Below are 223837 nucleotides of genomic sequence, written 5' to 3' on the forward strand. Positions count from 1 at the left end.
CTGATCTTCAAGGAACTGGTGAAGGCCGAGGACGAGCGGGACGCCATCGCCGCGCATCTGGAAGACTGATCGCAAGTGTCACATCGCCCTTGAAATGGCGGGCGGTGTCGGGCATACGCCCCCCTCTGGCGAACGCACGGACCTCTCGGGTTTGCGCGGTAGTCTAGGAGTTTAGCTCAGCTGGTAGAGCACCGGTCTCCAAAACCGGGGGTCGTGGGTTCGAGTCCCCCAACTCCTGCCAATCCCCCCTGTCGCTTCCGGATGGGACTTCCCATCTGGGGCGACAGGAACAATTGTGTGAAGAGCAACTGATGGCCAAGGCCAAAACTCCCGGCAAGCGGCCTCAAGGCAGCGCGAAGCCCCAGATGGGCGCCAAGCCTCAGGCGGCCGGCGCCGCCGCCATCACGGTCGATTCGCCCGAGCCCAAGAAGCCCCGCACCAGCCCCGGCCAGTTCCTGAGCCAGGTGCGCGCCGAAGGCCGCAAGATCGTCTGGCCCAGCCGCAAGGAGACCTGGATCACCTCGGTGATGGTCTTCATCATGGTCATTATCGCCTCGATCTTCTTCTGGATCGTGGACACTGGCCTGGGCTACGCCTTCCGCTACATCATCGCTCTCGGATCCTGAGAAAGACGTGCCCATGACCGATGCAGCGCCCGCAAAGCCCGCCAATCCGCGCCACAAGTGGTACATCGTCAACGCCTACTCGAACTTCGAGAAGAAGGTCGCCGAGCAGCTGCGTGATCAGGCCAAGCAACAGGGCCTGGAAGACGCCTTCTCCGAAATTCTGGTGCCGACCGAGGACGTCGTCGAGATCCGTCGCGGCCGCAAGGTGAACTCGGAACGCAAGTTCTTCCCCGGCTATGTGCTGGTGAAGATGGAAATGACCGACCAGGCCTATCACCTGGTCAAGAACACGCCGAAGGTCACGGGCTTCCTGGGCGCCGCGGGCGGCACCAAGCCGCTGCCGGTCTCCGAGCGTGAAGTTCAGAACATCATCGGCGCCGTGGAAGAGGGCGTCGAGCGTCCCAAGCCCACCATCCGCTTCGACATCGGCGAGAAGGTCAAGGTCATCGACGGCCCGTTCGCCAGCTTCGACGGTTCGGTCGAGAGCGTGGACGAAGAACACGCCCGCCTGCGCGTCGCCGTGTCCATCTTCGGCCGCGCCACGCCGGTCGAACTGGAATACGCCCAGGTGGAGAAGGTCGCGGGCTGAGGCTCACGCCCCTGTCGAGATTTAAGCCGCGTCCGAAAGGGCGCGGCTTTTTCGTTTCTGCGGCGAGGGCGGGGCGGTGCGTTGCCTTTCCAGCCCCCCTCTGTTACACGCGCGCCTTCGCTCGGCGGGCCTTCGGTTCGTGGAGCGTCAAATCCGTGGGAGGCAGCCATGCCGCACCACGGCTCACCGGTCCCGGATCACGTCTGGGGTCATTCATAGGAGAGACCAATGGCCAAGAAGATTCTCGGCTATATCAAGCTGCAAGTGCCGGCCGGTTCGGCCACGCCTTCGCCCCCGATCGGCCCGGCTCTGGGTCAGCGCGGCGTGAACATCATGGGCTTCTGCAAGGAGTTCAACGCGCGCACCGAGAAGGAAGCCAAGGGCACCCCGCTTCCGACCGTGATCACCGTCTATCAGGACAAGTCGTTCACCTTCATCACCAAGACGCCGCCGGCGACCTGGTACCTGAAGCAGGCCACGGGCCTGAAGTCGGGTTCGAAGCTGGTCGGCCGTGAAGTCGCCGGCAAGATCACGCAGGCGCAACTGCGCGAGATCGCCGAAAAGAAGATGAAGGATCTGAACGCCAACGACCTCGACGCGGCGGCCAAGATCATCGAAGGCTCCGCCCGCGCGATGGGCCTCGAAGTGGTGGAGGGCTAAACCATGGCCAAGCAAACCAAGGCCTTCAAGGCCCGCACCGGCGTGACCCAGGACCTGCTGCCGTTCTCCGACGCCATCAAGCTGGCCAAGGAAAACGCCAAGGCCAAGTTCGACGAGTCGCTGGAAATCTCGGTCAACCTGGGCGTCGATCCGCGTCACGCCGACCAACAGGTCCGTGGCGTCGTCAACCTGCCGTCGGGCACCGGCCGTGACGTTCGCGTCGCCGTCTTCGCCAAGGACGCCAAGGCCGCCGAAGCCACCGCAGCCGGCGCCGAACACGTCGGCGCCGAAGATCTGTACGAAAAGATCGCCGGCGGCTTCATGGAGTTCGACCGCGTGATCGCGTCGCCGGACATGATGGCCCTGGTCGGCCGTCTGGGTAAGGTGCTGGGCCCGCGCGGCCTGATGCCGAACCCCAAGGTCGGCACCGTGACCCCGAACGTGGCCCAGGCCGTCAAGGACGCCAAGGGCGGCGCCGTGGAGTTCCGCGTCGAGAAGGCGGGCATCGTCCACGCCGGCATCGGCAAGGTCTCGTTCACCCAGGATGCTCTGGAAGCCAACGTGAAGGCCATCGTGGACGCCCTGGTGCGTTCCAAGCCGTCGGGCGCCAAGGGCACCTATGTGAAGCGCATCAGCCTGTCCTCGACGATGGGCCCGGGCTTCAAGGTCGACCCGGCCTCGCTGGGCGCCTAAGTCGAAAGACAGGCCACACTGAAGAACGGCGGGGAGCGATCCCCGCCGTTTTTTCTTGCCCGGATCAGTAGGCGGCGGTGAAGCGGGCGCGGCTGTGCTTGGGGTTTTCCAGTTCGTCGACCATAGCGATGGCGTAGTCGGAGAAGCCGATCTTGCTGTCGCCGTTGGCGTCCACGACCAGTTGGTCGGTCCCGGTGCGATAGCGGCCCAGTCGCGGCGTTTCCTCGATCAGGGCGGCGGGGGAGAAGAAGGTCCAGTCGATGTCCGTTTCCTGACGCAGGTCGTCCAGGAAGGTCAGGCCGCCCTTGGCGATGGGCTTCCATTCGGCCGGAAACTGCGGCGTGTCGAACAAGAGGACGCCGGGCGCGACCTCCAGGCTGGCGGCGCCGCCGGTGACGAGCAGGCGCGGGACGCCGGCGGTCTTCAGCGCGCCCAGGATCGTCGCGGCGGGAATATCGAAGTGCAGGGCGCTGATGACCGCGTCCGAGCCCTCGATCAGGTCGGCGAGCGCGGCGGTGTCAGAGGCGTCGCCGGCGACAGGCGTGACGCCGGTGGCGCTCGGGATCGCCTCAGGCTTGCGGGCGATGGCGGTGACCGTGTGACCGCGCGCGGCCAGTTCCTTGGTGATTTCCGAACCGGCGCGACCGCTGGCGCCGAGAACTGCGACTTTCATGGAAGGCTCCTTTGGGTATCCAATGGATACCAGGTGCGATATGAAACACGCCCATGCAAGACGGCACCTTTCAGACACCTGGTCACCTTCCAGAAACCTGGCTGCGCGGCGATGTGTTCGCAGCGAACTGTCCGACGCGCCAACTGCTGGACCGCATCGCCGACAAGTGGAGCACCCTGATCCTGATCGTGCTGGGAGAGGGGCCGATCCGCTTCAACGCCCTGAAGCAGCGGGTTGATGGGGTGTCGCAGAAGATGCTGAGCCAGACGCTGAAATCGCTGGAGCGCGACGGGCTGGTGTCACGCTCCGTCGTGCCGACCGTGCCGGTGTCGGTGACCTATGCGGTCACGCCGCTGGGCCGAACCCTGATGGCGGCGATGCAATCGATGATCGACTGGGCCGAGACCCGGATGCCGGAAGTCGCGGCCGCACAAATGGCCTACGATCAGCGATCCTGCGACGCCCACTGACTTTTTTATCGCGTGCGGCGAACGGCCACGCTCGACCCGCGTTCCTGTCGCGACCTTGAAGGGGGCGATATGTTCGGACTGGGAAAACTGATGGGCGACAAGCCTGGTGTGGGCGGCCACGACCCGTGGAAGGGGCGCCTCGCGTTCGGCGCCATCGTGCTGGTGGCGGCCTATTTCGCGGTCCAGCTGATCGTGACCTTGCAGACGCTATGGCTGCTGATCTTCGGGGCCATCGTGGTGTCGGTGATCCTGCGCGCCCTGGCCGATCCTATCGTGCGCTGGCTGAAGGCGCCGGATCCGCTGGCCGTCTTTCTGTCGCTGCTGATCGTGATCGCGGTGCTGGCAGGCGTGCTGACCCTGTTCGGAACCCAGATCACCGAACAGGTCGTGGCCCTGTCGGCCGTGGTGCCGCAAGGGTGGGAGCAGGTTCAGTCCTGGATCCAGGCCCAACCCTATGCCGCGCAGTTGCTGGAACAGTTGCAGGGGCTGGGCGGCCGCGCCGGTCAGGCGTTGCAGGTGGCGCAGAAGTTCGCCCTGGGTCTCGCATCGGGCGTCACGACCCTGGTTCTGGTCGTGGTCGCGGGCGTCTTCCTGGCGATCGAACCCGCCAAGTCGCGCGAGGGGCTGCTGTCCATGCTGCCCATGGATCGGCGGCCGCGAATGCGCGAAGTGCTGAACAGCTGCGGCAAGGCGCTGAAGGGCTGGCTGAAGGCGCAGCTGTTCTCGATGGTCCTGGTCGGAACGCTGACCGGCGTCGGTTTGGCCATCATCGGCGTGCCGTCGGCGCTGGGGCTGGGTCTGCTGACGGGACTGGCGCAGTTCGTGCCGATCGTGGGACCCATCGTCTCCACCGTGCCGGCCGTGCTGGTGGGGGCGACGCAAGGGTGGCAGACGGCCCTGATGACGCTGGCGCTGTATGTCGTTGTGTCCCAACTGGAAAGCAACTTCATCACGCCTATGGTGCAGAAGAACGTGGCCAATCTGCCCGTCGTTCTTGGCATCTTCGCCGTGGTGGGCATCGGCACCCTGTTCGGGCCGCTTGGCGTACTGTTCGCCACGCCGCTGGCGCTGGTGCTGCACACCCTGATCACCATGCTGTATCGTCAGGACGTGCTGGGCGATCCCAAGGCCAAGGCGCCCGGCGAGAAATAAATGGGACCGTCCGTGGTCTGACAACTTGACGCAGCCGTCGCGATCCCGTTTCGAGGGCGGCCGCGACCGGCAGACCTGGAACCAGACGTGAAGATTGGGCGAGCGCCAGCACGAATCGTCAGGACCGCTCACGCGATGGGCGAGGGCTGAGGCGTGGCCCAGGCCCGGTCGAAACGCACCACCCGCTCCGAGACCCGGCAGGTCGCGGCCCTGCCATGGCGGCTGGAGGACGGCGAGCGTCGCATCCTGATGATCACCTCGCGCGAAACGCGACGCTGGGTGATCCCCAAGGGCGGGCGGATGGTCGGCAAGACCGATCCCGAGGCCGCCGCCCAGGAGGCGATGGAGGAGGCGGGGGTCAAGGGGGATGTCGACACCCAGTCCATCGGCGTCTTCCGCTACGCCAAGGGTTTGAAAGACGGCGGCGTGCGCCAGTGCGTGGTGTCGGTCTATCCGCTCGAAGTGCTGATCCAGATGGGCGCCTGGCCCGAAGCGCATCAGCGCGAGCGCCGCTGGATGAGCCTGAGCGAGGCGGCGGATCTGGTTCATGAGCCCGACCTGGCCGCGCTGATCCGCGACTTCGACGCCACGCCGCTGGAAGATTAAGCAACCGTCGGTCGAATTCGACTGGCCTGCGGGCCTGAGCCTTCCGATAAGAGGGCGGGGGAGGCCATCATGATCATCACACGCAAACTGGCGCTGGCCGCGTCGCTGGGTCTGGCGCTGGGTCTGAGCGCGACAGGCGCGCACGCGCAGGCGGAGGCTCAATCCGATACAATTGTCGTCACGCGCGTCGAGCCGGCGCCGCAGGATGCCGGCCTGGCGCGCCGCAGCGCCCTGGCGCGCGAACTAATCGACCTGTCCGTCGGCCCGAACTTCATGAAGGAGTTCGAGCGCTTCATGGTCACGCAGATGGGCGAACTGGATAAGAAGGGCGGCGAAGAAGCGATTTGGGTGCGCACCAACATGCCGTCCATGGCGAGCAGAATGATCGAGCGGTTCATGGATGACTTGGCCCCGATCTACGGCTCCGTCTTCACCGAAGAAGAACTCGTCGCTCAGATCGCATTTTATCGCACGGCTGTCGGGCGCTCTGTCGCAGCCAAGACGATATCCTTGAGCATGGCCTCACAGGAGGTCGAGACCGCAGCGATGACGAACCTTCTGGAGGAGTTCGAGAGCAAATATTGCGCCCGGTTCGACTGTGGCGAGTCTGAGCAGACCGGCGCCAAGCCCAGCCGGCGTTAAGCCGGGTTGATTTCCAGCGGCGGCGCCTGTAAGAGCGCCGCTTCCCGTCGGAGGTTCATCTTCTGACGGTCCTGTCCGAGAACTTCGGGGCGTGGGGGTCACCCAGGCCATAACTGTCAGAGAGCCCTCTGACGCCGTGGGGAGATGGGGACGCGACCTTGCGCTGTCAGCCCGCATTCCGGGATGGACGACGTCGGACGCATCCTTCGGACAATAAGACCGGCCAGACGTTTCGCAGCGATGCGACGCGCTTTGGCCAATCCGTCGTCGGGAATAAGCCCGGCGGCGAATACCAAGACTGGAGACCGCAATGGATCGCGCTCAAAAAGCCGAGTCTATCGAATCGCTCAAGGGCGTTTTCGCCGACGCCGGCAGCGTGGTCGTGACCCACAACCTGGGTCTGACCGTTGCGGAAATGGAAGATCTGCGTGGCCGTCTTCGTAAAGAAGGCGGCGCGTTCAAGGTGGTCAAGAACCGCCTGGCGCTGAAGGCGCTCGAAGCCGAGGAAGGCAGCGAATACCACAACCTGTTCAAGGGTCCCGTGGGCATCGCCTATTCCGAGAACCCCGGTACGGCCGCCAAGGTCGCCACCGAGTTCGCCAAGGGCAACGATCGTTTCAAGATCGTCGGCGGCTTCATGGGCTCGACCATCGTCGACCAAAAGGGCGTGGACGCACTGTCCAAGCTCCCGACGCTCGACGAGGTTCGCGGTCAGCTCATCGGCCTGCTCAACGCGCCTGCGACCCGTATCGCCGGCGTGCTGCAAGCACCCGCCGGTCAGCTGGCTCGCGTTTTCAACGCCTACGCCACCAAGGAAGCCGCGTAAGCGGCCCAGCCTTTCATCTCTGCATCACTCTCTAAAACCAATCCTCCGAAGGAAAACTGACAATGGCTGACCTCGCCAAGATCGTCGAAGACCTGTCCGCTCTGACCGTCCTCGAAGCTGCTGAACTCTCCAAGCTGCTGGAAGAAAAGTGGGGCGTCAGCGCCGCTGCTCCGGTCGCCATGGCTGCTCCGGCCGCCGGCGGCGGCGCTCCGGCTGAAGCTGCCGAAGAGCAAACCGAATTCACCGTCGTCCTGGTCGACGGCGGCGACAAGAAGATCAACGTGATCAAGGAAGTCCGCGGCGTCCGTTCGGACCTGGGTCTGAAGGAAGCCAAGGACCTGGTCGAAGGCGCTCCGCAGAACGTCGTCGAGAACGTCTCCAAGCAACAAGCCGACGAAATCGCAAAGAAGCTGACGGAAGCCGGCGCCAAGGTCCAGATCAAGTAAGATCTGACTTTCGGCATTTGCTGAAGATCGGAAAGGCCCGGCGGGAAACCGCCGGGTCTTTTTCTTTTGGGGCCTACCGCAAGCTTTTGCTGGGCCTATCGCGCTTCGCGCTACTTGAGGCCGGGCGCTACTTGAGGCCGGGCGCTGGTGTGGTGCGTGGAGCGCTCAGCGCTGCGGGCGGGTGCGGGCGGCGAAGAAGGCCCATAGGGCGTCGTTGTCGGCGACCCAGCTGTGGCCGCCGCCTGAGGTGATGCGGCCCACCACGTCGGCGCCGTCGCGGCAGGCGGCGTGGCCCTCTTCATAGACCTTGTCGGCGATCCAGCGGGTGTCGCGCACCTGGGTGCAGCCGTTCAACTGGGCCCAGCGCTGTTCGGCGGCATGCATGGTGTAGCTCCAATAGCCTGCACCGCCGCCCTGGATCGGATTGGTGGTGTCGGCGTCGCCGGCGAAGGCGATGACCGGCATGGGCCGCGAAGGGCGGCAGGTGGCGGGATCCGGCTCCTGCGGGCGGTCCTTTCTGGGATTGCCGGCGCGCAAGCCGACGACCGGGGCGATGGCGGCGAAACGGTCAGCGGCGACGCAACCCAGCCAGGACGCCATGCGCCCGCCGCCCGACAGGCCCGTCGCATAGACGCGGCCGTCATCGACGCATCCCTGGTCGGCCAGATAATCGATGGCGCCCGTCAGATATGCGACGTCGTCCGCATCGCCGGGACCGGGGACCGCGCCGGTGACGGTCGGCACACCGGGGATGTTCCAGACGAAACCTTGATCGATCGGAATGCCGGCGTCGGGCGCGGCGACGATGAAGCCGTGCCGATCCGCCGCCTCCGCCAAGCCGGAAGACGCCAGCATCTTCTCTCCCGTGCCGCCGCTGCCGTGCAGCAGGAAGACCAGAGGCGCCGGCTTTGCAGGGTCGAAACCAGCAGGCAGGTGGATCCGCATGGTGCGTCCGGTGCGGCCGACGGCGACGGCCTGGGTCGCGCCCGCCTGTCCGATGTTGCAGGGGCCGGCCGCCTGCGCCGACGGGCTGAAGATCATCAGGCCCATCAGGGCGGCGAACAGACCGAACCAAGGCTTCATGCGACGTCGTCTCCGCTGATCGAGGCCGGCAGGGTGGGATGTTTTCGGCATCGAGGCCAGTCTTGAGCGGCGCCGTGCGGCTTCCCATCTGTGGACACCCCAAGACGGAGCCATCCCCTATGAAAATTCTGTTGGTGCTGACGTCGCACGATCAACTCGGCGACACGGGCAAGAAGACCGGCTTCTGGCTGGAAGAACTGGCGGCGCCCTATTACGCGCTGAAGGATGCGGGCGCGGAGATCGTGCTGGCCTCGCCCAAGGGCGGTCAGCCGCCGCTGGACCCCAAGAGCGACGACCCCGACGCCCAGACCGACGATACGCGCCGGTTCAAGGCCGACCCCGAAGCCCAGGCCGCGTTGGCCTCGACCGTCGTCCTGTCGTCGGTGAAGGCCGAGGACTTCGACGCCGTCTTCTATCCCGGCGGACACGGACCGCTGTGGGACCTGGCGAACGACGCCGACTCCATCGCCCTGATCGAGGCCTTCGCCAAGGCGGACAAGCCGACCGGCTTCGTCTGTCATGCGCCCGGCGTGCTGAAGTCGGTGAACGGGCCGGACGGCAAGCCGCTGGTCAACGGTCGCAAGGTGACCGGCTTCACCAACTCCGAAGAGGAGGCCGTGGGCCTGACCGATGTGGTGCCGTTCCTGGTCGAGAACGTGCTGACCGCCAACGGCGGCGACTACTCCAAGGGGCCGGACTGGGGCTCCTATGTGTTGACCGACGGCAAGCTGGTGACCGGGCAGAACCCTGGCTCTTCGCACGCGGCGGCCGAGGCGCTGCTGAAGCTGTTGAAGTAAGGGTCGTGTCTCCTCCCCGCGAGGCGGGGAGGAGACGCTTTCAGCGCCGGCGGGGCGCGAGGATGTCGGACAGGCGATCCGGCGCGCCCTCGATCCGTTCAAGCCGCGGGTAGCGCAGGCCGTCGTGATAGGCGAAGGCCACCGTTCGGAAGCGATCGCCGGATTTCAGCAACAGTTCGATCGGGGCGTCGGTCCCTTTCGCCGCCGTGACGGCGTCGCGCAACACCTCGGCCGAGCCGGCCTTGCCGTTGACGGCGACCAGGCTCCAGCCGGCGCCGAGGCCTTGCTCGAAGGCGGGGCCGCCCCAACGGATGTTGGTCAGCTTGTCGCCAGACAGGGTGAAGCCCAGCGAATACTGGAAGTCGTTGGCCCAGCCGCTCTGGACCGACTTCTCCGCCACCGACGGCGTGTCGGTGTAGGTCAGTCGCCAGCCGCCACGCTCGATCCCGGCCAGCGGCGCCCTGGCGTCGGGGCCGACGGCGTCGAGGCGGGTGCGCAGGAAGGCGGCCCAAGCGTGCGGATAGACGGCGTTCAGGGCCGCGACGACATCTTCGAAGGTGTAGCCCTGAGGCGCCCATTCGCCGTCGTCGTGACCGAAGAAGCCCTTGGCGAAATCATCCAGCGACTTACGGCCGTTGGTGCCCTCGCGGATCAGGGTGTCGGCGTCCAGCCAGACCAGCAGGCTTTCGCGGTAGTAGTCGCCGGTGCCGCGCATCCATGAGGTGAACTGGCCCGGCACGCGATAGCCCAGCAGATTGTGATTGTTGGTGTCCTGCAAGGCGCGCCACTGGCGGCCCGGCTGGTTGTCATAGAAGGCGGCGACGCTGGCCAGGGTGGCCAGGGCCACGTCCTTGGAATGCAGGCCGGAACGGGCGGCCAGTACGTCGCCCCAATATTCGGTTTGGCCCTCATACACCCACAGCAGGGTGTTCTGAGTCGGGACGTTGTGGTTGGCGGTCAGCTCGTCCGCCGGACGCATGAACTTGCCGTTCCAGGAGTGGGTGTATTCGTGCGGCAGCAGGCCCCGGTCGCCGGCGCTCTTGGTCCAGTTGGTGAAGAAGTCGGGCGCGCCGGTGTTCTCGGACGAGCGATGATGCTCCAGCCCGATGCCGCCCATCTGATCCGTCAGGGCGAACAGGAATTCGTAGTTGTCGAAGTGGCGGGCGCCGAACAGGCGGTCGGCCTGCTGGACCATGTTCTCGAACAGTTTCAGCTGGTCGTCGGTGGCGGCCAGACCCTTGGCCTCGTCGGCCAGGATGTTCAGGTGGACCCTTGATTCAGACGGGGCGCCGCTGGGGTCGATGTCCACGCGGCGATAATGGGCGCCGGCGAAGATGGGGCTGTCGATCAGGGTGTAGAGGTCGGTCGGGGCGAAGGTCGCCACGTCGCCGTCCTGAGACGCCGTGGTCAGGGCCGTGCCGTATTTCCAGCCGGCGGGCAGGACCACCGAGGGGGCGACCCGGATCTGGCGGCTGAAATAGCCGGCCGGATAGAGGATGGCCTTCTCCCACTGCAGATTGACCATGGCCGGGGTCATCAGCACGCGCCAGTTGGAGGCGTCGGGTTGGGTCAGCTGCTGGAACTGCACCTCGATGCTGGTCACGCCCGCCGGAATGTCGAGGTGGAAGGCGTAAGGGTCCAGCGTGTCGCGCAGCCACTCGATGCGTCGGCCGTCGGCGGTGACGGTCAGGCCGGCCAACAGCTGGATCGGGCCGGTGGCGGCGTGGTTGCCGGGCAGGAACTTCGGATAGAGCAGCGTCAGCGGGCCAGGACCGGCGACCGGTATGGTCTGGCTGACGCGGATGATGCGGCGGTCCAGGTCGGTGATGTCGGCGCGGTATTGGATCACGCCCGGATATGGCTTGTCCTGCGGCGCCGGGATGGCCGGCTGGGCGCGGGGCAGGGCCAGCGGCGCCTGGGTCGCCTCGGTGACGACCGGAGTGGACTGGAAGGTCTGAGCTATCGCGGGAGCGGATGCGGCCGTCATCAGGACGGAGAGGCAGAAGGCGGTCAGGCGGGTGCGCGGCATTCGGTCATCCACATCGGCAGGGGAGCCGCACCGTCGGGGGCGAGGGGCGATGCGTCAAGGGACAGATGGCCGCGACCCTGACCCCTCTCCCGTTGGGAGAGGGCTTGAGCGCACGACGGCGAAGCCGGCGTTCTGGCGCGAAAGGGTGAGGGTCGGGTGCGCGAGTCGGCCCGCCATCCGACCCTCATCCGACCCCTTCGGGGCCACCTTCTCCCAACGGGAGAAGGGCAGTAACTCAGCGCCGACGCGGCGTCAGGATGTCGCCTAGGCGGTCGGGCGTGCCGGGGATGCGTTCCAGGCGGGGGTAGCGCAGACCGTCGTGGTAGTCGAAGACGACGGTGCGGTATTGCTCGTCATCCTTGACGATCAAGGTGACGGGCGTCGACGGATCCTTGGCTGCGGTGACGGCGTCGGTCAGGCGTTCGGCGCTGGCGGCCTGCCCGTTGACGGCGACGATCTCCATCCCGGCGGCCAGGCCCGACTTGAAGGCCAGGCCGTTCCACTGGACGCTGCGAATCCTGTTGCCCTCGCCGGTCTGGAAGCCCAGCGAATAGGTGAAGTCGTTGCGTTTCAGCTCGGCATACAGGGTCTTCATATAATCGGTGGGCTTGTCCGAATAGGCCAGCCGCCAGCCGCCGCGCGCCAGACCGTCCAGCGGGGCGCGGGCCTCGGGGCCGTCGGCGTCCAGTCGGGTACGCAGGAAGGTCGCCCAGTCATTGGCGACGACGCCGTTCAGGGCCGCGACCACATCCTCGAACGTATAGGGAGCGGGCGTATAGCTGCCGTCCTGGACGCCGTAGAAGGCGCGGGCGAAGTCGTCGAGCGACTTCCTGCCGCCGGTCTTTTCGCGGATCGTCGTGTCGACGTCGAGCCAGATCAACTGGCCCTCGGAATAGTAGTCCTCGTCGCGTTGCCACGACAGCCAGCCCTTGGGCTGGCGCTGGCTGATGATGGGGTCGTTGGTCGTGTCCTGCATCGCGCGCCATTCGCGGCCGACGCGCGTGTCGAAGGTCGCGGCGGTCATGGCCAGGGCGTCCATCGCCTGTTGCTTGCTGAGCAGGCCCGAGCGGGCGGCGATCACTTGGCCATAGTACTGCGTCTGGCCTTCATAGACCCACAGCAGGCTGTTCTGCAGGGGGCTGTTGAAGTTGGGCACATACTGGTCGGCGGGGCGGCGCCATTTGCCGTCCCAGGAGTGGTTCATTTCGTGGCTGAGCAGGTCACGGTCGGACAGATGGGTATCCCAGCCGGTGAAGAAGGCGGGATCGACCGAGTTTTCCGAACTGCGGTGATGCTCCAGCCCGATGCCGCCCAGCTTGTCCGTCATGGCGATCAGGAAGTCGTAGTGGTCGAAATGGCGCGCGCCATACAGGCGGTCCATCTGGGCGACCAGATTGCGCAGGATCTGGATCTGCTCGTCCGTCGCGTTCAGGCTGTCGGCCTTGTCGGCGACGATGTTGGCGCGAACGGGCGAGCGGCCGCCGGGATCGAGGTCGATCTGGCGATAGTGGACGCCGGCGAAGACCGGGCTGTCGATCAACACCTCCAGATTGACGGGCTTGAACGTCTGGACGTCGCCGGCCTTGCTGTCGGGCTCCAGCGCCGTGCCGAACTGCCAGCCAGCGGGGAATTTGACCGTGGGCTGGACCGTGATGTTCCGCGACCAGTGGCCGGCGGGATAGAGCAGCATCTTCTCCCACTGGATGTTCAGCATCTCGGGCGTCATCGTGATGCGGCCCTGATTGCCGGTCGTCGGCGACAGGTGCTGCAGGGTGATGTCCAGCGTCGTCGCACCGGCCGGGACGACCACGTGGTAGGCGAAGGGATGCAGGGTGTCGCGGACCCACTGCACGCGCTGGCCGTTCGCGGTGATCTCGATGCCGGCCAGCTGCGCGATGGGGCCGACGGGGCCGTGGTTGCCCGGCAGCCATTCGGGGAAGAACAGGGTCATCGGTCCCGCCTGGGCGACCGGGATCGTTTCCTTCACCGCAAAGATGTGCTGGGCCAGATTGGTGGCGTCGACGTCCAGGGTGATGACGCCGGGATAGGCGACGTCCCGCGCGTCCGGAATCGCAGGCAGGGGCGCGGGCAGGGCGGGCGGTGTGGTCGAGGCCTGCTGCGCCAGGGCGGCCGGGGCGGTCGAGACGAGCAGAAGAGCGAGGCCGAGAGGGGCGGCGCGCAGGCAAGAACGGATCATCGAATACTCTTCAGGCGACTGGGGGAGCCGCGACAGTCCGACGCAGGGGGCGGGGCGTCAAGCGTCAGCGCTGATCCGAAATTGCACTGCACCCCGAAAACGCGTGCAAAATGCAAGGAGGTGCAATTTCGATCAGTCTTCTTCCATCGGACGCAGGGGCGGCGTGGTGGGCAGGTTGTGCTGTCGTTTCGGGTCGTTGGCCATGCCCCGGTAGTAGCGCACAGCATGGTCGTCGATCTTGGCGATGGCCTCCAGATCCTTGTGCAGCCGGGACCAGCCCCGCGCCTCGATCAGCTTGCCGTCGATCATCGCCCGTGAAGCATTGGCCCAGGCCAGACGCGCCATGTCGGCGGCGTTGCAGGGCAGGCGCTGGTCGATGGCGTCCAACTCATAGGCGTCGAGCGGTTCGAAAACCGCGCCGTGCGGCTGGTCCGATCGGCGCCAGCCCTCCGTGCGAGCGCGCCAACGGAAGGTCGACAGACTGAGACCGTGGCGCGCGCAGACCTCCTGGGCGAACCCCCCGGCGAGATAGTCTTTGCGGGCGGCGGCCCAGGTTGCGGCGGACCGTCGGGTCCAGTCGGGCGAGTTTGGATTGGGATCGGAGATGTCATCGGTCATGCCGCCCATGATGCGGGCGGCGTCGGGTATGGCCGGAACAATGACGCTTCGAGCGCATAAGCCGTTGAATAGGCAGCGGTCAGGATGTCGAAATAGGATGGAGCGCGGGCGCCAGCCATCCTGTTTCGGTCTTCAGCTTGGCTTGACGTCCAGCAGTTCGACAGAGAAGCGCAGGGTGGAATTGGGGGGCAGTTCGTCGCCGCCGACCCAGCGCGAGCCGTAGCCCAGCGAGGCGGGGATGACGAACTCGTAGATCTCTCCGACGCGCATCAGGGCCACGCCCTCGGTCCAGCCCTTGATGACGCGGTTCAGCGGAAACTCGGCCGGTTCGTTGCGGGCGTAGGAACTGTCGAACTCGCGCCCGTCGATGAAGGTCCCGCGATAGTGGACCTTGACCGTGTCGGTCGCCTTGGGCTGAGCGCCCTCGGGGTGGGCCTTGCCGACGCGGCGATATTGCAGGCCGCTTTCGGTGGTGGTCCAGCCGCGTCGGGCGCCGTTCCAGGCGAGGTAGGCGGTGTTGCCGGCGTCCCAGGCCTGCTGCGGCGTCAAGGCGCCCTGGCCGTTGACCTGATCCGCGGCGCGCGCAGCGGCCGAAGCCGTCTCGGCATAGGTCACCGGCTCGCGGTGGGTGGCGCAGGCGGAGAGGGCGAGAGCGGCGAGAAGGGGCAGGGCGATCCGTGTCATAAGGCGACGCTAGATCAGCCCATCGTCGCTCGCAACGAGATTGCTCGGCTCTGTCGAAAAGGTTCCCGGGGCCTTTATTTCGTCGCGAATGCGCGTATATGTGCGCGCTCCGCAACACTCCACATGAGTCTGCGCGCAAGCGCCGAGGCCCGGTCCGTCGCCCTCCGACCGAGCGAAGGCGCGGCTCCTTCCCAGGGAGCCGGTCCATTTCAGGCATCCTGGCCCGGCAGCGGGCCGAGGGTGGATGCCGAAACCCTGGCTGCGGACGCGGAAACGCGCGCCGTGGCTGCTGCATTTCACGCACGTCTTCCCCGGGACGTGCGCCATGGGAAACACTGAATGACTGACGTCGCCCACGATCTCGCCATCAACGGTCAGATCGCTTCCGCCACCTCGTTCACCGGCAAGAAGCGCATCCGCAAATCCTTCGGGCGTATCCCCGAAGCGATCGCGATGCCGAACCTGATCGAGGTTCAGCGCGCCTCCTACGAACAGTTCCTGCAGCGCGAGGTCCGTCCGGGCCAGCGCAAGGAGCAGGGCATCGAGGCGGTCTTCAAGTCGGTGTTCCCGATCAAGGACTTCAACGAGCGCGCCATCCTGGAATACGTCTCGTACGAGTTCGAAGAGCCGAAGTACGACGTCGAGGAGTGCATTCAGCGCGACATGACCTATGCCGCGCCGCTGAAGGTCAAGCTGCGCCTGATCGTGTTCGAAACCGACGAGGAAACGGGAGCCCGTTCGGTCAAGGACATCAAGGAGCAGGACGTCTACATGGGCGACATCCCGCTCATGACGGACAAGGGCACCTTCATCGTCAACGGCACCGAGCGCGTGATCGTCTCGCAGATGCACCGTTCGCCGGGCGTCTTCTTCGACCACGACAAGGGCAAGACGCACAGCTCGGGCAAGCTGCTGTTCGCCGCCCGCGTGATCCCGTACCGCGGCTCGTGGCTCGACTTCGAGTTCGACGCCAAGGACGTGGTCTATGTCCGCATCGACCGCCGCCGCAAGCTGCCCGCCACGACCTTCCTGATGGGTCTGGGCATGGACGGCGAGGAAATCCTGAAGACCTTCTACGAGACCGTGCCTTACGAGAAGCGCGGCGAAGGCTGGGTCACGCCCTACAAGGCCGAGCGCTGGCGCGGGGTTAAGCCGGAGTTCGACCTGATCGACGCCGACACCGGCGAAGTGGTCGCCCAGGCCGGTCAGAAGATCAGCGCCCGCGCCGCCAAGAAGCTGGGCGAGACGACGACGTCGCTGTCGCTGGCCGCCGACGCCCTGGTCACCAAATATCTGGCCAATGACGCCGTCAACTTCGAGACCGGCGAAATCTTCGCTGAGGCCGGCGACGAACTGGACGCCCCGACCATCGAAGTGCTGGAGCAAAACGGCTTCACCACCATCGAAGTGCTGGACATCGACCACGTCACGGTTGGCGCCTACATGCGCAACACCCTGCGCGTGGACAAGAACGACAACCGCGAGGACGCCCTGTTCGACGTCTATCGCGTGATGCGTCCGGGCGAGCCGCCCACCCCGGAAGCCGCCGAGGCCATGTTCAACTCGCTGTTCTTCGACAGCGAACGCTACGACCTGTCGGCCGTCGGCCGGGTCAAGATGAACATGCGTCTGGAAAGCCCCGAGGTCTCCGACGAGATCCGCGTCCTGCGCAAGGAAGACGTGCTGAAGGTGCTGCAGATCCTGGTCGGCCTGAAGGACGGCCGCGGCGAGATCGACGACATCGACAACCTGGGCAACCGCCGGGTCCGTTCGGTCGGCGAGCTGCTGGAAAACCAGTACCGCGTCGGTCTGCTGCGCATGGAGCGCGCCATCAAGGAGCGCATGTCCTCAGTCGATATCGACACGGTCATGCCGCACGACCTGATCAACGCCAAGCCGGCCGCCGCCGCGGTTCGCGAGTTCTTCGGTTCGTCGCAGCTGTCGCAGTTCATGGACCAGACGAACCCGCTGTCGGAAATCACCCACAAGCGTCGTCTGTCGGCGCTTGGCCCTGGCGGTCTGACGCGTGAGCGCGCGGGCTTCGAAGTCCGCGACGTGCACCCGACCCACTACGGCCGCATCTGCCCGATCGAAACGCCGGAAGGCCCGAACATCGGTCTGATCAACTCGCTGGCCACCCACGCGCGGGTCAACAAGTACGGCTTCATCGAGAGCCCGTACCGCCGCGTGAAGGACGGTCAGGCCCAGGGCGAGGTGGTCTACATCTCGGCCATGGAAGAGTCGAAGTACACGATCGCTCAGGCCAACATCGAACTGAAGAACGGCCAGATCGTCGAGGACCTGGTCCCCGGCCGGATCAACGGTGAATCCCAGCTCCTGAACAAGGACGCCGTGGACATGATGGACGTGTCGCCGAAACAGGTCGTTTCGGTCGCCGCCGCCCTGATCCCGTTTCTGGAAAACGACGACGCCAACCGCGCGCTGATGGGCGCCAACATGCAACGTCAGGCCGTGCCTCTGGTGCAGTCGGACGCGCCGCTGGTCGGCACCGGCATGGAAGCGGTCGTGGCCGTGGACTCCGGCGCCGTCGTGGTCGCCCGTCGTGACGGCGTCGTCGAACAGATCGACGGCACCCGGATCGTTGTGCGCGCCACCGGCGACGTGGACGCCGCCCGCTCGGGCGTCGACATCTACCGCCTGTCGAAGTTCCAGCGTTCGAACCAGTCGACCTGCATCAACCAGCGCCCGATCGTGCGCGTGGGCGATCAGGTGAAGGGCGGCGACGTGATCGCCGACGGTCCGTCGACGGACCTGGGCGAACTGGCTCTGGGCCGCAACGCCCTGGTCGCCTTCATGCCCTGGAACGGCTACAACTTCGAAGACTCCATCCTGATCTCCGAGCGCATCGTGCGCGACGACGTCTTCACCTCGATCCACCTGGAAGAGTTCGAAGTCGCCGCCCGCGATACGAAGCTTGGCCCTGAGGAAATCACGCGCGACATCCCCAACGTCGGCGAGGAAGCCCTGCGCAACCTCGACGAAGCGGGCATCGTGGCCATCGGCGCCGAAGTTCAGCCGGGCGACATTCTGGTCGGCAAGGTCACGCCGAAGGGTGAAAGCCCGATGACGCCGGAAGAGAAGCTGCTTCGCGCCATCTTCGGCGAGAAGGCTTCGGACGTGCGCGACACCTCCCTGCGCCTGCCGCCCGGCGTCGCCGGCACGATCGTCGACGTGCGCGTCTTCAACCGTCACGGCGTCGACAAGGACGAGCGCGCCATGGCGATCGAACGCGCCGAGATCGAACGTCTGGGCAAGGACCGCGACGACGAGCTCAAGATCCTGGAGCGCAACGTCTATGGCCGCCTGAAGCCGCTGATCGTCGGCAAGAACGCCGTGTCGGGTCCCAAGGGCATCGGCCGCGGCGAACTGACCGAAGAAAAGCTGGCCGAGGTCAGCCGTGGTCTGTGGTGGCAGATCGCCCTGGACGACGAAAAGGCCATGGGCGAGCTGGAAGCGATGAAGCGCCAGTTCGAGGACGCTCGCAAGCAGCTGGACCGTCGTTTCGAAGACAAGGTCGAGAAGCTGCAACGCGGCGACGAACTGCCCCCCGGCGTGATGAAGATGGTCAAGGTCTTCGTGGCCGTGAAGCGCAAGCTGCAGCCCGGCGACAAGATGGCCGGCCGTCACGGCAACAAGGGCGTCATTTCCAAGATCCTGCCGATCGAGGACATGCCGCACCTGGAAGACGGCACGCACGTCGACGTCGTTCTGAACCCGCTGGGCGTGCCGTCGCGCATGAACATTGGACAGATCTTCGAAACCCACCTGGGTTGGGCCGCCGCCGGTCTGGGCAAGCAGATCTCCGGTCTGCTGGAAGCCTGGCAAGGGGGTGGTCAGAAGCAGGCTCTGGTCGAGCGTTTGACCGAAATCTACGGCCCGGAAACCCCGCTGCCGGAAGATGAGGAAGAACTGGTCGAACTGGCGAAGAACCTGTCCAAGGGCGTGCCCTTCGCGACCCCGGTCTTCGACGGCGCCCACATCAGCGACATCGAGCGTCTGCTGGAAGAGGCGGGGCTGAATAAGTCGGCCCAGTCGATCCTGTACGACGGTCAGACCGGCGAGCAGTTCAAGCGTCCGGTCACGGTCGGCTACATCTACATGCTGAAGCTGCACCACCTGGTCGACGACAAGATCCACGCCCGCTCCATCGGCCCGTACTCGCTGGTCACCCAGCAGCCGCTGGGCGGCAAGGCGCAGTTCGGCGGTCAGCGCTTCGGGGAAATGGAGGTCTGGGCTTTGGAAGCTTACGGCGCCGCCTACACCCTGCAGGAGATGCTGACGGTGAAGTCCGACGATGTGGCCGGCCGGACGAAGGTCTACGAGGCCATCGTCCGTGGCGACGACAGCTTCGAGGCCGGCATTCCCGAGAGCTTCAACGTGCTCATCAAGGAAATGCGTTCGCTGGGTCTGAACGTGGAGCTGGGGAACAGCTGATCCGGATCACGAGCCCTCTCTCGCCACGGCGGGGGAGGGCGATCCCTCCGCTTTTCTCCGTTCTGAATAATTTTCGCGGGTCAGCCCCGCAGAAGGAATCAAGATGAACCAGGAAGTCCTGAACATCTTCAACCCGGTCCCGGTCACCCCGACCTTCGACCAGATCAAGATCGCTCTGGCCTCGCCCGAGAAGATCCGTTCGTGGTCGTTCGGCGAGATCAAGAAGCCGGAAACCATCAACTACCGCACGTTCAAGCCCGAGCGTGACGGCCTGTTCTGCGCACGTATCTTTGGCCCGACCAAGGACTACGAATGCCTGTGCGGCAAGTACAAGCGCATGAAGTACAAGGGCATCATCTGCGAGAAGTGCGGCGTCGAAGTCACCCTGGCCCGCGTTCGCCGCGAGCGCATGGGTCACATCGACCTGGCTGCGCCGGTCGCTCACATCTGGTTCCTGAAGTCGCTGCCCAGCCGCATCTCGCTGATGCTGGACATGGCGCTGAAGGACGTCGAGCGCGTCCTGTACTTCGAAAACTACATCGTCACCGAGCCGGGCCTGACCCCGCTGAAGCAGAACCAACTGCTGACGGAAGACGAGTTCTATCGCTACCAGGAAGAGTTCGGCGATGACGGCTTCACCGCCGAAATCGGCGCCGAGGCCGTCCGCAACCTGCTGATGGGCATCGACCTGAACGCGGAAGCCGAAAAGCACCGCGCCGAGCTGGCCGACAATCCCTCGGAAATGAAGGCCAAGAAGGCGTCCAAGCGCCTGAAGCTGATCGAGGCCTTCCTGGAATCGGGCAACAAGCCCGAGTGGATGATCCTGACGATCGTGCCGGTCATCCCGCCGGAACTGCGTCCGCTGGTGCCGCTGGACGGCGGTCGTTTCGCGACCTCCGACCTGAACGACCTGTATCGCCGCGTCATCAACCGCAACAACCGCCTGAAGCGCCTGATGGAACTGCGCGCGCCGGACATCATCATCCGTAACGAAAAGCGGATGCTGCAGGAGTCCGTCGACGCCCTGTTCGACAACGGCCGTCGCGGTCGCGTGATCACGGGCGCCAACAAGCGTCCGCTGAAGTCGCTGGCCGACATGCTGAAGGGCAAGCAGGGTCGCTTCCGTCAGAACCTGCTGGGCAAGCGCGTCGACTATTCGGGTCGTTCGGTCATCACCGTGGGTCCGGAACTGAAGCTGCACGAGTGCGGCCTGCCCAAGAAGATGGCGCTGGAGCTGTTCAAGCCGTTCATCTATGCGCGCCTGGACGCCAAGGGCCTGTCGGGCACCGTCAAGCAATCCAAGCGCATGGTCGAGCGCGAGCAGCCCGCCGTCTGGGACATCCTGGACGAGGTCATCCGCGAGCACCCGGTTCTGCTGAACCGCGCGCCGACGCTCCACCGTCTGGGCATTCAGGCGTTTGAGCCCAAGCTGATCGAGGGCAAGGCCATCCGCCTGCACCCGCTGGTCTGCACCGCCTTCAACGCCGACTTCGACGGCGACCAGATGGCCGTTCACGTCCCGCTGAGCCTCGAGGCCCAGCTGGAAGCGCGCGTCCTGATGATGTCGACCAACAACATCCTGTCGCCTGCCAACGGCAAGCCGATCATCGTGCCCTCGCAGGACATCGTCCTGGGCCTGTACTATCTGTCGCTGGTCAAGGACGGCGAGCCGGGCGAAGGCAAGCTGTTCGCCAACATCGGCGAGATCGATGCGGCGCTGGACGCCAAGGTCGTCACCCTGCACACGCGCATTAAGGCGCGCTGGACGGAACAGGACGCCGAAGGCAAGGAGGTGACCAAGGTCATCGACACCACGCCGGGCCGCATGAAGCTGGCCGCCCTGTTGCCGCGTAACCCGAACGTCGGCTATCGCCTGCTTGAGAAGAACCTGACCAAGAAGGAAATCGGCAATCTGATCGACGTGGTCTATCGCCACTGCGGTCAGAAGGCGACCGTCATCTTCGCCGACCAGATGATGGGCCTGGGCTTCCGCGAAGCCGCCAAGGCCGGCATCTCGTTCGGCAAGGACGACATCGTGATCCCGGCCAAGAAGGTCGAACTGGTCGCCGAGACCCGCACCCAGGTCGAGGAGTACGAGCAACAGTACGCCGACGGCCTGATCACGCGCGGCGAGAAGTACAACAAGGTGGTCGACGCCTGGTCCAAGGCCACGGACCGGATCGCCGACGCCATGATGGGCGAGATCGCGCAACCGCGCGTGCTGATCGAGGGTGAAAACCCCGACATCAACTCGGTCTTCATGATGGCCAACTCCGGCGCCCGGGGCTCGCAGGCCCAGATGAAGCAACTGGGCGGCATGCGCGGCCTGATGGCCAAGCCGTCCGGCGAGATCATCGAGACGCCGATCACCTCGAACTTCAAGGAAGGCCTGACCGTCCTTGAATACTTCAACTCCACCCACGGCGCCCGTAAGGGTCTGGCCGACACCGCACTGAAGACCGCCAACTCGGGTTACCTGACCCGCCGTCTGGTGGACGTGGCGCAGGACTCCATCGTCACCGAGCAGGATTGCGGCTCGACGCGTGGCATCACCCTGCGTGCGGTGATGGAAGGCGGCGACGTGCTGGTCTCGCTGGGTCAACGCATCCTGGGTCGTTATGCGGCCGAGGATATCAAGGAGCCGGGCACCGACACCGTTCTGTTCCCCGCCGACACCTATCTGGTGGAAGAAGTCGCCGAGGCCGTCGAGGCTGCGGGCGTCCAGTCGGTCAAGGTCCGTTCGGCCCTGACCTGCGAGGCGGACGCCGGCATCTGCGCCCACTGCTACGGTCGTGACCTGGCGCGCGGCACCAACGTCAACATCGGCGAAGCGGTCGGCGTCATCGCCGCCCAGTCGATCGGCGAGCCGGGCACCCAGCTGACGATGCGGACCTTCCACATCGGCGGTACGGCCCAGGTGGCGGAAACCTCCTTCATGGAGGCGACCAACGCCGGTACGGCCAAGGTCACCGGCCCGACCGTCGTCGCGGCCCACGGCGACCTGGTGGCCATGAGCCGCAACGTCATCGTGACCGTGGTCGTGGACGGCAAGGACCGCGAGACGCACAAGGCTCCTTACGGCGCCCGCATCCGCGTCAAGGACGGCGACGAGGTCAAGAAGAACCAACGCCTGGCGGAGTGGGACCCCTACACCACCCCGATCCTGACGGAAGTCGGCGGCGTCGTGCGCTTCGAAGACCTGGTCGAAGGCCTGTCGGTCAAGGAAGAAACCGACGAAGCGACGGGCATCGCCCAGCGCGTCGTCAGCGACTGGCGCGCCAGCCCGCGCGGCTCGGACCTGCGTCCGGCCATGGGCGTCACTCTGGGCGACGCCTACGCCAAGCTGTCGTCCGGTTCGGACGCCCGCTATCTGCTGCCGGTGGGCGCGGTTCTGTCCGTGTCGAACGGCGATGAGGTCAAGCCGGGCGAGATCATCGCTCGCGTTCCGACCGAAGGCGCCAAGACCCGCGACATCACCGGCGGTCTGCCGCGCGTCGCCGAACTGTTCGAAGCTCGCCGTCCGAAGGACTGCGCGGTCATCGCCGAGATGGATGGTCGCGTCGAATTCGGCCGCGACTACAAGAACAAGCGTCGCATCAAGATCACGCCCGAGCCCAACGCCGACGGCGTGCAGGGCGAACCGGTCGAGTTCCTGATCCCGAAGGGCAAGCACATCTCCGTCCACGACGGCGATCTGATCCAGAAGGGCGACTACATCATCGACGGCAACCCGGATCCGCACGATCTGCTGCGCATCCAGGGCGTCGAGGCGCTGGCCGAGTATCTGGTGAACGAAGTGCAGGAGGTCTATCGACTGCAGGGCGTGCCGATCAACGACAAGCACATCGAAGTCATCGTGCGTCAGATGCTGCAGAAGGTGGAAGTGCTGGATTCGGGTGAAACCACCCTGATCCGCGGCGACACCGTCGAAGTCGCCGAAGCCGTTCTGGAAAACGCCAAGGTCGAGAAGCGCGGCGGCCGTCTGGCCACCACCCAGCCCGTCCTGCTGGGCATCACCAAGGCGTCGCTGCAAACCCGCAGCTTCATCTCGGCGGCGTCCTTCCAGGAGACCACCCGCGTCCTCACCGACGCCTCGGTCCACGGCAAGAAGGACATGCTGGAAGGCCTGAAGGAAAACGTCATCGTCGGCCGCCTGATCCCGGCCGGCACCGGCGCCTACCTGCGCAGCCTGCAGAAGATCGCCAACGCGCGTGATGCGGAGCTGACCTCGGCCCTGGAAGAGGCGATCGAGCCGCTGCCGGCCGATCTGCAACTGGAGCTGGAGAGCAGCGAGAGCTGATCTTCCGCTTCCCGAGCGAAGACAAGAAGAGGGCGGCGCCGGCGACGGCGTCGCCCTTTTTCTATGACTTGACGCGTGCCCGGATTGCGGTGAACTAAACCAGGGTTGTTTGGAGGGCCGCCATGACGAAAGCCGACAAGGTGTTGTGGGGCCTAACGGCTGTGATGCTGTCGCTCTTCGTCGTCGTCGAAGCCAAGACGATGATGCTCAACCTCGGCGCAGCCATGCACGACGCCTACTGCCAGGATCACTGACCTCAGTCTTTCCACCGCTCCATCGGGGCCGAAGCGCCCGGCGTGATCGGTGCGCCGCCGGCCCGGTGGCCGTCGCGTCGGGTCTGGACGTTGCGGGTCGAGTCCGGCGTCAGCGACGGGTTCAACTGAGCGCCGGCGCAGCCCGTGCCGAAGTTCGAGCCGACGCAGTCCGCCGGGCCCACCACGCCGACCCCGCCGGACAGAGGACGACGCCGCGCCTCCCATTCGGCCAGACGCCGCGCCCCCTCGCGCGCAAAGGCGGCGTCACGCTCGGGGTTGCCCGTGCCGGTGATCGGGGCGGCGTTCATGCCGCGTCGCATGGCGTCCTCGCGGCAATGGGCGCGCTCGGCGGCGTTGAGCTGTTGCGGCGTGGTGCAGCCGATCAGGCCCTGACGCAGAACGCGGGACATGGCCCCGGCGCGGTCGTTCGGATTGACCGTCCAGGCGTCCGGCGGGGCGGGCGCGCCCTGGGGCGTGGGGGCGGCGATTCGCGGACGGATCGGGGCGGGGCGACTGTCCGGAGCGGACGCATCCCTGTCTGTGGGAGCAGGGGCGATGCCGCCAGCGTCGCGCGATGCGGACATGGCGACGGGCTCGGGCGTCTGAATCGCAGGGCGAGGCCGCTCGTTCGGCAGCAGAGGGCGTGGGCTGATGTCGATGTAGAGCGGGCGTGAATCGGGCGAGCTCGGCGGCGCGTCAATCCCCAGTGCGGTCAGGGACAGGGTGGCGATCAGCCCGGTGTTGATGACGACCGAGGCTGTGGCCAAGGCGACCTTGCGCCAGTCCGGACGCGCTCGTCGCGACCATGGGCCAGGGGAGGGCGCGGAGGCGGCGGTCATTCGCGACGCTTTCTGAGATTGGGCAGGAAGCCGTCCTGTCTAGAAAAGAGTTCGATCCGGATATTCACGTCGGGGCAACCTGCCACAGGGTTGGGATCTTCGCACGATCTCCGGACGCGTGGCGGATCGGCGCGCTGCGCTTCCCAGGCCGCCAGACGACGCGCTCCCTGTCGCGCGAAGGCGGCGTCGCGCTCGGCATTCCCCGTTCCCCGGATGACAGGGGCGGCTTCGCCGCCGTTCCAGCGCTCCTCGCAGCGGCGGCGGTCGTCGGGCGCGAGGCGGTGCGGGGCGTTGCACGAAAGGGAAGACAATCTCGGCCCCGCAAGAGCGCCGCCGACCCGCCAGCGGGCGTCGATCCCGTCGTCCGCGGTCGCTTGGCTCATGGACGAGGGCGAGGGCGGGGACAGGGGCGCCGACGTCGCCGGATCGCCTCTGTTCGGCGCATCTTCTTGTGACGCCTGCGCGCGTCGGGTCGCGGCCATCGCGCCGTCAGAGGACGTGACAGACGGAGCTCTTGGCGCGCGGACCAGGGAGGGCCAGGCGTCCTCAAGATAGACGATCATCGGCGCAGGTCGCAGCGAACGCGCGCGCAGCCCCGGATCCGTCATGGATAGAAGCACGACGGCGCCTGCATTCAGCCCGACGGCGGCGGCCGCAAAGCCCGCCTTGCGCCAGCCAAGACGGCGGGGCGCCTTTGTCGGCGTCATCGCCCCAAGTCCGAGGTCAGCGGCAGCCATCGTCAGTTCATGCCGAACAGGGACCGCAGCCCGGGGTAGGCGCCGTCGCCTTCGCGGTAATCGCGCCAGCGTTTCTTGACGGCGGCTTCTTTTGCAAAGCCCGCCGTCCTTTCCTCATCGCCGGAGCGTACCATCGGCGGCGATGATCCATCGGCCGCGATCGCCAGCGCACGGCAAGCCTGACGGTCCCGCGTGGACCGTGCGGTTTCGGGGCGGCAATCCGGTTCGCCATTGCGCGCCGTGTTCCCCGTCGGCCAGGCGGCGTCGGGTGAGTGGCTCGGTCGAACTGTCCAACGCGGGTCATAGGCGGGCGCGGCCGGGCGATCCGATGTCGGCGTCACGGTCGGCGCCGGTACCGCAGTATCAGAATCGCGCGGACGGACTGGCGTCCGGCGTTGGTCCTGCGCTGGCGGCGCGGCCGCCGGCGCTTTGCGGGCCTTTGCACCTATGATCACGGGCTCGATCTCGATGTAGAGAGGCGAGTGTCCCGGAACCCGCCGCGGCGCCGGGCGGCGGTCCTCCACCGCAAGCAGCGTCAGCAGGCCTGCGTTCACCGCAAGCGAGAGCGCAATCGCCCCTGTTCTGGCCAGCCCCGCCATGACCCATCCCCGGTTGGTCTTGTCGTCAAGCTGAGCGCGAAGCGTGGCGGGTTTCAGGCGAAAGGTCGCTCTATTGAAGACCGCTAGGCTTCATCGAAGCGGCTGCATTCTGGAGCGTTAACGTCTCCGCCTTGACCTTCGCGCCCATCGCGCGTAGAAGCCGCCCACTTTCGAGGCGTGACCGGTTCGCCGGTCGCTGAGATCGTGACAATCGAACGGACGGGCTGTGCCCGCCGGAACGCCCAAAGCGCGCGTTCCGGTTTTTCTGTTTGTCCCTGTCGCATCTCGGTCTCGATGACACCCGGGCGAGGGGATGGTCCCCCGTTCACAAGAAGGCGAGAGGCGCTTCGGTCGAAAGACACACGCCTCCATCAGAAGTCGAGACGAGTTTCGAATGCCTACGATCAACCAGCTGATCCGCAAGCCGCGCAAGCCCAAGCCCACCCGCAACAAGGTGCCGGCTCTGGAGGGTTCGCCCCAGCGTCGCGGCGTCTGCACCCGCGTTTACACGACGACTCCGAAGAAGCCGAACTCGGCTCTGCGTAAGGTCGCCAAGGTCCGTCTGGCCAAGAACGGCTACGAAGCCGTGTGCTACATCCCCGGCGAAGGCCACAACCTGCAAGAACACTCGGTTGTTCTGATCCGCGGCGGCCGCGTGAAGGACTTGCCCGGCGTTCGCTACCACATCCTGCGCGGCGTTCTGGATACCCAAGGCGTCAAGGACCGTAAGCAGCGTCGTTCGCACTACGGCGCCAAGCGTCCGAAGTAAGCCATTCTTCTCCGGGCCGTCGCGCCCGGAGGCCTTTTCGAGATCATCCCGGCGCAGGTCGGGCACTGCAAGGAATACCCCATGTCGCGTCGTCACCGCGCCCAGAAACGTGAAGTTCTGCCGGATCCCAAGTTCGGGGATCTGGTCGTCACCAAGTTCATGAACTACGTCATGTACGAAGGTAAGAAGGCCGTCGCCGAGAACATCGTGTACGGCGCCTTCGATATCCTGGCCGAGAAGAAGAAGGACCAGGAGCCGGTCGCGACCTTCCACGCCGCTCTGGAAAACGTCTCTCCGTCGGTCGAAGTGCGCTCGCGTCGCGTCGGCGGCGCCACCTATCAGGTGCCCGTCGAAGTCCGTCCGGACCGTCGCCGCGCCCTGGCCATCCGCTGGCTGGTGAACGCTGCGCGCAAGCGTGGCGAAAACACCATGACCGAAAAGCTGGCCGCCGAACTGCTTGACGCTTCGAACAACCGCGGCACCGCGGTCAAGAAGCGCGAAGACACCCACAAGATGGCCGAAGCCAACCGCGCCTTCAGCCACTATCGCTGGTAACGCCTTCAAAGCGTCATCTGCGCTGACTATCTAAGGGTTTCCGGTGCGGGCGGTTTGAGCTAAATCGCCCGCACTCGCTTATCCGAACACCGACATCCTTCCGTGGGCGCCCTTAAGCGTCCTGAAAACTTTCAAGGCACGTTTCCATGGCACGTACGCACGCGCTCCAGGACTACCGCAACTTCGGCATCATGGCCCACATCGACGCGGGCAAGACGACGACGACCGAGCGGATCCTGTATTACACCGGCAAATCCCACAAGATCGGCGAAGTCCACGACGGCGCCGCCACCATGGACTGGATGGACCAGGAGCAGGAGCGCGGCATCACCATCACGTCCGCCGCGACGACCGCCTTCTGGCAGAACAAGCGTCTGAACATCATCGACACCCCAGGCCACGTGGACTTCACCATCGAAGTCGAGCGTTCCTTGCGCGTCCTCGACGGCGCCGTGACGGTGCTGGACGGCAACGCCGGCGTCGAGCCGCAGACCGAAACCGTCTGGCGTCAGGCTGACAAGTACAAGGTTCCGCGCATCGTCTTCGTCAACAAGATGGACAAGATCGGCGCCGACTTCGACGCCTCGGTCGAGTCGATCCGCGACCGCCTGGGCGCCAAGGCCGTGCCGATCCAGTTCCCGATCGGCGCCGAATCCTCGCTGTCGGGTCTGGTCGACCTGGTCCGCATGACCGGCGTGGTCTGGGACAACGACGGCCTGGGCGCCTCCTACAAGGACGTGCCGATCCCCGACGACCTGATGGAAAAGGCGGTCGCCGCGCGTCAGTACCTGATCGACAACGCCGTCGAGCTGGACGACGAGGCGATGGAAGCCTACCTCGAAGGCAACGAGCCCGACGAAGCCACCATCAAGAAGTGCATCCGTAAGGCCGTTCTGACCGGCGCCTTCTATCCGATCCTGTGCGGCTCGGCCTTCAAGAACAAGGGCGTGCAGACGCTGCTGGACGCCGTCGTCGACTATCTGCCGTCGCCGCTGGACATCCCGCCGACCCCGGGCATCGACTTCAAGACCGAAGAGCCCGTCGTGCGTAAGGCCTCGGACGAAGAGCCCCTGTCGGTCCTGGCCTTCAAGATCATGGACGACCCCTTCGTCGGCTCGCTGACCTTCTGCCGCCTGTACTCGGGCAAGATGGAAACGGGTATGAGCCTGCTGAACTCCAGCCGCGACAAGAAAGAGCGCGTCGGCCGGATGCTGCAGATGCACTCCAACAACCGTGAAGACGTCAAGGAAGCCTACGCCGGCGACATCGTCGCCCTGGCCGGCCTGAAGGAAACACGCACGGGCGACACCCTGTGCGATCCGATCAAGTCGCCCGTCATCCTGGAGAAGATGGAATTCCCGGCGCCGGTCATCGAGATCTCGGTCGAGCCCAAGACCAAGGGCGACCAGGAGAAGCTGGGCGTCGCCCTGGCCAAGCTGGCCTCGGAGGATCCCTCCTTCACCGTCTCGACCGACCACGAGTCGGGCCAGACGATCCTGAAGGGCATGGGCGAGCTGCACCTGGACATCAAGATCGACATCCTGAAGCGCACCTACAAGGTCGAGGCCAACATCGGCGCGCCGCAGGTCGCCTATCGTGAATCGCTGGGCCGCAAGGTCGACATCGACTACACGCACAAGAAGCAGACCGGCGGTACGGGCCAGTTCGCCCGCGTCATGATCACCTTCGAACCCGGCGAGCCGGGCTCGGGCTTCGTGTTCGAGAACTCGATCGTCGGCGGCGCGGTGCCGAAGGAATACATCCCCGGCGTCGAAAAGGGCCTGAACTCGGCCAAGGACAACGGTCTGCTGGCCGGCTTCCCGCTGATCGACTTCAAGGCGACCTTGACGGACGGCAAGTTCCACGACGTCGACTCCAGCGTGCTGGCGTTCGAAATCGCGGCCCGCGCCGCCTTCCGCGAGCTGAAGGAAAAGGGTTCGCCCAAGCTGCTCGAGCCGATCATGGCGGTGGAAGTCGTGACCCCCGAGGAATACCTCGGCTCGGTCATCGGCGACCTGAACGGCCGTCGCGGCATGATTCAGGGTCAGGACATGCGCGGCAACGCCACCGTCGTGAACGCCTTCGTGCCGCTGGCCAACATGTTCGGCTATGTGAACACGCTGCGCGGCATGTCGCAGGGCCGCGCCCAGTTCACCATGCAATACGACCACTACGAGCCGGTGCCGCAACACGTCGCCGACGAAGTGATCAAGAAGTACGCCTAAGCTTTCCCTTTTCGGAAAGCCCGCCTATATGCGCCCGGACCGTAAGGACCGGGCGTCCTTAACCCCCAAACTGCAGGAACCCCGGTTCGGGGACCTTAGGAGCTAGAAAATGGCCAAGGAAAAGTTCGAACGGACGAAGCCGCACTGCAACATCGGCACGATTGGTCACGTTGACCACGGCAAGACGACGTTGACGGCTGCGATCACGATGACGCTGGCGAAGGCCGGCGGCGCGAAGGCGATGAACTACGCCGACATCGACGCTGCGCCGGAAGAGAAGGCGCGCGGCATCACGATCAACACCGCGCACGTGGAATATGAGACGGCCAACCGTCACTACGCCCACGTCGACTGCCCCGGCCACGCCGACTATGTGAAGAACATGATCACCGGCGCCGCGCAGATGGACGGCGCGATCCTGGTGGTGTCGGCCGCTGACGGCCCGATGCCGCAGACCCGCGAGCACATCCTGCTGGCCCGTCAGGTCGGCGTGCCGGCCCTGGTGGTCTTCATGAACAAGGTCGACCTGGTCGACGACGAAGAGCTGCTCGAGCTGGTCGAGATGGAAGTGCGCGAGCTGCTCTCGTCGTACCAGTTCCCCGGCGACGACATTCCGATCACGAAGGGTTCGGCCAAGGCCGCGACCGACGGCGTGAACCCGGAAATCGGCGAACAGCGCGTTCTGGCCCTGATGGAAACCGTCGACGCCTACATCCCGCAGCCGGAGCGTCCGGTCGACCTGCCGTTCCTGATGCCGGTCGAAGACGTGTTCTCGATCTCGGGCCGCGGCACCGTGGTCACGGGCCGCGTCGAGAAGGGCATCATCAAGGTCGGCGAAGAAGTCGAGATCGTCGGCATCCGTCCGGTCCAGAAGACGACCTGCACGGGCGTGGAAATGTTCCGCAAGCTGCTGGACCAAGGTCAAGCGGGCGACAACGTCGGCGTTCTGCTGCGCGGCACCAAGCGTGAAGACGTCGAGCGCGGCCAGGTGCTGTGCAAGCCGGGCTCCATCACCCCGCACACCAAGTTCCTGGCCGAAGCCTACATCCTGACCAAGGAAGAAGGCGGTCGTCACACCCCGTTCTTCACGAACTATCGCCCGCAGTTCTACTTCCGCACGACGGACGTGACCGGCATCGTTCAGCTGAAGGAAGGCGTCGAGATGATCATGCCGGGCGACAACGCCGAGCTGAACGTCGAGCTGATCACCCCGATCGCGATGGACCAAGGCCTGCGCTTCGCCATCCGTGAAGGCGGCCGCACCGTCGGCGCCGGCGTCGTGGCTAAGATCATCGCCTAAGCCAAACGGCCTCAAGCCGCGCGCCTCCGCGAGGAGCGCATAGGCCGAAAACCAAAGTCGCGTAACAGAACGGCCCCCGGAGTAATCCGGGGGCCGTTTTGCTGTTTGGGCGACTGCCGGGCCCGCAACGGGCCGGACGCTCAGGCGTTAGGACCGTCTGTCCAACAGCCAAGGTTCAAGATGCGTCTGATCTCGTTGCTTGCGTGCCTTGTCGCCTTGTCGGCCTGCGCCACCCATCCCGGCAAGGTCGATCAGGTCCGGTTCGCCAAGGATGCCGAGCCGATATTGGCGACGACCGAAGCTGGGACGGTGCGCGGGCTCGAGGGGGCGGGGACGCGCGCGTATCTAGGCGTGCCGTTCGCGGCGCCGCCGGTCGGCGATCTGCGCTGGCGTGCGCCGCAGCCGGTTCAGGCCTGGCAGGGCGTTCGGGATGCGACGCGGATTGGTTCGGACTGCACCCAGGCGATCGGGCGACGTTCGATCCTGGGCGGCGGCGGCGGGATCGTCGTCGGGTCCGAGGACTGTCTGTATCTGAACATCTATGCGCCGGGCGGTGATGCGGCCGAGGCGCGGCCGGTGATGGTCTATATCCCCGGCGGCGCCTTCACCGTGGGGGCGGGCGCCAACTACGATCCGTCGAAACTGGCGCGCGAGCAGGGGCGGGTGGTCGTGACGATGAACTATCGGCTCGGCGCGCTGGGCTGGCTGGCGCATCCGGGGTTTCAGGCGACCGGCGAAGGCTTCGGCGGCAATTTCGGCCTGATGGATCAGCAGGCGGCGCTGAAATGGGTGCATCGGAACATTGCAGCCTTCGGCGGCGATCCAGGCGACGTCACCCTGTTCGCCGAGAGCGCGGGCGCGTGGACGGCCTGTTACCTGATGGCGTCGCCGCAATCGGAGGGGCTGTATCAACGGGTCATCATGCAGAGCGGCGGGTGCCTTGAGCCGTCGTCCCTGGTCAGGGCGCAGGATGCGGCCCAGTCGGGGCCGATGTTCGCCGAAAGGCTGGGCTGCACGGGCGAGGATCAGATCGCGTGCCTGAAGGCGCTGCCGGCCTGGCGGCTGTCGCGGGCGGCGTCATTGAGGGCGGGCATCAACGGGCCAGGGTCGTGGGGACCGGTGCACACGGACGCCACTGTGCCGGAAAACCCGGCGGTCGCGATCCGCGAGGGGCGGTTCACGCGCGTCCCTGTACTTGTCGGGACGAACCTCGATGAGGGGCGGCTGTTCGCCAACGAGGTGCAGGACATGGATCGCTATCAGAAGGAGACGATCTGGATGTACGGCGATCAGGGCGAGCGGGTGCTGGCGCGCTATCCGGTGGGTGAGGACGGGCCTGCCTACGCCATCGCTGCCAACTTCACGGACCAGAGGTTCGCCTGTCCGTCACAAGCCTTGCGGCGACTTCTGGCCCAGCATGTGCCGGTGTGGGGGTATGAGTTTGCCGATCGCGAGGTGCCATTCGTGCTGCCTGACTGGATCGTCGGTCTGGACCTGGGCGCCTATCACGCCAGCGAGCTGGCCTATGTGTTCGGAACGCGCTGGGTGTTCGCCGATCCCAAGCGGTTCACGCCGGAGCAGAAGGCGCTGTCGGAGCGGATGCAAAGGCTGTGGGCGACGTTCGGCCGCTCGGCCTTCGCCGCCGAATGGCCCCGCGTCGAGGGTGCGGGGCCGGTGCGGGTGTTCAAGCCGGAGGGCGATGTCATGGACGACGGCTTCTTCGAACGCCATCACTGTGACTTCTGGGACGGGACGCCGTTCGGCGCCGTCCACTAGATAAAGCGGACGGTGACGCCCGGCTTGACCTTGTCGGCCAGCATCCAGGCGTCCCAGTTGGTCAGGCGCACGCAGCCGTGCGAGGCCGTCTTGCCGACCAGATGCGGGTCGGGCGTGCCGTGTATGCCGTAGCTGGGCTTATTCAGGTCGATCCAGACGACGCCCACCGGATTATTCGGACCGGGTTTGACGACGACCTTCTTCTTGCCGTCGCCATAGCTGAGTTTCGACGGGTCGTAGGTGTAGTCCGGGTTCCGCGCCACGCCGTTGACCTTGACCGTGCCGGTTGGCGTCGGGTTGTCGCCGCTGCCGATGGTGGCCGGGAAGTAGGCGATCAGCTTGCCGTCGGCGTCGAACGCCTTGACCGAGCCTTCGCTCTTATCGACGTCGATGTGGTCCACGTCGGCGGGCAGGGGGGCGGTGTTGACGGCGGGGACAAGCAGGCCCTGGCCCACGCGATTGAAGTCGGCGCCGGGGTTCATGGCGCGCAGCAAGGCCTCGGTGACGTGGAAGCGCTCGGCCAAGGCCTCGACGATATTGGCGTAACCCATGTGGGCCGCCTGACCCTGAGCTTCCAACTCCGTGGGAACGACGCCGAGGTAGGGTCCGGCGATGTCCTGCTGAGTGATGGTGTAGGTGGTGGTCACGGCGCCCGGTCCGGCGGCGGCGCGCAGTCGGCCCATCACGTCGGCGTTCAGCTGGCCGTTCACCGTCATGCCGTTCGCTTCCTGAAACGCCGAGATCGCCTGACGCATGTTCGACCCCGCCAGGCCGTCGATCGCGCCGGGCGAGAAGCGGGCGCGTTCCAGCAGAACTTGGGCGCGGATCAGGGCGGGTTGCGGCTGCTGCTGGGCGGCATTCGGGGTAGCCGGCTGGCCCGCTTGCGCGCTAGGCGACGCCGCGTAGGCGGTGTTCTCGATGGCGTCACGAGAGAGCGGGCCGGTTTGGCCCACTTGCCCGGCCTCGGCCGTCTGCGCCGCTGGGGCGGCTGTGTTCTCTTCCTTCGGCGAACAGGCGCCCAGAGCGAGAACAGCGAGTGCGGCGAGGTAGGCGGGACGGTTCATAAGAGACTTTCGAGACGGTGAGTGCAGGTGGTCGGCGTTCAGTTCGGTTCGCCGGTCGCGGGGTCGGTTTCGGTTTCGCCGGAGTTGGACGAGTCCTTCGAACCCTTGGGCTCAGTCGCCGGACGCGGAGGCTGGCCTTCGCCGTCCGGTCGCAGGTTTTCGTTCTCGACGGCTTGGCTGTCAGGGCGCTGATCGGTCATGGTCTTCTCCTTGGGTCACTCAAACGCGCCAGGGCGACCGCGGCTCCGTCAACGCGCGTTCACCATGCCGGTGAACCCTGATGAAACACGCATGGGGCAGGATGCGGTCTGGAATGGACCTTGCTTCGCAGGGCCCTAAGAGGATGCGTATGGCCGGAATGCTGCAGGTCGAGATCATGGACGCGGCGGCGATGGATGCCGCCGCCGTCGCCCTGTGGCGTGCGTGGACGGCTGGCAATCCTGATCTGGCCAGCCCCTATTTCCGATGGGACTATGCCGAGATCGCCTCGCGGGTCTGCCCCGGCGCGGCGATCGCCGTGTTCAGACGGGACGGTGAGATCGTCGGCTTTTTCCCGCATCAGCGACGTGGCGGAGCAGTTCAGCCGCTGGGCGCGCCCATGAACGACTATCATGGCGTCATCGCCCCCGCGGACGAGACGATCACGTTGGAAGAGGTGGCGCGGCTGTTGAAAGCCAAGCGGCTGAACGTGCCCGGCTGGATCGGCGCGGGCGAAACGGGCCAGGCGCGTGAGACCGTGCAGGTGGCCATGCCCGAAGCGGGCTATGACGACTGGTACGCCGAGCGTCGAAAGACCTTCGGCAAATATTTCAAGGACAAGGAGCGGGCGCGCCGCAGCCTGGAGGCCGAACTGGGGCCGATCCGGGTGGAGCGGGGTCGCAGAGATCCGGCGCTGCTGGATCATCTGATCGCGCTGAAGGCGGGGCAGTATCGGCGCTCGGGCCTGCACGACATCTTCGCCTGCGGTTGGACGCGGGATCTGCTCCACGCGCTGATGAGCGAGATGCGAGAAGACTTCGGCGCCTCGATGGCGGCGATGCATGCGGGCGACAAGCTGGTCGCGATCGAGTTCTCGCTGCACGCCGGGCGGCATTACCATTTCTGGTTCCCGGCCTATGAGCCGACGCTGGCGCGGTGCTCGCCGGGCATCTTGCTGAGCATGGACACGATGCGGCTGGCGGCGGCCGAGGGTTTCCGGGTGTTCGACTTCGGCTTCGAGGGCGAGACCTACAAGAAGTATTTCGTCAACGCGCGCCAGACGGTGCGCGAAGCCGTGGTGATGCAGCCCGGCGTGACCCAGGCGCTGGGCGACATCACAGTGGCGGCGTTGAACAAGGCGGGCGGGCGCGGCGAGGCGGTGCGGGCGTCGCTGCGTCGGCGCTGGGCCACCATCGAAGCCTGCGAGGCGACGCCGGTCGGGCGGCTGAGGGGCGCGGCGGTCGCCGCAAGGTCGGCCGTCCAGAAGGCGGCTGCGAAAAAGAAGACGCCGGCGCGCGTCGCCCACGTTTGAGAATATCGGCATGACCCAACGTCGCACACGCTATCCCGGCCCGATCGCCGAGGCCAAGACCCATGCCCACACCCTGATCGAGCAAGGGTTCGCCGAGGACGCGGCGCTGGCCGCCGTGCTGGATCGCTATCCGGCCGAGCTGTTCGACATCAATCTGTATGACTATGACGACGAGGGTCAGGTGTTCTTGCGCACCGGCGCGCGCGGGCGGCTGTCGGGCGAGAAACTGCTGGAGGCGATCAAACAGGGCCGGCTGTGGGTCAATCTGCGTGGGGTCGAGACGGGCTGGCCCGAGCTGTGGGCGGCGGCGATGAAGGACTTCGCCGCGATCCAAGCGACCTATCCGGGAATGCGGGCGGTGCGGAACGCGGGGCAACTGATCCTGTCGTCGCCCAAGGCGCGGGTGCCCTATCATTTCGACGCGGCGGGCGTGGTGCTGTTCCACCTGCGTGGGCGCAAGCGGCTGTTCGTCTATCCCGGCGACGAGGGCCATCTGCCCGAGCGGAATATGGAACAGGTGGTCGCGCGTCAGACGACCGAAGAACTGCCTTACACGCTGGCGTTCTAACAGGATGCGCAGGTCATGGATCTGGAGCCAGGTCGCGCCCTGACCTGGCCGCTGTACGCGCCGCATCGGGTGGAGAATCTGGACCGCTTCTGCGTCAGCCTGTCGATGGATTTCCAGACCTGGCCGTCGCGGTTCCGCAACGGCGCGCTGTTCACCAATGCGGTGATCCGCAGCCGGGGCGGGCGGCCGCGCTTCACCGACGGCATGACGACGCCGGAGCTGGCGGCGCGCTGGGCCGCGTCGCTGGCGCTGAAGAAGGCGGGCGCGATGAAGAGCAAGATCGCCAACTTCGAGCGCGACTTCGAGCCGGAGATCGGCGCGGAGGATGGCGCGGGCGCGCTGAACGCGACGTCATAAGCTCGGGTGTTAATTCGAGTTCATGACCTCGAGTTAAAATGACTTGGGCGCGGGCGGCGCGCACCTTCGCCTCACATTCGGGAAGGGAACACCGCTCATGAAAACCGCACTGATCGCCGCCGCCGCCGTCGCCACCCTGACCGGGTTCGTCGCCGCGCCCGCTTCGGCCGCCGAGGTCGAGATCCGCAACGCCGTCGCCCGCGTGGTGGTCATCGTCGAGGATCGTCAGGATATTGGCGTCGAGGTCACCCAAGGCCAGACGCGCTTGCCGGCCATCCAGGTTCGCCGCGACGGCAACGACGTCAAGATCGACGGCGGCCTGCGCCGTAACGGCATGTGGGGCGGCAACAGCGCCATTCGTGGCTGCAACTCCGGTCGCAGCGATGCGAGCCAGCCGGGGCAGGGCGCGACGGTCGAGGTGCGCGACCTGGGCCGCATCCGTCTGGAGGACGCGCCTTTGATCGTCGTGCGCACGCCGCGCGCGGTGGATGTCAGCGCCAGCGGCGCGGTCTTCGGCTCGGTCGGACGCGGCGCGCGGTCGGTCGAGTTGGACAATGGCGGCTGCGGCAACTGGAACGTGGCCAATGTGGATGGCGATCTGGAACTGGGACTTGGGGGCTCGGGCGCGATCCGCGCGGGAACGTCGCGATCGCTGAACGCTAGCGTCGGCGGATCGGGCTCCATCTCAGCCGGGGCGACCGGAGCCCTGAAGGCGGCTGTCGGCGGATCGGGCAATGTCGAGGTAGCCAGCGCCGGCGGACGCAGCGAACTGTCCATCGGCGGCTCGGGCGGTGTGAACGTACGGCAGGGCCGAATGGACAAGCTGTCGGTCGCCATCGGCGGCTCGGGCGATGTGCGCTACGGCGGCGCCACGCGCGACCTGGACGTGGCGATCGCCGGATCGGGCAGCGTCCGCGTCGCCTCAGCCACGGGATCGGTCTCTCGCTCCGTCGTCGGATCGGGAACCCTGCAGATCGGGCGTTAATACCCGAGCGACGAGAAGGCCCTCGGTCGTGGAACCCCGGGGGTCTTTTCCGGCCAAACAAAAAGCCCCGGCGGATCGCTCCGCCGGGGCTCTTCGCATGGATCAGGTCCGAGACGCTTAGAAGACGCTCAGGACGCTGGAGATGGCCGAGACGCCCAGGTTGGCGCCGGCGCGGTCACGCGCTTGCAGACCGCCGCCGAACGAGTAGCGCAGGCCGACCGACCAGGTGTCGACGTCCAGCGAATCGATGTCGGCGCGGGTGTAGGCTGCGCCCAGCGAGAACGGGGTGTTCTCGAACTCGTATTCGGCGCCCACGCCGTAGGTCCAGGCGTCGGTGTCGCCGCCCGAGAAGTCGACATTGTTGTAGGCGACGCCGGCGTTCAGGCGCAGGTTCGGCATGACGTAGAAGGCGGCGTCGGCGCCGACGGTCCAGATGTCGGCGTCCACGTTGTCAGCAGTCGTGTAGGCGACTTGGCCGGTCAGGGTGGCGTTCGACAGATACTTCTGCGCTTCAGCGCCCACGGTCCAGATCGGCTCGTTGCCGCTGCCGATGCCGTTGGCGGCGACGAAGGCGCCGGCGCGGACGTCGGAGGACCACATCTTGGTCAGGTGAGCGGCGGCGGCGCCGGTGACGTCTTCTTCGCCGAAGGCCTTGGTGTAGTCGATCGCGCCGTTCAGGGTCACGGTCCAGTCCTGGGCCGGCAGGGCGACCGAGCCGTCAACGGTCCAGACGTCGGCGTCGACGTCGTCGCCGGCGACTTCGATGGACGGGTTGGAATAGGTCATGCCGACCGAACCGATGGCGTCTTGGGCGAAGGCCGGGGCGGCGAACAGGGCGGCGGCGGCCGTGGCGAGGAGGATCGTCTTCATTTTTCTTTTGTCCTTAGCAGTCTGCACCCGGATGGGGGTCCGGGGAGGGGCGCTGCTATCAGGCTAAGACGAAGCGGAGCAATAAACCGACGTTCGATTGGCCTAGTATGGCAAGGTTGTTGCCCAGCAGCCACGCGTTGCGGCCAGAATGTGTCACGACTTGGCGATCTGTGGGGCAAGTCGTTAATCGCGCGCTGCAGTGGCCCTCCTGCACTATAAAGAGGGCGTCCAACGCCGCCGATGTCGTCGCCGAAGGTGTCGTCGCGCCCTGGAGAGCCCTCGACGGAGACCGCGTCGAAATCCTGTGCCAGCCCGGGTTTGCGCGCTTGACGAAATCAGAATCGATAGGCATAAGCCACCACTCTTGTTGGACCGGCTGTGCAGTTCGCTGCAAACGCGGTTCGCAAGAACGACCTAAGTCACTGTTCTTTGCAGCTTCTTGGGATATCAACGGCCTTCGCGGGCAACTGCGTGGGCCGATCGTTTTTGCGGATTTGCGTTCCCTGAGGGCTTTTTGCCCGAAGGCCTTCGGTCTTTGAAATGGTTCACAGGGACGCGGTCCTCCGACCGCATTGGAAGTAAGCACCGATATGGATCAAAGCATCCGCATCAGGCTCAAGGCCTTTGATCACCGCGTCCTCGATTTTTCGACGCGCGAGATCGTTAACACCGCCAAGCGCACCGGCGCGACCGTTCGCGGTCCGATTCCGCTGCCGACCCTGATCGAGAAGTTCACCGTGAACCGCTCTCCGCACGTCGATAAGAAGTCGCGTGAGCAGTTTGAAATCCGCACGCACAAACGCGTGCTCGACATCGTCGACCCCACCCCGCAGACCGTGGACGCGCTCATGAAGCTCGACCTGTCCGCCGGCGTGGACGTCGAGATCAAGATTTAAAGTAGAAAGAGGCGGGATCCGATGCGCACGGGCGTGATCGCCAAGAAGCTGGGCATGACCCGCGTGTTCGCCGATGACGGCGCGCACGTACCGGTCACTGTGCTGCAGCTCGACGGCTGCCAAGTCGTCGGCCAACGTACCCAGGAGCGTGACGGCTACGTCGCTCTCCAGCTGGGCGCTGGCACGAAGAAGGCTAAGAACACCAACAAGGCTCAACGCGAGACCTTCGCCAAGGCGGAAGTCGAACCGAAAGCCTATGTGACCGAGTTCCGCGTCGATGCGGACGGTCTGCTGGACGTGGGCGCCGAATTGTCGGCCGAGCACTTCCTGGTGGGCCAGAAGGTCGACATCCAGGGCGAGACCATCGGTAAGGGTTTCGCCGGCGCCATGAAGCGCTGGAACTTCGGCGGCCTTCGCGCCACCCACGGCGTTTCGGTCTCGCACCGTTCGCACGGTTCGACGGGTAACCGTCAGGACCCGGGTCGCACGTTCCCCGGCAAGAAGATGGCCGGCCACTACGGCGCCGAAACCGTCACCACTCAGAACCTGACTGTCGTCCGCGTGGACGCCGAGCGTGGCCTGATCCTGATCAAGGGCGCTGTCCCCGGTCACGACGGCAGCTACGTCAAGGTTCGCGACGCCATCAAGAAGGCTCGCCCGGCCGACGCTCCGTTCCCCGGCGCGCTGAAGTCGAGCAAGTCTGCTGCTCAACCCGCCTCGACCCCGGCTGAAGAAGCTCCCGTCGAGGCGACCGAAGGCGGTGAAGCGTAATGAAACTCTCTGTCATCCAACTCGACGGCAAGGCTGCTGGCGACGTGGAACTGTCGGACGCCGTCTTCGGCATCTCCGACATCCGCGGCGACATCCTGGCCCGCACCGTCAACTGGCAACTGGCCAAGCGCCGCGCCGGTACGCACAAGGTTCAAACCCGCAACGAGAACTCTCGTACGGGTAAGAAGATGTACAAGCAAAAGGGCACCGGCGGCGCTCGTCACGGTTCGCGCCGTGCACCGCAGTTCGTCGGCGGTTCGCGCGCCTTCGGTCCGATCGTTCGCGATCACGGCTTCTCGCTGCCGAAGAAGATCCGCGCGCTGGCTCTGCGTCACGCCCTGTCCTCCAAGGCCAAGTCGGGCGACCTGATCGTGGTCGACACCGTCTCGGTCAAGGAAGCCAAGACCGCTTCGCTGCGTGAAACGCTCGGCAAGCTGGGCTGGACCAAGGCGCTCATCATCGCGGGTCCCGAAGTCGACACGAACTTCGGCCTGGCCGCACGCAACATCCCGCACATCGACGTGCTGCCGAACGCCGGCCTGAACGTCTATGACATTCTGCGGGCTGACAAGCTGGTGCTGACGAAGGCCGCCATCGAGGCCATCGAAGCCCGCTTCAGCGATAAGGAAGCCGCGTAATGGCCGCTCAACCTACCGCCAAGCACTACGACACCATCCTGGCCCCGGTGATCACCGAAAAGGCCACGATCCTGTCCGAGCAGAACAAGGTCGTCTTCCGCGTCGCTGACACGGCGTCCAAGGACGAGATCGCCGCTGCGGTCGAAAGCCTGTTCAAAGTCAACGTCGTCAAGGTCAACACCCTGGTTCAAAAGGGCAAGACCAAGCGCTTCCGGGGCATCCTGGGTCGTCGCGTCGACATCAAAAAAGCGATCGTGACGCTGGCCGACGGCCAGTCGATCGACGTCACCACGGGGCTCTGATCTGATGGCCTTGAAAACCTACAATCCGACTTCGCCGGGCCGTCGCGCCCTCGTGCTGGTCGACCGTTCGGAACTCCACAAGGGCCGTCCGGAAAAGTCGCTGACCGAAGGCCTGACCAAGTCGGGCGGACGCGGGCAGGGCGGTCGCATCGCGGTCCGCTTCCGTGGCGGCGGCGCCAAGACCCTGTACCGCAAGATCGACTTCAAGCGTCGCAAGTGGGACATGGTCGGCACGGTCGAGCGTCTGGAATACGACCCCAACCGCACGGCCTTCATCGCCCTGGTCACCTATGCCGACGGCGAGAAGACCTACATCATCGCGCCGCAACGCCTTAAGGCGGGCGACACGATCGTCGCGGGCGAAAAGACCGACGTGAAGCCGGGCAACGCCATGCCGCTTCGTTCGATGCCGGTGGGTACGATCATCCACAACATCGAGATGAAGCCGGGCAAGGGCGCTCAGCTGGCCCGTTCGGCCGGCGCCTACGCCCAGCTGGTCGGCCGCGATCAGGGCTACGCCCAGATCCGTCTCGGCTCGGGCGAACTGCGCATGGTCCTGGACGGCTGCATCGCCACGGTGGGCGCGGTTTCGAACCCCGACCACATGAACCAGAACCTGGGCAAGGCCGGTCGCAAGCGTCACATGGGTTGGCGTCCGCACGTTCGCGGCGTCGCCATGAACCCGATCGACCACCCGCATGGTGGTGGTGAAGGCCGGACCTCTGGTGGTCGCACCCCCGTCACGCCGTGGGGTAAGGACACCAAGGGCACTCGTACCCGCAAGAACAAGGCTACGGACAAGTACATCATCCGTACCCGCCACGTTAAGAAGGCTCGCTAAGAATGGCCCGCTCCTCCTGGAAAGGCCCGTTTGTCGACGGGTATCTGCTCAAGAAGGCCGACGCCGTTCAATCGTCGGGCCGCAAGGACGTGATCAAGACCTGGTCGCGCCGCTCCACCATCCTGCCGCAGTTCGTCGGTCTGACGTTCGGCGTCCATAACGGTCAGAAGCACGTGCCCGTGTCGGTCTCGGAAGAGATGGTCGGCATGAAGCTCGGCGAGTTCGCCCCGACCCGGAACTTCCCGGGTCACGCGGCGGACAAGAAGGCCAAAAGGAAGTAACCGATGGCCCAGACAAAAAACGAGCGTCGGGTCGCCCCGACCGAGGCCCGCGCCAAGCTGGTCAACGTGCGCATCAGCCCGCAAAAGCTGAACCTGGTCGCCGCTTCGATCCGCGGCATGCCGGTCCAGAAGGCGCTGAACGAGCTGGAATTCAGCCGTAAGCGCATCGCCGGCGACGTCCGCAAGGTCCTGTATTCGGCGATCTCGAACGCCGAGAACAACCACAACCTCGACATCGACAATCTGGTCGTCGCCGAGGCCTTCGTGGGCAAGAACCTGGTGATGAAGCGTTTCGCGAGCCGTGCTCGCGGTCGTTCGTCGCGCATCCTGAAACCGTTCAGCGAGATCACCATCGTGGTCCGTGAAGCCGGCGAGGCCGCCTGATGGGACAGAAAATCAATCCGGTCGGTCTGCGCCTCGGCGTGAACCGCACGTGGGACAGCCGCTGGTTCGCCGCCGGCGCCGACTATTCCCGCCTGCTGCACCAGGACCTGAAGCTGCGCGAGTGGCTGCGGGAACGCCTGGCCGCTGCCGGCGTGTCGCGCATCATCATCGAGCGCCCGCACAAGAAGTGCCGCATCACCATCTACGCCGCCCGTCCGGGTGTCGTGATCGGCAAGAAGGGCGCTGACATCGAGAAGCTCCGCAAGGACATCTCGGCGCGCACCGAGGGTGAAGTTCACCTGAACATCATCGAAGTCCGCAAGCCGGAAACCGATGCGCAGCTGATCGCCGAGAACATCGCGCAGCAGCTGGAGCGCCGCGTGGCTTTCCGTCGCGCCATGAAGCGTTCGATGCAGTCGGCCATGCGTCTGGGCGCCAAGGGCATTCGTATGAATGTCTCGGGTCGTCTGGGCGGCGCGGAAATCGCTCGTATGGAATGGTACCGCGAAGGTCGCGTGCCGCTTCACACGCTGCGCGCCGACATCGACTATGGCTTCTACGAAGCCAAGACGACCTACGGCATAATCGGCGTGAAGGTCTGGGTCTTTAAGGGGGAAGTGCTGGAGCACGATCCCATGGCGCAGGACAAGCGTTGGGCCCAGGAAGCGTCGGGTCCGTCCTCGAACGAAGGCCGCGAACGCGGCGGCCCCCGTGGCGACCGCGGTCCGCGTCGCGACCGGGGACGTGAGAACTAAGTCATGTTGCAACCGAAGAAGACCAAATACCGCAAGGCCTTCAAGGGCCGGATCCATGGCTCGGCCAAGGGCGGTTTCTCGCTGAACTTCGGGTCGTATGGCCTGAAGACGCTGGAGCCGGAACGTATCACCGCGCGTCAGATCGAAGCGGCTCGCCGCGCGATCACTCGCCAGATGAAGCGTCAGGGCCGCGTCTGGATCCGCGTCTTCCCCGACCTGCCCGTCACGGGCAAGCCGGCCGAAGTCCGGATGGGTAAGGGTAAGGGCGCCGTGGACCACTGGGCTGCGCGTTGCCACCCGGGCCGCATCCTGTTTGAAATCGACGGCGTGCCGGACGATGTCGCCCGCGAAGCACTCCGTCTCGGCGCCGCCAAGCTGCCGGTCCGCACCAAGGTCGTGACCCGTATCGACGCCGGCGTCGCGCATGTGGAGGCTGCCGCCTAATGACCAAGATCGCCGATCTGCGGTCGCAAACGACCGACCAACTGTCCGACGAGCTGCTGAAGCTCAAGAAGGAACAGTTCAACCTGCGCTTCCAGGCGGCCACCGGCCAAATGGAAAAGACTCACCGCGTCGGTGAAGTCCGCAAAGACATCGCTCGCATCTCGACGCTTCTGCGCGAGAAGCGTGCGACCTCGTAAGGAAACGAATATGCCCAAGCGAATTCTTGAAGGCGTGGTCGTGTCCGACAAGGGCGAGAAGACTGTCGTTGTGAAGGTGGAGCGCACCCTGCTTCACCCGCTTCTGAAGAAGACCGTCCGGTCGTCCAAGAAGTACCACGCGCACGACGAAGCCAACGCGCTCAAGGTCGGCGACATCGCTCGCATCGTCGAGTGCGCCCCCAAGTCCAAACTGAAGCGCTGGGAAGTCCTTTCCAACGCCTCCGCCTCGTAATCAGAAGGATCTGATCTTATGATCCAGATGCAAACTAACCTGGAAGTGGCCGATAATTCGGGCGCCCGCCGGGTCATGTGCATCAAGGTGTTGGGCGGCTCCAAGCGCCGCTACGCCTCGATCGGCGACACAATCGTCGCCTCCGTGAAGGAAGCCATTCCGCGCGGCCGTGTGAAGAAGGGCGACGTCGTTCGCGCCATCGTCGTGCGCACCGCCAAGGATATCCAACGCAAGGACGGCTCGGTCATCCGCTTTGACAAGTCGGCCGCCGTCATCGTCAACAAGCAGAACGAGCCTGTCGGCACGCGGATCTTCGGCCCGGTTCCCCGCGAACTGCGCGCCAAGAACCACATGAAGATCATCTCGCTGGCTCCGGAGGTCCTGTAACATGGCCGCCAAGATCAAGAAGGGCGACCGCGTCGTCGTCCTCACCGGCAAGGACAAGGGCCGCACGGGCAACGTGCTGAAGGTCCTGCCCACCGAAAACCGCGTCCTCGTCGAAGGCGTCAACATGGTTCAGCGCCACACGCGCCCGAGCCAGGCTGACCCGCAGGGCGGCATCAAGAACAAGGAAGCTTCGCTTCACCTGTCGAACGTCGCGATCGCCGACGCCAACGGCAAGGCGACCCGCGTCGGCTTCAAGATCGATGGGGACAAGAAGGTCCGCATCGCCAAGACGACGGGAGACGTCATCTGATGGCTACCGAGAAGTACACCCCGCGCCTCAAGGACGAGTATCACGTTCGCATCCGCCAGGTGATGAAGGAAAAGTTCGGCTACACGAACGAAATGCAGGTGCCCAAGCTGGACAAGATCGTCCTGAACATGGGCATCGGCGAAGCCGTCGCGGACTCCAAGAAGGCGAACACCGCCCTCAAGGATCTGACCGCCATCGCCGGTCAGAAGGCCGTCGCCACCAAGGCCCGTAACTCCATCGCCGGCTTCAAGCTGCGCGAAGGCATGGTCATCGGCGGCAAGGTCACCCTGCGCGGCGACCAGATGTACGAGTTCCTGGACCGGTTCATCACGATCGCGCTGCCGCGCGTGAAGGATTTCCGTGGTCTGAAGGGCACGTCCTTCGATGGTCGCGGCAACTACGCCACGGGTCTGAAGGAGCACATCGTGTTCCCGGAGATCAACTACGACCAGATCGATCAGATGTGGGGCATGGACATTGTCGTCTGCACCACGGCCAAGACCGATGAGGAAGCCAAGGCTCTCCTCACCGAGTTCAAGTTCCCGTTCGTGAAGAACTGAGCGGGAAGGGAAGAGCACAATGGCTAAGAAAAGCGCCGTAAACCGCAACGAAGCCGTCAAGGCCCTGGTTGCGAAGTATGCCGCGAAGCGGGCCGCCCTGAAGGCGACCGCCAACGACGAAAACCTGCCGCTGGAGGAGCGCTTCGAGGCGCGCCTGCAACTGGCCGCCCTGCCGCGCAACTCCGCGCCGAGCCGCATTCGCAACCGCTGCGAAGTGACGGGTCGTCCGCGGGCGTTCTACCGCAAGCTCAAGATGAGCCGTATTGCGCTGCGTGAACTGGGCAACCTGGGCCAGATTCCCGGCCTGACGAAGTCCAGCTGGTAAGGGGAGCGAACAGACATGATGATCAACGATCCCCTGAGCGACATGATCGCTCGCATCAAGAACGCGGCGACCCGCAAGCGTTCCAAGGTGCTGACCCCGGCCTCCCGTCTGCGCCAGCGCGTCCTCGACGTGCTGCAGGACGAAGGCTACATCCGCGGCTACAACCTGGTTCAGAACCCGGGTGAGTTTCCGCAGTTCGAGATCGAGCTGAAGTACTTCGACGGTCAGCCCGTCATCGCTGAGATCGCGCGCGTGTCCAAGCCGGGCCGCCGCGTCTATTCGGCGATCGGCGATCTGAAGCCCGTCAAGAACGGCCTCGGCATCTCGATCCTCTCGACTTCGAAGGGCGTCATGTCCGACGCTTCCGCCCGCGACGCTAACGTCGGCGGCGAAGTCCTCTGCAGGGTCTACTGATATGTCCCGTATTGGCAAGAAAACCATCGCCGTGCCGAAGGGCGTGACTGTCACGCTCGACGGCCAGAACATCACCGTCAAGGGACCCAAGGGCGAACGCGCCTGGACCGTCGCCGACGAGATCGAAGTCAAGCAGGAAGGCGACGAGGTGTCGCTGACCCCGCGTTCGGACACGCCTCGCGCTCGCGCGATGTGGGGTCTGTCGCGCACCCTGGTCGACAACATGGTCACGGGCGTCACCTCGGGCTTCGAGAAGTCGCTGGAGCTGGTCGGCGTGGGTTACCGCGCCGCGATGAAGGGCGACGCCCTGTCGCTGCAACTCGGCTTCTCGCACGAAGTCGACATCGCTCCGCCGTCGGGCGTCAGCTTCGCCGTGCCGAAGCAGACCGAGATCAAGATCTCGGGCGCTGACAAGCAAGCCGTCGGTCAGATCGCCGCGGTCATCCGCAAGCTGCGTCCGCCGGAGCCCTATAAGGGCAAGGGCGTCCGTTATGCGGGCGAGACCGTCCGTCGCAAGGAAGGCAAGAAGAAGTAAGTCATGGCTCTTTCTCTTCGACAACAAGCCAAGCGTCGCTCGGAGCGCACGCGTCGCCGCCTGAAGGCTGTCGCCAACGGTCGTCTGCGCCTGTCGGTCTACCGTTCGGACAAGAACATCTCGGCCCAGATCATCGACGACGCCCAGGGCGTGACCGTCGTGGCTGCCTCGTCGCTGGAAGGCGGCAAGGGCAAGCGCGGTTCGGACACGGCTGCGGCCGCCGCGATCGGCAAGCTGATCGCCGAACGCGCCATCGAGAAGGGCGTCAAGGACGTCGTCTTCGACCGTGGCGAGTACATCTATCATGGACGGGTGAAGGCGCTGGCGGAAGCCGCGCGTGAAGCCGGCCTGAACTTCTAAGGGACGCGACAGATGGCGCAACAACCCCAACGCGGCGGCGGCGGCAACGATCGCAACCGTCGTGACAACCGCAACGGTCCCGCTGTCGATGGTCCGGATTCCGACATCGTCGAGAAGCTGGTTCACATCAACCGCGTCGCCGCCACCGTCAAAGGCGGCCGTCGCTTCAGCTTCGCAGCCCTGATGGTCGTCGGCGACGGCAAGGGTCGCGTCGGCTTCGGTCACGGCAAGGCGCGCGAAGTGCCGGAAGCCATCCGCAAGGCGACCGAAGAAGCCAAGAAGACGATGATCCGCGTTCCGCTGCGCGAGAACCGCACCCTGCACCACGACGGCAACGGCCGTTGGGGCGCCGGCAAGATCATGATGCGGGCCGCCCCTCCCGGGACCGGCGTCATCGCGGGCGGTCCGATGCGCGCCGTGCTCGAAACCCTCGGCGTCCAGGACGTCGTGGGCAAGTCGACCGGTTCGTCGAACCCCTACAACATGATCCGCGCGACGTTCGAAGCGCTGAAGGTCCAGTCCTCGCCCCGCCAGGTCGCGTCCAAGCGCGGCAAGAAGGTCGCGGATCTGATGGGCCGCCGCAACGACGGCGCCTCGGCGCCCGAAGCCGTGGAGTCCTAAGTCATGGCTGAGAAGAAAACCCTCACCGTCAAGCAGACCGGTTCGCCGATCCGCCGCAAGAGCGACCAGCGCGCCACTCTGGTGGGCCTGGGTCTGAACCGCCTGGGTCGTGAATCGACCCTGGAAGACACGCCTTCGGTTCGCGGGATGATCGCCAAGGTCGCCCACCTGACCGAGATCGTCGAGAAGTAAGCCGTTTCGCCCTCTCCCGAACCCGGGGGAGGGCGTTTCTGCACTTGCGAATACCCGAGGGGTCGCTTATCAGCGGCCCTTCATTTTTTCCAAGCCGAGTCCGGACAATGTCCGGGCGCTAGCACCCGAAAGGATCAGGCACATGAAACTGAACGAAATCCGCGACAACGAAGGCGCCCACAAGAAGCGCATGCGCGTCGGCCGTGGCCCCGGATCGGGCAAGGGCAAGACCGCCGGCCGTGGCGTCAAGGGTCAGAAGTCGCGTTCGGGCGTCGCCATCGGCGGGTTCGAAGGCGGCCAAATGCCGCTGTACATGCGCATGCCCAAGCGCGGCTTCAACAACGCCAATGCTCTGAAGCTGGCTGAAGTGAACCTGTGGCGCCTGCAAGACGCCGTCGACGCCGGCAAGCTGGACGCCAAGTCGGAACTGAAGGGCGACGCCCTGGTCGCCGCCGGCGTGATCCGTCGCGTCAAGGACGGCGTGCGTCTGCTGGGCACCGGCGAGCTGAAGCAAGCGCTGAACCTGGTCGTCTGGTCGGCCACCGCCGGCGCCAAGAAGGCCATCGAAGCGGCTGGCGGCTCGGTCGTCGAGCAACGCATCGAAGCCGAAGCCAAGGCCGCCGCGCGCGTCGAGAAGCGCAACGCCGCCAAGGGCAAGGCTCCGGCCGCCAAGGCGCCGCGCGGCGACGAGAACAAGATCTCGGCCCGCACCAAGCGCACCGCCGCCAAAGCCTAAGTCACGCGTCGTCGCGGCGATTAGGTCGTGACCTGATTACATCTGCGACGACGAAAGAACGGAAGCGGCCCTCGCATGAGGGCCGCTTTCCGCCTATCTGACGACTCAATCAGTCGTGGGGACGCATAATGGCTTCGGCCGCAGAACAACTCGCCGCCAATATGAACATGGGCTCGTTCGCGAAAGCGACCGAGCTGCATAAACGCCTGCTGTTCACGCTGGGCGCGCTTCTGGTCTATCGCATCGGCACCTATGTGCCGATCCCGGGCATCAACTCGCAGGCCTTCCTGCAGTTCTTCCAAAACCCGGACGGTCAGCGCGGCATCCTGGACATGTTCAACATGTTCTCGGGCGGCGCGGTCGAGCGTATGGCCATCTTCGCCCTGAACGTGATGCCCTACATCTCGGCCTCGATCATCGTGCAGCTGATGGGCACGGTGTATCCGCCCTGGGAGAAGCTGAAGAAGGAAGGCGGCGAAAGCGGCCGCAAGCAGCTGAACCAGTACACCCGTTATCTGACGGTGTTCCTGGCGCTGGCCCAGTCCTTCGGCATCGCGGCGGGTCTGAACAGCACGGCCGGTCTGGTCGACAACCCCGGCATCTTCTTCATCATCTCGACGGTCGTGACCCTGACCGGCGGCACCATGTTCCTGATGTGGCTGGGAGAGCAGGTGACGGCGCGCGGCGTCGGCAACGGCATCTCGCTGATCATCTTCGCCGGTATCGTGGCGGTCCTGCCGTCCACCATCGCCCGCCTGCTGGGCCTGGCCCAACAAGGTCAGATGTCGGCCTTCGCCCTGCTGTTCATCGCCATTCTAGCCGTGGCCACCGTGGTCTTCATCGTCTTCATGGAACGCGCCCAGCGCCGTCTTCTGATTCAGTATCCGAAGCGCCAGGAAGGCAACCGCATGGCGGGCGGCGAGCGTTCGTTCCTGCCGCTGAAGGTCAACACCGCCGGCGTGATCCCGCCGATCTTCGCCTCGTCGCTGCTGATGCTGCCGACGACCGTTGCGACCATGACGGCCAACGCCGATCTGCCCAGCTGGATGAGCTGGCTTCCGCTGGTGACGGCGCAGCTGACGCACGGCCAGCCGCTGTTCATGGCGCTGTACGCGGCCCTGATCGTCTTCTTCTGCTTCTTCTACACCTCGATCACCTTCAATCCCGAAGACACGGCCGAGAACCTGCGCAAATACGGCGGCTTCCTTCCGGGGATCCGTCCGGGCAAGCGCACGGCGGAGTATCTGGACTATGTCCTGACCCGCCTGACCGTGATCGGCGCCGCCTACATCACCGCGGTCTGCCTGCTGCCCGAGTTCATCGTCAGCCAGTTCGGCAACAGCCTGTACTTTGGCGGAACGTCTATCTTGATCGTCGTCTCGGTCACCATGGACACTGTGGCCCAGATCCAGTCCCAACTGCTGGCGCACCAGTACGAAGGCCTAATCAAGAAGGCCAAGCTGCGTGGTCGTGGCGGTCGCGGCGCTCCCACGCCCGTTCGCCGCTAAGTCTTAGGTTGTCAGACGCCCAGGGGAGGGCTGAAGCATGAACTTGATCCTGTTCGGACCGCCGGCGGCGGGCAAGGGCACCCAGGCCAAGCGGCTGGTGGAAGAGAAGGGCATGGTCCAGCTCTCCACCGGCGACATGCTGCGCGCGGCGATCGCTTCGGGCTCGGAGCTGGGGCTCAAGGTCAAGGACGTGCTGGCGCGCGGCGATCTGGTCACCGACGAGATCGTCATCGCTCTGATCGAGGATCGCCTGACGGAGGCCGAGGCCGCCGGCGGCGCCATCTTCGACGGCTTCCCCCGCACCGTGGCCCAGGCCGAGGCGCTGGACGAGATGCTGGCCAAGCGCGGTGTTCAGATCGACGCCGTCGTCCGCCTGAAGGTTGACGACGCCGCCCTGACCGAACGGATCGCCAAGCGCTTCGCCGAACAGGGCCGTCCGGACGACAATCCGGAATCCTTCAAGGTCCGGCTCGAGGCCTACAACCGCAACACCGCGCCTCTGCTTCCCTACTATGAAGCCCAGGGCAAGTTGACCGAGGCCGACGGCATGGGCTCGATCGAATCCGTCGCCAAGGCGATCGACGAGGCCCTGGCCTGATTTGCGTTTTCGGGCGTTGATCGCCTGATGACTGAACTAGACGACCCCAAATCTGAGAAGACCCGCCAGCGTCGCTGGCGTATGGCGGGCATATTCGTCGCCGTTGCGGCCGCAGAAATCGGCCTGTTTCTGTTGCTCGGACAGGTGAGGGGGCCGACGCCGGTGCCCGTGGTGGAGCCGCCGCCGTTCGAGGTCGTGCTTTACGATCCGCCGCCGCCGATTTCGAACGAACCCCCTGCGCCTGAGACGGGCGGCGGCGCTCCCGCCGCGCCATCCGTCATTCACACCCCGCCGCCTCCGCCGAAGGAACGCCCCCGCGAAGTTCCCGCACCGCCTGTCAAGGCGCCGGAATCCGCGCCCGTCGTCGGGCTCGCGCCGGCGCCGTCGCCGCAACCCGGCTTTGGCCAGGGCGGGCAGGGAACCGGCAGCGGATCCGGCGTCGGGTCTGGATCTGGCCCCGGCAGCGGCTCGACCGGACCACGTCTGGTCACCGGTCCCACCATTGGCCAGATTCGCGCCAACCATCCGCCGGGCGCCCGCAGCCGTTACGGCCGGGTGGAACTGTCCTGCGTCATTCGCCTGGACAGTAGACTGGACGGTTGCCGCGTCGTTCAAGAGACGCCCCCCGGCCTGGGCTTCGGCGCGGCCGGCTTGCAGGTGTCCGGCTATTTCCGCTTCCAGCCGCCGACCGAAGACGGTCGACCGGTCGAGGGCCAACGGGTCACCGTCGGCGTCGATTTCGGCCGTCCGCCGAACAGAGGTTGACGGCCGCAACTCTGGATTTCATGTTGGTGACCTGGAGGGAAGGTCATGTTCGTCACACCGTCTGTCTTCCAAGCTCGACGCAGCCGGTGGATGGCGATCGTCCTGGTGACGGCAGTGCACATTGCCGCTTTGTGGTTGTTGGCGCTGACGAGGACTGAAGTCAGCATCCCGGTCGCGCCTCCCATCTTTGACGTTGTCCTGTCGCCGCGTGTCGATCTCGGCAGCCAGCCAGAAGTTGCCAAGACGGGCGGCGCTGCGGCGGCGCCGTCTCGCACGCACAAGCCGCCAATCCCGCGCAAAGTTGAGCAAGACCTGGAACAGCCTCGTATCCAAGCCGACGAGCAGCCGCATGTGATCGGTTTGGCCGATATTGAAAGCGAGCAGCCGGGGCTGGGTCAGGGCGGAAGCGGTAATGGCAGAGGCGCAGGTGAAGGTGACGGTGACGGCGGCGGAGGCCGCACCGCTCCAATCTTGATCCAAGGCCCCGCCAACGCTGCGATATCGGAGGCTGTATCGCGAGCATCGCTTTACGACTCGACCGGGGCTCATGTGGTGCTGCGCTGCCAGCTAAGGCTGACGGAGAGATTAGAGCGGTGCCGCGTCGTGGGGGAGCACCCCCGTCCATCCGGCTATCGACGTGAGGCGTTAGCGCGGGCGCGCGAGTTCCGGATCAAGCCTCCTACGAGCAGCGGGCGCGCCTTGGATCGACAAGCAATGACGATCGCCTTGGCTTTCCCCGCGCCGCCAGAGGACGCCGATAAGCCCTCTGGTTGACGCCCGGTGAATCATCTGTATAAGGGCGCCTTCCCGCGAAGGGCGCCACGCTCCTGGTTTGTTAACCGGAGCGTTTGTTGCGTCTGACTAACGCGTATCTGGAGAATTTCGTGGCCCGTATTGCTGGCGTCAACATCCCGACCAACAAGCGCGTAGAGATCGCGCTTCAGTATATCCATGGCATCGGCCCGGCCGCCGCCAAGGACATCACCGAGAAGGTGGGCATCGAGCCCGCCCGCCGGGTGAACCAGCTGACGGACGCCGAAGTCCTGTCGATCCGCGAAACGATCGACAAAGATCACACCGTCGAGGGCGACCTGCGCCGCGAGACGTCGATGAACATCAAGCGTCTGATGGATCTGGCCTGCTACCGCGGCCTGCGTCACCGTAAGGGCCTGCCGGTCCGCGGTCAGCGCACCCATACGAACGCCCGCACCCGCAAGGGTCCCGCCAAGCCGATCGCCGGCAAGAAGAAGTAAGACAGACACATGGCCAAGGAACCGGGTCGCGTAAAGAAGCGCGAGCGCAAGAACATCACCTCGGGCGTCGCCCACGTGAATGCTTCGTTCAACAACACCATGATCACGATCACCGATGCCCAGGGCAACGCGATCTCGTGGTCTTCGGCGGGTCACATGGGCTTCAAGGGTTCGCGTAAGTCGACCCCTTACGCCGCCCAGATGGCTGCGGAAGACGCTGGCAAGAAGGCCCAGGAACACGGCGTGAAGACGCTGGAAGTGAACGTCTCGGGTCCGGGCTCCGGCCGTGAATCGGCCCTGCGCGCGCTGCAGTCGGTCGGTCTGACGATCACGACCATCCGCGACGTCACCCCGATGCCGCACAACGGTTGCCGTCCGCCCAAGCGTCGTCGCGTCTAAGCGACACCGCCCAAAGCACCCCCATCTCCGTCCGCTCCATCATGGCCTCGTCGACAAGGCCGGAGCAGGCGAAACCCGTTCGAGGGACAAAATGATCGAAAGAAACTGGCAAGAGCTGATCCGTCCCGAGAAGCCTCAGATCGAGACCGGTTCCGATGCCCAGCGCAAGGCGCGCCTGGTCGCCGAACCCCTCGAGCGTGGCTTCGGCGTGACGCTCGGCAACGCGCTTCGTCGCGTTCTGCTGTCTTCGCTGCAAGGCGCGGCCGTCACGGCCATCCAGATCGACGGCGTCGTCCATGAGTTCTCGTCGCTGGAAGGCGTGCGCGAAGACGTGGTCGACATCGTCCTGAACATCAAGCAACTGGCGCTGCGCATGCACGCCGAGGGCCCCAAGCGCATGACGCTGCGCGCCACGGGCCCTGGACCGGTGACGGCCGGCCAGATCGACGTGCCGGCGGACATCGAGGTTCTGAACCCCGACCACGTCATCTGCACGCTGGACGACGGCGCATCGGTGCGCATGGAACTGACCGTCCAGAACGGCAAGGGCTATGTCGCCGCCGAGCTGAACCGTCCGGAAGACGCGCCGATCGGCCTGATCGCCGTCGACGCCCTGTATTCGCCGGTCAAGAAGGTGGCTTACCGCGTCGAGCCGACCCGTCAGGGTCAGTCGCTGGACTACGACAAGCTGCTGCTGGAAGTCGAAACCAACGGTGCGGTCACGCCGGTTGACGCCGTGGCCTACGCCGCGCGCATCCTGCAGGACCAGCTCCAGATCTTCATCACGTTCGAAGAGCCCAAGAAGGCTGTCGAGCAGTCGGACGGCAAGCCCGACTTGCCCTTCAACCCGGCGCTGCTGAAGAAGGTGGACGAGCTGGAACTGTCGGTTCGTTCGGCCAACTGCCTGAAGAACGACAACATCGTCTACATCGGCGACCTGATCCAGAAGACCGAGGGCGAAATGCTTCGCACCCCGAACTTCGGCCGCAAGTCGTTGAACGAGATCAAGGAAGTTCTCACGACGATGGGCCTCAGCCTCGGCATGGACGTGCCGAACTGGCCGCCCGAAAACATCGAAGATCTGGCCAAGAAGTTCGACGACCAGATCTAAGTTCAACCCTCCGCCCGTCTCCTTCGGGAGAGTGTCGGGGCGGTTAGAAGATTACGGTTCCAGGTCCCTGTCGGGATACCGGTTCCGGAGTAGGAGAGACCCAGATGCGCCACGGCGCCGCCCATCGTAAACTCGGTCGCACGACCAGCCACCGCACCGCCATGTTCGCCAACATGGCCGCATCGCTGATCAAGCACGAGCAGATCACCACGACCCTGCCCAAGGCGAAGGAACTGCGTCCCTTCGTCGAGAAGCTGGTCACCCTCGCCAAGAAGGGCGACCTGCACGCGCGTCGTCAGGCCATCAGCCAGGTTCGCGACGTGCCGCAAGTCGGCAAGCTGTTCGAAACGCTGGGCCCGCGCTACAGCGCGCGTAACGGCGGCTATATCCGCATCATGAAGGCCGGCTTCCGCCACGGCGACAACGCCCCGATGGCCGTCATCGAGTTCGTCGACCGCGACGTCGAAGCCAAGGGCAAGGACTCCGGTCCGGTCCTGGCCTTCGAAGGCAACGACGAAGACTAAGATTTGGTCGTTTGACCAAACGCCGGAAGGGCGGTCGGAGCGATCCGACCGCCCTTTTGCTTTGCGTTCAAACCAGTCATGACGGTTGAATGACCGTTGCCATCGTCGATTTCCTTCCCGATCACGCCGCCGCCTGGGCGCGGTTGAACACCGCCTGGCTAGTCGAGGGCGGCTTCGCCATCGAAGCGAAGGATCGGCTGGCGATCGATGATCCGCAGGGCGTGTTCCTGGAAAAGGGCGGGCGCATCTTCATGGCGCAGAGGGATGGGGAGTCTGTGGGCTGCTGCGCCATGGTCCCGACCGATGACGGGGTGGAGGTCTGCAAGATGACCGTCACGCCCGCCGCGCGCGGCCTGGGGCTGGCGCGACGACTGCTCGAGACCTGTGAAGCGGCGGCGCGGGAAGCGGGTGCCGCCCGGCTGTATCTCGAAACCAACAGCGCCCTGAAGCCCGCGATCGCCCTGTATGAAAGCGCCGGCTTCGTTCACCTGCCGCCACGTCCCACGCCCTATGTGCGCGCGGACGTCTTTATGGAGAAGCGGCTTTAGCCGTCCCAGAACGCGGCGATCGCCATGCTCCATATAAGCAGAATGCACAGGCCGTAGGCGATCTGATCCTGAGGCGAGCGGCGGGGCGGCTTGGGCGGTGGATTTGGAAGCGGCATCGCCAAGCTTGAAGCCGATAGGCGAAGACAGCGAAATCGATTAAGCGGGTGGAACTCTGTGAGGGGAGGTCACATGTCGGGTCGCGCCCCGCCGCCGCTGAATGCGCTGCGAACCTTCGAAGCGTTCGCGCGGCACGGCAGCATGACCCGTGCAGCGGCCGAGTTGTGTGTCACCCACGGCGCGGTCAGTCGTCAGATCGCAGCCCTACAAGCTTCGCTGGGCGTGATCCTGGTGACCGGACCGCGCCATGCGCTGATCTTGACTGAGGCAGGCGTGCAGTTGGCCGCGCGGCTGACGCCCGCCTTTGGCGCGATCATCGATGCGGTCGAGGCCGCGCGGCCGGGCGCGGTGCGGGAGATCGAGATCTCCTGTCTCGGCACCTTTGCCCTGAAATGGCTGATCCCACGTCTGCCGTCCTTCCTGGAGGCCCATCCTGAGGTGCGCGTGAAGCTGTCGGAATCCTATGTGCCGGTCGACTATCGGCGCGACCGTTTCGACGGCGCCATCCGCATCGTGGAGCCGGATCAGCTTCATGCGCGAACCGAAGCGACGCCCTTTCTGAGCCAACATCAGGGGCCTGTCGGATCGCCATCCATGATGGCCCAGTTGCCGACGATAGACGCCTTAGCTGGCGCGCCGCGGCTGCATTCGGCGACCTTCCGTCGGGCGTGGTCGGTCTGGGCCGAACTGGCCGGCGTGACCCTGCCGGCAGCGACGATGGAGCGGGAGTTCGCGCACAATCACTCGCTGGTAGAGGCGGCGATCGCTGGATTGGGCGTCGCCATCGCGCCTTGGGCCTTTGTGGCGCCCGATGTCATGGCCGGTCGCTTGGCCGCGCCGTTCGGTTTCGTCGAGCGGCCGTCCCGGTTCGTCTTTCTGCGGCCGGAAGGTCGCAAGGACGCGGCGGTGGACGCCTTCCGCGACTGGCTGGTTGCGGAAGGCGCGCGCAGTCCGTCGCCGCCTATTCCTTGGACAAATCCTGGCGGTTGAACCAGGCGACGGCGGCGGCGAAGATGACTCCGATCCACAGGGCCAGGCTGAGGACGCCTTTCAGCACGGCGTGGTCGGGCAGTTGCCCCGCCGAGGGGCCGCCCGCGATGGCGGCCTTCAGCAGGTCGGTGGCCATGCCGGGCGACAGCAGAGGCAGAAGCCAGCCGTCCGGCGTCACGCCCATCGGCAGCAGCAGTTGGGGCAGGAAGAACTGGGCCACGCCGATCACCAGCGGCGCGAACAGGGCCGCCAGCAACGAGCGCGTCACCACGGCCGCCAGGAGGCCGAGCATGGTGAACTGCAGGATGCGCGCCCAGCCGGTCAGGGTCAGAAGGCCGAAGTCCGCCGCCGCTGCGCCGGTCATCGAGAAGGCGAGGGGGCGGCCGAACACCGCCGCCTGGATCACGCTGGCGATCACGTCGGAGATCAGCGCGGCGAAGGTCGCCAGCACGATCACCAGACCCACGACCGCGACCTTGCCGGTCAGCAGGTTCGGCCGGGTGTTGCGCGCGCTGATCAGCCGCCAGGTCGCCCAGCGATAGTCGCCGGCGTAGATGGTCGCCGCGCCGATCAGGACGAACATCAGGATGGCCGGATTGGCGAAATCGCCCGCGCTCTTGACCAAGGTCATCCCCAGATCGAGCGGGCCGCCCTTCATCATGTCCGGCGGCAGTTTGCCCGCCAGTTTCGCCTCATTGGCCTTGGCTACGACAAAGCCCAGGGTGGCCAGGATCACACCCATGATCGGGATGAACAGCACGCTCCAGAACAGGGCGGTGCGGTTCTTGGACAGGCGGTAGGTTTCGGAACGGATCGCGTCAGCCAGCACGGTTTTGCTCCTGCACGCCGGTCCAGCCGGTTTCGCTCATGAAGACGTCTTCCAGGTCCGCGCCGATCCAGCGGGCCTCTTCGATATCGACGCCGCCCTCGACCAAGGCCTTGATGGCGGCGGCGGCCTCGGCGCGAGGTATGGCGGCAACGATCGCGTCGCCCTCAAGCGTCGCGCGGTCGCCCAGCACGGACATGGCCTTGGCCAGAGGCGTGACGGACAGGCGCAGACGCTCTCCCGAGGCGGTCAGGTCGGAGACCCGGCCCTCGGTGATCACCTTGCCCTTGTTGAAGATGGCGACGCGGTCGCAGACGCGCTGGACCTCCTGAAGCTGGTGGCTGGCCAGGATGACGGTGACGCCGTCATGGTCGGCCAGGCTGCGGATCAGGGCGCGCATCTCCTGGATGCCGGGCGGATCCATGCCGCTGGTCGGTTCATCCAGAATGACGAGGTCCGGCTTGGTCATCAGGGCGGCGGCGACGCCCAGACGTTGCAGCATGCCGACCGAAAAGCCCTTCACGCGCCGGTTCGCCGCCTCGGTCAGGCCGACGCGTTGCAGCCAGTTATCGATCTCGGCCGAGGACACGCCGCCATGGGCGCGAGCCAGCCATTCCAGCACCTGGCGGGCGGTCATGAACGGCGGAAAGCGCGGCGTCTCGATCATCGAGCCCATGCGACGCATGGAGGCCGGATCACCGATCCGACCGCCCATCACCACAGCCTCGCCCACGGTCGGCTGAATCAGACCCAGCAGGGTGCGAAACAGCGTCGATTTGCCCGCCCCATTGGGACCCAGAATGCCGTAGACGCCGCCGCGCGGGATCGACAAGGTCAGGCCGTCCAAGGCCTTTACCGTCCCGTAGGTCTTGGTCAGGCCGCGAATGTCGATGACGGTTTCCATACGCCAAGCTTGGCGAGTGAACGCCGGTCGCACAAGCCGTCGCGTGGCTGTCGTCCATTAAGTTTAGGCAATGGTTCAATGCCGCCTTGGAGTAAGTTCATGTCTCGTTTCGTCGCCGCCAGCCTGGCCGTGGCCGCCGCCTTCGCCGTCGCGTCCTGCGCCGGGGCCCCGCAATCCGCCCGTACATCGCCGGTTGTCGAGCAGACCGCGCAGACGACCCGTCCCGATCTGGTCATCCTGGTGTCGATCGACGGCTTCTCGCCGGATTATCTGGGCAAGGGGCAGACGCCTGTGCTGGACGGACTGGTCGCCGGCGGCGCGGTCGGATCGATGCGGCCGTCGTTCCCCAGCGTGACCTTCCCCAACCACTATACGCTGGTGACGGGGTTGCACCCGGACCACCACGGCGTGGTCGGCAACCGGTTCACCGACGCGCAACTGGGCGCCTTCACCATGGCCAGCAAGGAAAGCGGTTTCTGGGATCAGGGCGAGCCGATCTGGGTCACGGCCGAAAAGGCGGGCGTGCGCACCGGCACCATGTTCTGGCCGGGATCGGAGGTCGAAATCCACGGCGTGCGGCCCAGTCAGTGGGCGCCGTTCGACCAAGCAATGCCGGGCGACACGCGCGTGGATCGTCTGCTGTCGTGGCTGGACTTGCCGTTGGATCAGCGACCGAAGCTGGAGACGCTGTATTTCGACATCGTCGACACCGCCGGTCATCGCAACGGCCCCGATGCGCCCGAGACGCGCGCCGCCGCCGCGTCGGTCGACGCCTCGATGGGACGGTTGATTGAGGGGCTGAAGGCGAGGGGGCTTTATGATCGCACGATGCTGGTCGTGGTGTCGGATCACGGCATGGCTGCGACCTCGCCGGACCGGGTCGTGTGGATCGACGACATCATCGATCCGGCGGCGCTGAAGATCGGCTATGGCGGAGCGGTTCTGACCGCCGATCCGGCGCCGGGTCGCGAGGCCGAGGTGCAGCAGAAGCTGGTCGGCCGCCATCCGCATATGGAATGCTGGAACAAGGCCGATGTGCCGGCGCAGCTGGCCTATGGCTCCAACCCGCGCGTGGCGCAGATCGTCTGTCTGGTCGAAACCGGCTGGCTGACGGCGACGCGCGATCGGCCGGTGACGCGGGCGGGGGGCGCCCACGGGTATGACAATCAGGCGCCGGAGATGGCGGCGATCTTCATCGCCCATGGGCCGGGCGTGGTCGCCGGGCGTCGGCTGACCGATCTGGACAGCGTCGATGTGCAGCCCTTCCTGGCGCGGATGCTCGGGATCGCGGCGCCGGCTGGTGACGGGCGGGCGCAAGACACCTTGCCCGTCACCATGCCCTGATGGGGTGATTGGCGAGCCGACGATTTGAGCGCACACTGGTCGCCAAAGGGAGAGGGGCGAAGATGCGCAAAAGTCTGTGGGTCGCGACGGTTTCGGTCGCCTGTCTGATTGCGCCCGTGGCGGTCGCCGACGCCACGGCGACGGCGGCGACCCTGGCCCTGATCACCAATCCGCAGGTCTGCGGCCGGGTCGGCGCCGTCGGCGATGTCCAGCCGACACGCGACATGGTCATGGCCCCAGGCTTCGGCGACGAGGGTTTCGCGGTCGATACGAAGAACCCCGAGGCCCAGGCCTGGTTTGACCACGGCGTACGACTGCGCTGGGCGTTCGAGCATTCGGAATCGGTGCGGGCGTTCCGAAAGGCGAGGCAGTTGGACCCGTCGTGCGGCATGTGCGCCTGGGGCGAGGCCTGGGCGATCGGGCCGAACCTGAACGGCGGCGGCGGCGATCCCGAATCGATCGCCACAGGCCTGCGCGTCGCCCGTGACGCGCGGCGTCTGGCCCGAGACGCTACGCCGATGCAGCGCCAGATGATCGACGCCCTGATCCAGCGCTATTCCGGCAAGGAGAAGACCCGCGCCCTGCGTTACGCCCGCGCCATGGACCGGATCGCAAAGCGTCACGCCGACGACGTATCGGTCGCCTCGATCACCGCCGACGCCTGGATGCTCCAGCCCGAGGGCGAATGGTGGGACAAGGACGGCAAGGCGACCGATCCGGCCGTCACTCGCGCCATGGCGATCCTGGAGCACGCCCTGAAGGTGAAGCCGAGCGATCCGGGCGCTATTCACCTGTACATCCATCTGACCGAATGGTCGGACGATCCACATCGGGCGCTGGCCTATGGCGAGCGGCTGGCCCTGCTGGCGCCGGGGGCCAGCCATCTGGTGCATATGCCGTCGCACACCTTCTATCGGGTCGGGCGGTACAAGGACGCGATGATGTCCAACGTCAACGCCGTGGCGCTGGACAAGAATTACGATCGGCTGGTCGCACCCCCGGGCGGCATTCGCGGCATGAGGCTGCACGCCCACAACATCCATTTCGGCATGGGCGGCGCCCTTATGGCGGGCGGGGCCGAGCGGGGGCTGGAGCTGGCCGACTGGTATATGGCGACCTATCCGCAGCTGGCGGGACCGCCCGAGGCGGGCGAGGACGGCTATGTCGTCTATCGTCAGGTGATGGCGGCGAACGCCTATGCGCTTTACGGCCGGTTCGGATCGGGCGCCCAGGTCGCGGCGCTGGCCGAACCAGACGTGGGCCGTCCGCTGATGCGGGTCGGCTGGCGCTATGCGCGGGGTGAGGCGGCGGCGCGGCGCGGCGATGCGGCTGCGGTTCGGGTCGAGGCCCAGGCCATCGCCGCCCTGCTGGCGGACAAGGCGTTCAAAGGCCTGATGGCGGATCGTCAGAGCGGTTTCGCCGAACTGTTCCAGAAGGTGCTGGAAGGCCGCGCGGCCATGATTGATCAGGACTATCCCGCCGCCATCGCCGCCTATGGGCGGGCGGCGGCGATCCAGGCCATGGCGCCCGAGGGCGGCGATCCGCCGATGATCTGGTATCCGACGCGCCGAAGCCTGGCCGCCGCCATGCTGGCGTCCGGCGATGCGGCGGGGGCCAAGGCGAAGATCGGCGAACTGCTGAAGGATTGGCCGAACGATCCCTACAGCTATTACGTCCTCTACCGCGCCGAACAGGCGGTGGGCGACGAAGCGGCGGCCAATGACGCCCTGCGCCATGCCGGCGTCGAATGGATCGGCGGTCAGATGAGTTTGGCCGAGGCCTGACGCCTCGGCCGCGGGTTGGTCAGCGCTTCGCTGCTTCGATCAGTTTGCCGATTTCGGCCGGGTCGATGCCGGGGCTGGCCTTGCCGTTGACGAAGAAGGTCGGCGTGCCGCGCAGGCGCAGGGCGGCGGCCGTGGTGTGGATTTCGGCGATGTGGCGGGTGGTGTCGGGCGCGGCGATCGCGGCCTTGGCGCGGGCCATGTCCACGCCATGCGCCGCGAGGATGGCGTCGATCGCTTCGATCGACAGCGCCCGCTCGGTCATCAGCGCGTCATAGACTTCCAGATACTTGCCCTGCTGGTGCGCGGCCAGGGCGGCGCGGGCGGCGTATTGCGAGGTGATATCGTCGCCGCGGTCCAGGATGGGCCAGTCCTTGAAGACGAAGCGGACTTCCGGGTGGGCGGCCATCAGGGCGCGATAGTCGTGGGCCACGGCCTTGCAGCCGGGGCAGCGGAAGTCAAAGAATTCGATCACCGTGACCTTGGCGTTCGCTGGACCGAAGGCTGGATCGCGGGCGTCGGGCGCCAGGAGGCCGGCGTTGGCGGCGGCGGCCTGGTTCGTCTCCTCGACGGCGGCCTCGGCGTCCTTGGTCTGAAGCGCCATCTGCGCCTCCTGCAAGACCTCGGGGTGCTCCAGCAGATACGCGCGCACGCTCGATCCGCCGGTCAGATAGGGCGCGGCGGAAAAGCCCAGCGCGATGACTGACAGGCCCAGGGCCAGATAGCCGGCGCGGCCGCCACTGAGCCATCCCGGCTTGGCGGTCTTGAGTTCGGGCGCAGGCGTGGGGGCGTCGTCGGTCATTCAGGCTCGCAGTCGGCGGTAAGGGATCAGTTTAGGGTGGCGGGCCGGCGCGCGGCGTCGCGGCGGTCCAGGTCGTTGAGATCGTCGGGCGTGGCGCCCGAGGCCAGGACGATATCGACGGCGCGGCGCCATTCGATCGAGCCGGGGTCCAGCATGGAGCGGGCGCGCAGGGCGAACTGGGTGGCCTGTTTCTCGTCCCCGCCGGCGAAATAGTATTCCGCCGAGGCCAGTCGCGCCTCGCCCTCCTTGCCCTGCGAGGCATAGGCCTGGGCCAGCAGTCGCCAGGCCATGGTGTTGTCCTTCTCGGCGACGACGGCGTGCTTCAACTGGTCGATGGCCTCGTCCAGATTGGCCTTGTCGTTGGTCTCGATCAGGGCGTGGGCCAGGTTGACGCGCAGCAGAGGGGCGTCGGGCTTCAGGCGGACCGCCTCGCGGTGGGCGGTGACGGCCTCGGCCGGGCGGCCTTCCTCGAACAGGATTTGGCCCTTCAGTTCCTGGAAATAGGGGTTGTTCACGTCGCCCGCGATCAGCGCATCCACCGCCGTCAGCGCCTTGTCCGTCTGGCCGTCGCGATACCAGGCGATGGCCCGCGCATAGCGGCCGGGCAGGGAGTTGTCGGACGACGGATAGTCGCGCAGGGTGGCGTTCGGCGGATCCATGAAGGCGTGAATCTTGGCCAGGATCAGCGCGTGCTGCGCCATACGTTCGGGGCTGTCGCGATGGTCGTAGTGCGGCTGTTCCTGCACATAGCGGCGCAGGCTTTCGATCCGGTTCGACGACAGGGGGTGGCTGCGGAAATAGGGATAGCGGCGGGCGTCGGAGAAGACCTCCTGCGAGCGGAAGTTCTCGAAGAAGGACACCAGCCCAGCACCGGATTCGCCGGCCGCCTCCAGCGCCCGCGCGCCCGAGATGTCGGCCTCGCCCTCCTGGCTCTGCATGTAATGCAGCGCGCCCAGAGCGCCGAAATACTGGCTGGAGCCCAGCAGGGCCACGCCTGCGTCCGGCGCGCCGGCGGCGATCGCCAGGGCGCCCAGCGCCATGGTCATGAACATCGGCTGTTTGCCGGCGTTCTCGGCCCCGTCGCGCAGGGTGTGGCGGTTCTTGATGTGGCCCGCCTCGTGCGCCATCACGCCCAGCAGTTCGCCGGGCGTCTTGGTGCGCAGGATCAGGCCGGTGTTGACGCCCATAATCCGCCCGCGTGTCGCAAAGGCGTTCAGGTCGTTGTCGTTGACCAGCAGGACTTCGATGTCGTTCGGGTTCAGCCCCATGGCCACGAAGACCGGGTCGGCCCATTCGCGCACGATGCCCTCGACCTCGGTGTCGCGGATCAGGCTTTGCGCGGAGGCCTGGCCGGCGACGGAAACAGCCATCAAGGCCGTCGCCGCCGCCAGAACGCGGGATGCAGATCGGGGAAGCCATCTCATGGCTCTACTCCAACAACGACCGGCCCCCGCCTGTATCCAGACAGTCTAATCGTGACCGATCAGCGGCGCCACCACCCGCGCTTGGGCTTTTCGGGCGGTGCGACGATCTGGTTCGGGTCTTCGGCGATGATGGCCTGAACGTCGATCTCCGGCGTGGGAGCCACGAACGGCTCGGCCAGCACGGCCTCGGTCACCGGAACCGCGGTCGGGGCGGCGACCGGGGCGACTTCGGCCGGTTCGGCGGCCAGCGCCTCGTGCGGGGTCACGTCCAGTTCGACCGGCGCGCCTTCGACCGTCGCCTCGTTCAGCTCGATGGCGGTGTCGGGATGCGGTTCGGTCGCGATCTCGACATTGGCGCTGGCCGACTTGCGGCGCACGCGACGACGCTGAGGCTCGGGCGCGATGGCCGGGGCGGCCATCTCGACGGCCTCGGTCGGCTCGACCATGACGGCCATCGGCGTCTCTGGCGAGCCGTCAGGCGGCATGCCTTCGTTGGTGGCGCGGTTCTCGACCTTGATCTCGTGGCTGACGGAACCGTCGCCACGACCGCGACCGCGACGGCGACGACGGCGCGAACGCCCGCCTTCCTCGCCGGAGCCTTCGCCGGCGCCGCTATGGGCGACGACATCCAGGCCTTCGCCCTCGGACTGAGCGAAGGCGTGGCGTTCAGCCCGCTCATGGCGCTCGCCGCGTTCCGGGCGACCTTCCGAGCGGCCGGGGTTCAGCGGGTCGAACCAGACATAGGGGTCGTCCAGCGACGGCGTGCGGCCGCGAACCCAGGTGTAGACGTCGCGCTCGCCATCCTCGCGCACGCGGCGACCGCCACGGCGACCACGGCGACGGCGGCGGCCGTTTTCGTCTTCCTCATCGTCCGAGGCGTCGTCGGCGCTGACCGTATCGACGGCCTCGACGTCGGAGGTTTCCTCGTCGCGACGACCGCCGCGACGGCGACGGTTGCGTCCACGACCGCGATCGCGACCGCCATCGTGACGCTCCGAGCGTTCGCGCGGTTCGTCATCGTCGCTGTCTTCGCGATCCAGGGATTCGACCGTGTCGTCATCGTCGTCGGCGATGATCTCCTCGTCGTCGTCCTCATCCTCGTCTTCGTACAGCGAGGCGTCGAAGTCGTCGTCGAGGTTGGGCATCTCGATCTCGGGCGCGACGAAGTCCTCGTTGGTCTCGGTGCGCTCGATATTGTGTTCGCCCTGACCCAGGCTGTCGTCGATCTGGACGATGACGTTCAGGCCGCGACGTTCCAGGAGCGACTGCAGATAGGCGCGCTTGTGGTTCAGGATATACAGGCCGACGGCGGTGCAGACCTTCAGCACCACGACGCCCGCGCCGTTCTTGCCGGCCTCGATGTCGACCGCGCGCAGGGTCATCAGGGCGGCGGATTCGGCCGAGCGAATACGGCCCGTGCCCTGGCAGTGCGGGCAGGCCTCGGTGGCGCCTTCGATCACGCCCAAGCGGCGACGCTGGCGACTGATTTCCATCAGTCCGAAGGGCGAGATGCGGCCCATCTGGATTCGGGCGCGGTCGGAGGACAGGGCCTCCTTCAGCACGCGCTCGACGGCGCGGTTGTTCTTGCCTTCATCCATGTCGATGAAGTCGATGACGACGAGGCCGGCGAGGTCACGCAGGCGCAGCTGGCGGGCGGCTTCCTCGGCCGCTTCCATATTGGTCTTGAACGCCGTCTGCTCGACGTTGCGTTCCTTGGTGGCGCGGCCCGAGTTGACGTCGATGGCCACCAGGGCCTCGGTCTGGTTGATCACCAGATAGCCGCCGGACTTCAGCGGCACGACCGGCTGATGGATCTGCGTCAGCAGTTCTTCAATGCCGTTGGCCGCGAACAGGGGGCGCGAGCCGCGATACAGGTGAACTTTCCTGGCCTGGGCCGGCATCAGTACGCGCATGAAGTCGCGCGCTTCCTTGAAGCCCTCGACGCCCTCGACCTGGATGCCGTCGAAGTCCTTATCGAACATGTCGCGCACGGCGCGGCGGACCAGGTTCTCTTCCTCGTAGATCACCGAGGGGGCGTGAGAGGCGAGGGTGGTTTCGCGGATCGTTTCCCACAGGCGCAGCAGATATTGATAGTCGCGCTTGATCTCGGCCTTGGTGCGCTTGGCGCCCGCCGTGCGGATGATCAGGCCCATGCCCTTGGGCACTTCCAGGGCCGAGACGGCGCTCTTCAGGCGACGACGGTCCGAGGTGTTGGTGATCTTGCGCGAAATGCCGCCGCCCTTGCCGGTGTTGGGCATCAGGACGCAGTAGCGGCCGGCCAGCGACAGCCAGGTGGTCAGGGCTGCGCCCTTGGCGCCGCGCTCGTCCTTGACGACCTGGACCAGCAGGATCTGGCGGCGCTTGATGACGTCCTGGATCTTGTAGCGACGCATCAGGCGGCGCTTCAGCCGCTCTTCGTCGGCCAGGGCCGATTCGGGATCGACATCGTCGCCGGTCGATTCGCGGTCGAGATCGTCCTCGTCCTCGTCGTCGTGCGCCTCGGCCATGATGGCTTCGCGGTCGGCGACGGGGATCTGGTAGTAGTCGGGATGGATTTCGTTGAAGGCGAGGAAGCCGTGACGATTGCCGCCGTATTCAATGAAGGCGGCCTGCAGGCTGGGCTCTACGCGGGTGACCTTGGCGAGGTAGATATTGCCGCGAAGCTGGCGCTTCGCACGGGATTCGAAATCGAATTCCTCAATCTTGCGCCCGTCCACGATGGCGACCCGGGTCTCCTCGGGATGCGCCGCATCGATCAGCATTGTCTTTGACATGGAAAGTCTCTCTCTGGCGCGCGCAGGCCGACCGTCCCGGATCTCCGGACAGGGTCATGGCGGCTCGCCGAATGAAGGTGAGGGCCGGCGCGCGCGATATCCCCTCGCCGAAAACGGCGAAGAAGGCTTGATCAAGCCGTTGGGGAACGCAGGCGGAAAGGCCCATTAAGTCGTCGGTCCTGAACCGGGCGCGCCAATCCCTTGGGAAGGCCGCGTCCCTGGTCCGCTCTTCGAACCATCGGCCAGGCCGGGGCGGTTCTAGGATTGGTGAAAGTCAACGCCGCGAGGAGGGCGCGCCAAGATTCGCAGAGGCGAAATCGGCGCGATCGGTTCGCGAGCGGTCACAGCATAGTCATGCAACGGGAGAATTAAAAGGCGCTCGCCTTAACCCCCTGAATACGAGCCTCTGTCATGATGAGGTTCAAGTAGGCTTAAACCGGGTTCGCCGACGCAGATGAGCGGTCGCGTTTTGACAGGTCTGATGCGCTGGGGCGCGAAGGAGTGGGCGATGACCGCCCTGGCCTTCGTGGTCATCTGCATGGTCGGTCTGTCCGCAACGCGCGGTTTCGCCTGGGGCGCGCAAGGCGATGTGCTGGCGGTGCGCTTCGGCGCCGATGGCGATCGGACCCGCGTTGTCATCGATCTGGACAAGACGGCGCAGGGGCGCGTCATCGACGCGGGCGGAGAGGGCCGTGTGGTGCTGGCCCTCAGCGGCGTCGCGCCCGGACGCGGCCTGAACGGCGGCGGCTCGGGTCTGGTGCGCTCCTTTGAGGTCACGTCGTCCGGCAGTTCGTCGCGGGTTCAGCTGGAACTGGCGCGCGGCAGCGAGATCGAACGGCGCTTCCTGCTGCCGCCCGGCGACGGCGTCAGCCATTATCGTTATGTCGTCGATCTGAAGGCTACCGGGGCCGCCGCGCGCGCCACGACCACGCCGGCGCCGCACGCCAGCGCGCCGCCGCGCCGCGCCGAACGCCCCCTGATCGTCATCGACGCCGGCCATGGCGGCAATGATCCCGGCGCCAGCGGCGCAAGCGCCCAGGAAAAGCAGGTCACTTTGGCCGCCGCCCTGGCGTTGAAGGCCGAGCTTGAGAAGAACGGCCGCTATCGCGTCAGGCTGACCCGGAGCGACGACCGCTATGTCGACCTCTATCGCCGCGTCTCCATTGCGCGTCAGGCCGACGCCGATCTGTTCATTTCCTTGCACGCTGACGCGGGCGCCGATCCGGCGCTGCGCGGGGCCAGCGTCTATACCCTGTCGGAGCAGGGCGCCGGACGGGCCGTGCGTGAGTTCACGCGGGGCGACAACTGGCACCGCGAACTGCATCTGCCGGGGCGCGACCCGTCGGTGGATCGCATCCTGCTCGACATGACCCAGCGCGCGACCCAGAACCGCTCCGCCCAGTTCGCGCGCGTCTTGCTGACGCACCTGGAAGGCTCGGACCATCCTCTCTTGCGCCGCAGCCATCGCGATGCGGGTCTGGCAGTGCTCCTGGCGCCCGACGTGCCGGCCGTGCTGCTGGAAATGGGCTTCATCACCAATCCCGAGGACGAGCGGCTGCTGACCGACGAGCGTGCGCGCCGTCGCCTGATGAAATCGGTGGCGGACGGGATCGATCGCTATTTCCGCGAGCCGTCGAGCCCGATGATGGCTGCCGCGAACAGCCAAGCCGCCGGTCAGCCCTGACCCGGCGCAACCAAGCCGGCCGTAGCCGGTTTCAGCACCATGAAAAAACCGATTGTCACAGGCGGATCAGGCCTGATCGGAACGGGCGTTTGTGACGCCTTGCTGGCCAACGGATGGGAAGTCGCCTCCTTCGATCTGAAGCCGGGTGAGGGGGAGGCTCGTCATATCGACTGCGATCTGGGTGATGAGGACTCGGTCAAACAGGCGTTCGAGACCTTGGGCTGGTCGTCGCTGGACCTGCTGGTCAACAACGGAGGCATCGCCGATCCGGTGAACGGCCCGCTGGCTGAACTGTCGCTTGCGGACTGGCGCAAGACGATCGACAGCCATTTGACCGGCGCTTTTCTGATGAGCCGCGCCGCCATTCCGATGCTGAACGAGGGCGGCGCCATCGTGAACATGATCTCGACGCGCGCCTTCATGTCAGAACCGCACACCGAGGCCTATGCGGCGTCGAAAGGCGCGCTGTTCGCCCTGACCCACGCCCTGGCGATCAGCGAAGGCCCTCGGATCCGGGTCAACGCCATCGCGCCAGGCTGGATTTCGGACGGCGAGGATCTGCGTCCTGTCGATCACGAACAGCATCCGGTCGGCCGCGTCGGCCGCGCCGAGGATATCGCCGGGGCCGTGCTCTACCTCGCCGAGGCGGGCTTTGTCACGGGCCAGGTGCTGACCGTGGACGGCGGCATGACGCGCAAGATGATCTACGCCGACTAGACCGTCAGGCCAGGCCGGCCTTCTTCAGCGTCTTCCAGGCCTTGATCACGCGTTGCAACTTCGCCTCGGCGCTGCGGTCGCCGCTGTTGGTGTCGGGGTGAAACCGCTTCAGCAGCTCGTGATACTGAGCCTTGACCTTCGCCTTGTCCGCGCCGGGATCCAGATCGAGGTCGGCGAGGGCGGCGCGTTCCAGCTTGCCGATGCGGCGGTCCTCGGTCGCAGACTGCGGCGCTTGATCGCCCTTGCGCCCGAACAAGCCGAAGCTGTCGCGCCATGAGCCGGCGCCGGTGGTGTTGGACGTGCCCATCTTGGCGGCGAAGGCGGCGGCTTCGCGCGTGAACTTGCCGGCCTGCATCTCCCAGGTCGGGCGGCCGCCGGTCATGGCCTCGTTTTCCTGGGCGGCGCGAATCTCACCCTCGGTCATGCCGGCGTAGAAGTTCCAGCCCTTGTTGTATTCGCCGGCGTGCGGCTGGCAGAACTCATAGAAGTCGTTCAGCCGTTCGCGGGACTTGGGCGCCTTGGCCGCGGCGGCTCGGCGACAGTCGGGCCACTGGCACGGCTTTTCGCCCGGCTTCAGGTGCAGGACGTCGGCTTTCGCCGCCTCTTCCTCGGGCTTGGGCGGCTTCACCCGAATGTCGGTGAAGCGCGGCTTGTATTGAAAGGAGGCGGACATCACCCGAAGTGTAAGCCCGATTGGGACAGCATCAAGGAATCGATCATGTCTGAAGGCCCGGTGGCGACGATTATTCGTGCAAAACTGACGGCAGGGCTGTCGCCCCTGCGTCTGGAGGTCGAGGACGACAGCTGGCGCCACGCCGGACATCATCATGAAGGCGGAATGGACGCCAAGCCTGGCGGCGAAAGCCACTTTAACTTGGTAATCGTGTCCGCCGCTTTCCAGGGGCAGTCGCGGCTGGCGCGACAGCGCGCGGTCAACGCCCTGCTGAAGGACGAGATGGCCGGACCGGTCCACGCTCTTTCGATCAAGGCGCTGACGCCGGAGGAGGCTGGCTGAGCGAAAGAACTGCGTTCACATCGTCTTAGAACCTTCGTCTTAGCGTCGTCCGACCAAACAGAACGTGGGGATCTGGGCTTATGGTGGAATCAGACGGCGTCGCGAAGGCGCTCGAAGGCGAGCAACGCGCCGGAGACGCGGCCCAGGCGCTGACCGCCATCCTGCAGACGCAGTATCTCCGCTACATGATCATCGCCTCGTGGGGCGTGGGTCTTCTCGGCACCGTCGGCTTGTGGCCGGCGCTGTTGTGGTTCGGCGGCACCCTGGCGGCCGGGTCGCTGCGGGGAATCGTCGAACATCGCCTGAGCCATCGCGTCGGCACCAACTGGGGCGTGATCTTCCCGATCGTGGCGACGGTGACGACCGGCGCTTGGGCCATCGCGCCTCTGATGGCCTGGTTCTCCCCCACCGAGTTCGGACGGCCCCTGGCCCTCGCCCTACTGATTTCCGGCTATGTGCTGGTCTTCGCCCAGCTTCGCAGCTCGCCGCGTCAGGCCCTGATCATCTCTTCGCCCTACGGCGCGGCCGCGACGATCATTCTGTTCAGCCTGTGGGGCACCAACGCCTTCTGGTCGATGCTGGCGGTCCTGCCGTTCACGGCGGCAGGTCTGTTCGTGCTGGTGACCATGACCCTGCTGCGCGAAGACCGCATTCGGGCCTTCCAGTCGCATCAGGCGCATCTGATCGAGGAGCTGGAAGCGGCCCGCGACAAGGCCAACGCCGCCAATGATGCCAAGTCGAACTTCCTGGGCGTGATCTCGCACGAACTGCGCACGCCCATGAACGGCGTATTGGGCGCGGCCCAACTGCTCAGCGCAACGCGACTGGAGACGACGCAGCGCGAGTATCTGTCGATCATCCGCAACTCCGGCGACAATCTGTTGTCGCTGCTGAACGACATCCTCGACATGACCAAGATCGAGGCCGGCAAGATGAACTTCGAGGTCGTCGATATCGTCATCGACGGCCTGAACAAGCGCATCACCGGCCCCTTCGAGGCCCAGGCCGAAGCCAAGGGCCTGACGTTCGTTACGACCGTGGAGGGCGAGATTCCGACGGTGGTGCGCGGCGATCCGCTGCGCGTCTGTCAGGTGGTGCAGAACCTGCTGTCCAATGCGGTCAAGTTCACCGAAGCTGGCGAGATCCACTACCTCGTGCGCGGACACCGCGTATCGGATCAGCGCGTGCGGTTCGAATTTGTCGTCCAGGACAGCGGTGCGGGCATTGCGGCGGCCGATCTGGAGCGGCTGTTCATGCCCTTCACCCAGGTCGATACCTCGTCCACGCGGCGCTTTGGCGGAACGGGTCTGGGCCTGACGATCGCACGGCGCATGGCCAACATCATGGGCGGCGACATCACCGTGACGTCCAAGCTCGCCGAGGGCTCGTGCTTCACCCTGGAAATCGAGGCCGAGGTCGTGGAATGGGCCAAGCCCGTCGCGGCGGCTGAGGTTCATGCCGAGATCGAAGGCGGCGAATCGTTGCGCGTCCTGGTGGTCGAGGATCATCCGGTGAACCGCATGATTCTGGAGGCCTGGATGAGCTCGGCCAGCCACGTCACTTCGACGGCCGAGAACGGGCAGGTCGCGGTCGATATCGCCAAGGATCAGCCGTTCGACCTGATCATCATGGACGTGAACATGCCGGTCATGGACGGACTGACCGCAACGCGCATCATCCGCGAAGGCGGCCAGAATGCGAATACGCCAATCGTGGTCCTGTCGGCATCGGCGCGTCATGAGGATCATGAGGCTGGTCTTCAGGCCGGCGCCGACGCCTATCTGAACAAGCCGATCGATTTCGGCGCTTTGGCCGCCCTGATGGGTCACGTCAGCGGCGGTCGCGACGCGGTTGCGCAGATGGCCGCACCGCCATCAGAGGCCTCCGTCGCCGCCTGATTGCGGCGATCCTGTGTTCCCGACATGAACCTGGGCCGAGGACGCCGGTTCAGGCGCGCCTCAGTCGCCGTGCTCCATAACTGCACCCAAGCCGATGGTCTTCGGCGCAGATGGAGACACGATCATGAAAAAGATCCTGACCACCGCAATCGCTTCGGTCATGGCCGCCGGCGCGCTGGGCGCAGCAGGCGCAGCCTCGGCTCAGCCCGTACCGCCCCACGGTCCGCATGGTCCCGCCGCACGTCACGGTCCGGGTCCTGACCACTACGATCGTCGGGACTATCGCCAGGATCGCCGCGATTACCGCCGCGAGCTGCGCGAGGATCGTCGGGACTATCGCCAGCAGCAACGCGCCTATGAACGCTGGCAGCGTGCGGAACGTCGTTACAACGCCCCGCGCTACGTCCCGCCGCGCGGCTATGCGGTTCGGACCTGGAGCTATGGCCAGCGGATGCCGTCCTACTACCGCACCAACGCCTATGTGGTGCACGACTATAACCGCTATGGCCTGCGCGCGCCGCCCCGTGGCTACCAATATGTCCGCAGCGGCAATGACGTGGTGCTCGCCGCCGTCGCCGGCGGCCTGATCACCGCCGTGATCGCCGGCCTGTTCAACTGATCCGTCAAGGATTTGAGATGCGCTCCGGAGGGAAACCTCCGGGGCGTTTTTCGTTCTGAAGAGGACGGCGACGCTTCCGGCGCCCAAGATGGATGACGATGCGCGCCTTCGCCGAGCTTCTGGACCGCCTGTCCCTGACGGCTTCGCGCAATGCGAAGCTGGTGCTGGTGCGCGACTATCTGAGAGCGACGCCCGATCCGGACCGGGGATGGGCGCTGGCGGCCCTGACCGGCGACCTGACGTTCGACGCGGCCAAGCCGGCCATGATCCGAAAGGCGGTCGAAGGCCGGGTCGACAGTGTGCTGTTCGGCTGGTCCTACGACTATGTGGGCGATCTGGCGGAGACCGCGGCCCTGATCTGGCCCGTGACGCCGGACCACCGGCCAAACCGTGAGCCCGAGCTGGCCGAGGTCGTCGAGGCGCTAAGGACCGCCACGCGGACGGAGGTGCGCGGCCTTCTGGAAGGCTGGCTGGATGCGCTGGAGCCGAAAGGGCGCTGGGCGCTGCTGAAGCTGATGACCGGGGCCTTGCGCGTCGGCCTGTCGGCGCGGCTGGCCAAGACGGCGGCGGCCATGATGCGCCCGGACGCGGTGATGGCGCCGCCCTCGCCGGACGGGGACGAGGCGCAGATGACGCTGGAGGCGTTGGACGCCTCTGCCATCGAGGAAGTTTGGCACGCGGTCGAGCCGCCCTACGCCGACCTGTTCGCCTGGCTGGAGGGCAGGGCGGAGCGGCCCAGCCCGGATGCGCCCGGCCGGTTCCGACCCGTCATGCTGGCCGTCGCCATCGATGAAGCCGTGGATCTGCCCAAACTGTCGCCGGCCGATTATGCGGCCGAATGGAAGTGGGACGGCATTCGGGTTCAGGCGGTGCTGGAGGGCGAGGTCCGCAAACTCTATTCCCGAACCGGCGACGAGATTTCGGCCGCCTTTCCCGATGTGATGGAGGCCTTGGCGTTCGAAGGCGCGATCGATGGTGAGCTGATCGTCTGGCGCGACGGGGCGGTGGCGCCGTTCGGGGATCTGCAGCAGCGGCTGAACCGCAAGTCGGTGGACGCCAAGGCGATGCAGGCCTTTCCAGCGGCGGTCGTCGCCTATGACCTGCTTGCTCAGGATGGCGAGGATCTGCGCGGCCTGCCGCTGCGCGAGCGGCGGGCGCGCCTGGAGGCCTTGGTCAATGGTCATACCGGCGAGCGACTGTACCTGTCGCCGGTGGTCGATTACGCCGATTGGGATGAACTGGCGCGGCTGCGGGCCGATCCGCCGGTCGGGGCGGCGGCCGAGGGACTGATGCTGAAACGCTGGGACAGCCCCTATCTGGCGGGGCGACCCAAGGGGCCGTGGTTCAAGTGGAAGCGCGACCCGCACGTCATCGACGCCGTCCTGATGTACGCCCAGCGCGGCCACGGCAAACGCTCCAGCTTCTATTCCGACTACACCTTCGGCGTCTGGACGCCGGAAGGGGCGTTGACGCCGGTGGGCAAGGCTTATTTCGGCTTCACCGACGAGGAGTTGAAACAGCTCGACAAGTTCGTGCGCGACCACACCATCGACCGGTTCGGGCCGGTGCGGTCGGTGCGGGCCGAGCGGGATTTCGGCCTGGTGCTTGAGATCGCGTTCGAGGGACTGAATCGCTCGACGCGGCACAAGTCGGGCGTGGCCATGCGCTTTCCGCGCGTCAGCCGCATTCGCTGGGACAAGCCGGCGCGAGAGGCCAACACTATCGACGATGTGATGGACCTGCTGGACGCCATCGAAAGCGGCGGCGGACGGATCGCAAAGGCCTGAAATCGGGCTTTCAGGGGTTCCAATCGTCGCGTCAGGCGTTAGACCCGGCCTCATGTCTCTGCCTCTTTCCAACGATGTCGCCGAAGCGGTCGCCGCAGGGCGCAAGGCCGTTTCGATCGACGCCGCCGTGATCGCCAAGCTGACCGACATGGCGGGTGATTTCGCGATCAATCTGACGATCGCCATCCTGATCTTCGTCCTGACGGTCTTTGCGGCGAAATGGGCGGCGCGGGCGGCGCGCAATACCCTGTCGCGGGTCAAGGGCTTCCGCCACGATCCGACGGTCCTGAGCTTTGCGGTCCAGGTGGTGCGGGTGGTGGTCTTCATCGTCGGCATGATCGCCGTGCTTCAACGCCTGGGCGTTCAGACCACTTCGATCATCGCCGTGCTGGGTGCGGCGTCCTTGGCGGTGGGCCTGGCTTTGCAGGGCACGTTGTCGAACGTGGCTTCGGGAATCATGCTGCTGGTGCTGCGGCCCTACCGCGTCGGCGACGTGGTTGATGTCGGCGGGATGAGCGGCACGGTGCAGCGACTGGACCTGTTCACGACCCAGCTGTCCAACGCCAACAACCACAAGATCGTCATTCCGAACTCGAAGGTCCTGAGCGACCCGCTGACCAATCTGACCGGCCAGCAGACCCGCCGGATCGAGATCAACTTCACCGTCGGCTATGGCGACGATCTGAACCAGGCGCGTTGCGTGCTGGCGGATATGGCCGCCGCACACGACAAGGTGCTGCAAGATCCCCATCCGTGGACCGGCGTGACGGGCCTGTTGGACAGCTCGGTGCAGGTGACGCTGCACGCCTGGGTCAAGGTCGGCGACTGGTGGCAGACCCAGGCCGATCTGATGCAGGGCGGCAAGGAGGCGCTGGACGCCGCCGGGATCGAGATTCCGTTCCCGCATCAGGTCGCCGTTCCCTATGGCGATCACGAGCCGTCGTCGGTCGTTCCGGGCGCGACGACCCCCGATACAGCTTTCAAGGCCAGTTGATGCGTTACGATTTCGGCTCCGACAACACCGCCGGCATGGCGTTGAGCGCCATCGAAGGCCTGGTGCGGGCCAACAAGGGATTCGCCCGCGCCTATGGCGCAGACGAGGTCACAGCCCGCGCTGCCGACCAGATTCGCCAGCGTCTGGATGCGGACGCCGAGGTGCGGTTTGTTTTCAGCGGGACGGCGGCCAACGCCATCGCCCTGTCGATGCTGGCCCAACCCTATGAGGCGGTGCTGGCGCACCATGCGGCGCATATCTGCACCGACGAGACTGGGGCGCCGGGCTTCTTCGGTCACGGCGTCGGCCTGATCGGGCTGCCGGGCTTCTCGGGCAAGATCGATCCATTGGCCCTGCAGGCGCAGTTGGGCGAACCCGAAGTCGGGCATCGTCAGCCGCCCGCCGCCCTGTCGCTGACCCAGGCCACGGAATATGGCTCGGTCTATACCGAGGAAGAGCTGCGCCACCTGATCGAACCGGCCAAGGCGCTGGGCTACGGCGTTCACATGGACGGGGCGCGCCTGACCAATGCGGTCGCCGCCGGTTTCGACCTGAAGGACATTCCTCGCCTGGGCGTGGACGTGCTGGTGTTCGGCGGGGCCAAGGCGGGCGCCAACTGCGCCGAGGCGATCGTGCTGTTCGACAAGAGCCTGGCGCGGCGACTGGACAACCGGCTGAAGCAGGCGGGCCAGACGTCGTCCAAGACGCGTCTGCTGTCGGGTCCGATGCTGGGCTTGCTGGAAAGCGGCGATTGGGAATCGGGCGGCGCCCACGCCAATCTGATGGCGCAGCGCTTGGCGGCCGGCATTGCGGGGCGGTCGCCCTTCGTCCTGGCCCATCCGGTGGAGGCGAACGCCGTCTTCGTGCGGATGCCGAAAGAGGCGCACGCCCGCCTGAACGAAATGGGCTGGGCCTGCTACGCCTTCGATGACGGTTCGGTGCGCTTCGTCTGTTCGTGGGCGACGCAGGAAGCGGCCGTGGACGAGTTGATCGAGGCGGTCGCCGGTCTGGGCTGAGCGACGAATCCCCGCTTGCGCGCCAGCGTGGCCTTTCCCCTGTCGCATTGGCTTTCCATATGCGGATCATGGCGATGCGAGGCGAACGCTCCGGCGGCAGGCGTGATCCGATGGTCAAGGCGCAGCAGGCAGGGAGCCCACAGGACAAGACGGACGGACCCCCGACGCTGGCGGCGCTGGCGGACCTTGCGCGGCTGGTGGCTAGATCCGGCGCGCCGCACCTGAAACTGCGGCTAATCTCGGCCATTCTGCTGACGCTGGCGGGCAAGGGGCTGGGCGTCTTGGCGCCGCTGGTGCTGGGCGCGGCGGTCAACCGTCTGGCGGCGGGGCAGGGTGCGGCGACCGCCGTCGGCCTGGGCTTTGCAGCCTTCGCCATCGGTTGGGCCCTCGTGCGGTTTCTATCGGCGGCCTCGCCCCTGGTGTCGGACGTGGTGTTCGCGCCGGTGCGCGCCGCCGCCCAGCGCGCAACGGCGGCCGAGGCCTTTGCTCATGCGCTGAGCCTGTCGCTGGATTTTCACCAGACCAAACGCTCCGGCGCCCTGTCGCGAACGATGGATCGGGGATCGCGCGCGGTCGATTTCCTGCTGCGCATCCTCGCCTTCAACCTGGTTCCGACGGGGGTGGAGCTGGTGCTGGCAGCCGGGGTGCTGGGGGCAAAATACGACTGGCGTTTCGCCGCCGTCGCGGTGGTCGTGGTCGTCATCTACACCGCCGCCACCTTCGCCATGTCCAACTGGCGGCTGGAGCATCGCCGGATCATGAATGCGGCCGATTCCGAAGCCGCCGGCGTCTCGGTCGACGCTCTACTGAATTATGAGACGGTCAAGTCGTTCGGGGCCGAAACGCGCGCGGCCCAGACCTATGATCGCGCGCTGGGCGATTATGCCGAGGCGTCGCTGAAGGCCAACAGTTCGCTGAACATGCTGAACGGGATGCAGGCCCTGGTGATGAACCTGGGCTTGGGCGTCATGGCGGTGATGGCCGGGTTCGAGGCGGCGGCCGGAAGAATGGGACCGGGCGACGTGACGGCGGCGGTGCTGATCATGATCTCGCTGTATGCGCCGCTGAACATCCTGGGCTTCGCCTATCGGGAGATCCGTCAGTCCTTCATCGACATGGAGGAGATGCTGAAGGTGACGCGACAGACGCCGCAGGTCGCCGATGCGCCGAACGCCGTCGCGCTCCCGCGGCCGGTCGATGCGCGCGGGGCGTCGGTGGCGTTCGAGGCCGTCGGCTTCCGCCACGACGCGCGGGCCAATGGGCTGGAGGACGTCAGCTTCTACGCCGCGCCGGGCACGACGACGGCGCTGGTCGGGCCCTCTGGCGCGGGCAAGTCCACCATCGTCAAACTGGCGCTGCGCCTGCTCGATCCGCAGGAAGGGCGCGTGCTGATCGACGGCCATGATGCGCGCGAGGTGACCCAAGCCTCGCTGCGGTCGGCGGTGGCGCTGGTGCCGCAGGATGTGGCGCTGTTCAACGACACCCTGGCCGCCAACATCGCCTTCGCCCGGCCAGAGGCGGATGAGGCGCAGGTGTGGGCGGCCTCGGAGGCGGCGGAACTGGCCGACTTCATTCGCGGCTTGCCGGACGGCATGCAGACCAAGGTCGGCGAACGGGGGCTGAAGCTGTCTGGCGGCGAACGTCAGCGAGTGGGCATCGCCCGCGCCCTGCTGGCCGATCCGTGCATCCTGATCCTGGACGAGGCGACCAGCGCCCTGGACAGCCGCACCGAGGCCGCGATCCAGAAGACGCTGCGCAAGGCCAGGAACGGCCGCACGACCCTGGTGGTCGCACACCGGCTGTCGACCGTGGCGGACGCGGACCAGATTCTGGTGCTGAAGGCCGGGCGGATCGTCGAACGCGGCGGTCACCACGAACTGGTGGCCCGACAAGGCGGGGAATACGCGGCGCTGTGGCGCAAACAGACGCGCGGCGGCAAGACGCCTCAGATGGCCGACTGATCGGCGGTCGGGAGCTTCTTTCTCAGAACCTCGTGCAGGTTCGTCAGGATGGCGGTCCGCGCGGCCTGCTCTTGCGGCGGCAGCGCCAGCAACAGCTTCATCGCCTGGGCATGGACCGTGGCGATGCGCCAGTCGAAACCGCCCTGACGCGGCGCGGCGTCCAGCAGGTCGCACAGGCCCTTGGCCGCCGTGCACAGGTCGTCCATCTCGAACGGGCTGGCGGCGTCGATGATCTGGCTGGAGGCGGAATAGGCCAGGTCCAGCCGCATGGGCTCGATCAGGTTCGGATCGGGCTTGGCCAGCAGGGCCGCGATATTGTCGCCGATGATGGCGCGGGCCTGATCCTGAAGTCCGTCCAGATTGGCGCGGGCCTGGGCCAGGGCGACCCCGACGCTGACGCCGCCGGGGCGATCCAGCATCTCCGCCAGACGCGACTTGCGCTGAGTGTGGGTGATGACGGTCATAGGGTCAGACTCTCCATCCCCTTCGCCTTGCGAATCATGTCGGCGCGGCGTTCCACGCCTTCATAGCCGGTGTGTCGGAACCGGCGATCCGGCCCCAGATAGTCGCCGACCTCCAGGAAGGGCCGGCTGTCGCGCGCCACCCACAGGATGCGCTCCAGCAGAAGCGCCGGGCTGAAGGGCTTGGTGACGACGAAGTTGGCGCCGCAGTCTCGCGCCTCGGCGACGCGCCCGCGACGAATGTGGCTGGCGGTCATGATGACGGGGGTGAAGGCGTTGGGATTGGGGCCGGAGCGGCGCAGCCAGCGCACCAGTTCGAACCCGTCGATGTCGGGCATGTCGGTATCGACGACCAGCAGATCGACGGGCTTGTCGGTCAGCAGCTTCTTGGCTTCCATGCCCGTGCCGCACGCATAGGTCGGGCGGATGCCGAAGCCGGTCAGGGCGTTGGACGTCAGGGTCAGGGAGAATGGCGAATCGTCGACGATCATCGTGATCGCCCCGGCCAGGTTGAAGACGGCGCTTTCACGCAGGGACTCACCGCCGCTCATGGCGCAAAGGCCCCCGTCTGTCGCGCCGCTGAACTCATGGCCGGTCGCAAACCCCGATGCCCCTGAACGAAGCGCCGAGCTTGGCAGACGAGGGTGGATGCTGCGTTAACGCTGGTCGCCAGAGCGACCGGGCGTCAGAGGGCGCCGATGGCGTAGAAGCGATCCGCTCGACGCTTCTTGATCTGCTGCGGCGTCAGGCCGTCGAAGCCCTTCAACTCTTCGGCCAGAACCTCGCCGACATTGGCCATGGCCGTGTCGCGATCGGTGTGCGCGCCGCCGACAGGCTCGTCGATCAGGCGGTCGACGATCTTCAGCTGCATCAGGTCCGGGCCGGTTATCTTCATCGCCATGGCCGCGTCCTTGGCTCGCGCGCCGTCGCGCCACAGGATGCCGGCGGCGCCCTCGGGCGAGATGACCGAATAGATCGAGTGTTCCAGCATCAGCACGCGGCTGGCTGCGGCGATGGCGATGGCGCCGCCCGAGCCGCCTTCGCCCGTGATGGTGGCGATGGAGGGCACGCCCAGGGTCAGGCAGCGCTCGGTCGAGCGGGCGATGGCCTCGGCCTGGCCGCGCTCCTCGGCGCCCAGGCCCGGATAGGCGCCGGCGGTATCGATGAAGCTGAGGACCGGCAGGCCGAACTGTTCGGCCATGTCCATCAGGCGCACCGCCTTGCGATAGCCCTCGGGCCGGGCCATGCCAAAGTTGTGGGTGATGCGGGTCGCGGTGTCGTGGCCCTTTTCGTGGCCCATGATGACGACGGGCCGGCCGCGGAACCGGGCCAGACCGCCCAGGATGGCCTGGTCGTCGCCGAACTGACGGTCGCCGTGCAGCTCGTTCCAGTCGGTGAACAGGCTCTGGACATAATCGATGAAGTGCGGGCGCTGCGGATGACGCGCGACCTGGGTCTTCATCCAGGGGTCGAGGCCGGCGTAGGTCTTCTTGCGCAGTTGGTCGGCCTTTTTGCGCAGGCCCTCGATCTCATGGTCGATGTCGCCCGAGGTGTCGGCCAGCAGCGACAGCTCCTCGATCTTGGCTTCCAGATCGGCGATCGGCTTTTCGAAGTCGAGATAGTGCGTGGCCATCAAGGCGTCCGGGAACTGCAAACGGGCGAAAGCGCCCTTGGGGAAGGCGCGCGAACCTAGAGAGGTCAACGCCGCCGGGCAAGCGGGGGTTCAGAAGGCCTTGGGTAAACCAGCCTGTTTAAGGACTGAGTTGGCGGTGTGGCGGCTCTTCGAGCGCGGCACGATGACGGCATGCGGTCGGTCGGGATGCCGCCATTTCTCATGGCTGCCCTTGGCGTTCACGACACGATGCCAGCCGGCGGCGAAGAGAAGGGCGGTCAGTTCGGGGTAGAAGTCTTTCGGCATGGCGGCTTCCGATCAGGGCAGATCGCGCATCATCGCCGCCGACATTTCCGGCTCAACGCACGGTCACGCAGCGATCACGTCAAATCCACCAGCCGCTTCGAACCGCACTGGGACAGCGCCATGAATGCCGAGATTTTCCGCCAGAAGCTCAGGCGCGAAATGGCGAGCGAGGTTCTCGAACTCACCGAGTGTCGCCGTTTCCAGCACCAGCCCGACGATATTCGACTCGCTGCACCAGACTCCTGCCTCGGGATCCCAGATCGCCTTGACGTAGAACTCTTCAGCCATAGCCGGAATATGCGCCGTCAGTCGTCGCGCGCCAAGGGGTGGTTTTGGTGGACGACCTGAGCCAGGCGATCGGTGGCGACATGGGTGTAGATCTGGGTCGTGGCGATATCGACGTGGCCCAGCAGGGTCTGGACGACGCGCAGGTCCGCGCCGCCTTCCAGCAGGTGGGTGGCGAAGGCGTGGCGCAGGACGTGGGGGCTGACGCGGGCCGGGTCGATGCCGGCCGTGATCGCCGCCTCGTCCAGCAGTTGGGCGAAACGGCGCGGGGTCAGATGGCCGGTGCGGCCGGAGGAGGGGAAGAGCCAGGGACTGTCGGGCGGCTCCGGCTTGCGTCTGGCGTCGCGCGCGACGAGCCAGGCCTTGATCGCTTGGCGGGCGGCGGCGTTGAGGGGGGCTAGCCGTTCCTTGCCGCCCTTGCCGCGCACGATCAGATAGGCGGGGTCGCGCCGAACGGCCTCGACTTTCAGCCCCAGCAGTTCGGACACCCGCAGGCCGGAGGCGTAGGCCATCTCGACCAGGGCGACCAGGCGCAGGCCCGCCGCCGCATCGCGGGCGGCCGAGGCGGCCAGCAGGGCGTCGATCTCGGCGCGGCTCAACACCTTCGGCAGGGACCGGCCCTGTTTGGGGGCGTCGAGACGGCGCGCGGGGTCGTCGGTGCGCCACCCCTCGGCCAGGGCGAAGCGGTAGAACTGGCGCGCGGAGGAGCGGCGGCGGGCGGCGGTGGCGGCGGACAGACCCCGCCGCGACAGGTCCGCGAACCAGGCCTCGACCGCCTCGGCGTCGGCCTTCATCAGTCCGCCGGCGTCCGACAGCGCCATCTCCGCGTCCGCCAGATCGCGGCCATAGGCCGAAAGGGTATGGGGCGAGGCGTCGCGTTCGACCGCCATCATCTCCAGAAAGGCCTCGATCTGGGGCGTCATGCGGCGATCCGCAGCCTGAACGACTGGCGCAAGGTTCGGCTTGGTGTAGAGGTTTTCTGGATCATGCCTGCCCGCGCCGCCGCCTTCGCCTTCCTCTCGACCGACCGTTCCGCCGGAGCCGCCGGATGAGGCGGCGCGCGAATCCGGGTCCGACCCGCACCATAGCCCTGGTCGGCCTGATGGGCGTGGGCAAATCGTCGGTGGGTCGTCGGCTGGCCAATCGGCTGCGATTGCCGTTCGCGGACGGGGATGTGGAGATCGAGGCGGCGGCCGGGATGACGGTCTCGGAAATCTTCGCCGCCCTGGGCGAGGCCGAGTTCCGCGCGGGCGAGGCGCGGGTGATCCGCCGGCTGCTGGAGGGGCCGCCGATCGTGCTGGCGACCGGCGGCGGGGCGATGATGAACCCGGAGACGCGGGCGCTGCTGAAGGCCAAGGCCGACACCGTCTGGCTGAGGGCCGATCTGGCGGTCATCGCGGAACGGGTGGCGCGCCGCGACACGCGGCCCCTGCTGCGGGGTAAGGATCCGCTGGAGGTTCTGACGACCTTGGCTCAGGCGCGCTATCCCATCTACGGCGAGGCCGATGTGGCCGTGGACGTCGGGCAGGGCTCGCACGGCCAGGCGGTCGACGCCATTCACAAGAACCTGCGCCGACACTGGCGCCAGAGACGACGCACGGAGATCCCGCAATGACGATCATTCCGGTCAGCGGCGGAGCCTTTGCCGCCTATGACGTGGTGGTGGGGCGCGGGCTGCTGGCGCAGGCCGGCGCACACATCGCACCGCTGGCCAAGGGGCGGACGGTCATCGTGACCGACGAGACAGTGGCGGGCATCCACGCCGAGACCCTGACCGCGTCGCTGACGGCGGCGGGCGTGACCAGCGAGATCGTGGCCGTGCCGGCGGGCGAGGGCTCCAAGTCGTTCGCCGAGCTGGAACGCGTGCTGGACCGGCTGCTGGAGATCGGTCTGGATCGCAAGGACGTGGTCATCGCTCTGGGCGGCGGGGTCGTGGGCGATCTGGCCGGCTTGGCGGCGGCCCTGTTCATGCGCGGCATCGATTTCGTGCAGATTCCGACGACCCTGCTGGCCCAGGTCGATTCGTCCGTCGGCGGCAAGACGGCCATCGATACGCCGCGCGGCAAGAACCTGGTCGGCGCCTTCCATCAGCCGCGTTTGGTGCTGGCGGACATAGACGTGCTGGCGACGTTGCCGGAACGCCAGGTGAGGTCCGGCTGGGCCGAGGTGCTGAAGCATGGGCTGATCTGCGACGCGGCCTTTTTCGACTGGCTGGCGGGCGAGGGGGCTGCGGGCGCGAATGGCGATCCGGCGGCGTTGGAACGGGCGGTAATCCGCTCGGTCGAGATCAAGAGCGCGGTGGTCGGAGAGGACGAGAAGGAGGCGGGGCGGCGCGCCCTGCTGAACCTGGGTCACACCTTCGGCCATGCGATCGAGACCGAGGTCGGCTTCGACGAAGGGGCGCTGGCGCACGGCGAGGCAGTCGCCTTGGGCTGCTGCATGGCTTTCCGCTATTCGGCGCGTGAAGGGCTGTGTTCGGCGGACGATGTCGAACGGGTCGAGGCGGTGGTCGCGGCGGCGGGCTTGCCCACCCGGCTGGATCAGGCGGGATCGTTCGCGGCCGACCGTCTGCTGGCCCTGATGGCGGGCGACAAGAAGGCCGAGGGCGGGGCGCTGACCCTGATCCTGGCGCGCGGCATCGGCCACGCCTTCGTCGCCAAGGGCGTGGATGCGGCCAAGGTGCGGGGCTTCCTGATCGAGGAAGGCGCGACCGCGTGATGCAGATCGCCTCGGTTGCTCTGGAGGATCGCTTCGTGCGGCTGGAGCCGTTCGAGGAAGGACTGGAAGCCGAGGTCAAGACCGCGCTGGATTGCGATCCCGAGGCCTGGGGCGTCATGGTCGCGCCAGCCTATGGCGATCATTTCGATGCCTGGTGGAAGGCTGCGCTGGCAGCGATGCAGGCGCAGACGCGAATCGCCTATGCGGTGCGGCGACGCTCGGACGGGGCGGTGGTCGGGACGACCAGCCTGTACGAGATCAACCCCGCCTATCGCCGCTGCGAGATCGGCTCGACCTTCTATCGGCCCGAGGCGCGGGGCGGGGCGATCAACCCGGCCTGCAAGCGGCTGTTGCTGGGGCATGCCTTCGACGCGGGCGCGGTGCGGGTCGAGATCATCACCGACGCCGTCAATGCCAGGAGCCAGGCGGCCATCCTGAAGCTGGGCGCCAAGGCCGAGGGCGTGCTGAGGAAGCACAAGATCACCTGGACCGGCCGGGCGCGCGACACCGCCATGTTCGCCGTCATCGACGATGACTGGCCCGAGGTGCGCCAAACGCTGGACCGGCGGTTAGCGGCCTTCGATCAGTCCACGGCCCGGCATTCCGTCGGCTGGCGACCTTCGACGGACCAGGTGGCGAGGACGCCCTTGCCGCGCAGTTCGACGTTGGAGGCGCGGTACCAGATGCCGTCGGCGGCGCGCTCCTGATACAGATCGATGGCCTCGCCGGACGAGTTGCGGATGGTGGCCATCTGGCGCGGGTTGTCGAAATCGACCGACAGACGCTCGCCGTTGTCGCAAAGATAAACGGTGTGGACGACTCGGTTCAGGGTGCGGTCCTGGATTTCGGCGCCGGTGCGCTGGCGGGCGGTCTGGGCTTCGATGGCGCGTTCCTTGACCTCGTCGCCGGTGCGCGGCGCCTTGTCGGGGTCGGCGCCGCAGGCGGTGAGGAGGGCCAGGGCGGCCAGGCCGCTGAACACGATCGACTGCGGCAGATCCGGCTTGAACAAGGTCTTTTCCCTCCACGGCCCCGCCCAACGGCGCAGCTTTTCGCGGCGTTCTAACGTGCGCCGCCTGTCGCCGTTCCCCGTCTTTGACGGAAGAAGGATTTGAGCAGCGACGACGCCTCGTCCGCCAGAACACCTGAGTTCGTCGTCGGGCGCCAGTGGCAGGTGGGTTGTTCGAACAGGCGCGGGCCGTGGATGACGGCGCCGCCCTTGGGATCGTCGGCGGCCCAGACGACGCGGCCGACGCGGGCGTGGCTGATGGCGCCGGCGCACATGGCGCAGGGCTCCAGCGTCACATAAAGGGTCAGGCCGGTCAGGCGATAGTTGTCCAGCGCCGTCGCCGCGCGCCGCATGGCGACGATCTCGGCATGGGCCGTGGGGTCGTGAGCCGCAATCGGACCGTTGGCGCCGGTCGAAATTACCTCACCTGAAGCCGGATCGACAAGAATTGCGCCCACGGGCACCTCTCCTGCGTCCGCCGCCGCTTGCGCTTGGTCCAGCGCCATGCGCATGAACCGCTCATCATGGTCCGCCATACAGACGACAACGACAAGAAGCCCCGCGCCCGTCAAGATGAACGGTCGCCCCGGCCCTTTAAATCCTCCGGTCCCCGCAAGAGCGGCGACGGGACGAGATCATTCGGCGACAAGCCGCGCGGCCCTCGCGAAGACGGGCCCAAGCGTTTCGGCGACAAGGCCGACCCCCCCCGCAGCGACAAGCCGCGCAGCGACCGCGCCCGCGCCGATAAGGGCGCCAAGGACGGCAAGTCCAAGACGCCTGAGACGCCTCTGCGCGCCGAGCGAATCGCCAAGACCATGGCGCGCGCCGGCATCGCCTCGCGCCGCGAGGTCGAGCGGCTGATCGGCCTGGGCAAGGTGGCGGTCAACGGCCGCATCCTGGATACGCCCGCGACGCTGGTGACGCGCGACGACGTGATCACCGTGGACGGCAAGCCCATCGGCGGGGCGCAGGCGACGCGCGTCTGGCGCTATCACAAGCCGGCGGGCCTGTTGACCAGTCACAGCGATCCGACCGGACGGCCGACGGTGTTCGACGCCCTGCCGGCCGGCCTGCCGCGCGTGATCTCGGTCGGACGGCTCGACCTGGCGACCGAAGGCCTGCTGCTGCTGACCAACGACGGTGAGCTGAGCCGGGCGTTGGAACTGCCCTCGACCTCGCTGGTGCGTCAGTACCGGGCGCGGGCGCGGGGCAAGATCACCCAGGAGCAGCTGGACGCGCTGAAGGACGGCGTGGTCGTGGACGGCGTCTCCTACGGTCCCATCGAGGCCAAGCTGGACAAGGCCAAGGAGTCGAAGTCCGAGGACGGCAAGGCGCCGGCGAACCTGTGGATCTCGGTGTCGATCACTGAGGGCAAGAATCGCGAAGTCAGAAAGGTGCTGGAGTCCGTCGGCCTGACGGTCAACCGGCTGATCCGCCTGGCTTACGGCCCGTTCCGCCTCGACGTGCTGCCGGTCGGGTCGGTGGAGGAGGTGGGGCCGCGCGTGATCCGCGAGCTGCTGGCCGACTACATCCGGCCCGAGAACCTGCCGACCGGCAATACGGTCGAAACGCCCGCGCCTATCCCCGGCCGTCGGGTGTCGACGCCCATCGTCAAGGGCCGGTCGGGTTCGGCCATGTCGGACCCGTCGAGGAAGCCCAGCCGCGTCCGCGCCGCCGAAACGGCCCAGGCGAATGCGGTCGAGCGCCGCGAACGTCCTCCCAAGAAGGAAGGCTGGGCCAAGGCCGCGCCCAGGTTCGAGCATTCCAAGACCTTCAAGCCGCGTGAACGCACCGCGCCCGCCGGTGATCGTCCGGGGCGCGAGGCCAACTCCGTGAGGGATGGAGATCGGCCAAAGCGCGCCTTCAAGCCGCGCGACGACCAGTTCATCGACGATCGGCGCGGCAAGCCCGGCGCCAAGCCGACGGGACGCGCCGGTTCCGACCCCCGCGCAGGCGGCGGAAAGCCGAGCGGCGGGCGCGACTTCAAGCCTCGCACGGGCGGCGGCAAGCCGGCCGGTCCATCAGGAACCAGCGGACGCGGGCCAGGCGGCAAGCCCCGTTCGCCGCGCTGAGGCCAGAGCGAGCGAGGGGACATGACCGACCAGACGGCGGACGTTGTTTCGCACAAGGATCACAGCCTGGAACGGCTGCTGCTGTTCTCGGACGGGGTGTTCGCCATCGCCATCACCCTGCTGGCCATCGAACTGCATGTGCCGGAAGGCTGGAACGGACAGTGGGCCAGCCTGTGGGCCGAGCGGTGGCCGATGTTCACCGCCTTTGCGCTGAGCTTCGCCATCATCGGCGTCTTCTGGAACACGCACCGGCGAGTGTTCACGCGCATGGTTGGATTCAGCAACGGGGTGATGATCTTCAACATGCTGGCCCTGGCCGGGGTGGTGCTGATGCCGTTCGCCACGACCCTGCTCTACGAACAGCCGCGTAACGGCGAGGGGGTGTGGATCTATCTGAGCCTGGTGGCGCTGGTCGGTGTGATGCACGCCGGCGCCTATGGCTGGGCTGCCTTCGTCACCGATGCGATCCGGCCGCGACCGCATTGGGCGGTGCGCGCCACGGTGGTCGTGACCCATGCCCTGATGCCGGGGCTGGCCTGCGCGCTGAGCTTCTTCCTGATGGCCAGGGGCGTGGGGCTGCTGGCGGCCGTGACGGCGCTGGCGCTGGGCTTGTTGATCGCCGGCCGGGTGTGGGTCGGACGCCGTTTTGGCGGAGCGGCCTGATGCGGATCGTCGCCGGAAGCCTGAAGGGCCGGGCCATCGTCGCGCCGGAGGGGCAGGGCACGCGCCCGACCTCGGACCGCGCGCGCCAGGCGGTGTTCAACGTGCTGGAACACGCCGCCTGGGGCGAGAGCCTGCAAGGCCTGCGGGTCATCGACCTGTACGCCGGTTCGGGCGCCCTGGGGTTCGAGGCGGTCAGCCGGGGCGCGGGCTTCTGCCTGTTCGTCGAGACGGACGACGGGGCGCGCGGCGCGATCCGCGAGAACGCCGACGCCTATGGGCTAATGGGGCGCACGCGTGTGCATCGCCGAAGCGCGACGGACCTGGGCGTGCGGCCCGGCCCGATCGCCGAGGCGTTCGACCTGGCCTTTCTGGACCCGCCCTATGGCAAGGGGCTGGGGGAACAGACGCTGGCCCGGCTGATCGAGGGCAGCTGGCTCAAGCCCGGCGCCCTGGTGGTGTTCGAGCGCGGGTCGGACGAGCCGGAGATCGACACCCCCGGCTATGAGCGGCTGGACGCGCGCGACTATGGCGCGGCCAGGGTGCTGTTCCTGAAGGTGGCGGACCCCGCCGCCTGAGCGGAAAATGTACACTGTGAGTTTTTACAGTGCACTTTCGTGCAGATTTTTGCGAGCGGGTCGCAACCGCCTCAGTCCTCGGGCGGCGGTCCCAGCAGGGCCTCGTCCTCTTCCTCGATCTCGCGCCGCATGTTTTCCATCGAGGCGGCCACCTCCTCGCGGCTCATGCCCCTGAAGAAGTCCCGGTCGAAGGCGCGGGCCTCGCGGGTCAATTCGTCGGCCAGGGCGCGCCAGCGGCGGGCGTCCGACGCGCGTCCGCCCTCGACCGCCTCGGCGAAGCGCAGGCGCGCGGTGCGGGCCAGGTCGTCCATGTCCAGGTCGGAATAGAGGTCCAGGTCCAGCTCGCCGGGCGGCGGTTCGACCTGATCGCTGCGCCGCCAGCCGTATTTGCGGGCGCGACGGCGAAAGGCGGAAAGGCCCAGGTCGTGGCGGCGACACACAGCCTCGGCGCTGAGACCCGACAGATAGTCGGTGCGGGCCTGGGCCCAGATGGCGGCTTCACGGATGCGATAGGGCTCGGTCATGATCCCAGCCATAGACCGGCGCTACGTCAGATGCGGACGTGGATCAGAGTTTGGCGACCAGGCCGCGCGCGGCGGCCGTCACCTCGGCCCAGGTGATCTCGAAGCCGTCGTCGTCGCCGAAGTAGGGGTCGGCGACGGCCTGACCCTCGCGGCCGGGGACGTGGTCCAGCAGCAGGCTGAGCTCGGCGGTCGCATCGTCGGGCCGCAGACGACGCAGGTTTTTCAGGTTCTCGTGGTCGAGGGCGATGACGTGGGTGAAGCGGCGAAAGTCCGCCTGCGTCACCTGCCGCGCCCTCAACCCCGAAATCTCGACCCCATGCCGCCGCGCCGTCGCCTGCGCCCTCGGGTCCGGCGGCTCGCCCGCATGCCAGTCCCCGGTCCCGGCGGAATCGACGATCAGGTCGAGGCGCAGCCGCTCCGCCTCGGCGCGCAGGGCGGCCTCGGCGAGGGGCGAGCGACAGATGTTGCCGAGGCAGACGAAGAGGATGGAGGGCATGGCTCAGAACTCCGCTACGCCGTCAGGTGATGCAATCGCCTAAGCGCCACCATTGGAATTTCCGCAGCGACTGGTAGTGTGGTCGCAACCGGAGGGAAAATGTCTTCAAAACTTAAGATAAAGATGGGTCACATCGAATTCGAGTACGAAGGCGATGCGCAGTTCGATTTCGAGGGCATCAAGGACCTTTTCAGCCATCTGGAAAGCCTAGTGGGAGTGACCCCAGCCGCTGCATTCGACGCACCGTCCGCCTCAACCTTGCATTCGCCTGACATTCCCACGGGCGGCGATTTGACGCTAAATTTTTCTCCAAATACTATTGCCGCCAAGTTAGGCGCCGCTTCAGGACCAGATTTACTTGTGTCTGCCGCAGCATATCTTCAGTTCGTAAACTCGCAAGAAAGCTTCAAGAGGCAAGAGTTGCACGAAGCCATGAAGGCTGCGAAAAGCTATTATAAAGCAAACATGGGCGGAAATCTAAGCAAAATGATTGCAAGTCTAGTTTCTGCGGGACGAATTAATGAGCTATCTAACAGCGAATTTTCGTTGTCGGCGTCTGAACAATCATCGCTGAAGGGCCGTCTTGTTGCTGAGTGATGATCAGCTGAAGGTATGGCTTCAGAAGGATGGCTTACAGCGGATTGACAAGATTTTGCTTGTGCTTTCCGTGTTTGAGAAGCCGACGGGGGTTACGGAGATCAAGGCCAAGGCGCGTTCTTTAGGATGTAATATCGACAAGTGGAACGTGTCAGACATCTTGGCGAGGGGGAAGGGGATGTCGCTTCAGATGTTGGGTGGTCATGAAATTGCTGAGAAAGGCAAAGCTCGGTTGCAGTCGATAGGTCTAGATTCGGCGAGTCCCGCTGCTACCCAAGTGGCGCTAGATCTCCGAAAACACCTAGTGAATGTCAAAGATACCGATACTCGCTCCTTCGTTGAAGAAGCAATTAAATGCTACGAGGCAAGGCTGTTTCGTTCTGCCATTGTAATGGCTTGGCTTGCTGCCGTGGATGTTCTGAAAAAAGAAGTTGTCGCAAACCACCTAGCTGCATTTAATGCTGAGGCTCGGAAAGTTAACCTAAAATGGAAAGATGCGAAAAACGCCGACGAAATAGGCGCGATGAATGAAGGAGATTTCCTAAACCGCATCATGGGCATCTCCATGATCGGGAAAAACCGGAAGCAACGATTGGAACAAGCGTTGACCCTTCGAAATGGATGTGGCCATCCGAATAGTCTAAAGGTTGGGCAGAACGAGGCTGCAGCACACGTCGAAGCTTTGTTGCAAAATGTCTTTGAGGTTTTCAACCCCGGTTCTTAATCGGTTATAATAGAGGCGGCAAATTCACCGCCGCCCAAACAGCTTCTCCAGGTCGTGCAGCTTCAGCTCCACATAGGTGGGGCGGCCGTGGTTGCATTGGCCGGAGTGGGGGGTGGCTTCCATTTGGCGAAGAAGGGCGTTCATCTCCGGCGCCGAGAGGACGCGGCCGGAGCGGACGCTGCCGTGGCAGGCCATGGTGCCGCAGATGGCGGCGAGACGTTCCTTGAGCGACAGGGCCTGGCCGTGTTCGGACAGGTCGTCAGCGATGTCGCGGATCAGGCCCTGAACGTCCGTGTCCCCCAGCATGGCCGGGGTCTCTCGCACCAGGACGGCGCCGGCGCCGAAGGCCTCGACGATCAGGCCCATCTCGGCCAGTTCCTCGGCGCGCCCGGCGACGCGCTCGGCCTCGGCGGGGTCCAGATCGACCACCTCGGGCGTCAGCAGGGCCTGGCGTGTCACGGCCCCCTCGGCCATCTGGGCCTTCATCCGCTCATAGACCAGCCGCTCGTGCGCCGCGTGCTGATCGACGATGACCAAACCATCACGGGTCTGGGCGACGATGTAGTTGGCGTGGAGTTGCCCCCGCGCGGCGCCCAGGGGGTAGTCGAGGGGGTCTTGAGGCGGAGTGGCGAGTGGCGAGTGGCCAGTGGCGAGATCGCGGTTTTGGGCGGGCTGCGACGGCCATGAGGGACCGTCCCATGACGGCTCGACGCGGGCGCTGCGCTCGTTGAGGCCGGGCAGGACCTGGGCGGTCTGTGAAGCGGGCGCGTTCCAACCGGCCCATCCGGACCAGCCCTCGGCACTCGTCCCTCGCCACTCGCCACTGTGCGTCACGCCGGTGTGGGGCTGGAAGCCGGAAAGGGCGTCGGCGGCGACGGTGGTGCTGGCGCGGTGGCCGGCGGCGTGGAGCGCGTGGCGCAGGGCGCCGACGATCAGGCCGCGCACCAGGGCCGGATCGCGAAACCGGACCTCGGCCTTGGCGGGGTGGACGTTGACGTCGACATAGAGCGGATCGATGTCGAGGAAGAGGACGGCGGCCGGATGCCGGTCGCGCGCCAGGAAGTCGGCATAGGCGCCGCGCAGGGCCCCTTGCAGCAGCCGGTCCTTCACCGGGCGGCCGTTGACGAACAGATACTGATGCGCCGCATTGCCGCGCGAATAGGTCGGCAGGCCGGCATAACCCGACAGGCGCACGCCGTCCCGCTCTTGATCGATCAAGAGCGCGTTGGCCTCGAAGTCGCGACCCAAGAGGGCGGACAACCGCTTCAGACGGCCTTCGTCGCCCGGATGTTCGGCGGGCAGGCGCAGCGTGACCTTGCCGTCCAGCGACAGGGTGAAGGCGACGGCCTCGTGCGCCATGGCCTGGCGCTTGATCTCTTCGGAGATGGCCATGGCCTCGGACCGCTCGGACTTCATGAACTTGAGCCGGGCGGGGGTGGCGTAGAAGAGGTCGCGCACCTCGACCCGCGCGCCATGCGGGCCGGGGAAGGGGGCGGGGGCCAGGGGCCGGGTCTCGCCGCCCTCGACCGTGATGGCCCAGGCGTCGGTCTCGTCACGCGACCGGGTGGTGATCGACAGGCGGGCGACCGAGCCGATGGAGGGCAGGGCCTCGCCCCGGAAGCCCAGGGTGTGGATGCGCAGCAGGTCCACGTCGCCGGCGTCGTCCGGCTCCAGCTTTGACGTGGCGTGGCGTTCGATGGCCAGCGGCAGTTCGTCCTTCGGAATGCCCTTGCCGTCGTCGGCGATCAGGATGCGCGACAGGCCGCCGCCGTCGGCCTGGATCTCGATATTGCGGCCGCCGGCGTCCAGGGCGTTCTCGACCAGTTCCTTGATGGCGCTGGCCGGCCGCTCGACCACCTCGCCGGCGGCGATGCGGTTGACGGTTTCGGGGGAAAGACGGCGGATGGGCATGAGCAGGCGAAGATAGGGCGCGGGGGGGATTCGCGCCATGCGTCAGGCGTCCTTCTCCCCTCGGGGGAGAAGGTGGGGCCAGAGGCCTCGGATGAGGGGGGGCTTTCGGCCTCTGGATGGTGAGGGGGAGACGGCATCTGGCAGCCCCCTCATCCGTCTCGCTCCGCGAGCCACCTTCTCCCCCGAGGGGAAGGGATTACTCGGCGGTCTTGGCCTTCTTCGCCGGAGCCTTCTTGGCGGCTGGTTTCTTGGCGGCGGCCTTTTTCGGAGCCGCGGCCTTCTTGGCGGGCGCCTTCTTCTTGGGCGCGGCGCCGGCCTTGGCGGCGAGCAGGGGCAGGGCGTCTTCCAGGGTCAGGTCTTCCGGCGCCGTGCCCTTCGGCAGGGTGGCGTTGATCTTGCCGGACTTGACGTAGGGGCCGAAACGGCCGGCCATGACGTGGATCGGCTCGCCCGTTTCCGGGTGGGCGCCCAGGTCCTTGAGCGGCGCCGTCGCCGCGCCGCGACCGGGACGACCGGCGCGCTTTTCCGCCAACAGGGCCACGGCGCGGTTCAGGCCGACCTCGAACACCTCGTCGATGTCCGAGACATTGGCGTAGGTCCCGGCGTGCAGGACGAAGGGACCGTAACGGCCCAGGCCCGCCGTGATCATCTTGCCGTCCTCGGGGTGGACCCCTACCTCGCGCGGCAGGGCCAGAAGACGCAGGGCCTGTTCCAGCGTCAGGGACGCCGGCGACCAGCCCTTGGGCAGGGACGAGCGTTTGGGCTTGTCGCCCTCGGGCGGCGTGATTTCGACGTAGGGGCCGAAGCGGCCGATCTTCAGCTGGACCGGTTGGCCCGTTTCCGGGTCGATGCCCAGTTCGCGGTCGCCGCTTTCGGCCGAGCCGTCCTCAGCCGACGGGCTGGCGACGGGACGGGTGTATTTGCACTCGGGATAGCGATCGCAGCCGATGAAGGCGCCGAAGCGACTGGTCTTCAGGCTGAGTTGGCCCTGGTGGCACAGGGGGCATTCGCGCGGGTCGGTGCCGTCGCCCTTGTCCGGGAAGATGTGGGCGCCGAGGCTTTCGTTTAGGGCGTCGAGAATGGCCGTGGTGCGCAGTTCGCCGGCGGCTTGGGTCGCGGCGTGGAAGTCCTGCCAGAAGTTGCGCAGCAGCACCTTCCAGTCCAGCTGACCGGCCGAGACCTCGTCGAGCTGGGTCTCCAGCGCGGCGGTGAAGTCGTATTCGACCCACTTCCTGAAGAATTGCTCCAGGAAGGCCGTGACCAGCCGTCCCTTGTCCTCGGGATAGAAGCGGTTCTTGTCGACGCGGACATATTCGCGGTCGCGCAGGGTCGACAGGGTCGAGGCGTAGGTCGACGGGCGGCCGATGCCCAGCTCTTCCAGCTTCTTGACCAGGGTGGCTTCCGAATAGCGCGGAGGCGGTTCGGTGAAATGCTGGTCGGTGCGGATGGCGTCGACCTTGGCCTTGGCGCCTTCTTTCAGCGCGGGCAGGCGTGTGGCATCATCGCCCTCGTCTTCGCTCTCCGCGCCCTTCTGCTTTTCGTCGCGGCCTTCCTCATAGACGGCGAGGAAGCCGTCGAAGGTCACGACCTGGCCGGTGGCGCGCAGACCCGTCTGGCCGTCGGCGGTCTCGATGTCGACGGTGGTGCGGTCCATCCGGGCCGCCTCCATCTGCGAGGCGACCATCCGTTTCCAGATCAGTTCATACAGGCGCTGAAGATCGGATTCGAGGCGCAGGCTGTCGGGATGGCGCGCGATGTTGGTCGGCCGGATCGCTTCGTGCGCTTCCTGAGCATTCTTGGCCTTCGTCTTGTAATAGCGCGGTTCTTGCGGGACGAAGGCCGGACCGAACGCCTGATTGATGACCTCGCGCGCCTGGGCGATGCCCTCGGGCGTGGTCTGGACGCCGTCGGTCCGCATATAGGTGATCAGGCCGCCGGTCTCGTCGACGCCTTCATACAGTTTCTGCGCCGCCTGCATGGTGCGCTGGGCCGAGAAGCCGAGCTTGCGCGCCGCCTCCTGCTGCAGGGTAGAGGTGGTGAAGGGCGGGGCCGGATTGCGTCGGACGGGCTTCTTCTCCACCGCATTGATGGTGAAGTCGCCGGCCGCGATGGCCGCGCGGGCGGCGGAAGCCGTCGCCTCGTCCTTGATGTCCAGACGCTGGATGCGCTTGCCGGCGTGCTTGACCAGGCGGGCGGTGAAGGGCGGGCTGTCGGCGTTCAGGTCGGCCTCGATGGACCAGTATTCCTGAGCCTGGAACTTCTCGATCTCCATCTCGCGATCGACGACGATGCGCAGCGCCACGGATTGGACGCGGCCGGCCGAGCGGGCGCCCGGCAGCTTGCGCCACAGGACTGGCGAGAGGGTGAAGCCGACGAGGTAGTCCAGCGCGCGGCGGGCCAGATAGGCCTCGACCAGTTCCATGTCGATTTGACGTGGATTGGCCATGGCGTCGAGCACGGCGGACTTGGTGATGGCGTTGAAGGTGACGCGCTGGACCTCTGTGTCCTTCAGCGCCTTTTTCTTGTTCAGCACCTCCAGCACGTGCCAGCTTATGGCTTCCCCTTCGCGGTCGGGGTCGGTCGCCAGGATGACGCGGTCGGCGCGCTTGGCGGCCTCGGCGATTTCGGACAGGCGTTTGGCGCCCTTGGCGTCGGCCTCCCAATGCATGGAGAAGTCGTCGTCGGGCAGGACCGAGCCATCCTTGGACGGCAGATCGCGGACGTGGCCGTACGAGGCCAGGACCTCATAGTCCGAGCCCAGATACTTATTGATGGTCTTGGCCTTTGCGGGGCTCTCGACGATGACGAGGTTCATAACGGTCCGGTCTCGGGAAGGGGCGCGAACGTGGTTGGAGCGGAGCCGTGAGTCAATCGCACCTGTTGTCTTACATCTCTAGATAGTGCCTTTGATGCTAACTAGTTGTGCTACTCTCTCGCTGAGATTGATCCGTCTTTCAGAGGAGGTGCGACATTGGGTAAGACGCAACCTAACCAAGCCGTTCACGGCGAGGCCGACACGAAGCCTTTTGCTGTAAGAAAATACATCGGCGCCATGGCGCTGGAAATGGCGCGGCTGGCGCGGGACGAGGGCGACGTGCGGCTGGCCGGCTTGCTGGAACAGGCGGCGGCCGTGGCGGGTCATCCGCAGGCCTAAAGAGAAGCCAGGCCGCCGGGCAGCAGGTCGGCGCGGCCGGTCAGGCTGAGCTCCAGCAGGGCGGCGGCGACCTGGGACACCGGAGCGTTGAGGGCGCGGGCGATCTCGTCGCGCGGCGTGGGGGTCGGCGACAGCAGAGTGGCGACGCGGTCGAGGAAGGCGTCGTCGATGTCGCCGTCGAATCGCATCGGATCGGCAGGCGGCTCGCGCAGGATGCGCAGGGTGTTGAAGGCGCGGTCGATGTCCTCGATCCCCTCGCACAGGATGGCGCCCTGACGCAGCAGTTCGTTCGGACCGCGCGCGCGGGGATCCAGCGGCGATCCGGGCACGGCGAAGACATCGCGACCCTGTTCGGCGGCGAGACGGGCGGTGATCAGGGAGCCGGACCGGACCTCCGCCTCGACCACCACGACCCCGCGCGACAGGCCCGAGATGATGCGGTTGCGGCGCGGGAAGTCGCGTGCCTGGGCGCGAGCGCCGACCGGGCTTTCGGAGACGACGCAGCCTTGTTCCGTCAGGCGGGCGTAGAGGTCGGCGTGTTCAGACGGATAGATGTCGTTCACCCCGCCCCCCAGGACCGCGACGGTCCCGGTCGCCAAGGCGCCTTCGTGGGCGGCGGCGTCGATGCCGCGCGCCATGCCCGAGACGACGACATGACCGGCCTGACCGAGTTGCTGCGCCAGACCGCGTGCGATCCGCTGGCCGCCCGCCGAGGCGATGCGGGCGCCGACGATGGCGACCGAGGGCTGATTCAGCAGATCGACGCGACCGCGCGTCCACAGGATCGGGGGCGGCGGGTCGACTGCGGCCAGCATTTCGGGATAATCGGGATCGCCCAGCACCAGCAGGCGCGCGCCGATGGCGTCGCCGGCGGCGATCTCGCGTTCGACCGTCTCGACGGGGGGCGGAATGGAGGCGGCGCCGAACTTGCGCACCAGAGCGGGCAGGGCGTCCAGCGCACCGAGGGCCGAGCCGTAGCGGCCGATCAGTTGGGTGAAGGCGACGGGGCCGATGCGGTCGGTGCGGGCGAGCCGCAGCCGGGCGAAGCGTTCGGCCGGGTCCAGGCTCACGCCTTCTTGGCCCCGATGCGCGGTTCCTCGCCCTTCAACAGTCGGGCGATGTTCTGGTGATGTCGAACCCAGATCAGGACGGCGGCGAAGACGGTCAGGGCGAGGATGGGCAGGCTGACCGGCAGGCCGACGACGGCGAGCGGCAGAAGCGCCAGCAGCGGCGCGGTCGCCGATGAGATGAGCGCCGCCAGCGACGAATAGCGGAACAGGAAGGCGCAGAGCAGCCAGACCGCCCCCGCCATCAGGCCCAGCGGCCAGGCGGCGGCCAGCAACAGGCCGTAGAAGGTGGCGACGCCCTTGCCGCCCTTGAAGCCCAGCCAAACAGGAAAGAGGTGGCCCAGGAAGGCCGCGCCGCCGGCGATGGCGCCGGCCAGTTCGCTGCCGAACAGATGACGGGCGATCAGCAGGGTGACCGCGCCCTTGCCGGCGTCCAGCAGCAGGGTGGCCAGGGCCAGATCCTTGCGGCCGGTGCGCAGGACGTTTGTCGCGCCGATGTTGCCCGAGCCGATGTTGCGCACGTCGCCGGCGCCGGCTGCACGCGTGATCACCACGCCGAACGGAATCGAGCCGAGCAGATAGCCGCCCAGCGCCACCAGCGCCAAGGTCCCGATCGCGGGGCCCACCAGATCCTGCACTTTGATTCGCTCCCCGCGTGTCGTTGCGGCAAAATGCGTCGCGGGGCGGTCGGGAGCAAGGGCGATCCGACCTCTTGACCCGATGATCGGCGCAGCGTTTGGTCCGCGCGTCTTTCCGGAGCCGATCCATGACCCGTATTTCCGCCGCCGCCGCGACCCTGCTGCTGCTTTCGACGACAGGTTGCGTGGGTGCGCCGCCGATGGCGTCTGCGCCGTCGTCGGGGCCGGCGATGGCGGCCTATTTCGACTGCGTGCGGGACGGCGGCGTGGCGATCTCGGCGCACCGGGCGGTTTCGGCTCTGGACCAGCCCGAGAACTCCATCGCCGCCATCGAGGCGACGGGCCGGGCGATCCCCAATGCGATCCTGGAGCTGGACGCGGTCCTGACCAAGGACCGGCAGCTGGTTCTGATGCACGACGACACCATGGACCGGACGACCACGGGACGCGGGCGGGTCGCGGACCTGACGCTGGCCCAGGTGAAACAGGCGCGGCTGAAGGCGTCGAACGGCGCCCTGACGCGCGCTGCGCCGCCGACGCTGGGCGAGGCGCTGGACGCCGCCGGACGCGTGGGCGCGATCGCCAGCATCGACCTGAAACCCGCGGACGGCGAAACCACGGTCGATCTGGCGCGAGCGGTGATCGATCAAGTGCGCCGGTCGCGGGCCGGCAACCGGGTGATCTTGATCACCTACAATGACGCCGACGCGCGGGCGGTGGCGGCCATGGCGCCGGAGATGATGATCTCGGCCGGGCTGAGCGGTGTGGATAAGCTGAGCGGGCTGAACCCGGCGCAGATCCTGGCCTGGACCGGCACGCGCGAGGAGCGTCCGGCGCTGTGGCGCGCCCTGCGCGAGGCCGGCGTCGAGGTTCAGTTCGGCACCTTGGGCGCCGAGGGCGTGCGCCGCGACGATCGCTACGCCGCCGACGGGGACGTTTCGGAATATCGCGATCTGGTGCGCCAGGGCGTCACGGTGATCGCCACCGACACGCCGCTGGCCGTCAAGTCGGTGCTGGGCGCCGAGGTGGCCAAGGCCGCGACGTGCGCGCGGCCGCGCTGATCTGAGCCTTAGAAGACCTTTCGACCGCCCACCCAGGTTCCGATCAGCTTGCCCTGAAGCCGGCGGCCATCGAAGGGCGAGTTCTTGGACTTGGAGTGAAGGGCGTCGGCGTCGATGATGACGGGGGCGCCGGCGTCGAACAGGATGACGTCAGCAGGGGCGCCCTCGGCCAGGACGCCCGCGTCGAGGCCGAGCAGGGCGGCGGGGCCCTGGGTCAGCGGACGCAGGACGTCGAGCAGGTCCAAACCGTCTTCGTGATGCAGGGTCAGGGCGGCGGGCAGCAGGGTCTCCAGGCCGATCGCGCCCGGCGCTGCCTCGGCGAAGGGGCGGCGCTTGTCCTCGGCCGGAGCCGGGGCGTGGGCGGAGGTGATGACGTCGATCAGGCCCTCCCGCACAGCCTCGATCAGGGCCTGGCGGTCGGCTTCGGAGCGCAGCGGCGGGTCCAGCCGGTAGAAGGTGCGATAGTCGCCGATGTCCACCTCATTGAAGCACAGGTGGTTGATCGAGACGCTGACGGCGACCTCCAGCCCCTTGGCGCGGGCGCGGGCCAGGGTGTCCAAGGCGCCCTCGGTGGAAATCTGATCCACCAGGAACCGCGCGCCGGTCTGTTCGACCAGGGCCAGGTCGCGCTCCAGCCCGATCCGCTCGGCGATGGCGGGGCTGCCAGACAGACCGAGGCGCGTGGCCAGTTCGCCGGAGGCGGCGACCGCGCCTTCCGTCAGCCAGGGGTCGGCCGGGCGGCAGGCGATCAGGGCGTTGAAGGCGGCCGCGTAGCTCATCACCCGTTGCAGGGTGCGGCTGTTGACGATGACCTTGTCGCCGTCGGTGAAATACAGGGCGCCCGCCTCGTCCATCAGGCCGATCTCGGCCATGCGCTGACCGTCCAGGGCCTTGGTCGCGGCGCCGGCGGCGCGGACGTTGACCAGGTTCAGCGCTGCGCCGCGTCGCTGGATAAAGTCGATCATGGCGGGGTCGTCGACGGCGGGATCGGTGTCGGGCTGGACCACGATGGTCGTCACGCCCCCGGCGGCGGCGGCCAGGCTGGCGGACTTCAACGTTTCCTTGGGCTCGGCGCCGGGTTCGCCGGTCTTGACCCGGATGTCGATCAGGCCGGGCGCGAGGCACAGACCGTCGGCGTCGATGATTTGATCCGCCGCCACGTCCGGCGTCGGGCCGTGGATCACGCGGCTGATACGACCGTCCTGGATCAGCAAGCCGCCGGGGCCGTCATAGTCGGAAGCGGGGTTCAGCAGGCGGGCGTTGAGAATGGCGACGGTGGTCATCGGGCGTCTCCCCAACGGGCGGAGAGGGAGGCCAGCACCGCCATGCGGGCGGCGACGCCCATCTCGACCTGATCCTGGATCAGGGAGACGTCCAGGTCGTCGGCCACGTCGGAATCGATCTCGACGCCGCGGTTCATGGGCCCGGGGTGCATGACCCGGGCGCCGGGATTGGCCCAGGCCAGCTTCTCGCGACCCAGGCCCCAGAAGCGGAAATATTCGCGGGTCGAGGGGACCAGGGCGCCGGCCATCCGCTCCAGCTGAAGCCGCAGCATCATGACGACGTCGCAGCCCTTCAGACCTTCGCGCATGTCATGGAAGACCTCGCAGCCCCAGCGGTCCGCGTCGCCGGGCACCAGGGTCGGCGGGCCGATCAGGCGGACGCGCGCCCCCATCATCTGCAACAAGGCGACATTGGAGCGGGCCACGCGGCTGTGGGTGATGTCGCCGCAGATGGCGACGGTCAGGCTGGTCACATCGCCGAAGGCGCGGCGCATGGACAGCAAATCCAGCAGGGCCTGGGTCGGATGTTCGTGGCGGCCGTCGCCGGCGTTGACTACGGCGCAACCGACCTTCTGGCTCAGCAGTTCGGCCGCGCCCGAGGCCGAGTGGCGGATGACCAGGATGTCGGGCTTCATGGCGTTCAGGGTGACCGCCGTGTCGATCAGGGTCTCGCCCTTTTTCACCGAGGAGGCGGCGACCGGCATGGTCACGACGTCGGCGCCCAACCGCTTGGCGGCGATCTCGAAGGAGGAGCTGGTGCGGGTCGAGTTCTCGAAGAACAGGTTCACGACCGTGCGGCCGTGCAGCAGATCCAGGGCCTTGGACGACTGGCGATTGAAATCGACGAAGGCGTCGCCGAGATCCAGCAACTGCGGCGTCACATACGGATCGAGGTCCGATGCGGCCAGGAAGTGCGGTTTGGGGAACGGAACCAGCCGGTCGCGGATGGTCTGATCGGTGACTTGTGCGGACTGGGTCATCGAGACGCGGCTATAGGCGGGAGTCGCTCCCATTGCCAGCGTGCGGCGCCAGTCAGGTGAAGTGAAACAGGGCCAGCAGGATGGGGATGACCACGGCGCTGCCTACGGTGGTCAGGGCGATGACGCCGGCGATCAGGGGCGCGTCGCCGCCCATCTGACGCGCCAGGATGTAGGAGGCGGCCGAGCCGGGCGCGGCGCCGCAGATCAGGGCGATGCCCTGCGCGAGGCTGTCGCCGCCCAAAGCCCAGGCGATGAACCACATCAGCGGCGGCATGACCCCGAGTTTGACCAGGCTGACAGCGGCGATGGTGGTGCGGCGGCGTTTGACTTCGGCGAAGGACAGACCCGCCCCGGCGACGATCAGGCCCAAGGGCAGGGCGGCGGCGCCCAGCAGGTCCATCGCATCCGACAGGCCAGGGATCAACGGCACGCGCAACAGATTAAGCGCCAGGCCGATCAGGCAGGCCAGGAGGATCGGATTGGCCAGCATCGACTTGATCAGGCCGATCACCGACGGCTCGCGGCGCAGCGACCCCCATTTCGCCAGCACGGCGACGCAGGCGATGTTGGTGACGGGAATGATGAAGGCGATGGCGACGGCGGCCACCGCCGTGCCTTCCGAGCCATAGACCGACTGGATCACCGGCACGAAGACGAAGCTGTTCCAGCGGATCACGCCCTGAAAGACGCTGGTGTAGGCCGGACCGTCCAGGGTGATCAGGGGCTTGGACGCCAGGGTCGCGGCCGCCACGATCAGCGTCGCGCCCACCGCCGCCGCGCCCGCCACGGTCGCGCCGCCGCCGGCGAGGTCGGCGTGCCAGATCGCGGGGATCAGGAAGCTGGGATAGAAGATGTTGATCGACAGCTTCTCGATCGGCCGCCAAGCCTCGTCTGGCAGGAAGCCGGACTTTCTGAGGCCGTAGCCCAGGGCGATCATCAGAAAGACCGGCAGGACGCCGGCGATCAGGGCCGTCAAACCCAGGTCGCCTGGTCCCGAACCCGGTCCAGAGCACCCTGCAGGATCCAGGCGGCGGCGGTGCGGTCCACGACCTGGGCGCGGCGTTTGCGGTTCAGATCCAGATCCTCGATCAGGAAACGCTCGACCGCGCTGGTGGACAGCCGCTCGTCCCAAAAGGCGATGTTGACGGGCCGCAGCCGCTCCAGATTGCGGGCGAAGGCGCGGCACGACTGGGCGCGCGGACCTTCCGTGCCGTCCATGTTGGCGGGCAGGCCGATGACCAGGGCCGAAACCTTGCGATGCGCCATCAGTTTGAACAGGTGTTCGGCTTCCTGCGTGAACTTGGACTTTCGGATCAGCTCCAGCGGCGAGGCGATCAGGCGGGTGGAATCCGACACGGCGACCCCGATGGTCTTCTCGCCCAGATCCAGCCCCATCCACGGCGTGTCGGGCGGGCAGGCAGCGGGCAGGTCGAGGAGGTCGAGGACGGGCACGGCCTGCGGTTAGGACTGGCGCGGGCCGAAGTCAAAGGCGATGGTGACGATGATGGACAGGAAGGACGATGACATGCGCATAGCGACAGCAGCGATGACGGCTCTCGGGCTTGTGCTGAGCGGTTGCGGACAGTCCGACGCGCCGGCGAAAACCCCGGCCGCACAGGATACCCAGATCGCGGCAGCCGCGCCGACGCCGGCCGTGATCACACGCGCAGTCACGCCCCCGACCACCAAGCCGGTCGGGCCTGCCGAACGGCGCGCGGCCGCTGCACGCGAAGAGATCGGCACGGCGGCCGATGTGTCGCAGTTGCAGGCCCTGCCGGATCTGAACGCCAAGGTCTTCAGCCTGTCGGGCGGCGATCCGGCGGTGAATGGTCTGGTGACCTATTTCGCCCTGTTCGGCGGTTCGGCCGAGGGCTGGCGCGCCTATCCTCTGGGCGATTACGCCGAATGGAAGGTCGTCGAGGCGAAGACCGGGCGCGTGGTCCTGGCGGTGCGTCAGGACACGGCGGGGCCGAACGGCGACATCCTGAAGGTGGAGCGCACCGTGCAGATCGACTTCCCTCCGAGCGGCGAGACGCCGCCGGACGCGGTGTCCGTCAGCACGTCGCAGTGAGATCACGCCTGACGACGGGCGGCTGATCCTTGTGAATCCCAAAGCGTGCGGCTAATCCGACCGCTTCGTTTTCATTTTGTGTGTTGGAGGGCCGCATGGCCATCGACGCTGCGACGGTGCGCAAGGTTGCGCATCTCGCCCGCATCAAGACCCCCGAGGACCGGCTGGAGCCGCTGGCGCAGGAGCTGAACGGCATCCTGGCCTGGATCGAGCAGTTGGATCAGGTGGATGTCGAAGGCGTGGAGCCGATGACCTCGAACGTCGCCCAGCCGCTGCGCCTGCGCGACGACGTCGTCACCGACGGCGCCAAGGTCGATGCGGTCCTGTCGAATGCGCCCAAGTCGGCGGACGGCTTCTTCGTCGTGCCCAAGGTGGTCGAATAGTCATGAGCGACCTGACCAAACTGACCCTGAAGGGCGCCGTCGACGGGCTGAAGGCCAAGGACTTCACATCGGCGGAAATCACCCAGGCCTTCCTGACTACGATCGAAGCCGCCAATCCGACCCTGAACGCCTATGTCGAGGTGACGGCGGACAAGGCTATGGACATGGCGCGCGCGTCGGACGCCCGCATCGCCTCCGGCGAAGCCGGAGCGCTGGAAGGCGCGCCGCTGGGGATCAAGGACCTGTTCTGCACCGAGGGCGTTCAGACGACGGCCGGCTCCAACATGTTGCGCGGCTTCACACCCCCCTATGAATCGACCGTCACCGCCAATCTGTGGCGGGACGGGGCGGTCATGCTGGGCAAGCTGAACATGGACGAGTTCGCCATGGGCTCGTCCAACGAGACCTCGGCCTTTGGTCCGGTGAAGAACCCGTGGAAATCGACCGGCTCGAACGCCGAGCTGACGCCGGGCGGTTCGTCGGGCGGTTCGGCCTCGGCCGTCGCGGCCGATCTGTGCCTGGCCGCCACCGCATCGGACACCGGCGGTTCGATCCGCCAGCCGGCCGCCTTCACCGGCACGGTCGGGATCAAGCCCACCTATGGCCGCGCCAGCCGCTTCGGCATGGTGGCCTTTGCCTCGTCGCTCGACCAGGCCGGTCCGATCACCAAGACGGTCGAGGACGCGGCCCTGCTGCTGCAATCCATGTGCTCGTTCGACGCCAAGGATTCGACCAGCCTGGACATCCCGACGCCGGATTGGACCCAGTCGGTCGGCCAATCGGTCAAGGGCCTGCGCATCGGCGTGCCGCGCGAATATGTCGTGGACGGGATGCCGGCCGAGATCCAGGCCCTGTGGGATCAGGGCGTGGCCTGGCTGAAGGACGCCGGCTGCGAGATCGTCGAGATCAGCCTGCCGCACACCAAATACGCCCTGCCGACCTACTATATCGTGGCCCCTGCCGAAGCGTCTTCGAACCTGGCCCGCTACGACGGCATGCGGTTCGGGCATCGGGCGGAGGACTTCAAGTCGCTGGACGATCTGTATGCGACCTCGCGCGCCGAAGGCTTCGGCAAGGAGGTCCAGCGTCGCCTGACCATCGGCGCCTATGTGCTGTCGGCCGGCTTCTATGACGCCTACTACGTCAAGGCGCTGAAGGTGCGGCGTCGCATCGCCGAGGACTTCGACAACGTCTGGGGCCAGGTGGACGCCATCCTGACGCCGTCGACGCCGTCGGCCGCCTTCGCGCTGGGCGACAAGCAGATCGACCCGCTGACCATGTATCTGAACGACGTCTTCACGGTGACGACCAATCTGGCCGGCCTGCCGGGCATTTCGGTGCCGGCGGGCGTGGACGCCGGCGGCCTGCCGCTGGGGCTTCAGGTCATCGGCAAGGCGCTGGACGAGGCGACGGTCTTCCAGGTCGGCGCGGCGCTGGAACGGGCGGCGGGCTTCACGGCCAAGCCGGGCAAGTGGTGGTGAGCATGAGCGACAATACCAAGACCATCAAAGGCCGCACCGGCGATTGGGAAATCGTCATGGGCCTGGAAATCCACGCCCAAGTGGCGTCGAAGGCCAAGCTGTTCTCCGGCGCCGCCGTCGGCTTCGGCGCGGGGCCGAACGAGCAGGTGTCGCTGGTCGATGCGGGCTTTCCCGGCATGCTGCCGACGCTGAACAAACACTGCGTCGAGCAGGCGGTGAAGACGGGCCTGGGCCTGCGCGCGCAGATCAACCGCCGCAGCCAGTTCGACCGCAAGAACTACTTCTATCCCGACCTGCCGACCGGCTATCAGATCAGTCAGCTCTATTACCCCATCGTGGGGGAAGGCGTGGTCGAGGTGGAGGCCGAGGACGGCAGCTTCTTCAACGTCGGCATCGAGCGGCTGCACCTGGAGCAGGATGCGGGCAAGCTGATCCACGACCTGTCGCCGACCGAAAGCTACGTCGATCTGAACCGGGCCGGCACGGCGCTGATGGAGATCGTGTCGCGGCCCGACCTGCGCACGCCGGATGAGGCGGTGGCCTATGTGAAAAAGATTCGGACCATCCTGATCTATCTGGGCACCTGCGACGGCGACATGGAGAAGGGCAACCTGCGGGCCGACGTGAACGTGTCGGTCTGCCGGGCCGGCAACTACGACAAGTTCAAGGAGACGGGCGACTTCAGCTATCTGGGGACGCGCTGCGAGATCAAGAACGTCAACAGCTTCCGCTTCATTTCTCAGGCGATCCAGTATGAGGCGCGCCGCCAGATTGAAATTCTGGAGGACGGCGGTTCGATCACCCAGGAGACGCGCCTGTACGACCCGACGGCCGGCGAAACGCGCTCGATGCGGTCCAAGGAGGAGGCGCAAGACTATCGCTACTTCCCCGATCCCGATCTGCTGCCGCTGGATCTGGAAGAGGCGTGGATCGCCGAGATCAAGGCGTCGCTGCCCGAGCTGCCGGACGACAAGCGCAAGCGTCTGATGGCGGACTATGGCCTGTCGCAATACGACGCCATCGTGCTGATCTCTGAACAGGCCAAGGCCGACTATTTCGAAGCCGCCGCCAAGGGTCGGGACGCCAAGCTGGTGTCGAACTGGGTCACCAACGAGGTTTCGGCGCGCCTGGCGGCCGAGGGCAAGGACTTCAGCGAGAATCCGCTGCCGGCGGCGCACGTCGCGCAGCTGGTCGAGTTGATCGAGACGAACGTCATCTCTTCCAAAATCGCCAAGGAGGTCTTCGATCACGTCTGGAACGGCGAAGGCTCGCCGGCCGAGGTGGTCGAGAAACACGGGCTGAAACAGGTCACGGACACCGGCGCCATCGAAAAGGCCGTGGACGAGATCATCGCCGCCAATCCGGACAAGGCGGCGGCGGTGGCTGAAAAGCCCCAGGCCATCGGCTGGTTCGTCGGTCAGGTCATGAAGGCCACGGGCGGCAAGGCCAACCCGGCGGCGGTCAACGACATCCTGAAGACCAAGCTGGGGCTCTGATGCTTGGGGGCTGCGGCCCACAAACCCCGGCTTGTCGCTAACGCTCGCGACGCGGTCGCTCGCTGGTTGAGCGACAAACTGCACGATAAAGGCCCGGAGATTGCTCTCCGGGCCTTTGTTCTCACCAGCGCCAGGCGTCGCGGATGACGTCGATAATATAGCCGTCGTATTCGTCGATCAGATACAGGGTGTTGTCGACGGAGACCCAGCGCGTGCCCTCGGGCGGATAGCCCAGGCCGTAGGTGCGCCAGTCGTTTATTTGGTAGCGCCAGAAGACGTCCGGCAGATACTGGCCGACCGACCACGACCGACCCCAGTAGGACCGCGGCACGCTGTAATAGCCCCAGCCGGGCGCGAAGTAGAAGCCGACGCGCACGCCGTTGTAACCCCTGAAGCGCCGATCGTTGCGCCACCAGTCCGAGCGGTGGCCGCGATAGAAGTCGCGCCGCCATTGATCGCCGTTGAAACGCTGGCGGAACTCGCGGTGCTGACGGTCGCGGTCACGACCGTTGTTCCAGCCCGAGCCCGGACGGTCGGGACGGTTCCAGCTGTTTCCGGGACGGTCGGGGCGTTGACCGCCTGCATTTGGGCGGTCGGGCCGATCGGGTCGGTTCCAGCCGCCTTCGGGTCGGTCTGGACGTTGGCCGCCGGTGTTCGGGCGATCGGGTCGGTTCCAGCCGCCTTCGGGCCGGTCTGGGCGTTGGCCGCCGGTGTTCGGACGATCGGGACGGTTCCAGCCGCCTTCTGGCCGGTCGGGACGCTGGCCGGCGGCGTTGGGGCGATCGGGCCGGTTCCAGCCGCCTTCGGGCCGGTCCGGACGTTGGCCGCCAATGTTCGGACGATCGGGCCGGTTCCAACCGCCTTCGGGACGATCCGGACGCTGGCCGCCCGCATTCGGACGTTCGCCACCCGACGGGCGCTCGGGACGGGGCGTATCGTTTGCGGGGCGGCTGGGACGTTCGGGGCGAGGCTCAGGCGGTCCGTCCTCACGACCCATCTGCGGACGCTCGGGCCGGTTCATGCCGCGGGCGCGACCTTCGCGCTGCGGGCGTTCCTGCTGAGCCTGGTCCTGTTCCTGGGCGAGGGCCTGCATCGGGACTGCAAGCGGGCCGGCGACGGCGGCGATGGCGGTGAAAGCCATCAGGAGGCGTTTCATGGTCTTTGGTTCCTGCACGCCGGGTCTCCGGCGGCTTGAGACGATCATCGATCCGTGGCGATGAACCCAGGCTGAACACTGTTCGCAATCAAGGGGCTGTCCGAAAAAGCAGAACCCCGCAGGCAAGACCTGCGGGGTTCGATCGTCCGGTTATGACGAGGCTTAATAGACGCCCGACAGGACGCTGGCGATCAGGCCGCTGGCCACGGCGATCAACAGGATGTCGTTGCCGGCGTGGACGTAGCGATAACCGCGCGGCGCTTCGCGAAGACCGTAAACATAGGGGTCTCGGACATAGTAGTTGCGATACTGGTAGGGCAGATAACCGCCGGTGCGCCAGCGATAGTTGCTGTAGCGCGGCTCGACCCGATAGTAGCCATAGCTGGGGGCGTACCAGTAGCCTGCCCGCGGACCGTTGTAGCCACGGAAGTCCGAGCGGCCGCGCCACCAGTTGCTGTTGTTGCGGTCCCAGCGGTCATTGCGCCAATCGCGACGGTCGTCCCGGCGTTCGTCGCGATAGTCACGACGGTCGTCGCGGCGGTCCCGGCGATAGTCCTGGCGGCTGTCATAGCGACCGTCGCGCCAGTCGCGGCGATCTTCACGGCGTTCCTGGCGGAAGTCGCGGCGGTCGTCACGACGATCCTGACGATACTCGCGGCGGTCGCGGTCCTGGGCCTGGACGAGCATCGGCACGGCCGTGGTCGACAGGGCGAGGGCGACGACGGCGGCCTTGGTGAGGCGGTTCATCCTCGTGCTCCATTCTGGGCCGCCGACGGATGTGCCGATCCGACCCGTTAATGATGAGCAAGGTCGGATTTCGCGCCTGAATGCCCGCTGAACGATCCCGTCAGGTTTGCGGAGCGCGTAGGCCGCGCCGGAGAGGCGTAAACGAGAGATTTATCAGAGATTTCCCAGGTCTGAATCCCGTTAGAAGTATTCATTTCTGCTTTACTGAAAAGTCCGCGCAAGGCCTTTCGCCGTTAACTTTAACTTCAAACCACCGGTATTTGATGGCGTCTCAGAGGCGGGCCCAGAAGGGCGCCCGTTGAGGAGATACGGTGATGAACGCGCAAGAAATGGCGCACGACCTGCAGGCCCACGACGACGGTCTGCCCCTGCCGACCCCGGACATGTCCGGCGACGACCTGTTCAAACTGGGCATGATGTATTCGGCTGGATCGGGCGGTTGTCCGATGGACCGGGTGTCGGCCCACATGATCTTCAACCTGGCGGCCATGAAGGGTTCGATCGAGGCGCGCGTCTATCGCCGCGAGATGAGCCTGGAGATGGAACGCGAGGAGATCGCGGAAGCCCAGAAGGCCGCGCGGCGCTACATCGATCAGGGCGTGGTTCAGCTGGTCGCCTAAACGACTGGCTCAGAACTGGGCGTAGCCGTTGCCGTTCGATCCGTTGATCGAATAGCTGAAGCCGATAGGCAGTGCGGCGCGCACCTGGGTGAAGAAGGCCGCCAGTTCGCCCAGCGTCGAACGCGGCACGAAGACGATGTCGCCACGCCGCAAGGGCACGACCTCGCCGCGACGCGGACGCAGGTCCACCACACGCATCATGCGCGAACCGCCAGGCCCTCGACGGATCAGGGCCACGCTGTCCTGACGCGACGTTGGGGCGAACCCGCCGGCCTGGATCACCGCCTGATAGGCGTCCAGATCGCCGAGCATTTCGAAGACGCCCGGCGTGCGGACTTCGCCGTCGACCCAGACGCGGATCGGCCCGGCCTGGCGCAGGGTGACCTCGACAACAGGGCGCACCAGCTGGGACGCATAGGCCGCCGAGACGACCTGCTGAAGCTGGGGCAGGGTGCGATCCGCCGCCATGACCGATCCGATCAGGGGCAGGGCGATACGACCATCGGGACCGACCTTAAGCGTGCGTGTCAGTTCCGAAGCCGTCGGCGTCGCCACCTCGATCTCGTCGCCGGGATGTAGCAGATATTCCGGCTCCTGGTCCGTCCAGGGGGCGAAGGGCAGGCCGGCGAGCGCGTCGTAGGGCGACCGGTCGACGCGCCGGGGATCGCCAGCGCCGCCGGCGCCGCCGCAGGCCGCCAGCGACGCGGCGATGGAGGCTGAACCCAGGGTCAGCAGAAACAGGCGGCGATCGGTCAGCATGGGAATCGGTCGGCCTCGACGAGGGATTTGAGCCAACCTCGCCGGTTATGGGTAACCATCAGTTAACGCCGGTGGGCGAAGGGTGAGGACCACACGCCTTTCAAGGGATTCGGCCCGCCCGATGCGCTCCACCGCACACGTCACCACAAGGCCGCGCTACGGCGTTCTGGACGTGATCGGCCTGTTGTTCCGCGAACTGCTGCTGATGATCGTCGTCTTCGTGGTGATCCTGGGGCTGGGGTTCGCCGCCGCCATGACGCTGAAGAAGAGCTATACGGCCACCGGCTCGGTGTTTGCAGGCGTGGGGCAGGAATACGTCTATCAGCCGCGCGTCGGCACGGCCGAACGGGGCCAGGCGCCGCAGGGTGACGAGGTCGCCAACTCCGAAGCCGCCATCCTGGGTTCAAGCGCCGTTCGCCAGAAGGTGGTCGACGTCCTGGGCCCGGCCGCCATCCTGGGCGAGCCGCCCAAGGGCAGTCCGCAGGCCGCGCGGTCCGCTGCGCTGAAGGCCGTCGGCGGCGGCCTGGGCGTCGCCACGGCGCCAGGCAGCGCGGTCATCCACCTGACCTACAAGGCCGACGATCCCGAACGCGCGGCCCGGGTCCTGAACACGATCATTGAGCAATATCTGATCTATCGCCGCGAAGTCTTTCAGGACAAGACGCCGGCCATCGCCAGCCAACGCATGGCCTTCGAGGATGAACTCGGTAATGCGGACCGCGCCTACGAGGCCTTCCTGGCGTCCAATGACATCGGCGACTTCACCGCGGCCAAGGCGACGCTGGCGGCGACCTATCAGACGGTCTTTACCGACCGAATGTCGACGCAGAGCCAGCTGAACCAGACCGCCCAGCGGCTGAACACCCTGATCGCGCAGCAGGCGGGAACCCCGGCGGAGGTGGCGCTGCAGCAGGATCTGAACATTTCGGCCCAAGACCAGGTGCTGCAACTGCGCACCGAGCGCGAGCAGCTGCTGTCGCGCTATCAGCCCGACGCCCAGCCGGTGAAAGACATCGAGGCGCGGATCAACCAACTTCAAGCCTATGTCGCGACCGGCACGGCCGTCGGAGCCAAGGAGGTCCGCACCGGACCGAACCCCGTCTGGACCGAGCTGGAAACCACGCGGATCAACACCCGGGCCGAGCGCGACTCGCTGGCGGCGCGTCTGTCGGTGCTGGATCGGCAGCTGGCCGACATCCGTTCGCGGCAGGCGCGGTTGACGGCGCTGGAATCCGAGAACACGACCCTGGCCGGCAATCGCGAAGTGCTGAGCGCCTCTATCCGGGAGTTCCAGCAGCGCGAGACGCAGAGCCGCGCCGATAACGCCCTGGTCGCCGCCGGCGCCGACAACGTCACCGTCATCGAACGCGCCCAGCCGCCAGCGACCGGCAAGAGCCTGAAGATCCCGCTGCTGGCGGCGGTCTTCCTGTTCGCCGGCTTCACGGCCCTGTGCGTCGGCCTGTTGCGGGTGTTCACGCGTCGCGGCTTTACGACGCCGGCCTCGGTCAGCCGCACCATGGACATGCCGGTTCTCGCCGTCGCGCCGGCCAAGGCGGCCTAGCGAAACTCGTGCTAGGCTGAGGGCTTAGGGAGCGCCTTGGCGATTCGATGGTCGATCTGACTTCAGAAATGGCGGGCCTTTGGGCGACGCTGGGACCGGCGCCGGCGCACCGCGCGCGCGTGATCCAGTTCGCCTCCGCCGTCACCGGAGAGGGCGTCTCGACCGTGGCGCGGGAGTTCGCGCGGCTGGCGGCGGTGCGGGCGCGCAAGCCCGTCTGGCTGATCGACGGTGATCTGGCGCAGCAGGGGCAGTTGGAGACGGTGTCGGCCGAGCCGGATCGTTTCGGCCAGGTCGGCAAGGCCGCGCAAGGCTCGCCAGACGGCTCAAGCTTCTACGCCGTAACGCCGCGCGTGACCGGGCGCGACGGCAAGCCGGTGCCGGATTCGCGGCTGCTGACGGCGCGGTCCTGCCTGGGCGGCCGGTTGTGGGTCACGCACTTCCACATGGAGGCGCTGCGGTCCGGGCACCGGGTCGAGGCGGTCGGAGAGCCCCGATATTGGGAGGCGCTGCGGCCCCACGCCGACACCATCGTGGTCGACGCGCCCGCCGCCGACCGCAACGACATGGCGATCATCCTGGCGCCCTTCGTGGACATGACGGTGCTGGTCATTGCGGCTGAAAGCACCGCCGCCCATGCGCCGGTCATCCTGCGCGACGAGATCGAGGCTGTGGGGGGCAAGATCGCCGGCGTGGTCATGAACCGCTCGACCTACAAGGCGCCAGGTTTTTTGCAGCGGCTGATGGGCTGAAGCCGCTTCCGAAGCGAGCATTTCTGGCGTCCGATTTCGCACATTCGGCAAGAAAATGAAGCGGTTGCGCTGAAATCGGGCGCGGATGCGGCGCCTTTGCCTGCGTCGCGCATTGTGTGGCCATGACAAAGTCCGTCGCATTCGTCGGAGCGGGGCCGACGACGCTTTACGCCCTTCATGCCCTTCTGTCCCAAGGCGTCGTCTCGGCGCGGGTCACGGTGTTCGAGGCGCGCGAGACGGCTGGCTGCGGCAGCCCCTACAGCCCGGACTGGAACGACCCGGCGATGCTGTCCAACATCGCCAGCATAGAGATCCCGCCGTTGCAGGAGACGCTGGCCGACTGGCTGTCGGCACGAACGCCCGCCGAACTGGCAGAGCTGGACGTGGATGGGGCGTCGCTCGATGAGCGCACGTTCGTTCCACGTGTTGCCCTGGGGCGGTATTTCGAAAGTCAGTTCGCCACCCTGGTTCAGCAGGCCCGCGCCAAGGGCGTCGATATCAATGTGCGGACGGGATGCCGGGTCATCGATGCGGCGAACCGCAGGGATGGGATCGAACTGACCTTCACATCGCCGCCGTCGCGGAAGATCGCCAGGGCTGTGTTCGACCATGTGGTTCTGGCGACGGGTCACCAGTGGCCGTCGCGGCCGGACGCCCAGCCCGGATATTTCCTCAGCCCATGGCCCGCGTCGGTCCTTGCTGATGTTCCGGCGAGGCGGATCGGCATTCGGGGGTCGTCATTGACGGCCATCGATGCGGCCGTCGCCTTGGCCACGTCGCACGGGGACTTCGTTCGGCGCGACGATCGGCTGATCTATCAGCCCGCGCCAGATACCGAAGATTTTCACATCGCCATGATGTCGCGAAAGGGTTTGCTGCCCGAAGCAGACTTCTATTTTCCGCTGCCGCATGGCCCGCTGGCCTATTGCACGCCCGAGGCCGTCGCTGCGGCTGTGGCGCGCGGTCCTGACGGGCTGCTGGACGCCGTATTCGACCTGTTTCGAACCGAGCTGATCCATCTGGATCCGGACTACGCCGCCGAGACGGGACTACATGATGCGACGCTGGAAACCTTCGCCGAGGCCTATTTCGCTCGGCGCGCATCGGTCGATCCGTTCGTCTGGGCCGCCGCAAACCTGAAGGAGGCGCAGGCGAACCATGCCGCACAGGTGACGGTGGCCTGGCGCGACGGCATCCTGCGCATGCATGAGATCGTCGCCGTCATCGTGCCGCATCTGGACAGCGCCGAGTTCGAGCGGTTCAGCCGCGCCTTCAAGCCGATCTTCGTCGATATCTACGCCGGCGTACCGCACGAATCGATCGAGCGGATGCTGGCGCTGCACGCCGCCGGGCGGCTGGACGTCATAGCCTTGGGCGACGACCACGACGTCGACACGCGCTGTCCCGAAGGCGGCGCGCGCGTGGCCATCGGCGACACGACCCTACATTATCCGATCTTCATCGAGGCGACAGGGCAGGCGGCCTTGAGCGGCATCCAGTTTCCCTTCCTGTCCCTTCTCGAGCAGGGGATCGTTCGAGATCAGGTCGCCAACGATGCGCCCGACGTGGTCCGGGGGATTGCGGTCGACGACCTGTTCCGGCCGGTCGATGCGCCCCTGCCGACGGATCGGCTGTTCTGTCTCAGCCTGCCGTTCATCATGGGGCGGCATCCCTTTGCGCAAGGGATCACCAGTTCGCACAAAATGGGTGGGATCGTCGGTCGGCGACTGGCGTTGATCCTCAATACCGCAAAGCCTGCGGTCGATCACGCCGATACGGCGGCCTGACGCGAGGACGAATGAAGCTGTTTGCGATCTACATCGGCGGGGAACACCCCGGCGCGAATATCGAGGTCCACGATATGCGCTTCCTCGTCGCCCCCACGATCGAAGCGACGAAAGACGCCTTGCTGGCGCAGTGGTGGGGGCGCGAAGGGACGCTGCACATCGATTGCTGGTCGGAGATTTCGCAGGCGGACGGCTATCAGGTCAGCCTGTCGCCGAAGCCTTATGAGGGCAAGGAGAAGCTCTACTACGTCAACCTGGGCGGCTACGACGGGGTGGGGTTCGCCGAGCAGCACCGCAATGTCTTTGTCGTCGCCGACAGCCTGCCGGCAGCCAAGGCGCGCGCCATCAAACTGGCCCACGATTGGACGGACGCGCATCGGGATGAGATGTACGAGGCCGAACAGGCGTTTGCGCTGGACGATGTTGCAGGCGCTGAACGTCTGTACATCCACCTCAAGCCCAGCCTGATGAGCGGCGATCCGGACTTCACCTGCCGCTATATGCCGATCCGCTGATCAGGCCGTGGGGCGCTTCAGCATCGCCGCGCCGTAGAGTTTCGGCTCGAAGCCTTTGGTCCAGAAGACCTTGCCGAGACCACGCGCGCAGCGGTCGTAGGTGTGGGGGCGGTCGGGACGGCGCAGAAGGGCGGACAGCAGGGACAAGCTGCCCCACACGCCGGTCTGGGCCAGTCCGACCACCATCCATTTGACGACGCCGGGCCAGTCGCGGCGGGCGGCGGCCATCTGGGTCGGGCTCTGGCCATAGGCGAAGGCGCGGGTCAGGGCGTAGGTCAGAGTGGCGCGGTGGGGCGGTGCGAACTCGTCCACCCATGCCTCGGCGGCCCAGCCGAACCGACCGCCGCGCGCCGACAGGGCGGTGAACAGCCGGTCGTCCTCGCCGCCCGTCTCGTTCATGGCGACGTCAAACGGGGCCTCGCCGGGCAGGGCGGTCGCCCGCACCATAAGACTGTTGCCGCAGCCGTGGATCTCGTCGGTCAGGCCGGTTTCGCGCGGGCCGTCGCGACCAAAGAACCGCTCGAGATAGTCGGTGGTCCAGCCGGTGTTTTCCGGCACCCGCCCGCGAATGGGGCCAAAGACGACATCGGCGCCGGTCTGGGTTTGGGCGCTCAGCAGGGCGGCGAGCCAGCTGGGAGAGGCGGCTTCGTCGTCGTCCAGAAAGGCGATCAGGGTCGCGTCGGTAGCGGACAGGCCCACGTTGCGCGCCGTCGCCACACCGGGGACGGGGACGTGGGCATAGGTGAGGGGGACGGCCGCCTCGGCGCTTAGGCGCTCAATCAGGGGCGCGGCCGATCCGTCTGGGTCGTTGTCGGCGACGACGATGGCGGCGACGCGGTGCAGAGATCCGGTCTGGGCGAAGACGGAGCGCAGAGCGCGCTCCAGGCTGTCGGGGCGGCGCAGGGTCGGGATGATGACGGCGACATCGCGCATGGTCATACGGCGTCCGCATAGACGGCGGCGCGGTAGAGCCTGAGCGCGAAGGCGCGGGCCTTGACCGGCAGGGCCGTCGTCAAGGCGGCCTGTTTCATCAGGCGGCGCGCCAGCGGCAGGGCGGGCAGGCGTTTCAGGGCGCGCGCGGCCTTGTAGCTGGGATAGGTCTGGACGATGGCGGGATGCAGAGCGACGACGCGGGCGAAGTTGTCGGCGCCCTGATCGAACTTGCGCGCCAGATCCTCGACCGTGTCCAGGCCCATATGGGTGGCGGGATTGTCGATGTGGACGACGGGAAAGCGGCGCGAGACGCGCATGGCCCACTCCACGTCCTCCCAGCCCCAACCGCTGAAACCGGGATCGAAGGATTCGGCGGCGAACACGTCGCGGCGCACCAGCAGATTGGAGGTGTAGACGTATTTTTCGGGCGTCAGGGCGCGCTGGGACGCCGGCAGGCATTCCGAGGCGCCGGACAGGGCGCGGTGGACGGTGAACCGGGCATCGGTCGGCGCATGGTCCAGCGAGAAACCGCCGAACGCGACGGCGGGCGCGCTGTCGGTGACCAGTCGCAGCCAGTCTTGCAGGAAGGCCGGCGTGTCGGGCCGCATGTCGCTGTCGAGGAACAGATAGGCCTCGCCGCGCGCGGCGGTGGTCAGCCGGTTGCGGCCCTTCGCGCGACCCTCGTTGGCGGCCAGGGTGATCAGCCGGACGGGCAGTCGCAGGGCGTCGATGGTCGCCTGAAGCCGAGTCGTCAGATCAGCGTCGGCGGTGCCGTCGTCCAGCAGGATCAGCTCGACCGCGCCGGACAGGGCCGTGGCCTCGCTGTCCAGCTGACGCAGCAGTTCTTGCGGATCGTCGCGCAGGAAGGGGATCAGGACCGAGATCGTCGGCGTCGCCTGAGACCAGGCGGCGTTGTCGTGAATATGGGCGCTCATGCCGGCACGCTCCGGCGCGCGCGGATCAGGCGCAGCAGCACATCACGCACCCCGGCGGCGTTCAGCGTCAGGGCCACGATGGCATAGACGAAGCCGCCCACGCTCGCGTCCATCATCAGCTCCAAGAAGCCGCCAAGCGGCGGCAGCAACCCGACGACTCCGGCCATGACGGCGGAGGCGATCCCGCAACGGATCAGCGCGTCCCACGGCATCGGCAGGGCGATGGCGCGGCGGCTGAGCAGGATGCAGGCGATCAGGCCGATGGCGAAGCTGGCGGCGGTCGAAACGGCCGCGCCGGTTACGCCCATGCGGGGGATCAGCACCAAGTTCAGCATGACGTTGCAAAGCGCAGGAATCGCCATCGTCACCAGCAGCAGGCCGGTCTTCTTGCCCAAGGTGAAGCCGAAGCCGAAGTAATAGGCGATCATGCCTGACAGGAAGGACGAGGCCGCGATCCACGGCGTCACCAGCGCAGCGGCGGCGCGCAGATCCTGGCCGATCATCAACTCCGCCAGCGGTCGCGCGACCAGCGACAGGCCCACGGCGGCAGGCAGGCCGATCAGGATCAGGGTCGAACCCTGTTCGATGGCGGTCTGACGCAGCGCCTCGCGTCCACCGCGCTCCAGCGCCATGACCATGGCCGGCGCCCCGGCCGCCCCCAGCCAGATGAAGATGACGTCCAGCGTCCGGTTCGCCAGGCTGTAGCTGGCGTGATAGGCGCCGACCGCCGCCGCATCCATGAAGGCTGCCAGCAGAAACCGGTCCGTCGAGGCCAGCACCAAGGCCAAGGTCAGCGACGCCGCAATGGGATAGCCATAGAGGGCATAGGCCTTCAGCCGCGTGCGATCCACGGTTCCGCCCGTCGACTGACGCAACTCGCCCGGCAGGATGAAGGGCAGGGCGAACAGGGGTGCGATGGCCAGGCCCAGCAAGGGCGAGGCGGCGCCGGCGCCGGCCAGGGCGAACCCGGCCCCGACCAGGAACCCCAATACGGCGACCCCGATGTCCACGGCGGCGGATTTCGACACCTCGCCCGCCGCGCGATACCGCTCCTGCGCCAGCTTGGCGAGGTTACGCACCGGCGCGCCGGCCAGGCCGAAGGCGACAGCGATCTTGAACGCCGGCGTCAGCGGCGCCAGCCAGACGATCAGGGCGGCGATCGGGGTGAAGACGGCGATGATGGTGAAGGACGTGCGGTACAGACTGGCGAAATGGGTCGCCATTCCCTCGGGCGTGCGCTCGGCCGCCCAGAAGCGCGCCATTGACGCCTCCAGCCAGGTGAAGGTGACGGTGTGGGCCAGGGTCGTCACCGAAAAGGCCAGGGCGTAATGGCCGAAATCGTCGGCGCTGAGCAGGCGCGTGAAGACGAAGATGGTCAGGAAACCGACGACCCCCTGGACGATCTGGGCCGGCAGATAGCCCCAGACGCCGCGCCAGAACATGCGCTTCTCGCTCAACGCACGGCCGCCCGGTCGCCCAGCAGGACGGGGATGGTGACGGCGATGACCCACAGGTCCAGCCAGAAGGACTGGCGCTCGATATACTCGATGTCCAGCTGGACGCGCTCGCGCACCTGGGCCTCGGTGTCCACCGGTCCGCGCGAGCCCTTGATGGCGGCCCAGCCGGTCATGCCGGGCTTGATGCGGTGGCGATGGGCGTATTCGGCCACCAGCAGGGCGGATTCGGTCTCGCCGGTCTTCATGCCGATGGCGTGCGGGCGGGGGCCGACCAGTGACATCTCGCCCGACAGGACGTTGAAGATTTGAGGTAGTTCATCCAGGCTGGTGGCGCGGATGAAGCGACCGACACGGGTCACGCGGTCGTCGTCGGCGCAGACCTGGCGGCTGGCGGTCGCATCGGCGGCGGCGTGACGCATGGAGCGGAACTTCCACACGACAATGGTCTCGTGATTGAAACCGTGACGGCGCTGGCGGAAGAAGACGGGGCCCGGGCTGTCCAGCTTCACCGCCAGGGCGACCAAGGCCATGATGGGTGCAGCAACCACCAAGGCGACGGCGCCGATCACCAGATCCTGGATCCGCTTGTTGAAAGCTCGCCGGTCGGGATCGACGGGACCGTCCAGGGACGCCAGAGGCGCATTGGCCAGCCTGTTCAGCACCCCGTCGCGTCCCAACTCCGAATCGACCATGACCGTCAGCGGATTGGGCAGGGCGTTCAAGGTCTGCGTCAGGTCGCGCACGCGCTGGCCCGCTTCCGGATCGATAGCCAAGACGATGCGGTCGATATAGGGCGTCAGCCGGTGGGTCAGCAGGGCTTTGGCGGTCCCAAGCACCGGCACGCCGGCGACGCTGTCGGGCGATCGGGCCAGCCGGTCGTCGAACACGCCCAGCACATTCATGTCACGCCGCTCCAGCGCCTGTTCGATCAGACGTCGCGCGTGTCGGGTCGCGCCGACGATCACGATGTTGGGCGACAACACGCCCAACCGACGCCACCGTGCGATGACGACCAGCCACAGGCCGTGCAACAGCGCCAGGGCGGCCGTCGTCGTCAGCGCCCAGGGCGCAATGACGTCCAGCGCCGGGCGGTCCAGCGCCCAACCCAGCACGAGCGCAATACCGGCCGAGACGACGCCCACGCCTACAACGCCCGTCATGTGCAGAGGCCAGGGCGTGTCGCGTCCGAATCGATAAAGCTGAAGTGCGCGCACCAGCACGAGCACCAAAACGGCGCCGACGACCACGGGCACGGCGTCGCCGACCGTGATCGAGGCCAAGCCCGTCGGCTGGATCGCCAGAACCGCGTTTAACGCCAATCCGCAGACCATCAGCACGTCGATCAGCCGAAAATAGTGCGCCGACAGCCGCACGGACGATCGCTCGCGCGCATTCAGCCAGATCTCCGGGCGGAACGGCCCGCGCGACGGCCGGCTCTTCAGCGGCGTGTCGGCGGAGAGATTGGCGGGACGGTCGAGCAACAGGCGATCCAGCAGCGATCCGGGGGCGAATGATGGCCGCGATACTGCCGCTTTGGCCTCTATGTCGCGTTAACGTGGACGCTTTCTCTCGAACCGGATTGCGCGACGCATCAGCCTCCGCTATCGACGCCCTCGCAGGAGACGTGGCCGAGTGGCTGAAGGCAACGGTTTGCTAAATCGTCGTACCCCGTAAGGGGTACCGAGGGTTCGAATCCCTCCGTCTCCGCCATTCCTCTCAGAAATATGGACCGACAGCAGCCACACGACGCGCAACGGGTCAGTTGGCTTTGGACGCCTAGCTGAATAGACGCCACCAGGGCTTCCAGGGGGTCAGGTGGTGTTCGTGGTGGCGGCCGAAGTGGAAGCAGGTTAGCAACGAGAGGACCGGGCCGAAGGGGCTGGTGCGGGCGTTGTGATGGTCGGGGAAGGCTTCGTCGGTGTGCCTGTGGGGCAGCCAGGTGCCGAAGGTGAACAACTGAAGCGCCGAGAGCAGGGCGGGCGCGGCCCAGAAGACCAGAAGGTTGGGCATGCCGGCGCCCAGGACCAGCACGGCGACGGCCACAAGCACCGTCAGAACGGCCAGTTCTCGCCAGCCGAAATAGGTGCGGAAGAAGTTGTAGAACCAGGGCAGGAAGGCGCGGGGGGCGTCGGCGTGAAAGTCAGGATCGTCCGCCGTGCCGGGCGCCGCGTGATGGGCGTGGTGGGCCGTCTTTAAGGGCGCGAACCGAAAACCGGCGTAGAGGGCCAGCGCCAGGCTGCCGATCGCCGTGTTCAGCCGTGGGCGGCCCGGGGCCAGCGAGCCGTGCATGGCGTCGTGGGCGACGATGAACAGGCCGACGGACAGCCAAGTCTGGACGGCGACGATCAGTGGAACGGTCACGACGCTCCAGATCGTCCAGCGATGAAAATAGACGCCGTAGATGTGCAGGCTCAGCCAGGCCGCCGCGATCAGACCAGCCAGCGTCAGGCCGATCAGGGCTTGGTTTGGGACGACCCGTGACATTGGCGTGACGGCGGACATGGCGCGACACTTAGCGCATCGCGGCCCGGTAAGCATCCTGTTCGCTTGCCGCATGCGTCCGCGCGTGCCACCTGTCTGGAATGCAGGTCGACGCCTTTGACACTTCCGCGCCGGACCTTCTGCTGGTCGGCGGCGGCCTGGCCAATGGCCTGCTGGCGCTACGGCTGTCACAGGTCCGTCCTGATCTGGATATGCGAATCGTCGAGGCGGCGCAGACCCTGGGCGGGGTCCACACCTGGTCCTTCTTCGACAGCGACCTGACGCAGGATCAGCGTGACTGGATCGCGCCCTTGGTGGTGCATCGCTGGCCGGGATACAGCGTCCGTTTTCCCCAGTTCGAACGCGCGCTGTCGACGCCCTATTGCAGTGTCACGGCCGAACGGTTCGCGGCGGTGGTCGAGGCGGCCATGCCCGGAAAAATCATGCTGGCCGCGCCAGTAACTTCGGTGTCGCCGACCGAAGCGGTGCTGGCTGATGGACGGCGCCTGAGCGCCAAGGCGGTGATCGATGGGCGCGGGCCGACCGCTACGCCGGATCTGGCGCTGGGTTTCCAGAAGTTCGTCGGGCTGGAGGTGCGGCTGGCGGCGCCGCACGGTCTGACCACGCCCATCGTCATGGACGCCTGTGTCGATCAGGCCGGGGGCTACCGGTTTCTCTACACCCTGCCGTTCGATGATCGCACGCTGCTGATCGAGGATACGCGCTATACCGATGGCGATGCACTGGATCGCGCGGCGTTCCGGCAAGGCGTGCTGGATTACGTCCGCGCGCAGGGCTGGGAGATCGAGACGATATTGCGCGAGGAGGACGGCGTCCTGCCCGTGGCGCTCGACGGGGACATCGGCGCGCATTTGTCGCGGATGGGGCGGACGGCGCTCAGCGGCTTGCGCGCCGGGCTGTTTCACCCGACCACCGGCTATTCCCTGCCGGACGCCGTGCGCCTGGCCGACCGGCTGGCGCAGGATTTCGAGCCGGCGACGGTCGCCGAAGACATCCGCCGCCATGCGCATGACGTATGGGCCGGACGAAGCTTCTATCGGTTGCTGAACCGGATGCTATTCCGTGCGGCGCGGCCCGATGAGCGATACAAGGTGCTGGAGCGGTTCTATCGTCTGCCCCAGCCTTTGATCGAACGCTTCTATGCCGCGGGATCCACCCTTGCCGACAAGGCGCGGATCCTGAGCGGAAAACCCCCGGTGCCGATCGGCGCCGCACTGACCTGTCTGGTCGAAAGAGGACGTGCGTGATGCGGGCTGCAGTAATCGGATCGGGCTTCGGAGGCTTGTCACTGGCCATACGGCTGCAGTCGGCGGGCATTCAGACCACGGTGTTCGAGGCCCGCGATCTGGAGGGCGGCCGGGCCTATGTGTTCAAGGACAAGGGCTACACCTTCGACGCCGGTCCCACCGTCATCACCGACCCGTCGGCGCTGGAGGAACTGTTCGAGGCCAGCGGGCGCAAGCTGTCGGACTATGTTGAACTGCTGCCGGTCGCGCCCTTCTATCGGCTGTGCTGGGAAGACGGCGACGTCTTCGACTACGTCAACGATCAGGACGAGCTGGACCGCCAGATCGTGGCGCGCAATCCGGCCGACAAGGACGGTTATCGCAAGTTCCTGGCCTATTCGCAGGACCTTCTGAAGGAAGGCTATCTGAAGCTGGGGGCCGTGCCGTTCCTGGACTTCGCCAGCATGGTCAAGGCGGCGCCGGAGCTGATGCGGCTGCAGGCCTGGCGGTCGGTCTATGGCAAGGTCGCCAGCTATATTCAGGACGAGCACCTGCGTCAGGCGTTCAGCTTCCACTCCCTGCTAGTCGGCGGCAATCCGTTCGCGACCTCTTCGATCTATGCGCTGATTCATGCGCTGGAGCGGCGGTGGGGCGTGTGGTTCCCGCGTGGCGGCACCGGGGCGCTGATCCAGGCCATGGTGCGGCTGCTCAAGGATTTGGGCGGTGAGGTGAGGCTGAACAGTCCGGTCGAGCGCATCACCATGGGGAACGGTCGCGCGACCGGCGTGGTCGTAAATGGCGAGACGCTGGCCTTCGACATGGTCGCGTCCAACGCCGACGTGGTTCACACCTATCAGCGCCTGCTGGGTCAGGAACCGCGCGGTCAGAAGGAAGGCGCCAAGCTGGCGTCGCGGCGTCACTCCATGTCGCTGTTCGTCATCTATTTCGGCCTCAAGCGCGTCCATCCGGAGGTGCGCCACCACACGGTGCTGTTCGGGCCGCGGTATCGCGAGCTGATCGCCGAAATCTTCAAGGGGCCGGATCTGCCCGACGATTTCTCGCTGTATCTGCATGCGCCGACGCGGACAGATCCGTCATTGGCCCCGGAAGGCTGCGACGCCTTCTATGTGCTGGCGCCCGTGCCGCACCTGGCCTCGGCCGACATCGACTGGGAGGTCGAGGGGCCGCGCTACCGCGACCGAATCCTGGCCTATCTGGAAGAACGCTACATCCCTGGCCTGACGGCGGACCTGGATACTTGCCGCATCTTCACGCCGGTCGATTTCCGCGACCAACTGAACGCCCACCAGGGTTCGGCCTTCTCGCTGGAGCCGATCCTGACCCAGAGCGCCTGGTTCCGGGTGCATAACCGCGACGACCAGATTCCCAATCTGTATTTTGTGGGCGCCGGCACCCATCCCGGCGCGGGCGTGCCGGGCGTGGTCGGATCGGCCAAGGCCACCGCCGCCCTGATGATCGAGGATGCGAGGCAGCCGGCATGACCGACGCCGTCCTGGATCACAGCCGCCAGTCGATGGAGCAGGGGTCCAAGAGCTTCGCCGCCGCCGCGCGCCTGTTCCCTGCGGCGATCCGGGACGACGCCTGGATGCTGTATTCCTGGTGCCGGCACTGTGACGACGAGATCGACGGCCAGGTGCTGGGCCACGGCGCGGTCGGCATCGATCCGGTGCTGGCCGGAGAGAAGCTGGACGAACTGCGCCTTCGCACCGCCGCCGCCCTGGCCGGCGAGCCGCAGACGGACCCGGTCTTTACCGCCTTCCAGCGCGTCGCCATGCGTCACGGCATTCCAGCCGACGAGGCGATGGACCTGTTGCAGGGGTTCGAGATGGACGTGGTCGGCCGGCGTTACGACACGCTGGAGGACACGCTGGACTATGCCTATCATGTCGCGGGCGTCGTCGGGGTGATGATGGCGCGGATCATGGGCGTGGACGATGCGCCGACCCTGCGACGCGCCCAGGACCTGGGTCTGGCGTTCCAGCTGACGAACATTGCTCGCGACGTGGTCGAGGATGCGAAGGGCGGCCGCGTCTATCTGCCCGGCGCCTGGCTGGATGAGGCGGGCGTGCCGCGCGATCAGGTCGATCAGCCCCAGCACCGCGCCGCCGTGGCCAAGACGGCGCAGCGTCTGGTGGCGGCGGCCGAGCCCTTCTACGCCTCGGCGCGGTGGGGGTTGCGCGATCTGAACCCGCGCTCGGCCTGGGCCATCGCGACGGCGCGCGGCGTCTATCGGTCGATCGGCCGCCATGTGTCTCGCGCCGGCGTGACCGCCTGGGACGGACGGACGTCGGTCGACAAGGCGGGCAAGCTGATGCTGCTGGGGCGGGGTGGTCTGATCGCCCTGTGGTGCAAGACGCTGGACGCCTGGCGCGAGCCGCCGCCGCGCCCGGCGTTGTGGACGCACGTCTGACGATCAGCGAGCCGCGCGCCGCCGCTCCAACATCAGGGCGACCGCAAGGCCGCCCGCGCCCAGGCCGGCCATGACCGCCCAGGCGGCGATGACGGTCGAGGTGAACTCGCCGCGCCAGATCACGGCCTGATAGGCCTCGATGGCCCAGGCGTGGGGCGTGATCCAGCCGAGGTCGCGGAAGGCCTCGGGCATCAAAAAGCGCGGCGCCATCGATCCGCCCAGCGCGGCCAGCAACAGGACCACGAAGGTCGTCAGCGGCTGGGCCTGCTCACGCGATCGACACGTTGCTGTCAGAGCCAGGGCCAGGCCGGCGGCGCAGAAACCGACCGCCAAGGCGGTGATCGCAGTCGCCGCCATCTGCCAGGGCTCGATATCCGGCAGCTTGACCCAGGCGGCGACGAAGACCGCCGCCGACTGCATCACGCCCACCGCCGTCAGCCAGGCGGCCCGCCCGCCAAGGATGGGCGCCAAGCCGCCGCGGGCCAGGGCCAGACGTGATTGGAGGCCGGATCGCCGCTCGTCCAGCCCGCCCATGGCCCCGTGCATGGCGGCGAAAAAGACGAACATGACACTGACCGCGCCGGCATAATAGGTCGCCTGCACATCACCCTGGGGACCGATCTGCAGGGTCTGAACGCGCGGTGCGGGCCGTGCGACCTGACCCGACAGGGCGGCGGCCATCGGCTCCAGCCGCGCCTGAAGCGCCGACGCCGCCACGTCCCGGCCGGCGGCGGAAACGATCACCAGTTTTGGCGGTCCCTGCGTCGATGGCTGGATCAGTATGCCCGCGTCGGCGCGACCGTCGATGACGGCGCGGTCGAAGGCCTCGCGATCTTCGACGATGCGAAGACGCGCGCCCACGTCCTTCGACACCGCCTCGCGGATCGCCGCCGTCGCGGGCGTGCGCGACGCGTCATGCAGGACGACGGTGGTGTCGATATCGCCCCGTGCGCCCGCGCCGAAGATCGCCGCGAACAACAGATAGACCAGGGGCGGCAACAGCAGGGTCAGGATCACGCCTGCGCGGTCGCGCCAAAACCCTCTCGCCCAGGCGCCCGCCACCGCCATCATGACGGAGCCTGCGACAGCTGTGCGACCAGATCGTCCAGGCCGGGGCGACGCACGGCGACCTCGCCATCCTCGCCATCGACCACGGCGGCAAGCATCTGGGCGATGGCCAACGCGTCCTCGCAGTGCCGACGCCACTCCAGCCCGTCCTCGGACGCGGTCAGCCCCGCCTGGGCGAACCATTGGGCGGCGGGGTCCGACGCCGGTCGGGTCAGGCGAATGCTGAGCAGCCGGGCGGATCCGAAGGCGCGATGGAGCAGGGCGTTCGGCGCGCCTTCCGCCAGCAGTCGTCCCTGCGCCAGGATGCCGATTCGGTCGGCCGTATCGGCGACGAAGATGGCGTCATGGCTGATCAGAAGGCAGCCGGCGCCGGCCTTTGCGGTTTCGCGCAGGGCGACGGACAGGACGCCGCGGGTCGCCGCATCCACCCCTTCCGTCGGTTCGTCGGCAATCAGCAGCTGCGGGCGCCCGACCAGGGCGGCGCTGAGGTTGGCGCGCCGTTTCCAGCCGCCGGACAGGGTGCGCACCGGCTGGTCCGCGCGCGGGCCGCAGCCGGTCAGGTCGAGCGCGCGGTTCACCGCCGCGCCGCGATCACGCTTGGGCACCCCGCAGAGCCGCGCCGTCACATCGACGTTCTCGCGCGGCGACAGGGCCGGGAACAGGGCGCTGTCCTGCGGCGCCAGCCCGATGCGCCCGCGTGGTCCGCCGCCTTCGCCCAGGACGACACGCCCGCGCCGGGCGGGCAGCAGACCCGAGGCGACACGCGCCACCGTGGACTTGCCCGCACCATTCGCCCCCAGCAGCGCATAGACCTCGCCCGCAGCGATAGTCAGGCTGAAGTCGCTCAGCACGGATCGGCCGTCATAGCCCGCATCGATCCCGCTCAGCGACAAGGCCGGAGCGCCGTCAGACCCCAAGTTCGGCCTGCTGGAAAAGGTCCAGGACGTACAGGGCCAGGGGGCTGTCATGGCCGACCGCCTCGACCGCCTTGGCCAAGGATTGCCGCACCGCCGCGCGGGTCCGGCATTCACCCCACAGATCGACGAAGGTGATGGTGTCGTCGTCCTGGCCCACGTCCTTGCCGACCGCATCGACGGTCGAACAGACATCCAGCAGATCGTCGCAGAGCTGGAAGGCGAAGCCGATCGCCTCGCCGAAAATCGACAGCCGCGCCAGATCCTGTGCATCGCCCCCGCCGAGCAGGCCGCCGCCGCACACGGTGGCGACGAACAGGGCGCCGGTTTTCAGATCGTTGATCTGGCGCAAGGCGGTTTCGTCGCGATCCCTCGCGTCGTCGCGCAGGTCGCGCATCTGACCCTCGGACAGACCATCGAAGCCGATCGCCTGCGTCAAAAGGTCCAGGACGGCCAGCCGTGTTTCCGCCGGCGCCGGGGTCTGCAGCACCAGACGCGTCGCCTGATTCAACAGGGCCACGGCCGCCAGAACCGCCGTGTCCTCGCCATGGCGACGATGAAGGCTCGGCTGGCCCCGACGCAGCGAGGCGTCGTCCATGCACGGCAGATCGTCCAGAACCAGCGACGCGGCATGGACCATTTCCAGGGCGCAGGCATAGTCGAGGGCGTCTTCCGGCTCTCCGCCGACATGCGCCGCCGCCAGCATGGCCAGCACCGGCCGGACGCGTTTTCCCTGTCCCAGCAAGGCTTCGCGGGCCGCCGTGGACAGCAGGCCGCCGTGCGCCGGGGCGACCTCGGTCAGGCGCGCCTGAACCTGCAGACGCAGATCGTCGGGGTCGCAGGATGCGCCCGCCAGAGGCGGTTGGCGCCGGATGCCGACGATGGCCATACAGATCTCCCATTGTCGCCGACGTCGCGTTGCGACCACGCGCCGAACCCTTATGATGCCATACGGCATCACGACCGCGTCGGATGCAACCCGCCAGGAGCCGTTTGCGATGTCCACCGACGCCGATGCCTTGATCCGGCGCAAGGACGAACACATTGACCACGTGCGCGCCGGGCGCGGCGTCAGCCAGGCGACATCGGGTCTGGACGCCGTCCGTTTCGTGCACGACGCCCTGCCGGATATCGATCACGACGCCATCGATCTGACCACGCGCTTTCTGGGGGGACGGGTCGCCTTGCCGTTCCTGATTAGTTCGATGACCGGCGGGCCCTCGCGGGCCGAGGCGATCAATGCGCGTCTGGCCGAGGCCGCCCAGGCTTTGGGCGTGGTGCTGGCGGTCGGCTCGCAGCGTGTGGCGCTGGAGACGGACGGTGGTCTGGGTCTGGGGCTGGATCTGCGACGCCGGGCTCCGGATGCGATGATCCTGGCCAATCTGGGCGCCGTGCAGTTCGCCCTGGGCTATGGCGTCGACGAGGCGCGGCGGGCCATGGAGATGATCGGCGCCGACGCCCTGATCCTGCATCTAAACCCATTGCAGGAGGGCGTTCAGCCCGAGGGCGATCGCGATTGGCGCGGCGTCGCGCGAGGCATCGAGCAGGTTGCGGCGGCCTTCCCGGGCCGTCTGATCGTCAAGGAGACGGGCGCCGGCCTGTCGGGCGCGGTGGCGCGTCGCCTGGTGGACATGGGGGTCGCGGCGCTGGACGTGGCCGGGGCGGGCGGCACCAACTGGGGTTTGATTGAGGGCGCACGAGCGACGGGCGGTCGGGCGGAAGCGCTGGCCGCGCCCTTTGCCGGTTGGGGCGTACCGACGGCCCGCAGCCTGGCAGACTGCGCCCATGCCGCGCCAGAACTGGATCTGATCGGGTCGGGCGGCATCCGCGACGGGCTGGATGCGGCGCGTGCGATCCGGCTGGGCGCCTGTCTGGTCGGCCAGGCGGCGGGCGTGCTCGAAGCGGCGCTGACCTCGACCGAGGCCGTTGTGGATCACCTGGATCTGATGGCGGCTCAGTTGCGACTGGCCTGTTTCTGCACCGGGTCGGCGGACCTTGCCGCCCTGGCTCAGGCGCCGTTGCTGGAAGCGCCGCGTTTCTGAGACAGTTCGGCCTTCAACGCGCGCGCCGAACGCACCCACAGAAAGCCGAACGACACGCAGCCCTCGCGCGTCCGCACCGCGTGATGCAGCCGGTGAGCCTGAATGCGCCGCGTCCAAAATCCGGAGCGCCCCGCAATCCCCGTCGGAAACCGGCGGTGCACCAGCCCGTCGTGGAAGAAGAAATAGATCAGTCCATAGGCTGTGACACCCAGGCCGATCGGCAGCAACCAAGGCCACAGATGCAGACCCAAGGCGATGAGGATGATGGCCGGGGCGGCGAACACCACTGCGAACAAGTCGTTCTTTTCCAGCACGTCGTCGTGCGGCTCATGATGGCTGCGGTGCCAGGTCCACAGCAGGCCGTGCATGACATAACGGTGCATCGCCCAGGCGAAGATCTCCATCCCCAGGAAGGTGGCGAGGAACAGGAGGATCATCGTCGGCCAGGACATGACCCTATCATAGGCGCTTTGGGGACCGCGCGTCACGACTTGACCCGGCGCGACGTTTCGCCGTCTGTGCGCCCATGTTGAAGGACCTGTTCGTCACCACCCTCGCGCTCAGCCTGATTATCGGCGTGCGCTATCTGCTGGTCGGTGTCGTGACCCATGGCTTGCTGTGGGGCGGGGCGGGACGGGGGCGTCAGCTGAACCACAGGCCGCCGGCGGCGAAACGCATCCGCGCCGAAGTCATCGCGTCCCTGATCGCCTGCCCGATCTACGCCCTGCCGGCCGCATTCGTCATCGAACTCTGGAAGCGCGGCGGGACGGCGATCTACGACGATATCCATGCCTGGCCGCTGTGGTGGTTGCCCGTCAGCTTCATCGTCTACATGCTGGCCCACGACGCCTTCTACTATTGGGTCCACCGCGGGCTGCATCACCCACGCATCTTCCCCTGGGCCCACGCCGAACATCATCGGTCGCGCGACCCCAGCGCCTTCGCCTCCTTCGCCTTCGATCCGGCCGAAGCGATCGCCACGGCCTGGTTCCTGCCGGCCCTGACGTTTTTCATCCCCATTCATTGGGGCGTGGCGCTGGCGCTGCTGACCCTGATGACCGCCACCGCCGTGCTGAACCACGCCGGCCGAGAAGTCTGGCCCGCGTCCTGGCTGAAACGCGCCCCCCTGCGCTGGATGATCACCGCCACCCACCACGACGCGCACCACAAGCGCTTCAATGGCAACTACGGTCTGTATTTCCAGATGTGGGACCGATGGGCAGGCAGCGAGATTTCTTCCGCTCGGCGAAAAAACGAGGAGACTCGACCGCTTTAGACTAGAATGGTCGGGCTTTCTCAGCGGAAATCGGCGGGCTTTAGGCCATGCCGCTGCAGCTTGTCGTACAGCGTCTTTCTTGGAACCTGCATTTCGGCGAGCACTGCGGATATGTCCCCACGATGAGACTGTAGCGCGTCGCGCAGCAGTTCGCCTTCGAACCTGTTGACGCGGTCGGGAAGACTTAGGCCGTGATCGGGCGCGCGGGTGTTGTCATCGAGTGACAAGGCGACGCGTTCCGCAAAATGCGCCAGTTCGCGGATATTGCCGGGCCAGTCGGCCTCGACCAGCAGGCGTCTTACGCTGTCGCTTATAGAGGGAATATCGACGCCGTGGCGGTCCGCCGCGCGACGCAGGAAGTGGGCGAATAGCAGGGGAATATCTTCTCGCCGTTCGCGCAGAGGCGGTACGCGGAGTCTCACCACGTTCAAACGGTAATAGAGGTCTTCGCGAAAGGCGCCCCCACGTGCGGCCTCGGCCAGATCGATCTTTGACGAGGCCAGTACACGCAAATCTAAGGCGCGGGGTTCGTTGGCCCCGATGGGATGGACCTCGCGTTCTTCCAGGACACGCAAAATCTTGACCTGGACCGCCAGAGGCATGCTCTCGACCTCGTCCAGAAACAATGAGCCGTTGTGCGCGCGTTCGACGTGCCCGACCCGGCGGCGCAAGGCTCCGGCGAAGGCGCCGAGTTCGTGTCCGAACAATTCGCTCTCGATCAGCCCGTCAGGCAGGGCGCCGCAGTTGACGGCGACGAACGGCGCCAATCGTCGCCGGCCGCCGTTGTGCAGGGCGCGCGCAACGGCCTCCTTTCCTGTTCCGGTTTCGCCTTCGATCAGCACGTCCATTCGGGCATCGGCGATCTGAGCGATGGTGGCGCGGAGGGCAATGATGGCGCGAGACGATCCCGCCAGGGGCAGCTCCTGTCCGCTGTCCGAGGCCATCGCCAGCAAGCGACGGTTTTCCAGGACCAGACCGCGTTTTTCCAGAGCGCGGTTCAAACTGTCTTGAAGGCGCTCAAACGGAAAGGGCTTGGCGACGAAGTCGTAGGCGCCGTCCTTCATCGCTGCGACGGCGTCGGTGATGTCGCCATGGCCAGTGATCATGATGATCGGCAGGGTGGCGTCCAACGCTTGCAGGCGGCTGAGCAACTGGCGGCCATCAAGGCCAGGCATCCGCAGGTCGGTGATCACGACGCCCGGAAAATCGGCATCGATCGCTCTCAGCGCGGGTTCCGCCCCTGGAAAAGCGCGAATGTCATAACCTTCCAGGGTCAGGCGCTCGACCAAGGCATGGCGGAAATCGGCGTCGTCCTCGATCAGGGCGACGGCAGTGGGGCGGGCAAATTCCATCACGCGATCCTCAGGGTGGCGACAAAGGTCGCTCCGATGTCCTCGTCGACCAAGTCGAGCTCGCCACCGAACCCGGCGATCAGATCTCGACAGATGACCAGACCCAGGCCGAGCCCATTTGCGCGTGTGGTGACAAAGGGGGTGAACAGTTGGGCGCGCACAGCGGGCGGCACGCCTGGACCATTGTCGGAAATACTCAATCGAACACGGTCTTTTTCGCGCAAGACCTTCAGCGTTAGGCGTGGCCGATCGCAGCCTTCCAGCGCTTCTGAAGCGTTCTTGACCAAGTTGACGATCACCTGTTCCAGACGAAAGCGGTCGGCGCGTACTGTGACGTCTGCGTCGCCCTCACGGATCAACTCGACGCCGCCCTCGTCCAATCGGCCGCGCGTCAGCAGCAGGGCGCCGTGGATGGCGTCCTCCAGACGGACGATGCCGATTTTGGGATCTGACTTTCTGGAAAAGACCCTGAGGCCTTCGGTGATGGCCCCGATGCGCTGGGTCAGGTCGCTGATCCGCGCCAATGCCCCACGCGCCTTAGCGGCCTCGTCGCGATCAAGCAGAACGCCGGCGGTCTCTGCCTGGGTCTGGATGGCGGCGACGGGTTGATTGATCTCGTGCGCCACGCTGGCGACGATCTGCCCCAGCGCGGCGAGTTTGCTGGCTTGAACCAGCTCGTCACGCAGCAGTTCGCGTGCGGTCTCGGCTCGGCGGCGTTCCTCGATCTGGCGATTGAGGGCGGCGTTAGCGTTACGAAGCTCGTGGGTGCGTTCGTCGATCAGCCTTTCCAGTTCCAGCCGCGCCTCTTCCTCGGCACGGGCGCGGACAAGGGCCTGATGGCGACGACGCAGAAGCACGACGATGACTCCTGCCAGCAGGGTGACGATCAGGGCCGCAAGCGCCCGCGCGGTTGCGACGGCCATCCCAATGGATCCACGATCCGGCGACAGCAGGTGCAGAGTCCAGCCGGGCGTTTCCGTTGGGATCGCCGCATGCATCCAGCGCTGCTCGCGGCCATCGACTGGAGCTTGGATCAGACGCGGTCGATCATTGGGAGGCGTTACGAAGGGGAGGGGGCGCAACGCCTCGGGTTGGAGCGTCTGATCGGTCAATGTCAGCCGCCGTCGAAGTTCGTCCTGCGCTTCTGTGGTGCGGAAACGCCATGCCGGCACGCTGGTTATCAGCACGACGCCGCCGGGGTCGACAACATAGGCCGGCTCACCAGACGCGCGCCATTCGGCCTCGAGAGCGGCGAACTCGACCTTGACCACGACGACGCCCACGGCGGAGCCGCTCGACCCGTCAACACGCCGCGCCAGATAGAGTCCGGGCCGGCCGGACACAGTGCCCAAGGCGAAGAACTCCGCCTGGCCTTGGCGCATGGCGTTGATGAAATAAGGCCGAAACCCGTAGTCGGCGCCGACGAAACTGGTCGGCAGGCGCCAGTTGCTGGCAGCGCGGGTTCGTCCGCTGGCGTCGATGATATAGATGGCGGCGGCGCGTGTCTGACGCGCCAAGGTTTCCAGTTTAAGGCTGACTGTATCGCCTTTGGCAGTCTGCGGGGCGCTCAGCAGGTCGGCGATGTCGGGATCGCTCGCCAACGCCAGGGGCAGGGAGCGGTGCTTTTCCAGTTCGCTGCGTAGCACGGCCGCGTGCAGGGCGGCGGCGGCCTCTGTCTGCCGAGCCAGTTCGATCTTGGCATCACGCCGAGCGACCTCGCCTGCGCCGAAAGCCGCCAAGGCTGCGATCATGAACCAGCACACTGTCGTTACCAGCCAAAGGGAGCGCCAAGGTTTTCGAGCCGAGTCTGTGACCTGTGCATCCTGCATGTTCGCAGTGTGCGGATAATCGCACGATAGGGCCAGCCTTGTGGGTGAAAAACCGCACAAATATCTTAACCGATCCTCACGCTTTTCCAGAAAGTGCCTGATTTTCATAGAGAACGAGGCGTTGGATCAATCGCTTTCGCGATGATGGTTCTCGTTGGAAGCTCTATCCAACGGAGCGTGGCGAAGATCGCGCCCATCGAGGAGACTGCGGGATCACCCCCCGCACATCAGGAGCCCTTCGTGATCTCAGTCCCGTCAGAGGCCGCGCCGGTCGTTCGCCGGCCGTTCTATCGCCACCTGTATTTCCAGGTGCTGATCGCCATCGCGCTCGGCGCCTTGATCGGTCACTTCTGGCCGACGTTCGGCGAGAGCCTGAAGCCGCTGGGCGACGGATTCATCAAACTGGTGAAGATGGTCATCGCGCCGGTGATCTTCCTGACCATCGTGACCGGCATCGCCGGCATGCGCGATCTTGGTAGCGTCGGTCGCGTCGCCGCCAAGGCTTTCGCCTACTTCCTAGTCTTCTCGACTCTGGCTCTGATCGTGGGCCTGATCATCGCCAATCTGGTGCGTCCGGGCCATGGCTTGAACATCGACCCGGCGACGTTGAACGCCGGCGCTGTCGAGCAGTATGCGGCGGCCGCGCACGAGAGCACGATCGTCGGCTTCCTGATGGGCGTCATTCCCGACACGCTGGTCAGCGCCTTCTCGACCGGCAACATCCTGCAGGTTCTGTTCGTGTCGATCCTGTTTGGCCTCGCCCTTGCGTTGGTGGGCGAACGGGCCCAGCCGGTGGTCGATCTGTTCGAGACCCTCAGTCTTGCTGTGTTTAAGTTGGTCGCTATCGTGATGAAGGCTGCGCCCATCGGCGCCTTCGGGGCCTTCGCCTTTACGATCGGCGCCTATGGCATCGCATCGATCGCCAATCTGGCCGCCTTGATCGTGACCTTCTACGTCACTGCGATCATCTTCGTCGTCGGCGTGCTGGGTCTGGTGGGCGTCGCCAACGGCTTCAACATTCTCAAGCTGATCCGTTATCTCAAGGAAGAGCTTCTGCTGGTGCTGGGCACTTCCAGTTCAGAGGCGGCCCTGCCCAGCCTGATCTCCAAGATGGAACGCGCGGGCGCCGCCAAGTCGGTCGTCGGCCTGGTCGTGCCGACCGGCTATTCGTTCAATCTGGACGGCACCAACATCTATATGACGATGGCGGCTCTGTTCATTGCTCAGGCGCTGAACATCGAACTCACCATTTGGCAGCAGATCACGCTTCTGCTGGTCGCCATGCTCAGCTCAAAAGGCGCCGCGGGTATCACGGGCGCGGGCTTCATCACCCTGGCGGCGACCCTGTCGGTCGTGCCGGATGTGCCAGTCGCCGGCATGGCGCTGATCCTGGGCATCGATCGCTTCATGAGCGAATGCCGGGCCCTGACCAACTTCATCGGCAACGCCGTGGCCACCATCGTCGTGGCCCGCTGGGAGAATGCGCTGGATCGCGACGCCCTGACGGCCGCGCTGGACGGACATCCCTTGCCGGTGGCGGCGCTGCCTGACCCTGCGGCGGGGCCTGGAGACGATCTGGTTCTCGCCAAGGACTGACGGCGAGAACGATTTTTGAAGGACGGGACCGACGACATAACGACGGCCCGGGAGGAGGAAACATGAAGATGCAATCCAAGTTCGCACTGATGGCGGGCGCGGCCTCGGCTGTCCTGCTGGTCTCGGCGGGAGCGGCTCTGGCTCAGGACGCCGCGCCTCAATCCACGCCAGCGCAGGAGGGCGAGGCGGCGCAGGTCGAGGACATCGTCGTCGTCGGCTCTCAGATCCGCGGGGCCTCCACCACGGCGGCTCTACCGGTGACCGTCGTCACGCAGGAAGAAATCATCGCGACCGGCGCCGTCAGCGGCGATGATCTGCTGCGGTCCATTCCCCAGATGGGCGATGTGCTGTTCTCCAGCGCCAACAATCCTCAAACCTCGAACGCAGCGCGAGGCGACGTCAACTCGGTCAATCTGCGCTCGCTCGGGGTGGGCAACACACTGGTGCTCTTGAACGGACGTCGGATCGTTCAGCACCCTACCAGCCAAGGGACGTCAGACACCGGCACGGTGCCTGTGCTCAGCTACAACTCCAACGCCATTCCGGTCTCTGGGTTGGAGCGTTTGGAGGTTCTGCTGGACGGCGCCGCCGCCATCTATGGCGCGGACGCTGTCGCGGGCGTCGTAAACACGGTGCTTCAGCAGGATTTCGATGGCTTGGAGATGAAGGCACAATACGGCGGCGCGGAGGGCACGCATCGTCGAGAGTTCACCTTCGGAATGTTCGCAGGCAAGGATTTCGAGCGGGGCAATTTGTCGGGCTTCCTCGACTACACCAACCGCACCGCCCAGCAGGCCAGCGACGAGCCCTACACCGCCTCGGACGACCGCCGCAGCCTGTTCGCCAACGTGCCGGGCTATGAGAATTCGACCGACACCGACGGGCGCTCTTCCTATACAGCTTGGGCCAACTTCCAGACGCCGTTCCAAGTCCGTCGGGGCACAACGGCCCTGACGACCGGCGCCGGCGCCTTCCACAATCAGCCTTCCAGCTTCGGCTGCACCGCGCCGGTTGGGGGTGATGTTTGCCTGGCCAGCGGCAACATCAGCTACAGCGGCGCCGGCCGCGAGTTGCGCTACGACGGGGCACGGGGCACCACCCAATCGCCGGACATCGAACGGTTGAACCTATTCGTGTCGGGTCACTACGATCTCGACAACGGCGTCACGGCCTTTGGCGAACTCGGCTATTACACGGCATCGACCCAAAACATTCAGCCGCCCACCATCCTGCTGAACCCGCTCTGGATTCCAGCCAGCAACTACTGGAATCCGTTCGGTCCCGTCACCTTTGCCGACGGCACGCGCAATCCCAATCGTCTCGCTGGCCTGACAAACGTCCCCACAGCCGGGACGGCCGTTAAGCTGGTTCGATATCGCTTCAACGATCTGGGCGCCCAGGTGGTGGATGTCGACAACTGGCAGTCCCGCTTCCTGGGCGGCCTGCGGGGCGAATGGCGCGGCTTCGATTGGGAAAGCGCGCTGCTGTATTCGGAAGCCGAGGCCACCGACAGCTCGAATGCCGTCAATCTGACCGCGCTTCAGGCCAATCTCGCCTTGTCGACGCCCGACGCCTACAATCCGTTCAGCGGCGGCTGTGTGAACGACACCAGCTTCGGCGATTGCACGCCCAGTTCTCAGGCCGCGATCGACGCCATCACGACCGACCTGACGCGGGTCTCCAAGACAACGCTGGCGCTGTGGGACTTCAAGCTCAGTCGTGCGGATGTCTTCGCGTTACCGGCCGGACCTGTCGGTATGGCCTTGGGCGTCGAGGCGCGTCGGGAAACTCAGCGTGACGACCGCGACGCCGATCTGGACGGCACCAACGTCTTCCGCGACAGCGTGTCGGGCGAGATCAGCCAGTCCAACATTGCGGCGGTCAGCTCAAACCCCGATACCTACGGCAAGCGCGAGGTCTACTCGGCCTATGTCGAGTTCGCTGTGCCTGTCGTTTCGCCCGAGATGAACATTCCGCTGGTTCGCAGTCTCGATTTCCAATTGGCCGGTCGATACGAGCACTATTCCGACTTTGGCGATGTGGCCAAGCCCAAGATCGCCATGGCCTGGGACCTGGTCGAAGGCGTGCGCGTCCGGGGCTCGTATTCCGAGGGTTTCCGCGCCCCGAACCTGGAACAGACCAACGCGGCGCAGTACGGGCGTCTGTCGACCAATAATGATTACATTCGCTGCGAGGCCGATCTGCGCCTGGGTCGGATCACCAACTTCAACCAATGTTCGCAACCCGCCAGCGCCTCGCTGCTGGTGTCGGGCAATCCCGAGCTTCAGCCTGAGGAAAGCACCAACCAGTCCATCGGCTTGGTTTTGCAGCCCTGGTTCATCCCCGAGCAGTTCGGCCGTTTCACCTTCACGCTCGACCGATGGAAGATCGAGCAGGAGAAGATCGTCGGTTTGCTGGGCGCGCAGTCGAACGTCGTGCTGGATTACCTGAACATCCTGAACGGCACGCGGAACGACAACGTCAACCGTGCGGCGGTGACGGCCGACGACATCGCCTTCTTCCAGGGGAGCGGGATCACTCCCGTCGGACAGATCGTCTCGGTCGAAGACCAGTTCATAAACCTGCTGCCGCAGACGGTGGAGGGGCTCGACATCGGTCTTCAGTGGCGGCTGCGAGGCACACCCTGGGGCAACTTCCGCGCCAGCGTGAATGCGGCGCACCTGACGAAGTTCGACCGTTCTCCCGGCCCCTTGGTCGAGTCGCTGTTCGCAGCGCGTGAAGCCGGCCAGATCAATGCGAACACGCCGCTGCCGATCTCTCAGACCCTGTTGGCTCGCAACGGCCGGCCGGAATGGCGGGTGACGGGCTCGTTCACCTGGTCGCAAGGGCCATGGCAGGTGGGCGCATTCACCCAATACAACAGCGCCGTCACCGAAACCGGCTTCCTCAGCGCCCAAGGCGATCCCTGGCAGGTCGATAGCCAGATCACCGGCAATCTGTATGGTCAGTATGAGTTCGGCGACAACGTCGGCTTTGCGTCCGGCACAACGGTTCGCCTGGGGGCTCGCAACATCACTGACGAGCAGCCGCCGTTGACTTCGTCGGGCTATCTGGGCGCGCTCTACAATCCCTACGGCCGCTACTGGTACGCCAACATCTCCAAGACGTTCTAAGAAAGGAGAGGCGCGATGGCCGACCGTATCGTTCGATCTCTGGGCGCGCTGGTCGCAGCTTGGGCCGGCATCGCGCCGATGGCGCAGGCGCAGGAAACGGACACTGCCGTCGCGGCGGCTGTCGATCCTGCACCCGCGCCAGCCGATTGCCCTGACTTCGTGCCGCAGCAAACGCGGTGCTGGTCGGGCAGGGCGGTCAAAGGGGGCTATTATTGGATCGCCGTTCCCCAGGACTGGAATGGCGCCCTGATCGTTCACGCACATGGCGGACCCCGCACCAGCGCACCAGAACCCAACGATCCGCTGGAGGACATGGAGCGGTTCTCCATGACGGTGAAGGAAGGCTTCGCCTGGGCGGGCTCGACCTATCGCCGTGGCGGCTATGGCGTACGAATGGCCGCGGAAGATACGGACGATCTGCGCCAGATTTTCTGGAACGCCTTCGGCAAGCCCCGTCGAACTCTGGTGCATGGCCAGTCCTGGGGCGGAAATGTCGCGGCCAAGACGGCTGAACTCTACGCCCGCGATGCCGAGGGACAGGTCATGTGGGACGGCGTCGTCCTGACCAACGGCGTGATCGGCGGCGGGACCCGCACCTACCGCTTTCGCGCTGATCTGAGAGCGGTGTATCAGTTCTACTGCAATAACCATCCGCTTCAGAACGAGCCCCAATATCCGTTGTGGCAGGGGCTGCCGCTAGACAGCGATCTGAACCGGGCGCAACTGGCGGAGCGGGTCAAGACCTGCACGGGCGTGGGCCTGCCGCTTGCTGAGAGGTCGGCTGAGCAGAAGCGCAATCTGGCGAATATCCTGGCCGTGACGGGCGTGAACGAGGAACAGTTGATTCCGCATCTGGCCTGGGCGACCTTCCTGTTCCGCGACATGGTTTTGCGCCGTCTTGACGGGCTGAACCCTTTTGACAACAGCCATACGGTCTATCAGGGTTCGCACGACGACGAGGCGTTGAACGCTGACGTTCAGCGGTTCGCGGCTGATCCGATGGGTGTGGCGCGCTTGGCCTACGACGCGGATCTCAGCGGTCTGATCGTGGCGCCGACGCTGACGATCCACGCCAAGAACGATGCGACAGCCTTCGTCTCCAACGACGCGCTTTACAGGGAGACGGTCGCCGCGGCGGGACGATCGGACCTATTGGTCCAGACGTTCACAGACGAGTCCGAACACAGCCGCCTATCGCCGCCAGAGTACGTCGGTCTTTTCCAGGCGATGATGCGCTGGCTGGACGAGGGCGTGAAGCCCACGCCCGCTGACGTTGCCACGCTATGTCAGGTGGCGGCTCCACGCTACGAGGACGGCTGTCATTTCGACACCACCTTCAAGCCGTCGACGGACAGCCGCGCCAACTAAAGCTGCCGCTGCACTTCACAACGATCTGCCCCAAACGCAACACGGCCCGCAGGCGACTGCGGGCCGTGTCTGTTTCTTGCGTGACCTGAAAGATCAGGCAGCCTTGGCGCGGTCCTTGTCGGAGGAGCTGCGGGCCAGTTCGCGGTTCAGCCACAGGGCCAGCAGCGTGCAGATGGCGCCCGACAGCAGATAGGCGCCGGCCGCGATCAGGCCGAACTGGCTGGAGATCCACAGGGCCGCGAGGGGCGCAAAGCCGGCGCCGAACAGCCAGGCCAGGTCCGAGGTCAGGGCGGATGAGGTATAGCGGTTCGTCAGGCTGAAGCTGGACGCCACGGGGCCAGAGGCCTGGCCGAACGACAGGCCCAGCAGGATGAAGCCGGAGATCATGAAGGTCAGCTCGCCGACCGGGCCGCCGTTCAGCAGTTGCGGCGCAAAGCCGGAGAAGGCGGCGATGCCGGCGGCCGTGATCGCCAGCAAGGTGCGGCGGCCGTAGCGGTCGGCCAGAATGCCCGATGCGAGGATGGCCAGCAGACCAAAGACCGCGCCCACCATCTCGATCAGCAGGAAGCGGACGGGCGTTTCCTTGGTGAACAGGAACACCCACGATAGCGGGAAGACGGTGACCATGTGGAACATGGCGAAGCTGGCCAGCGGGGCGAAGGCGCCGATGGCGATCTTGGGGCCTTCGTCGCGCAGGGCCTGGCTGATCGGCGTGGGCTGAAGCTCGCGCGTCTCGAACAGCTTCTGGAAGGCCGGCGTCACCGCGATGCGCAGGCGCGCGAACAGGGCCACGACGTTGATCGCAAAGGCCACGAAGAACGGATAGCGCCAGCCCCAATCCAGGAAGTCAGGCGCCGAGAGCGTGTTCAGGAAGAAGGCGAACAGGGCCGAAGCCACCAGCAGGCCGATGGGCGCGCCGAGTTGCGGGATCATGGCGTACCAACCGCGCTTCTTCTCCGGCGCGTTCAGCGCGAGCAGGGAGGCCAGGCCGTCCCAGGTGCCGCCCAGGGCCACGCCTTGCCCGATACGGGTCAGGGCCAGCAGCACCGGCGCCCACATGCCGATGCTTTCGTATCCGGGGATGAAGGCGACCGACACGGTGGAGGTGCCCAGCAGCAGCAGGGCGGTCGTCAGCTTGGCGCCGCGTCCGAACTTGCGGTCGATGGCGATGAACAGGACGGTGCCCAGCGGCCGGGCCAGGAAAGCCAGGGCGAAGACGGCGAAGGAGAGCAGGGTGCCGCCCACCGCGCCCGCATAGGGGAAGATCAACTGCGGGAAAACGACCACCGAAGCGATGGCGTAAACAAAGAAGTCGAAAAACTCGGAAGTTCGGCCGATAATGACGCCGATGGCGATCTCGCCGGCGTCAACCTTGCCATGGCCCGTATGAAGGGCGGCGGCGTCGCGTTCCAGCGACTCTGACGAAGGGGTCGTCGAGGCGGACATGGGCTTGGTCGCTCCGTGTGAGACTGAATTATCGGCCGTACGGCAGGTCGCCGCATTATGACCGGGCGCCCTTTGCGATGAAAGCGGCCTCGTGAGGATAGGACATATTGCCCAATGTCGTTCCTGATTGAGCTTGAGTATCCCGCCGCCTACGAACGCCAACCGTCGCGGCGCCTCCCCCTCGCCCGACGCTTTTCGATTGGATCCGCCTTGCGCCGTCTGCGCCTTCTTTTGCTCGCGCCCATCGTGGCCCTGCTGTCGGCCTGCAACCTGGTCGTCCTTAACCCTGCCGGCGACGTCGCGTCCCAGCAGGGCGATCTGCTGATGATCTCGACCCTGCTGATGCTGATCATCATCGTGCCGGTGATGGGTCTGATCGTCTTCTTCGCCTGGAAGTATCGGGCGTCGAACAAGGAGTCCGAGGCCGACTATCGTCCCGATTGGGATCACTCCACCTCGCTGGAGCTGGTCATCTGGGCCGCGCCGCTGATGATCATCATCTGCCTGGGCGCCCTGACCTGGGCCGGCACCCACCTGCTGGACCCCTATCGTCCGATCGACCGGATCAAGCCGGGTCAGTCCGTCGAGGAAAGCGTCGAGCCCTTGCAGGTCAACGTCGTCGCGCTCGACTGGAAGTGGATGTTCATCTACCCGCAATACGGCGTCGCCACGGTCAATGAGCTGGCCGCGCCGATCGACCGTCCGATCCGTTTCCACATCACCTCGTCCTCGGTGATGAACAGCTTCTACATTCCCGCACTAGCCGGCCAGATCTACGCCATGCCGGGCATGGAGACGAAGCTGCACGCCGTCATCAACCGTCCGGGCGAATACGAAGGCTTCTCGGCCAACTATTCCGGCGACGGCTTCTCGCACATGCGCTTCGCCTTCCACGGTCTGGATCAGTCCGGGTTCGACCAATGGATCGCCGGCGTGCGCCAGGGCGGCCAGACGCTGGACCGCGACCGTTATCTGGAGCTCGAAAAGCCCAGCGAGAAGGCGCCGGTCATGCGCTTCTCCAACGTCGACGGCATGCTGTGGGACGCGATCCTCAACATGTGCGTCGAGCCGGGCAAGATGTGCATGGGCGAGATGATGGCCATCGACAAACAGGGTGGCCTCTCCATGGCGTCGGTGCGCAACACCATGCCGCTGGTCTATGACAAATACGCAGGCCGCGGAAAATCGCCCGCCTACTTCGGCTCCAACGACAGCTACGTCATGACGATCTGCACCCCGTTGCAGGCCGAGGCCGCCGCCGCCGACCGCATGCGCCGCGCCGAACTGGATACGGTCGCCGGGCCGACCAGCCTGGAGCGCCTGACCGGGCAGGGGTTGTCGCCGGGCCAGACGCCGATGGCCTCGCTGACGACGCTGGCCCGCAATCCTTTCGCCACGGGGCCGGTTCCGACCGACGTCCGTTCCGCCCCCAACGTCTGAGCGAACACAGTCGATGAACGCTGATCAACTCATTCCGCTAATCTTCGGGCGCCTCACGCTTGAGGCTCTGCCTCTGCACGAGCCGATCCTGGTCGTGACCATGTCGGTCGTGCTGCTGGGCGGTCTCGCCCTGTTCGGCGCCCTGACCTATTTCAAGCTGTGGGGCTATCTCTGGAAGGAGTGGTTCACCACGGTGGACCACAAGAAGATCGGGATCATGTACATGATCCTGGGTCTGATCATGTTCGTGCGCGGCTTTGCCGACGCCATCATGATGCGCCTGCAACAGGCGATGGCCTTCGGCGGATCCGAGGGTTACCTGAACGCCCACCACTATGATCAGATCTTCACCGCCCACGGCGTGATCATGATCTTCTTCGTGGCCATGCCGCTGGTGACGGGCATCATGAACTATGTCGTGCCGCTGCAGATCGGCGCGCGCGACGTCTCCTTCCCCTTCCTGAACAACTTCAGCTTCTGGATGACCACGGCCGGCGCCGTCATCGTCATGGCCTCGCTGTTCGTGGGCGAGTTTGCGCGCACCGGCTGGCTGGCCTATCCGCCGCTGTCGGGCATCGGCTACAGCCCCGGCGTCGGGGTCGATTACTACATATGGGCGTTGCAGATCGCGGGGGTGGGCACGACGCTGTCCGGCATCAACCTGATCGCGACGATCGTGAAGATGCGCGCGCCCGGCATGGGCATGATGAAGATGCCGGTCTTCACCTGGACCTCGCTGTGCACCAACGTGCTGATCGTGGCGTCCTTCCCGGTCCTGACCGCCGTCCTGGCCCTGCTGACGCTGGACCGTTACGTCGGCACCAACTTCTTCACGAACGACTTCGGCGGCAACCCGATGATGTACGTGAACCTGATCTGGATCTGGGGTCACCCCGAGGTCTACATCCTGATCCTGCCGCTGTTCGGCGTCTTCTCGGAGATCGCCTCGACCTTCTCGGGCAAGAAGCTGTTCGGCTATACCTCCATGGTCTACGCCACGGTCGTCATCACGATCCTGTCCTACCTGGTCTGGCTGCACCACTTCTTCACCATGGGCTCGGGCGCGTCGGTGAACAGCTTCTTCGGCATCACGACGATGATCATCTCGATCCCGACGGGCGCGAAGATCTTCAACTGGCTGTTCACGATGTACCGCGGGCGCATCCGGTTCGAGCTGCCGATGATGTGGCTGGTCGCCTTCATGCTGACCTTCGTGATCGGCGGGATGACGGGCGTGCTGCTGGCGGTTCCCCCGGCCGACTTCGTGCTGCACAACTCGCTGTTCCTGGTGGCCCACTTCCACAACGTCATCATCGGCGGCGTGCTGTTCGGCCTGTTTGCGGCGATCAACTTCTGGTGGCCCAAGGCCTTCGGCTTCAAGCTGGACAAGAAGTGGGGCCTGATCAGCTTCTGGTGCTGGGTGCCCGGCTTCTGGCTGGCCTTCCTGCCGCTGTACGTGCTGGGCCTGATGGGCGTGACGCGCCGGATGCGGGTGTTCGACGATCCCTCGCTGCAGATCTGGTTCGTCATCGCCGCCATCGGCGCGGGCGTCATCGCCCTGGGCATCGCGGCCATGTTCATCCAGTTCGCCGTGTCGATCATCAACCGCGACAAGCTGCGCGACACGACGGGCGACCCGTGGGGCGGCCGCACGCTGGAGTGGGCGACCTCGTCGCCGCCGCCGGCCTACAACTTCGCCGCCACGCCCTACGTCCATGACGCCGACGCCTGGTGGGACATGAAGAAGCAGGGCTATCAGCGTCCGCTGAACGGCTACAAGGCCATCCACATGCCATCGAACACCGGGGCGGGGGTCATCATCTCGGGCCTGTGCCTGGTGATGGGTCTGGCCTTGATCTGGTACATCTGGTGGCTGGCCGCCATCAGCTTCATCGGGGTCTTGGCCGTCTCGATCGGCCATACCTTCAACTACAAGCGCGACTACTACATCCCCGAGGATGAGGTCCGCGCGACAGAAGAGGCGCGCACCCGCGCCCTGGCCGGAACGGAGGCCTGATCATGAGCGCGACTGCGACCGAGATCGACCGGACCGTCTTCCACCTGGAAGAGGAGCCGCACCACGAGGAAGGCTCCAGCACCATGCTGGGCTTCTGGCTCTATCTGATGAGCGACTGCCTCATCTTTGCGATGCTGTTCGCCGTGTTCGGCGTGCTGGGCGGCAACTACGCCGCCGGGCCGGGGCCGCAGCAGTTGTTCGACCTGAAGCTGGTGGCGATCAACACCGCAATGCTGCTGTTCTCGTCGATCACCTATGGCTTCGCCATGCTGGCGATGGATCGGAACAACCAGCGTCAGACGCTGGTCTGGCTGGCCATCACCGGCCTGTTCGGCCTGGCCTTCCTGGGCATCGAACTCTACGAGTTCGCGCACCTGATCCATGAGGGCGCGACGCCGCAACGCAGCGCCTTCCTGTCGGCCTTCTTCACCCTGGTGGGCACCCACGGCCTGCACGTCACCTTCGGCATCATCTGGCTGGTGACGCTGATGGTTCAGGTCAGCATGAAGGGCCTGATCCCCGCCAACAAACGCCGCCTGATGTGCCTGTCGATGTTCTGGCACTTCCTGGACGTCATCTGGATCGGCGTCTTCACCTTCGTCTATCTGCTGGGCATGCTGCGATGAGCGCCGACAAGAACGACCACAGCCCTGAGTCTCACGAGACCGACCATCTGGGTCACGAGGGGCACAATCACGGCTCCTTCAAGAGCTATATGATCGGCTTCGTGCTGTCGGTGATCCTGACGGCCATCCCGTTCGCCCTGGTCATGACCGGCGTCCTGCCGACCCAGGCGACGGCCCTGATCGTCATGGGCTTCGCCGTGGTGCAGATCGTGGTGCACATGATCTACTTCCTGCACATGAACTCCAAGTCCGAGGGCGGCTGGATCATGCTGGCGCTGATCTTCACCATCATCGTGGTGGTCATCGCCCTGTCGGGTTCGCTGTGGGTCATGTACCACCTGAACACCAACATGATGCCCATGACGCACGACATGGCGCAGATGGGCGGCTGAGGTCGAGATCACGGACCCATCCTCAGTCCCGGGCGGCGGCAAGGCCAGACGTTCGCGATCCTTCCGCATGGCGGTCCTGGTCGCGGGCCTGGCCTTGTTCGTCGGCTTTCTGGCGCTGGGCGGGTGGCAGGTTCAGCGCCTGGCCTGGAAGACCCATCTGATCGCCCAGGTCGATGCTCGCGTTCATGCGGCCGCCGTCCCAGCGCCTGGCCCGACACAATGGGCCGGCGTGACGCGCGACAAGGATCAGTACCGCCGCGTCACGGTTCGCGGTCGATTCCTGCACGACAAGGAAACCCTGGTTCAGGCGGTGACCGACGCCGGCGGCGGCTTCTGGGTCATGACGCCCCTGGTTGACAACCGGGGCTACACCGTCCTGATCAATCGCGGCTTTGTGCCCGCTGGCCGACGCGATCCGGCCGTCCGCGCCGATGGTCAGGTCGAGGGGCAGCAGACGGTGACCGGACTGCTCCGGATCACCGAGCCCAAGGGCGGCTTCCTGCGCGCCAATGATCCCGCCGGGGATCGCTGGCGGTCCCGCGACGTCGCGGCGATCGCTGCGCGGCGCGGCCTGACGACTGTCGCACCCTATTTCATTGATGCGGACGTCAGTCCGAACCCAGGCGGATGGCCGCGCGGAGGGCTGACGGTGATCCGGTTCGCCAACAGCCATCTGGTCTATGCCCTGACCTGGTTCGGCATGGCGCTGCTGACCGTGGTCGGTCTTTGGCTGTTCCTGCGCGACGGCAGGCGCAACAGGTCGTGACGACAACAACTTTGCAAAGACTGCTGGGCCTGGGGCTCAGAGGCGGGGTCGCGACCCACGGCGGCGCCAACCGCCGCAACATGCTTTTGCTGATCCAGTTGCGCTGGCTGGCGGTCGCCGGGCAGGTGGCGACGATCCTGCTGGTCCAATATGTGATGCGGATCCCGCTGCCGGTGCTGTGGTTGCTGGCGGCGCCGGCGGGTCTGGTGCTGGTCAATCTGGTCAGCGCGCCTTTGACCGTGCGCCGGCAGGAGGTCGAGGATCAGGCGCTGATGATCGCCCTCCTGGCGGATGTGGCGGCCCTGACCTGGCTGCTGTTCCTGACCGGGGGCGCGGCCAATCCGTTTGTGGCGCTGTATCTGCTGCAAGTCGTCTTGGGGGCGGTGCTGCTGGCGCCGGTCTATGCCTGGGCGCTGATTGCTATCACCAGCCTCTGTTTCGCCGGGCTGGGCCTGCATTCCCGCCCGCTGAACCTGCCGCCGGCGCGCGAGGATTCGCTGCTCAGCCTTTATCTTCAGGGCAGTCTGATCTGTTTCGTGCTGATGGCCGTGCTGCTGGTGTTGTTCGTCACCCGGATCAGCCAAAACCTGCGCGAGCGCGACGCCTCCATGGCCGCCCTGCGCCAGCAGACGGCAGAGCATGATCATATCGTCCGCATGGGCCTGCTGGCGTCGGGCGCGGCGCATGAGCTGGGAACGCCGCTGGCCTCGCTGTCGGTGATCCTCAGTGACTGGAAGCGGATGCCGGCCCTGACCCAGGACGCCGACCTGGCCCAGGACATGACGGTGATGCGGGCCGAGGTCGAACGCTGCAAGGCGATCGTCACCGGCATCCTGATGTCGGCCGGCGAGGCGAGGGGACAGGCGCCCGAGCGCACCACTCTGCGCACTTTCGTCGCCGATGTGGTGGCCAGCTGGAGCGGTGACGGGGTGGCGGTGCAGATCCGCGACGAACTGGCCCAGAACCCGTCCATCATCGCCGACCCGGCCCTGCGTCAGGTGCTGGGCGTGCTGTTCGACAATGCGGTCGAGGCCGGAGCGAGCCGCATCACCGTGACCACGACACGCACGGACGAGGATTTCGGCATCGCAGTCCGCGACGACGGACCGGGCTTCCCGCCGGCGATCCTTCAGGCCTGGGGCAAGCCCTACAACTCCACCAAGCCCAGGCCCGGCGCCGGTCTTGGCCTCTTTCTGCTCATGAATGTGATCCGGTCGCTGGGCGGACGGGTAGAAGCCTCCAATCCCCCGGCGGGCGGAGCAGAAGTGCGTCTGACCCTGCCGCTTTCGGCCTTGGCTCCGACGGACGAGACCCTCCATGACCGATGACGCCAGATTGCTGCTGATCGTGGAGGACGACGAGTCGTTTTCAACCACCCTGCGACGCTCGTTCGAACGGCGCGGCTATACGGTCGTCAGCGCCGCCAGTCCTGACCAGATGGCCGAGGTGCTTAAGACGCATCGCCCCGGCTATGCGGTCGTCGATCTGAAGCTGGGCGGGCATTCCGGCCTGACCTGCGTCGAGGCTCTTCACGCCTTCGACCCCGAAATGAACATCGTCGTCCTGACCGGCTTCGCCAGCATCGCCACAGCGGTGGAGGCGATCAAGCTGGGCGCCCGGCATTATCTGGCCAAGCCCGCCAGCACCGATGACATCGAAGCCGCGTTCGGTCGGGCCGACGGCGACGCCGAGACGCCGCTGGGCACGCGCCCGACCTCGATCAAGACGCTGGAATGGGAGCGGATCCACGAGACGCTGGTGGAGACCGATTTCAACATCTCGGAGGCGGCGCGGCGGCTGGGCATGCACCGCCGCACCCTGGCGCGAAAGCTGGAAAAGCGCCGCGTCACCTAGTCCAGTTCGGCCGCGATCCGGTCGGCCAGCGCCCGCAAGGTCGCCGTATCCGCCATCGGCGCATGGCCGTGACCCTTCATCTCGCGATCGGCCCAGCGCGGCACGATGTGGAAATGCAGGTGGAAGACCGTCTGTCCGCCCGCCTCGCCATTGAACTGCAGGATCGACAGGCCTTCGGGCTTCAGCGCTTTCTCGACCGCCTTGGCCGTGCGTTGCAGGGCGGCGGTCACGCGGGCCAGAACTTCCGGCTCGATCTCCAGCAGATTGCGCGCCTGGGACTGTTTGGCGATGATCAGGACGTGGCCTTCCGACTGGGGAAAGACGTCCATGAAGGCCAGGACGTGATCGTCCTCCCACACCCTCACCGACGGAATGTCGCCGCGCAGGATCTTGGCGAAGATGTTGTTGGTGTCATAGGCGCCGTGCAGGCTCATGGGGGTCTCCGTGCGGTTCGGACCCTCGATAGCAGCGCCGTCTGCGAAGGGGGAGCCTTCGTCCACCTCGTGCATTATGGTCACGCTTGAACGTCACGAGGGCTGTCATGATCCGTTTCATCATCCAGGCGCTGGTCACGATGGCGGGCCTCTGGCTGTCCGCCAGGATCGTGCCGGGCGTCGATTTCACCAGCACCGGGTCGCTGATCGCGGCGGCCATCATTCTGGGCCTGGTCAACGCCTTTGTGCGGCCGATCCTGGTCGTGTTGACCTTCCCGATCACCGTCGTGACCTTGGGTCTGTTCCTGCTGGTCGTGAACGCCGCCATGATTGGGCTGACGTCCGTCTTCCTGGACGGCTTCCGGGTCGACGGCCTGTGGGCCGGTATCGGCGCCGCCATCGTGACCGGCGTCGTCAGCTGGATCGCCGGCGCCTTCATCGGCGGCGGCGAAGAGGCTCGCGGCTAAGGCTTACCCCACCTTCACCCGCGTCGCCGCCTCGGGCAGATCCTCGCCAAAGGCGCGCTGGTAGAACTCGGCGATGGTGGGGCGTTCCAGTTCGTCGCACTTGTTCAGGAAGGTCAGGCGGAAGCTGAGGCCCAGGTCGTCGTTGAAGATCTGGGCGTTCTGGGCCCAGGTGATGACCGTGCGGGGCGACATGACGGTCGAGATGTCGCCGTTCATGAAGGCGTTGCGCGTCATGTCGGCGACACGGACCATGGCGGCGATCCGGCGGCGGCCCTCGGCGTCCTTCCACTCGGGCACCTTGGCGGCGACGATCTCGGCTTCCACGTCGTGATCCAGATAGTTCAGCGTGGTGACGATGTTCCAGCGGTCCAGCTGGGCCTGATTGATCTGCTGTGCGCCATGATACAGGCCCGTGGTGTCGCCCAGGCCGATGGTGTTGGTCGTGGCGAACAGGCGGAAATAGCGGTTCGGGCGGATGACGCGGTTCTGGTCCAGCAGGGTCAGGCGACCCTGGGCCTCGAGCACGCGCTGGATCACGAACATCACGTCGGGCCGGCCGGCGTCATATTCGTCGAAGACCAGGGCGATGGGGCGTTGCAGCGACCAGGGCAGGATGCCCTCGCGGAACTCGGTGACTTGCTTGCTGTCCTTCAGGACGATCGCGTCCTTGCCGATCAGGTCGATCCGACTGACGTGGCTGTCCAGGTTCACGCGAACCAGCGGCCAGTTCAGGCGGGCGGCGACCTGTTCGATGTGGGTCGACTTGCCGGTGCCGTGATAGCCCTGGACCATCACGCGGCGGTCGAAGGCGAAGCCGGCGCAGATGGCGATCGTCGTCTGGGGATCGAAGCGATAGGCCTCGTCGATCTCGGGCACATGGCTGTCGCGCTCGTCAAAGGCGGGCACGGTCATGTCGCTGTCCACGCCGAAGGCTTCGCGTAAGGTCACGCGGCGATGCGGTTCGAGCGTCAGCAAGGGATCGGGGGAGGCGTCGAGCGGGGAGGTCATGGACCTCATCTAGAGGCGCCGCGCGCGCGGCTCAACACGCGCGCGGCCCTTGGCGTCGGTTATTTCGCGCTCAGCCGAACATCGACGTTGTTGCGGGTGGCGTTGGAGTAGGGGCAGACCTGGTGCGCCTTCTCGATCAGGTCGTCGATAACGGCTTGGTCCAGGCCGTGGTCGGTCACGGTCAGGTCGACGTCTAGGTTGAAGCCTTCACCCTTGGTGTTCTTGCCGAAGCCGACGCCGGCGGTGACCTTGGTGTCGGGGCTGACGGGCGTGCCGGCCTTGCCGCTGACCAGACGCAGCGCGCCGAGGTAGCAGGCGGCGTATCCGGTGGCGAAGAGCTGCTCCGGATTGGTGCCGTCGCCGCCCTTGCCGCCCATCTCGGTCGGCGTCGACAGTTTGACGTCGATCTTGCCGTCGTCGGTGGCCGAACGGCCGTCCTCACGGCCTCCGCCCGATGCCGTCGAGTGGGCGCGATACAGAACTTCCATGGTGGCTCCTTGGGTTGGGAAGCTTGAGATGGGAGCTTAACGGCAGACGCCAAGGGGGCGTTGCATCGCGGCTCTAGCCATATACCGGCGACGCGGGCTAAAGCACCCTTTCGGGGCGCGTCGTCGGAGTACGCAGTGAAGATTGCCGAACGCTGGTTCGTGTGGGCGGGCATGGTTCTGCTGGGCGGCATCGCCCTGGCGGGGTTGGTCGTCGCCGTCTATGCGGCGTGGCTGTTCCACGACCTGCCCGATGCTTCGGAGCTGGCCGACTATCGACCGCCGACCGCGACGCGAGTCTACGCCGGCGACGGCACCCTGATCGGCGAGTTTTCGGACGAGCGCCGAATCTATGTCTCCTACGACCAGATCCCGCAGCCGGTGATCCACGCCTTCCTGGCGGCCGAAGATCGCAACTTCTTCCAGCATGGCGGCATCGATGTGGGCGGCATCGGCCGCGCGTCGATCAAGAACGTTTTCAACCTGGCGTCGGGACGCCGGCTGGAAGGGGGTTCGACCATCACCCAGCAGGTGGCCAAGAACGTCCTGCTGACCAACGAATCCAGCCTGAACCGCAAGCTGAAGGAAGCCATCCTGGCCAATCGCCTGGAGGCGACCCTGTCCAAGGAGCAGATCCTCGAACTGTATCTGAACGAGATCTTCCTGGGCTATCGCTCGTTCGGCATCGCGTCGGCGGCCTACAACTATTTCGGCAAGTCGCTGGCGCAGCTGACGCCCGACGAAGCCGCTTTCCTGGCGTCCCTGCCCAAGGGGCCGAACAACTATCACCCCAAGCGTCACCCTGGGGCGGCCAAGGGCCGCCGTGACTGGGTGCTGGGCGAGATGGAGCAGAGCGGCTGGCTCACGCCTGAGCAGTTGGTCGAGGCGCGCGCCAAGCCTTTGGTGACGCGCGATGCGCCGCAGCGGTCGGATTACAAAGACGCCGACTTCTTCGTCGAGGAGGCGCGCCGCCAGGCCGCCGCCAACCCCCAGTTCGGCGAGCAGCTTCGCGCCGGCGGCTTCTATATGCGCACCACCCTGGACCCGACGCTGCAGACGGCGGCGCGTCGGGCCCTGATGCAGGGGCTCGAAAACTACGACCGTCGTCACGGCTGGCGCGGCGGGTGGGGCACGACCGACTTCGGCGACGGCTGGCAGGCGGTCGCGCTAAAGGAACAGGCGCCGCCCGAGCGCCGCAGCTGGCAGGCCGCCGCCATCGAAAGCGTCAGCGGCAACACGGTTCGCATCCGCACCGCCCGCGACGACAAGTCCGGCACGCTGCTGGCTTCGGACGCCGCCTGGGCCAACGCCAATCGGCAGCTGAAGCGCGGCGAGCTGATATTTGTGGAGCCGCAGGGCGGCCAGTTCGCCCTGAAGCAGGTGCCGCGCGTCAACGGGGCGCTGGTCGCCATCGAGCCGCAGTCCGGCCGGGTGCTGGCGATGGTCGGCGGCTATTCCTATGCGCTGTCCAGCTTCAACCGGGCGACCCAGGCGCGCCGTCAACCGGGCTCGGCGTTCAAACCGTTCGTCTATGCGACGGCGCTGGAGGGCGACTTCACCCCGGCCTCGATCGTGCTGGATGCGCCGATCAGCTTCGCCGGCGGTCCCAACGGCACGCGCTGGACGCCCGAGAATTACAGCCGCCAATACTATGGCCCCCAGACGCTGCGGCGCGGGCTGGAGCTGTCGCGCAACGTCATGACGGTTCGGCTGGCCCAGTCGGTCGGTATGAAGAAGATCGTTGAACAGTCTGCCAGGATGGGTCTGCCGGGCATGACGCCGAACCTGTCGGTGTCGCTGGGCGCCGGCGAGGTCACGCCGCTGGAGATCACCGCCGCCTATTCTGCCTTCGCCAACGGCGGCCGCCGGGTCACGCCCTATCTGATCGACTATGTTCAGGATCGCGATGGCGAGACCATTTTCCGCGCCGACAACCGCAGCTGCCGCGAATGCGGACGGGGCTTCTCGGGCCAGGAATCACCGCGCTTGCAGCAGCGCGGAACCCAGGTCATCGACCCGATCACTGCCTATCAGATGAGCTCCATGCTGGAAGGCGTGGTTCAGCGCGGCACCGCCGCCAGCGCGCGCGGCCTCGGCCCCTGGGTCGCGGGCAAGACCGGCACGACCAACGAATATCGCTCGGCCTGGTTCGTGGGCTTCACCACCGACATTGTGGTCGGCGTCTTCATCGGCTTCGACGACAACCGCTCGCTGGGATCCGGTGAAGCCGGCGCCTCGGCCGCCGTGCCGGTCTTTACGGAGTTTATGCAGACGGCGTTGAAGGAAAGGCCGGCTCGCCCGTTCGTGCGGCCCAAGAACGCCATCTTCCGCACCGTCAACGGGATCGAGGAGGCCTTCCGCCCCGGCACCGAACGCCAGGCCCCGCCGCCGCGCCCGACCGGCCCGGCCCAGCCCGTCGGACCGCAGAACTACTATGAGGTGATCCGCCGCGAGCAGGAGGCCGCCAGCGGCGCGCCCGCCTCGTCGCCGGCGCCCACCGCGCCGCCGCCCCCCAAGAAGGCGCCGGCCGAGGACTTGAGCGGATTGTACTGAGGCTCTAGGTAGGCCTTTCGAACGGCGCGTCCTCGTGGCGCGCCGTTTTCCATTAATCCTGCCCTGTCGCGCGGCCTGGGGGTCGCGCTGCTTGAGGGCGTTGTGTCGCGGAGATTGCGATGAGACCGGATGTCGAGGCCATGAAGGCCGACATCGAGCAGAGCGTCGCTCTGCTCAGGAGGCGTCTTTGACTGGGATGTCGCTCTAAGGAAGCTCGATGAGCTGAATGCGCGGGTCGAGGACCCGACGCTGTGGGACAAGCCCGACGAGGCCCAGGCCGTCAGCCGCGAACGCTCGCAGCTGGAAGGCAAGATCAACACCGTCAAGGCGATGGAGCAGGACCTCGAAGACGGGGTGATGTTGGCCGAGATGGCGGACGAAGAAGGCGACGAGGGCGCGCTGGAAGACGCTCGCGCGTCGCTGCGCGGCATCAAGGAACGCGCCGCCCGCGCAGAGTTGGAGGCCCTGCTGTCCGGCGAGGCCGACGGCAACGACGCCTATCTGGAAGTGAACTCCGGCGCCGGCGGCACCGAGTCGAACGACTGGGCCGGCATGCTGCTGCGCATGTACTCCCGCTGGGCCAAGGCGCACGGCTATGAGGTCACGATCGAGGCGCATGAAGAGGGCGAACAGGCGGGGGTCAAGTCGGCCACCATCCTGATCGAAGGCCCCAACGCCTATGGCTGGTTGAAGTCGGAATCGGGCGTGCACCGCCTGGTCCGCATCAGCCCCTATGACGCGGCGGCCAAGCGCCACACCAGCTTCGCCTCCATCGGGGTGTCGCCGGTCGTGGACGACGCGATCGAGATCGACATCAATCCCTCGGACGTGCGCACCGACACCTATCGCGCCTCCGGCGCGGGCGGTCAGCACATCAACAAGACCGACTCGGCTGTGCGCCTGACCCACACCCCGACCAACACCGTCGTGGCCTGCCAGGCCGGCCGATCGCAGCACCAGAACCGCGAGATGGCGTGGAAGATGCTGCGTGCGCGCCTGTACGAGCTGGAACTGCAGAAGCGTGAGGCAGCGGCTCAGGCGCTGGCCGACGCCAAGACCGACATCGGGTGGGGTCACCAGATCCGCTCCTATGTCCTGCAGCCCTACCAGATGGTGAAGGACCTGCGGACCGAGGTCGAGACCTCGGACACCCAGGGGGTGCTGGACGGCGACCTGGACGCCTTCATGGGCGCGGCCCTGGCCCAGCGGGTCGGCGAGACCCGAGGATCGAGCGTGGATTGACGGAAAAGGGCGGCTCTCAAGAGCCGCCCTTCTTGTTTCAGCTATCGGCCTGCGGCCGACTTGCGCCCTCCGTATTCGAGGTGGTCAGGCTGCGGTCTTGTCAGCCTTGTCAGCTTTCGGCGTCGGGGCTTCCAGCATGGCGGCGCCGGGGGTGTCGCGCTTGGCCTGGTTGCAGCGGCCCTGGAACCAGGCGCCCTGATCGATGGCGAGTTGCTCTTGCGTGATGTCGCCCTCGACGCGAGCGGTGGCGTGCAGCTTGACCTGCTTCGCGACGATGGCGCCCGAGACGCGGCCGCGCACGTCAAGGACGTCGGCATGGACCGTGCCCTCGACCGAGCCGCCTTCGCCGATCACGACGCGCGAGACGCGGACGTCGCCCTTCAGCGAGCCGTCGACCTGAAGCTCGCCGGCGCCGGAGATGTTGCCTTCGTATTTCACGCCGGCCGACAGGGTCGACAGATTGCTGGACCGGGCCGCCGGACGGGCCGGTTCGGGCGCGCGCGGCGCAGGCGTCGTGGCGGGCAGGGACGGCGTGCTCGCAGCCGTCGGTGTGGGCGTGGTCGGTTCGGGCGCCGGGGGGATGCCCAGGCCGTTCGATCCGCTGTCGTAGGATTTGCTCTTGGTGAACATGGTGCGCTCCGCATCTGCCAGCCAAGGCCGGCCAAGCCCCTATTAGCCCCGACGCCCACTAGGCCGTGGAGGAGGGGCCAAGGTCAAGCATCGCTTCCGAACGACGCTCGCCGATCACAGGGCCCTGGCGGCCTCCAGCACGGCGGCGGCGTGGTCGGCGACCTTCACATTGCGCCAGGCCTTGGCGACCCGGCCCTCGGCGTCGATCAGGAAGGTGGCTCGCTCGATGCCCATATATTCGCGGCCATAGAGCTTTTTCTGCACCCAGACGCCCCAGGCCTCGCAGGCGGCGCCGTCCTCGTCTGAGGCGAGGGTGACGGCGAGATCGTATTTGGCCTTGAACCTGTCGTGCTTCTTCACCGTGTCCTTGGACACGCCGATGACCGGTAGGCCCAGCGCGGCGAAGTCGGGCGCCAGGGCGGTGAAGTCCTGCGCCTCGCGCGTGCATCCGGTCGTGTCGTCCTTCGGATAGAAATAGACGACGGCGGGTTTGCCTTTGAGGGCTGCGAGGGTGACGCGGCCGCCGCCGTCCGTGGGCAGGTCGAGGGCGGGCGCGGGTTGGCCTTCGGCGGCGGACATCAGACGGGCCTCACCAGAACGATCTTTTTCTTGCCGGCCGCCAGTTTGATGACGCCGTCCTTGAGGTCGGCTTCGGTCAGCAGTTGGGCGCCGTCGGACACGGCGGCGTCATTCAAGCGCAGCCCCCCGCCCTGGGCCAGGCGACGGGCCTCGCCGTTCGACGCGGTTAGGCCAGCCTTGGTCACGACAGCGGCGATCATGGCGCCGTAGACCTCGGCCGACAGCAGTTCGACGGTCGGCAGGTCGGCGGACAGCTGGCCTTTTTCGAAGGCGCTCTCGGCGGCGGCGCGGGCGGTGGCGGCGGCCTCTGCGCCGTGCAGCATGGTCGTCGCAGCGTCGGCCAAGGCCTTTTTGGCGTCGTTGATGGCCGCGCCTTCCAGCGCCTCGAAACAGGCGATCTCGTGATCGGACAGGTCGGTGAACAGGCGCATGAAGCGGCCCACGTCTCCATCCTCGGTGTTGCGCCAATATTGCCAGTAGTCATAGGGCGACAGGGCGTCGGCGTTCAGCCAGACGGCGCCGCCTACGGTCTTGCCCATCTTCTGGCCCGAGGCGGTCGAGAGCAGGGGCGTGGTCAGGCCGAAGGCGGCCTTCTGATCCACCTTGCGGGTCAGTTCGACGCCGTTGATGATGTTGCCCCACTGATCCGAGCCGCCCATCTGGAGCGTGCAGCCGTAGCGGCGATTCAGCTCCAGAAAGTCGGTGGCCTGCATCAGCATGTAGTTGAATTCGAGGAAGGTCAGCGGCTGCTCGCGTTCCAGACGCAGCTTGACGGAATCGAAGCTGAGCATCCGGTTGACGGTGAAATGCGTGCCGTAGTCGCGCAGAAACTCCAGGTAGCCCAGCTTGGACAGCCACTCGTCGTTGTCGACCATGATGGCGTCCGACGGGCCGTCGCCGAAGGTCAGGAATTTTTCGAACACGCCCTTGATGCCGGCGATGTTCTCGGCGATCCGCTCTTCGGTAAACAGGGGACGCTGCGTATCCTTGAAGCTGGGGTCCCCCACCTTGGTGGTGCCGCCGCCCATCAGGACGATGGGCTTGTGTCCAGCCTGCTGCAGGCGACGCAGCAGCATGATCTGGATCAGGTGTCCGACGTGCAACGAAGGGGCGGTGGCGTCAAAGCCGATATAGCCGGTGACCACGCCGGCGGTCGCCGCCGCATCCAATTCGGCCGGATGGGTGATCTGATGGATATAGCCTCGCGCCTGCATGGTGCGGAGGAAGTCGGATTTGAAGGCGTGTTCGGTCATGGTGAGGCTGGGTTAGCAGGGATGACGAGGGTCGTCTTCCCCTAGTCGAGGCGGCGTCGGCTGTTCAGACGGTGAGGATGAAAAACACCGTCTAAAGTGTCTAATTCGTCTAATCTCGATCGGCGCGAAATTGCACGGCAATGCGAAAACGCGTGCAAAATGCAAGGTGGTGCAATTTCAGGTAGAGCAGCTTTGGGCATGGCGCGACCATTGTAGCGCCGTTTCAGGCCGCGATAGGTACGACGACGCTGCTGCGTCTCATGCCGCTGTTAATGCAGTCGATATTGCCCGCAGGTGCGCTGGCTGATGACTCATCGCCGAGCTGTCCGCCTTCAGGGAATTACCCGATTGAGGACCAGCGCAAAGAGGGCGACGACGACGGTCCATGTCAGGAAGACGGAAGACGGCTCGGACGATGTGCCGCTGACGACCAGGCAAGGCGTGAGCAGGCCCAAAAAGACGTGGAGGCGATCGTTAAAAAATTTGCGCTTCTCAGAGAAGGTCATCTGGGGACCGTAGGAGGAGCGCTTGGGCATATCGCGATGTTTTCACGGAGGTCCGACGCCCGCAAGGGTTGATGAGGCATTGGGGAGAAAGTCGGAGGCCGGCTGTTGATCTAATGCGTGGGCTTGCGAAGGAGGTTTCGCTCGAGCAGCCACCAGGTGGCGTTCGCCAGAGACGCCCCGATGGCGCCGCAAAGCGCCACCGTCAGCATGTGCGGCAAAGGCGGGGGCGCGGCCTCGTTCAAGAGCAACAGCGCAAAGCTGTAGGCGAATGTCAGCGCAAAGAGGACGAGGAACTTCATCTTCAGATTGTAGATACGCCGCCTAGGTTGATGCAATCGACGACTTGGCCGGCCTGCGATACGAAGGCGCAATGCGTCTGCCCCTGATCCCGCACCCGATATCCAGCCCGGCCGGGCTGACGCTGGAGGTCGAGGCGAGGCGAGCCGGGCGTGTGCTGAGCTTGGAGTATGTGCTGGCCGGACCGGTGGAGGGGGTGTGGCGGCCGGAGGCGGCGGCGCGGGTGCGAACGGACGGGCTGTGGCAGGCGACCTGCTTCGAGGCCTTCGCGCGGACGGCGGGCGGATATCTCGAATACAATCTGTCGCCGTCGGGGGCGTGGGCGGCCTATCGGTTCGACGGCTATCGCGAGGGGATGCGGGATCTGGAGATGCCCACGCCCTTCATCGTGACGCGGTCGGCGCCCGGACAATTCGTGCTGACGGCGGACGTGACCTTGCCGGAGGATGCGGTCGGGGCGACGGGCCTGAAGACGGGGCTGTCGGCGGTGATCCGGGGCGTGGACGGGGCGATCGGCTATTGGGCGCTGGCGCATCCTTCGGATAAGCCGGACTTTCATCATCCCGACTCGTTCGCGCTGGACCTGACATGAACTTCGGCCTCGACCGCCTTTTGTCCGACGACGCCCTGAGGGCGCAGCTGAAGGGACGGCGCGTGGCCTTGCTGGCGCATCCGGCGTCGGTGACGAGGGATCTGACCCACGCGGTGGACGCGCTTAGCGCCTGTCCCGAGATCCGGCTGACAGCCGCCTTTGGCCCGCAGCACGGGATGAAGGGCGATCTGCAGGACAATATGATGGAGAGCCCGGATTATCGCGATCCGGTGCACGGTTTCCCGGTGTTCAGCCTGTACGGCGAGGTGCGGCGGCCGCGCGACGAATGGATGGCCGAGTTCGACGTGCTGCTGGTCGATCTGCAGGACCTGGGATGCCGCATCTACACCTATGTGACGACCCTTCTGTACGTGCTGGAGGCGGCGGCGGAACACGGCAAGTCGGTCTGGGTGCTGGACCGACCCAATCCGGCAGGGCGGCCGGTCGAGGGGATGACGCTGAAGCCCGGCTGGGAAAGCTTCGTCGGGGCCGGGCCGATGCCGATGCGCCACGGCATGACGATGGGCGAACTGGGCCTGTGGTTCATCGACCAGTTCAAGCTGGATGTGGATTACCGGGTGGTGGAGATGCAGGGTTGGGCGCCCGAGGCGGCGCCCGGCTTCGGCTGGCCGCTGCTGGACCGGTCGTGGGTCAATCCCAGCCCGAATGCGCCGAACCTGTCGATGGCGCGCGCCTATGCGGGCACGGTGATGCTGGAAGGCGCGACCCTGTCGGAAGGGCGGGGGACGACACGGCCGCTGGAGCTGTTCGGGGCGCCGGATGTCGACGCGCGGGCGGTGATCGCGGAAATGCAGGCGCTGGCGCCGGAATGGCTGGGCGGCTGCGTCTTGCGCGACATGTGGTTCGAGCCGACCTTCCACAAGCACGTCGGCAAGCTGTGCAACGGGGTGCAGATCCACGTCGATCACCCCGGCTATGACCACGCCGCCTTCAAGCCGTGGCGAGTGCAGGCCCTGGGCTTCAAGGCGATCCGGCGGCTGTATCCCGACTACGACCTGTGGCGGGATTTTCCTTACGAATATGCGTTCGGAAAACTGCCCATCGACGTGATCAACGGCGGGCCGGGCCTGCGGGAATGGGTGGACGATGCGGCGGCGACGCCGGGCGATCTGGATGCCGCGACGCAGCCGGACGAGGCGGCGTGGGAGGAAGCCCGGAGACCGTTCCTGCTGTATTGAAACCCGTCCAAACTTCGCCATGAAGACGGCATCACCTCGCGGTTAGATTGTGGAGGGGCGTCATGATTGGATTGATCCTTGCGGCCGCGCTGTTGGCGCAGCAGGCGCCAGCCGGCCTGAGTGCCGAGGCGAGAACGCTTGTTGCGCCGGTCGCTGAGGCGATCGCAGCCGAAAAGGCGCGGCAGGCCGCCTTGCCGCCGCCAACGACAGATCGCGAGCGACTCGAACGCATGGGCGCGCTGGATCAGGTCGGCAGACGGGCGTTCACAGTGCTGGATTTCAGCGCTCTGCCTGCCGACGAGCGACAAACCGCTGAGACCTTGGCGTGGGCGGACATCAACGCGGTGGACAAGGCCTTGCTGGACGAGCTTTTGACCATGGTTCCGGCGGAAGGATGGTTCAAAAAGTCGGTCTATGGCGAGCGTGCAGCCGGCGCCGCCTTCCTGATCATTCAGCATTCCGATTTGGAAAACTGGCGACGATTCGTTCCTGTGCTGGAGTCGCTGGTCGCGCAGGGCGAAGTCGAGGGTCAGAGCTATGGTCTGATGTACGACAGGCTGGCGATAAACGAAGGCCGCCCGCAGCGGTACGGCACGCAGATGACCTGCAAAGATGGGCGCTGGGTGGTCGACACGCTGGAGGATCCCGAACGCGTCGAACAATGGCGTCGTGAGATGAAATTCCCTTGGACGCTGGCGGAATACGAGGCGCGCTTCAGGGACTATCCGCCTTGCACCCAGCAATAACGGCCATAAATAGAATCTATTGTGCATCTGCAAATAAGTGATTGGGCTTATTTGGTGCGGTGCGGTAGGGAGGGTGCCTCCCAACCACCTTGCATTGGATTTTGCGCATGGCCCTCATCAACACGACCATCAAACCCTTTACGGCCGAAGCCTATAAGGGCGGCAAATTCCTGACGGTCACGGACGCCGACGTTGCGGGCAAGTGGGCGATCTTCTTCTTCTATCCGGCCGACTTCACCTTCGTGTGCCCGACCGAACTGGAAGACCTGGCCGACAACTACGCCGAGTTCCAGAAGCTGGGCGTCGAGATCTATTCGGTGTCGACCGACACCCACTTCTCGCACAAGGCCTGGCACGACTCGTCGCCGGCGATCGGCAAGATCGAATACACGATGCTGGGCGATCCGTCGGGCCTGGTCACCAACAACTTCGACGCCATGCGTCCGGGCGTGGGCCTGGCCGACCGCGCGACCTTCCTGGTCGATCCGGACGGCGTGATCCAGTTCACCGAGACGACCTCGGAAGGCATCGGCCGCAACGCCGCCGAACTGCTGCGCAAGGTCAAGGCGGCCCAGTATGTGCGCTCGCACCCGGGTGAAGTCTGCCCGGCCAAGTGGGAAGAAGGCGAAGCCACCCTGGCCCCGTCGCTCGACCTCGTCGGCAAGATCTAAGACCCCAAGTTCGGCCGGCGGCGTTTCGATGTCGCCGGCCGGGACGCCCGATCCTTTCGGGCGTTCGCAGAGGCCGCGGGGTGCGTAGCGTTTCCAGCCCCGCGGCCTTTTTGCGTCCTGTCCTCGCCTGAAGCGGCTTGAGGGCGGCGCTTAACCTATTGAATTCCGAGGAGCATCCGATGCTAGACGCCAATCTGAAATCCCAGCTCGAAGCCTACCTCAAGAACATCGTCCATCCCGTCGAACTGGTCGCCTCGCTGGGCGCGGGGCCCAAGTCGATCGAGCTGAAAACGCTGCTGGAGGAGATCGTCTCGGTCTCGCACGGCAAGGTGGAGATGGGCCGCGACTATGACGACGAACGCCAGCCCAGCTTCCTGATCCGGCGCAAGGGCACGGACATCGGCGTGCGGTTCGCGGGCATTCCGCTGGGCCACGAGTTCACCTCGCTGGTTCTGGCCCTGCTGCACGTCGGCGGCCATCCGTCCAAGGCGGCGCAGGAGGTGATCCAGCAGGTCAGGGACCTGGACGGCGACTATGTGTTCGAGACCTATTTCTCGCTGTCGTGCCAGAACTGCCCGGACGTGGTGCAGGCGCTGAACCTGATGAGCGTGATCAATCCGCGCATCAAACACGTCGCCATCGAGGGCGGCCTGTTCAAGGACGAGGTCGAGGAACGCAAGATCATGGCCGTGCCGACGGTCTTCCTGAACGGCGAGCTGTTCGGTCAGGGCCGGATGGAGCTGGAGCAGATCGTCGCCAAGCTGGATTCCGGCGCCGAAGCCCGCGCGGCCGAGCGGCTGAAGTCCAAGGATCCGTTCGAGGTTCTGGTGGTCGGCGGCGGGCCGGCCGGCGCGGCGGCCGCCATCTATACGGCGCGCAAGGGCATTCGCACGGGCGTCGTCGCCGAACGCTTCGGCGGACAGGTGCTGGACACGATGGCGATCGAGAACTTCGTCTCGGTGCCCTACACCGAGGGGCCCAAGCTGGCGGCCCATCTGGAGCAGCATGTCCGCGAGTATGAAGTGGACCTGATGAACCTGCAGAAGGCGGCCAAGCTGATCCCGGCCAAGGTTCCAGGCGGCCTGCACGAGGTGGTGCTGGAGAACGGCGCATCGCTGAAATCGCGCACCATCATCCTGTCGACCGGCGCGCGCTGGCGCCAGATGAACGTCCCGGGCGAGGAGCAGTACAAGAACAAGGGCGTGGCCTATTGCCCGCACTGCGACGGGCCACTGTTCAAGGGCAAGCGGGTGGCGGTGATCGGCGGCGGCAACTCCGGCGTCGAGGCGGCCATCGATCTGGCGGGCATCGTGGCCCATGTGACCCTGATCGAATACGACAGCGAGCTGCGGGCCGATGCGGTGCTGCAGCGCAAGCTGGCGACCCTGCCGAACGTGCGGATCGTGACCTCGGCCCTGACGACTCAAGTGCATGGCGACGGCGAGAAGGTGACGGGCCTGTCCTACAAGGACCGCAACTCCGACGCCCATCACGACGTCGATCTGGAAGGCATCTTCGTGCAGATTGGTCTGATCCCGAACACCGAATGGCTGAACGGCGCGGTGGGCCTGACCCCGCGCGGCGAGATCGAGGTGGATCACCGCGGCGAGACCTCGCAGCCGGGCATCTTTGCGGCGGGCGACGCGACGACCGTGCCCTACAAGCAGATCGTCATCGCCATGGGCGAGGGGTCAAAGGCGGGTCTGTCGGCCTTCGACTACATGATCCGCACCGAGCCGGCGAAAGAGGCGGTGGCCGAACCGGCGTGATCGCCTAACGGTGAGGGCAGCCGGGCCAGCAGCAGGGGCGGCGCTTGCCGTCGATCAAGCTCGCCCGGCCCCAATCCAGCCGTTTGCGCCGGGTGTCCGCCTTCTTGGCGGACTCGATCCAGCAGATCCATTCGTTGCGGGCTAGGGGTGTGATGTCGCCCCAGGTCGCCAGGGCGTCGGGCGCGGCGACCAGCGACGCGCGCAGGTCGTCCGGCAAGTCGTGAACCACGCCGCCCGGGATGTCGGTCGCATCGGCCACGCCCATTTGTCGCAGCGACACGTCTGGTCCGCAACGGCGCGTCAGAATCGCCGTGCGAGACCGACGCCGAACTCCACATCCGGGCTGTCGTCGTTCAGGCCGAAGTTGAGGCCGAAGTCCAACTGGGCGTCGGGCAGGGTCGGGGGCGACCAGACGGCGGTCAGGTCGAAGGTGGATGGCGTGGTCGGGGCGACGGGATCATCGTCGCGGCTGATCCAGACCTCGGCGCCCAGGTCCCATTGGCCAAAGCCGCGTCCGACGCCGGCGACCATCGTATAGGCGCCGTGGCGGCCGTCGCCGTCCGCATCCGAGACCCAGTCGATCTCGGGCGACAGGCTCAGGCTCCAGTCATCGTTCAGCGGGATGGAGACCGGCAGGATGACGCCGCCCTCGAAACCGTCGGCGCGAATATCGCGCGCACCCGTCGGCGCGGTGACGAAGCCGGAAATCGCGACGGACAGGCCCGAGCCGTCAGGGTTCTTTAGCGAGTGGCGCAGGCCGATACTGAGATCGCCGACGCCCTCAGCCAAATCACGGTCGCCGGTCGCGCGGTCGAGGATCCGTTCGCGGTTCCAGGTCGTGAGCCCGAGCTGAAGCTCGGTCAGGCCCGTCAGGCCATAGCGCACGAACAGATCGCCGGCGTCCCAGGTGTCGGTCCGTGTGGTGTCGTCCGTCTGACGCGCGCCGTCGAACAGGCCGAGTTCGACCTGCCAGCGGCCCTTGTCGAGGATGCAGGTCGGCGTGCCCTTGCCGGGGCGATCGGCGCAGAAATCGCGCTCTGGCGCGGACTGAGCCGCCACCGCTGTGGGCGAGGCCAGGCAGGCGATCAAGGCGATCAGAAGGGGCGGGCGCATGGCGGATCTCGCAGCGATGTATCGCGCGATCATGCCGCCCGCGCCTTAATCAGCCGTGACGCCGAGCCGAATAAAAGGCCGGATGTCAGGCCGGCTTTTCTTCCAGACGTTTGTCCAGATAGGCGCCGACGCGGGTTTCGACCGCGCTCATGTGGTCCTGCCAGAAGTGGCTGGCGCCCTCTTCCAGTTCGTAGTCGATGATGATGCCCTTTTGGGTGCGCAGCTTGTTGACCACGCGCTCGACCTCGACCGGCGGGACGATGGTGTCGGCTGTGCCGTGCAGGAACAGGCCGGACGCCGGGCAGGGCGCCAGGAAGCTGAAGTCGTACATGTTCGACGGCGGCGAGACCGAGATGAAGCCGTCCGTCTCGGGGCGACGCATCAGAAGCTGCATGCCGATGTAGGCGCCGAACTGATAGCCGGCGACCCAGGTCTGGCTGGCGCCCGGATTGTTGGCCTGGAGCCAGTCGAGGGCGGTGGCGGCGTCGGCCAGCTCGCCGATGCCCGAATCGAACTCGCCCTGCGACTTGCCGACGCCGCGCGAGTTGTAGCGCAGGGTCGCAAAGCCGCGCTGCTGGAACAGCTGGTGCAGGGTGACCGCGACCGGGTTGTTCATGTGCCCGCCCGCCTTGGGGTGCGGGTGCAGGATCAGCGCGATCGGGGCGTTCGGGCGCTTGCCCGGGGAATAGCGGCCTTCGATGCGACCGGAGGCGCCGGGCAGGATGACTTCAGGCATAGGGGCTCTGGAATCCGTTCAACTGTCATTTCGCGAGTGCGTAATACTTGACCGCAGAGGTGGGACTTTCTAAGTCCCTCCGCAAGCGCGCCGCCTTTGCGAAGGCGCGGGTTCTAGCACAGGAGCCCCGAAAAGCGCGCAATTTTTGAAGGTGCGAAATGCGTCTGTCGACCAAGGGACGATACGCCGTGATGGCGATGGCCGATCTGGCGAAGAACGGACGCGGCGAGAGCGGTGAAATCCGGGCGGTTTCGCTGGCCGAGATCGCCGCGCGCCAGGAGATTTCGCTGAGCTATCTGGAGCAGTTGTTCGCCCGTCTGAGAAAGAGCGAACTGGTCAAGAGCGTGCGCGGACCGGGCGGCGGATACCGTCTGGCCAAGGCGGCGCACGAGACGGTGGTCGCCGAGATCGTGCTGGCCGTGGATGAACCGATCCGGGCGACGCGGTGCGTGGCGCACGGCTCGCCCAAGGGCTGCATGCTGGCCGGCGAACGCTGCATCACCCACAATCTCTGGGAAGACCTGGGCGACGAAATCCATCGCTATCTGGCGGGCGTTTCGCTGGAAGATGTGGTGATGAACCGCACGGGCCAGCGCCGGCGCAATGTCGAGGCCTCGGCCGTGGGGGTGGCGGCATGACCGGCGTCTATCTGGACTATAACGCCTCGGGCCTGGTGCGGCCGGAAGTGCTGGACGTCATGGCGCGGGCGCTGGCCGACAACGGCAATCCGTCGGCGGTCCACGCGGCGGGCCGGCGGGCGCGGGCGCGCGTCGAGACCGCGCGGGCGCAGGTCGCGGACCTGGTCGGGGCCGATCCGACGGCGGTGGTGTTCAACTCGGGCGGCACCGAAGCGAACGCCCAAGGCATCGCCAGCGCGCTGGCGGCCGGTTGCGAGCGGCTGATCGTCTCGGCGACCGAGCATCCGTGCGTGGCCGAGACGGCTGCGAACGCGGGGGCGCCGGTCGAGGTTCTGCCGGTCGATGCGAACGGGGTGGTGGATCTGGACTGGCTGGCGGACGCGCTGCGCCGTCCGGGCCGGGCCGTGGTCGCCATCCATCATGCAAACAACGAAAGCGGCGTCATCCAGCCGATCGCCGAGGCGGCGGCGCTGGTGCGGGCGGCGGGCGGTTGGCTGCATGTCGACGCCATCCAGTCGGCGGGCAAGATCGCGGTCGATATGCGCGCGCTGGACGCGGACACCCTGACCCTGTCGGCGCACAAGCTGGGCGGGGCGCAGGGCGTCGGCGCCCTGATCTTCAAGGAAGGCCTGTCGGGCGTGCGGATTCTGCACGGTGCGGGGCAGGAGCGGGGCCTGCGCGCCGGGACCGAGAATGTGCCGGGCATCGCCGGGTTCGGCGTCGCGGCCGATTGCGCCGCGCGGGATCTGGAGACGATCGCTTCGCACGTCGCCTGGCGCGATGCGGCCGAAGCCAAGGTCAAGGCCGCAGGCGCGACCATCATCGGCGGCGACGCAGCCCGGCTGCCCAACACCCTGTTCATGGCGGTCGAGGGCTGGGACAGTCCGCAGCAACTGATCACGCTCGACTTGACGGGCGTCATGGTGTCCGCCGGCTCGGCCTGCTCGTCGGGCAAGGTCAAGCCGTCCAAGACCATCAGCGCCATGGGCCTGAATGCGCTGGCGACCGGGGGTGTTCGCGTCTCCGGCGGCTGGGGCACGGTCGAGGGCGACTGGGCAAGGTTCGCCGATGCCTGGGTCGCCGCCTACAACAAGCACAAGACGCGCGCCGCCGAGCGCGTGAGAGAGGTCGCCTGATGGCCGCCGTCAAGGAAACGATCGACGCCGTCGCCGCGCTGGAGAAGTACGAGCACGGCTTCACGTCCGACATCGAGACGGAATATGCGCCCAAGGGATTGAGCGCCGAGATCGTGCGCTTCATTTCCGAAAAGAAGGGCGAGCCGGAATGGATGCTGGAATGGCGTCTGGCCGCCTATGAGCGCTGGCTGGCGATGGAGGAGCCGACCTGGGCGGCGGTCCGTTACGAGCCCGTCGATTACCAGGACCTGTTCTACTATGCGGCGCCCAAGGCGAAGGAGGGGCCCAAGTCGCTGGACGAGGTCGATCCCGAGATCCTGGAAATTTACAAGAAGCTGGGTATCCCGCTGAAGGAGCAGGAGGTACTGGCCGGGGTGCAGGGCGCGCCCAAGGTCGCCGTGGACGCCGTGTTCGACAGCGTGTCGGTGGTGACGACCTTCAAGGAGGAATTGGCCAAGGTCGGCGTGATTTTCATGCCGATTTCCGAGGCCTTGCGCGAATATCCTGATCTGGTGCGGCAATATCTGGGGTCGGTGGTGCCGGTCTCGGACAACTATTTCGCGGCGCTGAACAGCGCGGTCTTTTCGGACGGCTCGTTCGTCTACATCCCGCCGGGCGTGAAATGTCCGATGGAGCTGTCGACCTATTTCCGCATCAATGCGAGCCAGACGGGCCAGTTCGAACGGACCCTGATCATCGCCGACAAGGGGGCCTACGTCTCCTATCTGGAAGGCTGCACCGCGCCGATGCGCGACGAGAACCAGCTGCATGCGGCCGTGGTCGAGATCGTGGCGCTGGACGACGCCGAGGTGAAATATTCGACGGTCCAGAACTGGTACCCCGGCGACGCCGAGGGCAAGGGCGGCATCTACAACTTCGTCACCAAGCGCGCCGACTGCCGGGGCGATCGGTCCAAGGTCAGCTGGACGCAGGTTGAGACCGGATCGGCCGTCACCTGGAAATATCCGTCCTGCATCCTGAAGGGCGAAGAAAGCTCGGGCGAGTTCTATTCCATCGCCATCACCAACGGGCATCAGCAGGCCGACACCGGCACCAAGATGATCCACCTGGGCAAGAACTCGAAGTCGCGGATCATCGCCAAGGCGGTCTCGGCGGGCAAGTCGGCTTCGACCTATCGCGGCCTGGTGTCGGTGCATCCGAAGGCGACGGGGGTGCGCAACTTCACCCAGTGCGATTCCTTGCTGATCGGCAAGGACTGCGGCTCGCACACCATCCCCTATATCGAGGCGCGCAACGGCTCGGCCCAGCTGGAGCACGAGGCGACGACGACGCGTCTGTCGGACGACCAGCTGTTCTACGCCCAGCAGCGGGGGCTGTCGCAGGAGGAGGCGGTGGCCCTGCTGGTCAACGGCTTCGTGCGCGACGTGATGCAGAAACTGCCGATGGAGTTCGCCGTCGAGGCGCAGAAGCTGGTGGCGATCAGCCTTGAAGGCTCGGTTGGATAATCAAGAAGAAACAATGCTTAATATCAACAACCTTCACGTCTCTGTCGGCGAAAAGCCGATCCTCAAGGGCCTGACGCTCGACGTTCCCGCCGGCGAAGTGCACGCCATCATGGGGCCGAACGGGGCCGGCAAGTCGACGCTGGGATACGCCCTGTCGGGACGGCCGGGCTATGAGGCGACGGAAGGGTCTGTCGCATGGGCGGGCGAGGACCTGCTGGCGCTGGACCCGGCCGAGCGGGCCGCCAAGGGCGTCTTCCTGTCGTTCCAGTATCCGATCGAGATTCCCGGCGTACCGGCCTTGACCTTCGTGCGCACGGCGCTGAATGCGCAAAAGCGCGCGCGCGGCGAGGAGGAGGTGGCGGCGCCGGCCTTCCTGAAGCTGGTGCGGGAAGCGTCCAAGGCGTTGAAGATGGACTTCGACATGCTGAAGCGGCCGCTGAACGTCGGCTTCTCGGGCGGTGAGAAGAAGCGGATGGAGATCCTGCAGATGGCGCTTCTGGAGCCGTCGCTGCTGATCCTGGATGAGACCGATTCCGGCCTGGACATCGACGCCCTGCGCATCGTGTCGGAGGGGGTGAACGCGCTGCGTCGTCCCGACCGCGCCATGTTGGTCATCACTCACTATCAGCGCCTGCTCGACTACATCAAACCGGACCGGGTGCATGTGCTGGCCGGCGGCCGGATCGTGGCCTCGGGCGGACCGGAGCTGGCGCTGGAGCTGGAGGCGGAAGGGTACGACAAATATCTGCCGCCAGTTCTACGGGGGGCGGCATGAGCGCGGCCTTCGCCATCGACCTGACCGACGCCGAGACCTATCCGTCGCGACGAACGGAAGCGTGGAAATACAGCGACCTGAAGCGCTACCTTCGCGCCGCGCCGGAGCCGTCCGGCACGGCCGAGGTCGGGGCGCCGGGACCGTTTTATGATCTGGGCGGCGAGGCGATCGTCTTCGCCAACGGGCGCGCCGTGGGCGTGACCGACTTCATCGCCTCGGGCGAGCGGACGCTGCGGCTGCGCTATGTGTCGGACGCCGTCGGCACGGGCCACACGGCCAGCGCGCGGGTTTCGGCGCGCGCGGGCACCAAGCTGCTGCTGCTGGAAACGCACGAGGGCGCGGGCTCGGCCTATGTGGCGCACAATACGCTGGAGCTGGACGTGGCGGCCGGCGCCGAGGTGACGCGCGTCGTTCTGGTCGAGGAGCCGGAAGACGCCATCTCCATCGCCGAGGCCCATGTGAAGGTCGAGGCGGGCGGCGTCTATCGCCAGACCATCGTCACGACCGGCGCCAAGTTGCAGCGGATCGAGACGCGCATCACCCACTATGCCCAGGGCGCTCAGGTTCAGGCCGACGGCCTTTATCTGCTGAACGGAGCGCGTCATGCGGATCTGACCAGCGTGGTGCGTCATGTCGAACATGACGGCGCGACGTCGCAGCTGATCAAGGGCGTGGCCCGCGATACGGCTCGCGGCGTTTTCCAGGGCAAGATCGTGGTCGAGCGCGGCGCCGACGGCACCGATGCGCGCATGGGCCACCATGCGCTGATCGCCTCCGAGCGGGCCGAGATCGACGCCAAGCCGGAACTGATCATCTATGCCGACGACGTGCAGTGCGCGCACGGCAATACCGTGGGGACACTGGACGAGAGCGCCCTGTTCTACATGCAGCAGCGCGGCATTCCGGCCGACGAAGCGCGCGCCCTGCTGACCCAGGCCTTCCTGATCGAGGTCATCGACCGGATCGAGCATGAGGGCGCGAGAGAGGTGGCGCGGGAATGGCTGACGGCGCGGTTGTGAACACCTTCGATCCCTATGCCGTGCGGGCGCAGTTCCCGATCCTGTCGCGACAGGTGAACGGCAAGCCGCTGGTCTACCTGGACAACGCGGCCTCGGCGCAGAAGCCGCGCACGGTGATCGACGCCCTGGTGGCGACGATGGAGGGCGGCTACGCCAACGTCCACCGCGGCCTGCACACCCTGTCGAACGAGGCGACCGAGGCCTTTGAAAAGGCGCGCGAGATCGTCGCCCGCTTCCTGAACGCCGAAAGCCCCGAACAGGTGGTCTGGACCAAGGGCGGGACCGAGGCGATCAATCTGGTGGCCAATGGGCTGGGCCTGTCGATCCAGCCGGGCGACGAGATCATCGTCTCGGAGATGGAGCATCACTCCAACATCGTGCCCTGGCATTTGCTGCGTGAACGGCGCGGGGCGGTGATCAGGTGGATTCCGGTCAAGGACGACGGGTCGCTGGACATGGCGGCCTATGCCGACCTGCTGGGGCCGAGGACGCGGATGGTTGCGGTCACCCACATGTCGAACGTGCTGGGGACGATCAATCCGGTCGCCGAGATCAGCCGTCTGGCCCATGCGGCGGGGGCGCAGGTGCTGATCGATGGGTGCCAGGGGGCGGTCCATGCGACGCCGGACGTTCAAGCCATCGGCTGCGACTTCTACGTCCTGACCGGGCACAAGCTCTTTGCGCCCACCGGCATCGGCGCCCTGTACGGCAAGGCCGAGGCGCTTGAGGCGCTGCCGCCCTATCAGGGGGGGGGCGAGATGATCGAGACCGTCGAGCAGGACCGCGTGACCTATGCCCGGCCGCCGCACCGGTTCGAGGCGGGGACGCCCCCGATCCTGGAGGCCATCGGCCTGGGCGCGGCGTTGGAATGGCTGGCGCAAAACGACCGGGCGGCCGTGCAGGCGCATGAGCACGCCCTTTATCAGCACGCCGTCCACCGACTTCAGGGTCAGACCTGGCTGCGGATTTTGGGGCAGGCCGAAGGCAAGGGCGCGATCCTGACCTTCGCCGTCGAGGGCGCGCACGCCCATGACGTCGCCCAGATCATGGACCGATACGGGGTCGCGGTGCGGGCGGGTCTGCACTGCGCCGAGCCGCTGGCGAAAAGAATGGGGGTGACGTCGAGCACCCGCGCCTCCTTCGCCCTATATAACACCGTGGAGGATGCCGACGCCTTCGTGGATGCGCTGATCAAGGCGCGGAACTTCTTCGTGTAAGCCGATGACAGATCAACCGATTCAAGACAGCGACGCCTTCAGGGACGCCTGGGACGAACCCCAGAAAAGCGCCCTGTCGCAGGCCGAGCTGGACACCCTGACCGATCAGCTGATCGAGGCGCTGAAGACGGTCTATGACCCGGAAATCCCTGTCGACATCTATGAGCTGGGCCTGATCTACCGCGTGGACGTCAACGATGACCGCGACGTGGTGGTGGACATGACGCTGACGGCGCCCGGCTGTCCGGTCGCCGGCGAAATGCCGGGCTGGGTGGAGACGGCGGTCGAGAAGGTCGAGGGCGTGCGCAGCGCCAAGGCCAATCTGGTGTTCGATCCGCCGTGGGACGCCTCCAAGATGAGCGACGAGGCCAAGCTGGCCCTGAATATGTTCTGATGGACCTGTTCTGATGACCGAGCTTCAAGCCACATCCCGTCCGCGCCGCCCGCGCCCCAAGGCCGTCACCCTGACGGACGCAGCCGCAGAGCGGGTGCGTGAGATCCTGGACAATGCCGAGAACGATCACATCGGCCTGAGGATCGGCATCAAGAACGGCGGGTGCGCCGGGCAGGAATACACCTTCGCCTATGCCGACGAGATCGGGCCGATGGACGAGGTGGTCGAGGACAAGGGCGTCACCATCCTGATCGAGCCCAAGGCCGTGCTGTTTCTGATCGGCACCGAGATCGACTATGAGACGACGCGGCTGGCGTCCAAGTTCGTGTTCAACAATCCGAACCAGACCGACGCCTGCGGCTGCGGCGAGAGCGTGACCATCGTGCCGGTCGCCGCCGACTGAGAGGGGCCCTGATCTGATGGGCTGCCGGACACTGACCGACGCGGCCCTTGACGATCCCGACGAAGCCGTCGCCTGGACGCGGCGGCCGTTGGACGTGGCGGTGGGGAAGACGCCGAAGCGCGCTACTTCGTCGGCGCCTCGATCAGCACGGCCGGCGTCACGGGTTGACCCGTGGCCTGGGCGACGAGCTCGGCGGTGCGGGTCTCGATGACGGCTTCGAGGCGAGCCAGGAATTCCTCCTTGGGCAGGCCGACGGGGATCGGGGCGAGGAACTCCAACGTCGCCGTGCCGGGGTGTTTTTCGTACTGTTCCTCTGGCCAGAAGAGGCCGAGGTTGGTGGCGAGCGGCACGACGGGCACGTCGAAGTCGCGGTACATGTGCCAGACGCCGGAGCGATATTTGAATTTCTTGCCGACGGGCGCGAGATGGCCCTCGGGATAGATCAGGATCTTGCGGTTCTCGGCGCGGGCCTCGGCGGCGCGCATGGCCAGGGCCTTGCGCGCTTCGTGGCCGCCGCAGGAGTTGACGACGATGGCGCCCAGTTTCTTCAGCACGCCGCCCAGCAGGGGAAACTTTTCCAGGTGATCGCCGGTGACGAAGGCGATGTCGTCGAACTGGTCATAGGTCGCAAAGCCGTCGCCCCAGCTTTGATGCTTGGAGGCGATGATGAAGGCGCCCTCGGGCAGGCGGTCCTTGCCACGCACGTCCAGCTTGATGCCGGCGAAGATCGACATGGCCTGGACCATGCGCTTCACATAGCGACGGATGACCCAGCTGGCCGGGCCGCTCCCGGGCGCGAGCGCAGCAAAGGCGGCGGTCAGCCCGTAGCCGATCGACAGGATCCAGTAGGCGACGTTGAAGGCGAAGCTGCGCATGGGACGACTATGGCAGAAAGCTTGGCCTTGTCAGACCCTAAGCCGCCTTTTCGAGCGAGGAGGCCGGCGTGACGCAGTTTCGGCCTGCACGTTTGGATTCGTACAGGGCGGCGTCGGCGCGTTCCAGCAGGCTGGCGGCGGTTTCGCCCTTGCGGCGCTGGGCGAAGCCGGCGGAGACAGTCACCGAGCCCAGGTCATCATTGGTCGAACGACGGCGCAGTGCGCGTGACGCCACGTCGTTGCGGATGCTCTCCAACGCGGCCATGACGACGCCAGCGCCTTCACCCGGGAAGATGATCGCGAACTCCTCGCCGCCGAACCGTGCGGCGAATCGGGTCTTGCCGCAGATGTTGGACAGGACGGTGGAGACATAGCGCAGCACCTGGTCGCCGGTCTGGTGGCCCCAGGTGTCGTTGAACCGTTTGAAATGGTCGATGTCGAGGATGGCCAGGCTAAGCGGCGCGCCGTCATCCTCGGCGCACGCGGTCTCCAGCCGTTCGTCGAAGGCCTTGCGGTTGGCCAGATTGGTCAGGGCGTCGGTCATGGCGTCGCGGCGCACCTGTTCCAGGTTTTCGCGCAGGCGGATGACTTCCTTGTTGGACTTTTCCAGACGTTTTTCGAGGATCGCCGTTTCGCGGCGCACGCGGTTGGTCGCGGTCGACAGGTCGCCGACCAGATCCTTCAGCGAGGACGGATCATCGACGGTTTCCATGCACTGGGAGGCGTCGGCGAGGGTCTCGCCATAGTCGTGCTGGGTCTTGTGCGCCATGGCGATGGCGCTGGCGACGCTGGCCAATTCGCGGTCCAGCACGGCGCCGACGTCGCGGATCTGATCCGGCAGGCGACCGCGCGGCAGGAACTCGGCGGCCAGCATTTCGGACGTCTTGTCGGTGATGACGGCGGACTGCGCCAGCAGACGACGGATTTCCTGCGCCAAAGGACCGTCGGGGTCGCTGAGGTAATGCAGCCAAAGCTCGAAGTTCAGCGGCGTGGGCCACACGCCGGCCTTCTCCATTTCGCCGATGACGTTGCGCGCCAAAGCATAGGCTTGAGGAGCTCTTAGCGCCGTCTCGACCTTTTTCGACATTCTTGTTCCCCTGGGCCCCTGTTCTGGAGCTGTGTCGGGGCGCACACTACGGGATGTTCCGTAATGCAGGGTAAACGGCGCAGCGTTTCACCGCGCCGTTGTGTGCGAATTCAGGCGCGGATGACGACCGGCCGGCGCAGGAAGGCGGGGATGTCGTCGCCGAAGCCACGCACGCCCTGGCGCTGAGTATCGCTCTTGTCGGCCTTGCGATCACCGCGGCGATCGGATTGCAGCAACTGCGGTTCACGGTCTGCATGGTCGGGGCGCGCGGCGTGAGGGGTCTCTACAGGCTCGACGGCCGCATCCGCTTGGACTGCGGCGGCGACGGGAGCCGCAACTTCGACCGGCGTTTCGGGGCGGGCCTTGCGGCGGCTGCGGCTGCGGGGCGCCGCAGCCTCTTCGGACGATGGCGCGGCGTTGACGGGAGCAATCTCGACAGGCTCGGCGGACGGGGTGGGCGCGCTGCTGGTGCGCGACCGGCTGCGACCGCGTTCGCCCGAGCGCTTGTCGTCGCGGCGCGGGCCGTCCTTGATGGCGGCGAAGTCGATGCCTTCAAGAACCAGCTCTTCCGGATCTTTCTTGATCAGCTTCAGCACCTTATCCAGCGACTTGTCGTCGGCCGGGGTCACGATCATGAAGGCTTGGCCCAGCTTGCCGGCGCGGCCTGTGCGGCCGATGCGGTGGACGTAGTCGTCGGCGTGGTGCGAGACGTCGTAGTTGAAGACGTGGCTGACGTCAGGGATATCCAGACCGCGCGCGGCGACGTCGGAGGCGACCAGGATCTTCAGATTGCCGGCGCGGAAGTCGGCCAGGGTCTTCATCCGGTGCGACTGGTCCAGGTCGCCGTGAATGGCGGCGGCGTCGAAGCCGTGGGTCTTCAGCGACTTGGCCACGATATCGACTTCGGATTTGCGATTGCAGAAGACGATGCCGTTGCGCACGTCCTCACGACCGACCAGGGCGCGCAGGGCGGTCCGCTTGGCCTTGGGGTCCGAGGTCGGGATGCGGACGATGTACTGGGTGATGGTGTCGGCGGTCATCGCCGGACGCGAGGCCTCGATCCGGGTCGGATCCTTGAGGAAGGCGGTCGTCAGGCGCGTGATCTCCGGCGGCATGGTGGCCGAGAAGAACAGGGTCTGGCGACGGGGCGGCGTCAGTTTGAAGATGCGCTCGATGTCGGGGATGAAGCCCATGTCCAGCATGCGGTCGGCTTCATCGACGACCATGATCTCGACGCCGGTCAGCAGCATCTTGCCGCGTTCGAACAGGTCGAGCAGGCGGCCGGGCGTGGCGATCAGGACGTCCACACCCTTGTTCAGCGCCGCGACCTGGTCGCCCATGGAGACGCCGCCGATCAGCAGGACCCAGCTGAGCTTGGTGCCCTTGGCGTATTTGGTGAAGCTTTCGGCGACCTGGTCGGCCAGTTCGCGGGTCGGCGCCAGGACGATGGCACGCGGCATGCGGGCGCGGGCGCGGCCGGTGGACAGGCGATCGACTAGGGGCAGGGTAAAGGCGGCGGTCTTGCCGGTGCCGGTCTGGGCGATGCCTAGGACGTCGCGGCCGGCGAGGGCGACGGGGATCGCCTGTTCCTGAATGGGCGTGGCGGTCGTGTAGCCGGTGTCGGCGACGGCCTGAAGGGTCGTGGGCGAAAGGCCCAGTTGGGAAAATTCGGTCATGAATCCTTGGGAAGAGAAAGCGTCTGCGTGCATAGCAGCGACGGAACCGCCCCTCTTTGGGCGAGCGGGCGGCGCGCATCGCAGACCTGTCCCGAGGCTGGGGGGCATATAGAAGCCCCTGCGCAGAAGTCAAGTATTCCTGGTTTTTCGCTCAGCAGGCCGCCGGCCGTAAAATGCGGCCCGCAAACGAAAATCGCCGGACGGGCGAGCCGTCCGGCGATCTGCTGGATCAGAGAGAAAGTGCGATCAGCGCTTGCCGAAGATCATGTCGCCCAGTTTGGCGAAGAAGCCCTTTTCCTCGGGCTTGGCGGCGGGCGCCGGCGCCGGCTTGGGGGCTTCGACCGGCTTGGCAGCGGGAGCCGGCTTCGGCGCGGGCGCCGCAGCGGCGGGCGCAGCGGCGGGCTTGGGCGCGGCGACGGGGTCAGCAGGCTTGGGCGCCGCTGCGGCCGGCTTGGCGACAGGCGCGGCCTTCGGGGCGGCGGCGGGTTTCGAAGCGGCGGCCTTGGGGGCGGCAGTTTTGGTCGCTGCAGGCTTTGCCGCCGTCGCCTTCGGTGCGGCCGCTTTCGGCGCTGCAGGCTTCACTGCCGTCTTGGCGGCGGCGGTCTTAGCTGCGGTGGACGTGGGGGCGGCGGCCTTGGGCGCGGCTTTCGGAGCCGCCTTGGCGACAGGGGTGGGTTTCGGCTTGGCTGCGGCCTTGGCGGCGACCGGCTCAGCGGCGGGCTTGGGGGCGGCGGTTTTGGGCGCCGCAGCCTTGGGCGCGACAGCCTTGGCGGTAGTGGGCTTCGGCGCAGCGGCTGCCGGCTTTGCCGCGGCCTTGGGCGCAGCGGTTTTCTCGGCGGCGGTCTTCACGGCGCTCGACTTCGGCGCGGCTTTAGGCTTGGAAGCGGCGGTCGCCGGCTTTGGCGACGCAGGTTTAGACGTAGACGGTGACTTGGCCATGTATTCCCCGACCCCTCGGTTTGATAAAAACGCGGCGGCGACGGGCGTTCAGCACCGGATCGCTACGATTCGTCATATTACCGGTGTTTGAAAAATGTCCGAGTCCGCACTTCAGATAATCGCACGCGGCCCGCGCGCCGCCGCAGAGGCCGCCGCAGAGGCCGTAGACGCCGATCCGCGGCTGGAAGGCGCGACCTATTCGATCCTGGAAGAGGACGAGGACAATGACGTCTGGCGCATCGACGCCTTCCCCACGACCGATGACGAGGTCGAGGGGCTGAAGGCGGTGTTGGCGGGCTATCCGGTGACGGTGCTGGTGGAGAAGCTGGCGGACGCCGACTGGCTGGCCATGTCGCTGTCGGGCCTGCCGCCGGTCGAGGCCGGACGATTCTTCGTCTATGGCGCGCACGATCAGGGCAAGGTGCCCGAGGGCCGCGTCACGCTGAAGATCGACGCCGGCGCCGCCTTCGGCACGGGCCACCATGGCACGACGGTGGGCTGCCTGGAGGCGTTCGACAAGCTGCTGGAGACCGAAAGCTTCGAGAAGGTGCTGGACGTCGGCTGCGGCACGGGCGTGCTGGCGATCGCGGCGGCTAAGACGGGCACGCCCATCGCGGTCGGCACCGACATCGACGAGCCCTCGGCCCGGATCGCCAATGAGAACGCCGAGATCAACGAGGCCAAGTGCGACTTCTATTTCGCCGATGGTCTCAGCGATCCGCGCATCGCCCAGCATCAGCCGTATGACCTGGTGTTCGCCAATATCCTGGCCGCGCCGCTGGTGTATCTGGCGCCCGAGATCGGGGCGGCGCTGAAGAGCGGCGGGGTCGCAATCCTGTCAGGCCTGCTGCGCACGCAGGAGGAGCGTGTGCTGGAGGCCTATCTGCCGCTGGGCTTCACGGTCGAGCAGACCATACATCACGACGCCTGGAGCGCGCTGCAACTGCGCAAGGGCTGAGGATCGATCATGCGCCAGACTTTCGACGAGACGACCGATCCGTCCTTCGGGGCCAAGCACCTGCCGCTGCTGCGCGCCGAAATGGCCAAGCAGGGGCTGGACGGGTTTCTGATCCCGCATGAGGACGAGCATCAGAACGAATATCTGCCGGATGCCAACGAGCGCCTGGCCTGGGCGACCGGCTTCACCGGCTCGGCCGGGGCGGCGGTGGTGTTTCAGGATCGGGCCAGCATGTTCACCGACGGTCGCTACACCGTTCAGGTGAAGGCCCAGACCGATCCGGCGCTTTTCGAGCGGCGCGATCTGACCGAGGTCGCCGCCTATCTGGAGACGGCGGCGAAGGGGGCGGTGATCGGTTACGATCCGCGTCTGCACAGCCCGGATGCCTTGGTCGCCTTGAAGGCGGCGGCGCAGAAGGCGGGGGCCGAGTTGCGCGCCGTGGACGCCAATCCGCTGGATCTGGCCTGGGGCGCCGATCGTCCGGCCCAGCCGACGGCGCCGGTCGTGCCGCATGAGGACGTCTATTCCGGCGAGAGCCATGCATCGAAGCGGGCGCGGATCGGCAAGGTCGTGGCGGACGCCGGCGCAGACGCGGTCGTGCTGACGGCGCCGATGTCGATCGCCTGGCTGTTCAATGTGCGCGGCGGGGACGTGATCCGGTCGCCTCTGCCGATCGGCCAGGCCATCCTGGCGGCGGACGGCAAGGCGCGGCTGTTCCTGGATCCGGCCAAGGTGACGAATGCTTTGCCGGGCTGGCTGGGCGACGATGTTCGCATCGAGGCGACCGAGCAGCTGCCCGCGGCGCTGGACGGGCTGGCGGGCCAAAAGGTCATGATCGATCCGTCGCTGTCCTCGGCCTGGTATTTCGACCGGCTGGACGCGGCGGGCGCGACGGTGGTGCGGGCTATGGACCCCTGCGCCATTCCCCGCGCAGCCAAGAATTCGGTGGAGATCGAGGGCAGCCGTCAGGCGCATATCCGCGACGGGGCGGCGCTGAGCCGGTTCCTGCACTGGGTCGATACGGTGGTGCAGGAGACCCTGCCGGACGAGCGCGAGGTGGTCGAGGCGCTGGAGCGGTTCCGCGAGCAGACCGGGGCGCTGAAGGATCTGAGCTTCGACACCATCGCCGGGGCCGGGCCGAACGGGGCCTTGCCGCATTACAAGCCGGTCGGCGCCAGCATTCGCAAGGTCGAGAAGGGCTCGCTGCTGCTGGTGGACGGCGGCGGCCAGTATCTGGACGGCACGACCGATGTGACCCGCACCATGGCGGTGGGCGAGCCGAGCGAGGACCAACGCCACAAGTTCACCCTGGTGTTGAAGGCGCATATCGCCATGGCGACGATCCGCTTCCCGGCCGGGACCAGCGGCATGGCGCTGGACGCCATCGCCAGGGCGCCGATGTGGGCGGCAGGGCTGGATTACGATCACGGCACCGGCCACGGCGTCGGCAGCTATCTGGGGGTCCACGAGGGGCCGCAGCGGATCGCGAAATGGGGCACGTCCCAGCCGCTGCTGGAAGGGATGATCCTGTCCAACGAGCCCGGCTATTACCGCGAAGGCCACTGGGGCATCCGCATCGAGACCCTGCAGGTGGTGACGCCGGCCGTGGTCCCCGAGGGCGGCGAGCGGCCGATGCACGGGTTCGAGCAGCTGACGTTCGCGCCGATCGACCGGAAGCTGATCACGGTGGAGATGCTGACGCCGGACGAGCGGGCCTATGTCGACGCCTATCACGCCGAAACGCTGGCCAAGGTCGGGCCGCTGATGGACGGCGAGGCGCTGGACTGGCTGAAGCGGGCCTGCGCGCCGCTGTGACCTAAAGCACCGGAACCCGTCGCCGCAGGTGGGTGACGGGGACCGTCAGTTCGGCCAGCGCGGCCTTCATCGCCTCATAGCCCGTGGCGACGGGGCCGTCGTAGGTCTTCCAGTCGCGAATATCGCTACCGGCGACCTGGGGCAGGACCAGAATGTCGGCGTCGGCCCGCGACTGGGTCATCTCGGCGTCGGTGGTGATGGTCGCCGAGCGCATCAGGATCGAGACGATGGGCGGGCCGGCCTTCCAGGCACCGGACAGGACCCATTTCCACCAGGACGGCGGATTTTCCAGCGCCTGGGGGTCGACGCCGCGCGTCTGGGACATGTCCACGCCGATAATCGGTCCGCTGTTCAGCTGGCGCATCACGCTGGTGGGGAAGTTCTTCAGCACGGCGCCGTCCACCAGCACCTGACCGTCCATCACGACCGGCGGCAGGACGCCGGGAATGGCGATGGAGGCGCGCATGGCCCGCCGCATCAGGCCCGTGCGATGGGCCTCGATTCGGCCCGAGGTCAGGTTCGAAGAGACGGCGAAGAACGGCAGGGCCAGGTCCGCAAGGTCGATGTCGCCGTAAGCCTGCTCCAGCAAACGGGCGACTTTTCGGGCGCGGGACATGGCGATGATCGGTACGGCCAGGTCCGACAGCGGATCGGACTCGACGAAGGCGCGTCGAATCTCGAAATCCAGCCGTTCGAAGGACCAGCCCAGGGCCGGGCCGGCGGCGACGACCGCGCCCATGGAGGCGCCGCCGGCGAAGTCGATGGGGACCTTGGCCTCTTCCAGCGCCCGGATCGCGCCGATGTGGCAATAGGCCCGCGCGCCGCCGCCGGACAGGACCAGGCCGACCGCCGTGCCGGTGACGACGCGGGCGATCCGCTCGGAGTCATTGGCCAGTCCCTCGACGCAATGGAACCAGCGATCGGGCTGGAGCGCATCCAGCCAGACGCGGGTGTTGGCCGGATGATGCATGCGCGGATCGCGCAGCAGGATCAGGTCGGTCAGGCGGCGGCCGTCGCCGAAGCCCTGACGGCGCGGCACGGCGGACGGGGGCGCCAGAAGGCCGCTGCCGACGATGAACATCCGGTCCACCTGACGCGCGCACAGGCTGGCCCAGGCGGGCTGATCCTGTTCGGCGACATAGAGGACATAGTCGTGGTCGCCCTCCACCCGGCTGAACCATTCGGACGCCGAGGCCAGGGCCGACTGGTCGATGACCTGACAGGTGAAGCCCATGGCCTGGATGGCCGCGGCGATGCGTTCGACGAAGGCGCGGATGGGGCGGGGGCGGGCGGAGACGAAGCCGAAGACACTGGGCTCAGACGCGCCCGCCGTGCGTTCGCGGGCGCGGTGGATCATCAGCCGCGACAGCTCGACCATCAGGTCCGGCTCGGTGCGGGCGGCCTCGAAAAAGGCTTCGCGCGGCAGGGCCAGGATTTCGCTGTCCCTCAGGGCGACGACGGTGGCGGTGTGCGGCGTGCCGGCCAGCATGGCCATTTCGCCCACCGGCTCGCCCGCCTTGACGACGCCCAGCATGTGCGGCGGTTGATCCGGCTCCATCCGAAACACGCCCAGACGGCCGGACCGGACCAGACACAGGGTGTCGGCCGGGTCGCCCTCCGTGAACAGCGGCTCGCCGCCGGTCAGCGCAAACCAACTGGCCCGGTCGACCATGCGACCTTCAAAGATGCGCGCGAGCGAGGTCGCCAGCGTGTCGGGGCGAAGCGTGGCCATGGTTCGGTTGTAGGCGCGATTCTGGGGCGGGTGAATGGGATGTTTCGACGTGCGGAAGCGCCCTCGGGCAGTCGCCACGAGCCCCTGCCCGCAGAGCGGGGAGGAGACGATGATGCGAGCTTCTCGCGTTGCCCGATTCCGCGTGGGCGGGTAGAGCGTTCGGCTTCTCCCGCCCAGCCGAAGTTTCAGACCATGCACGACATCAGAGCCATTCGCGAGAACCCCCAGGTTTACGTGGCGGGCTGGTCGTCGCGCGGGGTGGATGAGGCCGATGGACTGGTGGCGGACATCCTGCGGCTGGACGGCGAACTGCGTCACGCCCAGACGACGGGGCAGGACGCCCTGGCCAAGCGCAACGCGGCCTCCAAGCTGATCGGCGCCGCCATGGGTCGCAAGGACATGGCCGAGGCCGACCGGCTTAAGGCCGAGGTCGAGGCGTTGAAGGGCGATATCGCGGCGGCCGCCGAGGTCGAGGCGCGTGTCGGCAAGGAGCTGCGCGACCGGCTGGCGGCGCAGAAGAACCTGGCGGCCGAGGATGTGCCGGACGGCGAGGACGAGGCAGGCAATGTCGAGGTCTCGACCTGGGGCGAGCCGCGTCGCACCGGTCCGGCCAAGGACCACGCCGACCTGGGCGAGGCCCTGGGGATGCTGGACTTCGAGGCGGCGGCCAGGATGTCGGGCGCGCGGTTTGCGGTGCTGAAGGGGCAGCTGGCGCGGCTGGAACGGGCCGTGGGTCAGTTCATGCTGGATATGCAGACGGATCAGCACGGCTATCTGGAAGTGAACCCGCCGCTGCTAGTGCGGGACGATGCGATGTTCGGGACCGGGCAGTTGCCGAAGTTCGAGGAGGACTTGTTTGCTGCGTCCAGTACGGATTGGGACGGTTATGACGATGCAGAACAGCAAGAGTTAAAGCACGCATGGCAACCTCTTGCTGAGATGTTTCCTGACCTTCTGAATCCTGATTTGACTTCGACTGATCATGCTGTCGATAAGCAGCGTGCCTTCGATTATATCGACAGCTTTAGAGAGCAGAACAAGAAGGCATATGTGGCGCTGAATAAGCGCCTCAGAGATGGGCAATTCAATGATCGTCGCTTTCTCATCCCAACCGCCGAAGTCTCTCTGACCAATCTCGTGCGCGAGACCATCCTGTCCGACGACGAGCTGGCGACGCCGATGCGGATGACGGCGTTGACGCCGTGCTTCCGGGCCGAGGCGGGGTCGGCGGGGCGCGATACGCGCGGGCTGATCCGCCAGCACCAATTCTCCAAGGTTGAGATGGTGTCGATCACACGGCCGGAAGACTCCGACGCCGAGCATGAGCGTATGACGGCCTGTGCGGAGGCGGTGCTGAAGGCGCTGGAGCTGCCGTTCCGGCGGATGCTGCTGTGCAAGGGCGACATGGGCTTTTCGGCGCAGAAGACCTTCGACCTGGAGGTCTGGCTGCCCAGCCAGGGAACCTATCGCGAGATCAGCAGCTGCTCGAACTGCGGGGATTTTCAGGCGCGGCGCATGGACGCGCGGTTCAAGCGCGCTGGCGAGAAGAAGACCGAGTTTGTCCATACGCTGAACGGCTCGGGCCTGGCGGTCGGCCGGACGCTGGTGGCGATCATGGAAAACTATCAGCAGGACGACGGGCGGATCGCCGTGCCGAAGGTGTTGCAGCCCTATATGGGCGGGTTGACGCATGTGGGGTGACGCCTCGCTTTCGTCATCCTCCGGCGCGAAGCGACCGGGGGACCCAGCGGCGCGCGCGAGCGCGAACCTGTCGCGGTCCCGATTTGCCGGCATCGCGATGCCCAACCATTTCGCCTTCGGCGCCGCTGGGTCCCCCGGTCTCGCTGCGCTCGCCGGAGGATGACGAAGGAAAAGATGCGTATTCTCCTGACCAACGACGACGGGATCGAGGCGGAAGGCCTGGAATGCCTCGAGCGGATCGCGCGCACGCTGAGCGACGACGTGTGGGTGTGCGCGCCTGCGGTCGAGCAGTCGGGCAAGGGGCGGGGGATCACCCTGACCGAACCGCTGCGGGTGCTGAACCTGGGCGAGAAGCGGTTCGCGGTGACCGGCACGCCGACCGACTGCGTCGTACTGGCGGTCAACGACCTGATGCCGGAGAAGCCCGATCTGGTTCTGTCGGGCGTCAATCGCGGGCACAACATCGGCGAGGACGTCAGCTATTCCGGGACGGTGGCGGGCGCCTTGCAGGGGATGGCGTTCGGCATCCACTCCATCGCCCTGAGCCAGAGCCTGGAGCGGTTTCACGACGAGGTGGTCGCGCACTGGGAGACGGCCGAAGCCTTCGCGCCTGCGATCATCAGTCGCTTGCTGGACCAGAAATGGGCGAACGGGGTGGTGATGAACCTGAACTTCCCCAACCGGCCGCCTGAAGCCGTGGAACAGGTCGAGGTGACGACCCAAGGCTTCCGCAACGTCGGCGAGATGCATGCGGTGCGGCGCACGGACCTGCGCGGGCGCGACTATTACTGGATGAGCTTCCGGGGTGAAAAGCAGGAGCATGCCGAGGGCACGGACCTGCGGGCGATCGAAGAGGGGCGGATCTCGGTCACGCCGCTGCATATCGACCTGACGCACATGACCAGCGTGCATGACCTGAAGAAGGTGCTGGGCGGGGCGCCGCCCAAGAGCGTGGCGACCGCCGCATGAATCTACACGACGACCGGGCCGGGCGGCTGATCCTGTCGCTGCGGCAGCAGGGGGTCACGGACCCGCGCGTGCTGAAGGCGATGGAGAGCATCGACCGCGCGGTCTTCGTGCACGAGAAGTTCCTGGATCAGGCGTGGGAGGATCAGGCCCTGCCGATCGACTGCGCTCAGACGATCAGCCAGCCCTATATCGTCGGACTGATGACCCAGGCGCTGGAGGTGCAGGCGCGGCATCGGGTTTTGGAGATCGGCACGGGCAGCGGATACCAGTGCGCGGTGCTGAGCCGGCTGGCGCGCTATGTCTATTCGGTGGAGCGGTATCGCAGTCTGCTGGTCGAGGCCGAAGCGCGACTGCGGGTGCTGAAGATCGAGAACGTCATCACCAAACACGGCGACGGCGGCCTGGGCTGGGCCGAACAGGCGCCCTTCGACCGGATCATGGTCACGGCCGCGTCGCCGACCGAGCCGACCGAACTGCTAAAACAGCTGAAGCCGAACGGGGTGCTGGTCGCGCCTGTGGGACGCACGTCGGTGCAGATGCTGCATCGCTACGTCGGACAGGGCGACGGCTCGTTCCACCGCGAGAGCCTGACGGAGGTGCGTTTCGTGCCCCTGGTCGAGGGGACGGCGAAGGAGGGGTGAAGGGGCGTGAAGGGTGACTCGTGAGTCGTGATTCCGAGTGTGCGAACGCCAGTCACGATTCACGAGTCACTACTCACGACCTCACTCGCCCCAATTCCGTGCGGTTTGCGGGGTTGGCTTATGGGGCGCGAGCGGGCACACCGGGCGGGCGAGTTTAACCACGAATGGGAGCAGCCGGTGGCGATGATTTCGGGCTGGATGAGAGCGGTTCTGGTCGCGGGGGCGGCGTTGAGCACGGCGGCCTGCATCAGCTATCCTTCGGAGCCGCGCTATTCGACGCATGCGAACCCGGCCCCGGCCTATGGTCCAGGGCAGGGCGCCTATCCGCAGCAGTCGGCCTATCCGAACGCCGGCCAGAATTCGAACCAGCCCTATCGACCGGCTCCTTATGAATCGCCGCCGCCCGCGACGGCGCCGATCGGCCAGGTGGAGGGCGGAGCCTTGCCGCCGACGGTCAATGTCGGTCCGAGCCAACCGACCTATCAGCCGCCGGCGTCGCAGCCGCCCGCCTATACGCCGCCGTCCTATCCGTCGTCGTCGGCCCCGGTGCGTCCGGGCGCGGCCTATGTGATCCAGCCGGGCGACACGATCTCGGGCGTGGGACGCCGCTTCCAGACCCCGGTGCAGACGCTGATCGACCTGAACGGCCTGGGCCCGCGCGGGGCGATCACGACGGGCCAGCGAATCATCCTGCCTGAAGCGGCGGTGGATACCGGCCGCGACCCTTACGCGACCGGCGCTTCGCCCGTCGGCGTGCTGGTGCCCACCAACGGCGCCGTGCCGCCGCCGCCGCCGCCGCCCTCGGGCAATGCGGCGCTGCCGGTCCAGACGCGGCCTGTCGAACAGACCAACGCCGCCGGCGCCGCTGCCGGTCAGCCGAACCTGCTGTGGCCCGTGCGCGGCGACATCGTGCGGCGGTTCGGTCCGGTCGGCATGGGCGAGCGGAACAACGGCATCAACATCGGCGCCTCGGCCGGCGCGACGGTCAGCGCCTCTGCGGCCGGGCGCGTGGCCTATGTCGGCAGCGATCTAGTGGGGCAGGGACTGACGGTGCTGATCGTGCACGCCAACGGCTGGCGCACGGTCTATGGCCATCTGGGTTCGGCGACGGTCAAGGACGGCGACGACGTGCGCGCGGGCCAGCAGATCGGCACCGTGGGTCTGACGGCCGGCGACGGACGCCCCTCGATCCACTTCGAGACCCGTCAGATGCGCGGCGACGATCCGGTCGCCGTCGATCCTTTGACAGTGTTGCCCAGGTAGCGCTTTCGCCGCGTTGCAATCTGCGAGGCGCGGCCCTAGGTTCCGCGCCTCGTTTTAATGGGGGCTCCGACGAGGGCTACCCTTCTATGTTCGGAGACGACCCATGGGCGCTGAAGGCGGCTTGACGGCGCAGTTGATCGGGTTTGCGCCCATAATCGGTATTTTCATCCTGTTCTACTTCCTGCTGATCCGTCCGCAGCAGAAGCGCGCCAAGGAACACGCGACCGCCATCGCCGCCGTCAAGCGTGGCGACACCGTCGTCCTGGGCAGCGGCATGATCGGCAAGGTCACCCGCGTCGAAGAGGCCGAGGTCAACGTCGAGATCGCGCCCAGCGTCAACGTGCGCGTGGTCAAGGCCATGATCGCCGAGGTGCGCAACCGCACCGCCATCGCCGCCAACGATTCCAAGGCCTGATACGCTCGCGTATCCGCCGATACCTGGACCGCCCTCATGATTCAGCTGTCGCGCTGGAAAGTCATTCTCGTCGTCGTCTCGGCCGTCCTCGGCTGTCTGCTGGCGTTCCCGAACCTGTTGTCGGATCAGCAGCGCGAGGCGCTGCCCGGCTTCATGCCCAAGAACAAGCTGAACCTGGGGCTGGACCTTCAGGGCGGTTCGTATCTGCTGCTGGAAGTCGATGTGCCGGCGATGCGCGAGAAGCGCGTCACCAACCTGATCGAAGACGTTCGGGTCACGCTGAACGGTGCGGGTATCGCCACCAACGGCTTCCAGCGTGAAGCCGGCGGCGTGGTCGTCACCCTGGCCAATCCGGCCCAGGGCGATGCCGCGTTCAAGGCGCTGCAGCAACTGGGCGGTCAGGTCGGACCGGGCGGCCAGGCCGAACGCACCGCCACGCGCCTAGGCGATAACCGCATCCGCTTCGCCTATACCGACGCCGCGCTGAACGGCATGGGCGCGACGGCCGTGGACCAGTCGATCGAGGTGGTGCGCCGCCGGATCGACAGCCTGGGTACGCGCGAACCCTCCATCACCCGCCAGGGCGCCGACCGGATCGTGGTCCAGGCGCCGGGCGAGAGCGATCCGAGCAAGCTGGAAGAAGTCATCGGCCAGACGGCGCAGCTGACCTTCCAGATGGTCGATGTCGAGAACTCGGTTCAGGACGCCCTGGCCGGCCGTGTGCCGCCCGATTCCGAACTGCTGCAAGGCGAGGACGGCACGCCCTATCTGGTGAAGAAGCGCGTGCTGGTGTCGGGTGAGAACCTGACCCGCGCCGGCGTCGGTTCGGACCAGAGCGGCCGACCGGCCATTGACTTCCGCTTCGACGGCGCCGGCGCTCGGCGCTTCGGCGAAGCCACCGCCGCCAACCTCCAAAAGCCCTTCGCCATCATCCTGGACGGCAAGGTCATCTCGGCCCCGACGATCCAGAGCGCGATCACCTCGGGCTCGGGTCAGATCACCGGCAACTTCTCGATCCAGGAAGCGGCGACGTTGGTGAACCTGCTGAACGGGGGCGCCCTGCCGGCGCCGCTGAACGTCGAGGAGCGCCGTACCGTGACGGCCGAACTGGGCGCGGACGCGGTCGCCGCCGGCGCCCTGTCGACCGCCGTCGGCTTCGCCATCATCGTGCTGTTCATGATCCTGGCCTATGGCTTGCTGTTCGGCGGCGTGTCTGTGGTCGGCCTGGTGCTGAACGGCGTGCTGATCGTGGCGGCCATGTCGTTGACCCAGGCGACACTGACCCTGCCCGGCATCGCCGGTCTGATCCTGACCTTCGCGGTCGCGGTGGACGCCAACGTGCTGATCTACGAGCGGATGCGTGACGAGGCCCGGGCGGGCCGCAGCGTCATCGCCTCGATGGACGCCGGCTTCAACAAGGCCATGGGCACGATTATCGACGCCAACCTGACCACCCTGGTCGCTGCGGGCATCATGTTCGTGTTCGGCGAAGGCCCGGTTCGCGGGTTCGCCTGGACCCTGACCATCGGTGTGTTCACCTCGGTCTTCTCGTCGGTCCTGGTCGCCCAGGTCCTGCTCGGCTACTGGCTCAAGACGGCCAAGCCCAAAAAACTGCCGATCGCGGAGTGATGGCGATGCGTGGATGGCCCCTGATCAAACTGCTGCCGCAGAAGACGAATTTTCACTTCGTCAAATATGCGCGGTTCGCCGGCGTTCTGTCGGTGATCCTGTGCGTCGCGGCGATCGTCTCCTGCTTCTATCCCGGCCTGAACATGGGCATCGACTTCCGGGGCGGCGCCTCGATGGAAGTGTCCAAGCCGGCGGGCCAGACGATCGAGCTGGATCGGGTCCGCGAGGCCGTGAACGGCCTGAACCTGGGCGACGTCCAGGTTCAGGGTATCGCGCGCCGCGACACCAATGTCGATGACGGCTCGACCGCCATCCTACGCTTCCAGGTGCCGGAAGGCCGCGATCAGACCCAGGTGGTCAATCAGGTCGAGGGCGCCATCAGCGGCGCGGTCGGTCAGGTCAACTATTCGGGCGTCAGCGTCGTCGGCTCCAAGGTGTCAGGCGAGCTGTTCACCTCGGGCCTGTTGGCTCTCGGCGTCGCGATCGGCCTGATGTTCCTCTATATTTGGTTCCGGTTCGAGCCGCAGTTCGGCTTAGGCGCCGTGGTCGGCCTGCTGCACGACGTGATCCTGACGTTCGGGCTGATCGTGCTGTTCAAGCTCGAATTCAGCCTGAACATGGTCGCCGCCGTCCTGACCGTCATTGGCTATTCGATGAACGACACCGTCGTGGTGTTCGACCGCCTTCGTGAGAACCTGCGCAAGTACAAGACCATGCCGCTGCGCGACGTGATCGACCTGTCGCTGAACGAGACCCTGTCGCGGACCATCATCACCGGCGTGACCGCCGTCATGGTGCTGGCGGCCCTGGCCATCTTCGGAGGCGAGGCCCTGTTCGGCTTCTCCATCGCGCTGATGTTCGGCATCATCATCGGCACCTATTCGTCGATCTATGTCGGCGCGCCGATCATCCTGCTGTGGGGCGTCAAACGCGGCGCCCTTGCTGACGACGCCAAGCCGGTGAAGCTGGGCATGGCCAGCCGGCCGTAGGTCGAGCGCCAGCGTCGAAAGTTGGGCCGTCCCGTCATCGCCGGGGCGGCCTTTTCCTTGGACGGCGTCCGTGCAAGGCTGAGCCTATGAAAGCGCTCGTCTATACCGCCGCCGTCCTTGCCCTGACCGGCACCCTGACCGCCTGCACCGACAGCAAGCGGGCGCGCAACGACGCCACCTGGGGCGACAAGCCGGCGGACATCACCTGCTGGACCTATGGGGTGGAGAACTTCAAGGGACGCTCGACCGGCAAGGTCGAGTACGACGACGGCGGCCGGATCTCGTTCGTGGACGCGTCCAACAACCGCTACACCACGATCGATGGCGATTGCCGCGTGGTGTATATGCAGCCCAGCAAATAGGGTCGGTTGGCGGGCGGAGGCCTGAACCTCCGCCCTTCGTCGATCAGCGCAGCGAGGCCGTGAAGCGCTGGATGCGGGTGCAGGCTTCTTCCAGCACAGCGTCCGAGGTGGCGTAGCTGATGCGGAAATAGGGGCTGAGGCCGAAAGCCTCGCCCTGAACGACGGCCACGCCCTCGGCATTCAGCAGTTCGGCGGCGAAGGTGGAATCGCCGTCGATGGCCACGCCCGCCTCCGTGGTCTTGCCGATCAGTCCGGCGATCGACGGATAGACGTAGAAGGCGCCCTCGGGCGTGGCGCAGGTGACGCCAGCCGCCTGGTTGAGCATCGACACGACCAGATCACGGCGCTTCTCGAAGGCGGCCTTGCGCTCTGGAATGAAATCCTGCGGGCCGTTCAGCGCCTCGACGGCCGCCCACTGGCTGATGCTGGACGGGTTGGACGTGGTCTGGCTGGCCACCTTGCGCATCAGGTCGATCAGCGGCTTGGGCCCGCCGGCGTAGCCGATCCGCCAGCCGGTCATGGCATAGGCCTTGGAGACGCCGTTGACCGTCAGGGTGCGGTCGATCAAGTCCGGCGCCACTTGGGCGATGGTGGTGTATTCGAAGTCGCCATAGACGAGGTGCTCGTACATGTCGTCGGTCAGCACCCAGACGTGGGGGTGGCGACGCAGGACCTCGGCCAGGGCCTCAAGCTCGGCACGGGTATAGGCGGCGCCGGTCGGGTTGGACGGGCTGTTCAGGATCAGCCACTTGGTGCGGGGCGTGATCGCGGCCTCCAGCACAGCCGGCAGCAGCTTGAAGCCGTCCTTCTCCTCGCCAACCACGGTCACGGGCTCGCCGCCGGCCAGCAGCACCATGTCGGGATAGCTGACCCAGTAGGGGGCTGGCACGATGACTTCGTCGCCGGGGTTCAGCGTGGCGACCAGGGCGTTGAAGATGACGGGCTTGCCGCCCGGCGCGACGTGGATGTTGGCCGCCGTATAGTCGAGATCGTTCTCGCGCTTGAACTTGGCCACGATGGCCGCCTTCAACTCAGGCATGCCGTCGGCGTCAGTATATTTGGTCTCGCCGCGGTTGATCGCATCGATCGCGGCCTGTTTGATATTGTCCGGGGTGTCGAAGTCCGGCTCGCCGGCGCCCAGGCCGATCACGTCGCGACCTTCGGCTTTAAGCTTCCGGGCCTGCGCGGTGACGGCGATGGTGGCCGAGGGCTTGACGCGGGCGAGGGCGGAAGATTGCAGGCTGGACATGAACTATCCCGTGATTTTGGAAGTTTTTGCCGGGGAGGCGGGGTTGTTTACGTGCGCAGAACGGCATGCGCAAATGATCCGACGTGTCGGAGATGAAGAATGCTGATCGCGACTTTTCTTGCCGCCTTGTTTACGAGCCAGGCCGAGCCGCCTCGGGCCTGCCGCGACGATAACTGGCGTGACCGTTGCGCGGCCGAGGATCGAGCTCGGGTCGAGCACCTGCTCAGCATAGCTTCGATAGAAGAGGAGGCGCGAAGCGAGTCAGAAGTCTACCGCGCTCGTTATGTGGACGGATACGGGCGCGATTTGCCTGTTGTCGCTTTCGTGAGACGGCCAGGACAGGATCCAACGGTTGGGGTTTCCGGCACGAACGGCCGCAAGCTGACGGCGCCGGTCGGTCCTGAAAGCTGGGACGCGATCGTCGCAGGGTCTCGCTTCGCGGATCGTGTCTTGGCGCCCTTGCCGTCACAGCCAAATGCTGCCGGTTCGCCGCCGTCCATGCCGAGCATTTGTCTGCATGCCTGGGTCGTTTCGGTCGAAATGGCCAACAGCCAGGTCGCGCGCCACAGGACCGAACCGGTTCGAAGGGCGACTCAAAGCGGTTGTGACGGCGAACTGACCGTAGATTACGCCTTGGATCTGGCGAAGCGGGCAGTTGAAGCCTTGGGGCCTTGCCAACTGCTCGACGAGAAAAAACAGCGAAACAGCGTGACCATTCTGGAGACTTGCCTCGGACCAGAAGGGGATCGCTTTGCGGCGGCCACACTCTGGAACCGGCAATCCGAGGGGCGACCGCGCTATGGGCTCGATCCCAAAGACCCCGGTGTCTGGCGTGCCTATCTCGGCACAAACGGATCGCCTACGCTGGACTGGCAAGGCGAGGTGACAACGACGGATCGGGGACGCGACAACAGGGTGGCTGAGGCGATTGTTGCGCGACTGGGCCAAACACCGATGTCGTTTCGGCCGACAAAATTCCGCGGGCTGAGCCGAACACGAGCGGAGATCGAAGGCGCAGTAGAAGCGGAAGGCGGTCGTACTGCGCCCTATCGCCAGATCTGGGTCTGGGATCCCAATCTATCGGAATGGATGTTGGAACGCTGGACCGTGGAGCCGTTCTCCGTCACGGACTGACGTCATGAGTCGGTTTTTCGATTTCCTGTCGAACATGGAGGCGCGTCGCTGGCGCGCCGTGCTGGCGACGGCCCTGCTGCTGGGCGCGATGATCGCCCTGTTCGCTGTGGGCAAAAGCCAACTGGGGCTGGAGGCCGAAGGGCGGCTGGAAGCTTGGCTGGCCGGATTCGGCCAGGGGCCCTGGGGGCTGGTGGCCGCCATCGTCGTGTTCACGGTCTCGGCTTTCTTCGGGGCGCCGCAGTTCATCCTGATCGCCGCTTGTGTCGTGGCGTTCGGGCCGTGGTTCGGCTTCCTCTACAGCTGGATCGCGACGGTCGTGTCGGCGGGCGTGACCTACTGGCTGGGACGCGGGCCCACGGCGCGGCTGCTGGCGCGGCACGGCGGCAAGACGGTCGGACGGCTGACGCGGTTCGTCGGCAAGAACGCCTTCTACGCCAGCTTCATGATCCGCAACGTGCCGTCTGCGCCGTTCATCGTGGTCAACATGGCGTTCGGGGCGGCGAGGGCGTCATTCGCGGGCTTTCTGGCGGGGTGCGCGCTAGGCGTATTGCCGAAGACCGCTCTGGTCGCCTTCTTCGGCGGGTCCTTCATGACGGCGGTCAGCGGCGACGGCATCTGGACCTCGGCCATACTGGCTGGCGTGGCGCTGGCCTGGCTGGCGCTGATGCTGGTGGTGCGTGAACTGGTCAAGCGGCGCGAGATCGCGCGCGGCGACTGAGGGAATTTGCTTAGCCTGCTATTTAGAGTCCGTTCACCCACAGGTTGCATTATGGCTTGTGGGAGGCATCGCTATGGATGTCGAGGTTCTAAAAGCGCAGCACGGCCGGATCATACGATTGGCCAGCGCCTTGGGCGGGACCGCCGCCGTTCTGAAGACGTCGGACGATGCGATCCGCGTTCGCGAGTTGATGAGCGCGCTGAACGTCGCCCTGACGGAGCATCTGGCGATCGAGGACGGTGAACTCTACCCTGTCCTGATGCAGTCCGACGATGTGTCGGTTCGCGACCTTGCGCAGCACTATGTCGAGGACATGGGGGCGCTCAGCGGGGTTTGGGCGCACTATTTCATGGAATGGACGCAGGCCCGGATTCTAGCGGATCGTGACCGGTTCGCCGGTGTGACCAAGGGGTTGATCGGCGCGCTGGCGCACAGGGTCGCGCGCGAGGAAGACACGCTGTATCCGACGATGCTGGCCGCCACGAATTTCGACGTCGGCGCACATGGGCGGAGCAGGGCGGCGTTGTAGTCATGGCGTCCACAGGCGTCGCGCCTCGATAGCCCTCTGCATATGACGACACTGTCATCGGGGCTTGTAATCCCGGTTTCATACGGGCAAACCCGCCGCTAGTAGGCGTGGCGAAGACGATCAGGAACTGTCCGGCGTGGGGATGTCAGGGCAGTTGGGGCGTCGCCAGGTCGACTGAGACATCTAGACGCCCTGCCAGCTAACAACGGTATCGATTCCCATGAGCTTCTCCCTTTTCGGCGCGATCTCCAACGACATCGCGATGGACCTGGGCACCGCCAACACCCTGATCTACATGAAGGGCAAGGGCATCGTCCTGAACGAGCCATCGGTCGTGGCGCTGAGAAACGTCGGGGGGCGCAAGGTCGTCCACGCCGTGGGCATCGAAGCCAAGCAGATGCTGGGCCGCACGCCGGGCCACATGGAGGCGATCCGCCCCATGCGCGACGGCGTCATCGCCGACTTCGAAGTCGCCGAAGAGATGATCAAGCACTTCATCCGCAAGGTTCATAACCGCAAGGGCTTCGTGAACCCCAAGATCATCGTCTGCGTGCCCTCGGGCGCAACAGCGGTCGAGCGTCGCGCGATCAACGACAGCTGCCTGAACGCCTCAGCGCGCCGCGTGGGCCTGATCGACGAGCCCATGGCCGCCGCGATCGGCGCCGGCCTGCCGATCCACGAGCCGACCGGCTCGATGGTCGTCGACATCGGCGGCGGTACGACCGAAGTCGCCGTCCTGTCGCTGTCGGGCATCGTCTATTCGCGTTCGGTCCGCGTCGGCGGCGACAAGATGGACGACAGCATCATCAGCTACATGCGCCGCAACCATAACCTGCTGATCGGCGAAACGACCGCCGAACGCATCAAGAAAGACATCGGCACCGCCCGCATCCCGGCCGACGGCGAAGGCCTGTCGATCGAGGTCAAGGGTCGCGACCTGATGCAGGGCGTGCCGCGCGAGGTGCGCATCTCTGAGCGTCAGGCGGCGGAAGCCCTGGCCGAGCCGGTCACCCAGATCATCGAGGCCGTGAAGGTCGCGCTGGAAGCCACGCCGCCGGAACTGGCCGCCGACATCGCCGACAAGGGCATCATGCTGACGGGCGGCGGCGCCCTGTTGCGCGGTCTGGACGTCGAGATCCGCGATCACACCGGCCTGCCGGTTTCCGTCGCCGACGATCCGCTGTCCTGCGTGGCCATCGGCTGCGGCCGTGTGCTGGAGCACCCGCGCTGGATGAAGGGCGTGCTCGACTCCGCGCTCTGATCCGTCCGTTGCGGCCAGGTGAAAGCTTGGCTGCAAATCCTTGTCTGGCCTGCGTGATCACGGTTCCATTCCGGCCTTGATTTTGCGATAGGCAGGTTCAGCGGCAGGGGGCGTCCTGCCGATTCCAACCCCTTTGAGTGGAAGGTCGCCCGTGGCGTTTCGCGACGGCCCTTTTGAAAACATCAAGGTGCCGCTGGCATGGACCGCCGCGGTCGTCGTCGTCGTGGCTGTCATCGGCGCGATCGTCCTGTTGCTTGGCGACCGGACGACGTCCGAGGGCGGCTCGACCATGGGCGCGGCGCGCGGCGGATTCGAAGCGGCGGCCGGGCCTGTCGGCGGGGTCTTCGCCGCGCCGGTGCGTTGGGCCGGGGCCGCGCGCGACTATGTCGGCGGCTATTTCTTCGCCATCGGCGAGAACCGCCGCCTGAAGGCCGAGATCGCGGAACTGCGCGGCTGGCGCGACGAAGCGATCGCACAAAAGAATATCAATGGCCGCTATGAGGCCCTGCTGGGTCTGCGCACCGAGCCGCCGGTGCCCATGGCCACGGGGCGAGCGATTTCGGAATCGCGCGGTCCCTTCTCCAACGCCAAGCTGATCGACGTCGGTTCGGCCAAGGGCGTGCGGATCGGCAACCCGGTCGTGACGGAACACGGTCTGGTCGGGCGGATAACCGGCGTGACGGGCGGCGTCAGCCGCGTCGTGCTGCTGACGGATGTGGCGTCGCGCACCCCAGTGATGATCGAGCGCACCGATGCGCGCGCCATGCTGACCGGAGACGGCGGCGACAGCCCGCGTCTGGAGTTCATTCGCGGATCCGGTTCGATCAAGGCGGGTGACCGCATCCTGAGTTCGGGCGACGGCGGCGGTCTGCCGCGTGGGCTGCCGATCGGGGTCGCCGCCAAGGGCGTGGACGGCGCCTGGCGGGTCAAACTGTTCAGCGATCACGGCGCGATCGACTATGTCCGCGTGCTGCTGTTCCAGAGCTTTGGACAACTGGTCAGCCCGAACGCCTTGAACGCGCCGCCGCTCGCAGGCCTGACGACGGCGCCGGAGCCGAGCGCGGCCGAGGTCGGGGCGATCCGTGACGCCGCCGCCCATCGCGCGGCGGCGCAACAGGCCCAGGCCGAACGGGCGCGTGCTGCGGCGGCGACGCCAGCGCCAACGCCTGCGCTCGCCGCTGCGCCGACGGCGGCCCGTCCGGCCGTGACGTCTGCGAGGCCTGCGGCTTCGACCCCGTCGCCTGCACCAACTGCGCCCAGCCCTGCGCCGGCGCCCGCTCCGGGAGGCGCGGCGTGAGACGGCCCGTCGCGGTTCGCGTTGTCGGACCTCTTCAGTGGATCGTCTATCCGGCCTTGGTCGTCCTCGCCGCGACGGTCGTTTTGGGAACGCCGCTCCAACTGTTCGGTCTGCATCTGCCCGAGCCGGTCATTCCGATGATCCTGGCCTTCGCCTGGCCGTTAATCCGGCCGTCGATGCTGGCGCCTGCGGTGTTGTTTCTGATTGGCCTGTTCCTGGATCTGTTCTGGAATACGCCGCTGGGCCTTTGGGCGCTGTGCCTGATGGGCGTCTATGGAACGGTGCTACTGTCGCGCAATCTGCTGGCGGGGCATGAGGGGCTGATCCGCTTCGGGGCCTATGCCGCCTGTACGCTGGGCGCCTTCTTTCTGGCCTATCTTGTGGTGACCATGCGAGCGACGAACGCGCCGGCGATTCTGCCGCTGGTCGGACAGGTCGCGCCGACGCTGCTGCTGTATCCGATCGCCAACTGGATGCTTGAGCGATTCGACGACGGGGATATTCGGTTCCGATGAGCGGCGAGCCCTCCATCTTCTTTGCCGATGTGAATGAGCGTCAGGGGTCCTTCCTGCGGCGCACCTTCGTGCTGGGCGGGGCGACGGCGCTGGGGATTACCGCGCTGATCGGACGGCTGGGCCAGCTGCAGGTCGTGCAGGCTCAGGAATATGCGACCCTGTCGTCGCAGAACCAGTTCAACTTCCGCATGGTCCCGCCGCCGCGCGGCCTGATCAAGGACCGCAACGGCGTCGTCATCGCCGGCAACCGACCGAGCTTCCGTGTGCTGGTGGTGCGCGACGAAACCAAGGACCTGGACCAGACCCTGGACCTTCTGGGACGGCTGTTGCCCGACACGCTGGAGCGCCGTCGCGCCATCATCCGCGACGTCAATGCGGCGTCCAAGTTCAACCCGGTGCCGGTCAAGAGCGACCTGACATGGGAAGAGTTCGCCAAGGTCAATCAGTACGCCAACGAACTGCCTGGCGTGATGGTCGATATGAACGAGGCGCGCTACTATCCGTTCGGCGGATCGTTCGCCCACGTCATCGGCTATGTGGCCAAGGTGTCGGACCGGGACGTCAAGGCGATCCGCGACAAGGGCGAGCAGCCGCCCGCCCTGTTGTTCAACCCCAGTTTCCGCATTGGCCGCCAGGGCGTCGAAAAGGCGCTGGATACGTCGCTTCGCGGCGAGCCGGGCGGCAATCGGGTCGAGGTCGATGCGCGCGGTCGCGTCGTCGCCGAGGATATTGGCGGCTCGCGGCCGGCCGTGCCGGGCAAGGAAGTCGTCCTGACGCTGGACGCCGACGTCCAGAACCGCGCGCTGGAGGTGTTTGGCGATGAGTCGGGCGCCTGCGTCGTCATGGACGTGCGCAACGGCGACATTCTGTGCATGGTCTCGGCGCCGTCGTTCGACCCGAACCTGTTCGTCGGCGGGGTGCCAACCAAGACCTATCGCGCGCTGGCCGACTATGAACGCAAGCCGCTACTGGACAAGACGCTGAACGGCACCTTCCCGCCGGGCTCGACCTTCAAGCCGACCACGGCCCTGGCCCTGCTGGAAGCCGGCGTCGATCCCAACATCAGCGTCTTCTGCAGCGGCGCCTATCGCACCGGCAACCGCGTTCAACGTTGCTGGGGGCGGCATGGCACCCAGAATATGCACGACGCGATCAAGAACTCGTGCGACGTCTATTTCTACGCCATGTGCAACCGCGCGGGCGTGGACAATATCCGCAAGGCCGGGCTGGCGCTGGGCTTCGAGCACGAGTTTGACATCGGCGTCGGCAACCAGCGCAAGGGTCTGTTGCCGTCCACGGAATGGAAGGCGCGAACCTTCCCGCGCGATCCGGTCTGGCATCCCGGAGAGACGACCTCGGTCGCTATTGGCCAAGGCGCGATCACGGTGAACGCCCTGCAGCTGGCGGTCATGACCTCGCGTCTGGCGAACGGGAAAAAGCAGCTTCAGCCGCGCTTGATCAAGTCCATCGGCGGCGTCGAACAGCCCAGCGGGGCCGAGGCGCCGGACCTGCCGTTCGATCCGGCCCACGTCGAATATGTGCGCCAGGGCATGATCGCCGTGGCCAACGATCGATCCGGCACCGCCTATCGCCAGAGCCAGTTAGGCCTGGGCGATATCCAGATAGCCGGCAAGACCGGCACGGCGCAGGTCCGGAACTACGGCTCCGGCTCGCGCAAGAGCAATATTTGGGCGCTGAAGGACCACAACCTGTTCGTGGCCTTCGCGCCGGTGGATGCGCCGCGATATGCGGTCGCCGTCATCGTCGAACACGGGGGCAAGGGCGGGGCGACCGCCGGCGCGCCGCGCGCGCGCGAGGTGATGCGCACCGTGCTGCTCAAGGATCCGGATATGCGCGCCCGCATCGAACGGCCGCTGCCGCCCGAACCGACCGGCGACGCCATCGTCGAGGACGGGGTGGTCGGCGCCGCGCCCGAGCCCGATGTCGTGGCCCCGCCGCAACCGAGCCGCCCTGCGCCGTCTGCGACCAGCGGGCCGCGTCCCTATCTGTCCGAGCCCGGCCGTTGACCGCCTCGGCCCTGTCACGTCCCGGCGAACGCGAACGCGTCTCGACCAAGCTGGGCCAGATCGACTGGCGGCTGACGGCCCTGCTGTGCGTGGTGTCCGGCACCGGCGCCCTGATGCTGTATTCGGTGGCGGGCGGATCCTGGTCGCCCTGGGCGATGAAACACCTGATCCGGTTCGGCCTGTGTCTGGCGCTGATGCTGATGCTGTCGCTGATCAGCATCCGATATTGGTTCGCCCTGGCCTATCCCATCTACGGGATGGCGCTGTTCATGCTGGCGCTGGTGGAGACGCCGCTGGGCTATACGGCGCTGGGGGCCACGCGATGGCTGGACCTGGGCTTCACCCGCATCCAGCCGTCCGAGATCATGAAGATCGGCGTCGTGCTGGCCCTGGCGCGCTGGTACCACGGCGCCTCGGCCAAGGAGGCGAGTTTCCATTGGAAGCTGATCTTCCCTGTCGGGATTATCGGCCTTCCGTTCCTGCTGGTCGCGCACCAGCCGGACCTGGGGTCGGCCATGCTGATCGGTCTGACGGGGGCGGCGATCATGTTCGTCGCCGGGCTGAGCTGGCGGATCATCCTGCCGCTGATCATCGCCGCCGCCGTGCTGGTGCCGCCCTATGTGATGTTCGGCATGCACGACTATCAGCGTCACCGGGTGCTGACCTTCCTGAACCCCGAGGCCGACATGTCGGACAAGGGCTATCAGATCGTGCAGTCCAAGATCGCCATGGGCTCGGGCGGGCCGCTGGGACGCGGGTTCGGCCTGGGCAGCCAGAGCCAGCTGGAGTTCCTGCCTGAACGCCAGACCGACTTCATCTTCGCCGCCTTCGCCGAGGAGTTCGGCTTTGTGGGCACCTTCACGCTTCTGGCCTCCTATGCCGCCATCATTCTGATCTCGCTGAGGATCGCCTCGCTGTCGCACAGTCACTTCGGGCGATTGGCGGCGTCCGGCGTGACGGCGACGTTTGCGCTCTATGTGCTGATCAACGGGGCGATGGTGATGGGGCTGGCGCCGGTCGTGGGCGTGCCGATGCCGCTCTTGTCCTATGGCGGCACGGTGATGCTGACCGTCATGATCGGCTTCGGTCTGGTGATGGCGACGCGGGTTCACCGCTACGCCGAACTGCCCAAGGGCCACGGCCTGATCTGACGTGACGTCAGCTAAGTGATCGGCATTCAGGTTTCGCTTTCTAAGGCGGGGATTTCCTGGATAAGGTCATTCCCAACGATGTCTCGCATCGGTTTCGGCCGGTCAGCGACGCACGCCATGGGAGACGAGGAATGACCGATCTGGAGCAATTCCGCGCCGAGACGCGCGCCTGGCTGGAGGCGAACTGCCCGGCCGAATGTCGCGGGCCGATGGCCGACGACGAGATGATCTGGGGCGGGCGAAACCCCACCTTCAAGACCCCGGCGCACAAGCTGTGGCTGGAGCGGATGGGCGCGCGGGGCTGGACGGCGCCGGAATGGCCCAAGGCATACGGCGGAGGCGGCCTCAGCCGCGAGGAGGCCAAGGTGCTGGCCTCCGAACTGCGCCGCATCAAGGCCCAACCGGCCCTGGCCAGTTTCGGCGTCTGGATGCTGGGCCCGGCGTTGCTGGCCTTTGGGACCGAAGAGCAGAAAAAGCGTTTTCTGCCCGAGATCGTGCGCGGCGAGATCCGCTGGTGCCAAGGTTATTCCGAGCCGGGCGCGGGATCCGATCTGGCGTCCATCCAGACGCGGGCCGAGGATCGGGGCGACCACTGGATCGTCAACGGCCAGAAGATCTGGACCTCCTACGCCGACAAGGCCGACTGGATCTTCTGTCTGGTGCGCACGGACCCCGAGGCGCCCAAACATCTGGGCATCAGCTTCGTGCTGTTCGACATGAAGACGCCGGGCGTGACGACGCGGCCGATCACCCTGATTTCCGGCAAATCCCCCTTCTGCGAGACCTTCTTCGACGATGTGCGGGTGGAGAAGGAAAACCTGGTCGGGACGCTGAACCGAGGCTGGGACGTGGCCAAATACCTGTTGGCGCACGAGCGGACCATGATCGGCGCGATGGGCGAGGTCGGCGGCGGGCGGCCTGTGGGGCAGGTGGCGATGGACGCCATCGGCGCCGATGAAGCCGGTCGGTTGGACGAGCCGATGCTGCGCGCCCGGATCGCGGACCTGGAGATCGACGCCGCCGCCTTCCGCTTGGCGATGGAGCGGGTGGGCGATCAGGTGAAGGCCAAACAGGCGCATCCGGCCATCGCTTCCATGCTGAAATACTATGGCTCCGAGCTGAACAAGCGGCGCCATGAGCTGCTGATGGCGGCGGGCGGGGCCGATGCGCTGGAATGGGAGGGCGAGCGGTCGCACGACGGCAAGGCGGCGCGCGACTGGCTGCGGACCAAGGCCAACTCCATCGAGGGCGGCACCAGCGAGGTTCAGCTGAACATCATCGCCAAACATCTGCTTCAACTGCCGGGAGCGTGAGACGATGCCGCTGATCCTGACCGAAGAACAGACGATGTTGCAGGACGCCGCCGACGGCTTCCTGAACGAACAGGCGCCGATCGCGCATCTGCGGAAGCTGAGGGACGAGCGAGACGCCGACGGGGTGTCGCGCGACCTGTGGCGGGCCTTTGGCGAGATGGGTTTCGCCGGCGTCATCATCCCTGAGGCGCTGGGCGGCATGGGGCTGGGCGCGGTCGAGGCCGGGGTGATCGCCGAAAGCCTGGGGCGCACCCTGACGCCATCGCCGTATCTTGGCTCGTCGATTCTGTCCGCCAAGGTGCTGATCGACGGTGGATCACAGGCGCAACAGACCTGGCTGCCCAGGATCGCAGCGGGCGAGGCCATCCTGTCGCTGGCGGTGGACGAGGGCGCGAAACACGCGCCGTCTCGGATCACCACGCGGGCCGAGCGGGCGGGCAACGGTTTCAAGCTGAACGGCGCCAAGGCTTTCGTGCTGGACGGCCATGTGGCCGACGCCCTGATCGTCGTCGCGACGGCTGAGGAGGGCACGACGCTGTTCCTGGTCGATCCGGCCACGGCGGGCGTCGAAATCGAGCGCACGGTGATGGTGGACGCGCACAATGCGGCGCGGATCACGCTGACTGATGTGGCGGTCGACGCAGACGCCGTGATCGGCGCGGTAGGAGGCGGGGAGGCGCTGCTGGACGGCGCGCTGAACCTGGGTCGGGCCTGCGCGGCCTCCAGCCTGACCGGCGCCGGCGATCAGGCGTTCAAGACGACGATGGAGTATCTGCGGACCCGCAAACAGTTCGGCAAGCTGATCGGCGAGTTCCAGGCGCTGCAACACCGGGCTGCGCATCTGTTCTCGGAGCTGGAACTGGCGCGCGCCGCCACGATCGGCGCCCAGATCGCCATCGACGAGGGGCGCGAGGATGCGCCGCTGGCGGCCTCTATCGCCAAGGCCAAGGCAGGGCGCGTCGCCGAACTGGCGGTGCAGGAGGCGGTTCAGATGCACGGCGGCGTCGGCATGACCGACGCGTTCGACGTCGGCCTGTTCATGAAGCGGGTGCGGGTGCTGAACGAACTGCTGGGCGACGCCGGCTTCCACGCCGAAGGAGTGGCGCGGGCGCAAGGGTTCTAGGGGCGGGGTTCTAGACCGCCTTTTCGCTCCACAGGTCCAGATCCGCCTCGCGCCCGATCAGGGCCAGGCCGGCGGCGATGGATTCGAACTCGCCGCCCGTCTCGATCCGCTCGGCGCCGAAACGGTTCTGGAACAGCGCCCGCACGGCCGGCACAAAGGAGGTGCCGCCGGTCAGGAAGACACGGTCGATGGCGTCGTGCGCCAGGCCGCTGCAAGCCATCGCCTGATCCACCGCGCCCTCGATGGCGGCCAGTTCCGGCGCGATCCAGCGTTCGAAATCGACGCGGGCGACCGGCTTTTCGATATGGACGCCGCCGGCCTGGAACAGGAAGGTCGCTTGGTCGTCGGCCGACAGGGCCATCTTCAGCGTGGAGACGGCGCGGTACAGGTCATGGCCGTGGTTGTCGTCCAACACCTCGATCAGGCGCTCGATCTTCTCCGGCTCCAGCGCGGTGCGGGCCAGGGCGCGGATGTCGCGCATGTCGCGCGAGGCCCGTAGCAGGGCCAGCTGATCCCAGCGGGCGAAGGCGGAATAATACCGCTGGGGAATCGGCAGTTGTTTTCCGACGGAGCTGTATAGACCGCCCTTGCCCAGTTCGGGCGAGACCAGCTGGTCGATGATCCGGTAGTCGAAGGCGTCGCCCGCCACGCCCACGCCCGAGCGGGCCAGCGGCGTCGAGCGCAGGCCGTCGGGTGTATGTTCGAACCGGATGATCGAGAAGTCGCTGGTGCCGCCGCCGAAGTCGGCGACCAGGACCGTGGCGTCCGCCTTCAGCTGGCGTGCGAAATAGAAGGCGGCGCCGACCGGCTCGTGCGCATAGCGGATATCGGTGAAGCCCAGCCGCTGGAACGCCGTCTGATAGCGCGACAGGGCCAGGGTCTCGTCCGGATTGCCGCCCGCAAAGGTGACGGGGCGACCGACGATGACGGCGGGCGGGGCATCCGTCAGTGCGTCGCCGGCATGGTGGCGCAGGCGCAAGAGGAAGGCGGCCAGCAGATCCTCGAAGGCGTAGCGCTTGTTGTCGATCCGCGTCTCGGTGAAGGCGGCGCTGGCGGCGAAGGTCTTGAACGACTGGATGAAGCGGGTCTCCAGCGGGTCCTCGACATAGGCGGCGATGGCCCACGGCCCGGCCTCGACAACGCGCTCGGGCGGCTGGCCGTCCACGCCGGGATGGGTCTGGAAACTGAGCGCCGAGCGGAAGGTGGTCGTCTGGCCCTCGACCGCGTCGAAGGTTACGAGATGGGCGAGGCCATCCGCATCGGTCAGGGCCACGACCGTATTGGTCGTGCCGAAATCGATCCCGATCGTCATCGGTTTCGTCGCCGTCATGGCAGGGCTCCAGGCAGGGGAGCCGGGTTCCTAACGGCAGACGAGGCAATAGCAAGGGCTAAGCGAGGGATAGTGGCGGAAGCGGTGGGATTCGAACCCACGGACGGCTCTCACCGTCGCTGGTTTTCAAGACCAGTGCCTTAAACCACTCGGCCACACTTCCTTGCCGCCGCAGCGGAGGCGGACGCCATAGCAGGCGAACGGGTCATTAACCAAAGCGGAAATGTCTTCGGTCATCCTGTTTTCGTATTTTTTGCGAGGCGGGTCTATGACGTTAGGACAGGGAGTGCGCGGCGCGCTGATCCTGGGGCTGTTTTCGCTGCTGGCCGCCTGTTCCACCGTCGGCGGCGCAGGCGTACGCGGGGCGGTCGCGGGGCGCGGCGAGGATCATTCGCCCGTCGTCAAGGACCCGGCGCCGATCGTGTCGGGGACGATGCGGCCGTATCAGGTGCGGGGTCGCTGGTACACGCCCAAGGAACAGCCGGATTACGAAGAGGTCGGGATGGCGTCCTGGTACGGCGACGCCTTCAACGGGCGGCCGACCTCGACCGGCGAGCGGTTCGACATGCATGCCCTGACGGCGGCGCACAAGACCCTGCCTCTGCCTGGTCTGGTCGAGGTGACCAACCTGGAGAACGGGCGGCGGCTGGTGGTTCGGATCAATGACCGCGGGCCGTTCGTGGACAGCCGGATCATCGACCTGTCGCGCGAGGCGGCGAGCGAACTGGGGATGCTGTCGCAGGGTGTGGGGCGGGTGCGGGTGCGCTACCTCGGCCGGGCGCCGCAGCAGGGCGGGGGCACGCTGTTGCGGGCCTCGGCGCCGATGCCGCGAGGCGCTGTCCCGGCCGGCCCGCCCGTCAGCGCGCCCGTCATCGCTGCCACGCCGGTCGCGGTGGCGGAGGTGACGACCTTCTGGGTCCAGGCGGGCAGTTTTTCGGATCAGGTCGAGGCCGGGCGAATCGCCGACAGCCTGAGCGGCTGGGTGCGCGCCGATCGGGGCGCGGGGCGGTTCAACGTCGTGGTGGGGCCGTGGGATAGCGCCAATGCCGCCGAGGCGGCGCGTCAGTCGGTCGTGGCGCGGGGTTATGCGGGCGCCCTGTTGATATCCGGCAGCTGATCGCGCGGGCGGGCTTGCGCCGGGCGGCGTCGGCGCGCCATGAAGGCGCGTGACCCGTGGACAATTCATCAGCTTCGAAGGCGGCGAGGGCGCCGGCAAATCGACCCAGGTCGGGCGGCTGGTCGCGCGGCTGCAGGCGGTGCTGGGCGAGCGCAAGGTCGTGCGCACGCGTGAACCGGGCGGCTCCAAGGGTGCGGAGGTGATCCGCAATCTGGTGGTGGCCACGGACGCCGAGCCGTGGTCGGCCATGACCGAGACCCTGCTGATGTACGCCTCGCGCTCGGACCATCTGGAGCGGACCATCCGCCCGGCGCTGGCGGCCGGCGACTGGGTGGTGTGCGACCGGTTCGCCGATTCCAGCCGGGCCTATCAGGGCGCAGGCGGCGGCGTGGCGCAAAGCTTCATCGAACAGATCGACGCGGGCGTGGTTGGGGACGACCAGCCGGACCTGACCCTGGTGTTCGACCTGCCGGTCGAGGTCGGCCTGGAGCGGGCGTTTGGGCGCGGCTTGTTCGAGACGCGGTTCGAATCCAAGGGTCTGGAGTTCCATCAGCGCCTGCGCGAGGGCTTTCTGAAGATCGTCGAGGCCAATCCCCAGCGTTGCGTGCTGATCGACGCGGTCGGATCGCTGGACGAGGTCGAGGCGCGGGTTTGGCAGGCGGTTCAGGACCGGCTGCTGTGAGCGATCACCCGCGCGACCGTTTCGACCTGATCCCTGATGCGGCGGCCGAGACGGCGTTTCTGGACGCCTGGGAGCGGGGGCGGTTGCACCACGCCTGGCTGCTGTGCGGGGTCGAGGGGACAGGCAAGGCGACTTTCGCCTATCGCGCGGCGCGACGGCTGCTGGGCGCGGCGGCCGATCCGGCGTCCGGGCCGCTGGGCGCCCGGCGCGACGATCCGGTCAGCCGGCTGATCTCGGCCCAGTCGCATCCGGACCTGCTGGTGCTGGAACGCCTGGTTGAGGGCGGCAAGACCAAGAAGTCGATCTCGGTCGATCAGTCGCGCGAACTGCCGGAGTTCTTTTCAAAGAGCCCGTCGCAAGCGCAGTTTCGGGTGGCGATCATCGATGCGGCGGATGACCTGAATCTCAACGCCGCCAACGCCTTGCTGAAGGTTCTTGAAGAGCCGCCCGAGCGTGGCGTGCTGTTTCTGGTGACGCATGCGCCGGGGCGGTTGCTAGCGACGATCCGGTCGCGGTGCCGGCGGCTGAGCTTTCCGATCTGGACGCCCGACCGGCTGGAAACCTTGGTGCGCAACCGGACGGGCGCGGAGCGTGAGGAGGCTGAACACGCAGCCGTCATGGCGGGCGGATCGCCGGGCGCGGCCCTGGCCCTGGCGTCCGGCGCGACGTTCGAGATGGACCAGCTGGCGCGGCGATGGGTCGAGGGCGACGTGGACCGGGCCGAAGCCCTGGCCATCGCCGACCGGTTCCGCGGCGCCGAGGGGCAGGAACGGTTCGAAACCCTGATGGATCGGCTGATCGCGGCGGTGCGGATGCGTGCCTTGCAGAGCGCGCCGGGCGCCGGCAATCGATGGGCCGAACTATGGGAGCGGTTGCAGCCGTTGCCGGAACGGGCGGCGGGGCTGAACCTGGACAAGGCCGATGTGCTGGCCGGCGCGCTGGCGGACCTGAAGCGGGTGCAGGCCCAGCAGGAGCGGATGGGCTGATGCTGATCGACAGTCATGTGAACCTGCACGCGCCGCAGTTCGACGAGGACCGGAACGCCGTGATCGCGCGCGCGCGCGAGGCGGGCGTCGGGCTGATGGTCGAGATCTCCGACAGGCTGACGACCTTCGAGGCGACGCACGGCATCGCCATGGCCAATGAGGACATCTGGTGCACGGTCGGGGTCCATCCGCACGAGGCCAAGGATGCGGCGGAACTGACGGCGGCGACCCTGATCGACCTGGCCCAGCGGCCCAAGGTGGTCGGGATCGGCGAATGCGGTCTGGATTTCCACTACGACTTCAGCCCGCGCGAGGTGCAGGCGGCGGTGTTCCGGCAGCATGTGGCGGCCGCGCGCGAAACCGGTCTGCCGCTGGTGATCCACACGCGTGAGGCGGACGACGTGATGGCGTCGATTCTGCGCGAGGAATATGCCGCATGGCCGTTCAAGATGTTGATGCACTGTTATACGAGTGGTGCGGAACTGGCGAAAATCGCTGCTGAAATGGGCGCCTGGTTTTCGGTCTCCGGCATCGCGACCTTCAAGGCGGCCGAAGATGTGCGGGCGGTGATCCGCGATATGCCGGGCGACCGGATCATCGTCGAGACCGACTGCCCCTATCTGGCGCCCATTCCGCATCGGGGGCGGCGCAACGAGCCGGCCTACATCGGCCATGTGCTGGACAAGCTGGCCGAGATCCGCGGCTGGAGCGCCGAGGAGGCGGATCGCCTTACGACCGAGGCCTTCTTCGGCCTCTTTGACCGGATACCAAGACCTGAATGAGTTTCGAAGTCGTCATTCTGGGCAGCGGGTCGTCGGGCGGGGTGCCGCGCGGGGACGGCGACTGGGGCGCCTGCGACCCGGCCGAGCCCAAGAACCGGCGCATGCGCTGTTCGATGCTGGCGAGAAAAACCGGTGCCGAGGGGGTGACCACTGTCCTGATCGACACATCACCGGACCTGCGCGAACAGATGCTGGCTAGCGGCACGAAGCATGTGGATGCGGTCCTCTACACCCACGATCATGCGGACCAGACCCACGGCATCGACGACCTGCGCACCTTCGCCGCGCGGGCAAGGAAGCGCATTCCGGCGTGGATGGATGCGGCGACGCATGGCTCGCTGACGCATCGGTTCGACTACATCTTCGAGAGCAAGTTCGGTTATCCGCCGCTGCTGGACGGACGGATCATTCCGCCGCATGGCACGGCCTGGTCGGTCGAGGGCGCAGGCGGGGCGATCCCGGTCACGACCTTTGATCAGGCGCACGGGCCGATCCGCTCGGTCGGCTATCGATTGGGCGATGTCGCCTATTCCAGCGATGTGTCCGACCTGGACGAGGCGGCGTTGGCGGCGGTGGCCGGGTGCAAGCTCTGGATCGTCGATGCTCTGCGTTATGCGCCGCATCCGACCCATGCCCATCTGGACCAGGCCCTAGCGTGGATCGCCGCCGCAGACGTGGAGCATGCGGTGCTGACGAACCTGCACATCGACATGGATTACCAAGCGTTGTCCGCGCTTGTTCCCAAAAACGTCGAGGTCGGATTCGATGGCTGGAGCCGAGTGATCGGCTAGCTTGCGCCGGCCTTGTGGTTTTTCCAGTCGAATAGCTCTTCCAGCACCCGCACCGCCTGGCCGCGTTCCGATGTCAGATCTGGGTCGCGGTTCATGATCAGCCGGGCATCATCGGCGGCGGCCAGCATCAGGCTGCGGTGGCGGATCGGATCGGCAAAACGATAGGCGGGAAAACCGCTCTGTTTCAGGCCGAGGGGATCGCCGCCGCCGCGCAGGCGGAAGTCTTCCTCTGCGATCTCGAATCCGTCCTCGGTGCGACGCAGGGTTTCGAGCCGCTCTTTCGCCGTCTCGCCCAAGGCGCCATCCTGACCGCCGTATAGCAGGATGCAGGAACTGGCCTTGGCGCCGCGACCGACGCGGCCGCGCAACTGGTGCAACTGGGCCAGACCGAAGCGGTCGGCGTGTTCGATGACCATGATCGAGGCGTTGGGCACGTCCACGCCGACTTCGACCACCGTGGTGGCGACGAGGACCGGCAGGCGGCCGTCGGCGAAGTCGGCCATGACGGCCTCGCGCTCGGCGCCCGGCATCTGGCCGTGGGCCAGGCCGACCTCCACGCCCAGCAGGCGTCGCAGATCGTCGGCGCGATCGACGGCGGCCGCCAGGTCGATGGCCTCGGATTCCTCAACCAGAGGGCAGATCCAATAGGCCTGGGCGCCGCTTTCGACGGCGGTCTTCAGACGGGCGGCGACCTCGCCGATGCGGGCCAAGGGCAGGACGGCGGTCGTGACGGGGGTGCGGCCGGGCGGCTTTTCCAGCAGGCGACTGACCTCCAGCTCGCCATATTGCGTCAGCTCCAGCGTGCGTGGGATGGGGGTGGCCGACATGGTCAGCAGATGCACGGCGCCCAGGCGCGGGTCGCCCTTGGCTTGCAGCCGCTGACGTTCGTTCACGCCGAACCGGTGTTGTTCGTCTATGACCGCCAAGGCCAGGCGGTCGAAGCGGACGGCGTCCTGGAACAGGGCATGGGTGCCGATGGCGACCTGGGCCTGACCCGAGGCCAGGGCTGCCAGTTTCTCGCGCCGTTGCGCCGGGGTGTCGCGGCCGGTGAGCAGGATGGCGGCGACGCCGGCTGCGTCCAGCATGGGGCCGAGCTTCTCGTAATGCTGGCGCGCCAGGATTTCGGTCGGGGCCATGAGCGCGGACTGGAAACCGCTGGCAGCGGCGTCCGCTAGCGCCAGGGCGGCGACGGCGGTCTTGCCCGAGCCGACATCGCCTTGCAGCAATCGGCCCATCTGCTGGCCCGACGCCAGATCACGACGAATTTCGGTGACGGCCTGGGCCTGGGCGTTGGTCAGCTGGAAGGGCAGGGCCTGGAGCAGGTGTTCGGACGCTGCGCCGGGAGCGATGACGGGGGCGGGCCGGATCTCGCGGGCGCGGCGACGACGGGCCAGAGCCAACTGGTGGGCCAGGAACTCGTCATAGGCCAGGCGCTGGCGGGCGGGGGCGTCGGGCGACAGGTCCATCTCGGCTGTAGGGGCGTGTAGAGCGTCCAGAGCGGCGCGCCAACCCAGCCAGTTCTGCTTCTTGAGCCAGGCGGGATCCTGCCATTCCGGCAGGTCGGGCGCGGCGGAGAGGGCGACCTGAACCAGTTTACGCAACTGGCGCGAACTGAGGCCCTGGGTCGCCGGATAGACGGGCTCGGACGCCGGAATGTCGGCCGCCTTGTCCAGTGTCACGATGTCCGGATGGACGATCTGGACCTCGCCGTTGAACCTTTCGACCTTGCCCGCGACCAACCGCGTTTCGCCGCGCGGCAACAGCCGGTCGATGTGCTGGGGCGAACCGCCGAACCAGACCAGATGCACGAAGCCGGTGGGATCGCTGGCCCGGACCTTCAGCGGCGCGCCAGGACGGCTGGGGGTGAAGAGGCGGTCGATGGTCACGGTGAAGACGCCCACCTCGCCATCGACGGCGGTGGCGGCCTCGGCAGGGCGGCGGACGATGACGCCGGACGGGCTGAGGAACAGCAGATCGCGGACAAGAGGGCCCGCCACCTTTTGCACTAGAGGCAGGACGCGAGGGCCCACGCCCTTCAGGGTCGAGACCTCGGCGAACAGGGGAAAGAGAATCTGCGGACGCATCGCCGTGAACATAGCGTGACCATGCCGGGTGGCGAAGTCCGTTCAGGAACGCTATCTGCGCTTCTCACATTCCTGATGCGCTATCGCTCTCCGCGCGGCGGATCGCTGCATGAGCGCATCGGCATTTCTAACGGGCAAGGATTCTTGTGGCCGAAATCGACGCGCGTCCCGACAGCGAAATGACCTCTGAGCAGATGACGCCTGAGCGCAGGCAGCGGCTGGGCCGCATTCAGTTCCGCGCCTGGCGGCGGGGCTTTCGCGAGGCTGATATGGTGCTGGGTCCGTTTTCCGATCAGGTCGCGCCGACCCTGACCGATGCGGAACTGGACCAGTTCGAACGGCTGATCGACGAGGAAGATCAGTGGCTTTACGGCTGGATCATCGAGCGTGACCCGACGCCGCCCGAGTTCGAGACCCCGGTGATGGCCAAGGTGCGCGCCTTCATGCGCGCCCACGTCGCGGCCGAAGTCGGCAAGGGGATCGGCTGATGGACGCCAAGGTCGAATACCGAACCGACGCCGATCTGGGCGGCGCGCCCGAGGGGTTGGACGCGCTGATCGTCGCCGAACGACTCAAGGCCGGCGGCGGTGTCGGCCTGTTCGTCGCACGCGACTTTCAGAGGTCCGGCAGCTTTGTTCAGGCGTTTCAGTTCTTCTCGAAAGATATTGAAGTCCTGGATTATCCGGCGTGGGACTGTCTGCCCTATGACCGTCTGAGCCCCACGGCGGGTATCGCGGCGCAGCGCATGGCGACGCTGACGCGGCTGGCGATGCGCAAGCCCGGCGATGCGCCGGTTCTGGTCGTGACGACGGTGTCGGCGGCCATGCAACGCACCCCGCCCAAGTCGGTCACGACACAGGCAGGGTTCGAGACGAAGGTCGGCCGCGATCTCGATATCCAGGCGCTGGAGCGGTATTTCGCCGCCAACGGCTATGTCCGTGCCTCGACCGTGTCGGAGCGCGGCGAGTTCGCGGTGCGCGGCGGGGTCGTCGATGTCTATCCGCCCGGCTTCGAGGAGCCGGTCCGGCTGGACATGTTCGGCTCCGAGCTGGAATCCATCCGCACTTTCGATCCCGAAACGCAGCGGTCGACCGGCCAGATGACGTCCGTGTCCCTCGCGCCGGTGTCGGAGGCGTTGCTGGATGCGGCGGCCATCTCGAGGTTTCGCACCGGCTATCTGAACCTTTTCGGCGCGCCGGGCGACGATCCGCTGTATGCGACGATCAGCGAGGGCGCGCGGCGTCAGGGCATGGAGCAGTGGCTGCCGCTGTTCTATGAGACGCTGGACAGCCTGTTTGACTATCTGCCGGACGACGCGGCGATCTTCCTCGATAACCAAGTCGAGACGGCCCGCGCCGAGCGATGGGATCTGGTCGCGGACGCCTATGATGCGCGCGCCGAGGCGGCCAAGGCCAAGGGTCAGGCCAGCGCCAATCGCGCCTTGCCGCCAAAGCGGCTCTATCTGGACGCCGGCGACTGGAATCAGGCGCTGGCGGGTCGCACCGTGCGGCGCTTCACGCCCTTTTCCACGGGTGGCGAGGATGCCGGCGGACGTCTGGGCCGGACCTTCGGGGCCGAGCGGGCGCAGGACAGCGTCAATCTGTTCGAGGCGGTGGCGGCCCACGCGGCGGGCCTGAAGGCCGAGGGCAAGCGGGTGCTGTTCGCCTCCTGGACCGAAGGGTCGTCGGAGCGGCTGGCGACCATGCTGGCCGACCACGGGCTGGATCACATCGTCGCCGTGCGCGACTGGGCCGACGTTCAGGCAGCGCCGAAAGACCTCTATCTGCGCGGCGTTCTGCCGGTCGAGCATGGCTTTGTCACCGACGAGGTGGCGGTCATTTCCGAGACCGACATCCTGGGTGACCGTTTGGCGCGCCCGCGCAAGAAGCGCCGCGCCTCGAACTTCCTGGCGGAGGCGTCGGCCCTGACGACGGGCGATCTGGTGGTTCACCTGGATCACGGGATCGGTCGCTATGAAGGGCTTAAAACGCTGGAGATCCAGCAGGCCCCGCACGACTGCCTGGAACTTTTCTACGCCGGCGAGAGCAAACTTTATCTGCCGGTTGAAAACATTGACCTTCTGACTCGATACGGGTCGGATTCCGAGGGCGTTCAGCTGGACAAGCTGGGCGGCGCAGGCTGGCAGGCCAGAAAGGCCAAGGCCAAGGAACGTCTGCGCGCCATGGCCGAGGGGCTGATCGCCCTGGCCGCCAAACGGGCGCTGCGCGAGACCGATGCGGTCACGCCGCCGCCGGGTCTGTTCGCCGAGTTCTGCGCGCGCTTCCCCTACGAGGAAACCGACGATCAGCTGAACGCCATCGGCGATGTGCTGGAGGATCTGGGCAAGGGCACGCCGATGGATCGCCTGATCTGCGGCGACGTCGGCTTCGGCAAGACCGAGGTGGCGCTGAGGGCCGCCTTCGTCGTCGCCATGACGGGGCAGCAGGTGGCGATCGTCGCGCCGACGACCCTGCTGGCGCGCCAGCACTTCAAGACCTTCAGCGAACGCTTTGCGGGCTGGCCGGTGAAGGTGCGTCAGTTGTCGCGGATGGTGGGCGCCAAGGAGGCGTCGGAGACGCGCGCCGGGCTGAAAGACGGCTCGGTCGAGATCGTTGTCGGCACCCACGCGGTGCTCAGCGAACAGGTCGGCTTCCGCGATCTTGGCCTGGTCATCGTCGATGAGGAGCAGCACTTCGGCGTCAAGCACAAGGAGAAGCTGAAGACGCTGCGGGCCGACGTGCACCTGCTGACCCTGACGGCCACGCCGATCCCGCGCACGCTGCAGATGGCCCTGTCGGGCATCCGCGAGATGTCGATCATCGCCACCCCGCCGGTCGATCGCCTGGCGGTGCGGACCTATGTCACGCCGTGGGATCCGGTCCTGGTGCGCGAGGCCTTGCTGCGTGAGAAGTATCGCGGCGGTCAGGCCTACTACGTCGCGCCGCGCCTGAAGGACCTGCCCGCCATCGAGAAATTCCTGCGCGAACAGGTGCCGGAGGTGAAGTTCGTGGTCGGCCACGGCCAGATGAGCGCGACTCAGCTGGAAGAGGTGATGAGCGCCTTCTACGACGGGGAATATGACGTTCTGGTCTCCACCACCATCGTCGAGAGCGGGCTGGATATCCCGACGGCGAATACGCTGATCGTGCACCGCGCCGACATGTTCGGCCTGGCGCAACTGTATCAGATCCGGGGTCGGGTCGGGCGGTCCAAGGCCCGCGCCTTCGCCTATCTGACCACCGATGCGGTCAAGCCGATGACCCTGTCGGCCGAGCGGCGGTTGCAGGTTCTGCAATCGCTGGACAATCTGGGCGCCGGCTTCCAACTGGCCAGCCACGATCTGGACCAGCGCGGCGGCGGCAATCTGCTGGGCGACGAACAGTCGGGCCACATCCGCGAGGTCGGCGTCGAACTGTACCAGCAGATGCTGGAAGACGCCGTGGCGGAGTTGCGCGAAAAGGGCGAGGGACAGGCGGTGGATCGCGGTTGGTCGCCATCGATCAATGTCGGCGCTTCGGTCCTAATTCCAGAAGATTACGTGCCGGACCTGAACGTGCGTCTGAGCCTCTATCGTCGTCTTTCCGACGCCGAGCAGGCCGAGGATCGCGAAGCCCTGGCCGCCGAACTGATCGACCGTTTCGGCCCATTGCCGGATGAGGCGCAGCAGTTGCTGAAGATCGTTGGCATCAAGTCGAACTGCCGCAAGGCCTGCATCGAGAAGATCGACATCGGGCCGCGCGGCGCGGTGCTGACTTTACGCGACAGCAGCTTCCCCAATCCGGCGGGACTGGTCGGGCTGATCCAGAAGAACCACGCCTTCTGGAAGATTCGTCCGGATCAGAAGATCGTCGTTTCAGGCGATTGGCCGACGGCGGAAGAGCGCCTGAAGGTGGCCGAGCGGATCACCGCCGATCTGGCGCGGGTGGCGGGGGCGTAAAGCCCTCAGCGCGTCTTTTCGAATAGGTCGGCCGAGGCGCGTTCGAGCAGGGCGGCGGCGCTTTCGTCGGGGCGCATCTCGGCGGCGCCGACGTCGAACTCAGCGACGAATGGCGACCGGTCCGGACCGGCGTCGAAGGCGGTGCAGCCGATCACGGCGGCGATTCGCTCTGCGGCCAGCCGCGCCGGTTCAGCTTGGGTTGCGGGCAGGGCCAGAGCGAAGACCTCCTTGGCCAGGCGGGCAGGGGTGTCCTCGACGCGGACCAGGCGTGAAACCATGGCCCCGATCTGCGGCATGGCGCGATCCAGCCAACCGCCCTGACGCGCCCAGGTCACGGACTCGGTTTCGCGCACTCTCAGGACGCAGACGGAAAGCGGGCGCTTGCGCGCGCGCGAGGCCTCGGCGACGCGGCCCAGGTGGCTGGCGAACAGTTCGGGCGTGAACAGGCCTGTTTCCGGATCCATCACGTCCAGGCTGCGCACCGAGTCCAGAGTCTTGCGAATGCCCAGATGGGTGCGGTGCGCGCCGGCCAGGGACAGGATCCGCTCGGCCGTTTCGCCCTCGGGCGTATCGGCGGAGGCGACATCGGCGAAGCCGCGATTGAACAGTTCAGCCAGGCTGATCTCGTTCCGGCCGCGCAGGTAAAGCATCAGCGGGATGTGATAGAGGCGGGTGTTGCGCTTCATGCCCGCCGCGATCGACAGGGCCGGCGCATGGTCTTCGGCGCCCCACAGAACGGCGGCGTCGAACAGGCTTTCGTGCAGGTAGTCGAAGGCGGTGTAGGGCGTCGGCGCCGCGACCACCTCGACCCCGGCGGCGGTCAGGGCGTTCGACAGGGCGAGAAAGCGCCGGTCGGCGACGCCGGCGGCCAGAACGCGCAAGGGCCCATCGTCGTCGGTCCTTTTGTCCAAGCCGACCCCGCGCGTGGCGAAGGTGGTGACGCGCAGCCGATATTCTTCCTCGGCGATGGCGGCCCGGCCCAGCTGCTCCAGACGCAAGGCGGCCTGGGCCGGATGCGGCGGCGTGGACATGGTCAGATCCGCGCCCTTCACCGAATCAGGGCGGGCGCCGATGACCACAATGGGCAGGCGGCGCGGCTCGGCGGCGGCGCGAAGGCGAGACGCCACGTCGGCGTCGAAGGTGTTGATGTCGATGACGGCGGCTTCGAGCGGAAAGTCCTGAAGCGTCATCTCGGCCGAGACGACGTCGCGGGCGGTCACCGTCGTCCAGCCCAGCGCATCCAGACCCGCAGCGAGCGGCCCGATCCGGCCATCGTCAGCCGCCAGGATCAATACGCGCGCGTCGAAAGCCAAGCCGATCGTCTCCAAAGGTCGCCGCGCCAATAGCCGGCCGGAAACGCGCGGACCATAGCGACGAGGGTGTTAAGGATGCAATGTCGTCGGGCCAAAGGGATGCGGCCGGATCGCGAATGATCGTCCTCACGCGGATGAGACTTTCGCCACAGACGAATTCCGCTAGGTTCCGCCGCTTGTGCAACGGTTGTGGGGACCGATTTGAGTGAGCAACTGACGCGGTCGGTCCTGAAAGCGCCCGGGTTCTGGGGTGGGCTGGCCGTGCGAGCGTTTACCCGCAGCTGGGGGCGCGACGTCATGCTCTATACGGGCGGCGTGTCCTTCTTCGCCCTGCTGGCCGTGTTTCCGGCGATCGCCATCCTGATCGGCTTCTACAAGTTGGGTCTGTCGATCAGCGAAGTCAGCGCCCAGGCGACCGCCTTGTCGGACCTGCTGCCCAAGGCGGCGCAGACCATTTTTCAGGGCGAAATCACGCGTTTGAGCAATGCATCGGCGCGGACGGTTTCCGCTCAGAGCGCCTTCGCCCTGTTCGTCGGCGCCTATGCCGCGCACCGGGGTTTCAAGGCCTTGTTGGCGGGATTGAACCTGATTCATGACGAGACCGAGCCGCACGGCTTCTTCAAGTTCAATCTGCTGGCCTTCTTCGTAGCCATCTTCGCCTTTGCGCTGTTCACTGTCGTGTCGGGCGCGGTCGTGACCGTGCGGATCATGGCGCATGCGTCGTCGTCGGCCGCCGGCCTGTCCGGGCGAAGCGGCATGGCGCCGCTGGATGCCTTCCTGCCCGCGATTGGCTTGGTGATCGGGCTGACGCTGCTTTACCGCTACGCCATGAGCCACAGGGCGCCGGTCGCCTGGCTGCCGGCGACGGCGGGGGGTTTGGTGGCGACCTTGATGTCGGTCGTCTCGTCGTGGCTGTGCGCCATCTATGTCGAGCAGATCGCGCCGCTGGGGGCCACCTATGGATCGGTCGGCGCCGTGGTGGTGCTGCTGATCTGGCTGTCGTGGAACGTCAACGCCATCTTCTACGGCGGAGCGTTCGCCACCGAAATGGAGCTGGCGGCCAAGGCGCGCGTGATCGCCGATGCGCCTCCAGCCGATGTCGTCAATCTGTCGGAGCGTCGAGCCGGGCGCCGGTCTCGATCGTAACGCGAAGAAGGCCCTCGGCGTTCTCGATCTCGAGCACGCGCCCGCCTTTCTGAGACATCAGAAACGGCACGTCGATCCGGGCCATCGGATCGGTGGCCAGCAGAACGATCCGCGCGCCGGGCGGAGCGGTTTCCATCGCCTTCATCAGCTTCAGGCTTGGAACGGGGCAGCGGTGACCCCTGGCGTCGATGACGACGGGGGCGCTCACGCAAGCCGATCCGCCAGCATTTCCAACGCCACGCGAACGCTGGCTTGGCGGATCCCATCGCGGCCGAGGTCGCCGAACCGCTCGACGCGGTGAATGACACCCTTTGGCCCGGACGCCGCGAAGTGCACCAGACCCACGGGTTTATCCACCGACCCGCCGCCCGGTCCCGCCACGCCCGTTACGGATACCGACAGAGAAGCGCGCGAGTGCGCCACGGCGCCCTCGGCCATGGCCACGGCGACGGCTTGCGACACGGCCCCTTGGATGGACAGGCTTTCCAGCGACACGCCCAGCATCGCGGCCTTGGCCTCGTTGCTGTAGGTGACGAAGCCGCGATCCAGAACCGCTGACGAACCGGGGATGGCTGTGATCGCAGCGGACACCAAACCGCCGGTGCAGCTTTCGGCCGTCGCCAGCATCAGGCCGCGTTCGCTGGCCGTTGCGACAATCTGTTGCGCCAGCTGCGCGATATCTTGGGAAAACATGGTCTTTTCATAGGCCGCGAACCCCGCTCTAACCAGAGGCATGACCGAGGCTATCGATCCGTTACGCCCCGCAGCCCCGACGTCGGATCGCATCGCGCCGATTTTGTTCGCCGTCGCCATCTTCACATCGGCCTGTCTGGTCTTCGTCGTTCAACCGATGGCGGCCAAGCTGCTGCTGCCGACGCTGGGCGGATCGCCTTCGGTGTGGAACGCGTCGATGGTGTTCTTCCAGACCGCGCTGCTCGCCGGATATGGCTACGCGCACCTGCTGCAACGTCTGGCGACGATGCGCGCGCAGGTCGGGGTTCACCTGGGCCTGCTGATCGTGGCGGCGTTTTTCTTGCCCTTGCAGATCAGCGGCCTGCTGGGAGATCCCGATCCGTCCCAACCGGCGATGTGGCTGCTGGCGACGCTAACGGTATCGATCGGCGCGCCGTTTGCGGTTCTGTCAGCGACCGCGCCGCTACTTCAGGCCTGGTATGCGCGTGTGCGAGCCGGACACGCAGACGGTCAGAACCCCTATGTTCTCTATGCCGCCTCGAACCTGGGCAGTTTCTTGGCCCTGCTGGCCTATCCGGTCGTGATCGAGCCGCTGGCCAGCCTGTCGGATCAGCGCCTGGGTTGGAGCGTCGGCTATGGGCTGTTCGTGGTGATGGTTGTGGGGTTGAGCGTTCAGGTCTGGCGACGACGCGAGATCGGGACGGCGGAGCCCGCGCCACTTGAGGCCAGTCCGCCGATCGCCTGGCGCGAAAAGGGGATGCTGGTTCTGCTGGCCGCCGCACCGTCCAGTCTGATGCTGGGGGTGACGGCGCATCTGACGACGGATGTGGCCTCGGCGCCCTTTCTGTGGGTCATACCGCTCGCGCTCTATCTGCTGACGTTTGTCATCGCTTTCCAGACCCGGCCGGCTGTTTCGCCAGCCATAGGTCTTGGTCTGCAGGCCGCAGCAGCAGCGGCCTGCGCCGCCCTGATCGCGTTCCGGACAGGCGAATGGCTGCTGGTGTTCACCATCAATCTGGCGGCCTTCTTCTTCACCGCGCTGATGTGTCATCAGAGGCTGGCGGCGCGGCGGCCGGCGCCGGATCGGCTGACCGAATTCTATCTGCTGCTGTCGCTGGGCGGCGTGGTCGGCGGGCTGTTCAACGGCCTGATCGCGCCTGCCGTTTTCGACATGGTCTGGGAATATCCGCTGGTGCTGGTGGCGGCCGGACTGCTGCGACCGTGGAGCCGACGCGAGATCAGGCCGTGGGAGATCATCTGCTGCGTCGCCGGCGTGGTCATCGCCTTTTTGGGGCCGCTGTCGATGGAGGCGGTCCGTTATGCGCCGGACATTCGCGCGGCCATCCACGACGCCGAACTGGTGCGGATCGCGCAAGCCATCCTGGGGATCGCGACCCTGTTCGCCTTCCTGGTGCGCGACCGGGCGGTGATGTTCACGATCGTTTTGGCCGCCATCGTCTGGTCCGGCTATCATCTGGCGCGCGGTTATGATTGGGCCCTGTCGGAACGCAGCTTCTTTGGCGTGATGCGGGTGGCCAAGATCGACGATCCGCTGATGGGCGGGCCGGTCCATGTGCTGATGCACGGCACGACCCTACATGGCGCCCAGGCCCAGGCGGCGTCGAACCGCTGTCAGCCGACGCTCTATTATGCGACCTCGACGCCGCTGGGGCAGGCCATGCTGCAGATGCAGACGAGACGAATGGGCGGCGCGCGCGTCGGTGTAGTGGGGCAGGGCTCGGGCGCCATGGCGGCCTACAAGCGCGCCCAGGACCAACTGACCTTCTTCGAGATCGATCCGATGGTGAATCGGCTGTCGCGCGACCCCCAATGGTTCGGCTTCATCAACGGCTGCGCCGACGGGCCGGTGCGGACGGTTCTGGGGGACGCGCGCCTGACGATGGATCGCGAGCCGGCGGGCTCCTACGACCTGTTGGTCATCGACGCCTTCTCGTCCGACGCCGTGCCGACGCACTTACTGACGGTCGAGGCGATCCGCGGTTATCTGCGGCTGCTGGCGCCCGACGGCGTCGTGGTGCTGCATCTGTCGAACCGGAACCTGGAGATCACCCTGCCGGCCGAGGCGGCGGCGCAGGCGCTGAAGGTCCCGCATCTGCACCAGGTCTATATCGAGCAGTCGGGCCAGGGCGACATGGCCGAGGCCTCGACCGAGGCCCTGCTGATCGGCAAGAGCCCGGCGGCGCTGGAAGGATTCAGGGACGATGCGCGTTGGCGCAAGCTGTCGCCGACGACGGTGCGTCCGTGGACGGACGACTATGTCAATCTGTTCGGATCGCTGGTGCGTCAGATGAAGATGGCGGCGCGCTAGGCGACTGGCGTTTCTACGGTCGCCACCGCCTGGGCGGCCAGACCCTCGCCGCGTCCGGTGAAGCCAAGCCCTTCGGTCGTTGTGGCTTTGACGCTGACGGCGTCGAGCGGAAGGTTCAGCAGCCCGGCGATGCGGTCGCGCATGGCCTGGCGGTGCGGCTTCACCTTGGGTCGTTCGCAGATCAGGGTGACATCGACATTGACGACGCGGCCGCCGCGCGCCGCGACCAGTTCGGCGGCATGGATCAGGAACTGGTCCGAGGAAGCGCCCTTCCATTTCGGATCCGTCGGCGGGAAATGGTCGCCGATGTCGCCCGCCGCGATGGCGCCTAGGATGGCGTCGGTCAGGGCGTGCAGGCCGGCGTCCGCGTCGGAGTGACCGATCAGCGTCTGATCGTGCGGCACCTCGATCCCGCACAGCCAAACGGACCCGCCCGGTCCCCAGCGATGCACGTCGTAGCCGGAGCCGATGCGGGTCTGATAACGCTGCGCTTGGGGCAGCAGAGCTTCGGCCATGGCGAAATCCTCGGGATAGGTCAGTTTCATCAGACGCGCATCGCCCTGAACCAGAGCCACCGCGCCGCCGTTGCGCTGGACGACGACAGCTTCGTCGGTCGGAACCTCCGCGTCCGACCAGGCGGCGTATGCGCTTTCGATTACGCCCCGGCGAAAGGCTTGAGGCGTCTGGGCGCGCCACAGACCTTCGCGATCAACCGAGTCGGTCATGATGTCCGCCTCGCCCCGCCGAAGGCTGTCGGCGACCGGGAGGACGGGCAGGGCGCCGTCCGAAGTTCCAAGGGCCGACAGCAGACGATCGACGACGGCGCGATCCAGCAGCGGGCGGGCGGCGTCATGGATCAGCACCGGCTGATCTGCCGGACAGGTCAGGGCCGCAAGCCCGGCGCGGACCGAATCGGCGCGGACGGCTCCACCGACGACGGCTTTCCAACGCGGCAAACCGGACATAACTTCCGCCACACGCTCAACGGCGTCAGGCGCGATCACGACGATCAGTTCGTCGGCGCCGGCGTTCAGCAAAGCCTCGGCCGACCAGCGCAGCACGGGCTTTCCACCCAGGTCTCGCCACTGTTTGTCGCCGCCGGCGCGCGAGCCTGAACCGGCCGCGACGATGATGCCCGAGAATGTCATGGCGGCCTTGATAGTGCGCGCGGCGACGGGGCGAAACCATCAAAGCGCCGCGGTCGTGCTTGACGAGGGCGGTCGCGATGCGGCGAAAGACGGAAATGCCCAAGACCTTGCAAATCGGCGATGTGACCGTGCCCGGCCAAGTGCTGATGGCGCCGATGACCGGCGTGACCGACCTGCCGTTCCGCGTGCTGGCCTCCAAGCTGGGCGCCGCCTATGTCGCCACGGAGATGGTGGCGGCCAAGGAACTGGCGCGGGCGCGGCCGGACGTCGTGCGGCGCGCCGCCGTGGGGGCCGGTCTGCCGCTGACCGTCATCCAACTGGTCGGGCGGGATCCCGAGCAGATGGGCGAGGGGGCGCGGATGGCGGAAAAGGCCGGGGCGGACATCGTCGATCTGAACTTCGGCTGTCCTGCCAAGGAGGTCACGGGCTCGGCCGCCGGTTCGGCCCTAATGCGGACGCCCGATCTGGCCTGTCGCATTATGGAGGCGGCGGTCAAGGCGACCGATCGGCCGGTCACGGTCAAGATGCGGCTGGGCTGGGACGACGAGAGCCGCAACGCCGCCGAACTGGCCCGCCGTGCCGAAGCGATCGGCGTCAAGGCCGTCACGGTGCATGGCCGGACACGAAAGCAGTTCTACACCGGGCAGGCGGATTGGGACGCGGTCGGGACGGTGAAGGCGGCGGTCGGCATTCCCGTCATCGTCAATGGCGACATCGTCACCGCCGATGAAGCGCGCCAGGCCTTGGCGCAGTCCGGCGCGGACGGATTGATGCTGGGACGCGGCGTTTACGGCCGGCCATGGCTAGCGGCGCACCTTGAACGGGCGCTGATCGACGGTGTGGCGCTGGAGGAGCCTGGACCGGAAGAGCGTCTGGCGATCGTGATCGAGCACCTGCGGGCGTCGGCCGAGTTCTACGGCCTGCCGCTGGGTTTGAAGATGTTCCGCAAACATCTGGGCTGGTACATCGAACAGGCGCCATGGCCGGCCGATCCGCAACACCGTCGCGAGGCCAAGGCAAGAATTTGCCGCCTGGACGATCCGATGGCCGTCGAAGACGCCATGCGCGAACTGTGGCGGCCGGATTTGCCTCAGTTAGGTAAGTCTGCTGTTGAAAATGGGCCACAGGTGTTGGAGACTGCTGTGGCATGACGGATACGCCTTCAGCACGCACCGCTTCGCCCGACCTCGCGTCGGAGGACGGGTCGTTCTGGGGGTGGGTCGATAGCGAACGCGCGCGGACCGGCTTCGGACTGGCCTTCTTTCTGGCTGTCGCGATCACGGCGGCGGCCATCTGGCTGGTGGCGGTCGCGCCGGGCGCCACATCGGGGTCGGCGCGCGGATCGAGCAGCCAGATCGCCCTGATCGTGCTGGCCGCCAATCTGCTTTTGATTTCCGGCCTGGCCATCATCGTCGGTCGGCGCGTGATGACCCTGGTGCGTAGCACCGACGAAGCCGGATCGCGCCTTCACCTGAGGTTCGTCGCCCTGTTCTCGATGGTGGCCCTGGTCCCGTCGGTGCTGATCGCCCTGGTGTTCGGCGTTCTGGTCAATCGGGGCGTGGATCAGTGGTTCAGCCAAAACGTCCAGGCCTCGGTCGAGAACGGGGCGATCGTGGGACGCGCCTATATCCAGGACGTGTCGGCTGCGATGGATGCTGACTTGGTTACGATTTCGGATCAGTTGGGAAGTGCGCGAAGCCTGTTTGCTGATCGCATTCAGTTCAACGAAGCCCTAGGCCAAGTTGGAGACATCTTCGGCTACCCCGCCATCTACATTCTGGATGGCAAGGGCGAGGTGCTGGCTCGTGCTGAAAAGACAGGCGCGCCTCCCTATCTTGCGCCGCCCCGCGATGAACTCGCGGCCGCAGCTGAAGGCGGGCAGCCTCCGCAAACCGTCACGCAGCATCCAGACGCCGTCAGGTCGATCATCGCCCTGCCAGCCTATGGCGACGCCTATCTTTATCTGGTGCGCCCGCTGCAGGACGGCCTTGTGGCGCGAATGAACACGTCGGTTCAGTCGATCCAGGCTTACCGAGAGGCTCAGGAGAGCCGCGCTCGGATCCAGTCGGCCTTTGTTCTCAGCTATCTGGAGACGGCGCTGCTGGTGCTGGTGGGGGCGGTGTGGCTCGGGATGTCGGCGGCCAGCAGCATCTCCGCGCCCATTGGTCGTCTGGTGAAGGCGGCGGGACAGGTCGCGGGCGGCGACTTCACCGCACGCGTCGACAGCGACGGCGCCCCGGCCGAGATCGCCACCCTGTCGGACGCCTTCAACCGCATGACCGGCGACTTGCAGGCTCAGCAGGCCGCGCTGAAGGCCGCGAGCGACGAGGCGCACGATCGCAGCCGTTTCATCGAGACCGTGCTGTCGGGCGTCAGCGCCGGGGTCATCGGTCTGGACAGGCGTGGGCGGGTTTCGGCGATCAACGACAGCGCCCTGCAACTGCTTCACATCGACGACGCCGAGGTTCTGGGTCATGAACTCGCGGCCCTGTCGCCGGAGTTGAGTGATCTGGTGCGGCGCGCCGAGGCCCATATCGAGGAAGACATCGACGTCAGCCGGGGCGGGGACACGCGCCGGCTGCGCGTTCGGATCGAGGGTGGTCTGGGCGGCGAGATGGTCCTGACCTTCGACGACATCACCCGTCTGGTGACGGCCCAGCGAAACGCCGCCTGGCGCGACGTGGCCCGTCGCATCGCCCATGAGATCAAGAACCCGCTGACGCCGATCCAGCTGTCGGCCGAGCGGCTGAAGCGAAAATATCGCGCGCGGATCGGCGAGGATGTCGAGATCTTCGACCGCTGCACCGACACCATCATCCGCCAGGTCGGAGACATCGGCCGCATGGTCGATGAGTTCTCGTCCTTCGCCCGCATGCCGGCGCCGCGGTTCGCGCCCGAGAACCCGGCCGAAATGCTGCGCGAGGCGGTGTTCGCTCAGCGGGTCGCCGCGCCGGACATCGTCGTCGACATCATCGAGCCCCTGCCCAAGGCGACGATGCAGGCCGACGGCCGCATGGTGGGGCAGGCGCTGATCAACATCCTCAAGAACGCGGGCGAATCGGTTGCGGCGCAACGGCTTGCGGCGGGTGAGGCGGCGGCGTCGGACCACGCGGGCGTGATCGCGTCGCTGACAGTCGAAGACGGCGTCGCGACCTTCGTGATCGAGGACGACGGCGTGGGTCTGCCGACGCGCGACCGCGATCGCCTGACCGAACCCTATGTGACCACGCGCGAGAAGGGCACCGGCCTGGGCCTGGCCATCGTCATACGCATTTGCGAGGACCACGGCGGCGAGCTGAAGCTGGCCGACGCCCAGATCCTGCGCGGCGCACGCGTGTGCATGATCTTCCCCCTGAAACCCCACGGTAAAGGCGGCGAGGGCGCGGAGCGCAAGCTCCAGACCCTGGCCGCCGAATAGCGAGGCAAGATGCGACCAACCGGTTCCGACATTCTCGTTGTCGACGACGAGGCCGACATCCGCGACCTGGTGTCCGGCCTGCTGGAGGACGAGGGCCATGCCGTGCGCGTGGCCGCAAACTCCGACGAGGCCCTGGCCGCGATCCGCGCCCGAAAGCCGTCGCTGGCGATCCTGGACATCTGGATGCAGGGCGGGGGTCTGGACGGGTTGGAGCTGCTGGAGGTCGTCAAGGAGCTGGATCCCGATCTGCCGGTCGTGATGATTTCCGGTCACGGCAACATCGAGACGGCGGTGACGGCGCTGAAGCGCGGCGCCTATGACTTCATCGAAAAGCCGTTCAAGTCGGATCGGCTGGTCGTCGTGGTCGAACGGGCCATCGAGGCGGCGACGCTTAAGCGCGAGAACCGCCGGCTGCGCGCGGCGACCATGACGCCGTCGGGTCTGATCGGCCGATCGCAGGCCGCGCAGGCCTTGCGCAGCACCATCGCCAAGGTGGCCCAGGCCAACAGCCGGGTTCTGATCGCTGGACCGGCCGGCTCGGGCAAGGAGCTGGTGGCGCGCCAGATCCACGAAGCCAGCCCGCGCGCCCGCGCCGAGTTCGTCGCGATTTCGGCCGCCGGCATGACGCCGGAACGTCTGGACGTCGAACTGTTCGGCGAAGAGGGCCAGGACGGCCGCCCGCGCAAGATCGGCGTGTTCGAACGCGCCCACAACGGCACGCTATATCTGGATGAAATCAGCGACATGCCGCGCGAAAGCCAGAGCCGCATCCTGCGTGTGCTGGTGGACCAGCGGTTCCGGCGTGTCGGCGGAGAGCAGGACGTTCAGGTCGATGTCCGCGTCGTGACCTCAACCTCTCGCGATCTGAAGGCCGAAATCGCAGAGGGACGTTTTCGCGAAGACCTGTTCCACCGTCTGAACGTGGTGCCGATCCGTGTCCCGCCGCTGTCGGAACGGCGCGAGGACATCGCCGAACTGGTCGAATATTTCGTCGACACGATCAGCGCGTCTCAAGGTCTGCCCAAACGCATCGTCGGGGACGATGCTGTGGCGGTGCTGCAGGTTCATCCGTGGCCCGGAAACATCCGCCAGCTGCGAAACAATATCGAGCGGTTGCTGATCCTGGCGACCGGCGATCCGGCCGAGACGATCACCGCCGACATGCTGCCGCAGGAGGTGGCGACATCTAACGGCGGGACGGCGAACCTGGGCGGCGAGCGCACCATCGCCCTGCCGCTGCGCGAGGCGCGCGAGGTCTTCGAGCGGGAGTATCTGGCGGCGCAGATCATGCGGTTCGGCGGCAATATCTCGCGCACCGCCGCCTTCATCGGCATGGAACGATCGGCTCTGCACAGGAAGCTGAAGTCGCTGGGCGTGTCGCCCGCGCGCGGCGGAGACGAGGACGAGCCGGCCTGATGTCGCGCGTCGCCTATGTGAACGGCGCCTACAGCCTCCACGGCGAGGCCGTGGTCCATATCGAGGACCGCGGTTTCCAGTTTGCAGACGGTGTCTATGAGGTCTGGTCCGTCTTCGACGGGCGGCTGGCCGATTTCGAAGGTCATATGAGCCGCCTCCACCGCAGTTTGAGCGAACTGAAGATCGACATTCCGATGAGCGCCGGCGCCTTGGGCGTCGTTCTGCGCGAGACCGTGCGGCGCAATCGCGTGCGCAACGGCATGGTCTATCTGCAGGTCACACGTGGCACGGCACCGCGCGATCATGGCTTTCCGGTCGATATCGCGCCCAGCGTGGTCGTGACGGCCAAGTCGATCGATCCGGCGCGAAACCAGCGACTGGCGAAAAACGGCGCGGCCGGCGTCACCCAGCCCGATATTCGTTGGGGGCGTTGCGACATCAAGACGGTCGGCCTGCTGGCGAATGTGCTGGCCAAACAGGCGGCGCGCGAGCGCGGCGCCTATGAGTGCCTGATGTACGACGACATGGGGCTGATCACCGAAGGCGCATCGACCAATGCGTGGATTGTGGATGAGCACGGCAGGCTGAGAACGCGGGACATCCAGGCCAATATCCTGCGGGGCGTCACGCGAGCGGCGGTCCTAGAGCTCGCCGCCGCCGAGGGTGTCGAACTGGAAGAACGCGCCTTCTCGGTCGACGAAGCGAAACGGGCGCGCGAGGTGTTTGTCACCGCCGCCAGCGCCTTCGTCATGCCGCTGGTTTCGCTGGACGGCGTGAAGATCGGCGATGGCAAGCCCGGGCCCGTCGCGACCCGCCTGCGAGAACTCTATCTTGAACAGGCGCGTCGAGGGGCCATTTAGGGCGTTGCCCGAGCGGCCGGGCGGCGGTTAAGGTCGCTGTCGGCTGCATCGGCCCCGCCGCTCCCACGGCGACAAACAATGAAGAACAGGAAAAACCTGCCATGTCGCAAGACAAACGTCAGAACCTTCAGGACACCTTCCTCAACTCGGTTCGCAAGACCAAGACGCCGCTGACCATCTTTCTGGTCAATGGGGTCAAGTTGCAGGGCATCGTGACCTGGTTCGACAACTTCTGTGTCCTGCTGCGCCGCGATGGCCAGTCCCAGTTGGTGTACAAACACGCCATCTCAACCATCATGCCGTCCGCGCCCGTGCAGCTGTACGAGCCGGACGCCGAAGAAGACTGATTGACCCAAAAACTGATCGACCACACCGTCCCGCTGATCCGGGCGGTCGTCATTCACCCCGACCGACGCTCGGACAGTCCCCGGCTAGCGAGCGAACGGCTTGAGGAGGCGGCGGGCCTTGCCCGCGCGCTGGACCTCGACGTGCGCGCCGAAGAGATCGTGCGGCTGCGCAGCCCAACGCCTGCGACCCTGTTCGGCACGGGCAAGGTCGAGGAACTGGCCGCGCTCGTGCGCGCCGCGGACGCCGAAGCCGTCATCATCGACGTCGCCCTGACGCCGGTGCAGCAGCGCAATCTGGAAAAGGCGTGGGAGGTGAAGGTCATCGACCGCACCGGCCTGATCCTGGAAATCTTCGGGCGTCGCGCGCGGACCAAGGAGGGGCGGCTTCAGGTCGAGCTGGCGCGGCTGGATTATGAGCGGTCGCGTCTGGTGCGCACCTGGACCCACCTCGAGCGGCAACGGGGCGGCACCGGCTCGACCGGCGGGCCCGGCGAAACCCAGATCGAGCTGGACCGGCGTCTGATCGCCGATCGGATCGTCAGGCTGAAGTCCGAGTTGGAAGAGGTGCGACGCACGCGCGGCCTGCACCGCAAGCAGCGTCAGAAGGCGCCGTTCCCGACCATCGCCCTGGTGGGCTACACCAACGCCGGCAAGTCGACGCTGTTCAACCGGCTGACGGGGTCGGAGGTCTTCGCCAAAGACCTGCTGTTCGCCACCCTGGACACCACCCAACGCACAATCCGGCTGCCGCAAGGGCGACCGGCCATCGTAGCGGACACCGTCGGCTTCATCTCTGACCTGCCTCACGAACTGGTCGAGAGCTTCCGCGCCACGCTGGAGGAGGTCGGCGAGGCCGATCTGATCCTGCATGTCCGCGACATCGCCTCGCCCGACAGCGCCGCCCAGGCCAAGGACGTCGACGCCGTGCTGAAACAGATCGAGACGCCAGAGGGCAAGACGCGGCGGGTGCTGGAAGTCTGGAACAAGATCGACCTGCTAGACGACGAAGCGCGCGAGACCGTGCTGGGTCAGGCCGAACGTCTGGCGAAGGACGGTGAGGCGGTCGCCGTCTCAGCCTGGACGGGCGAGGGGATCGAGCCTCTGCGCCAGATCATCGCCGGCCTGATCGACGATGATCCCGAGACCCAGCTGACGCTGGAGCCGCATCAGGGCGACGCCCTGGCG

At 66.4% G+C, this 223837-nt stretch carries 224 protein-coding genes, 3 tRNA genes and 1 pseudogene (2 of these 228 only partly in view); 153 read left to right on the forward strand and 75 right to left on the reverse strand.

Features of this window, described 5'->3' with window-relative positions:
• The 6 genes from HF680_RS02230 to rplA form a co-directional block, all read left to right on the forward strand.
• Positions 1–69, forward strand: the 3' portion of a protein-coding gene (locus HF680_RS02230; protein WP_185223951.1) for a hemolysin family protein. Its footprint begins 1266 nt before the window's first position; the window shows 69 of its 1335 coding nt (coding positions 1267–1335); its start codon lies beyond the left edge, outside the window; its stop codon occupies positions 67–69.
• Positions 70–165: 96 nt separating this feature from the next.
• A tRNA-Trp gene (locus HF680_RS02235) sits at positions 166–241 on the forward strand.
• A gap of 70 nt (positions 242–311) precedes the next feature.
• On the forward strand, positions 312–626 hold the full coding sequence (gene secE, locus HF680_RS02240) for a preprotein translocase subunit SecE (RefSeq protein WP_017506693.1): 315 nt from the start codon (positions 312–314) through the stop codon (positions 624–626).
• Positions 627–639: 13 nt separating this feature from the next.
• The gene (gene nusG, locus HF680_RS02245) at positions 640–1215 is read left to right on the forward strand and encodes a transcription termination/antitermination protein NusG (RefSeq protein ID WP_017506694.1); all 576 of its coding nucleotides are present in this window, start codon (positions 640–642) and stop codon (positions 1213–1215) included.
• A 228-nt stretch (positions 1216–1443) separates the two neighbouring features.
• Entirely contained in the window at positions 1444–1875 is a 432-nt protein-coding gene (rplK, locus tag HF680_RS02250) for a 50S ribosomal protein L11 (RefSeq protein ID WP_008259841.1), read from the forward strand.
• 3 nt (positions 1876–1878) lie between these two features.
• The gene (rplA, locus tag HF680_RS02255) at positions 1879–2568 is read left to right on the forward strand and encodes a 50S ribosomal protein L1 (RefSeq protein ID WP_017506695.1); all 690 of its coding nucleotides are present in this window, start codon (positions 1879–1881) and stop codon (positions 2566–2568) included.
• Positions 2569–2632: 64 nt separating this feature from the next.
• Here the strand turns inward: rplA and HF680_RS02260 are convergent, their stop codons facing one another.
• Entirely contained in the window at positions 2633–3241 is a 609-nt protein-coding gene (locus HF680_RS02260; RefSeq protein ID WP_185223952.1) for an NAD(P)-dependent oxidoreductase, read from the reverse strand.
• 53 nt (positions 3242–3294) lie between these two features.
• Here HF680_RS02260 and HF680_RS02265 point away from each other — a divergent pair, with 53 nt between their 5' ends.
• The 6 genes from HF680_RS02265 to rplL all read left to right on the forward strand — a co-directional run bounded on the left by HF680_RS02265 (position 3295) and on the right by rplL (position 7383).
• Positions 3295–3711: a winged helix-turn-helix transcriptional regulator gene (locus tag HF680_RS02265; protein WP_185223953.1), complete on the forward strand. Its 417-nt coding sequence runs from the start codon at positions 3295–3297 to the stop codon at positions 3709–3711.
• Positions 3712–3801: 90 nt separating this feature from the next.
• Positions 3802–4863, forward strand: coding sequence for an AI-2E family transporter (locus tag HF680_RS02270; RefSeq protein WP_055805391.1), 1062 nt, complete (start codon positions 3802–3804; stop codon positions 4861–4863).
• A 153-nt stretch (positions 4864–5016) separates the two neighbouring features.
• Positions 5017–5469: an NUDIX hydrolase gene (locus tag HF680_RS02275; protein ID WP_185223954.1), complete on the forward strand. Its 453-nt coding sequence runs from the start codon at positions 5017–5019 to the stop codon at positions 5467–5469.
• Positions 5470–5538: 69 nt separating this feature from the next.
• Positions 5539–6111 carry a DUF2059 domain-containing protein gene (locus HF680_RS02280; RefSeq protein WP_185223955.1) on the forward strand — a complete coding sequence of 191 codons (573 nt, stop codon included), beginning with the start codon at positions 5539–5541 and terminating at the stop codon, positions 6109–6111.
• Between the two features lie 310 nt (positions 6112–6421).
• Positions 6422–6937 (forward strand): 50S ribosomal protein L10, encoded by a 516-nt coding sequence (rplJ, locus tag HF680_RS02285; protein WP_039248433.1) that lies wholly within the window; start codon positions 6422–6424, stop codon positions 6935–6937.
• A 62-nt stretch (positions 6938–6999) separates the two neighbouring features.
• Positions 7000–7383: a 50S ribosomal protein L7/L12 gene (gene rplL / locus HF680_RS02290; RefSeq protein ID WP_039248437.1), complete on the forward strand. Its 384-nt coding sequence runs from the start codon at positions 7000–7002 to the stop codon at positions 7381–7383.
• Positions 7384–7548: 165 nt separating this feature from the next.
• Here rplL and HF680_RS02295 read toward each other — a convergent pair whose 3' ends face one another.
• Positions 7549–8466 carry an alpha/beta hydrolase family esterase gene (locus HF680_RS02295; protein WP_185223956.1) on the reverse strand — a complete coding sequence of 306 codons (918 nt, stop codon included), beginning with the start codon at positions 8464–8466 and terminating at the stop codon, positions 7549–7551.
• A gap of 119 nt (positions 8467–8585) precedes the next feature.
• Here HF680_RS02295 and HF680_RS02300 point away from each other — a divergent pair, with 119 nt between their 5' ends.
• Positions 8586–9263 carry a type 1 glutamine amidotransferase domain-containing protein gene (locus HF680_RS02300; protein WP_055804574.1) on the forward strand — a complete coding sequence of 226 codons (678 nt, stop codon included), beginning with the start codon at positions 8586–8588 and terminating at the stop codon, positions 9261–9263.
• 40 nt (positions 9264–9303) lie between these two features.
• Here HF680_RS02300 and HF680_RS02305 read toward each other — a convergent pair whose 3' ends face one another.
• The 4 genes from HF680_RS02305 to HF680_RS02320 all read right to left on the reverse strand — a co-directional run bounded on the left by HF680_RS02305 (position 9304) and on the right by HF680_RS02320 (position 14791).
• Positions 9304–11292 (reverse strand): M61 family metallopeptidase, encoded by a 1989-nt coding sequence (locus HF680_RS02305; protein WP_185223957.1) that lies wholly within the window; start codon positions 11290–11292, stop codon positions 9304–9306.
• Between the two features lie 235 nt (positions 11293–11527).
• Positions 11528–13489, reverse strand: a complete 1962-nt coding sequence (locus HF680_RS02310) for a M61 family metallopeptidase (RefSeq protein WP_052689525.1) — start codon at positions 13487–13489, stop codon at positions 11528–11530.
• Positions 13490–13621: 132 nt separating this feature from the next.
• Complete coding sequence (locus HF680_RS02315) at positions 13622–14107, reverse strand: hypothetical protein (protein ID WP_137721394.1); 486 nt, start codon at positions 14105–14107, stop codon at positions 13622–13624.
• Between the two features lie 132 nt (positions 14108–14239).
• A complete protein-coding gene (locus HF680_RS02320; protein ID WP_045810717.1) occupies positions 14240–14791 on the reverse strand; it encodes an FKBP-type peptidyl-prolyl cis-trans isomerase in 552 nt (183 codons plus the stop codon).
• 339 nt (positions 14792–15130) lie between these two features.
• On the opposite strand from HF680_RS02320, the gene rpoB reads away from it, so the two are divergent.
• The 3 genes from rpoB to HF680_RS16135 all read left to right on the forward strand — a co-directional run bounded on the left by rpoB (position 15131) and on the right by HF680_RS16135 (position 23800).
• Entirely contained in the window at positions 15131–19246 is a 4116-nt protein-coding gene (rpoB, locus tag HF680_RS02325) for a DNA-directed RNA polymerase subunit beta (protein ID WP_185223958.1), read from the forward strand.
• A gap of 103 nt (positions 19247–19349) precedes the next feature.
• A complete protein-coding gene (gene rpoC / locus HF680_RS02330) occupies positions 19350–23546 on the forward strand; it encodes a DNA-directed RNA polymerase subunit beta' (protein ID WP_161640102.1) in 4197 nt (1398 codons plus the stop codon).
• Between the two features lie 122 nt (positions 23547–23668).
• Positions 23669–23800, forward strand: coding sequence for a hypothetical protein (locus HF680_RS16135; protein ID WP_276568673.1), 132 nt, complete (start codon positions 23669–23671; stop codon positions 23798–23800).
• 2 nt (positions 23801–23802) lie between these two features.
• On the opposite strand, the gene HF680_RS02335 is transcribed toward HF680_RS16135, so the two are convergent.
• Genes HF680_RS02335 through HF680_RS02345 form a run of 3 tightly spaced genes read right to left on the reverse strand, consistent with a single transcriptional unit; the run spans position 23803 to position 25975 of the window.
• Entirely contained in the window at positions 23803–24639 is an 837-nt protein-coding gene (locus HF680_RS02335; RefSeq protein WP_185223959.1) for a hypothetical protein, read from the reverse strand.
• Positions 24636–25346: a hypothetical protein gene (locus tag HF680_RS02340; protein ID WP_185223960.1), complete on the reverse strand. Its 711-nt coding sequence runs from the start codon at positions 25344–25346 to the stop codon at positions 24636–24638. The genes HF680_RS02335 and HF680_RS02340 overlap by 4 nt, the downstream gene beginning before the upstream one ends.
• A 32-nt stretch (positions 25347–25378) precedes the next feature.
• Entirely contained in the window at positions 25379–25975 is a 597-nt protein-coding gene (locus HF680_RS02345; protein ID WP_185223961.1) for a hypothetical protein, read from the reverse strand.
• Between the two features lie 394 nt (positions 25976–26369).
• Here HF680_RS02345 and rpsL point away from each other — a divergent pair, with 394 nt between their 5' ends.
• From rpsL to HF680_RS02370, 5 genes are all read left to right on the forward strand, one after another.
• Positions 26370–26744 (forward strand): 30S ribosomal protein S12, encoded by a 375-nt coding sequence (gene rpsL / locus HF680_RS02350; protein ID WP_008260482.1) that lies wholly within the window; start codon positions 26370–26372, stop codon positions 26742–26744.
• A gap of 81 nt (positions 26745–26825) precedes the next feature.
• Positions 26826–27299 (forward strand): 30S ribosomal protein S7, encoded by a 474-nt coding sequence (gene rpsG / locus HF680_RS02355; protein ID WP_017506744.1) that lies wholly within the window; start codon positions 26826–26828, stop codon positions 27297–27299.
• A gap of 146 nt (positions 27300–27445) precedes the next feature.
• Positions 27446–29524 (forward strand): elongation factor G, encoded by a 2079-nt coding sequence (gene fusA / locus HF680_RS02360; RefSeq protein WP_039248504.1) that lies wholly within the window; start codon positions 27446–27448, stop codon positions 29522–29524.
• A 109-nt stretch (positions 29525–29633) separates the two neighbouring features.
• Positions 29634–30824: an elongation factor Tu gene (gene tuf, locus HF680_RS02365; protein WP_017506879.1), complete on the forward strand. Its 1191-nt coding sequence runs from the start codon at positions 29634–29636 to the stop codon at positions 30822–30824.
• A gap of 180 nt (positions 30825–31004) precedes the next feature.
• A complete protein-coding gene (locus tag HF680_RS02370; RefSeq protein WP_185223962.1) occupies positions 31005–32600 on the forward strand; it encodes a carboxylesterase/lipase family protein in 1596 nt (531 codons plus the stop codon).
• Here HF680_RS02370 and HF680_RS02375 read toward each other — a convergent pair.
• Both HF680_RS02375 and HF680_RS02380 read right to left on the reverse strand, forming a co-directional pair.
• Entirely contained in the window at positions 32597–33664 is a 1068-nt protein-coding gene (locus HF680_RS02375) for a L,D-transpeptidase family protein (RefSeq protein WP_045811673.1), read from the reverse strand. The genes HF680_RS02370 and HF680_RS02375 overlap by 4 nt on opposite strands.
• Positions 33665–33702: 38 nt before the next feature.
• Complete coding sequence (locus HF680_RS02380) at positions 33703–33864, reverse strand: hypothetical protein (RefSeq protein ID WP_168189939.1); 162 nt, start codon at positions 33862–33864, stop codon at positions 33703–33705.
• Positions 33865–34013: 149 nt separating this feature from the next.
• On the opposite strand from HF680_RS02380, the gene HF680_RS02385 reads away from it, so the two are divergent.
• The 4 genes from HF680_RS02385 (at position 34014) to HF680_RS02395 (ending at position 37084) form a co-directional block, all read left to right on the forward strand.
• Positions 34014–35174 carry a GNAT family N-acetyltransferase gene (locus HF680_RS02385; protein ID WP_045811674.1) on the forward strand — a complete coding sequence of 387 codons (1161 nt, stop codon included), beginning with the start codon at positions 34014–34016 and terminating at the stop codon, positions 35172–35174.
• A gap of 10 nt (positions 35175–35184) precedes the next feature.
• The gene (locus HF680_RS15905; RefSeq protein ID WP_235968811.1) at positions 35185–35742 is read left to right on the forward strand and encodes a hypothetical protein; all 558 of its coding nucleotides are present in this window, start codon (positions 35185–35187) and stop codon (positions 35740–35742) included.
• Between the two features lie 15 nt (positions 35743–35757).
• Positions 35758–36099 carry a hypothetical protein gene (locus HF680_RS15910; RefSeq protein WP_235968812.1) on the forward strand — a complete coding sequence of 114 codons (342 nt, stop codon included), beginning with the start codon at positions 35758–35760 and terminating at the stop codon, positions 36097–36099.
• Between the two features lie 97 nt (positions 36100–36196).
• On the forward strand, positions 36197–37084 hold the full coding sequence (locus HF680_RS02395) for a GIN domain-containing protein (RefSeq protein ID WP_045811676.1): 888 nt from the start codon (positions 36197–36199) through the stop codon (positions 37082–37084).
• A 117-nt stretch (positions 37085–37201) separates the two neighbouring features.
• On the opposite strand, the gene HF680_RS02400 is transcribed toward HF680_RS02395, so the two are convergent.
• Entirely contained in the window at positions 37202–37954 is a 753-nt protein-coding gene (locus HF680_RS02400; RefSeq protein ID WP_185223963.1) for a porin, read from the reverse strand.
• A 590-nt stretch (positions 37955–38544) separates the two neighbouring features.
• Here HF680_RS02400 and rpsJ point away from each other — a divergent pair.
• The 31 genes from rpsJ to HF680_RS02555 all read left to right on the forward strand — a co-directional run bounded on the left by rpsJ (position 38545) and on the right by HF680_RS02555 (position 55969).
• A complete protein-coding gene (gene rpsJ / locus HF680_RS02405) occupies positions 38545–38850 on the forward strand; it encodes a 30S ribosomal protein S10 (protein ID WP_003164367.1) in 306 nt (101 codons plus the stop codon).
• Positions 38851–38871: 21 nt separating this feature from the next.
• The gene (rplC, locus tag HF680_RS02410) at positions 38872–39621 is read left to right on the forward strand and encodes a 50S ribosomal protein L3 (protein ID WP_039248546.1); all 750 of its coding nucleotides are present in this window, start codon (positions 38872–38874) and stop codon (positions 39619–39621) included.
• On the forward strand, positions 39621–40259 hold the full coding sequence (rplD, locus tag HF680_RS02415; RefSeq protein WP_017506058.1) for a 50S ribosomal protein L4: 639 nt from the start codon (positions 39621–39623) through the stop codon (positions 40257–40259). Before rplC ends, rplD begins: the two co-directional genes overlap by 1 nt.
• Entirely contained in the window at positions 40259–40561 is a 303-nt protein-coding gene (locus tag HF680_RS02420) for a 50S ribosomal protein L23 (protein WP_017506057.1), read from the forward strand. Before rplD ends, HF680_RS02420 begins: the two co-directional genes overlap by 1 nt.
• A gap of 4 nt (positions 40562–40565) precedes the next feature.
• Positions 40566–41402 (forward strand): 50S ribosomal protein L2, encoded by an 837-nt coding sequence (gene rplB / locus HF680_RS02425; RefSeq protein ID WP_017506056.1) that lies wholly within the window; start codon positions 40566–40568, stop codon positions 41400–41402.
• A gap of 2 nt (positions 41403–41404) precedes the next feature.
• Positions 41405–41683 carry a 30S ribosomal protein S19 gene (gene rpsS / locus HF680_RS02430; RefSeq protein WP_017506055.1) on the forward strand — a complete coding sequence of 93 codons (279 nt, stop codon included), beginning with the start codon at positions 41405–41407 and terminating at the stop codon, positions 41681–41683.
• A gap of 3 nt (positions 41684–41686) precedes the next feature.
• Positions 41687–42067, forward strand: a complete 381-nt coding sequence (gene rplV / locus HF680_RS02435; RefSeq protein WP_017506054.1) for a 50S ribosomal protein L22 — start codon at positions 41687–41689, stop codon at positions 42065–42067.
• A complete protein-coding gene (rpsC, locus tag HF680_RS02440) occupies positions 42067–42822 on the forward strand; it encodes a 30S ribosomal protein S3 (protein ID WP_017506053.1) in 756 nt (251 codons plus the stop codon). The genes rplV and rpsC overlap by 1 nt, the downstream gene beginning before the upstream one ends.
• A gap of 3 nt (positions 42823–42825) precedes the next feature.
• Positions 42826–43266 carry a 50S ribosomal protein L16 gene (gene rplP / locus HF680_RS02445; RefSeq protein ID WP_017506052.1) on the forward strand — a complete coding sequence of 147 codons (441 nt, stop codon included), beginning with the start codon at positions 42826–42828 and terminating at the stop codon, positions 43264–43266.
• Positions 43266–43463, forward strand: a complete 198-nt coding sequence (gene rpmC, locus HF680_RS02450) for a 50S ribosomal protein L29 (RefSeq protein ID WP_185223964.1) — start codon at positions 43266–43268, stop codon at positions 43461–43463. Before rplP ends, rpmC begins: the two co-directional genes overlap by 1 nt.
• 10 nt (positions 43464–43473) lie before the next feature.
• Positions 43474–43716 carry a 30S ribosomal protein S17 gene (gene rpsQ / locus HF680_RS02455; RefSeq protein WP_017506051.1) on the forward strand — a complete coding sequence of 81 codons (243 nt, stop codon included), beginning with the start codon at positions 43474–43476 and terminating at the stop codon, positions 43714–43716.
• Between the two features lie 18 nt (positions 43717–43734).
• Positions 43735–44103 carry a 50S ribosomal protein L14 gene (gene rplN / locus HF680_RS02460; protein ID WP_003164378.1) on the forward strand — a complete coding sequence of 123 codons (369 nt, stop codon included), beginning with the start codon at positions 43735–43737 and terminating at the stop codon, positions 44101–44103.
• Between the two features lies 1 nt (position 44104).
• Complete coding sequence (gene rplX / locus HF680_RS02465) at positions 44105–44413, forward strand: 50S ribosomal protein L24 (protein WP_039248554.1); 309 nt, start codon at positions 44105–44107, stop codon at positions 44411–44413.
• Entirely contained in the window at positions 44413–44973 is a 561-nt protein-coding gene (rplE, locus tag HF680_RS02470) for a 50S ribosomal protein L5 (RefSeq protein ID WP_045811678.1), read from the forward strand. The genes rplX and rplE overlap by 1 nt, the downstream gene beginning before the upstream one ends.
• A 19-nt stretch (positions 44974–44992) precedes the next feature.
• Positions 44993–45298 (forward strand): 30S ribosomal protein S14, encoded by a 306-nt coding sequence (gene rpsN / locus HF680_RS02475; RefSeq protein WP_017506048.1) that lies wholly within the window; start codon positions 44993–44995, stop codon positions 45296–45298.
• 15 nt (positions 45299–45313) lie between these two features.
• A complete protein-coding gene (gene rpsH, locus HF680_RS02480; RefSeq protein ID WP_008262310.1) occupies positions 45314–45712 on the forward strand; it encodes a 30S ribosomal protein S8 in 399 nt (132 codons plus the stop codon).
• Between the two features lies 1 nt (position 45713).
• Positions 45714–46247, forward strand: a complete 534-nt coding sequence (rplF, locus tag HF680_RS02485; RefSeq protein ID WP_039248561.1) for a 50S ribosomal protein L6 — start codon at positions 45714–45716, stop codon at positions 46245–46247.
• 3 nt (positions 46248–46250) lie between these two features.
• Positions 46251–46607, forward strand: coding sequence for a 50S ribosomal protein L18 (gene rplR / locus HF680_RS02490; RefSeq protein ID WP_008259637.1), 357 nt, complete (start codon positions 46251–46253; stop codon positions 46605–46607).
• A gap of 12 nt (positions 46608–46619) precedes the next feature.
• A complete protein-coding gene (gene rpsE, locus HF680_RS02495) occupies positions 46620–47228 on the forward strand; it encodes a 30S ribosomal protein S5 (RefSeq protein ID WP_017506046.1) in 609 nt (202 codons plus the stop codon).
• 3 nt (positions 47229–47231) lie between these two features.
• Positions 47232–47420, forward strand: coding sequence for a 50S ribosomal protein L30 (gene rpmD, locus HF680_RS02500; RefSeq protein WP_017506045.1), 189 nt, complete (start codon positions 47232–47234; stop codon positions 47418–47420).
• Between the two features lie 142 nt (positions 47421–47562).
• Positions 47563–48156: a 50S ribosomal protein L15 gene (gene rplO / locus HF680_RS02505; RefSeq protein WP_017506044.1), complete on the forward strand. Its 594-nt coding sequence runs from the start codon at positions 47563–47565 to the stop codon at positions 48154–48156.
• Positions 48157–48284: 128 nt separating this feature from the next.
• Positions 48285–49664, forward strand: coding sequence for a preprotein translocase subunit SecY (gene secY, locus HF680_RS02510; RefSeq protein WP_017506043.1), 1380 nt, complete (start codon positions 48285–48287; stop codon positions 49662–49664).
• Between the two features lie 37 nt (positions 49665–49701).
• Complete coding sequence (locus HF680_RS02515; protein ID WP_017506042.1) at positions 49702–50262, forward strand: adenylate kinase; 561 nt, start codon at positions 49702–49704, stop codon at positions 50260–50262.
• Between the two features lie 27 nt (positions 50263–50289).
• Positions 50290–51027, forward strand: a complete 738-nt coding sequence (locus HF680_RS02520; protein WP_185223965.1) for an energy transducer TonB — start codon at positions 50290–50292, stop codon at positions 51025–51027.
• A gap of 45 nt (positions 51028–51072) precedes the next feature.
• Positions 51073–51801: a hypothetical protein gene (locus tag HF680_RS02525; protein WP_185223966.1), complete on the forward strand. Its 729-nt coding sequence runs from the start codon at positions 51073–51075 to the stop codon at positions 51799–51801.
• Positions 51802–51911: 110 nt separating this feature from the next.
• Positions 51912–52280 carry a 30S ribosomal protein S13 gene (gene rpsM / locus HF680_RS02530; protein WP_026108555.1) on the forward strand — a complete coding sequence of 123 codons (369 nt, stop codon included), beginning with the start codon at positions 51912–51914 and terminating at the stop codon, positions 52278–52280.
• Positions 52281–52289: 9 nt separating this feature from the next.
• Positions 52290–52679 carry a 30S ribosomal protein S11 gene (gene rpsK / locus HF680_RS02535; RefSeq protein ID WP_013268944.1) on the forward strand — a complete coding sequence of 130 codons (390 nt, stop codon included), beginning with the start codon at positions 52290–52292 and terminating at the stop codon, positions 52677–52679.
• A 91-nt stretch (positions 52680–52770) separates the two neighbouring features.
• A complete protein-coding gene (locus HF680_RS02540; RefSeq protein WP_039248576.1) occupies positions 52771–53790 on the forward strand; it encodes a DNA-directed RNA polymerase subunit alpha in 1020 nt (339 codons plus the stop codon).
• Positions 53791–53894: 104 nt separating this feature from the next.
• On the forward strand, positions 53895–54314 hold the full coding sequence (gene rplQ / locus HF680_RS02545) for a 50S ribosomal protein L17 (protein ID WP_185223967.1): 420 nt from the start codon (positions 53895–53897) through the stop codon (positions 54312–54314).
• 89 nt (positions 54315–54403) lie between these two features.
• Complete coding sequence (locus HF680_RS02550; RefSeq protein WP_185223968.1) at positions 54404–54862, forward strand: GNAT family N-acetyltransferase; 459 nt, start codon at positions 54404–54406, stop codon at positions 54860–54862.
• A gap of 189 nt (positions 54863–55051) precedes the next feature.
• On the forward strand, positions 55052–55969 hold the full coding sequence (locus HF680_RS02555; RefSeq protein ID WP_185223969.1) for a LysR substrate-binding domain-containing protein: 918 nt from the start codon (positions 55052–55054) through the stop codon (positions 55967–55969).
• Here the strand turns inward: HF680_RS02555 and HF680_RS02560 are convergent.
• Together HF680_RS02560 and HF680_RS02565 are read right to left on the reverse strand one after the other, a co-directional pair.
• Positions 55941–56798 (reverse strand): ABC transporter permease subunit, encoded by an 858-nt coding sequence (locus HF680_RS02560; RefSeq protein ID WP_185223970.1) that lies wholly within the window; start codon positions 56796–56798, stop codon positions 55941–55943. The two genes, HF680_RS02555 and HF680_RS02560, sit on opposite strands and share 29 nt — an antisense overlap.
• Positions 56788–57699, reverse strand: coding sequence for an ABC transporter ATP-binding protein (locus HF680_RS02565; protein ID WP_185223971.1), 912 nt, complete (start codon positions 57697–57699; stop codon positions 56788–56790). The genes HF680_RS02560 and HF680_RS02565 overlap by 11 nt, the downstream gene beginning before the upstream one ends.
• A gap of 99 nt (positions 57700–57798) precedes the next feature.
• On the opposite strand from HF680_RS02565, the gene HF680_RS02570 reads away from it, so the two are divergent.
• Both HF680_RS02570 and HF680_RS02575 read left to right on the forward strand, forming a co-directional pair.
• The gene (locus HF680_RS02570) at positions 57799–59043 is read left to right on the forward strand and encodes an alkaline phosphatase family protein (RefSeq protein ID WP_185223972.1); all 1245 of its coding nucleotides are present in this window, start codon (positions 57799–57801) and stop codon (positions 59041–59043) included.
• A gap of 62 nt (positions 59044–59105) precedes the next feature.
• Positions 59106–60827 carry a tetratricopeptide repeat protein gene (locus HF680_RS02575; protein ID WP_185223973.1) on the forward strand — a complete coding sequence of 574 codons (1722 nt, stop codon included), beginning with the start codon at positions 59106–59108 and terminating at the stop codon, positions 60825–60827.
• A 19-nt stretch (positions 60828–60846) separates the two neighbouring features.
• On the opposite strand, the gene HF680_RS02580 is transcribed toward HF680_RS02575, so the two are convergent.
• The 3 genes from HF680_RS02580 to HF680_RS02590 are packed head-to-tail and all read right to left on the reverse strand — an operon-like array spanning position 60847 to position 65824.
• Positions 60847–61626, reverse strand: coding sequence for a DsbA family protein (locus HF680_RS02580; protein ID WP_185223974.1), 780 nt, complete (start codon positions 61624–61626; stop codon positions 60847–60849).
• Positions 61627–61652: 26 nt separating this feature from the next.
• A complete protein-coding gene (locus HF680_RS02585; RefSeq protein WP_185223975.1) occupies positions 61653–63050 on the reverse strand; it encodes a M48 family metalloprotease in 1398 nt (465 codons plus the stop codon).
• A 59-nt stretch (positions 63051–63109) separates the two neighbouring features.
• Positions 63110–65824, reverse strand: coding sequence for an Rne/Rng family ribonuclease (locus HF680_RS02590; RefSeq protein ID WP_185223976.1), 2715 nt, complete (start codon positions 65822–65824; stop codon positions 63110–63112).
• A gap of 508 nt (positions 65825–66332) precedes the next feature.
• Between HF680_RS02590 and HF680_RS02595 the strand changes: the two genes are divergently transcribed.
• The gene (locus HF680_RS02595; protein ID WP_197071090.1) at positions 66333–67508 is read left to right on the forward strand and encodes an N-acetylmuramoyl-L-alanine amidase family protein; all 1176 of its coding nucleotides are present in this window, start codon (positions 66333–66335) and stop codon (positions 67506–67508) included.
• A 39-nt stretch (positions 67509–67547) separates the two neighbouring features.
• Positions 67548–68225 (forward strand): SDR family oxidoreductase, encoded by a 678-nt coding sequence (locus HF680_RS02600; RefSeq protein ID WP_185223977.1) that lies wholly within the window; start codon positions 67548–67550, stop codon positions 68223–68225.
• Positions 68226–68229: 4 nt separating this feature from the next.
• Here HF680_RS02600 and HF680_RS02605 read toward each other — a convergent pair whose 3' ends face one another.
• Positions 68230–68898, reverse strand: coding sequence for a J domain-containing protein (locus tag HF680_RS02605; protein WP_045811690.1), 669 nt, complete (start codon positions 68896–68898; stop codon positions 68230–68232).
• Between the two features lie 45 nt (positions 68899–68943).
• Here HF680_RS02605 and HF680_RS02610 point away from each other — a divergent pair, with 45 nt between their 5' ends.
• The 7 genes from HF680_RS02610 to HF680_RS02640 all read left to right on the forward strand — a co-directional run bounded on the left by HF680_RS02610 (position 68944) and on the right by HF680_RS02640 (position 77515).
• A complete protein-coding gene (locus HF680_RS02610; RefSeq protein ID WP_039247647.1) occupies positions 68944–69240 on the forward strand; it encodes a BolA family protein in 297 nt (98 codons plus the stop codon).
• Between the two features lie 80 nt (positions 69241–69320).
• The gene (locus HF680_RS02615) at positions 69321–71138 is read left to right on the forward strand and encodes a response regulator (RefSeq protein ID WP_185223978.1); all 1818 of its coding nucleotides are present in this window, start codon (positions 69321–69323) and stop codon (positions 71136–71138) included.
• 124 nt (positions 71139–71262) lie between these two features.
• The gene (locus HF680_RS02620; protein WP_039247720.1) at positions 71263–71757 is read left to right on the forward strand and encodes an RcnB family protein; all 495 of its coding nucleotides are present in this window, start codon (positions 71263–71265) and stop codon (positions 71755–71757) included.
• Positions 71758–71855: 98 nt separating this feature from the next.
• A complete protein-coding gene (locus HF680_RS02625) occupies positions 71856–73544 on the forward strand; it encodes a cisplatin damage response ATP-dependent DNA ligase (RefSeq protein ID WP_045811708.1) in 1689 nt (562 codons plus the stop codon).
• 52 nt (positions 73545–73596) lie between these two features.
• The gene (locus HF680_RS02630; RefSeq protein ID WP_045811692.1) at positions 73597–74538 is read left to right on the forward strand and encodes a mechanosensitive ion channel family protein; all 942 of its coding nucleotides are present in this window, start codon (positions 73597–73599) and stop codon (positions 74536–74538) included.
• Positions 74538–75554, forward strand: a complete 1017-nt coding sequence (locus HF680_RS02635; protein ID WP_045811693.1) for a threonine aldolase family protein — start codon at positions 74538–74540, stop codon at positions 75552–75554. Before HF680_RS02630 ends, HF680_RS02635 begins: the two co-directional genes overlap by 1 nt.
• Before the next feature lie 74 nt (positions 75555–75628).
• A complete protein-coding gene (locus tag HF680_RS02640; RefSeq protein ID WP_156146846.1) occupies positions 75629–77515 on the forward strand; it encodes an ABCB family ABC transporter ATP-binding protein/permease in 1887 nt (628 codons plus the stop codon).
• Here the strand turns inward: HF680_RS02640 and HF680_RS02645 are convergent.
• From HF680_RS02645 to HF680_RS02670, 6 genes are all read right to left on the reverse strand, one after another.
• The gene (locus HF680_RS02645; RefSeq protein ID WP_045811695.1) at positions 77500–77979 is read right to left on the reverse strand and encodes a hypothetical protein; all 480 of its coding nucleotides are present in this window, start codon (positions 77977–77979) and stop codon (positions 77500–77502) included. The two genes, HF680_RS02640 and HF680_RS02645, sit on opposite strands and share 16 nt — an antisense overlap.
• Complete coding sequence (locus HF680_RS02650) at positions 77976–78527, reverse strand: response regulator (protein ID WP_137721848.1); 552 nt, start codon at positions 78525–78527, stop codon at positions 77976–77978. Before HF680_RS02650 ends, HF680_RS02645 begins: the two co-directional genes overlap by 4 nt.
• 134 nt (positions 78528–78661) lie before the next feature.
• The gene (locus HF680_RS02655; protein ID WP_185223979.1) at positions 78662–79609 is read right to left on the reverse strand and encodes an acetyl-CoA carboxylase carboxyltransferase subunit alpha; all 948 of its coding nucleotides are present in this window, start codon (positions 79607–79609) and stop codon (positions 78662–78664) included.
• 90 nt (positions 79610–79699) lie between these two features.
• Positions 79700–79894: a type II toxin-antitoxin system HicA family toxin gene (locus tag HF680_RS02660; protein ID WP_137721847.1), complete on the reverse strand. Its 195-nt coding sequence runs from the start codon at positions 79892–79894 to the stop codon at positions 79700–79702.
• A gap of 63 nt (positions 79895–79957) precedes the next feature.
• A complete protein-coding gene (locus HF680_RS02665; protein ID WP_137722619.1) occupies positions 79958–80182 on the reverse strand; it encodes a DUF1902 domain-containing protein in 225 nt (74 codons plus the stop codon).
• A 17-nt stretch (positions 80183–80199) separates the two neighbouring features.
• Positions 80200–81102 (reverse strand): site-specific tyrosine recombinase XerD, encoded by a 903-nt coding sequence (locus HF680_RS02670; protein WP_185223980.1) that lies wholly within the window; start codon positions 81100–81102, stop codon positions 80200–80202.
• A gap of 125 nt (positions 81103–81227) precedes the next feature.
• Here HF680_RS02670 and HF680_RS02675 point away from each other — a divergent pair, with 125 nt between their 5' ends.
• From HF680_RS02675 to HF680_RS02685, 3 genes and pseudogenes are all read left to right on the forward strand, one after another.
• On the forward strand, positions 81228–81794 hold the full coding sequence (locus tag HF680_RS02675) for a shikimate kinase (RefSeq protein WP_185223981.1): 567 nt from the start codon (positions 81228–81230) through the stop codon (positions 81792–81794).
• The gene (gene aroB, locus HF680_RS02680; RefSeq protein ID WP_185223982.1) at positions 81791–82897 is read left to right on the forward strand and encodes a 3-dehydroquinate synthase; all 1107 of its coding nucleotides are present in this window, start codon (positions 81791–81793) and stop codon (positions 82895–82897) included. Before HF680_RS02675 ends, aroB begins: the two co-directional genes overlap by 4 nt.
• Positions 82897–83337 (forward strand): annotated as a pseudogene (locus HF680_RS02685) (GNAT family N-acetyltransferase); the annotation flags it as partial. The gene aroB and the pseudogene HF680_RS02685, both read left to right, overlap by 1 nt.
• Positions 83338–83480: 143 nt before the next feature.
• Here HF680_RS02685 and HF680_RS15915 read toward each other — a convergent pair.
• Positions 83481–83906, reverse strand: coding sequence for an MliC family protein (locus tag HF680_RS15915; protein WP_084140420.1), 426 nt, complete (start codon positions 83904–83906; stop codon positions 83481–83483).
• A 50-nt stretch (positions 83907–83956) separates the two neighbouring features.
• Entirely contained in the window at positions 83957–84415 is a 459-nt protein-coding gene (gene tadA, locus HF680_RS02690) for a tRNA adenosine(34) deaminase TadA (protein ID WP_185224307.1), read from the reverse strand.
• Positions 84416–84427: 12 nt separating this feature from the next.
• Here tadA and HF680_RS02695 point away from each other — a divergent pair, with 12 nt between their 5' ends.
• Genes HF680_RS02695 through rsmD form a run of 3 tightly spaced genes read left to right on the forward strand, consistent with a single transcriptional unit; the run spans position 84428 to position 87213 of the window.
• On the forward strand, positions 84428–85975 hold the full coding sequence (locus HF680_RS02695) for a pseudouridine synthase (protein WP_185223983.1): 1548 nt from the start codon (positions 84428–84430) through the stop codon (positions 85973–85975).
• 21 nt (positions 85976–85996) lie between these two features.
• The gene (locus tag HF680_RS02700) at positions 85997–86638 is read left to right on the forward strand and encodes a TMEM175 family protein (protein ID WP_185223984.1); all 642 of its coding nucleotides are present in this window, start codon (positions 85997–85999) and stop codon (positions 86636–86638) included.
• The gene (gene rsmD / locus HF680_RS02705) at positions 86638–87213 is read left to right on the forward strand and encodes a 16S rRNA (guanine(966)-N(2))-methyltransferase RsmD (RefSeq protein ID WP_185223985.1); all 576 of its coding nucleotides are present in this window, start codon (positions 86638–86640) and stop codon (positions 87211–87213) included. The genes HF680_RS02700 and rsmD overlap by 1 nt, the downstream gene beginning before the upstream one ends.
• A 71-nt stretch (positions 87214–87284) precedes the next feature.
• On the opposite strand, the gene HF680_RS02710 is transcribed toward rsmD, so the two are convergent.
• On the reverse strand, positions 87285–87737 hold the full coding sequence (locus HF680_RS02710) for a hypothetical protein (protein WP_185223986.1): 453 nt from the start codon (positions 87735–87737) through the stop codon (positions 87285–87287).
• Positions 87738–87780: 43 nt separating this feature from the next.
• Entirely contained in the window at positions 87781–88233 is a 453-nt protein-coding gene (locus HF680_RS02715; RefSeq protein ID WP_161638994.1) for a low molecular weight protein-tyrosine-phosphatase, read from the reverse strand.
• A 123-nt stretch (positions 88234–88356) separates the two neighbouring features.
• On the opposite strand from HF680_RS02715, the gene HF680_RS02720 reads away from it, so the two are divergent.
• Positions 88357–88830, forward strand: coding sequence for a hypothetical protein (locus HF680_RS02720; protein ID WP_205195889.1), 474 nt, complete (start codon positions 88357–88359; stop codon positions 88828–88830).
• Entirely contained in the window at positions 88817–89554 is a 738-nt protein-coding gene (locus HF680_RS02725) for a hypothetical protein (RefSeq protein ID WP_185223988.1), read from the forward strand. Before HF680_RS02720 ends, HF680_RS02725 begins: the two co-directional genes overlap by 14 nt.
• 24 nt (positions 89555–89578) lie before the next feature.
• Here the strand turns inward: HF680_RS02725 and mutL are convergent, their stop codons facing one another.
• Both mutL and topA read right to left on the reverse strand, forming a co-directional pair.
• Complete coding sequence (gene mutL, locus HF680_RS02730) at positions 89579–91465, reverse strand: DNA mismatch repair endonuclease MutL (RefSeq protein ID WP_185224308.1); 1887 nt, start codon at positions 91463–91465, stop codon at positions 89579–89581.
• A gap of 196 nt (positions 91466–91661) precedes the next feature.
• Positions 91662–94280 (reverse strand): type I DNA topoisomerase, encoded by a 2619-nt coding sequence (topA, locus tag HF680_RS02735; RefSeq protein ID WP_045811600.1) that lies wholly within the window; start codon positions 94278–94280, stop codon positions 91662–91664.
• A 156-nt stretch (positions 94281–94436) separates the two neighbouring features.
• Here topA and HF680_RS02740 point away from each other — a divergent pair, with 156 nt between their 5' ends.
• Positions 94437–94619, forward strand: coding sequence for a hypothetical protein (locus HF680_RS02740; RefSeq protein WP_156146831.1), 183 nt, complete (start codon positions 94437–94439; stop codon positions 94617–94619).
• Here HF680_RS02740 and dprA read toward each other — a convergent pair.
• Together dprA and plsY are read right to left on the reverse strand one after the other, a co-directional pair.
• Positions 94616–95689: a DNA-processing protein DprA gene (gene dprA / locus HF680_RS02745; protein ID WP_045811601.1), complete on the reverse strand. Its 1074-nt coding sequence runs from the start codon at positions 95687–95689 to the stop codon at positions 94616–94618. The genes HF680_RS02740 and dprA overlap by 4 nt on opposite strands.
• A complete protein-coding gene (plsY, locus tag HF680_RS02750; RefSeq protein WP_045811602.1) occupies positions 95686–96324 on the reverse strand; it encodes a glycerol-3-phosphate 1-O-acyltransferase PlsY in 639 nt (212 codons plus the stop codon). Before plsY ends, dprA begins: the two co-directional genes overlap by 4 nt.
• A 128-nt stretch (positions 96325–96452) precedes the next feature.
• Between plsY and HF680_RS02755 the strand changes: the two genes are divergently transcribed.
• Positions 96453–97385, forward strand: a complete 933-nt coding sequence (locus HF680_RS02755; protein ID WP_045811603.1) for a glycerophosphodiester phosphodiesterase family protein — start codon at positions 96453–96455, stop codon at positions 97383–97385.
• An 8-nt stretch (positions 97386–97393) separates the two neighbouring features.
• On the opposite strand, the gene pyrC is transcribed toward HF680_RS02755, so the two are convergent.
• From pyrC to ruvX, 4 genes are read right to left on the reverse strand one after another with little or no spacing between them, the layout of a single operon-like run.
• On the reverse strand, positions 97394–98668 hold the full coding sequence (pyrC, locus tag HF680_RS02760; RefSeq protein WP_185223989.1) for a dihydroorotase: 1275 nt from the start codon (positions 98666–98668) through the stop codon (positions 97394–97396).
• Positions 98665–99648, reverse strand: a complete 984-nt coding sequence (locus HF680_RS02765) for an aspartate carbamoyltransferase catalytic subunit (RefSeq protein WP_045811605.1) — start codon at positions 99646–99648, stop codon at positions 98665–98667. Before HF680_RS02765 ends, pyrC begins: the two co-directional genes overlap by 4 nt.
• A 52-nt stretch (positions 99649–99700) precedes the next feature.
• A complete protein-coding gene (locus tag HF680_RS02770; protein WP_185223990.1) occupies positions 99701–100624 on the reverse strand; it encodes an AEC family transporter in 924 nt (307 codons plus the stop codon).
• Complete coding sequence (gene ruvX, locus HF680_RS02775) at positions 100621–101100, reverse strand: Holliday junction resolvase RuvX (protein ID WP_017506485.1); 480 nt, start codon at positions 101098–101100, stop codon at positions 100621–100623. Before ruvX ends, HF680_RS02770 begins: the two co-directional genes overlap by 4 nt.
• Before the next feature lie 73 nt (positions 101101–101173).
• Between ruvX and HF680_RS02780 the strand changes: the two genes are divergently transcribed.
• The 4 genes from HF680_RS02780 to gatB all read left to right on the forward strand — a co-directional run bounded on the left by HF680_RS02780 (position 101174) and on the right by gatB (position 105079).
• The gene (locus HF680_RS02780) at positions 101174–101719 is read left to right on the forward strand and encodes a hypothetical protein (RefSeq protein ID WP_185223991.1); all 546 of its coding nucleotides are present in this window, start codon (positions 101174–101176) and stop codon (positions 101717–101719) included.
• A gap of 95 nt (positions 101720–101814) precedes the next feature.
• On the forward strand, positions 101815–102102 hold the full coding sequence (gene gatC / locus HF680_RS02785; protein ID WP_039247681.1) for an Asp-tRNA(Asn)/Glu-tRNA(Gln) amidotransferase subunit GatC: 288 nt from the start codon (positions 101815–101817) through the stop codon (positions 102100–102102).
• A gap of 2 nt (positions 102103–102104) precedes the next feature.
• Positions 102105–103583, forward strand: coding sequence for an Asp-tRNA(Asn)/Glu-tRNA(Gln) amidotransferase subunit GatA (gene gatA, locus HF680_RS02790; protein WP_185223992.1), 1479 nt, complete (start codon positions 102105–102107; stop codon positions 103581–103583).
• A gap of 2 nt (positions 103584–103585) precedes the next feature.
• Positions 103586–105079, forward strand: coding sequence for an Asp-tRNA(Asn)/Glu-tRNA(Gln) amidotransferase subunit GatB (gene gatB / locus HF680_RS02795; protein WP_045811610.1), 1494 nt, complete (start codon positions 103586–103588; stop codon positions 105077–105079).
• A gap of 121 nt (positions 105080–105200) precedes the next feature.
• On the opposite strand, the gene HF680_RS15920 is transcribed toward gatB, so the two are convergent.
• Both HF680_RS15920 and HF680_RS02805 read right to left on the reverse strand, forming a co-directional pair.
• On the reverse strand, positions 105201–106235 hold the full coding sequence (locus HF680_RS15920; protein WP_231576684.1) for an RcnB family protein: 1035 nt from the start codon (positions 106233–106235) through the stop codon (positions 105201–105203).
• A gap of 162 nt (positions 106236–106397) precedes the next feature.
• Complete coding sequence (locus HF680_RS02805) at positions 106398–106982, reverse strand: RcnB family protein (RefSeq protein WP_045811611.1); 585 nt, start codon at positions 106980–106982, stop codon at positions 106398–106400.
• Positions 106983–107296: 314 nt separating this feature from the next.
• On the opposite strand from HF680_RS02805, the gene HF680_RS02810 reads away from it, so the two are divergent.
• Complete coding sequence (locus HF680_RS02810) at positions 107297–107602, forward strand: hypothetical protein (RefSeq protein WP_039247692.1); 306 nt, start codon at positions 107297–107299, stop codon at positions 107600–107602.
• A gap of 9 nt (positions 107603–107611) precedes the next feature.
• On the opposite strand, the gene HF680_RS02815 is transcribed toward HF680_RS02810, so the two are convergent.
• Positions 107612–108361 carry a polysaccharide biosynthesis/export family protein gene (locus HF680_RS02815; protein WP_185223993.1) on the reverse strand — a complete coding sequence of 250 codons (750 nt, stop codon included), beginning with the start codon at positions 108359–108361 and terminating at the stop codon, positions 107612–107614.
• Between the two features lie 121 nt (positions 108362–108482).
• On the opposite strand from HF680_RS02815, the gene HF680_RS02820 reads away from it, so the two are divergent.
• From HF680_RS02820 to HF680_RS02835, 4 genes are all read left to right on the forward strand, one after another.
• Positions 108483–109922 (forward strand): GumC family protein, encoded by a 1440-nt coding sequence (locus HF680_RS02820; RefSeq protein WP_185223994.1) that lies wholly within the window; start codon positions 108483–108485, stop codon positions 109920–109922.
• A gap of 47 nt (positions 109923–109969) precedes the next feature.
• On the forward strand, positions 109970–110671 hold the full coding sequence (locus tag HF680_RS02825) for a P-loop NTPase family protein (RefSeq protein ID WP_185223995.1): 702 nt from the start codon (positions 109970–109972) through the stop codon (positions 110669–110671).
• 122 nt (positions 110672–110793) lie between these two features.
• Complete coding sequence (locus tag HF680_RS02830) at positions 110794–112458, forward strand: FAD/NAD(P)-binding protein (protein ID WP_185223996.1); 1665 nt, start codon at positions 110794–110796, stop codon at positions 112456–112458.
• Positions 112459–112469: 11 nt separating this feature from the next.
• On the forward strand, positions 112470–112973 hold the full coding sequence (locus HF680_RS02835; protein WP_185223997.1) for a DUF1543 domain-containing protein: 504 nt from the start codon (positions 112470–112472) through the stop codon (positions 112971–112973).
• Here the strand turns inward: HF680_RS02835 and HF680_RS02840 are convergent, their stop codons facing one another.
• Genes HF680_RS02840 through HF680_RS02855 form a run of 4 tightly spaced genes read right to left on the reverse strand, consistent with a single transcriptional unit; the run spans position 112974 to position 117779 of the window.
• Positions 112974–113912, reverse strand: a complete 939-nt coding sequence (locus HF680_RS02840) for a glycosyltransferase family 2 protein (RefSeq protein ID WP_235968813.1) — start codon at positions 113910–113912, stop codon at positions 112974–112976.
• Positions 113909–114841 carry a glycosyltransferase family 2 protein gene (locus tag HF680_RS02845; protein WP_185223998.1) on the reverse strand — a complete coding sequence of 311 codons (933 nt, stop codon included), beginning with the start codon at positions 114839–114841 and terminating at the stop codon, positions 113909–113911. Before HF680_RS02845 ends, HF680_RS02840 begins: the two co-directional genes overlap by 4 nt.
• Positions 114838–116283 (reverse strand): lipopolysaccharide biosynthesis protein, encoded by a 1446-nt coding sequence (locus HF680_RS02850; RefSeq protein ID WP_185224310.1) that lies wholly within the window; start codon positions 116281–116283, stop codon positions 114838–114840. Before HF680_RS02850 ends, HF680_RS02845 begins: the two co-directional genes overlap by 4 nt.
• 11 nt (positions 116284–116294) lie before the next feature.
• A complete protein-coding gene (locus HF680_RS02855) occupies positions 116295–117779 on the reverse strand; it encodes an exopolysaccharide biosynthesis polyprenyl glycosylphosphotransferase (RefSeq protein ID WP_185223999.1) in 1485 nt (494 codons plus the stop codon).
• A 137-nt stretch (positions 117780–117916) separates the two neighbouring features.
• Between HF680_RS02855 and HF680_RS02860 the strand changes: the two genes are divergently transcribed.
• Positions 117917–118008 (forward strand) — tRNA-Ser (locus tag HF680_RS02860).
• Between the two features lie 66 nt (positions 118009–118074).
• Here HF680_RS02860 and HF680_RS02865 read toward each other — a convergent pair.
• Complete coding sequence (locus HF680_RS02865) at positions 118075–118800, reverse strand: fatty acid desaturase (protein WP_235968814.1); 726 nt, start codon at positions 118798–118800, stop codon at positions 118075–118077.
• 80 nt (positions 118801–118880) lie between these two features.
• Here HF680_RS02865 and crtY point away from each other — a divergent pair, with 80 nt between their 5' ends.
• The 3 genes from crtY to HF680_RS02880 are packed head-to-tail and all read left to right on the forward strand — an operon-like array spanning position 118881 to position 122457.
• The gene (gene crtY, locus HF680_RS02870; protein ID WP_185224000.1) at positions 118881–120047 is read left to right on the forward strand and encodes a lycopene beta-cyclase CrtY; all 1167 of its coding nucleotides are present in this window, start codon (positions 118881–118883) and stop codon (positions 120045–120047) included.
• Positions 120047–121528: a phytoene desaturase gene (locus tag HF680_RS02875; RefSeq protein WP_185224001.1), complete on the forward strand. Its 1482-nt coding sequence runs from the start codon at positions 120047–120049 to the stop codon at positions 121526–121528. The genes crtY and HF680_RS02875 overlap by 1 nt, the downstream gene beginning before the upstream one ends.
• Positions 121525–122457, forward strand: coding sequence for a phytoene/squalene synthase family protein (locus tag HF680_RS02880; RefSeq protein WP_045811647.1), 933 nt, complete (start codon positions 121525–121527; stop codon positions 122455–122457). The genes HF680_RS02875 and HF680_RS02880 overlap by 4 nt, the downstream gene beginning before the upstream one ends.
• Before the next feature lie 3 nt (positions 122458–122460).
• Here HF680_RS02880 and HF680_RS02885 read toward each other — a convergent pair whose 3' ends face one another.
• The 3 genes from HF680_RS02885 to HF680_RS02895 are packed head-to-tail and all read right to left on the reverse strand — an operon-like array spanning position 122461 to position 125328.
• Positions 122461–123474, reverse strand: coding sequence for an ABC transporter permease (locus HF680_RS02885; RefSeq protein ID WP_185224002.1), 1014 nt, complete (start codon positions 123472–123474; stop codon positions 122461–122463).
• A 50-nt stretch (positions 123475–123524) separates the two neighbouring features.
• A complete protein-coding gene (locus HF680_RS02890; protein ID WP_185224003.1) occupies positions 123525–124418 on the reverse strand; it encodes an ABC transporter ATP-binding protein in 894 nt (297 codons plus the stop codon).
• A 13-nt stretch (positions 124419–124431) separates the two neighbouring features.
• A complete protein-coding gene (locus HF680_RS02895) occupies positions 124432–125328 on the reverse strand; it encodes a polyprenyl synthetase family protein (RefSeq protein WP_185224004.1) in 897 nt (298 codons plus the stop codon).
• Positions 125329–125437: 109 nt separating this feature from the next.
• Here HF680_RS02895 and fni point away from each other — a divergent pair, with 109 nt between their 5' ends.
• Positions 125438–126481, forward strand: a complete 1044-nt coding sequence (fni, locus tag HF680_RS02900; protein WP_185224005.1) for a type 2 isopentenyl-diphosphate Delta-isomerase — start codon at positions 125438–125440, stop codon at positions 126479–126481.
• On the opposite strand, the gene HF680_RS02905 is transcribed toward fni, so the two are convergent.
• Positions 126448–126933 (reverse strand): sterol desaturase family protein, encoded by a 486-nt coding sequence (locus tag HF680_RS02905; protein ID WP_185224006.1) that lies wholly within the window; start codon positions 126931–126933, stop codon positions 126448–126450. The two genes, fni and HF680_RS02905, sit on opposite strands and share 34 nt — an antisense overlap.
• A 74-nt stretch (positions 126934–127007) precedes the next feature.
• Here HF680_RS02905 and HF680_RS02910 point away from each other — a divergent pair, with 74 nt between their 5' ends.
• Positions 127008–127757 carry a sterol desaturase family protein gene (locus HF680_RS02910; protein WP_185224007.1) on the forward strand — a complete coding sequence of 250 codons (750 nt, stop codon included), beginning with the start codon at positions 127008–127010 and terminating at the stop codon, positions 127755–127757.
• Positions 127758–127777: 20 nt separating this feature from the next.
• Here the strand turns inward: HF680_RS02910 and HF680_RS02915 are convergent, their stop codons facing one another.
• Together HF680_RS02915 and HF680_RS02920 are read right to left on the reverse strand one after the other, a co-directional pair.
• On the reverse strand, positions 127778–129109 hold the full coding sequence (locus HF680_RS02915) for a sigma-54-dependent transcriptional regulator (RefSeq protein WP_185224008.1): 1332 nt from the start codon (positions 129107–129109) through the stop codon (positions 127778–127780).
• Complete coding sequence (locus HF680_RS02920; protein WP_156146840.1) at positions 129109–130860, reverse strand: sensor histidine kinase; 1752 nt, start codon at positions 130858–130860, stop codon at positions 129109–129111. The genes HF680_RS02915 and HF680_RS02920 overlap by 1 nt, the downstream gene beginning before the upstream one ends.
• A gap of 321 nt (positions 130861–131181) precedes the next feature.
• Between HF680_RS02920 and HF680_RS02925 the strand changes: the two genes are divergently transcribed.
• The 3 genes from HF680_RS02925 (at position 131182) to HF680_RS02935 (ending at position 137036) form a co-directional block, all read left to right on the forward strand.
• Positions 131182–132534, forward strand: a complete 1353-nt coding sequence (locus tag HF680_RS02925) for a dicarboxylate/amino acid:cation symporter (protein WP_394353520.1) — start codon at positions 131182–131184, stop codon at positions 132532–132534.
• 62 nt (positions 132535–132596) lie between these two features.
• The gene (locus HF680_RS02930) at positions 132597–135668 is read left to right on the forward strand and encodes a TonB-dependent receptor domain-containing protein (protein WP_235968815.1); all 3072 of its coding nucleotides are present in this window, start codon (positions 132597–132599) and stop codon (positions 135666–135668) included.
• Positions 135669–135683: 15 nt separating this feature from the next.
• Positions 135684–137036 (forward strand): alpha/beta hydrolase, encoded by a 1353-nt coding sequence (locus tag HF680_RS02935; RefSeq protein ID WP_185224009.1) that lies wholly within the window; start codon positions 135684–135686, stop codon positions 137034–137036.
• A 93-nt stretch (positions 137037–137129) separates the two neighbouring features.
• Here HF680_RS02935 and HF680_RS02940 read toward each other — a convergent pair whose 3' ends face one another.
• On the reverse strand, positions 137130–138482 hold the full coding sequence (locus HF680_RS02940) for an MFS transporter (RefSeq protein WP_185224010.1): 1353 nt from the start codon (positions 138480–138482) through the stop codon (positions 137130–137132).
• 210 nt (positions 138483–138692) lie between these two features.
• Here HF680_RS02940 and cyoA point away from each other — a divergent pair, with 210 nt between their 5' ends.
• From cyoA to HF680_RS02975, 7 genes are all read left to right on the forward strand, one after another.
• A complete protein-coding gene (gene cyoA, locus HF680_RS02945) occupies positions 138693–139922 on the forward strand; it encodes a ubiquinol oxidase subunit II (protein WP_235968816.1) in 1230 nt (409 codons plus the stop codon).
• Between the two features lie 13 nt (positions 139923–139935).
• A complete protein-coding gene (gene cyoB / locus HF680_RS02950) occupies positions 139936–141939 on the forward strand; it encodes a cytochrome o ubiquinol oxidase subunit I (protein WP_185224011.1) in 2004 nt (667 codons plus the stop codon).
• Between the two features lie 2 nt (positions 141940–141941).
• Positions 141942–142565 (forward strand): cytochrome o ubiquinol oxidase subunit III, encoded by a 624-nt coding sequence (gene cyoC, locus HF680_RS02955; RefSeq protein ID WP_137721762.1) that lies wholly within the window; start codon positions 141942–141944, stop codon positions 142563–142565.
• Positions 142562–142957, forward strand: a complete 396-nt coding sequence (cyoD, locus tag HF680_RS02960; RefSeq protein ID WP_039248364.1) for a cytochrome o ubiquinol oxidase subunit IV — start codon at positions 142562–142564, stop codon at positions 142955–142957. The genes cyoC and cyoD overlap by 4 nt, the downstream gene beginning before the upstream one ends.
• Positions 142958–143024: 67 nt before the next feature.
• Positions 143025–143723, forward strand: coding sequence for an SURF1 family protein (locus tag HF680_RS02965; RefSeq protein ID WP_185224012.1), 699 nt, complete (start codon positions 143025–143027; stop codon positions 143721–143723).
• Entirely contained in the window at positions 143720–145051 is a 1332-nt protein-coding gene (locus tag HF680_RS02970) for an ATP-binding protein (protein ID WP_317133979.1), read from the forward strand. Before HF680_RS02965 ends, HF680_RS02970 begins: the two co-directional genes overlap by 4 nt.
• Positions 145041–145577 (forward strand): response regulator transcription factor, encoded by a 537-nt coding sequence (locus HF680_RS02975; RefSeq protein WP_039247355.1) that lies wholly within the window; start codon positions 145041–145043, stop codon positions 145575–145577. The genes HF680_RS02970 and HF680_RS02975 overlap by 11 nt, the downstream gene beginning before the upstream one ends.
• Here the strand turns inward: HF680_RS02975 and HF680_RS02980 are convergent.
• Positions 145574–146011, reverse strand: a complete 438-nt coding sequence (locus HF680_RS02980) for an HIT family protein (protein WP_185224013.1) — start codon at positions 146009–146011, stop codon at positions 145574–145576. The genes HF680_RS02975 and HF680_RS02980 overlap by 4 nt on opposite strands.
• A 107-nt stretch (positions 146012–146118) precedes the next feature.
• Here HF680_RS02980 and HF680_RS02985 point away from each other — a divergent pair, with 107 nt between their 5' ends.
• Positions 146119–146478, forward strand: a complete 360-nt coding sequence (locus HF680_RS02985; protein WP_185224014.1) for a phage holin family protein — start codon at positions 146119–146121, stop codon at positions 146476–146478.
• A gap of 3 nt (positions 146479–146481) precedes the next feature.
• Here HF680_RS02985 and cobS read toward each other — a convergent pair whose 3' ends face one another.
• Positions 146482–147486: a cobaltochelatase subunit CobS gene (cobS, locus tag HF680_RS02990; protein ID WP_039247360.1), complete on the reverse strand. Its 1005-nt coding sequence runs from the start codon at positions 147484–147486 to the stop codon at positions 146482–146484.
• 59 nt (positions 147487–147545) lie between these two features.
• Complete coding sequence (locus tag HF680_RS02995) at positions 147546–147974, reverse strand: organic hydroperoxide resistance protein (RefSeq protein WP_185224015.1); 429 nt, start codon at positions 147972–147974, stop codon at positions 147546–147548.
• A gap of 135 nt (positions 147975–148109) precedes the next feature.
• Here HF680_RS02995 and HF680_RS03000 point away from each other — a divergent pair, with 135 nt between their 5' ends.
• Positions 148110–150524 carry a penicillin-binding protein 1A gene (locus tag HF680_RS03000; protein WP_185224016.1) on the forward strand — a complete coding sequence of 805 codons (2415 nt, stop codon included), beginning with the start codon at positions 148110–148112 and terminating at the stop codon, positions 150522–150524.
• Between the two features lie 119 nt (positions 150525–150643).
• Positions 150644–151766 (forward strand): peptide chain release factor 2 gene (gene prfB, locus HF680_RS03005; protein WP_099052186.1). Its coding sequence is split into 2 segments (ribosomal slippage): positions 150644–150712 and positions 150714–151766, totalling 1122 coding nucleotides; the frame shifts between segments, so codons are not numbered across the junction.
• Between the two features lie 84 nt (positions 151767–151850).
• Here the strand turns inward: prfB and HF680_RS03010 are convergent.
• The 5 genes from HF680_RS03010 to HF680_RS03030 all read right to left on the reverse strand — a co-directional run bounded on the left by HF680_RS03010 (position 151851) and on the right by HF680_RS03030 (position 155033).
• Complete coding sequence (locus tag HF680_RS03010; protein ID WP_039247363.1) at positions 151851–152396, reverse strand: bactofilin family protein; 546 nt, start codon at positions 152394–152396, stop codon at positions 151851–151853.
• A gap of 114 nt (positions 152397–152510) precedes the next feature.
• Positions 152511–152975, reverse strand: coding sequence for a peroxiredoxin (locus tag HF680_RS03015; RefSeq protein WP_185224017.1), 465 nt, complete (start codon positions 152973–152975; stop codon positions 152511–152513).
• Entirely contained in the window at positions 152975–154228 is a 1254-nt protein-coding gene (tyrS, locus tag HF680_RS03020; RefSeq protein ID WP_185224018.1) for a tyrosine--tRNA ligase, read from the reverse strand. Before tyrS ends, HF680_RS03015 begins: the two co-directional genes overlap by 1 nt.
• A 332-nt stretch (positions 154229–154560) precedes the next feature.
• Entirely contained in the window at positions 154561–154764 is a 204-nt protein-coding gene (locus HF680_RS03025) for a hypothetical protein (protein ID WP_039247367.1), read from the reverse strand.
• A gap of 80 nt (positions 154765–154844) precedes the next feature.
• Entirely contained in the window at positions 154845–155033 is a 189-nt protein-coding gene (locus HF680_RS03030) for a hypothetical protein (RefSeq protein WP_052247789.1), read from the reverse strand.
• Between the two features lie 71 nt (positions 155034–155104).
• On the opposite strand from HF680_RS03030, the gene HF680_RS03035 reads away from it, so the two are divergent.
• The 5 genes from HF680_RS03035 to ahpF all read left to right on the forward strand — a co-directional run bounded on the left by HF680_RS03035 (position 155105) and on the right by ahpF (position 160008).
• Positions 155105–155623, forward strand: coding sequence for a DOMON-like domain-containing protein (locus HF680_RS03035; protein ID WP_185224020.1), 519 nt, complete (start codon positions 155105–155107; stop codon positions 155621–155623).
• The gene (locus tag HF680_RS03040) at positions 155620–156822 is read left to right on the forward strand and encodes an exo-beta-N-acetylmuramidase NamZ family protein (protein WP_185224021.1); all 1203 of its coding nucleotides are present in this window, start codon (positions 155620–155622) and stop codon (positions 156820–156822) included. Before HF680_RS03035 ends, HF680_RS03040 begins: the two co-directional genes overlap by 4 nt.
• A gap of 92 nt (positions 156823–156914) precedes the next feature.
• Positions 156915–157568, forward strand: a complete 654-nt coding sequence (locus tag HF680_RS03045; protein WP_235968817.1) for a DUF6624 domain-containing protein — start codon at positions 156915–156917, stop codon at positions 157566–157568.
• 107 nt (positions 157569–157675) lie between these two features.
• Entirely contained in the window at positions 157676–158239 is a 564-nt protein-coding gene (gene ahpC, locus HF680_RS03050; protein WP_185224023.1) for an alkyl hydroperoxide reductase subunit C, read from the forward strand.
• Positions 158240–158418: 179 nt separating this feature from the next.
• Complete coding sequence (gene ahpF, locus HF680_RS03055) at positions 158419–160008, forward strand: alkyl hydroperoxide reductase subunit F (protein WP_185224024.1); 1590 nt, start codon at positions 158419–158421, stop codon at positions 160006–160008.
• Between the two features lie 4 nt (positions 160009–160012).
• Here ahpF and HF680_RS03060 read toward each other — a convergent pair whose 3' ends face one another.
• From HF680_RS03060 to HF680_RS03070, 3 genes are all read right to left on the reverse strand, one after another.
• Complete coding sequence (locus HF680_RS03060; RefSeq protein ID WP_295193098.1) at positions 160013–160288, reverse strand: YdeI/OmpD-associated family protein; 276 nt, start codon at positions 160286–160288, stop codon at positions 160013–160015.
• A 20-nt stretch (positions 160289–160308) separates the two neighbouring features.
• Positions 160309–161121, reverse strand: coding sequence for a transporter (locus HF680_RS03065; protein WP_185224025.1), 813 nt, complete (start codon positions 161119–161121; stop codon positions 160309–160311).
• Positions 161122–161206: 85 nt separating this feature from the next.
• Positions 161207–161857, reverse strand: coding sequence for an alpha/beta hydrolase (locus HF680_RS03070; protein ID WP_017504016.1), 651 nt, complete (start codon positions 161855–161857; stop codon positions 161207–161209).
• Between the two features lie 158 nt (positions 161858–162015).
• On the opposite strand from HF680_RS03070, the gene HF680_RS03075 reads away from it, so the two are divergent.
• Genes HF680_RS03075 through HF680_RS03110 form a run of 8 tightly spaced genes read left to right on the forward strand, consistent with a single transcriptional unit; the run spans position 162016 to position 168905 of the window.
• A complete protein-coding gene (locus HF680_RS03075; RefSeq protein WP_017504015.1) occupies positions 162016–162495 on the forward strand; it encodes an Rrf2 family transcriptional regulator in 480 nt (159 codons plus the stop codon).
• Positions 162492–163631 (forward strand): cysteine desulfurase family protein, encoded by a 1140-nt coding sequence (locus tag HF680_RS03080; RefSeq protein ID WP_185224026.1) that lies wholly within the window; start codon positions 162492–162494, stop codon positions 163629–163631. The genes HF680_RS03075 and HF680_RS03080 overlap by 4 nt, the downstream gene beginning before the upstream one ends.
• Entirely contained in the window at positions 163631–165097 is a 1467-nt protein-coding gene (gene sufB, locus HF680_RS03085) for a Fe-S cluster assembly protein SufB (RefSeq protein ID WP_185224027.1), read from the forward strand. Before HF680_RS03080 ends, sufB begins: the two co-directional genes overlap by 1 nt.
• A gap of 13 nt (positions 165098–165110) precedes the next feature.
• The gene (gene sufC, locus HF680_RS03090) at positions 165111–165872 is read left to right on the forward strand and encodes a Fe-S cluster assembly ATPase SufC (protein WP_185224028.1); all 762 of its coding nucleotides are present in this window, start codon (positions 165111–165113) and stop codon (positions 165870–165872) included.
• Positions 165869–166891: a Fe-S cluster assembly protein SufD gene (gene sufD / locus HF680_RS03095; RefSeq protein ID WP_185224029.1), complete on the forward strand. Its 1023-nt coding sequence runs from the start codon at positions 165869–165871 to the stop codon at positions 166889–166891. The genes sufC and sufD overlap by 4 nt, the downstream gene beginning before the upstream one ends.
• Positions 166870–168108 carry an aminotransferase class V-fold PLP-dependent enzyme gene (locus HF680_RS03100; protein ID WP_045810741.1) on the forward strand — a complete coding sequence of 413 codons (1239 nt, stop codon included), beginning with the start codon at positions 166870–166872 and terminating at the stop codon, positions 168106–168108. The genes sufD and HF680_RS03100 overlap by 22 nt, the downstream gene beginning before the upstream one ends.
• Before the next feature lie 4 nt (positions 168109–168112).
• Positions 168113–168502 carry an SUF system Fe-S cluster assembly protein gene (locus tag HF680_RS03105; RefSeq protein ID WP_039247388.1) on the forward strand — a complete coding sequence of 130 codons (390 nt, stop codon included), beginning with the start codon at positions 168113–168115 and terminating at the stop codon, positions 168500–168502.
• A gap of 13 nt (positions 168503–168515) precedes the next feature.
• A complete protein-coding gene (locus HF680_RS03110; protein WP_045810742.1) occupies positions 168516–168905 on the forward strand; it encodes a HesB/IscA family protein in 390 nt (129 codons plus the stop codon).
• 122 nt (positions 168906–169027) lie between these two features.
• Here HF680_RS03110 and HF680_RS03115 read toward each other — a convergent pair whose 3' ends face one another.
• The 4 genes from HF680_RS03115 to HF680_RS15925 form a co-directional block, all read right to left on the reverse strand.
• Positions 169028–169780, reverse strand: coding sequence for a lysophospholipid acyltransferase family protein (locus HF680_RS03115; RefSeq protein ID WP_185224030.1), 753 nt, complete (start codon positions 169778–169780; stop codon positions 169028–169030).
• Between the two features lie 37 nt (positions 169781–169817).
• Positions 169818–170867 carry a GGDEF domain-containing protein gene (locus tag HF680_RS03120; RefSeq protein WP_185224031.1) on the reverse strand — a complete coding sequence of 350 codons (1050 nt, stop codon included), beginning with the start codon at positions 170865–170867 and terminating at the stop codon, positions 169818–169820.
• Positions 170868–170977: 110 nt separating this feature from the next.
• The gene (locus HF680_RS03125) at positions 170978–172543 is read right to left on the reverse strand and encodes a DEAD/DEAH box helicase (RefSeq protein WP_185224032.1); all 1566 of its coding nucleotides are present in this window, start codon (positions 172541–172543) and stop codon (positions 170978–170980) included.
• A 246-nt stretch (positions 172544–172789) separates the two neighbouring features.
• Positions 172790–173392 carry a hypothetical protein gene (locus HF680_RS15925; RefSeq protein WP_185224033.1) on the reverse strand — a complete coding sequence of 201 codons (603 nt, stop codon included), beginning with the start codon at positions 173390–173392 and terminating at the stop codon, positions 172790–172792.
• Positions 173393–173576: 184 nt separating this feature from the next.
• Here HF680_RS15925 and HF680_RS03135 point away from each other — a divergent pair, with 184 nt between their 5' ends.
• A complete protein-coding gene (locus HF680_RS03135) occupies positions 173577–174440 on the forward strand; it encodes a 50S ribosomal protein L11 methyltransferase (RefSeq protein ID WP_045810746.1) in 864 nt (287 codons plus the stop codon).
• Between the two features lie 9 nt (positions 174441–174449).
• Complete coding sequence (locus HF680_RS03140) at positions 174450–176255, forward strand: aminopeptidase P family protein (protein WP_045810747.1); 1806 nt, start codon at positions 174450–174452, stop codon at positions 176253–176255.
• Position 176256: 1 nt separating this feature from the next.
• On the opposite strand, the gene HF680_RS03145 is transcribed toward HF680_RS03140, so the two are convergent.
• A complete protein-coding gene (locus HF680_RS03145) occupies positions 176257–177987 on the reverse strand; it encodes a patatin-like phospholipase family protein (protein WP_185224034.1) in 1731 nt (576 codons plus the stop codon).
• A 192-nt stretch (positions 177988–178179) separates the two neighbouring features.
• Between HF680_RS03145 and serS the strand changes: the two genes are divergently transcribed.
• From serS to HF680_RS03185, 8 genes are all read left to right on the forward strand, one after another.
• Positions 178180–179688: a serine--tRNA ligase gene (gene serS, locus HF680_RS03150; RefSeq protein ID WP_185224035.1), complete on the forward strand. Its 1509-nt coding sequence runs from the start codon at positions 178180–178182 to the stop codon at positions 179686–179688.
• 174 nt (positions 179689–179862) lie between these two features.
• A complete protein-coding gene (surE, locus tag HF680_RS03155) occupies positions 179863–180657 on the forward strand; it encodes a 5'/3'-nucleotidase SurE (RefSeq protein WP_185224036.1) in 795 nt (264 codons plus the stop codon).
• Positions 180654–181298 carry a protein-L-isoaspartate(D-aspartate) O-methyltransferase gene (locus tag HF680_RS03160; protein WP_045810751.1) on the forward strand — a complete coding sequence of 215 codons (645 nt, stop codon included), beginning with the start codon at positions 180654–180656 and terminating at the stop codon, positions 181296–181298. Before surE ends, HF680_RS03160 begins: the two co-directional genes overlap by 4 nt.
• A gap of 183 nt (positions 181299–181481) precedes the next feature.
• Positions 181482–182561 carry a peptidoglycan DD-metalloendopeptidase family protein gene (locus HF680_RS03165; RefSeq protein WP_185224317.1) on the forward strand — a complete coding sequence of 360 codons (1080 nt, stop codon included), beginning with the start codon at positions 181482–181484 and terminating at the stop codon, positions 182559–182561.
• Positions 182562–182664: 103 nt separating this feature from the next.
• Positions 182665–182976 (forward strand): preprotein translocase subunit YajC, encoded by a 312-nt coding sequence (yajC, locus tag HF680_RS03170; RefSeq protein WP_017504795.1) that lies wholly within the window; start codon positions 182665–182667, stop codon positions 182974–182976.
• A gap of 36 nt (positions 182977–183012) precedes the next feature.
• On the forward strand, positions 183013–184605 hold the full coding sequence (gene secD, locus HF680_RS03175; RefSeq protein WP_185224037.1) for a protein translocase subunit SecD: 1593 nt from the start codon (positions 183013–183015) through the stop codon (positions 184603–184605).
• Positions 184605–185594 carry a protein translocase subunit SecF gene (gene secF / locus HF680_RS03180; RefSeq protein ID WP_185224038.1) on the forward strand — a complete coding sequence of 330 codons (990 nt, stop codon included), beginning with the start codon at positions 184605–184607 and terminating at the stop codon, positions 185592–185594. The genes secD and secF overlap by 1 nt, the downstream gene beginning before the upstream one ends.
• 86 nt (positions 185595–185680) lie before the next feature.
• Complete coding sequence (locus HF680_RS03185; protein ID WP_185224039.1) at positions 185681–185956, forward strand: hypothetical protein; 276 nt, start codon at positions 185681–185683, stop codon at positions 185954–185956.
• A gap of 43 nt (positions 185957–185999) precedes the next feature.
• On the opposite strand, the gene HF680_RS03190 is transcribed toward HF680_RS03185, so the two are convergent.
• On the reverse strand, positions 186000–187205 hold the full coding sequence (locus HF680_RS03190) for a pyridoxal phosphate-dependent aminotransferase (RefSeq protein WP_185224040.1): 1206 nt from the start codon (positions 187203–187205) through the stop codon (positions 186000–186002).
• Positions 187206–187304: 99 nt separating this feature from the next.
• Between HF680_RS03190 and HF680_RS03195 the strand changes: the two genes are divergently transcribed.
• The 10 genes from HF680_RS03195 to HF680_RS03240 all read left to right on the forward strand — a co-directional run bounded on the left by HF680_RS03195 (position 187305) and on the right by HF680_RS03240 (position 198273).
• Complete coding sequence (locus HF680_RS03195; RefSeq protein WP_185224041.1) at positions 187305–188339, forward strand: hypothetical protein; 1035 nt, start codon at positions 187305–187307, stop codon at positions 188337–188339.
• A 4-nt stretch (positions 188340–188343) separates the two neighbouring features.
• Positions 188344–189057, forward strand: coding sequence for a TVP38/TMEM64 family protein (locus HF680_RS03200; protein WP_185224042.1), 714 nt, complete (start codon positions 188344–188346; stop codon positions 189055–189057).
• 73 nt (positions 189058–189130) lie between these two features.
• Positions 189131–189586 (forward strand): hemerythrin domain-containing protein, encoded by a 456-nt coding sequence (locus HF680_RS03205; RefSeq protein ID WP_185224043.1) that lies wholly within the window; start codon positions 189131–189133, stop codon positions 189584–189586.
• 220 nt (positions 189587–189806) lie between these two features.
• Positions 189807–190847: a rod shape-determining protein gene (locus tag HF680_RS03210; protein ID WP_017504801.1), complete on the forward strand. Its 1041-nt coding sequence runs from the start codon at positions 189807–189809 to the stop codon at positions 190845–190847.
• A gap of 151 nt (positions 190848–190998) precedes the next feature.
• Positions 190999–192144 (forward strand): rod shape-determining protein MreC, encoded by a 1146-nt coding sequence (mreC, locus tag HF680_RS03215; RefSeq protein WP_185224044.1) that lies wholly within the window; start codon positions 190999–191001, stop codon positions 192142–192144.
• Positions 192141–192659 carry a hypothetical protein gene (locus tag HF680_RS03220; RefSeq protein WP_185224045.1) on the forward strand — a complete coding sequence of 173 codons (519 nt, stop codon included), beginning with the start codon at positions 192141–192143 and terminating at the stop codon, positions 192657–192659. Before mreC ends, HF680_RS03220 begins: the two co-directional genes overlap by 4 nt.
• On the forward strand, positions 192656–194686 hold the full coding sequence (gene mrdA / locus HF680_RS03225; RefSeq protein WP_185224046.1) for a penicillin-binding protein 2: 2031 nt from the start codon (positions 192656–192658) through the stop codon (positions 194684–194686). Before HF680_RS03220 ends, mrdA begins: the two co-directional genes overlap by 4 nt.
• Positions 194683–195837 (forward strand): rod shape-determining protein RodA, encoded by a 1155-nt coding sequence (gene rodA / locus HF680_RS03230; protein WP_039243638.1) that lies wholly within the window; start codon positions 194683–194685, stop codon positions 195835–195837. The genes mrdA and rodA overlap by 4 nt, the downstream gene beginning before the upstream one ends.
• Before the next feature lie 131 nt (positions 195838–195968).
• Positions 195969–197150: an acyl-CoA dehydrogenase family protein gene (locus HF680_RS03235; protein ID WP_045810761.1), complete on the forward strand. Its 1182-nt coding sequence runs from the start codon at positions 195969–195971 to the stop codon at positions 197148–197150.
• Positions 197151–197154: 4 nt separating this feature from the next.
• Entirely contained in the window at positions 197155–198273 is a 1119-nt protein-coding gene (locus HF680_RS03240; RefSeq protein WP_045810762.1) for an acyl-CoA dehydrogenase family protein, read from the forward strand.
• Positions 198274–198283: 10 nt separating this feature from the next.
• On the opposite strand, the gene HF680_RS03245 is transcribed toward HF680_RS03240, so the two are convergent.
• Positions 198284–199603 (reverse strand): Hsp70 family protein, encoded by a 1320-nt coding sequence (locus tag HF680_RS03245; RefSeq protein WP_185224047.1) that lies wholly within the window; start codon positions 199601–199603, stop codon positions 198284–198286.
• Between the two features lie 73 nt (positions 199604–199676).
• A tRNA-Ser gene (locus HF680_RS03250) sits at positions 199677–199766 on the reverse strand.
• A gap of 105 nt (positions 199767–199871) precedes the next feature.
• Between HF680_RS03250 and HF680_RS03255 the strand changes: the two genes are divergently transcribed.
• From HF680_RS03255 to HF680_RS03275, 5 genes are read left to right on the forward strand one after another with little or no spacing between them, the layout of a single operon-like run.
• Entirely contained in the window at positions 199872–200720 is an 849-nt protein-coding gene (locus HF680_RS03255) for a septal ring lytic transglycosylase RlpA family protein (protein WP_185224048.1), read from the forward strand.
• Between the two features lie 49 nt (positions 200721–200769).
• Entirely contained in the window at positions 200770–201402 is a 633-nt protein-coding gene (tmk, locus tag HF680_RS03260; RefSeq protein WP_185224049.1) for a dTMP kinase, read from the forward strand.
• Positions 201399–202388 (forward strand): DNA polymerase III subunit delta', encoded by a 990-nt coding sequence (locus tag HF680_RS03265; protein WP_185224050.1) that lies wholly within the window; start codon positions 201399–201401, stop codon positions 202386–202388. Before tmk ends, HF680_RS03265 begins: the two co-directional genes overlap by 4 nt.
• Positions 202388–203170: a TatD family hydrolase gene (locus HF680_RS03270; protein ID WP_185224051.1), complete on the forward strand. Its 783-nt coding sequence runs from the start codon at positions 202388–202390 to the stop codon at positions 203168–203170. The genes HF680_RS03265 and HF680_RS03270 overlap by 1 nt, the downstream gene beginning before the upstream one ends.
• A complete protein-coding gene (locus tag HF680_RS03275) occupies positions 203167–203961 on the forward strand; it encodes an MBL fold metallo-hydrolase (protein WP_045810768.1) in 795 nt (264 codons plus the stop codon). Before HF680_RS03270 ends, HF680_RS03275 begins: the two co-directional genes overlap by 4 nt.
• Here HF680_RS03275 and recG read toward each other — a convergent pair.
• Entirely contained in the window at positions 203958–206045 is a 2088-nt protein-coding gene (recG, locus tag HF680_RS03280) for an ATP-dependent DNA helicase RecG (RefSeq protein ID WP_185224052.1), read from the reverse strand. The two genes, HF680_RS03275 and recG, sit on opposite strands and share 4 nt — an antisense overlap.
• A gap of 146 nt (positions 206046–206191) precedes the next feature.
• Here recG and HF680_RS03285 point away from each other — a divergent pair, with 146 nt between their 5' ends.
• A complete protein-coding gene (locus HF680_RS03285) occupies positions 206192–206533 on the forward strand; it encodes an FAD assembly factor SdhE (RefSeq protein WP_052689526.1) in 342 nt (113 codons plus the stop codon).
• Positions 206533–209982, forward strand: coding sequence for a transcription-repair coupling factor (gene mfd / locus HF680_RS03290; RefSeq protein WP_185224053.1), 3450 nt, complete (start codon positions 206533–206535; stop codon positions 209980–209982). Before HF680_RS03285 ends, mfd begins: the two co-directional genes overlap by 1 nt.
• A gap of 5 nt (positions 209983–209987) precedes the next feature.
• Here the strand turns inward: mfd and HF680_RS03295 are convergent, their stop codons facing one another.
• Positions 209988–211295: a diguanylate cyclase domain-containing protein gene (locus HF680_RS03295; protein ID WP_045810770.1), complete on the reverse strand. Its 1308-nt coding sequence runs from the start codon at positions 211293–211295 to the stop codon at positions 209988–209990.
• Positions 211296–211592: 297 nt separating this feature from the next.
• On the opposite strand from HF680_RS03295, the gene HF680_RS03300 reads away from it, so the two are divergent.
• A complete protein-coding gene (locus HF680_RS03300) occupies positions 211593–212441 on the forward strand; it encodes a YihY/virulence factor BrkB family protein (RefSeq protein ID WP_369796278.1) in 849 nt (282 codons plus the stop codon).
• On the opposite strand, the gene HF680_RS03305 is transcribed toward HF680_RS03300, so the two are convergent.
• Together HF680_RS03305 and HF680_RS03310 are read right to left on the reverse strand one after the other, a co-directional pair.
• On the reverse strand, positions 212398–212586 hold the full coding sequence (locus HF680_RS03305; protein ID WP_235968857.1) for a sulfurtransferase TusA family protein: 189 nt from the start codon (positions 212584–212586) through the stop codon (positions 212398–212400). The two genes, HF680_RS03300 and HF680_RS03305, sit on opposite strands and share 44 nt — an antisense overlap.
• A gap of 59 nt (positions 212587–212645) precedes the next feature.
• Positions 212646–213134: a CinA family protein gene (locus tag HF680_RS03310; RefSeq protein ID WP_185224318.1), complete on the reverse strand. Its 489-nt coding sequence runs from the start codon at positions 213132–213134 to the stop codon at positions 212646–212648.
• A 40-nt stretch (positions 213135–213174) separates the two neighbouring features.
• Here HF680_RS03310 and HF680_RS03315 point away from each other — a divergent pair, with 40 nt between their 5' ends.
• On the forward strand, positions 213175–215463 hold the full coding sequence (locus HF680_RS03315; protein WP_185224054.1) for a spermidine synthase: 2289 nt from the start codon (positions 213175–213177) through the stop codon (positions 215461–215463).
• Here the strand turns inward: HF680_RS03315 and HF680_RS03320 are convergent.
• Positions 215460–216611: a bifunctional 2-C-methyl-D-erythritol 4-phosphate cytidylyltransferase/2-C-methyl-D-erythritol 2,4-cyclodiphosphate synthase gene (locus tag HF680_RS03320; protein WP_185224055.1), complete on the reverse strand. Its 1152-nt coding sequence runs from the start codon at positions 216609–216611 to the stop codon at positions 215460–215462. The two genes, HF680_RS03315 and HF680_RS03320, sit on opposite strands and share 4 nt — an antisense overlap.
• 95 nt (positions 216612–216706) lie before the next feature.
• Here HF680_RS03320 and dusB point away from each other — a divergent pair, with 95 nt between their 5' ends.
• The 6 genes from dusB to hflX all read left to right on the forward strand — a co-directional run.
• On the forward strand, positions 216707–217762 hold the full coding sequence (gene dusB / locus HF680_RS03325) for a tRNA dihydrouridine synthase DusB (protein WP_039243653.1): 1056 nt from the start codon (positions 216707–216709) through the stop codon (positions 217760–217762).
• Entirely contained in the window at positions 217759–220029 is a 2271-nt protein-coding gene (locus HF680_RS03330) for a sensor histidine kinase NtrY-like (RefSeq protein WP_185224056.1), read from the forward strand. Before dusB ends, HF680_RS03330 begins: the two co-directional genes overlap by 4 nt.
• Positions 220030–220038: 9 nt before the next feature.
• Positions 220039–221445 (forward strand): nitrogen assimilation response regulator NtrX, encoded by a 1407-nt coding sequence (gene ntrX, locus HF680_RS03335; protein ID WP_185224057.1) that lies wholly within the window; start codon positions 220039–220041, stop codon positions 221443–221445.
• Positions 221445–222305, forward strand: a complete 861-nt coding sequence (locus HF680_RS03340) for a D-amino-acid transaminase (RefSeq protein WP_185224058.1) — start codon at positions 221445–221447, stop codon at positions 222303–222305. Before ntrX ends, HF680_RS03340 begins: the two co-directional genes overlap by 1 nt.
• Positions 222306–222406: 101 nt before the next feature.
• Positions 222407–222652 carry an RNA chaperone Hfq gene (gene hfq / locus HF680_RS03345; RefSeq protein ID WP_003164861.1) on the forward strand — a complete coding sequence of 82 codons (246 nt, stop codon included), beginning with the start codon at positions 222407–222409 and terminating at the stop codon, positions 222650–222652.
• Positions 222653–223837 carry the 5' portion of a GTPase HflX gene (hflX, locus tag HF680_RS03350; protein ID WP_185224059.1) on the forward strand. 129 nt of this gene lie beyond the right edge of the window, so only the first 1185 of its 1314 coding nucleotides appear in the window; the start codon lies at positions 222653–222655; the stop codon falls past the right edge of the window.

It is taken from the genome of Brevundimonas huaxiensis (genome assembly GCF_014218725.1).
GTDB lineage: Bacteria > Pseudomonadota > Alphaproteobacteria > Caulobacterales > Caulobacteraceae > Brevundimonas > Brevundimonas huaxiensis.

Coding starts and splice junctions, on each gene's coding strand:
- HF680_RS02715 (WP_161638994.1), bottom strand. CDS start 88,233: ATGCCCTCCATCCTCTTCGTCTGCCTCGGCAACATCTGTCGCTCGCCC.
- rplX (WP_039248554.1), top strand. CDS start 44,105: ATGGCCGCCAAGATCAAGAAGGGCGACCGCGTCGTCGTCCTCACCGGC.
- dusB (WP_039243653.1), top strand. CDS start 216,707: ATGCCCAAGACCTTGCAAATCGGCGATGTGACCGTGCCCGGCCAAGTG.
- topA (WP_045811600.1), bottom strand. CDS start 94,280: ATGAACCTCGTCATCGTCGAGAGCCCCGCAAAGGCCAAGACCATCAAT.
- fni (WP_185224005.1), top strand. CDS start 125,438: ATGTCCACCGACGCCGATGCCTTGATCCGGCGCAAGGACGAACACATT.
- rplE (WP_045811678.1), top strand. CDS start 44,413: ATGGCTACCGAGAAGTACACCCCGCGCCTCAAGGACGAGTATCACGTT.
- HF680_RS02820 (WP_185223994.1), top strand. CDS start 108,483: ATGCGCTCCACCGCACACGTCACCACAAGGCCGCGCTACGGCGTTCTG.
- HF680_RS02580 (WP_185223974.1), bottom strand. CDS start 61,626: ATGACCGACGACGCCCCCACGCCTGCGCCCGAACTCAAGACCGCCAAG.
- HF680_RS02755 (WP_045811603.1), top strand. CDS start 96,453: ATGACCCGTATTTCCGCCGCCGCCGCGACCCTGCTGCTGCTTTCGACG.
- HF680_RS02910 (WP_185224007.1), top strand. CDS start 127,008: ATGTTGAAGGACCTGTTCGTCACCACCCTCGCGCTCAGCCTGATTATC.
- HF680_RS02340 (WP_185223960.1), bottom strand. CDS start 25,346: ATGACGCCGACAAAGGCGCCCCGCCGTCTTGGCTGGCGCAAGGCGGGC.
- rplA (WP_017506695.1), top strand. CDS start 1,879: ATGGCCAAGCAAACCAAGGCCTTCAAGGCCCGCACCGGCGTGACCCAG.
- rsmD (WP_185223985.1), top strand. CDS start 86,638: ATGCGGATCGTCGCCGGAAGCCTGAAGGGCCGGGCCATCGTCGCGCCG.
- rplQ (WP_185223967.1), top strand. CDS start 53,895: ATGCGCCACGGCGCCGCCCATCGTAAACTCGGTCGCACGACCAGCCAC.
- HF680_RS03190 (WP_185224040.1), bottom strand. CDS start 187,205: ATGTCCAGCCTGCAATCTTCCGCCCTCGCCCGCGTCAAGCCCTCGGCC.
- HF680_RS02570 (WP_185223972.1), top strand. CDS start 57,799: ATGTCTCGTTTCGTCGCCGCCAGCCTGGCCGTGGCCGCCGCCTTCGCC.
- HF680_RS03235 (WP_045810761.1), top strand. CDS start 195,969: ATGACCGATCTGGAGCAATTCCGCGCCGAGACGCGCGCCTGGCTGGAG.
- serS (WP_185224035.1), top strand. CDS start 178,180: ATGCACGACATCAGAGCCATTCGCGAGAACCCCCAGGTTTACGTGGCG.
- recG (WP_185224052.1), bottom strand. CDS start 206,045: ATGCGTCCGCAGATTCTCTTTCCCCTGTTCGCCGAGGTCTCGACCCTG.
- sufD (WP_185224029.1), top strand. CDS start 165,869: ATGAGCGCGGCCTTCGCCATCGACCTGACCGACGCCGAGACCTATCCG.
- HF680_RS03040 (WP_185224021.1), top strand. CDS start 155,620: ATGAACTTCGGCCTCGACCGCCTTTTGTCCGACGACGCCCTGAGGGCG.
- rplL (WP_039248437.1), top strand. CDS start 7,000: ATGGCTGACCTCGCCAAGATCGTCGAAGACCTGTCCGCTCTGACCGTC.
- HF680_RS02640 (WP_156146846.1), top strand. CDS start 75,629: ATGCGAGGCGAACGCTCCGGCGGCAGGCGTGATCCGATGGTCAAGGCG.
- rplC (WP_039248546.1), top strand. CDS start 38,872: ATGCGCACGGGCGTGATCGCCAAGAAGCTGGGCATGACCCGCGTGTTC.
- rpmC (WP_185223964.1), top strand. CDS start 43,266: ATGACCAAGATCGCCGATCTGCGGTCGCAAACGACCGACCAACTGTCC.
- HF680_RS03080 (WP_185224026.1), top strand. CDS start 162,492: ATGACCGGCGTCTATCTGGACTATAACGCCTCGGGCCTGGTGCGGCCG.
- rpsG (WP_017506744.1), top strand. CDS start 26,826: ATGTCGCGTCGTCACCGCGCCCAGAAACGTGAAGTTCTGCCGGATCCC.
- HF680_RS03070 (WP_017504016.1), bottom strand. CDS start 161,857: ATGCCTGAAGTCATCCTGCCCGGCGCCTCCGGTCGCATCGAAGGCCGC.
- HF680_RS03165 (WP_185224317.1), top strand. CDS start 181,482: ATGATTTCGGGCTGGATGAGAGCGGTTCTGGTCGCGGGGGCGGCGTTG.
- secF (WP_185224038.1), top strand. CDS start 184,605: ATGGCGATGCGTGGATGGCCCCTGATCAAACTGCTGCCGCAGAAGACG.
- HF680_RS02895 (WP_185224004.1), bottom strand. CDS start 125,328: ATGGCCATCGTCGGCATCCGGCGCCAACCGCCTCTGGCGGGCGCATCC.
- HF680_RS02370 (WP_185223962.1), top strand. CDS start 31,005: ATGCGTCTGATCTCGTTGCTTGCGTGCCTTGTCGCCTTGTCGGCCTGC.
- rplK (WP_008259841.1), top strand. CDS start 1,444: ATGGCCAAGAAGATTCTCGGCTATATCAAGCTGCAAGTGCCGGCCGGT.
- rpsS (WP_017506055.1), top strand. CDS start 41,405: ATGGCCCGCTCCTCCTGGAAAGGCCCGTTTGTCGACGGGTATCTGCTC.
- mrdA (WP_185224046.1), top strand. CDS start 192,656: ATGAGCGGCGAGCCCTCCATCTTCTTTGCCGATGTGAATGAGCGTCAG.
- HF680_RS02295 (WP_185223956.1), bottom strand. CDS start 8,466: ATGAAGCCTTGGTTCGGTCTGTTCGCCGCCCTGATGGGCCTGATGATC.
- rplB (WP_017506056.1), top strand. CDS start 40,566: ATGGCCTTGAAAACCTACAATCCGACTTCGCCGGGCCGTCGCGCCCTC.
- HF680_RS03120 (WP_185224031.1), bottom strand. CDS start 170,867: ATGTCGAAAAAGGTCGAGACGGCGCTAAGAGCTCCTCAAGCCTATGCT.
- HF680_RS03340 (WP_185224058.1), top strand. CDS start 221,445: ATGTCGCGCGTCGCCTATGTGAACGGCGCCTACAGCCTCCACGGCGAG.
- tyrS (WP_185224018.1), bottom strand. CDS start 154,228: ATGACCGAACACGCCTTCAAATCCGACTTCCTCCGCACCATGCAGGCG.
- rplR (WP_008259637.1), top strand. CDS start 46,251: ATGGCTCTTTCTCTTCGACAACAAGCCAAGCGTCGCTCGGAGCGCACG.
- rpsE (WP_017506046.1), top strand. CDS start 46,620: ATGGCGCAACAACCCCAACGCGGCGGCGGCGGCAACGATCGCAACCGT.
- rplN (WP_003164378.1), top strand. CDS start 43,735: ATGATCCAGATGCAAACTAACCTGGAAGTGGCCGATAATTCGGGCGCC.
- HF680_RS02520 (WP_185223965.1), top strand. CDS start 50,290: ATGACTGAACTAGACGACCCCAAATCTGAGAAGACCCGCCAGCGTCGC.
- HF680_RS02905 (WP_185224006.1), bottom strand. CDS start 126,933: ATGTCCTGGCCGACGATGATCCTCCTGTTCCTCGCCACCTTCCTGGGG.
- crtY (WP_185224000.1), top strand. CDS start 118,881: ATGCAGGTCGACGCCTTTGACACTTCCGCGCCGGACCTTCTGCTGGTC.
- HF680_RS02810 (WP_039247692.1), top strand. CDS start 107,297: ATGAACGCGCAAGAAATGGCGCACGACCTGCAGGCCCACGACGACGGT.
- tuf (WP_017506879.1), top strand. CDS start 29,634: ATGGCCAAGGAAAAGTTCGAACGGACGAAGCCGCACTGCAACATCGGC.
- HF680_RS02395 (WP_045811676.1), top strand. CDS start 36,197: ATGAAAACCGCACTGATCGCCGCCGCCGCCGTCGCCACCCTGACCGGG.
- HF680_RS02675 (WP_185223981.1), top strand. CDS start 81,228: ATGAGGCGGCGCGCGAATCCGGGTCCGACCCGCACCATAGCCCTGGTC.
- HF680_RS02840 (WP_235968813.1), bottom strand. CDS start 113,912: ATGACCATGCGCGATGTCGCCGTCATCATCCCGACCCTGCGCCGCCCC.
- rplJ (WP_039248433.1), top strand. CDS start 6,422: ATGGATCGCGCTCAAAAAGCCGAGTCTATCGAATCGCTCAAGGGCGTT.
- HF680_RS02315 (WP_137721394.1), bottom strand. CDS start 14,107: ATGACCGATGACATCTCCGATCCCAATCCAAACTCGCCCGACTGGACC.
- HF680_RS02650 (WP_137721848.1), bottom strand. CDS start 78,527: ATGAGCGGCGGTGAGTCCCTGCGTGAAAGCGCCGTCTTCAACCTGGCC.
- HF680_RS03200 (WP_185224042.1), top strand. CDS start 188,344: ATGAGTCGGTTTTTCGATTTCCTGTCGAACATGGAGGCGCGTCGCTGG.
- HF680_RS03075 (WP_017504015.1), top strand. CDS start 162,016: ATGCGTCTGTCGACCAAGGGACGATACGCCGTGATGGCGATGGCCGAT.
- rplD (WP_017506058.1), top strand. CDS start 39,621: ATGAAACTCTCTGTCATCCAACTCGACGGCAAGGCTGCTGGCGACGTG.
- HF680_RS03315 (WP_185224054.1), top strand. CDS start 213,175: ATGACCGAGGCTATCGATCCGTTACGCCCCGCAGCCCCGACGTCGGAT.
- HF680_RS03275 (WP_045810768.1), top strand. CDS start 203,167: ATGAGTTTCGAAGTCGTCATTCTGGGCAGCGGGTCGTCGGGCGGGGTG.
- mutL (WP_185224308.1), bottom strand. CDS start 91,465: ATGCCCATCCGCCGTCTTTCCCCCGAAACCGTCAACCGCATCGCCGCC.
- HF680_RS02830 (WP_185223996.1), top strand. CDS start 110,794: ATGACAAAGTCCGTCGCATTCGTCGGAGCGGGGCCGACGACGCTTTAC.
- rpoC (WP_161640102.1), top strand. CDS start 19,350: ATGAACCAGGAAGTCCTGAACATCTTCAACCCGGTCCCGGTCACCCCG.
- HF680_RS03010 (WP_039247363.1), bottom strand. CDS start 152,396: ATGTTCACCAAGAGCAAATCCTACGACAGCGGATCGAACGGCCTGGGC.
- gatA (WP_185223992.1), top strand. CDS start 102,105: ATGAGCGACCTGACCAAACTGACCCTGAAGGGCGCCGTCGACGGGCTG.
- rplO (WP_017506044.1), top strand. CDS start 47,563: ATGAAACTGAACGAAATCCGCGACAACGAAGGCGCCCACAAGAAGCGC.
- hfq (WP_003164861.1), top strand. CDS start 222,407: ATGTCGCAAGACAAACGTCAGAACCTTCAGGACACCTTCCTCAACTCG.
- HF680_RS03160 (WP_045810751.1), top strand. CDS start 180,654: ATGAATCTACACGACGACCGGGCCGGGCGGCTGATCCTGTCGCTGCGG.
- HF680_RS02995 (WP_185224015.1), bottom strand. CDS start 147,974: ATGGAAGTTCTGTATCGCGCCCACTCGACGGCATCGGGCGGAGGCCGT.
- mfd (WP_185224053.1), top strand. CDS start 206,533: ATGGACGCCAAGGTCGAATACCGAACCGACGCCGATCTGGGCGGCGCG.
- HF680_RS02260 (WP_185223952.1), bottom strand. CDS start 3,241: ATGAAAGTCGCAGTTCTCGGCGCCAGCGGTCGCGCCGGTTCGGAAATC.
- aroB (WP_185223982.1), top strand. CDS start 81,791: ATGACGATCATTCCGGTCAGCGGCGGAGCCTTTGCCGCCTATGACGTG.
- HF680_RS02610 (WP_039247647.1), top strand. CDS start 68,944: ATGTCTGAAGGCCCGGTGGCGACGATTATTCGTGCAAAACTGACGGCA.
- HF680_RS02815 (WP_185223993.1), bottom strand. CDS start 108,361: ATGCTGACCGATCGCCGCCTGTTTCTGCTGACCCTGGGTTCAGCCTCC.
- HF680_RS16135 (WP_276568673.1), top strand. CDS start 23,669: ATGACGAAAGCCGACAAGGTGTTGTGGGGCCTAACGGCTGTGATGCTG.
- HF680_RS02670 (WP_185223980.1), bottom strand. CDS start 81,102: ATGACGCCCCAGATCGAGGCCTTTCTGGAGATGATGGCGGTCGAACGC.
- rplP (WP_017506052.1), top strand. CDS start 42,826: ATGTTGCAACCGAAGAAGACCAAATACCGCAAGGCCTTCAAGGGCCGG.
- HF680_RS03135 (WP_045810746.1), top strand. CDS start 173,577: ATGTCCGAGTCCGCACTTCAGATAATCGCACGCGGCCCGCGCGCCGCC.
- HF680_RS02385 (WP_045811674.1), top strand. CDS start 34,014: ATGGCCGGAATGCTGCAGGTCGAGATCATGGACGCGGCGGCGATGGAT.
- HF680_RS03065 (WP_185224025.1), bottom strand. CDS start 161,121: ATGCGCCCGCCCCTTCTGATCGCCTTGATCGCCTGCCTGGCCTCGCCC.
- HF680_RS02980 (WP_185224013.1), bottom strand. CDS start 146,011: ATGAGCCTGCACGGCGCCTATGACACCAACAACATCTTCGCCAAGATC.
- HF680_RS02655 (WP_185223979.1), bottom strand. CDS start 79,609: ATGGCCACGCACTATCTCGACTTCGAAAAGCCGATCGCCGATCTGGAA.
- gatC (WP_039247681.1), top strand. CDS start 101,815: ATGGCCATCGACGCTGCGACGGTGCGCAAGGTTGCGCATCTCGCCCGC.
- secY (WP_017506043.1), top strand. CDS start 48,285: ATGGCTTCGGCCGCAGAACAACTCGCCGCCAATATGAACATGGGCTCG.
- gatB (WP_045811610.1), top strand. CDS start 103,586: ATGAGCGACAATACCAAGACCATCAAAGGCCGCACCGGCGATTGGGAA.
- rpsK (WP_013268944.1), top strand. CDS start 52,290: ATGGCCAAGGAACCGGGTCGCGTAAAGAAGCGCGAGCGCAAGAACATC.
- HF680_RS03105 (WP_039247388.1), top strand. CDS start 168,113: ATGACAGATCAACCGATTCAAGACAGCGACGCCTTCAGGGACGCCTGG.
- HF680_RS02270 (WP_055805391.1), top strand. CDS start 3,802: ATGGGCGACAAGCCTGGTGTGGGCGGCCACGACCCGTGGAAGGGGCGC.
- HF680_RS02630 (WP_045811692.1), top strand. CDS start 73,597: ATGTCTCTGCCTCTTTCCAACGATGTCGCCGAAGCGGTCGCCGCAGGG.
- HF680_RS02965 (WP_185224012.1), top strand. CDS start 143,025: ATGGCGGTCCTGGTCGCGGGCCTGGCCTTGTTCGTCGGCTTTCTGGCG.
- HF680_RS03115 (WP_185224030.1), bottom strand. CDS start 169,780: ATGCGCAGCTTCGCCTTCAACGTCGCCTACTGGATCCTGTCGATCGGC.
- HF680_RS02320 (WP_045810717.1), bottom strand. CDS start 14,791: ATGACACGGATCGCCCTGCCCCTTCTCGCCGCTCTCGCCCTCTCCGCC.
- HF680_RS02880 (WP_045811647.1), top strand. CDS start 121,525: ATGACCGACGCCGTCCTGGATCACAGCCGCCAGTCGATGGAGCAGGGG.
- HF680_RS02515 (WP_017506042.1), top strand. CDS start 49,702: ATGAACTTGATCCTGTTCGGACCGCCGGCGGCGGGCAAGGGCACCCAG.
- rplF (WP_039248561.1), top strand. CDS start 45,714: ATGTCCCGTATTGGCAAGAAAACCATCGCCGTGCCGAAGGGCGTGACT.
- HF680_RS02300 (WP_055804574.1), top strand. CDS start 8,586: ATGAAAATTCTGTTGGTGCTGACGTCGCACGATCAACTCGGCGACACG.
- HF680_RS02865 (WP_235968814.1), bottom strand. CDS start 118,800: ATGTCCGCCGTCACGCCAATGTCACGGGTCGTCCCAAACCAAGCCCTG.
- HF680_RS02765 (WP_045811605.1), bottom strand. CDS start 99,648: ATGACCCAGTCCGCACAAGTCACCGATCAGACCATCCGCGACCGGCTG.
- rplV (WP_017506054.1), top strand. CDS start 41,687: ATGGCCCAGACAAAAAACGAGCGTCGGGTCGCCCCGACCGAGGCCCGC.
- rpmD (WP_017506045.1), top strand. CDS start 47,232: ATGGCTGAGAAGAAAACCCTCACCGTCAAGCAGACCGGTTCGCCGATC.
- HF680_RS03125 (WP_185224032.1), bottom strand. CDS start 172,543: ATGACCGAATTTTCCCAACTGGGCCTTTCGCCCACGACCCTTCAGGCC.
- fusA (WP_039248504.1), top strand. CDS start 27,446: ATGGCACGTACGCACGCGCTCCAGGACTACCGCAACTTCGGCATCATG.
- cyoC (WP_137721762.1), top strand. CDS start 141,942: ATGAGCGCGACTGCGACCGAGATCGACCGGACCGTCTTCCACCTGGAA.
- cyoD (WP_039248364.1), top strand. CDS start 142,562: ATGAGCGCCGACAAGAACGACCACAGCCCTGAGTCTCACGAGACCGAC.
- ahpF (WP_185224024.1), top strand. CDS start 158,419: ATGCTAGACGCCAATCTGAAATCCCAGCTCGAAGCCTACCTCAAGAAC.
- HF680_RS03185 (WP_185224039.1), top strand. CDS start 185,681: ATGAAAGCGCTCGTCTATACCGCCGCCGTCCTTGCCCTGACCGGCACC.
- HF680_RS02420 (WP_017506057.1), top strand. CDS start 40,259: ATGGCCGCTCAACCTACCGCCAAGCACTACGACACCATCCTGGCCCCG.
- HF680_RS03205 (WP_185224043.1), top strand. CDS start 189,131: ATGGATGTCGAGGTTCTAAAAGCGCAGCACGGCCGGATCATACGATTG.
- rpsQ (WP_017506051.1), top strand. CDS start 43,474: ATGCCCAAGCGAATTCTTGAAGGCGTGGTCGTGTCCGACAAGGGCGAG.
- HF680_RS15920 (WP_231576684.1), bottom strand. CDS start 106,235: ATGAAACGCCTCCTGATGGCTTTCACCGCCATCGCCGCCGTCGCCGGC.
- cobS (WP_039247360.1), bottom strand. CDS start 147,486: ATGACCTCCCCGCTCGACGCCTCCCCCGATCCCTTGCTGACGCTCGAA.
- HF680_RS02585 (WP_185223975.1), bottom strand. CDS start 63,050: ATGAGATGGCTTCCCCGATCTGCATCCCGCGTTCTGGCGGCGGCGACG.
- HF680_RS03110 (WP_045810742.1), top strand. CDS start 168,516: ATGACCGAGCTTCAAGCCACATCCCGTCCGCGCCGCCCGCGCCCCAAG.
- yajC (WP_017504795.1), top strand. CDS start 182,665: ATGGGCGCTGAAGGCGGCTTGACGGCGCAGTTGATCGGGTTTGCGCCC.
- rpoB (WP_185223958.1), top strand. CDS start 15,131: ATGACTGACGTCGCCCACGATCTCGCCATCAACGGTCAGATCGCTTCC.
- HF680_RS03025 (WP_039247367.1), bottom strand. CDS start 154,764: ATGCCCAAGCGCTCCTCCTACGGTCCCCAGATGACCTTCTCTGAGAAG.
- HF680_RS02695 (WP_185223983.1), top strand. CDS start 84,428: ATGGTCCGCCATACAGACGACAACGACAAGAAGCCCCGCGCCCGTCAA.
- cyoB (WP_185224011.1), top strand. CDS start 139,936: ATGAACGCTGATCAACTCATTCCGCTAATCTTCGGGCGCCTCACGCTT.
- HF680_RS02265 (WP_185223953.1), top strand. CDS start 3,295: ATGCAAGACGGCACCTTTCAGACACCTGGTCACCTTCCAGAAACCTGG.
- HF680_RS02660 (WP_137721847.1), bottom strand. CDS start 79,894: ATGCCGAAAGACTTCTACCCCGAACTGACCGCCCTTCTCTTCGCCGCC.
- HF680_RS02930 (WP_235968815.1), top strand. CDS start 132,597: ATGAAGATGCAATCCAAGTTCGCACTGATGGCGGGCGCGGCCTCGGCT.
- rpsC (WP_017506053.1), top strand. CDS start 42,067: ATGGGACAGAAAATCAATCCGGTCGGTCTGCGCCTCGGCGTGAACCGC.
- HF680_RS15905 (WP_235968811.1), top strand. CDS start 35,185: ATGACCCAACGTCGCACACGCTATCCCGGCCCGATCGCCGAGGCCAAG.
- HF680_RS03245 (WP_185224047.1), bottom strand. CDS start 199,603: ATGACGGCGACGAAACCGATGACGATCGGGATCGATTTCGGCACGACC.
- HF680_RS03240 (WP_045810762.1), top strand. CDS start 197,155: ATGCCGCTGATCCTGACCGAAGAACAGACGATGTTGCAGGACGCCGCC.
- rpsL (WP_008260482.1), top strand. CDS start 26,370: ATGCCTACGATCAACCAGCTGATCCGCAAGCCGCGCAAGCCCAAGCCC.
- HF680_RS02625 (WP_045811708.1), top strand. CDS start 71,856: ATGCGCGCCTTCGCCGAGCTTCTGGACCGCCTGTCCCTGACGGCTTCG.
- HF680_RS02835 (WP_185223997.1), top strand. CDS start 112,470: ATGAAGCTGTTTGCGATCTACATCGGCGGGGAACACCCCGGCGCGAAT.
- HF680_RS02565 (WP_185223971.1), bottom strand. CDS start 57,699: ATGGAAACCGTCATCGACATTCGCGGCCTGACCAAGACCTACGGGACG.
- HF680_RS02305 (WP_185223957.1), bottom strand. CDS start 11,292: ATGCCGCGCACCCGCCTGACCGCCTTCTGCCTCTCCGTCCTGATGACG.
- HF680_RS02710 (WP_185223986.1), bottom strand. CDS start 87,737: ATGACCGAGCCCTATCGCATCCGTGAAGCCGCCATCTGGGCCCAGGCC.
- HF680_RS03270 (WP_185224051.1), top strand. CDS start 202,388: ATGCTGATCGACAGTCATGTGAACCTGCACGCGCCGCAGTTCGACGAG.
- HF680_RS02825 (WP_185223995.1), top strand. CDS start 109,970: ATGGTCGATCTGACTTCAGAAATGGCGGGCCTTTGGGCGACGCTGGGA.
- HF680_RS02400 (WP_185223963.1), bottom strand. CDS start 37,954: ATGAAGACGATCCTCCTCGCCACGGCCGCCGCCGCCCTGTTCGCCGCC.
- HF680_RS03100 (WP_045810741.1), top strand. CDS start 166,870: ATGGCTGACGGCGCGGTTGTGAACACCTTCGATCCCTATGCCGTGCGG.
- HF680_RS03330 (WP_185224056.1), top strand. CDS start 217,759: ATGACGGATACGCCTTCAGCACGCACCGCTTCGCCCGACCTCGCGTCG.
- surE (WP_185224036.1), top strand. CDS start 179,863: ATGCGTATTCTCCTGACCAACGACGACGGGATCGAGGCGGAAGGCCTG.
- secD (WP_185224037.1), top strand. CDS start 183,013: ATGATTCAGCTGTCGCGCTGGAAAGTCATTCTCGTCGTCGTCTCGGCC.
- sufB (WP_185224027.1), top strand. CDS start 163,631: ATGGCCGCCGTCAAGGAAACGATCGACGCCGTCGCCGCGCTGGAGAAG.
- HF680_RS02805 (WP_045811611.1), bottom strand. CDS start 106,982: ATGAACCGCCTCACCAAGGCCGCCGTCGTCGCCCTCGCCCTGTCGACC.
- pyrC (WP_185223989.1), bottom strand. CDS start 98,668: ATGACCACCGTCGCCATTCTCAACGCCCGCCTGCTGAACCCCGCTTCC.
- HF680_RS02575 (WP_185223973.1), top strand. CDS start 59,106: ATGCGCAAAAGTCTGTGGGTCGCGACGGTTTCGGTCGCCTGTCTGATT.
- HF680_RS02620 (WP_039247720.1), top strand. CDS start 71,263: ATGAAAAAGATCCTGACCACCGCAATCGCTTCGGTCATGGCCGCCGGC.
- HF680_RS02645 (WP_045811695.1), bottom strand. CDS start 77,979: ATGACCGTCATCACCCACACTCAGCGCAAGTCGCGTCTGGCGGAGATG.
- HF680_RS03030 (WP_052247789.1), bottom strand. CDS start 155,033: ATGAAGTTCCTCGTCCTCTTTGCGCTGACATTCGCCTACAGCTTTGCG.
- HF680_RS02850 (WP_185224310.1), bottom strand. CDS start 116,283: ATGTTCTGGCGCGGCGTCTGGGGCTATCTGCCGGCCCAGATCGTCCAG.
- HF680_RS03145 (WP_185224034.1), bottom strand. CDS start 177,987: ATGGCCACGCTTCGCCCCGACACGCTGGCGACCTCGCTCGCGCGCATC.
- HF680_RS03015 (WP_185224017.1), bottom strand. CDS start 152,975: ATGTCCGCCGCCGAAGGCCAACCCGCGCCCGCCCTCGACCTGCCCACG.
- secE (WP_017506693.1), top strand. CDS start 312: ATGGCCAAGGCCAAAACTCCCGGCAAGCGGCCTCAAGGCAGCGCGAAG.
- HF680_RS02380 (WP_168189939.1), bottom strand. CDS start 33,864: ATGACCGATCAGCGCCCTGACAGCCAAGCCGTCGAGAACGAAAACCTG.
- HF680_RS03320 (WP_185224055.1), bottom strand. CDS start 216,611: ATGACATTCTCGGGCATCATCGTCGCGGCCGGTTCAGGCTCGCGCGCC.
- HF680_RS02935 (WP_185224009.1), top strand. CDS start 135,684: ATGGCCGACCGTATCGTTCGATCTCTGGGCGCGCTGGTCGCAGCTTGG.
- HF680_RS02915 (WP_185224008.1), bottom strand. CDS start 129,109: ATGGAATTTGCCCGCCCCACTGCCGTCGCCCTGATCGAGGACGACGCC.
- HF680_RS02600 (WP_185223977.1), top strand. CDS start 67,548: ATGAAAAAACCGATTGTCACAGGCGGATCAGGCCTGATCGGAACGGGC.
- HF680_RS02525 (WP_185223966.1), top strand. CDS start 51,073: ATGTTCGTCACACCGTCTGTCTTCCAAGCTCGACGCAGCCGGTGGATG.
- HF680_RS03310 (WP_185224318.1), bottom strand. CDS start 213,134: ATGTTTTCCCAAGATATCGCGCAGCTGGCGCAACAGATTGTCGCAACG.
- HF680_RS03140 (WP_045810747.1), top strand. CDS start 174,450: ATGCGCCAGACTTTCGACGAGACGACCGATCCGTCCTTCGGGGCCAAG.
- nusG (WP_017506694.1), top strand. CDS start 640: ATGACCGATGCAGCGCCCGCAAAGCCCGCCAATCCGCGCCACAAGTGG.
- HF680_RS02615 (WP_185223978.1), top strand. CDS start 69,321: ATGGTGGAATCAGACGGCGTCGCGAAGGCGCTCGAAGGCGAGCAACGC.
- HF680_RS02605 (WP_045811690.1), bottom strand. CDS start 68,898: ATGTCCGCCTCCTTTCAATACAAGCCGCGCTTCACCGACATTCGGGTG.
- HF680_RS02700 (WP_185223984.1), top strand. CDS start 85,997: ATGACCGACCAGACGGCGGACGTTGTTTCGCACAAGGATCACAGCCTG.
- HF680_RS03300 (WP_369796278.1), top strand. CDS start 211,593: ATGCTCTATACGGGCGGCGTGTCCTTCTTCGCCCTGCTGGCCGTGTTT.
- rpsH (WP_008262310.1), top strand. CDS start 45,314: ATGATGATCAACGATCCCCTGAGCGACATGATCGCTCGCATCAAGAAC.
- HF680_RS02590 (WP_185223976.1), bottom strand. CDS start 65,824: ATGTCAAAGACAATGCTGATCGATGCGGCGCATCCCGAGGAGACCCGG.
- HF680_RS02920 (WP_156146840.1), bottom strand. CDS start 130,860: ATGATCGCAGCCTTGGCGGCTTTCGGCGCAGGCGAGGTCGCTCGGCGT.
- HF680_RS02720 (WP_205195889.1), top strand. CDS start 88,357: ATGGGTCACATCGAATTCGAGTACGAAGGCGATGCGCAGTTCGATTTC.
- HF680_RS02550 (WP_185223968.1), top strand. CDS start 54,404: ATGACCGTTGCCATCGTCGATTTCCTTCCCGATCACGCCGCCGCCTGG.
- HF680_RS02780 (WP_185223991.1), top strand. CDS start 101,174: ATGCGCATAGCGACAGCAGCGATGACGGCTCTCGGGCTTGTGCTGAGC.
- HF680_RS02540 (WP_039248576.1), top strand. CDS start 52,771: ATGATCGAAAGAAACTGGCAAGAGCTGATCCGTCCCGAGAAGCCTCAG.
- HF680_RS02635 (WP_045811693.1), top strand. CDS start 74,538: ATGCGTTACGATTTCGGCTCCGACAACACCGCCGGCATGGCGTTGAGC.
- HF680_RS03195 (WP_185224041.1), top strand. CDS start 187,305: ATGCTGATCGCGACTTTTCTTGCCGCCTTGTTTACGAGCCAGGCCGAG.
- HF680_RS02345 (WP_185223961.1), bottom strand. CDS start 25,975: ATGGCGGGGCTGGCCAGAACAGGGGCGATTGCGCTCTCGCTTGCGGTG.
- tadA (WP_185224307.1), bottom strand. CDS start 84,415: ATGCGCATGGCGCTGGACCAAGCGCAAGCGGCGGCGGACGCAGGAGAG.
- HF680_RS02985 (WP_185224014.1), top strand. CDS start 146,119: ATGATCCGTTTCATCATCCAGGCGCTGGTCACGATGGCGGGCCTCTGG.
- HF680_RS02940 (WP_185224010.1), bottom strand. CDS start 138,482: ATGTCCGCCTCGACGACCCCTTCGTCAGAGTCGCTGGAACGCGACGCC.
- HF680_RS02335 (WP_185223959.1), bottom strand. CDS start 24,639: ATGACCGCCGCCTCCGCGCCCTCCCCTGGCCCATGGTCGCGACGAGCG.
- HF680_RS02595 (WP_197071090.1), top strand. CDS start 66,333: ATGACCGCCCTGGCCTTCGTGGTCATCTGCATGGTCGGTCTGTCCGCA.
- HF680_RS02280 (WP_185223955.1), top strand. CDS start 5,539: ATGATCATCACACGCAAACTGGCGCTGGCCGCGTCGCTGGGTCTGGCG.
- HF680_RS03255 (WP_185224048.1), top strand. CDS start 199,872: ATGACGTTAGGACAGGGAGTGCGCGGCGCGCTGATCCTGGGGCTGTTT.
- HF680_RS03210 (WP_017504801.1), top strand. CDS start 189,807: ATGAGCTTCTCCCTTTTCGGCGCGATCTCCAACGACATCGCGATGGAC.
- rpsJ (WP_003164367.1), top strand. CDS start 38,545: ATGGATCAAAGCATCCGCATCAGGCTCAAGGCCTTTGATCACCGCGTC.
- HF680_RS02375 (WP_045811673.1), bottom strand. CDS start 33,664: ATGAACCGTCCCGCCTACCTCGCCGCACTCGCTGTTCTCGCTCTGGGC.
- HF680_RS02845 (WP_185223998.1), bottom strand. CDS start 114,841: ATGAGCGCCCATATTCACGACAACGCCGCCTGGTCTCAGGCGACGCCG.
- HF680_RS02310 (WP_052689525.1), bottom strand. CDS start 13,489: ATGATCCGTTCTTGCCTGCGCGCCGCCCCTCTCGGCCTCGCTCTTCTG.
- HF680_RS15910 (WP_235968812.1), top strand. CDS start 35,758: ATGGATCTGGAGCCAGGTCGCGCCCTGACCTGGCCGCTGTACGCGCCG.
- HF680_RS02555 (WP_185223969.1), top strand. CDS start 55,052: ATGTCGGGTCGCGCCCCGCCGCCGCTGAATGCGCTGCGAACCTTCGAA.
- ahpC (WP_185224023.1), top strand. CDS start 157,676: ATGGCCCTCATCAACACGACCATCAAACCCTTTACGGCCGAAGCCTAT.
- HF680_RS03305 (WP_235968857.1), bottom strand. CDS start 212,586: ATGAAGGCGATGGAAACCGCTCCGCCCGGCGCGCGGATCGTTCTGCTG.
- sufC (WP_185224028.1), top strand. CDS start 165,111: ATGCTTAATATCAACAACCTTCACGTCTCTGTCGGCGAAAAGCCGATC.
- HF680_RS02975 (WP_039247355.1), top strand. CDS start 145,041: ATGACCGATGACGCCAGATTGCTGCTGATCGTGGAGGACGACGAGTCG.
- HF680_RS02665 (WP_137722619.1), bottom strand. CDS start 80,182: ATGGCTGAAGAGTTCTACGTCAAGGCGATCTGGGATCCCGAGGCAGGA.
- ntrX (WP_185224057.1), top strand. CDS start 220,039: ATGCGACCAACCGGTTCCGACATTCTCGTTGTCGACGACGAGGCCGAC.
- rpsN (WP_017506048.1), top strand. CDS start 44,993: ATGGCTAAGAAAAGCGCCGTAAACCGCAACGAAGCCGTCAAGGCCCTG.
- HF680_RS03035 (WP_185224020.1), top strand. CDS start 155,105: ATGCGTCTGCCCCTGATCCCGCACCCGATATCCAGCCCGGCCGGGCTG.
- HF680_RS02875 (WP_185224001.1), top strand. CDS start 120,047: ATGCGGGCTGCAGTAATCGGATCGGGCTTCGGAGGCTTGTCACTGGCC.